176 protein-coding genes, 17 tRNA genes and 1 pseudogene (2 of these 194 only partly in view) are annotated in these 230,686 nt (G+C 52.0%); 110 read left to right on the plus strand and 84 right to left on the minus strand.

Going from position 1 to position 230,686, the window contains the following annotated elements:
- From UNDYM_RS28565 to UNDYM_RS28575, 3 genes are all read right to left on the minus strand, one after another.
- On the minus strand, positions 1-1,552 hold the start of the coding sequence (locus UNDYM_RS28565; protein ID WP_162044193.1) for a response regulator. It extends 1,634 nt beyond the left edge of the window; only the first 1,552 of its 3,186 coding nucleotides appear in the window; its start codon is at positions 1,550-1,552; the stop codon falls past the left edge of the window.
- A gap of 100 nt (positions 1,553-1,652) precedes the next feature.
- Positions 1,653-2,456, minus strand: coding sequence for a hypothetical protein (locus tag UNDYM_RS28570; RefSeq protein ID WP_162044194.1), 804 nt, complete (start codon positions 2,454-2,456; stop codon positions 1,653-1,655).
- Positions 2,443-3,504 carry a two-component system response regulator gene (locus UNDYM_RS28575; protein ID WP_162044195.1) on the minus strand — a complete coding sequence of 354 codons (1,062 nt, stop codon included), beginning with the start codon at positions 3,502-3,504 and terminating at the stop codon, positions 2,443-2,445. Before UNDYM_RS28575 ends, UNDYM_RS28570 begins: the two co-directional genes overlap by 14 nt.
- A 281-nt stretch (positions 3,505-3,785) precedes the next feature.
- On the opposite strand from UNDYM_RS28575, the gene UNDYM_RS28580 reads away from it, so the two are divergent.
- From UNDYM_RS28580 to UNDYM_RS28595, 4 genes are all read left to right on the plus strand, one after another.
- A complete protein-coding gene (locus UNDYM_RS28580) occupies positions 3,786-5,816 on the plus strand; it encodes a UvrD-helicase domain-containing protein (RefSeq protein WP_162044196.1) in 2,031 nt (676 codons plus the stop codon).
- Between the two features lie 163 nt (positions 5,817-5,979).
- Complete coding sequence (locus tag UNDYM_RS28585) at positions 5,980-6,768, plus strand: ABC transporter substrate-binding protein (protein WP_162044197.1); 789 nt, start codon at positions 5,980-5,982, stop codon at positions 6,766-6,768.
- Positions 6,769-6,790: 22 nt separating this feature from the next.
- Positions 6,791-7,414, plus strand: a complete 624-nt coding sequence (locus UNDYM_RS28590) for a pyridoxamine 5'-phosphate oxidase family protein (protein WP_174245006.1) — start codon at positions 6,791-6,793, stop codon at positions 7,412-7,414.
- Positions 7,415-7,540: 126 nt separating this feature from the next.
- A complete protein-coding gene (locus tag UNDYM_RS28595) occupies positions 7,541-8,446 on the plus strand; it encodes a TraB/GumN family protein (RefSeq protein WP_162044199.1) in 906 nt (301 codons plus the stop codon).
- A gap of 64 nt (positions 8,447-8,510) precedes the next feature.
- Here UNDYM_RS28595 and UNDYM_RS28600 read toward each other — a convergent pair whose 3' ends face one another.
- Positions 8,511-10,058, minus strand: a complete 1,548-nt coding sequence (locus UNDYM_RS28600) for a DUF4214 domain-containing protein (protein ID WP_162044200.1) — start codon at positions 10,056-10,058, stop codon at positions 8,511-8,513.
- A gap of 62 nt (positions 10,059-10,120) precedes the next feature.
- Positions 10,121-10,558 carry a hypothetical protein gene (locus UNDYM_RS28605; RefSeq protein WP_162044201.1) on the minus strand — a complete coding sequence of 146 codons (438 nt, stop codon included), beginning with the start codon at positions 10,556-10,558 and terminating at the stop codon, positions 10,121-10,123.
- A gap of 177 nt (positions 10,559-10,735) precedes the next feature.
- On the opposite strand from UNDYM_RS28605, the gene UNDYM_RS28610 reads away from it, so the two are divergent.
- The gene (locus UNDYM_RS28610) at positions 10,736-11,074 is read left to right on the plus strand and encodes a TonB family protein (RefSeq protein WP_162044202.1); all 339 of its coding nucleotides are present in this window, start codon (positions 10,736-10,738) and stop codon (positions 11,072-11,074) included.
- 66 nt (positions 11,075-11,140) lie between these two features.
- Here the strand turns inward: UNDYM_RS28610 and UNDYM_RS28615 are convergent, their stop codons facing one another.
- Positions 11,141-13,051, minus strand: a complete 1,911-nt coding sequence (locus UNDYM_RS28615) for a DUF4214 domain-containing protein (protein WP_162044203.1) — start codon at positions 13,049-13,051, stop codon at positions 11,141-11,143.
- 179 nt (positions 13,052-13,230) lie between these two features.
- Entirely contained in the window at positions 13,231-15,441 is a 2,211-nt protein-coding gene (locus tag UNDYM_RS28620; RefSeq protein WP_162044204.1) for an Ig-like domain-containing protein, read from the minus strand.
- Positions 15,442-15,801: 360 nt separating this feature from the next.
- On the opposite strand from UNDYM_RS28620, the gene UNDYM_RS28625 reads away from it, so the two are divergent.
- A complete protein-coding gene (locus UNDYM_RS28625; RefSeq protein WP_232063628.1) occupies positions 15,802-16,215 on the plus strand; it encodes a hypothetical protein in 414 nt (137 codons plus the stop codon).
- A gap of 43 nt (positions 16,216-16,258) precedes the next feature.
- Here the strand turns inward: UNDYM_RS28625 and UNDYM_RS28630 are convergent, their stop codons facing one another.
- Entirely contained in the window at positions 16,259-17,053 is a 795-nt protein-coding gene (locus UNDYM_RS28630) for an ABC transporter substrate-binding protein (protein WP_162044206.1), read from the minus strand.
- A gap of 189 nt (positions 17,054-17,242) precedes the next feature.
- Positions 17,243-18,442, minus strand: a complete 1,200-nt coding sequence (locus UNDYM_RS28635) for a GIN domain-containing protein (protein WP_162044207.1) — start codon at positions 18,440-18,442, stop codon at positions 17,243-17,245.
- 193 nt (positions 18,443-18,635) lie between these two features.
- Between UNDYM_RS28635 and UNDYM_RS28640 the strand changes: the two genes are divergently transcribed.
- Positions 18,636-19,289, plus strand: a complete 654-nt coding sequence (locus UNDYM_RS28640; protein WP_162044208.1) for a DUF882 domain-containing protein — start codon at positions 18,636-18,638, stop codon at positions 19,287-19,289.
- A gap of 59 nt (positions 19,290-19,348) precedes the next feature.
- Here UNDYM_RS28640 and UNDYM_RS28645 read toward each other — a convergent pair whose 3' ends face one another.
- A complete protein-coding gene (locus UNDYM_RS28645; protein WP_232063629.1) occupies positions 19,349-22,105 on the minus strand; it encodes a pitrilysin family protein in 2,757 nt (918 codons plus the stop codon).
- 189 nt (positions 22,106-22,294) lie between these two features.
- Positions 22,295-23,131, minus strand: a complete 837-nt coding sequence (locus UNDYM_RS28650; RefSeq protein ID WP_162044209.1) for a D-hexose-6-phosphate mutarotase — start codon at positions 23,129-23,131, stop codon at positions 22,295-22,297.
- 160 nt (positions 23,132-23,291) lie between these two features.
- Between UNDYM_RS28650 and UNDYM_RS28655 the strand changes: the two genes are divergently transcribed.
- Both UNDYM_RS28655 and UNDYM_RS28660 read left to right on the plus strand, forming a co-directional pair.
- The gene (locus UNDYM_RS28655) at positions 23,292-23,675 is read left to right on the plus strand and encodes a SirB2 family protein (protein ID WP_370529422.1); all 384 of its coding nucleotides are present in this window, start codon (positions 23,292-23,294) and stop codon (positions 23,673-23,675) included.
- A gap of 24 nt (positions 23,676-23,699) precedes the next feature.
- Positions 23,700-25,262: an amidase gene (locus UNDYM_RS28660; protein WP_232063630.1), complete on the plus strand. Its 1,563-nt coding sequence runs from the start codon at positions 23,700-23,702 to the stop codon at positions 25,260-25,262.
- Between the two features lie 14 nt (positions 25,263-25,276).
- On the opposite strand, the gene UNDYM_RS28665 is transcribed toward UNDYM_RS28660, so the two are convergent.
- Positions 25,277-26,875, minus strand: coding sequence for a GMC family oxidoreductase (locus tag UNDYM_RS28665; RefSeq protein ID WP_162044211.1), 1,599 nt, complete (start codon positions 26,873-26,875; stop codon positions 25,277-25,279).
- A 129-nt stretch (positions 26,876-27,004) separates the two neighbouring features.
- Here UNDYM_RS28665 and UNDYM_RS28670 point away from each other — a divergent pair, with 129 nt between their 5' ends.
- From UNDYM_RS28670 to UNDYM_RS28680, 3 genes are all read left to right on the plus strand, one after another.
- Positions 27,005-28,027 (plus strand): AraC family transcriptional regulator, encoded by a 1,023-nt coding sequence (locus tag UNDYM_RS28670; protein ID WP_162044212.1) that lies wholly within the window; start codon positions 27,005-27,007, stop codon positions 28,025-28,027.
- A gap of 248 nt (positions 28,028-28,275) precedes the next feature.
- On the plus strand, positions 28,276-28,440 hold the full coding sequence (locus tag UNDYM_RS28675; RefSeq protein ID WP_162044213.1) for a class IIb bacteriocin, lactobin A/cerein 7B family: 165 nt from the start codon (positions 28,276-28,278) through the stop codon (positions 28,438-28,440).
- Between the two features lie 234 nt (positions 28,441-28,674).
- On the plus strand, positions 28,675-30,600 hold the full coding sequence (locus tag UNDYM_RS28680) for a prolyl oligopeptidase family serine peptidase (RefSeq protein ID WP_162044214.1): 1,926 nt from the start codon (positions 28,675-28,677) through the stop codon (positions 30,598-30,600).
- 38 nt (positions 30,601-30,638) lie between these two features.
- Here UNDYM_RS28680 and UNDYM_RS28685 read toward each other — a convergent pair whose 3' ends face one another.
- A complete protein-coding gene (locus UNDYM_RS28685) occupies positions 30,639-32,972 on the minus strand; it encodes a PAS domain-containing sensor histidine kinase (RefSeq protein ID WP_162044215.1) in 2,334 nt (777 codons plus the stop codon).
- Positions 32,973-32,996: 24 nt separating this feature from the next.
- Positions 32,997-33,464 (minus strand): thioredoxin family protein, encoded by a 468-nt coding sequence (locus UNDYM_RS28690; protein WP_232063631.1) that lies wholly within the window; start codon positions 33,462-33,464, stop codon positions 32,997-32,999.
- Positions 33,465-33,809: 345 nt separating this feature from the next.
- Between UNDYM_RS28690 and UNDYM_RS28695 the strand changes: the two genes are divergently transcribed.
- Positions 33,810-34,967, plus strand: coding sequence for a DNA polymerase IV (locus UNDYM_RS28695; RefSeq protein ID WP_162044217.1), 1,158 nt, complete (start codon positions 33,810-33,812; stop codon positions 34,965-34,967).
- A gap of 33 nt (positions 34,968-35,000) precedes the next feature.
- On the opposite strand, the gene UNDYM_RS28700 is transcribed toward UNDYM_RS28695, so the two are convergent.
- The 3 genes from UNDYM_RS28700 to UNDYM_RS28710 form a co-directional block, all read right to left on the minus strand.
- Positions 35,001-35,534 (minus strand): HD domain-containing protein, encoded by a 534-nt coding sequence (locus UNDYM_RS28700; protein ID WP_162044218.1) that lies wholly within the window; start codon positions 35,532-35,534, stop codon positions 35,001-35,003.
- Positions 35,535-35,615: 81 nt separating this feature from the next.
- Positions 35,616-38,390, minus strand: a complete 2,775-nt coding sequence (locus UNDYM_RS28705; RefSeq protein WP_162044219.1) for a pitrilysin family protein — start codon at positions 38,388-38,390, stop codon at positions 35,616-35,618.
- A 187-nt stretch (positions 38,391-38,577) separates the two neighbouring features.
- A tRNA-Arg gene (locus UNDYM_RS28710) sits at positions 38,578-38,654 on the minus strand.
- 269 nt (positions 38,655-38,923) lie between these two features.
- Between UNDYM_RS28710 and UNDYM_RS28715 the strand changes: the two genes are divergently transcribed.
- The 8 genes from UNDYM_RS28715 (at position 38,924) to UNDYM_RS28745 (ending at position 51,744) form a co-directional block, all read left to right on the plus strand.
- Positions 38,924-39,475, plus strand: coding sequence for a cytochrome c5 family protein (locus tag UNDYM_RS28715; RefSeq protein WP_162044220.1), 552 nt, complete (start codon positions 38,924-38,926; stop codon positions 39,473-39,475).
- Positions 39,476-40,121: 646 nt separating this feature from the next.
- A complete protein-coding gene (locus tag UNDYM_RS28720) occupies positions 40,122-42,830 on the plus strand; it encodes a TonB-dependent receptor (protein ID WP_232063632.1) in 2,709 nt (902 codons plus the stop codon).
- A gap of 326 nt (positions 42,831-43,156) precedes the next feature.
- Complete coding sequence (locus tag UNDYM_RS30915; RefSeq protein WP_232063633.1) at positions 43,157-43,825, plus strand: NAD-dependent epimerase/dehydratase family protein; 669 nt, start codon at positions 43,157-43,159, stop codon at positions 43,823-43,825.
- Positions 43,822-44,220, plus strand: a complete 399-nt coding sequence (locus UNDYM_RS30920; protein ID WP_232063634.1) for a hypothetical protein — start codon at positions 43,822-43,824, stop codon at positions 44,218-44,220. Before UNDYM_RS30915 ends, UNDYM_RS30920 begins: the two co-directional genes overlap by 4 nt.
- Positions 44,221-44,251: 31 nt before the next feature.
- A complete protein-coding gene (locus UNDYM_RS28730; RefSeq protein ID WP_162044221.1) occupies positions 44,252-45,268 on the plus strand; it encodes an AraC family transcriptional regulator in 1,017 nt (338 codons plus the stop codon).
- Between the two features lie 860 nt (positions 45,269-46,128).
- On the plus strand, positions 46,129-48,981 hold the full coding sequence (locus UNDYM_RS28735; protein WP_232063635.1) for a TonB-dependent receptor domain-containing protein: 2,853 nt from the start codon (positions 46,129-46,131) through the stop codon (positions 48,979-48,981).
- A 549-nt stretch (positions 48,982-49,530) separates the two neighbouring features.
- Positions 49,531-51,270, plus strand: coding sequence for a methyl-accepting chemotaxis protein (locus tag UNDYM_RS28740; protein ID WP_162044223.1), 1,740 nt, complete (start codon positions 49,531-49,533; stop codon positions 51,268-51,270).
- A gap of 189 nt (positions 51,271-51,459) precedes the next feature.
- A complete protein-coding gene (locus tag UNDYM_RS28745; protein WP_370529152.1) occupies positions 51,460-51,744 on the plus strand; it encodes an energy transducer TonB in 285 nt (94 codons plus the stop codon).
- 205 nt (positions 51,745-51,949) lie between these two features.
- Here UNDYM_RS28745 and UNDYM_RS28750 read toward each other — a convergent pair whose 3' ends face one another.
- Positions 51,950-53,170, minus strand: coding sequence for an MFS transporter (locus UNDYM_RS28750; protein ID WP_162044225.1), 1,221 nt, complete (start codon positions 53,168-53,170; stop codon positions 51,950-51,952).
- A gap of 151 nt (positions 53,171-53,321) precedes the next feature.
- Between UNDYM_RS28750 and UNDYM_RS28755 the strand changes: the two genes are divergently transcribed.
- Positions 53,322-54,125: a helix-turn-helix domain-containing protein gene (locus UNDYM_RS28755; protein ID WP_162044226.1), complete on the plus strand. Its 804-nt coding sequence runs from the start codon at positions 53,322-53,324 to the stop codon at positions 54,123-54,125.
- A gap of 65 nt (positions 54,126-54,190) precedes the next feature.
- On the opposite strand, the gene UNDYM_RS28760 is transcribed toward UNDYM_RS28755, so the two are convergent.
- The 4 genes from UNDYM_RS28760 to UNDYM_RS28770 form a co-directional block, all read right to left on the minus strand.
- Positions 54,191-56,359, minus strand: a complete 2,169-nt coding sequence (locus UNDYM_RS28760; RefSeq protein ID WP_162044227.1) for a M3 family metallopeptidase — start codon at positions 56,357-56,359, stop codon at positions 54,191-54,193.
- Between the two features lie 127 nt (positions 56,360-56,486).
- Positions 56,487-56,624 (minus strand): hypothetical protein, encoded by a 138-nt coding sequence (locus tag UNDYM_RS30280; RefSeq protein ID WP_174244972.1) that lies wholly within the window; start codon positions 56,622-56,624, stop codon positions 56,487-56,489.
- A 17-nt stretch (positions 56,625-56,641) separates the two neighbouring features.
- Positions 56,642-57,856 (minus strand): MFS transporter, encoded by a 1,215-nt coding sequence (locus tag UNDYM_RS28765; RefSeq protein WP_162044228.1) that lies wholly within the window; start codon positions 57,854-57,856, stop codon positions 56,642-56,644.
- Positions 57,857-57,981: 125 nt separating this feature from the next.
- Entirely contained in the window at positions 57,982-60,861 is a 2,880-nt protein-coding gene (locus UNDYM_RS28770; RefSeq protein ID WP_162044229.1) for an ATP-binding protein, read from the minus strand.
- Between the two features lie 163 nt (positions 60,862-61,024).
- Between UNDYM_RS28770 and UNDYM_RS28775 the strand changes: the two genes are divergently transcribed.
- The 3 genes from UNDYM_RS28775 to UNDYM_RS28785 all read left to right on the plus strand — a co-directional run bounded on the left by UNDYM_RS28775 (position 61,025) and on the right by UNDYM_RS28785 (position 63,917).
- Positions 61,025-62,587, plus strand: coding sequence for a DNA-3-methyladenine glycosylase 2 family protein (locus tag UNDYM_RS28775; RefSeq protein ID WP_232063636.1), 1,563 nt, complete (start codon positions 61,025-61,027; stop codon positions 62,585-62,587).
- A 9-nt stretch (positions 62,588-62,596) separates the two neighbouring features.
- On the plus strand, positions 62,597-63,079 hold the full coding sequence (locus UNDYM_RS28780; protein ID WP_162044230.1) for a methylated-DNA--[protein]-cysteine S-methyltransferase: 483 nt from the start codon (positions 62,597-62,599) through the stop codon (positions 63,077-63,079).
- Between the two features lie 274 nt (positions 63,080-63,353).
- Positions 63,354-63,917, plus strand: coding sequence for a phasin family protein (locus tag UNDYM_RS28785; protein ID WP_162044231.1), 564 nt, complete (start codon positions 63,354-63,356; stop codon positions 63,915-63,917).
- Positions 63,918-64,014: 97 nt separating this feature from the next.
- Here UNDYM_RS28785 and UNDYM_RS28790 read toward each other — a convergent pair whose 3' ends face one another.
- Positions 64,015-64,407, minus strand: coding sequence for a hypothetical protein (locus tag UNDYM_RS28790; protein WP_162044232.1), 393 nt, complete (start codon positions 64,405-64,407; stop codon positions 64,015-64,017).
- An 18-nt stretch (positions 64,408-64,425) separates the two neighbouring features.
- Entirely contained in the window at positions 64,426-66,228 is a 1,803-nt protein-coding gene (locus tag UNDYM_RS28795) for a sulfatase-like hydrolase/transferase (protein WP_162044233.1), read from the minus strand.
- 131 nt (positions 66,229-66,359) lie between these two features.
- Here UNDYM_RS28795 and UNDYM_RS28800 point away from each other — a divergent pair, with 131 nt between their 5' ends.
- Positions 66,360-67,253 carry a LysR family transcriptional regulator gene (locus UNDYM_RS28800; protein ID WP_162044234.1) on the plus strand — a complete coding sequence of 298 codons (894 nt, stop codon included), beginning with the start codon at positions 66,360-66,362 and terminating at the stop codon, positions 67,251-67,253.
- 191 nt (positions 67,254-67,444) lie between these two features.
- Positions 67,445-68,620 (plus strand): acetyl-CoA C-acetyltransferase, encoded by a 1,176-nt coding sequence (locus UNDYM_RS28805; protein WP_110254571.1) that lies wholly within the window; start codon positions 67,445-67,447, stop codon positions 68,618-68,620.
- 111 nt (positions 68,621-68,731) lie between these two features.
- On the opposite strand, the gene UNDYM_RS28810 is transcribed toward UNDYM_RS28805, so the two are convergent.
- Positions 68,732-69,139, minus strand: coding sequence for a hypothetical protein (locus UNDYM_RS28810; protein ID WP_162044235.1), 408 nt, complete (start codon positions 69,137-69,139; stop codon positions 68,732-68,734).
- 214 nt (positions 69,140-69,353) lie between these two features.
- Between UNDYM_RS28810 and UNDYM_RS30925 the strand changes: the two genes are divergently transcribed.
- Entirely contained in the window at positions 69,354-70,550 is a 1,197-nt protein-coding gene (locus UNDYM_RS30925) for a peptidylprolyl isomerase (protein ID WP_232063637.1), read from the plus strand.
- A gap of 147 nt (positions 70,551-70,697) precedes the next feature.
- Here the strand turns inward: UNDYM_RS30925 and UNDYM_RS28820 are convergent, their stop codons facing one another.
- The 6 genes from UNDYM_RS28820 to UNDYM_RS28845 form a co-directional block, all read right to left on the minus strand.
- The gene (locus tag UNDYM_RS28820; protein ID WP_162044236.1) at positions 70,698-73,109 is read right to left on the minus strand and encodes a S9 family peptidase; all 2,412 of its coding nucleotides are present in this window, start codon (positions 73,107-73,109) and stop codon (positions 70,698-70,700) included.
- A gap of 156 nt (positions 73,110-73,265) precedes the next feature.
- Positions 73,266-74,414 (minus strand): HupE/UreJ family protein, encoded by a 1,149-nt coding sequence (locus tag UNDYM_RS28825; RefSeq protein ID WP_162044237.1) that lies wholly within the window; start codon positions 74,412-74,414, stop codon positions 73,266-73,268.
- Positions 74,411-75,595, minus strand: a complete 1,185-nt coding sequence (locus UNDYM_RS28830) for a lipopolysaccharide assembly protein LapB (RefSeq protein ID WP_232063638.1) — start codon at positions 75,593-75,595, stop codon at positions 74,411-74,413. The genes UNDYM_RS28825 and UNDYM_RS28830 overlap by 4 nt, the downstream gene beginning before the upstream one ends.
- A 95-nt stretch (positions 75,596-75,690) precedes the next feature.
- Entirely contained in the window at positions 75,691-75,954 is a 264-nt protein-coding gene (locus UNDYM_RS28835; protein ID WP_162044238.1) for a hypothetical protein, read from the minus strand.
- Positions 75,955-75,994: 40 nt separating this feature from the next.
- The gene (locus UNDYM_RS28840; RefSeq protein ID WP_162044239.1) at positions 75,995-77,497 is read right to left on the minus strand and encodes a DUF4331 domain-containing protein; all 1,503 of its coding nucleotides are present in this window, start codon (positions 77,495-77,497) and stop codon (positions 75,995-75,997) included.
- Between the two features lie 110 nt (positions 77,498-77,607).
- Positions 77,608-78,525 carry a LysR substrate-binding domain-containing protein gene (locus UNDYM_RS28845; RefSeq protein WP_162044240.1) on the minus strand — a complete coding sequence of 306 codons (918 nt, stop codon included), beginning with the start codon at positions 78,523-78,525 and terminating at the stop codon, positions 77,608-77,610.
- A gap of 118 nt (positions 78,526-78,643) precedes the next feature.
- On the opposite strand from UNDYM_RS28845, the gene UNDYM_RS28850 reads away from it, so the two are divergent.
- From UNDYM_RS28850 to UNDYM_RS28865, 4 genes are all read left to right on the plus strand, one after another.
- Positions 78,644-79,048 (plus strand): tautomerase family protein, encoded by a 405-nt coding sequence (locus UNDYM_RS28850; RefSeq protein WP_162044241.1) that lies wholly within the window; start codon positions 78,644-78,646, stop codon positions 79,046-79,048.
- 257 nt (positions 79,049-79,305) lie between these two features.
- On the plus strand, positions 79,306-79,899 hold the full coding sequence (locus UNDYM_RS28855; protein WP_162044242.1) for a hypothetical protein: 594 nt from the start codon (positions 79,306-79,308) through the stop codon (positions 79,897-79,899).
- Between the two features lie 171 nt (positions 79,900-80,070).
- Positions 80,071-82,122: a bifunctional diguanylate cyclase/phosphodiesterase gene (locus UNDYM_RS28860; protein WP_162044243.1), complete on the plus strand. Its 2,052-nt coding sequence runs from the start codon at positions 80,071-80,073 to the stop codon at positions 82,120-82,122.
- Between the two features lie 354 nt (positions 82,123-82,476).
- Complete coding sequence (locus UNDYM_RS28865; protein ID WP_162044244.1) at positions 82,477-83,868, plus strand: RtcB family protein; 1,392 nt, start codon at positions 82,477-82,479, stop codon at positions 83,866-83,868.
- Between the two features lie 68 nt (positions 83,869-83,936).
- Here the strand turns inward: UNDYM_RS28865 and UNDYM_RS28870 are convergent, their stop codons facing one another.
- Positions 83,937-85,466, minus strand: coding sequence for a peptide MFS transporter (locus UNDYM_RS28870; protein ID WP_162044245.1), 1,530 nt, complete (start codon positions 85,464-85,466; stop codon positions 83,937-83,939).
- An 807-nt stretch (positions 85,467-86,273) separates the two neighbouring features.
- On the opposite strand from UNDYM_RS28870, the gene UNDYM_RS28875 reads away from it, so the two are divergent.
- A complete protein-coding gene (locus UNDYM_RS28875; RefSeq protein WP_162044246.1) occupies positions 86,274-86,672 on the plus strand; it encodes a glutaredoxin family protein in 399 nt (132 codons plus the stop codon).
- An 81-nt stretch (positions 86,673-86,753) separates the two neighbouring features.
- Here UNDYM_RS28875 and UNDYM_RS28880 read toward each other — a convergent pair whose 3' ends face one another.
- Positions 86,754-88,712 (minus strand): methyl-accepting chemotaxis protein, encoded by a 1,959-nt coding sequence (locus tag UNDYM_RS28880; RefSeq protein WP_162044247.1) that lies wholly within the window; start codon positions 88,710-88,712, stop codon positions 86,754-86,756.
- Between the two features lie 306 nt (positions 88,713-89,018).
- On the opposite strand from UNDYM_RS28880, the gene UNDYM_RS28885 reads away from it, so the two are divergent.
- The 8 genes from UNDYM_RS28885 to UNDYM_RS28920 all read left to right on the plus strand — a co-directional run bounded on the left by UNDYM_RS28885 (position 89,019) and on the right by UNDYM_RS28920 (position 98,727).
- The gene (locus UNDYM_RS28885; protein WP_162044248.1) at positions 89,019-90,341 is read left to right on the plus strand and encodes a pitrilysin family protein; all 1,323 of its coding nucleotides are present in this window, start codon (positions 89,019-89,021) and stop codon (positions 90,339-90,341) included.
- A 1-nt stretch (position 90,342) separates the two neighbouring features.
- On the plus strand, positions 90,343-91,770 hold the full coding sequence (locus UNDYM_RS28890; RefSeq protein ID WP_232063639.1) for a pitrilysin family protein: 1,428 nt from the start codon (positions 90,343-90,345) through the stop codon (positions 91,768-91,770).
- Between the two features lie 179 nt (positions 91,771-91,949).
- Positions 91,950-94,412, plus strand: a complete 2,463-nt coding sequence (locus UNDYM_RS28895; RefSeq protein WP_162044249.1) for a prolyl oligopeptidase family serine peptidase — start codon at positions 91,950-91,952, stop codon at positions 94,410-94,412.
- Positions 94,413-94,822: 410 nt separating this feature from the next.
- The gene (locus UNDYM_RS28900) at positions 94,823-95,254 is read left to right on the plus strand and encodes an ANTAR domain-containing response regulator (protein WP_162044250.1); all 432 of its coding nucleotides are present in this window, start codon (positions 94,823-94,825) and stop codon (positions 95,252-95,254) included.
- 108 nt (positions 95,255-95,362) lie between these two features.
- Positions 95,363-95,611, plus strand: coding sequence for a hypothetical protein (locus UNDYM_RS28905; protein WP_162044251.1), 249 nt, complete (start codon positions 95,363-95,365; stop codon positions 95,609-95,611).
- A gap of 38 nt (positions 95,612-95,649) precedes the next feature.
- Positions 95,650-96,702 (plus strand): sensor histidine kinase, encoded by a 1,053-nt coding sequence (locus tag UNDYM_RS28910; RefSeq protein WP_162044252.1) that lies wholly within the window; start codon positions 95,650-95,652, stop codon positions 96,700-96,702.
- 22 nt (positions 96,703-96,724) lie between these two features.
- On the plus strand, positions 96,725-97,480 hold the full coding sequence (locus UNDYM_RS28915; RefSeq protein ID WP_162044253.1) for a LytTR family DNA-binding domain-containing protein: 756 nt from the start codon (positions 96,725-96,727) through the stop codon (positions 97,478-97,480).
- A 437-nt stretch (positions 97,481-97,917) separates the two neighbouring features.
- The gene (locus UNDYM_RS28920; protein WP_162044254.1) at positions 97,918-98,727 is read left to right on the plus strand and encodes a TatD family hydrolase; all 810 of its coding nucleotides are present in this window, start codon (positions 97,918-97,920) and stop codon (positions 98,725-98,727) included.
- A 9-nt stretch (positions 98,728-98,736) separates the two neighbouring features.
- On the opposite strand, the gene UNDYM_RS28925 is transcribed toward UNDYM_RS28920, so the two are convergent.
- Positions 98,737-99,309, minus strand: a complete 573-nt coding sequence (locus UNDYM_RS28925) for a hypothetical protein (RefSeq protein WP_162044255.1) — start codon at positions 99,307-99,309, stop codon at positions 98,737-98,739.
- Between the two features lie 97 nt (positions 99,310-99,406).
- On the opposite strand from UNDYM_RS28925, the gene UNDYM_RS28930 reads away from it, so the two are divergent.
- The 4 genes from UNDYM_RS28930 (at position 99,407) to UNDYM_RS30935 (ending at position 101,457) form a co-directional block, all read left to right on the plus strand.
- Positions 99,407-100,039 (plus strand): hypothetical protein, encoded by a 633-nt coding sequence (locus tag UNDYM_RS28930; RefSeq protein WP_162044256.1) that lies wholly within the window; start codon positions 99,407-99,409, stop codon positions 100,037-100,039.
- Between the two features lie 30 nt (positions 100,040-100,069).
- Positions 100,070-100,453 carry a hypothetical protein gene (locus tag UNDYM_RS28935; RefSeq protein WP_162044257.1) on the plus strand — a complete coding sequence of 128 codons (384 nt, stop codon included), beginning with the start codon at positions 100,070-100,072 and terminating at the stop codon, positions 100,451-100,453.
- A gap of 132 nt (positions 100,454-100,585) precedes the next feature.
- Positions 100,586-100,906 (plus strand): DMT family transporter, encoded by a 321-nt coding sequence (locus tag UNDYM_RS30930; protein ID WP_232063640.1) that lies wholly within the window; start codon positions 100,586-100,588, stop codon positions 100,904-100,906.
- Positions 100,906-101,457: a DMT family transporter gene (locus UNDYM_RS30935; RefSeq protein ID WP_232063641.1), complete on the plus strand. Its 552-nt coding sequence runs from the start codon at positions 100,906-100,908 to the stop codon at positions 101,455-101,457. The genes UNDYM_RS30930 and UNDYM_RS30935 overlap by 1 nt, the downstream gene beginning before the upstream one ends.
- A 53-nt stretch (positions 101,458-101,510) precedes the next feature.
- Here the strand turns inward: UNDYM_RS30935 and UNDYM_RS28945 are convergent, their stop codons facing one another.
- Together UNDYM_RS28945 and UNDYM_RS28950 are read right to left on the minus strand one after the other, a co-directional pair.
- Entirely contained in the window at positions 101,511-103,475 is a 1,965-nt protein-coding gene (locus UNDYM_RS28945) for a CocE/NonD family hydrolase (RefSeq protein WP_197740960.1), read from the minus strand.
- A gap of 123 nt (positions 103,476-103,598) precedes the next feature.
- Positions 103,599-104,261, minus strand: coding sequence for a GGDEF domain-containing protein (locus UNDYM_RS28950; protein ID WP_162044258.1), 663 nt, complete (start codon positions 104,259-104,261; stop codon positions 103,599-103,601).
- 139 nt (positions 104,262-104,400) lie between these two features.
- On the opposite strand from UNDYM_RS28950, the gene UNDYM_RS28955 reads away from it, so the two are divergent.
- From UNDYM_RS28955 to UNDYM_RS28970, 5 genes are all read left to right on the plus strand, one after another.
- Entirely contained in the window at positions 104,401-105,234 is an 834-nt protein-coding gene (locus tag UNDYM_RS28955) for a 1-aminocyclopropane-1-carboxylate deaminase/D-cysteine desulfhydrase (RefSeq protein ID WP_255456512.1), read from the plus strand.
- 55 nt (positions 105,235-105,289) lie between these two features.
- Positions 105,290-106,087: an ABC transporter substrate-binding protein gene (locus tag UNDYM_RS28960; RefSeq protein WP_162044260.1), complete on the plus strand. Its 798-nt coding sequence runs from the start codon at positions 105,290-105,292 to the stop codon at positions 106,085-106,087.
- A 78-nt stretch (positions 106,088-106,165) separates the two neighbouring features.
- Positions 106,166-107,533 (plus strand): ABC transporter substrate-binding protein, encoded by a 1,368-nt coding sequence (locus tag UNDYM_RS28965; RefSeq protein WP_232063642.1) that lies wholly within the window; start codon positions 106,166-106,168, stop codon positions 107,531-107,533.
- Complete coding sequence (locus tag UNDYM_RS30940) at positions 107,500-107,934, plus strand: hypothetical protein (RefSeq protein ID WP_232063643.1); 435 nt, start codon at positions 107,500-107,502, stop codon at positions 107,932-107,934. Before UNDYM_RS28965 ends, UNDYM_RS30940 begins: the two co-directional genes overlap by 34 nt.
- 31 nt (positions 107,935-107,965) lie before the next feature.
- Positions 107,966-108,598 (plus strand): Yip1 family protein, encoded by a 633-nt coding sequence (locus UNDYM_RS28970; protein WP_162044261.1) that lies wholly within the window; start codon positions 107,966-107,968, stop codon positions 108,596-108,598.
- 29 nt (positions 108,599-108,627) lie between these two features.
- On the opposite strand, the gene UNDYM_RS28975 is transcribed toward UNDYM_RS28970, so the two are convergent.
- From UNDYM_RS28975 to katG, 3 genes are all read right to left on the minus strand, one after another.
- Positions 108,628-108,933 (minus strand): NIPSNAP family protein, encoded by a 306-nt coding sequence (locus UNDYM_RS28975; protein ID WP_162044262.1) that lies wholly within the window; start codon positions 108,931-108,933, stop codon positions 108,628-108,630.
- Between the two features lie 55 nt (positions 108,934-108,988).
- The gene (locus UNDYM_RS28980) at positions 108,989-109,756 is read right to left on the minus strand and encodes an SDR family oxidoreductase (protein ID WP_162044263.1); all 768 of its coding nucleotides are present in this window, start codon (positions 109,754-109,756) and stop codon (positions 108,989-108,991) included.
- 282 nt (positions 109,757-110,038) lie between these two features.
- Positions 110,039-112,228: a catalase/peroxidase HPI gene (gene katG / locus UNDYM_RS28985; RefSeq protein ID WP_162044264.1), complete on the minus strand. Its 2,190-nt coding sequence runs from the start codon at positions 112,226-112,228 to the stop codon at positions 110,039-110,041.
- 350 nt (positions 112,229-112,578) lie between these two features.
- On the opposite strand from katG, the gene UNDYM_RS28990 reads away from it, so the two are divergent.
- The 4 genes from UNDYM_RS28990 to UNDYM_RS29005 all read left to right on the plus strand — a co-directional run bounded on the left by UNDYM_RS28990 (position 112,579) and on the right by UNDYM_RS29005 (position 115,357).
- Positions 112,579-112,827 carry a DUF3297 family protein gene (locus UNDYM_RS28990; RefSeq protein ID WP_162044265.1) on the plus strand — a complete coding sequence of 83 codons (249 nt, stop codon included), beginning with the start codon at positions 112,579-112,581 and terminating at the stop codon, positions 112,825-112,827.
- Between the two features lie 188 nt (positions 112,828-113,015).
- Positions 113,016-113,783: a tRNA-uridine aminocarboxypropyltransferase gene (locus UNDYM_RS28995; RefSeq protein WP_232063644.1), complete on the plus strand. Its 768-nt coding sequence runs from the start codon at positions 113,016-113,018 to the stop codon at positions 113,781-113,783.
- Positions 113,784-113,990: 207 nt separating this feature from the next.
- Positions 113,991-114,425 carry a MarR family winged helix-turn-helix transcriptional regulator gene (locus tag UNDYM_RS29000; protein WP_162044267.1) on the plus strand — a complete coding sequence of 145 codons (435 nt, stop codon included), beginning with the start codon at positions 113,991-113,993 and terminating at the stop codon, positions 114,423-114,425.
- 164 nt (positions 114,426-114,589) lie between these two features.
- Positions 114,590-115,357, plus strand: a complete 768-nt coding sequence (locus UNDYM_RS29005) for an alpha/beta fold hydrolase (RefSeq protein ID WP_162044268.1) — start codon at positions 114,590-114,592, stop codon at positions 115,355-115,357.
- 55 nt (positions 115,358-115,412) lie between these two features.
- Here the strand turns inward: UNDYM_RS29005 and UNDYM_RS29010 are convergent, their stop codons facing one another.
- From UNDYM_RS29010 to UNDYM_RS29020, 3 genes are all read right to left on the minus strand, one after another.
- Positions 115,413-116,846, minus strand: coding sequence for a protein kinase (locus UNDYM_RS29010; protein ID WP_162044269.1), 1,434 nt, complete (start codon positions 116,844-116,846; stop codon positions 115,413-115,415).
- Between the two features lie 92 nt (positions 116,847-116,938).
- A complete protein-coding gene (locus UNDYM_RS29015; protein WP_162044270.1) occupies positions 116,939-119,194 on the minus strand; it encodes a zinc ribbon domain-containing protein in 2,256 nt (751 codons plus the stop codon).
- 214 nt (positions 119,195-119,408) lie between these two features.
- Entirely contained in the window at positions 119,409-120,890 is a 1,482-nt protein-coding gene (locus tag UNDYM_RS29020) for an FHA domain-containing protein (RefSeq protein WP_162044271.1), read from the minus strand.
- A gap of 229 nt (positions 120,891-121,119) precedes the next feature.
- Between UNDYM_RS29020 and UNDYM_RS29025 the strand changes: the two genes are divergently transcribed.
- The 4 genes from UNDYM_RS29025 to UNDYM_RS29040 all read left to right on the plus strand — a co-directional run bounded on the left by UNDYM_RS29025 (position 121,120) and on the right by UNDYM_RS29040 (position 126,480).
- Complete coding sequence (locus tag UNDYM_RS29025; RefSeq protein ID WP_162044272.1) at positions 121,120-122,523, plus strand: aspartate kinase; 1,404 nt, start codon at positions 121,120-121,122, stop codon at positions 122,521-122,523.
- A gap of 670 nt (positions 122,524-123,193) precedes the next feature.
- A complete protein-coding gene (locus tag UNDYM_RS29030) occupies positions 123,194-123,781 on the plus strand; it encodes a TetR/AcrR family transcriptional regulator (protein ID WP_162044273.1) in 588 nt (195 codons plus the stop codon).
- 222 nt (positions 123,782-124,003) lie between these two features.
- Positions 124,004-125,068 (plus strand): alkene reductase, encoded by a 1,065-nt coding sequence (locus UNDYM_RS29035; protein WP_162044274.1) that lies wholly within the window; start codon positions 124,004-124,006, stop codon positions 125,066-125,068.
- A 248-nt stretch (positions 125,069-125,316) separates the two neighbouring features.
- Complete coding sequence (locus UNDYM_RS29040) at positions 125,317-126,480, plus strand: glycerophosphodiester phosphodiesterase (protein WP_162044275.1); 1,164 nt, start codon at positions 125,317-125,319, stop codon at positions 126,478-126,480.
- 51 nt (positions 126,481-126,531) lie between these two features.
- On the opposite strand, the gene UNDYM_RS29045 is transcribed toward UNDYM_RS29040, so the two are convergent.
- The gene (locus UNDYM_RS29045) at positions 126,532-127,353 is read right to left on the minus strand and encodes a dienelactone hydrolase family protein (RefSeq protein ID WP_174244973.1); all 822 of its coding nucleotides are present in this window, start codon (positions 127,351-127,353) and stop codon (positions 126,532-126,534) included.
- A gap of 227 nt (positions 127,354-127,580) precedes the next feature.
- On the opposite strand from UNDYM_RS29045, the gene UNDYM_RS29050 reads away from it, so the two are divergent.
- The 7 genes from UNDYM_RS29050 (at position 127,581) to UNDYM_RS29080 (ending at position 139,136) form a co-directional block, all read left to right on the plus strand.
- Positions 127,581-129,077: a glycine betaine ABC transporter substrate-binding protein gene (locus UNDYM_RS29050; protein WP_162044277.1), complete on the plus strand. Its 1,497-nt coding sequence runs from the start codon at positions 127,581-127,583 to the stop codon at positions 129,075-129,077.
- Positions 129,078-129,458: 381 nt separating this feature from the next.
- A complete protein-coding gene (locus UNDYM_RS29055; RefSeq protein ID WP_232063645.1) occupies positions 129,459-130,784 on the plus strand; it encodes an ABC transporter substrate-binding protein in 1,326 nt (441 codons plus the stop codon).
- A gap of 18 nt (positions 130,785-130,802) precedes the next feature.
- The gene (locus UNDYM_RS29060; RefSeq protein WP_162044278.1) at positions 130,803-131,519 is read left to right on the plus strand and encodes a response regulator; all 717 of its coding nucleotides are present in this window, start codon (positions 130,803-130,805) and stop codon (positions 131,517-131,519) included.
- A gap of 10 nt (positions 131,520-131,529) precedes the next feature.
- Complete coding sequence (locus UNDYM_RS29065; RefSeq protein WP_162044279.1) at positions 131,530-132,978, plus strand: ATP-binding protein; 1,449 nt, start codon at positions 131,530-131,532, stop codon at positions 132,976-132,978.
- Positions 132,979-133,567: 589 nt separating this feature from the next.
- Positions 133,568-134,788, plus strand: coding sequence for an ABC transporter substrate-binding protein (locus UNDYM_RS29070; RefSeq protein WP_162044838.1), 1,221 nt, complete (start codon positions 133,568-133,570; stop codon positions 134,786-134,788).
- A 230-nt stretch (positions 134,789-135,018) separates the two neighbouring features.
- Positions 135,019-137,625, plus strand: a complete 2,607-nt coding sequence (locus UNDYM_RS29075; RefSeq protein ID WP_162044280.1) for a TonB-dependent receptor — start codon at positions 135,019-135,021, stop codon at positions 137,623-137,625.
- A gap of 152 nt (positions 137,626-137,777) precedes the next feature.
- Positions 137,778-139,136 (plus strand): sugar MFS transporter, encoded by a 1,359-nt coding sequence (locus UNDYM_RS29080; protein ID WP_162044281.1) that lies wholly within the window; start codon positions 137,778-137,780, stop codon positions 139,134-139,136.
- A gap of 244 nt (positions 139,137-139,380) precedes the next feature.
- Here UNDYM_RS29080 and UNDYM_RS29085 read toward each other — a convergent pair whose 3' ends face one another.
- Positions 139,381-140,346, minus strand: a complete 966-nt coding sequence (locus UNDYM_RS29085; protein ID WP_162044282.1) for a hypothetical protein — start codon at positions 140,344-140,346, stop codon at positions 139,381-139,383.
- A gap of 304 nt (positions 140,347-140,650) precedes the next feature.
- On the opposite strand from UNDYM_RS29085, the gene UNDYM_RS29090 reads away from it, so the two are divergent.
- Both UNDYM_RS29090 and UNDYM_RS29095 read left to right on the plus strand, forming a co-directional pair.
- Positions 140,651-141,799, plus strand: coding sequence for an SPFH domain-containing protein (locus UNDYM_RS29090; RefSeq protein ID WP_162044283.1), 1,149 nt, complete (start codon positions 140,651-140,653; stop codon positions 141,797-141,799).
- 69 nt (positions 141,800-141,868) lie between these two features.
- Positions 141,869-142,951, plus strand: coding sequence for a hypothetical protein (locus tag UNDYM_RS29095; RefSeq protein WP_162044284.1), 1,083 nt, complete (start codon positions 141,869-141,871; stop codon positions 142,949-142,951).
- 214 nt (positions 142,952-143,165) lie between these two features.
- Here the strand turns inward: UNDYM_RS29095 and UNDYM_RS29100 are convergent, their stop codons facing one another.
- The 4 genes from UNDYM_RS29100 to UNDYM_RS29115 form a co-directional block, all read right to left on the minus strand.
- Complete coding sequence (locus UNDYM_RS29100; RefSeq protein ID WP_162044285.1) at positions 143,166-143,912, minus strand: AAA family ATPase; 747 nt, start codon at positions 143,910-143,912, stop codon at positions 143,166-143,168.
- A gap of 66 nt (positions 143,913-143,978) precedes the next feature.
- Entirely contained in the window at positions 143,979-144,743 is a 765-nt protein-coding gene (locus UNDYM_RS29105) for a hypothetical protein (RefSeq protein WP_162044286.1), read from the minus strand.
- A gap of 29 nt (positions 144,744-144,772) precedes the next feature.
- Positions 144,773-145,474 (minus strand): YceH family protein, encoded by a 702-nt coding sequence (locus tag UNDYM_RS29110; protein ID WP_162044287.1) that lies wholly within the window; start codon positions 145,472-145,474, stop codon positions 144,773-144,775.
- A 139-nt stretch (positions 145,475-145,613) separates the two neighbouring features.
- Positions 145,614-149,147 (minus strand): EAL domain-containing protein, encoded by a 3,534-nt coding sequence (locus UNDYM_RS29115; protein ID WP_162044288.1) that lies wholly within the window; start codon positions 149,145-149,147, stop codon positions 145,614-145,616.
- A 298-nt stretch (positions 149,148-149,445) separates the two neighbouring features.
- On the opposite strand from UNDYM_RS29115, the gene UNDYM_RS29120 reads away from it, so the two are divergent.
- The 4 genes from UNDYM_RS29120 (at position 149,446) to UNDYM_RS29135 (ending at position 156,654) form a co-directional block, all read left to right on the plus strand.
- The gene (locus tag UNDYM_RS29120) at positions 149,446-150,267 is read left to right on the plus strand and encodes a hypothetical protein (RefSeq protein WP_162044289.1); all 822 of its coding nucleotides are present in this window, start codon (positions 149,446-149,448) and stop codon (positions 150,265-150,267) included.
- Between the two features lie 104 nt (positions 150,268-150,371).
- Positions 150,372-154,667, plus strand: coding sequence for an MG2 domain-containing protein (locus UNDYM_RS29125; RefSeq protein ID WP_162044290.1), 4,296 nt, complete (start codon positions 150,372-150,374; stop codon positions 154,665-154,667).
- A 74-nt stretch (positions 154,668-154,741) separates the two neighbouring features.
- On the plus strand, positions 154,742-155,404 hold the full coding sequence (locus UNDYM_RS29130; protein ID WP_232063646.1) for a sigma-70 family RNA polymerase sigma factor: 663 nt from the start codon (positions 154,742-154,744) through the stop codon (positions 155,402-155,404).
- Entirely contained in the window at positions 155,401-156,654 is a 1,254-nt protein-coding gene (locus UNDYM_RS29135; protein ID WP_162044291.1) for a hypothetical protein, read from the plus strand. Before UNDYM_RS29130 ends, UNDYM_RS29135 begins: the two co-directional genes overlap by 4 nt.
- A gap of 90 nt (positions 156,655-156,744) precedes the next feature.
- Here the strand turns inward: UNDYM_RS29135 and UNDYM_RS31185 are convergent, their stop codons facing one another.
- A complete protein-coding gene (locus UNDYM_RS31185; protein WP_255456513.1) occupies positions 156,745-158,313 on the minus strand; it encodes a carbohydrate-binding module family 20 domain-containing protein in 1,569 nt (522 codons plus the stop codon).
- The gene (locus tag UNDYM_RS31190) at positions 158,286-158,909 is read right to left on the minus strand and encodes an alpha-amylase family glycosyl hydrolase (RefSeq protein WP_255456514.1); all 624 of its coding nucleotides are present in this window, start codon (positions 158,907-158,909) and stop codon (positions 158,286-158,288) included. The genes UNDYM_RS31185 and UNDYM_RS31190 overlap by 28 nt, the downstream gene beginning before the upstream one ends.
- Before the next feature lie 672 nt (positions 158,910-159,581).
- Here UNDYM_RS31190 and UNDYM_RS29150 point away from each other — a divergent pair.
- From UNDYM_RS29150 to UNDYM_RS29240, 19 genes are all read left to right on the plus strand, one after another.
- Positions 159,582-159,920, plus strand: coding sequence for a hypothetical protein (locus UNDYM_RS29150; protein ID WP_162044292.1), 339 nt, complete (start codon positions 159,582-159,584; stop codon positions 159,918-159,920).
- 298 nt (positions 159,921-160,218) lie between these two features.
- Positions 160,219-160,292 (plus strand) — tRNA-Gly (locus UNDYM_RS29155).
- 107 nt (positions 160,293-160,399) lie between these two features.
- Positions 160,400-160,474 (plus strand) — tRNA-Glu (locus UNDYM_RS29160).
- A gap of 16 nt (positions 160,475-160,490) precedes the next feature.
- Positions 160,491-160,575 (plus strand) — tRNA-Tyr (locus UNDYM_RS29165).
- A gap of 144 nt (positions 160,576-160,719) precedes the next feature.
- Positions 160,720-160,795, plus strand: a tRNA-Ala gene (locus UNDYM_RS29170).
- A gap of 77 nt (positions 160,796-160,872) precedes the next feature.
- Positions 160,873-160,946: transfer RNA gene (locus tag UNDYM_RS29175), tRNA-Lys, on the plus strand.
- 50 nt (positions 160,947-160,996) lie between these two features.
- A tRNA-Asn gene (locus tag UNDYM_RS29180) sits at positions 160,997-161,072 on the plus strand.
- A 4-nt stretch (positions 161,073-161,076) separates the two neighbouring features.
- A tRNA-Ile gene (locus UNDYM_RS29185) sits at positions 161,077-161,151 on the plus strand.
- A gap of 10 nt (positions 161,152-161,161) precedes the next feature.
- Positions 161,162-161,238, plus strand: a tRNA-Ile gene (locus tag UNDYM_RS29190).
- Between the two features lie 41 nt (positions 161,239-161,279).
- Positions 161,280-161,355 (plus strand) — tRNA-Trp (locus UNDYM_RS29195).
- A 10-nt stretch (positions 161,356-161,365) separates the two neighbouring features.
- A tRNA-Arg gene (locus UNDYM_RS29200) sits at positions 161,366-161,441 on the plus strand.
- A gap of 77 nt (positions 161,442-161,518) precedes the next feature.
- Positions 161,519-161,607, plus strand: a tRNA-Ser gene (locus tag UNDYM_RS29205).
- A 6-nt stretch (positions 161,608-161,613) separates the two neighbouring features.
- Positions 161,614-161,690 (plus strand) — tRNA-Thr (locus tag UNDYM_RS29210).
- A 5-nt stretch (positions 161,691-161,695) separates the two neighbouring features.
- Positions 161,696-161,770, plus strand: a tRNA-Asp gene (locus UNDYM_RS29215).
- A gap of 5 nt (positions 161,771-161,775) precedes the next feature.
- Positions 161,776-161,861, plus strand: a tRNA-Ser gene (locus UNDYM_RS29220).
- Positions 161,862-162,012: 151 nt separating this feature from the next.
- Positions 162,013-162,088, plus strand: a tRNA-Arg gene (locus UNDYM_RS29225).
- Positions 162,089-162,162: 74 nt separating this feature from the next.
- A tRNA-Met gene (locus tag UNDYM_RS29230) sits at positions 162,163-162,238 on the plus strand.
- Positions 162,239-162,324: 86 nt separating this feature from the next.
- Positions 162,325-163,353 carry an RNA ligase (ATP) gene (locus tag UNDYM_RS29235; RefSeq protein WP_162044293.1) on the plus strand — a complete coding sequence of 343 codons (1,029 nt, stop codon included), beginning with the start codon at positions 162,325-162,327 and terminating at the stop codon, positions 163,351-163,353.
- 7 nt (positions 163,354-163,360) lie between these two features.
- Positions 163,361-164,416, plus strand: a complete 1,056-nt coding sequence (locus tag UNDYM_RS29240) for a hypothetical protein (RefSeq protein ID WP_162044294.1) — start codon at positions 163,361-163,363, stop codon at positions 164,414-164,416.
- Between the two features lie 27 nt (positions 164,417-164,443).
- Here UNDYM_RS29240 and UNDYM_RS30955 read toward each other — a convergent pair whose 3' ends face one another.
- Complete coding sequence (locus tag UNDYM_RS30955) at positions 164,444-165,802, minus strand: hypothetical protein (protein WP_232063647.1); 1,359 nt, start codon at positions 165,800-165,802, stop codon at positions 164,444-164,446.
- Positions 165,803-165,941: 139 nt separating this feature from the next.
- Here UNDYM_RS30955 and UNDYM_RS29250 point away from each other — a divergent pair, with 139 nt between their 5' ends.
- Positions 165,942-166,760, plus strand: a complete 819-nt coding sequence (locus UNDYM_RS29250) for a nucleotidyltransferase domain-containing protein (RefSeq protein WP_162044295.1) — start codon at positions 165,942-165,944, stop codon at positions 166,758-166,760.
- A gap of 205 nt (positions 166,761-166,965) precedes the next feature.
- Positions 166,966-167,982, plus strand: coding sequence for an LLM class flavin-dependent oxidoreductase (locus UNDYM_RS29255; RefSeq protein WP_162044296.1), 1,017 nt, complete (start codon positions 166,966-166,968; stop codon positions 167,980-167,982).
- Positions 167,983-168,151: 169 nt separating this feature from the next.
- Here the strand turns inward: UNDYM_RS29255 and UNDYM_RS29260 are convergent, their stop codons facing one another.
- The 14 genes from UNDYM_RS29260 to UNDYM_RS29325 form a co-directional block, all read right to left on the minus strand.
- Positions 168,152-171,391 (minus strand): efflux RND transporter permease subunit, encoded by a 3,240-nt coding sequence (locus tag UNDYM_RS29260; protein WP_162044297.1) that lies wholly within the window; start codon positions 171,389-171,391, stop codon positions 168,152-168,154.
- A gap of 2 nt (positions 171,392-171,393) precedes the next feature.
- Positions 171,394-172,590, minus strand: coding sequence for an efflux RND transporter periplasmic adaptor subunit (locus tag UNDYM_RS29265; RefSeq protein ID WP_162044298.1), 1,197 nt, complete (start codon positions 172,588-172,590; stop codon positions 171,394-171,396).
- Positions 172,591-172,775: 185 nt separating this feature from the next.
- Entirely contained in the window at positions 172,776-173,609 is an 834-nt protein-coding gene (locus UNDYM_RS29270; protein ID WP_162044299.1) for a LytTR family DNA-binding domain-containing protein, read from the minus strand.
- Positions 173,606-174,772, minus strand: a complete 1,167-nt coding sequence (locus UNDYM_RS29275) for a sensor histidine kinase (RefSeq protein ID WP_162044300.1) — start codon at positions 174,770-174,772, stop codon at positions 173,606-173,608. Before UNDYM_RS29275 ends, UNDYM_RS29270 begins: the two co-directional genes overlap by 4 nt.
- A gap of 94 nt (positions 174,773-174,866) precedes the next feature.
- A complete protein-coding gene (locus UNDYM_RS29280; protein WP_162044301.1) occupies positions 174,867-176,525 on the minus strand; it encodes an ATP-binding protein in 1,659 nt (552 codons plus the stop codon).
- The gene (locus UNDYM_RS29285) at positions 176,462-180,193 is read right to left on the minus strand and encodes a DNA repair ATPase (protein ID WP_162044302.1); all 3,732 of its coding nucleotides are present in this window, start codon (positions 180,191-180,193) and stop codon (positions 176,462-176,464) included. The genes UNDYM_RS29280 and UNDYM_RS29285 overlap by 64 nt, the downstream gene beginning before the upstream one ends.
- Before the next feature lie 118 nt (positions 180,194-180,311).
- A complete protein-coding gene (locus UNDYM_RS29290; RefSeq protein ID WP_162044303.1) occupies positions 180,312-182,510 on the minus strand; it encodes a flotillin family protein in 2,199 nt (732 codons plus the stop codon).
- Between the two features lie 35 nt (positions 182,511-182,545).
- Positions 182,546-183,226: a ubiquinone biosynthesis protein gene (locus tag UNDYM_RS29295; RefSeq protein ID WP_162044304.1), complete on the minus strand. Its 681-nt coding sequence runs from the start codon at positions 183,224-183,226 to the stop codon at positions 182,546-182,548.
- Between the two features lie 97 nt (positions 183,227-183,323).
- Entirely contained in the window at positions 183,324-183,653 is a 330-nt protein-coding gene (locus UNDYM_RS29300; protein ID WP_232063648.1) for a hypothetical protein, read from the minus strand.
- A 22-nt stretch (positions 183,654-183,675) separates the two neighbouring features.
- On the minus strand, positions 183,676-184,410 hold the full coding sequence (locus tag UNDYM_RS29305; protein ID WP_162044305.1) for a PspA/IM30 family protein: 735 nt from the start codon (positions 184,408-184,410) through the stop codon (positions 183,676-183,678).
- Positions 184,411-184,420: 10 nt separating this feature from the next.
- Positions 184,421-184,849, minus strand: coding sequence for a DUF2170 family protein (locus tag UNDYM_RS29310; RefSeq protein WP_162044306.1), 429 nt, complete (start codon positions 184,847-184,849; stop codon positions 184,421-184,423).
- A gap of 181 nt (positions 184,850-185,030) precedes the next feature.
- Positions 185,031-185,984 (minus strand): M23 family metallopeptidase, encoded by a 954-nt coding sequence (locus tag UNDYM_RS29315; RefSeq protein WP_162044307.1) that lies wholly within the window; start codon positions 185,982-185,984, stop codon positions 185,031-185,033.
- Positions 185,985-185,995: 11 nt separating this feature from the next.
- Positions 185,996-186,226 carry a hypothetical protein gene (locus UNDYM_RS29320; protein ID WP_162044308.1) on the minus strand — a complete coding sequence of 77 codons (231 nt, stop codon included), beginning with the start codon at positions 186,224-186,226 and terminating at the stop codon, positions 185,996-185,998.
- The gene (locus UNDYM_RS29325; RefSeq protein ID WP_162044309.1) at positions 186,223-186,717 is read right to left on the minus strand and encodes a low molecular weight protein-tyrosine-phosphatase; all 495 of its coding nucleotides are present in this window, start codon (positions 186,715-186,717) and stop codon (positions 186,223-186,225) included. Before UNDYM_RS29325 ends, UNDYM_RS29320 begins: the two co-directional genes overlap by 4 nt.
- A 169-nt stretch (positions 186,718-186,886) precedes the next feature.
- Here UNDYM_RS29325 and UNDYM_RS29330 point away from each other — a divergent pair, with 169 nt between their 5' ends.
- Positions 186,887-187,447 (plus strand): GNAT family N-acetyltransferase, encoded by a 561-nt coding sequence (locus UNDYM_RS29330; RefSeq protein WP_162044310.1) that lies wholly within the window; start codon positions 186,887-186,889, stop codon positions 187,445-187,447.
- Here the strand turns inward: UNDYM_RS29330 and UNDYM_RS29335 are convergent.
- A complete protein-coding gene (locus UNDYM_RS29335; protein WP_162044311.1) occupies positions 187,444-187,713 on the minus strand; it encodes a hypothetical protein in 270 nt (89 codons plus the stop codon). The two genes, UNDYM_RS29330 and UNDYM_RS29335, sit on opposite strands and share 4 nt — an antisense overlap.
- Before the next feature lie 53 nt (positions 187,714-187,766).
- Between UNDYM_RS29335 and UNDYM_RS29340 the strand changes: the two genes are divergently transcribed.
- Positions 187,767-189,284, plus strand: coding sequence for a tetratricopeptide repeat protein (locus UNDYM_RS29340; RefSeq protein WP_162044312.1), 1,518 nt, complete (start codon positions 187,767-187,769; stop codon positions 189,282-189,284).
- A gap of 2 nt (positions 189,285-189,286) precedes the next feature.
- Here UNDYM_RS29340 and UNDYM_RS29345 read toward each other — a convergent pair whose 3' ends face one another.
- The 3 genes from UNDYM_RS29345 to UNDYM_RS29355 all read right to left on the minus strand — a co-directional run bounded on the left by UNDYM_RS29345 (position 189,287) and on the right by UNDYM_RS29355 (position 192,428).
- Positions 189,287-189,679 carry an MAPEG family protein gene (locus UNDYM_RS29345; protein ID WP_162044313.1) on the minus strand — a complete coding sequence of 131 codons (393 nt, stop codon included), beginning with the start codon at positions 189,677-189,679 and terminating at the stop codon, positions 189,287-189,289.
- A gap of 80 nt (positions 189,680-189,759) precedes the next feature.
- Complete coding sequence (locus UNDYM_RS29350; RefSeq protein ID WP_162044314.1) at positions 189,760-191,952, minus strand: molybdopterin cofactor-binding domain-containing protein; 2,193 nt, start codon at positions 191,950-191,952, stop codon at positions 189,760-189,762.
- Positions 191,949-192,428, minus strand: coding sequence for a (2Fe-2S)-binding protein (locus tag UNDYM_RS29355; protein WP_370529495.1), 480 nt, complete (start codon positions 192,426-192,428; stop codon positions 191,949-191,951). The genes UNDYM_RS29350 and UNDYM_RS29355 overlap by 4 nt, the downstream gene beginning before the upstream one ends.
- Positions 192,429-192,587: 159 nt before the next feature.
- Here UNDYM_RS29355 and UNDYM_RS29360 point away from each other — a divergent pair, with 159 nt between their 5' ends.
- Together UNDYM_RS29360 and UNDYM_RS29365 are read left to right on the plus strand one after the other, a co-directional pair.
- Positions 192,588-193,766 (plus strand): sensor histidine kinase, encoded by a 1,179-nt coding sequence (locus tag UNDYM_RS29360; RefSeq protein ID WP_162044316.1) that lies wholly within the window; start codon positions 192,588-192,590, stop codon positions 193,764-193,766.
- A complete protein-coding gene (locus UNDYM_RS29365) occupies positions 193,763-194,557 on the plus strand; it encodes a LytTR family DNA-binding domain-containing protein (RefSeq protein ID WP_162044317.1) in 795 nt (264 codons plus the stop codon). Before UNDYM_RS29360 ends, UNDYM_RS29365 begins: the two co-directional genes overlap by 4 nt.
- Positions 194,558-194,714: 157 nt before the next feature.
- Here the strand turns inward: UNDYM_RS29365 and UNDYM_RS29370 are convergent, their stop codons facing one another.
- Entirely contained in the window at positions 194,715-196,793 is a 2,079-nt protein-coding gene (locus UNDYM_RS29370) for a M13 family metallopeptidase (protein ID WP_162044318.1), read from the minus strand.
- Positions 196,794-196,895: 102 nt separating this feature from the next.
- Positions 196,896-198,515 (minus strand): M28 family peptidase, encoded by a 1,620-nt coding sequence (locus UNDYM_RS29375; RefSeq protein ID WP_162044319.1) that lies wholly within the window; start codon positions 198,513-198,515, stop codon positions 196,896-196,898.
- A gap of 123 nt (positions 198,516-198,638) precedes the next feature.
- On the opposite strand from UNDYM_RS29375, the gene UNDYM_RS29380 reads away from it, so the two are divergent.
- Positions 198,639-199,181: a hypothetical protein gene (locus UNDYM_RS29380; RefSeq protein ID WP_162044320.1), complete on the plus strand. Its 543-nt coding sequence runs from the start codon at positions 198,639-198,641 to the stop codon at positions 199,179-199,181.
- A 64-nt stretch (positions 199,182-199,245) separates the two neighbouring features.
- On the opposite strand, the gene UNDYM_RS30960 is transcribed toward UNDYM_RS29380, so the two are convergent.
- From UNDYM_RS30960 to UNDYM_RS29400, 5 genes and pseudogenes are all read right to left on the minus strand, one after another.
- Complete coding sequence (locus UNDYM_RS30960; RefSeq protein ID WP_370529496.1) at positions 199,246-202,167, minus strand: NAD-glutamate dehydrogenase; 2,922 nt, start codon at positions 202,165-202,167, stop codon at positions 199,246-199,248.
- 57 nt (positions 202,168-202,224) lie between these two features.
- A pseudogene (locus UNDYM_RS30965) lies at positions 202,225-204,005 on the minus strand (NAD-glutamate dehydrogenase); the annotation flags it as partial.
- A gap of 355 nt (positions 204,006-204,360) precedes the next feature.
- A complete protein-coding gene (locus UNDYM_RS29390) occupies positions 204,361-205,104 on the minus strand; it encodes a hypothetical protein (protein WP_162044321.1) in 744 nt (247 codons plus the stop codon).
- A gap of 15 nt (positions 205,105-205,119) precedes the next feature.
- On the minus strand, positions 205,120-205,671 hold the full coding sequence (locus UNDYM_RS29395; protein ID WP_162044322.1) for a hypothetical protein: 552 nt from the start codon (positions 205,669-205,671) through the stop codon (positions 205,120-205,122).
- A 106-nt stretch (positions 205,672-205,777) separates the two neighbouring features.
- Positions 205,778-207,433 (minus strand): M20/M25/M40 family metallo-hydrolase, encoded by a 1,656-nt coding sequence (locus UNDYM_RS29400; protein ID WP_162044323.1) that lies wholly within the window; start codon positions 207,431-207,433, stop codon positions 205,778-205,780.
- Positions 207,434-207,713: 280 nt separating this feature from the next.
- Here UNDYM_RS29400 and UNDYM_RS29405 point away from each other — a divergent pair, with 280 nt between their 5' ends.
- From UNDYM_RS29405 to UNDYM_RS29420, 4 genes are all read left to right on the plus strand, one after another.
- Entirely contained in the window at positions 207,714-208,073 is a 360-nt protein-coding gene (locus tag UNDYM_RS29405) for a helix-turn-helix transcriptional regulator (protein ID WP_162044324.1), read from the plus strand.
- Positions 208,066-208,566: an SRPBCC domain-containing protein gene (locus tag UNDYM_RS29410; protein ID WP_162044325.1), complete on the plus strand. Its 501-nt coding sequence runs from the start codon at positions 208,066-208,068 to the stop codon at positions 208,564-208,566. Before UNDYM_RS29405 ends, UNDYM_RS29410 begins: the two co-directional genes overlap by 8 nt.
- A 215-nt stretch (positions 208,567-208,781) precedes the next feature.
- The gene (locus UNDYM_RS29415) at positions 208,782-209,753 is read left to right on the plus strand and encodes a peptidylprolyl isomerase (protein WP_162044326.1); all 972 of its coding nucleotides are present in this window, start codon (positions 208,782-208,784) and stop codon (positions 209,751-209,753) included.
- Positions 209,754-209,939: 186 nt separating this feature from the next.
- Positions 209,940-212,138: a C1 family peptidase gene (locus UNDYM_RS29420; RefSeq protein ID WP_162044327.1), complete on the plus strand. Its 2,199-nt coding sequence runs from the start codon at positions 209,940-209,942 to the stop codon at positions 212,136-212,138.
- Between the two features lie 45 nt (positions 212,139-212,183).
- Here UNDYM_RS29420 and UNDYM_RS29425 read toward each other — a convergent pair whose 3' ends face one another.
- Both UNDYM_RS29425 and UNDYM_RS29430 read right to left on the minus strand, forming a co-directional pair.
- Positions 212,184-213,515: an alpha-amylase family glycosyl hydrolase gene (locus UNDYM_RS29425; RefSeq protein WP_162044328.1), complete on the minus strand. Its 1,332-nt coding sequence runs from the start codon at positions 213,513-213,515 to the stop codon at positions 212,184-212,186.
- Between the two features lie 214 nt (positions 213,516-213,729).
- Positions 213,730-214,368 (minus strand): TetR/AcrR family transcriptional regulator, encoded by a 639-nt coding sequence (locus UNDYM_RS29430; RefSeq protein WP_162044842.1) that lies wholly within the window; start codon positions 214,366-214,368, stop codon positions 213,730-213,732.
- Positions 214,369-214,573: 205 nt separating this feature from the next.
- Here UNDYM_RS29430 and UNDYM_RS29435 point away from each other — a divergent pair, with 205 nt between their 5' ends.
- Complete coding sequence (locus UNDYM_RS29435) at positions 214,574-215,602, plus strand: aldo/keto reductase (RefSeq protein WP_162044329.1); 1,029 nt, start codon at positions 214,574-214,576, stop codon at positions 215,600-215,602.
- 111 nt (positions 215,603-215,713) lie between these two features.
- Here UNDYM_RS29435 and UNDYM_RS29440 read toward each other — a convergent pair whose 3' ends face one another.
- Complete coding sequence (locus tag UNDYM_RS29440; RefSeq protein ID WP_162044330.1) at positions 215,714-218,044, minus strand: DEAD/DEAH box helicase; 2,331 nt, start codon at positions 218,042-218,044, stop codon at positions 215,714-215,716.
- Between the two features lie 215 nt (positions 218,045-218,259).
- Between UNDYM_RS29440 and UNDYM_RS29445 the strand changes: the two genes are divergently transcribed.
- Positions 218,260-218,661, plus strand: a complete 402-nt coding sequence (locus UNDYM_RS29445; RefSeq protein ID WP_162044331.1) for a hypothetical protein — start codon at positions 218,260-218,262, stop codon at positions 218,659-218,661.
- A gap of 23 nt (positions 218,662-218,684) precedes the next feature.
- Here UNDYM_RS29445 and UNDYM_RS29450 read toward each other — a convergent pair whose 3' ends face one another.
- A complete protein-coding gene (locus UNDYM_RS29450; RefSeq protein ID WP_162044332.1) occupies positions 218,685-219,563 on the minus strand; it encodes a LysR family transcriptional regulator in 879 nt (292 codons plus the stop codon).
- Between the two features lie 229 nt (positions 219,564-219,792).
- On the opposite strand from UNDYM_RS29450, the gene UNDYM_RS29455 reads away from it, so the two are divergent.
- The 4 genes from UNDYM_RS29455 to UNDYM_RS29470 are packed head-to-tail and all read left to right on the plus strand — an operon-like array spanning position 219,793 to position 223,477.
- Positions 219,793-221,013, plus strand: a complete 1,221-nt coding sequence (locus UNDYM_RS29455; protein ID WP_162044333.1) for a M48 family metallopeptidase — start codon at positions 219,793-219,795, stop codon at positions 221,011-221,013.
- Between the two features lie 20 nt (positions 221,014-221,033).
- Positions 221,034-221,693: a TIGR00266 family protein gene (locus UNDYM_RS29460; protein ID WP_162044334.1), complete on the plus strand. Its 660-nt coding sequence runs from the start codon at positions 221,034-221,036 to the stop codon at positions 221,691-221,693.
- A 9-nt stretch (positions 221,694-221,702) separates the two neighbouring features.
- On the plus strand, positions 221,703-222,383 hold the full coding sequence (locus UNDYM_RS29465) for a TIGR00266 family protein (protein WP_162044335.1): 681 nt from the start codon (positions 221,703-221,705) through the stop codon (positions 222,381-222,383).
- 11 nt (positions 222,384-222,394) lie between these two features.
- Positions 222,395-223,477: a TIGR00266 family protein gene (locus tag UNDYM_RS29470; RefSeq protein ID WP_162044336.1), complete on the plus strand. Its 1,083-nt coding sequence runs from the start codon at positions 222,395-222,397 to the stop codon at positions 223,475-223,477.
- 162 nt (positions 223,478-223,639) lie between these two features.
- Here the strand turns inward: UNDYM_RS29470 and UNDYM_RS29475 are convergent, their stop codons facing one another.
- Complete coding sequence (locus UNDYM_RS29475; protein ID WP_162044337.1) at positions 223,640-224,899, minus strand: flavin-dependent oxidoreductase; 1,260 nt, start codon at positions 224,897-224,899, stop codon at positions 223,640-223,642.
- A 197-nt stretch (positions 224,900-225,096) separates the two neighbouring features.
- Here UNDYM_RS29475 and UNDYM_RS29480 point away from each other — a divergent pair, with 197 nt between their 5' ends.
- From UNDYM_RS29480 to UNDYM_RS29490, 3 genes are all read left to right on the plus strand, one after another.
- Complete coding sequence (locus UNDYM_RS29480; protein ID WP_162044338.1) at positions 225,097-225,339, plus strand: hypothetical protein; 243 nt, start codon at positions 225,097-225,099, stop codon at positions 225,337-225,339.
- Entirely contained in the window at positions 225,336-225,635 is a 300-nt protein-coding gene (locus UNDYM_RS29485) for a MarR family winged helix-turn-helix transcriptional regulator (protein ID WP_162044339.1), read from the plus strand. The genes UNDYM_RS29480 and UNDYM_RS29485 overlap by 4 nt, the downstream gene beginning before the upstream one ends.
- 435 nt (positions 225,636-226,070) lie before the next feature.
- Positions 226,071-227,213 (plus strand): ABC transporter substrate-binding protein, encoded by a 1,143-nt coding sequence (locus UNDYM_RS29490; RefSeq protein WP_162044340.1) that lies wholly within the window; start codon positions 226,071-226,073, stop codon positions 227,211-227,213.
- 81 nt (positions 227,214-227,294) lie between these two features.
- On the opposite strand, the gene UNDYM_RS29495 is transcribed toward UNDYM_RS29490, so the two are convergent.
- The 3 genes from UNDYM_RS29495 to UNDYM_RS29505 all read right to left on the minus strand — a co-directional run.
- Positions 227,295-228,695 carry a DASH family cryptochrome gene (locus UNDYM_RS29495; RefSeq protein WP_162044341.1) on the minus strand — a complete coding sequence of 467 codons (1,401 nt, stop codon included), beginning with the start codon at positions 228,693-228,695 and terminating at the stop codon, positions 227,295-227,297.
- A 45-nt stretch (positions 228,696-228,740) separates the two neighbouring features.
- Complete coding sequence (locus UNDYM_RS29500) at positions 228,741-230,297, minus strand: FAD-binding domain-containing protein (protein ID WP_162044342.1); 1,557 nt, start codon at positions 230,295-230,297, stop codon at positions 228,741-228,743.
- Positions 230,298-230,361: 64 nt separating this feature from the next.
- A protein-coding gene (locus UNDYM_RS29505) for a lipocalin family protein (protein ID WP_162044343.1) crosses the window boundary here: on the minus strand, positions 230,362-230,686 show its 3' portion. It continues 230 nt past the right edge of the window; 325 of the gene's 555 nt are visible here — the last part of the coding sequence; the start codon falls outside the window, past its right edge — the gene reads right to left on this strand; it ends in the stop codon at positions 230,362-230,364.

Below are 230,686 nucleotides of genomic sequence, written 5' to 3' on the forward strand. Positions count from 1 at the left end.
GTAATTGCTCTGCCAGCAGTTTCAGGTCATTGTATTGACGCAGATTATGCAGGGCAACGCCGAGCTGGTTGGCCAGTCTTTCCAGAAAAGCCTGTTCACCAGTAATCACATTATTGGTCGTGGCCAGCACCATCACGGCCAGCCGGTGTTCCTGGTAAAGCACAGGTATCATCAGCACATGCTTGGGACTGAAGTTTGCCAGTCCAGTCTGCAGACTCAGGCGGCTGGCATCAAGTGAATTGCTTTTGCCGGTCAGGGCAACCTGGCCCAGCAAACCTTCGCCCAGTTCAAATTCACGTGGTATATCATGGCCCAGGCCATAGCTGGCATCACAACGGAAGCGTGCATACCATTCATCGTAGCTGTACAGCGCCGACATCAGGTAGCCATGCCGCTCTGCCAGTAAAGTCAGCAAGCCATCGAAAATCTTGTGCCGTTCAAAACTAGCGGCAAACAGGTTTTGTGCCTTGACCTGGGTTTCATCATAGTGTGCAGCAGTCCTCAGTTTGCGCTCAGTCAGGGTGAATTCGGTAACATCGACATTGACTGACACACCGCCGACCAGTTGCCCATTATTGTCGTGCAAGGGGGCTGTGTTATTCGAAATGGTTTTGCGGCTGCCATCAAAACAGCGTATATCTGCCAGCTCATTGAGTATGGTTTCACCGGTTTTCAGGGTGCGGGCCAGTCCCCATTCTTCAGCCTCTATGCGTTTGCCTGTGTCTGGCCACCAGCCTGCATATTCACCATACTGTTCCAGGTTGACCATGCGTGAACCGCCCCAGATCGCCTTGGCGCCCGGGTTGATCTTGGTCAATGAACCATTGCGGTCACAGATAAAAACACCTACCGGCAAGATATCCAGCACCTGTTTGAGCAGGGCTTCGCTATCACGTACGGCGGCTTCTGCGCTGGTACGCTGATCGACGTCGCGCTTGAATTGCCACCACAGCAAGGCACCGCCTGCCAATGTAATAAATAAAACCAGGATGCCTATATTGCGTGCCTGGACAAAATTGTTTTCGACCTGGGTCTTGCGTTGTTGCAGCAAGACACGCTCTTCCTCTTCCATGTCGTTGATCTGCGCCAGCAAGGCTTCCATGATAATACGTGGGGTACCGCTGATCAGATGTTTGCGTACTGCTGGATAACCTTCGGCCTGATAGACCTGCAGAGTCTTGTCAAGGGCACTCAAGCGCTCTTCCAGTTTTTGTGCAAGGTTTTTATACAGCAGGTGTTGACGCGGATTATCCGTAATCAGTTCGGCCAGTTTTTTTGATGCCTGGCGTATCTGTGCTGATTTGCTGTCACGCTGGCCGGTGAAAACATCTTCACCAGTGATGAAATACAGGCGCTGTATGCTCTCCAGTTCCAGTACACCTGACCTGACGTCATTTAACTGGTCCAGCACCTGATAGGTATGGGCTACCCATAATGAGTTTTCACGATAGTCCTGCAGTGAACGGTATAGTTGCCAGCCAGCCGACAAGAGCAGTAGCAGCCCGAACATAAGCCCTGCAAGCAGTCTGAATTCGGTGCTGAGTTTTTTCATGGTGCATTTTCCGTGGTAAACACATGCGTGGCAAAACTACCGGTGAACTTTCTTGCAAACAAAGCTGTACTGAAATTTATAAAGTGCTTCAATGCAGGCTTCAATGATCAGGTGGCCTGCCCAGCCTGGGCTCCGGTGCAAATGCGATCAGGGTACCCACGCTCAGGTCCAGCACAAAATAATCCAGTCGCTGTTGCTCATCAAGACGGGTTTGCACCCGCCGTTTGCGTGCTGCACCGTAGGCCTCCTGCAATACGGGCGCTAATCCTGAGACTGGCATTCCTGTGCTGGGTAATGCCTGGGCGAGATCCCCAAGTATGCGCAGTGCCGTGCGGTTAAAACGGCTGACCACACCATCTGCCAGCAGGCAGGCACCCATGGGAAGATTATCTATGGCTTCTGCAACCATGTCTTTGTGTATCGAATGCATGAGCGCATCCAGTGTGCGAAAGGCATGGGCAGTCTCTGCATTGCTGAGTATACCGTTGTATTCTTTCAACAGGCGCTCACGCTCGCGGTTCGCCACATACTGTGTCAGCGCCAAATTGACGGTTGTCAGCAATTCTTCATTGAGCCAGGGTTTGACCAGCAACTTGAACGGATGGGCCTGGTTGACCGCCCTCAGTACACTGTCGAGGTCAGGATAGCCCGTCAATATCAGGCGCACGATGTCAGGATATTTTTCCCTGGCAGTGATCAAAAAAGCTGCAGCAAGCTGGTCACGCGGCTCGCATATCAATACCCCAACATGGTGTTCCGCAATAATGGCCTGTGCTTCGCTGGCATCTCTGGCGCTCAGTAAGGGGTGTTGCAAAGGCCTCAGTAATCGTGACAGGGCTTGTAGCAGACCAACATCATCGTCGATCAGCAGGATGGCAGGACGTTGGGTTTCAGGCATCGGCATGCTGGTCGAAAATAGCTGCAAAGCGCCCCGCCTCCGCAACAAAGCAGGACAATACTGCAGGATCGAAATGTTCAGGTTGTGTGCGGCCATCACCTTCGATGATGATATTCATGCTGCGTTCATGATCCAGCGCAGGCTTGTAAGGACGGCGACTGCGCAGGGCGTCATATACGTCGCAAATCTGCATGACTCTGGCAGCGATAGGAATGGCATCACCCTTGAGCCCATTTGGATAGCCGCTGCCATCCCAGCGCTCATGATGGTTCAGGGCGATTTCTGCGCCCATTTCGGTATACGGCGAGGTGCCACTGGAGAGTATGCTGGCACCCAGCGCACAGTGGGTGCGCATGATATTCCACTCGTCATGATTGAAGGTGCCGGGTTTTAACAGCACATGATCGGGTATGCCTATCTTGCCTATGTCATGCATGGGGCTGGCCTGGAAGATCGCATCATGAAACTCGCCTGGCAAATCCATGGCTTCTGCCAGTGCACGGCAGTAGTAACTGATGCGTCGCACGTGATGGCCGGTTTCTTCATCCTTGTGCTCGGCAGCACGTACCAGGGTGAATACAGTATCGCGATAGGCATCTTCCAGTTGTGCCGTACGCTGTACGACCTGGCTTTCCAGTATGCGGTTATGGTCAGTCAGGAAATCACCATATTCCTTGAGACGCAAGAGATTACGTACCCGTACGCTGAGGTCAGCCCGGTCTATGGGCTTGGTCAAAAATTCCTCGGCACCCGCTTCCAGGGCGCGCAGTTTGGAATTGCGGTCATCCAGCGCGGTCAGCATGATGACAGGTACAGGTTGGGTCAGGGGATTGGCCTTGAGTTCTGCCACAGTGGCAAAACCATCCATGCCCGGCATCATGATGTCGAGCAGTATGAGGTCAGGTTGCGCAAAAGCCGCGACTTTAAGCGCATCGCGCCCATTATTGGCGCTCAGGGTAGAATAACCTTCGGCATGCAAGAGTACTTCCAGCAAGCGTATATTTCTTTCTTCGTCGTCCACCAGCAGGATACGAGCAGATTTAAGGTCTTTCATAAAAGGCACCCTCCTGAGTGGAAGAATAGTCTGAGCTTATCCAATTGTCTAGCCTTTATTTCTATCTTTTTGGCAACAAAATTCAGGCTCTTATGATCTGCGCCTCTTGTGGTCTGCTTATGTGATCGATAGTCGCAGGGTATGGCGAGTTTATCTGTGTGGGCACGCACTTATTAACCTGCTGGCGAAGGTTACCTGCCTATTGCAGGCTACAATAGCGCCTGCAAGTTTTTGCGGATCAAACCGTCGCCCCTTATTGTTTCCCCATATTTTCACCCCCTATGTCGCATGGCCTGAACACCCCCCAACGTAATGCAGTCAACTATATGGACGGCCCCTGCCTGGTGCTGGCTGGGGCTGGCTCGGGCAAGACGCGGGTGATTACCCAGAAGATCGTCAATCTCATCGAACTGCATGGCTATGATCCAAAACATATTGCCGCCCTGACCTTTACTAACAAGGCCGCGCTGGAAATGCAGGAACGCATAGGCAAACTGCTGGCCGAGCCGCGCCAGGCAAAGCAGTTGACGGTCTCCACCTTCCATTCGCTGGGTGTCAAGATACTCAGGCAGGAAGCCCAGGCCCTGGGTCTGAAAGACCGTTTTTCCATCATGGACAGCGATGACTGTTTTTCTCTGGTGCAGGATCTGGCGATTACTACTGACAAACAATTGATACGCCGCATACAGACGGCCATGTCCTTGTGGAAGAATGGCCTGGTTGATCCTGAGCTTGCGTTGAAGCAGGCGCAGGACGAAGATGAAGCGATTGCCGCCCGGGTGTATCGCAGCTATGTCGCCACCCTGTCAGCTTATCAGGCGGTGGATTTTGATGACCTGATACGCCTGCCGGTAGAACTGTTCCGCAGCAATGAACAGGTGCGTGACAAATGGCAGCGCCGTCTGCGCTACCTGCTCGTCGATGAATACCAGGATACCAATACCTGCCAGTATGAGCTGGTCAAACTGCTGGTCACAGGCATAGGCAAAAAACCGATGTTTACTGCCGTCGGTGATGATGACCAGGCCATCTATGCCTGGCGTGGTGCGACCATAGAAAACCTGACGACCCTGCAAGTGGATTTCCCGAATCTGGAAATCATCAAGCTGGAACAAAATTACCGTTCCAGCACCCGTATCCTGCAGGCTGCCAATTCCGTCATCGGCAATAATCCCAAGCTGTTTGAAAAATCGCTGTGGTCTGAACATGGCTTGGGTGACCCGGTCAAGGTACTGGGCATGCAGGATGATGAACAAGAGGCCGAGCAAGTCGCCATCATGATTTCTGCGCATCGCTTCGAGCGCCAAGCCAAGTATTCGGATTACGCGATTTTGTACCGTGGCAATCACCAGGCACGCGTGATTGAGCAGGCTTTGCGACGCGAACGTATCCCCTACACCATCTCGGGTGGCCAGAGTTTCTTTGACCGCGCCGAGATCAAGGACATCATCGCCTATCTGCGCCTGATTGCCAATGAAGATGATGACCCGGCTTTCATCCGTGCCATCACTACGCCCAAACGCGGTGTAGGCCAGGCCACGCTGGAAGTGCTGGGGGCCTTTGCCGGGCAATGGCAATGCTCGCTATTTGCCGCCGTCTTCAAAGGTGGTATAGAAGCGAAACTGCCTGACAAACAGTTACGGCCCCTGCGAAATTTTTGTACCTTCATCAACCAGGTTGAAGCGCATGCCCACAGGGAAGGGCATGCCAGCGAATTGCTGGATGACCTGATGAAAGAAATTAATTACGAAGGCTATCTCTACGACAGCTTTGAAGACCGTGCTGCGCAAAACAAATGGCAGAATGTGCTCGACTTTACCCAGTGGCTGAAAACCAAGGGCAGCGGCGGCAAGGATGGTACGGACGATCACCGTAGCCTGCTCGACCTGACCCAGATGGTGGCCCTGATGACCATGATGGAAGGCAAGGACGAAGAACCGGATGCCGTGCGCATGTCCACCCTGCATGCATCCAAGGGGCTTGAGTATCCACATGTGTTTCTGGTCGGCGTCGAAGAGGGCATCTTGCCGCACAAGGGCGACCCTGATGCGCCGCCCGAGACCTATGCCGCCCGCATAGAAGAAGAACGCCGCCTGATGTATGTGGGCATTACCCGTGCCCAGCGCAGCCTGCACATCACCTGGTGCAAAAAACGCAAACGTGCAGGTGTGCAGGTGCATTGCGACCCTTCACGCTTCATCAAGGAAATGAAACTCGATGAGGGCGATGCCCCGCCCACTGAAGCAGAAGTCATGACACCCAAAGAAAGGTTGGCAGGCTTGAAAGCCTTGTTGAACAAACCCAGGGAGTAAATGCACTGTCACGGGGAAATGGCTACTAAGGGGTACTAAATTGGTGCATATTGAGCCTCTGGGTGGGCAAAAATGCTAATATTGCTGCAGGGGCATGTATCTTCAGTGCCCCGACAGTCATGCCAGGATACCCTGATGGCCAGATATTTTGCAAAAGGGATTTATGCGCCGTTTGCTTGCCTTGCTCATTGCCATGCTCTGCACTATTTTCATGCTGCCCGCACAGGCTGGCAGCACTTGTGAGCGCGTCATAGTGTCGGCAGATCCTGCTTACCCTCCCCTGCACTGGTATGACGGCAAGCAGTTTCGCGGTGCCAGTATCGCCATCATTACCCGTATCCTCGATGAGCTTGGTTTGCCTTATGAGCTGCGCTACCTTGGGCCGTGGAAGCGGGTATTGCATGCTGCCCAGAATGGCAGCATAGACATTATCACTACTCTCAAAAGTACCCCGGAGCGCCGCAGTTTTTTATTGTTCAGTGAACTGGTGATGAACAATCCTGTGGCTGCCTTTGTAAAAAAAGACCGCCCTATGTCCTATGCAAAATGGGAAGATCTCACGGGTTTGCGTGGCGGCATTGCGCGCGGCAACCGTTTTGGTTCTGCATTTGATGAGTACATGGACAGCCGCCTGCATGTCAGCGAGACAGACAACCTGGAAACCGCCTTCACGATGTTGCTGGCAAACCGTTTTGACTATGTGATCACGGGTTACCATGCAGGCCAGGCTTACATGGCATCGGCGAATATCGATGACAAACTCGTTCCCCTGCAACCCTTTTTGATCGAATCGCAAAACCTGTTTGGTTTTGTTGCGCAAAGCCCATGTGCCGTTCACCTGCCTGCATTCAACAGGCAACTGGAGAAACTGCATAAAGAAGGTTTCATTGAACGTGCTTTGCTGCAGGCCCGAGCCGACTGGCGCAAAGCACCCGTTATAGGAAAAAACTGATTTCATGTCGAATTTACCATCAATATCTTCACCACCATCGCACCTGATCACCACGAGCGAACAACTGCAAGCCTTGTTTGATGCCGTCGGTGCTACATCCATTAAAAAGGAAGTGCCATATATTCATCCTCATTACCAGACCTTGATAGCAGCCTCACCCTTTGCGGTATTGGCGACACGTGGCCCTGATGGACTGGACGCTTCACCCCGTGGAGATGCACCTGGTTTCATCGTGGTTGAAGATGAAAAAACCTTGTTATTGCCTGAGCGTCGTGGCAATAACCGCGTTGATAGCCTGCGCAATATCCTGTTTGACCCACAGGTCGCGCTATTGTTTTTAATTCCCGGTGTGGGCGAGACTTTGCGCGTCAACGGCAAGGCCAGCATTTCTGTTGAGCCTGCTTTACTGGACAGGTTCGCCGTTGATGGCAAAGCACCCAAATGCGTGCTGCGCATCGCTGTTGATACCGCGTACTTTCAATGCGCGCGCGCGATTATCCGCTCACATTTATGGCAAAGCGCCAGAGAAAAACCTCCCGGCATACCCAGCCCGGGCACGATACTGGCTGCACTGAGCAATGCTGAAGTTGATGGCGACAAATACGATAGGGAGCTGCCTGCAAGACAGCGTGCCACTTTGTATTGAACGCGACCATTGCAAGCGCGCCGCTATTTTTGAGCAGTGCACGTGCTTTCTGGTATCCTGTGCCGCCTGACGCGATATCAGGACCAGATCAGGGCCAGATCCCATAATTACCCGGAACTTATGATAATGAAATTCAAGCCTACGCTTACTCAGTTAATGCTCAAATGCCTGGCCGCGTGCAGCCTGGCGATTGCCGCCAGCAGTGCCTTTGCCCAGGCAGAGACGCCTGCCAAAGGTGTTTTCTGGGAAGTGAAATCCGACAAAAATACCGCCTATCTGTTTGGTTCCATCCACCTAGCCAAAGCCAGTTTCTATCCCTTGCCAGAGGCTGTCGATGCCGCCTATAAGCAGGCCGACACCCTGGTCGTGGAAGTTGATACGACCGATACCAAGGCCGCAGAAAAAGCCATGCCTTTCTTTACCTATGCAGCACCAGACAAACTGGAAAACCATATCAAAAAGAGCACCTTTGAAAGCCTGCAATCCATGGTCGGCCCGGCGGCTGCGCAATTCCAGAGCCTCAAACCTACGATAGTCGCCACCGCACTAAGCATAGGCGTATTCAGGCAGCAAGGCTATGATGCCTCCAAAGGAGTCGATCTGCATTATGTCTTGCGTGCGAAGCAGGACAAGAAAGATATCATTGAACTCGAAAGCACGGCATTTCAAGCCAGTGTGCTGGGCGGTCTCTCCGACGAAGATGCAGACGCCATGCTGGCACAAACCCTGGAGGGCTTGAAAAGTGGCGATACCCTGCGTGAAACCGCAGGCATGATCGCCGCCTGGAAAAGTGGCGATGCAGAAGGTCTGGCAAAAATCCTGCAAGAGGCAGCCAGCAAGGATGTGGGTTCAAAAAAACTCATGAAATTATTGCTCGATGACCGCAATCAGGGCATGGCAAAAAAAATCCTGGGCTTGCTGGAAGAAGGCAAGAAACTCTTTATCGTGGTCGGCGCAGGGCATTTGTCAGGTGCCAACAGCATTATCGAATTGCTGGAAAAGCAGGGCCTGGAAGTGAAGCAGATCAAATAAACTGCTACATCCAATTTGCAAAAGGCGCAGGGCGTGAGCCTTGCGCCTTTTGTTTTTGGGAGTGTTATCCCAGCCACAGATTGTATTCTATGCCGTTTTGTATGGAGCCCAGCACCTGGGCCTTGTTCTCCACACTTTCACAAAAGCTTGCGAGTGCACTGGCAGGAGTGCTGACGCCGGAACTGAGTTCCTTGTTCCAGTAATCAAAGCCAGCCTGGTCAGGTGCCCTGTGCAACACATTCTGGTAGAAATTCGTAATCAGCGTCGTTGTGGATGGGTTTGCACCATACAGTTTCTGGAATTCAGGTGACTGGAAGAACCCGGCAGCCACCGTCAGCAGGCTGGAACCCTTGTCCATGTCCGCTATCCAGTAACCCAGACCTGCCGCATCGGGTTTGCGGTCAAACGCTGCCTGGTACAGCCGGTACATCTGTCCGGCGACACCTTCTATATCAAAGGCAACCATCTTGTCGTTCAGTTGTACTCTTTCCACATTCACGACAGAGGTGATGTCATTGCTTACCGTGTTGCGGAAGCTGATGTCCGTCGCATTTTTCTGTATCGTGAAGTTGGCGCGGTTGTCCTTGATGACGAGCAGGTCAAAACCCGCACCCCCATCCACGGTATCACCACCGCCATTGCTTTCAAACCTGTTGTTCGCGCTATTACCTGTCATGACATCGCTGAAACGTGTGCCAACCACGTTTTCTATGACAGTATCGAAGGCAATCGACAAATTATTTTGCGACACCGTATCGCTGGCCAGCCTGCCCACCGAGCTGCTGGAGCCGGGAGTGAGATTGATGGTCGCGGCAACTGTCAGGGCCGATAAATTGATGGTATCCACGCCACCTGTGTCATTGATGATCTTCAGCAGGCGGCCATCAGCATCCGTCAAATTGTAGGTAGTTGCATCAGCGTTATAAGCCTTGCCGCCATACAGGTATTTCAGGGCGAGGTAATCAAACTTGCCAAAGAAATCCCTCTCCTGGCCTTGCGGTGCTTTCACATAAGACATGACAGTATTGGCTTCGCTGTCTTCTGCCGCCGCCAGGAAATTGTCTGCTGTGGTTGACGCTGGTTCGCCCGCATTGTAGTTACCGGGATGCTTGAGTCCGATTGCATGGCCTATTTCATGTACCAGTGTGGCCCAGCTATTGGTGCCGGGAACGATATTGCTGAGATTATCGCTGACTTCATTATTGAGATAAATGTCGCCGCTGGCCTTGGTATCGGCAGTATCCGGGTAAGTCGCATAACCGGCACTGGTAGAACCCTGAGCATTATTGCCCAGCCTGATGAAACCATAGCTGCTGCTGGTATCCGTCACCTCCTTGAAGGTGATACCAAATTGCTGGGAAATCAAATCAAAGATTTTGCGGGTAGCGACTTTCTGTTCATCTGTGAACGTGCTGAAACCCTTCTTGTCAGAGTCTTGCGCATAATCCGGGGCGGTACTCATGAAGCTGTAACTGACTTCAACTGCCGTGCCCACCGGGCTGCCATTATTCCAGCGCGCCGTCGCTGAAGGCAGCAGCACATCTATCCTGTAGTCGCCGCTGTAGGGATTGACGATGACGGTATTTACTTGTGTTGAGACGGTGCCAGCCATGATGTTATTCCTTATAGTTGGGATAAAAAATCATCGTTGCGGTCAGGTCGGGCACCTTTTTCTCACTGTGACCTGGTGCCAAAATCTGGGTAAGCCTGGAGTCTGGAGCTTTGAGCAGGCGTCGCCTGACGCCAATATGCAGAATAGTTCAGCGACCTGAAAATGAAAGCGCAAAGGATGTTAAAAAAAGTGACTTTATCGCATCCGCGTAAGCACTTCGTAAGAGCAGTTTTTTTAAGTGCAGGGAAAATAAATACTAGAGCGCGCGAGAAGTCTGCGCGACATCCAGCCGGGTATAAAAAATGAAAAAAGTCAGGCAAATGTGTATCTGTTACAAAAAATATGAAAAATATTTTACTGGGATCAAATAAATTTTTTTGCACCAGCATGAAGAGTAAACGCAATATTGGCGGGCTTTTCCAGCGAATTTGCACAAGTGTGGAGAATTTCGGGAACAATTCAAACCAGCCTGCTGCACCAAATAAATGCGTCATGAGCATTATGTTTTTTGGAAATAATGCCTATACGAATTATTGATTTTTTAGCGAAGTGCTGGCGACGTATATTGCATCCATCTTCCCGTGATCAGCTCAATTCAGCGATGCACACATCGTAGTGAAAACGCAGCAAATATCATGATGCAGTTGCAAATTCATTCATAACCTGAGGAGTTTATTATGTCCCCACATTTCCGCCTGTACGCCTTTGTCACTACCCTGGCTTTTGCCCTGGTCACCTTGCCTGCCTTTGCCATGGAAGCCAATGAGGCGTTTGCCGCATCTGGTTGCGAAGCACCAAGCTATGATCAACGTACATTGAATGATGAAGAACAGGGCCTGGTCAAGCTCAACTACCTGCTCAACGACAAGGGCACGGTGATCGATGCAAAAATTATTGACTCCAGCGGTTTTCGCAAACTCGACAAGGCATCCTTGCGTGCCCTGAAAGCTTGCCGCTTCCAGGTCGGTGCGACACCAGGCTGGAATACCCTGGCATTCGCCTGGACGCTGAAATAATCTTCCTGCTGCTTCCACAAGTATCCCAGTAACATTAAGTGTTTGTGGAAGCCGTAACGGAGATGCTTATGCGGGCATAAACCTCGCCAGATACTCAGGCGAATTAATAAACTGCCCGACCAGCGTGACCACATCGGTCCCCGACTGCGCCAGCAAGGCATCAAACGTCGCCTGATCCGGTGCATGCCCCAGCAAACCAATGTAATCCAGCGTCAGTGACACCTTGGATTGCGAATTCGCCTTGAACTCCGTCGATTCCGTAAAGCCCGCCAGCATATCGCCCCTGGAGAGGCCATTGCCCAGTTGCCCCAGCCAGTAGGCTTTGCCTGCTGCATCTGAACTGCGGTGCAGCACATTCTGGTAGACCCGGTCCACAAAGGCCGTATTGTCCAGCGCCCCGTAAGTCTTCTGGAACTCTGCACTCGACACAAACGAAGCACTGATTTTACTCAGATTCATGCCATCCTTTTGCACCTGCATCCAGTAAGCCAGGCCTTCACGGTCAGGCAAACGGTCAAAGGCACCAAAGTACAGACGCGTGATGCCGCCTATGCCACTCTGGAATTCAGCTGACTCCATGAACGACGCCGCCACCTGCGCCCGGCTCATCTTGCCACTATCGATTTGCTGCTGCCAGTACTGCACACCCGCGGTATCCGTCTCACGGAACAGCACGTCACGATAGAGCTGCATGGCAAACAGGTCTGAACGGTGCAAGACATCATTGTCCTTGACATCAAGCTTGGTACCGACCTTTGCTTCTATCGCATCCGGGATGCCATCACCATCCTTGTCGCCGGGTAAGGAGGTACTGGGTTTGATCGCAATTGTCTCCGCATTCCCTGTCTTATTTCCCAGTCCTGCTGAAAATGAAATTTTGCCGTTGGCTTTGCCGTCCAGGTCACCTGGTCCGCCATCAAGAATTGTGAAATCAACTTTGAGCTTGTTTCCAGATGCTGTGATATTCGTCGCCAGGTTTATCCATTCACCGCTGTCTGTCTGCGTCCAGAAGCCATTCACCGCACTATCTGCCGTGGTGTATAGCGACAATCTGACTTCGGCATGGCTGCTAAAGCCTTCCAGTTGCGCAGACAAGCTACCATAGGGGAGCTGTATTTCTGTGGCGCTGTTGGTGACGGCAGATTTAGTAGTGACTTTTTTTTGTATGATGTGCTGAGTATTACTCAGGGTCAGATAATGTGGACTCGACGAATGATCCTGCCACTGCAGGGATGTGACCGCATTCTGCGATTGATCGGCAATACCATCTCCATTACCATCACCCAGACCTTCACCAAATAAATTCGGTACCAGGGTTTCCACACTCATATAGGCACCATCACCGTCAGCATCAGAATCAATGCCAGCGTCATATTTGAGTATCGAATAATTCTGTGACAGTGCACTGCCCGCATTTCCTGCAGCATCAACGACTTTGATGATCAGGGTATTGCTGCCTTCCAGTGCTTGTCCGGCCAGTGTCCATTGCTGCGTCCCGGGGTTGGCGGTTGTCGTGATCCAGGTTTTGCCATTGTCCGGCGACAGAAGAACACACTCATCCGCAGCCAACGGCGCACTCAGATTACCCGAGATGGTTTGCACACTTGCCGTGGTCATGAAATCAGAATTGCTGACGCCGTCATCATTGGAAAAACTTAGCCGGGTGATGTGGGTGCCTGGCGCAGTTTGATCAACCTGATAGCGCTGGCCAGTAAAGCCGCCAATCAAGGCCAGGTTGGCTTTATCAAGAATGCCAGTACCGGCATTCTCGAGATTCAAACCAAGTGTGCCGTCGCCCACCAGATTGCTGATGCTGACTATATAGTTGCTTGCATCGAGCTGGGTGACGTTGTTGATGCTGGCCCTCACACTGCCTGTGGTGAGCAGTGAGAAAGCGGCTGGATTAACCCCTGTGACGGCCTCACTGAAGCTGACTTTGTAATCCAGGGTACCCAGATTATTGATTTCACTCTGCACGCGATTAATCGCCAGGGTTTGGGGGCAATATTGTCCGTTACAGTGATGAGCAGATTTTTTTCATATGCAGCACCAGCCGCATCTGTGGCGCGTACCAGCGCCGCGTAGTTACCTGCTGTCATGTCCAGAGGATGTTTTGCGATCAGGCTATTACCAGAGATAAGGAACTTGCCATTGTCCTAGTCATTCGCGCCATTCCCTGTCACCAGACTGTAGCTGGCGGTGTCGCCAGGATTAGGGTCCGTTGCTGTCAGGGTTCCAACAACGGTGTTATCTGCAGCAGATTGTGTGATGACCGATGCACTCAGCCTGATATCCGTGGGAGCCAGGTTTACACCGGCATTGATGGCATAGTTATTGGAATTCGTGCTGCCTGTTGCTGCATTGCCGGCGTTGTCGCTGACACCGCTGTAATTAAGGGTAATGACATTGTTGGCAGCTACCACACCAGACGCAGGTGTCAGGGTAGCCGTCCAGATGATACCGCCATTGCCGGAAGTGACAGCCGTCAAGCTGCCATTCGCCACCGTCAGATTTGCATTGCTGAATCCGCTGATGGCCTCATTGAAAGTGAAGGTAACCAATGATGTGCTGGCGCTGGTCAGATTGTTGTTGGCAACCACGACAGTGGCCGTAGGCCGCAAAGTATCGACGCTATAGTTGCCTGATGTGGCGCTGCCGGTACCTGCATTGCCACTCAGGTCGTTGATACCGGTGTAATCCAGCGTAATGACATTGCTATTATTGCTGGCATTAACAGCGGGAGTCAGTCTTGCTGTCCAGGTGACTCCGCCATCACCAGTGGTCAGGTTGGACAATGTGCCATTTGTTGCCGTTAAATCAGCCACGGTAAACCCTACGATGGCTTCAGAAAAAACCAGGGTGACTGTCGCAGTATCGCCTATCTTTAAAGCCGTATCGGAGATTGTGATTGCTGACGCGAGTGTGGGCCGGACGGTGTCAATAGAGTAATTGGGCGAATTGCTGCTACCTGTACCGGCATTTCCAGCCACATCATAGACACCAGTATTATCCAGGCGTACTACATTGGACGTGTTGGTGACGTTGGCATTCGGGGTTAACGTGCCTGTCCAGGTGATGCCACCGTTAGCGCTTGTCAAGCCGGTGATCCTGCCATTCGGCACATTCAAATCCGCTGTCGTAAAATTGTTTACTGCCTCAGTAAACTTGATGGTGATGGTTGCCGTATCGCCGATTTTTAATGCAGTATCGGACAGGGTAATCGCCTGTGCCAGCGCCGGAGCTGTAGTGTCGATGGTAATGCTGGTGTTGCCAGATGCGTCGCTGATATTGCCTGCCCCGTCCACCGCCCTGACACTGACGCTATGTGTACCAGCAAGTGGCAGCACCGTCGCAGGATCCTGGGTGACTGTGATGGACCAATTTCCTGAACTGTCTGCTGTTGTCGTGCCCAGTATGACCGCGCCGCCTGTGTCATACAGAGTGACTGTTGCAAAAGCTTCCGTGTTACCAGTGAATGTCGGGGTACTGATATTGGTCTTGCCATCCGAAGAAGAGACACCAGAATCACTGGCCATATCCAGTGTTGGCGCGGCAGGTGTGGCAGGCTTGCTGGTATCGACCAGATAATTGCTATTGTCCGTGACGGCAGTGTGGCTGAGGTCGGCAGCATTGCCCAGTGCACTATTCAGGCCGCCACCATTCAGGTTGACACTGTTGCTGGCGATACTGATACCATTGCTGTCGTTAATCCCTGCCGTTATGGTGTAGCTGAATACTAGGGCGGTACTGCCGCTGCCGGAACTGTAGCCCGCATTTACTGTCGTGCCACCGATATTCATGGACAATTGCGGTGTGCCTGTGGCCGTCGTGTTTTCAGACATGGTGACAGTGATAAACACCACATCGCCAGCGTTGAGGCTGTTATTTTGTATACCCGTAGCTGAACTGATGGCGATACTGTTGATGACAGGGATACTGGTATTGATCGCCAGCGCCTTATTCGCCCCCAGTGAATTTGCCGTGCCCGGTGTCGCCAGTGTCAGGTCCGCATCGGTGGTATCACCACTAAGCTTAATCGTCCCGCCATTCAAGGTCAGTGCAGCAACGTCGTGGTAATCCAGATCGGTGCTGCTATCCCCTGTTTGCACGGTGTAGTTGAAAGTCAGGGTATTGCTGCCGCTGCCCGCCACATAGTCGATCACCCGGTCAATAGTGCCGGTTTCCAGTGTCAACTGCGGTATGCCAGTGACATCAACTGCCTGATCAAAAGTGATAGTGATGCTGATTTGCTCACCAATGGTATAGGTACCATCCAGCTTGGCAGACGTGACTGCCGTGATGACTGGCGAAGCCGGTGGTGGACTCAGAAGTAAGGGATAGGAAAGGGCGGTGGCCGTGCTGTTCACGAGAATATCTGTATCAGTCGGTGCTTGAGATGGCGATTCAGCAAAGAAATGGGGGCGGAGACAGTCATGAAATATCGTTCTACAGGGGCGGCCTTATATCCGCATCAAGTTAGCGCTGAAATTGGGAAACCGGGAAGATACCTGACAAACGCAGAAATTTAAATGAGATATGTGTAGCAATTGTGAATACGAACAAATTTGTATTAATTTAGTGCAGGGTGCGTGTATTTTTTAGCAAGCAGATCAGCTCATGTAAGAGTCGGTAGTTTATTTGTGTCAAAATGCAGCTTGAGCTTATGTGTCAGTCAAATTGCATGTGCAAGAAAATGGCATTAAAGAAAATAATTAAGAAGCAAGATGATGTTTAATGACAAGCAGCAACCTGACCCGGCGCAAGATTTGCAAGAGCATCCGTGGGTCTCTCTTGAAACCGCACTGGATGTAGAAGCCTGGATGGATTTGCAGCACCGCGAATTACAGCAAGCCCTGGGTGACAAGCCAACTACTGGCCAGGGCATTTGCCTGACGCTGCTACATGGCGGCGAACTCTACCTGCATACCAATTCTGACGGCGATGTCATGCTGGACCTGACAGAAGAAGCACAATGGGTAACGCCGGTATTGACTGCAGTGACCCGCAGCACGCCACCGAAGGGACAAGTCTGGGGTTTACCAGGCCATGTACTGATACAACTGATACTGGGCTTGAATAGCCTGATCTCCAGCAGCCGTCTGGTATTACGGCATCAATACAAGGGTGCCCGCATAGCCTGAGCCCTGCTCGCTACTGCATTTACTTCTGCACTCACTCCCGCATTCACCTCGGTGCATAAATACGTGCCAGTTCACCACTCTGGCGACCCTGCATGATGGCCTTGTCGATTTTTTGCAGCAGGCTGGCATTGCCATCAGTGCGCATGGCGATATGGATATCTACCGATGATACCGGTCTCGGCAATATGCAAAACAATTTACTGTTTGCTTCGCTGTTTATTTGTTTGTCACCATATTCTGCCGCGTATTGCTGGTTGATATGGTTTTCCAGCCTGCCTATATTGCCACTTGCGCTATACAGCAAGAAGGCATCCATGCGGTGCATGCTCAGTTTCCTGAAACGCCCCAGGTTATTGCCGGTGTCATCCTCGACCTTGAACAAGTCATTGCTGAGGCGGTCAAATTCTTCTCCATAGCTGGTGCCACGTACTATGCCTATGGTCTTGCCTTTCAGGTCGTTGATAGAATTAAAAGTAAACCTGGCATTGCAGAGTGTCACCAGCAGCGCCTGGTCGCTAAAGATGGGCGCGCTGAACTTGAAGTTGCGCTGGCGTTCACGGGTTTTGGACATACCAAAGATCAGGCCTTCACCCATGGCCGCATTTTCCACTGCTCTTTTCCAGGGGTAGCGCCTTACTTCAAATTTGAGCCTGGTATGTTGCTCAAGGTAGCGCAGCAATTCCACAACTTCTGCAGAAAGTGGAATGACATTACCTTTGCCATCCAGTTCTTCGCTCATCAATAACACCACGCCAGACTTTGTTTGTGCATGTGCCACACTGACCCAGCCAGAGCAAACCAGCAAGAGGCAACACAATAAGCGTGTATAACTTGGCATTATCGACAGGGCTTTAAAGCATACGCTTTATCTTAGCGCAAATTATCTGCTTTGACTGTTGGCGGCTGTGCGCAAAAGCCGGTCGGGAGTGTAAAGCTTGTTAAATATGGCAAATCATTGTTGCGCCTCCAAAAACAAAAAAAGGGTCCATGCCATGCATGAACCCCTTTTGAACTCAGGTCAGTTTGTTTAATTCGCTACGCCATTCCTGTCTATCTTGACGATGCGTGAGCCACCTGTTTTCTTGACATTCACTTCAGCCTCGCCTGGGCCGGTGACCTTGATACTGGCACTGTCGAGCAATAAATCACGGGCATGCAGGTCACCACTGCCAGTCAGTCTGGCGCTCAGGCTTTTGGCTGTGCCTTTCAGGCGGGTTTCACCCGGGCCGTTCATCATGACTTCCAGCGCGGCTTCCGATTGCAATTCCACATCAAAATCACCAGAACCGGAATTTTCCAGCTTGAATATGCCTGTAATGCCTCGATAACTCTGGTTCGACGGGCCATTGTTGACGATCTGTAAATCCCTGATTTTCAAATGATCTGCATTGACATCGCCAGAGCCGCTGCTGGTCAGGGTCAGGACAGTAATCTCGCCACTCAGGCTCAGTTCACCCGGGCCATTGCTGCGTATGCTGGCCTGTTCTGCCCTGATGTCCTCGATCTGGATATCGCCAGAGCCAGACATGTCCAGTTCCAGCGCCTTGATCGTTCCACCCAGCTTGATATCAGCAGAACCATGTTGCACCAGCTTGACGGGAACAGATTGCAAATTGTCAACACTTAAGCCGCCACTGCCGTTGATGCTGGCATCCAGTGACTGGCTCACAATATTCATGTGCGTATCACCAGAACCATGGAATTCGACTTCAGCCTTGCCGGTCTGCAGTTGCTGCAAATCCATGTCACCACTTCCGTTGGACATCAATTTCAGGGCATTCACCTTGCCAGTGATCTTCAGGTCGCCGGAGCCGTTCAGGTTCACGGCCAGGCTGTCTGCTTGCAGGTCACGTACCTCTATATCACCGCTGCCATTATTATTGATACGGTTCAGGCCACTGGCAGTGACCCTGATCGTGCCGGGTCGGTTGGTCCAGGTAAAACTATAGGATTTACGCTTGCTGCGTATGATCAGGACCTTGTTTTCCACCACGGTTTCAATTTCCGGCACCAGATTGTCGTCACCGCTGACTTCCAGCGACGGGGTAGAACCATTTGTGACCACCACATCAAAAAAACCGGAATTTTCTATGGCGCTGAACTCAGTCACCGCACGCTTCTCGGTAAGCTGTTTGCCACTACCCTTGATGGCATCGCCATTGACCCTGACTTCGCAGCCGCCGAGCAAGACTGTCAACAGCGCCAGACATCCTAAAGATTTGATCATGATATCGTTTTGTAATAAGAGTTATTGGATGCTTCTAGTGTAATGTTGTTTTGTATGGAGATCACAAGGCAAAAAGACAGAATGCAAATTCTGTGTGACCAAGCGTAAATTTGCCGGATAAACCGCAGGGCTTTGATTATTATGGCGATATACACTAAGCTGGTTTTTATTTTATCAATCCTGAAATCATAGAATGACGTTAACGCGCCGCCAATTACTAAAGAATGGGCTCTTGCTCGGCAGTACCGCATTAGCCGGCCCGCATGTCATCCTGCATGCGGCTGACATTACCAACGCTGGCACTGAAAAACATGCGCAACCAACGCCGCCGCCTGATCTGTTTGACTCACAGGCGCTGGACATAGAATTCTGGGTCAAGCCCCGCACCATGGACCTGATACGCCCTGCCACAGGCGAGCGCAGCAAGATACTGTACTGGAAAGACGGCGAAGTGCTGGAATCAGCCTACCAGCAACTGTGCCACATCCTGCGCGACGTCAATGGCAAGGAAACTGCACCCATAGACCCCAAACTGCTGGAAACCCTGTGGGCCACCCAGGCCTATATCGCCCGTTTTGGCATGACCAGACCGCTTGAAATCCTGTCTGGCTACCGTACCCAGGCGTCCAATACCCGTCTTATAGAGCAAGGCGTGCCCGCAGCCCGCAAATCCCTGCACATGGAAGGCAAGGCCGCCGACATCCGCATCCCCCAGCTACATGAAGAAATTCTGGGTGAGCTGATACAAAGCTTCCGCCAGGGCGGCGTCGGCTTTTATTACCGCCAGACCGCCCAGGGTGGCTGGATACATACTGACACTGGCCTGCAAAGAAGCTGGAAGGGCTGAGCTGCCATCCTTCTGTCAAACCGGAAATCTGACATTTCCGGTTTGATGAAAAAACAAAATTACTTGGCAGTTGCCGCCTTGGCCTTGGCTTCGTCCGCAGCAATAAAGACACTCATTTTGGCCGGGTCTATATACCGGCGGAAGGCATCGTTGACCTGTTCCAGGGTCAGCGCCTGTATCTTGTCATCCATGGCTTGTGACCAGGCCCAGGTGCGTTTCAGGTACAGATTGCTGTTCCAGCCGCTGGCTACTGCACCATCGCTGCTGCGGCCTTGTACTCTTTGCTGCAAGAGCCCGGATTTGGCTTTGGCCAGTTCATCGGCAGTGAAGCCTTCCTTGAGGGCGCGTGCCAGTTCTTCCCTGACGGCGATTTCCAGTTTTTCCAGATTCTGTGGAGCCGCCGTGGCGTTGATACTGAAGCTACCTACCGGGTCGATTTCACCGGCAGTCAGGCTGGAACCGCCGCCATAAGACAGACCATCTTTTTGACGTATGCGCTCCATCACGCGCGAGTTCATGCCGGCACCGCCACCAAAAATATAATTGGCCACACGCAGAGCAGGGAAGTCGGCATCGTCTTCACGCAAAGTCAGGTTCATGCGGCTGGAATAGACGCCATTTTCCTTGTCAGGTGTATTGAAGGTTTGGCGCACCACACTGACCTCCTGACGCTTGCTGGCCAGGCGGGTGTAAGGAGACTTGCTGGTCCAGCCATCAAACACTTTGGCAACGGTCTGTTTCGTGCTATCTACATCAAAATCACCGACGATGGACAATTCACCCTTGGATACGCCATAGAAATCCTTATGGAAAGCCTTGATGTCTTCCAGCTTGAGATCGCGTATGGCTTGCAGCGATTCATCCAGTGTCATGGATGCACGTACATCGCCTTTGGGATAGGTATTGAAATGCTGGGCCAGGGCGCGGCTCGCGACCGCAGATGGCTCATTGCGGGATGCCTCTATGCCGACCAGGGCTTTTTCTTTCAATTGTTTGAATTCGCTTTCCGGGAAATTGGCTTCCTTCAAGACATGCGCCACCAGTTCCAGTGCCGCAGGCAAATTTGCCTTGGTGGTCTGGAATGAATACAGGCCGCCACTCATTTTCAGCTTGGACATCTCATCAGCCAGTTGTGCGCGGGAATATTTGCTGGTGCCTGTGCTCAACAAACCACCGGTAAAGCCCAAGACACTGGCTTTACCGAACAGGGTTTTTTCATCACCCCAATGCAAACTCAGCGAGACATTTACGGTTTCGCCCCTGGTCTTTTTAGGTAATAGGGCTACCTGCAGATTGCCTATGTTGCTCACTTGCGTGCGCTTGTCGATATTCGCCGGGGACGGATCAAATACTTCTGCCGTCAGTGTTGCTTCTTTGGGCTTGAAGTCTTTCATGACTTCAGCAATACCAGGCGCCGCTGGTATTTCGGCTCGCTGTGGATTATCTTCCGGGATAAAGCTGCCTACGGTACGGTTGTCACGCACCAGATATTTTTTCACGGCAGCAGTGACTTCTTCGGCAGTGACTTTGCCTGCATCATCCCTGTCCTTGAACAGATAGCGCCAGTCACCCATGGCGATATATTCAGACATGCTGATCCCTATGGATTCGTGGTTGTTCAGCAGTTTTTCATAGTAGTTGGCATTATCGCGTTTGATGCGTTCCAGCTCTTCCCTGGTCGGTGGATTATTCTTGAACTCTTCTATACCTGCCAGCAGCATATCTCTCGCCGCATCGACGGATTCGCCTTTCTTGACCACGGCACCAATGATCTTCAGGCCAGGCTCTACATGGCCCATGCTGCTGGTAAATACTTGTACCAGCTTGCCGTTTTCCACCAGTTGTTTATGCAGGCGGCCATGTGGTGCGCCAGCCAGTATGCTGCCTGCATAACTCAGGGCATCACGGTCATGGTGTAGGCCAGCCGGTACTTTATAGGCGATCATGACCATCTGGCTGTCACCCTTGCGGCGCACGACAAAGCTGCGTTCGCCATCCTGAGTTGGTTCTGTAGTCCAGAACTGTGGCAGGCTGCGCGTTGGTTTGGCGATCTTGCCAAAGGAGGCATTGATCCATTGCAGGGCTTTCTCAGCTTCAAACTTACCGGCTACCAGCAGCACGGCATTGTCTGGCTGGTAGTAGTTGCGATAAAAGGCTTGCAGGTTTTCTATCTTGACGTTTTCTATATCGCTGCGGTTACCTATGGTCGAATTGCCATAGTTATGCCAGTCAAAGGCCACGCTTTGCATGCGTTTCATGAGTACAGCTCCGGGTGAGTTCTCACCGCGTTCATATTCATTGCGCACGACCGTCATCTCGGTGTCGAGGTCTTTTCTGGCAATATTGGAATTGACCATGCGGTCAGCTTCCATCTCCAGTGCCCATTTCAGGTTGTCATCACTGGCCTGGAACAGTTCAAAATAATTGGTGCGGTCCAGTGAGGTGGTGCCATTGATGCGCATGCCACGCTTATTGAAATCTTCCGTAATTTTAGGATTGGTAGGTGTGCCCTTGAACATCAGATGTTCCAGCAAATGCGCCATGCCGGTTTCGCCATAGTTTTCATGGCGTGAGCCAACCAGATAGGTGACATTCACCGTCACTGTCGGTTTGGATGCATCTGGCATCAGCAATACGCGCAGGCCATTGGGCAGACGGTATTCCGTGATTCCCTCAACACTGGTCACCTGGCTGACACCTTTGGGCAGAGTGTCTGCCAGGGTGACCGGGGCGGTAAACAGGATAGCACCGCCCAGTACCAAAGCGCGCAAGACGGGTTTGAGAGTAAGCTGCATGCCAGAGCGTAGTTGTTGCATAAAATCCTTCTATGATTTCAGGGTACAAAAATAATAAATCCGCCGGGCGGATTACACCTGACGGATATGATTTATGAAAATAGGTAAAGTTGCAGCTATTTTGTAATAAAGATAGACGACATTTGCCGACCGGCACTAAATGACCCTACACTAGTCGAATTGTAACTATGTGTTAAATATAGTCATTTGTCAATTGTGTGCTGGATTGTGCGCGGACTTCACTTCCAGCGTCTGGCTGCCACTCCAGCTATCACCTGGTGCCAGCATGATGGGGCGTAATATCGTCGCTGCCTCCACACACAGCATATTGTTTTCACCGCCAGCATGCAGGTCATTGATCTTGGCAGCGCCTGCACCGGGATTCCATACCACGGCATCAGCAAAACCGCTGCTGCGTATAAGGGTGCTTTGTTGTGGCTGACGCAATTCAAGCTGGGCCGGGACCTGACCATAAATGCGGTCGGTTTCGCCGGTGATGTGCAGGCTGGGCTCCGCTTCCAGGCAATGATCTGCCCCTGTAACGGTATCGCGGTAATACAGACCCTGCAGGCCATGCAGGCTGACATCCGCAATGTCCTGCACCGCCAGGTAGGTATGCAGAGCCGTGCTGAAGCTGAAATTGGTGTCGCCCGTGTTGTGTATGTCCAGCACGATTTGCAGACTATTGCCGAGTATGCTGACCCGCAATTCTGCGCGAAAGACATAAGGCCAGATAGTCAGTCGGGCGATGTTTTCTTTGAGCTCATAGACGGCCTGGGCCGCACCGCTTTCCAGCAAGCCAGACTGCAAGAGCTTCCATTCACAAGTACGGGCAAAACCATGCTTGGGCAGAGTGCCCTGATTCGAAAACTGCGGAAACACCACCGGTACGCCGCCACGGATGGCGACACCATCCAGAAAGGCGGATGTTTTGCTCATGAATAATTGTTCAACCCCGCCTGCAGGTATCCAGGAACACAGATGTGCGCCCTGGCTGGCAATTTTTGCAGTGGCACCGTCTTGGGATGTGAGGCTGAGGAAATTCATGCAGGTTTTCTTTCAGTAAATGTTGACATGCATCAGTGTAATGGATAGTTGCGCAAATGGTATGGGTTTGCTCTTACATACCGCGCTTACCGCGACAAAAAAAGCTGGCTTTCGGTTAGTATGGCAGACACAAAAATCTACCACGGAAACCAGACCCACCATGTCCATCAACTATCTCGCCATTAAACACCTGCATCTGACTTGTGTGGGATTGAGCGGCAGCTTGTTCCTGCTACGCGGCATCTGGAAAATGCGTGACTCTGCGATGCTGGATAAGCGCTGGGTAAAAGTGTTGCCGCATGTGATAGATACGCTCTTGCTGGCCAGCGCCCTGACGCTGGCAGTATTGAGCGGGCAATATCCCTTCCAGCAAAACTGGCTGACCGCGAAATTATTTGCCCTGATACTGTATATCGTTCTTGGCACAGTCGCCTTGAAACGTGGCAAGACACCCGCCATACGCACTGCTGCTTTCATCGCTGCCATCCTGGTTTTTGCTTATATCATCAGTGTTGCCCTGAGCAAGCAAGTCATACCATTCTGATCAATGAGACGTAAGAGATTTTTCATGAGCATCTATTTTTGCAAACCAAAGTTCAGTCTCAGCCTGCTTGCTGCCCTGCCCCTGCTATATGGTCAGCAAGTCTTTGCCAGCGAGACCCTGCATGAACTGGCGCAAGATTTGCAGACCGGTAAAACCACGGCACAGCAAATTTTTGATAGCTATGATGCGCGCATACAAATGTATAACCAGGGCATTCAGGCGGTGACCACGCGTAATCCGCAAGCCAGGGCAGACGCATTGGCAGTAGATCAGCAAAAAACACCACGTGGCAGCCTGGCAGGTTTGCCCTTGCTTTTGAAAGACAATATCGCCGCACGCGGCATGGTGACTACCGCCGGTTCACTGGCGCTGGCAGACAATCTGGCAGTGCAGGATGCACCTGTGGTAGCCCGTTTGCGCGCCGCCGGAGCCATCATTCTTGGCAAGGCCAATCTCAGTGAATGGGCGAATCTGCGTTCATCGCAATCAACCAGTGGCTGGAGCAGTGCCGGCGGACAAACCCGCAACCCCTATGCACCTGAGCGTAGCCCCTGCGGTTCCAGCGCTGGTTCAGGTGCTGCGGTAGCTGCGCGTTTGATTCCTGCTGCCATCGGTACAGAAACCGATGGTTCCATCGTTTGCCCGGCATCGGTGAATGGTCTGGTCGGTTTGAAACCCACCATAGGCCTGATCAGCCGCACAGGCATCGTCCCGCTCAGCCATAGCCAGGATACAGCAGGTCCCATGACCCTGAACGTGCGCGATGCGGCGATGTTATTGAATGTCATGGCTGGCAGCGATGCGCAAGACCCTGCCACCCGCGCTGCCAACCGCCACCGCAGCAAGGACTATACTGCAGGTCTGCAAACCAGCGCCTTGCAAGGCAAGCGCCTGGGCATAGTACGCAAACTGGTGGACGGTTATGACACCGCGACCAAGATGCTGTTCGACCAGACCCTGGTCACCCTGATTGCGCAAGGCGCTACCGTCGTAGATCAGATAGACTTGCCTTATCTGGAAGAGCTGGATAAAGATGAATTGACGGTCTTGCTGTATGAATTCAAGGCAGACCTGAACGCCTACCTGGCCAAAACCCCAGCCACAGTCAAAACCCGCACGATGGCAGACGTAATCGCCTTCAACAAGCAACATGCCGACACCGTCATGCCCTATTTCGCACAGGAATTGATGGAGCAGGCGCAAGCCAAAGGCAAGCTCAGCGATGTTACCTATCGCCAGGCCAGCGCCCGCATCAAGCTGCGCGCTGGCAAGCAGGGCATAGATGCCGTACTCAAAAAATACAAGCTCGATGCCCTGATTGCACCGACGACCGGCACCGCCTGGCTCATCGATTACAAGGCCGGTGATGTACTCGAAGGCAGCGCCAGCAGCCCGGCCGCAATCGCCGGTTACCCTCACCTGACCGTGCCCATGGGTACAGTCAGGGGTTTGCCGGTTGGCTTGTCACTGTTTGCCGGTGCCTGGTCAGAAGCAAAATTGCTGAACATGGGCTATGCCTTTGAGCAGGCCAGACCAGCCCTGCCCGCGCCCAGCCTGGCAACTACAGCAACGGCTGCAAATAAATAGCCAGCCTGTTTTGACTACAAGGCAGCCCTGATCATATCCGCCGCCTTTTCCCCTATCATCATGGTAGGGGCATTGGTATTGCCGCCGATCAGGGTGGGCATGATGGACGCATCAACGACGCGCAAGCCTGTCATGCCATGCACGCGCAATTGCGGATCGACCACGGCCATCGCATCCACGCCCATCTTGCAAGTGCCTATGGGGTGATACACGGTATCGCTGGTCTGGCGCAAGACTGCACGTATCTCATCATCGCTATGTACATTCGCGGTCTGGAAGTCGCTGGTGCGGGCTGCTACCAGGGCCGGTGCATCCATCAGTTTGCGCGTGAGTTTGAAGCCCTTGACCATGCTTTCTATATCATCCGGGTGTTCCAGGAAGCGCGGGTTGATCAGCGGCGCAGCCATGGGGTCTTTGCTTGCAAGTGTCACTTCACCTATGCTCTTGGGACGCAATAAACACATGTGGCAGGAATAGCCATGACCCAGATGCAGCTTGCGTGCATGGTCATCGAGCATGGCGAGCACAAAATGCAGTTGTATGTCTGGGGCAGTCAGGCTGGGATCAGTCTTCAGAAAGCCGCCACCTTCAGCCCCGTTTGAAGTCAGCAAGCCACGTCGTTGGCTTTGATAGCGGCGGAATTCTTTCACCATACGCAGGCTGCCTCCGGCAGAAATGCCGAGTAAGTCCAGACTCTTGGCGCGGTATTTGAAGACGAAATCCGGGTGATCCTGCAAATTCTGGCCCACGCCAGGCAAGTCATGTACCACGGGTATCCCCAGCGCTTGCAAGGCCTTGCCATCACCGACGCCAGACAGCATCAGCAATTGTGGCGTCTGGAAAGCACCTGCCGCCAGCAGGATTTCCTTGCCTGCCTTCAGGGTCTTGGTCTGTCCGCCCTGCCGGTACTCTACACCGATGGCGCGTTTGCCTTCAAACAATATGCGCGTCACATGGCAGCCGGTTTCCACTCGCAGATTATTGCGTTTGCCCATGTGCGGATGCAGGTAGCCACGTGCCGCAGTCCAGCGTTCCCCATTATGCTGGGTGACCTGGTAGATGCCCACGCCTTCCTGCTCTTCGCCATTGAAGTCGGTATTAATATTGAAACCTGCCTGCCGTGCCGCTTCGAGATAGATTTGCTGGTAAGGATTGTCGCTGCGCAGTTCACTGACATGCAGCGGACCAGACTGGCCATGGTAGTGGCCACCATGGGTTTCGTTGTTTTCTGATTTTTTGAAGTAGGGCAAGACTTCATCATAAGACCAGCCAGTATTGCCGAGCGCTGCCCACTGGTCATAATCCTGTTTATGGCCACGGAGATACACCATGGCATTGATGCCCGAAGAGCCACCCAGCATCTTGCCGCGTGGCTGGTAACCGCGCCTGCCATTCAGGCCGGGTTGCGGTACGGTTTCAAATGCCCAGTTATTCAGTTTTGTCGGCAACATCGCCACCACACCCGCCGGGGTATTGACTACCCAGCTATCACCCTTGCCACCGGATTCGAGTATGGTCACATGCAGATTCGGGTCTTCCGTCAGGCGGCCAGCCACGGCACAAGCGCCGGAGCCGCCACCGACGACGATGTAGTCGGGTGTAGTAGTTGTCATATTGTCTCTTAATATTATTGTGGTTCACACTATATTGCCGAAATCTGAGTTCCGGTGTAGCTTAGGATATTAAATCTTCAGACTCCAGAACGTAAGGACAAATCCTGCCAGCTTGCAGCGAATGCGCAGATGAACAACAAAGTGCTCTCAGTACAGGACGCAGTATTTCCGGCTCACCCGTTTTCGGGTCTGCTGGCGATAGGCCGTGAGCGTGACTGGCGTTTGCACGACATGTTCCCGGCACTGGGCCTGAATGCAGAAGGTACGCCGCCTGAAGATGTACGCATCAGCTATGCGCAAGCCAGGGAGAGTTTGTTGCAGGCACGGCATCATGGTGGCGCAGACCTGGGAATATTATCCGGTGCCCGCAAGTCTCTGCCTGCACTTGGTGCGATGGCGAGTGGCATGCTGGCGCAAGCGACATTGTCAGAGGCCATGTATTTTGGGCTGGAGTACCAGTTGATCGCCGGTGCCATGGTGCAATTGCAACTGGAGCCTGGCGAACACACATCGGTATTGACAGCCCGCGCCCTGTTTGATGATAGCGAGTTACAGGATTTCCTGGATGCCGATCACCTGGCAACCGCCATCAACGTCAGCCGTGCCCTGTGTGGTGCGACTCTGCAAATCGACAAAGTAGAATTGCGTGGTAACAGGCAAGCCAGCCGTTCCGTTGCAGAAAATTTCTTTGGATGTCCCGTCGTCTATGGCGCAGATGTCAGCCGCGTCATCGTCAGCAACAAGGTACTCGATACCTTCTTGATCAACCCTGACCCTGACCTCGCCGCCAACAGCAAAATGCGCTGCGATGCAGAGCTGGCCGCAGTCGGCTTGACAGGCAGGCAAAGCCTTTTGCACAAACTGGTCGGCTTGCAATGTGATTACCGCAGTGTGCCGGAACTGGCGAGCGCATTGGGCATCAGCGAGCGCTCCCTGCATAGACTGCTGGCGCGTGAAGGCTGTTCTTACTTCCAGATCGCAGAAAGCCTGCGTATGGAAAAAGCCAGGCATTATTTGCGTAACACCGACATGAGCCTGGACGATATCGCCGCACAATTACATTATTCAGACAGCCGCAGTTTTCGCCGTGCATTCAAACGGGCAGTGAATTTGACGCCTTCAGAATTCAGGTCTTTCATATTGGATGAATAGTTGACGTTAAAAGGCACATGTAGAAATGCTGTTGCAAAGACGAGGCCTTAAATAACCTCTGAATTTTAAAATGTTCTATGAGAGTTCTTCACGTGAGCATTTATTTTGTTTTTGCTATTCGTGGTTTGCCACCAATAAATATTATTTAGAAAATATTTATTAACACTATTTGTATATTTTTGCAATACTTTGCATGTCTAATTACTCATTAGATGAATATTTTTTTACATATTTTTTTGGAGTTTTACATGCAAGAATTAAACATGGCGGAAGTTCAGCAGGTTTCTGGTGGTTTTCTCCCTCTCCTTGTTATCGCGACTATTATTTTGACCGGTTGTGGTGGCCCTGCAGATGACAAAGAGAATAAAAATAAGAAAAAGATAGATGATGAGATTGAGAGATCTGGTGGCTGATTTGATTTAAAAATTGCCGGGCTGAGTAAAGAAGCATTGTTCTTGGTTCGGTAATTTATTGATCTAAATACTAATGTAGTAATGTGAAATGCAGAGTACAAAAAAATAATGAGAAAGTTACTTTTATATTTCATATTAGTGTCGTTTTGTTTGGCAATTTTTCTCTTATCTTTATTCAGGTACTCGATCCCGGTTAAGGGTTTGCAAGACCCTTTTTTCTATTTTCATCTGGATATGCTCAAACCTATTGCCAGATATGAGCAAACTCAAAAGAGTGCAGATACTTTAAAAGCGCTTACCGGACAGAATATCTCCGTCGCCCACGTTGACGTTTATGATGCTGTTTCTGATCAACTATCAAAATTCGAAGATAGTGTCGCTTACCCGGCGAGGATTGTTCCTGCGCTGATTGGACAAGGTTGCGAAGATTTACGCATTTCTTTACATGCGGGTGCCACTCACAACATCAATGCAGCAAACTTGCAAACCATCATTGGCAATATCTGCAGATACAAAATAGATGATGTGAAATTTTCAGATGATTTGCAGACCATCGCTGTGCAAATGCAAGGCTGGGAAAATGAGTCAGATCTTGTTATCCAAATTTTTTCACTGAGTTATCAGCAGCCCAGGCATATTCACACTTTGCAGGGACGATTGAAGAGACCTATGGCATTTGCTGCTGACAATGGAGTGCTGTATTCCAGCAATAGACTTGATATGCTGAAGGATAAAAAATGCCGGATAAATAAATGGCTTGCGGAGTCTGATAGCTGCATTTTGTTGGACAGTGACTTGCCATCGGCTGAGGTTAACAATGCCATGTTGTTGTACCGGTCAAAATCAAATGACAGAACATGGATATCGTTTGTTCACGGGACAGACGACAGCGGCACTGTTTATGAGTGGAGTCAGAGCAAGGCAGGCAATGCATTTGTAACAACCGGCCTTGAAAATGTGTCAAAGCTCGTAGCAACATCAAAAGGAGTGTTATACGCCAAGGCTGATTCTCCGGCAAAAAAACAGTTGGCAAATGAAGTGCAGTTTTTTTCCTACGATCAAAAAGCCAAAAGTAAATTACTGGCTACTTACCCATTGCTGACCACAAAATTTATTAACAAGGATGACGCGTTTCTGGTGCTGAGCAAAAATGCTGCAGCGGAAAAATTTTTCTTGTCTGGCATAACTGAGCAAGGTGAGCATTTTTATGCCACCAGCAAGCAAGTGCAAGATGCAGCAGCAATAGAATTTTTACGCAATACAAATAGCCGCTTTCCACGTTTGCGCTTGAGTGCATCAAGTGGTGAAATAAGTTATGGCTATGTTGACCAGGATGGTGAATTTATCAGTGAACAGAAAAAAAATTATCCATTTAAAACCGATGTGCAGACCTATTTTGGCAAGAGTGTTGATGGCACTGAAGTACCTTGTACGATGATTAGAAGAGCCGGCTTGACCAGGCCTTTGCCTGCGGTCGTTAATGTGTATGCTGCTTATGGTGTGACGTTGCGGCCACAGTTCAGTGCAATGCAGGGCGTATTGTATGCCAACGAAATTGCCAGCATTTATGCCCATGCGCGCGGCGGTGGTGAACTTGGAAGAAAATGGGCTGAAGAAGGCCGTGCCATCAAAAAGAGTAATGCCATTTTTGATACCGAGGCCTGCATCAATAAGGCCATAGAGCAGCAATGGATTATCGCGGGAAAAATTGTCACCACGGGTACCAGCGCTGGAGCGCCAATTGCAATGATGGTCGCCCTGAGGAATCCGGCCATCATCACAGGCGGATGGCTGGATGTGCCGTTCCTGGATACTGCAAATATCCATCATAATGACAGCATAGATGATGAAGCGTTTGGTAATCTGGGTTTGAAAGAAGAAGCTCAGGCAAGACGGCAGTGGAGTCCTTACCAGAATTTGTTGAAGTCAGATGCATCATCGGCCAGCTTTTTGATGACTTGCAGTGAAAACGATAAAAGAGTGCCCGCATGGCATTGCGCAAAGACAGATGCAGCGATCCGTCAATTTCATAAGAACATGTATTCTTTTCTTTACGTCGCAAGCAGGCAAACACATTTTTCGCTGCCGGACAAGTCTATTGAAAAGAGACAAAAGGATATGGTGGTCTTAGGGTTTCTGCTGAAGACTTTACATCCATAAAACGAGGGCTGGTAGCGCGTATATTTTCGTGGCTGTTTTTAACGATATACATCAAACTCAAACCAAAAAGTTGAACCCTGACCGGCTGTGCTGGTAAAGCCGATTTGTCCGTGCATTTTTTCCAGCATGGCTTTGGTGATGGACAGGCCCAGGCCGGTGCCGCCTTTTTGCCGGGTGTCCGTGCCATCGGCCTGGGTGAAGGGTTCGAACAGGTGTTCCTGGAATTCCGGGGCGATGCCTACGCCTCTGTCCCGGACTTCAACACGGTAACGCGGGCCTTTGCCAAATACGCGCAATAACACTGTTTCGCCCTCGCGGGAAAACTTGGCGGCGTTGGAAATCAGGTTGGCCATGACTTGCATGAGCCTGTCATGGTCAGCCAGTATCCAGGCTTGTTGCGGGTGGTGGTCGAGTACCAGGTTGACCTTGAGTGAACTGGCATAAGATGTATGCAGTTCCAGCGCATTTTGTACCAGTGCAACGAGGTCCAGTGCTTCTGAGCGGAAGATCATTTTGCCGCTGGCCAGCTTGTCCATGTCCAGGATGTCATTGACCAGGGTGATCAGGCGCTTGCTGTTGTTGTGGGCGATGCGTATCAGGTGCTCGGCCTGTTTGGGCAAGACGCCGCTGACGCCGGATTCCAGCAAACTCAGGGACCCACGTATCGAAGTCAGAGGGGTGCGCAATTCATGGCTGACGACGGAAATGAATTCCGTCTTCAAACGGTTCATGCGCAGCCTGTCACTGATATCCATCGCAAAGGCTACCCAGCCACGCTCAGAATTTTCCAGATGGCTGAGACCTACCAGGATGGGTACGCCGGTATTCCCGCTTTGCAGCAGCATGATCTCGAAAGGGGCGGTGGTGCCAGTCTGTATCAAGTCTTTATAGGCTTGCTGGCAGATCTTCAGATCCTGTGGCGACAGCAAGGTTTCCCAGGCGCTGTCCTGGGTCAGCAGGTAATCCCTGTCATAACCGCTGAACTGGGTGAACACATCATTCACGTCCAGTATCTGGCCTGCTTCATTGCCCTGGATAATGCCGATCAGGCTGGAATTCATCAACCTTTGCAGGCGCTGTTCGCTGGTGCGCAAGGCGTCCAGGGTTCCCCTTTGCTCGGTGACGTCTTCTATCATCCAGACGGCACCGCGCACATAGCTCTCGGTTGGCAGCGCACGTCCGGCCACGCGGCCAGTGAATGATTCGCCATTGAAGCGGCGCAAATGCCATTCAAGTTCCACCAGCTCATCAGCCAGCAAGCCAGGCGTGACCTGGGCACTGAAGGCTTGATAATCCTCTGGCCCCTGATACAGGAAAGTGGTTTTGACACCTATCATGGCTTGGGCATCAGGGAAGCGGCATAGCTCTGCCAGTGCCTTGTTGGCCCGAACGATGACACCATCGCTAACAAACATGATGCCCACTGGGGCATTGGTGATGAGGATTTCCAGTTCCCTGGCCAGTTCCTTATAACGGTTCTTGTTGGACTCAAGCAGCTCCTGGTTTTGCCTCAGCATTTCCTCGGTCTGTTTGCGCTCGGTGATATCGATGTGCGTACCAACCATGCGCAGGGGCTTGCCCTTGCTGTCCCATTCAACGATGCTGCCTAGCGACATGATCCAGCGCCACTCGCCAGCCTTGTTTTTTTGCCTGAACTCGGCGTGGTAATCGGCAGCGCCCTTTGCTGCTGCATGGGCTTTGTAAGCGTGTTTGAGATTCGCGACATCGTCGGGGTGGACACCAGTGCCCCAGAAATAATCCCAGAATTGCTGAGGGTGAGCAAAGTCGCGGGGATCGTGCCCCAGCATCTGCAAATATTCTGGACTGAAGCTGCCTTCGCCGGTTTGCAGGTTGATGTCATACAAGCCCTGGTTTGAGGCTTTCATGACCAGGCTACGCTGGCGTTCGGCGGCCAGCAGTCTTTGCTCGGTGAGTTTGCGTTCGGTATTGTCACTCAGGAAGCCATGCCACAGTACACTGCCATCAGGCAGGCGTTCCGGTGTGGCATCGCCAACGACCCAGCGATCGGGCTGGCCATCTGCAATGATGCGGTATTCCTGGTGCCAGGGGCTGAGTTCGGCAAAGGACTTGCGCACGGCCACGATCATCTTTGGCAAATCATCGGGATGGATTTTGGCAAACATGAAGCTGGCATCTTCACGCAATTGCTCAGCCTTGACACCAAAAAAGGTTTCTACTGCTTCACTGGCATAGGGCAGGCAAAAGCGGGCGTCCGGATAGCGGCGGAACTGATAAAACATGCCCGGCAGGCAGCGCGAGAAATTGGATAGCAGGGCGTGACTGCGTTGCAATGCCGCCAACTCGGTTTCTTCTGGTACAAGCTCGGCTGACATTGCAGGTAGCTCAGACATGCCAGGTAGTCTTTTTCATACTATTCAGCGGTAAAGGGCGGTGATTTCGTCAAAAAAATCATACACGCCCTGCTCGCTCATCTTGCGTGCATTCGACAGCTCGCCACCTTTGGAGGCAAACAGCACGCTATTGTCTGGCCTCAGCAAGACGGCAGCGGGTATGCCCTTCTTGGTAGGATTGCCATAAAAATCCACCAGCTCCTTGTTCTTGTCAAACTGGCCCACATTCACTTTAACGGTGATGAACTTGGTGGCTAGCAGAGGCTCATTCTTGCCATGCATGGATTTGTCGAGTTCCAGGCAATCCTTGCACCAGTTGGCACCAAAGATGACCAGGACTTTTTTATCGACTTTTTTGGCTTCCGCCAGGGCCTTGTTGATCGCTGCCTGGGCGTCGGCGGTTTCATCATAAGCCTGAGGTGGGGCAGCACTGGCCGGGCTGAGGCCACATACCAGACTGAATGCAAAAAGCAGGGAAAGCAGTTTTTTCATCATTAATCCATTAGAAAATGCAGGAAAAAGCGATAAATGCAGGATGAGTCTATCTTAGCTTAAACAGAGTGTGGCTGTAATTCTCTGTTTGCTGGAAAATCGGGTTTTGCTGTATGTATGTTCAGTTATTTGTGCAATTCAGGATAAAATAGCTTATTCCTGTTTTTAATCCAGTTTTTGATCTTGTTTTTAATTTCGCTTTTTAATCTTATTTATTCTTTAAGTGGCGCAGTTCTTGAAAATGTTTATACAGTGCGCAGTGTGGTGGTCTTGCTACCCAGTGGCAGCTAATGATCAGTCGCACGACGCAGACCATGATGCATTGCAAGGTAGTGCTTGATTGCCATGAATACTAAACCGCGCAGGATTGCCCATCTGGACATGGATGCCTTTTATGCATCTGTGGAATTGTTGCGTTATCCAGAACTCAAAGGCCAGGCTGTACTCATAGGCGGAGGTTCTTCACATCGTCCTATTCCCAGAGGTGATGGCACTCATGAATTTTCGCGCATCAAAGACTATGTAGGGCGCGGTGTCGCTACCACCTCGACTTATGCAGCGCGGGCGCTCGGTATATTTTCTGCGATGGGCATCATGAAGGCAGCAAAGCTGGCGCCAGATGTGTATCTGCTGCCGACAGATTTTGATTCCTATCGTCATTACTCCCGGCTGTTCAAAGAAGCGGTCGGCAAGATTGCGCCGAAAATTGAAAATCGCGGCATAGATGAAATCTATATTGACCTGAGCGACCATCCGCAAGAAACGCGCGAACTGGCAAATAGCCTGAAGCGGGCCGTTGCTGAGGCAACCGGTCTGACCTGCTCAATTTGTGTCGCTCCTAACAAGCTGCTGGCAAAGATAGGCTCTGACCTGGACAAACCTGACGGTCTTACCATATTGAATATGGAAGACCTGCCAACGCGGATATGGCCCTTACCGGTAAAAAAAGTGAATGGCATAGGGCCAAAAGCAACTGCGCGCCTGGCAAGCCTGGGTATTAACACCGTGGGTGAGCTGTTCAATGCAGACCTGGGGTTGCTGCAAACGACTTTTGGCAGTAACTATGCTGGCTGGCTGTATAACGCCGCGCGTGGCATTGATGACAGGGAGATTTCTACAGAGTCAGAGCCCAAGGTCATCAGCAGGGAAACCACCTTTGACCGCGACTTGCATGCCGTGCATGACAGGGCGGTTTTGACCGAGATTTTTACTGATCTCTGCACCCGCCTGGCAAGGGACTTAACAAAAAAGGGTTACCGCTGCAAAACCGTGGGCATCAAGATACGCTATACCGATTTTCGTATCTCTACGCGTGACATCACCATTCCTGTCGCCACGGCTGATCCTGCCGTCATACGCAGGACAGCCGGGGAATGTTTGCGCAGAGTGGCACTGGAACATCGCTTTCGTTTGCTGGGTGTCAGGGCCAGTGCCCTGGTCAGAGAGGCGGATGTCAGCAATGAGCGGCAAGTCAGCCAGGGCATGCTGTTTGATGATCTCTGATATTTGTGAAGGGTAATTCAGGGTGGGACAATGTTAAGCGCTAGTTGGATATCTGCTGCGTTCCAGTCTGTCGCTGCCACCAGCGGCTATGGTTTCAAATGCGTCGTCAAGCATGGTGAAAATATCCCAGTGATTGACTTGCTTTTGCCGTGCGATAGCCTGTATCAGTTTCATTTCCAGCTCAGCCTCGCGCTTGCCCTTCCATAACTTGTCAGCAGTGGCGACGGCTAATTCTTCCAGGCTCAAGCCTTCTCCCTGCCATTGTGCGTGAGTCACACAGCAGCGGGCGACGATACTCTGCACGCCTTGTTCCAGCAGCATTTTTTCACCAGCAGGCTCATGCAGTGAGCCGGGGCCATCCAGTTCATTGGGATGCAGGATTTTCCCGGCGTCATGGATGGCGGCACCAAGACGTATCAGATTTGCATCGAATGCCAGGCCCATGTCTTCAAATTGTGCGATCAGCAAATCTGCCGCTTCACCGACCAGTTTGACATGGGCAAGCAGGCGTTCTGTTGCGCCAAGGTGTGACAGCAACTGGTAAGCTTCAGTGGTGGTGTTGAGCATGATGAGCAATCAGGAGAAGTAATGAAAAAGGCTTGCACAGAATCATGTGCAAGCCCAGTTCTTAAAAACTACTAAAACTAATTATTTAAAATCACCCGCAAATACGCGCACGGTTTTTTCATATCCCAGGTGTCTGGCCATGGCTTCTTTTACCTGTGTCACGGTCAATGCCTGTATCTTTTTCTCTACTTCAGCACGGTATTGCATATTGCGGCCCAGGTAGAGATTGTTCGCCAATGTCGGTGCCAGTGCGGCGTCCTGGCTGCGTTCGAGCTGGTATTGCTGGATCAGGCTCTTCTTGCCATCTTCCAGTTCTGCCTGTGTGTAGCCTTCAGTCAGTACACGGTTGATTTCTTCGCGTATGCCGGTTTCCAGCTTGGCACGGTTTTGCGGTGCATAAATAGCGCCTACTGAGAAAGTCGCTACTTCATCGAGTGCAGAAGCATTGAAGCCGGAACCACCACCATAGCTGACCCCATCTTTTTGACGGATGCGGTTCAGTATGCGTGAATTGGCGCTGCCACCCAGCAGGTAGTTACCCAAAACCAGCGCAGGGTAATCAGGGTGCTTGATGCCCAGCGGCAGTTGCATGCCAGCATAGAAGAAGGCGTTTGCCTTGTCCGGTGTGATGATTTGTTTATCATCTGCCTTGGTGGCCTGATAAGGTCGGGCAACGCGGGTGAATTTTTTCTGCGTATTCCAGTCGCCAAAGGCCGTTTGCAATTCCGCTTTTACCTTGTTGGCATCAAACTCACCCACTACGGCAATTTGCGCCTGGCCTGGATGATTGGCACCATAGAACTCTTTCCAGAATGCTTTGGCATCGGCCAGTTTGGCCGTTTTCAGGTAGGCAATTTGTTCATCGATGCTGCGATAGTAGCGCGGGTCATCGCTGGAATAAATGTTTTGGGCTTTTTTACCGGCATCAACAGCGACTGATTGTGGTTCTTTGCGGGACTCTTCCAGTTGTGCCAGTTGCGAATTCAACAGTTGCGTGAATTCAGCTTCATTGAAAGCGGGCTGGCGCAGGGCATCGCGTACCAGTTCCAGTACGCGTGGCAGATTGTCGCGTATGGTTTCTACTTGGACATTCACCATGGTCGCATTGCCATTGATTTGCAGCTTGGCCTTGAGCTTGTCGAGTTCTTCCGTAAATTGCTGATGGCTGAGTTTTTCTGTACCACGGCTGAGCATGGCAGCAGCCAGCTCGGCGGCACCGGCTTTGCCTTTCAAACTGTTTTCATCACCCAGGTTGATATGCATGGACAGCACGACAGTATTGCCGCGTGTGGTCTTGGGCAGCAGCGCATATTTCATGCCATTGCTGAGTGCGCCCGTCACTGTACGTTTGTCGATATTGTCGGCAGAGGCGACAAAGTTTTCTGCCTGGGCGATTGCTACGCCGGGTTTGAATTGCTTGATCTGCTCATCCACTGCAACCTTGGCAGGCGCTGGAGAGCGGTCAGGTTTTTCAGTAGGGATAAAACTGCCCGAGGTGCGGTTGCTGGATTTGAGCCAGGTAGTGGCAACGCGTTGTACATCATCCACTTTGAGCGCCTTGACGCGGTCACGGAACAGGAAGAACAGGCGCCAGTCGCCAGAGGCGATGTTTTCAGACAGGGATACGGCAAATTTTTCAGGGTCATTGAATACCTGGGCAATATCTGAATCCAGCTTGGCTTTTGCCCTTGCCAGTTCTGCTTCAGTCACTGGCGACTTGTCGAAGCTCTCTATGGTTTCCAGCAATATCTTCTTGGCTTCTGGCAGATTTTGCTCGGTACGTAAGTTTGCCCCCAGCATCAAAAAGCCTGGTTCCTCGAGATTGGCTGCCCAAGGGAAGACATCCGCAGTTTTCTTGGTTTCAACCAGGGCTTTATACAGACGGCCATTCGGTGTGTCACCGAGGATCAGCGCCAGCGCTTCTGTCGCAGCATAATCTGGGTGGGCTGCAGGCACGGTGTGATACAGGGCAGCGATCACTTGTGAATCACCGACGCGGCGCACGATGACATCGCGCTCGCCATCCTGCACAGGGTCTAATGTATACGTGGTTTCCAGTGCACGTTTTGGCTTCGGTATTTTGCCAAACTGGGTGGCAATCAATTGCAGCGCCTGTTTGGCATCAAAGGCACCCGCCACGATCAGGGTGGCATTGTCAGGTTGGTAATATTTACGCCAGAAGGCTTGCAGGTGCGGGATATTGACATTCTCGACGTCAGTACGCGCGCCTATGGTGTCCTTGCCATAGTTATGCCATTGATGGGCGGCTGACATGATACGCTGCATGAGGATGCCGACGCCGGAATTCTCATTCTTTTCCATTTCATTGCGCACGACCGAGAATTCTGTCTTCAAGTCTTCACCAGAAATGCGGGAATTGACCATGCGGTCAGCTTCCATGCTGATGGCCCAGGCCAGGGTTTCAGGCTTGGCCGCAAAGGTTTCATAGTAATTAGTGCGGTCCAGCCAGGTTGTACCATTGAATTGCACGCCGCGTTGCGACATTTCTTCCCACAGGCGCGGATGGGCCTTGCTGCCCTTGAACATCAGATGTTCGAGCAAATGCGCCATGCCGGTTTCGCCATAATTTTCATGGCGTGAGCCCACACGGTAGGTAATATTGACAGTTGTTGTCGGTTTACTGGCGTCCTGTACCAGCAAGACACGCATGCCATTCGCCAACTGGTATTCATCTATGCCCTCGACCTGACGCACAAACTGCACGCCGGCTGGCAGCGCGGCTTTGGCTGCCGCCGCATTTTCAGCCGCGATGGCGGGCGGGATATGCACCAGGGTAGTGAAAGCCAATGCCAGGGACAGACTCAAGCTGCTGAGTTGCATGCGCGATGATTTCATGTAGTGACCTTTATGAATATAGTAAATACCAAGCAATGAGGGGCGGCACCTGTATGACCAGGCATGGCAGGAACCGTGATGCAAACCTAAAGCAGTCAAGCTTAGTACAAATATATCAAGAAAAGCAACCCGGACATACAAAAATGCCAAGTGCAGCAGGGGACAGGGAAAAGGGGCAAGAAAATTATGGCGCGCCAGACACGAATCGAACGTGCGACCCCAGCCTTCGGAGGGCTGTACTCTATCCAACTGAGCTACTGGCGCGTAAATTATGCATGGACATGCACAAGTGATACAGGGTGATGCAAGGGCAACATTCTAACCCAAATTGAGCCAGACCTTGCGTATCAAAGCAGGGAAATTGTCGTTAAAGCAGCCAGATTTTCCCGAATCTTGACTGGTACAGGCTGCTTTTCATTCCAAACACGATGCTTTCGCACTATAATCCCAAGCTTTGGCATCTGCGGTTTAACTTGCCTGCCAGCATAGGCAAACAGATTTTCTGTATCTAATTTATTTGCATTGAGGAAACCATGAGCGACGCGCACGACGAACACGAATCAGCGATCAAGACCCCTAAGCAACTCATCGTTGCAGTTCTTGCCGGATTCCTGGTCCCCATTATCGCCATTGTCTTGCTGGTACAGTATGTATCGAATGACAAAAAAGTCGGCGCAGGTTCGTCTGCACTGACGCCAGAGGCTGTTGCTGCCCGTATCGCCCCAGTGGCTGACCAGGGTTTCAATTTCAAGGATGCCAATGGTCCCAAGACTTTGCAATCTGGTGAAACAGTCTATAAAACCATCTGCTCTGCATGCCATGACAGCGGCGCTGCTGGTGCTCCCAAATTTGGTGATGCTGCAGCCTGGGGCCCACGCATTGCCCAGGGTTATGACAAGGTAGTTGCCAATGCTTTGGGTGGCCTGCGTGCCATGCCGGCCAAAGGCGGTAATCCTGACCTGGATGATATTGAAGTTGCCCGTGCAGTTGTTCACCTGGCCAATGCCGGTGGTGCCAAATTCAAGGAACCTGAAGTCAAGGCAGCTGCACCCGCAGCAGCTTCTGCAGAAGCCTCGGCAAAATAAGTTTTCCGTATTCGCCGGTAGCTCAGGCAAACAAAAAACCCCGGTGCGCCGGGGTTTTTTGTTTGTATTTCCTGTATTGAGCAGTCGTTTAGATGAGAAAGTTGCAGGAATTTCAGTTAAATATAGTCAAAATAAACTATTCAGTGGTACAAACTGTTTTATTTTGATACATTTTGGTGCAAAATTTTCCCGGACTATCCCCATCCCAAAAAGGATGGGGTATTCGGAAAATATTTATTTAGTGGCAATGTTTCCATTGATCACTACTAATTTAAAAATTTCAGCTTTCTGCGGAACTTCCCTCTGTTTCCATAGTCAAAAGCAGACACTGCACTATGTCTGCAGCTTGTCATAATTCCATCTTGTTGTTTTTTTGCTGCATGCATTCTATCAATATTGACAATGGAATCTCTTAAATGTTCTCATGCTGAGGCAAATTTTTTGAAAGTAATTTCTCAGAATTTCCCACGCGTAAAAAAAAATTTCCATATTATTTGGTAATTTTGCAATCTGGCAAAGTTTGTTTGGTTTTTGCCGGATTTTGTTTAGAACATATAAAGAACGGAGCGCAATAGTGATAAAAGAAAAAACAATTTCAAGATCGGTAAGACTGATCTGTTCCAGTGGTTTGTTGTTGAGCATGGGTATGATGGCTCAACCAACTTTCGCACAAGAAGGTGTACAGAAAGTTGAAATTACCGGTTCCAGTATTAAACGTACTGAAACAGAAGGTGTTGCAACGACTCAAATTCTGAGCCGCAAAGACATCGAACAAACAGGTAAAACTTCTATCGCTGATGTGGTCCGCAGTATCTCTGCCGACAATAACGGTAGTATCAGTGGCTCTTTCACTAACGGTTTCGCTGGTAGTGCTTCCGGCGTTTCCCTGCGTGGTCTGAGCGTCAGCTCCACTCTGGTGCTGATCAATGGCCGCCGCACAGCACCGTATGGTTTCGGTGATGACGGTCAACGCAGCTTCGTCGATTTGAACTCCATCCCTCTGGATGCAGTTGACCGTATCGAGATACTGAAAGATGGCGCATCCGCGATTTACGGTTCTGACGCTATCGCTGGCGTGGTTAACGTGATCCTGCGTCAAAACTACGTTGGTCAATCTGTTGCCGCCAATATCGGCCAGTCTTCCCGTGGCGATGGCCGCAACCTGAGCGCATCCGCTGCGATCGGTTTCGGTAATCTGCAACAAGACAAGTACAACGTCTTCATGACGATTGATGCGAAGAAACAAGAAAAAATCTGGCAAAAAGACCGCAGTGACTACATCGGCCAGGCTGATGCACGTCCATGGGGTGGCCGTGATCAACGCGGTGGTTTCATCACTTCCGGGAATGCCGGTGGTAGCAATATGCTGGGTACAGTACGTCCAGTAAGTGCAACTGGCGGCACTATCGCTGGTCGCGGTGTTCAACAATTGCCAGGCACTTGCTCTGCAGCAAATCTGGATCCAGTTGGCGGCACATCTTTGGATAATGCTGGTGGTGGTTGCTTGTTTGACCCAGTCGCCTACCAGACTATTCAGCCAGAAACACAAAACCTGAATCTGTACGCACGCGGTACTTTTGCCATCAATGACAAAACTACAGCTTACACAGAACTCGGTTTGTTCAACAGCAAGGCAAAAACACAGACTACACCATCTGGCCTGACTGGCGCAGGTTTCGATCTGGTCAATGCACGTGTCAACAATACTGGTACAGGTCCTGACCAGTTGTTGCTGCCTATCGGCCATCCAGACAATCCATTTGCTGATGCGCGCGCACGTCCACGCTGGATTGACGCTGCACGTCCACGTACTGCCGATCTGGAAACAACTGTTACCCGTTTCCTGGCTGGCGTAAAAGGCACAGTTGCTGAGTGGGATTACGATGCAGGCTTCCTGTATGCTGAAAGCAAAACAGACAAGACTCAAAACGGTTACTACCGTCAATCTGCTTTGAAAGCAGCAGTGGCGAATGGTACTTTCCGTATTGGCCAAGGTCGTGTAAATACACCTGAAGTTCTGGCACTGGTTTCTCCAACTTTGAAAAACTCTGGTGTGACGAAGAGCACTTCTGTCGATTTCAAAGCAACACGTGAACTGACACAATTGCCAGGTGGTCCATTGGCGATTGCCGTAGGTGCTGAGTACCGTAAAGAAGAAACCAACAGCGAAGCAACACCATTCACTAACACGAATGACATCGCTGGTCTGGGTTACTCTGCTGCCAAAGGTTCACGCAACGTTAGCGCGATCTACACAGAGTTGGCTATTCCAGTTTTGAAAACCCTGGAATTCCAGTTGGCTGCCCGTTCAGATAAATATTCTGACTATGGCCGTTCCACTACGCCTAAAGCCGGCTTCAAATTCACGCCTACCAATACCGTCGCATTCCGTGGTACGTATGCTGAAGGCTTCCGTGCTCCTAGCGCGGCAGAGAACGGTGATTCCGCTGTAGCTGCATTTACCAACATTGCCAGCGATCCTATCCGTTGCGCTGTCACTAAACTGCCAGCTGATTGCTCATCACAACAAGTTGGTGCTATCACAATCGGCAACAAAAACATCAAGCCTGAAACTTCCAAGAGCTACAGCCTTGGTCTGGTTGTAGAACCGATCAAGAATTTCAGCATCTCCCTGGACTGGTGGAAAATTGTCCGTGACGGCGAAATCGGTGGTTCTGACCCAGGTGCGATTGTTAACAATCCAGCTGGCTACCCAGATGCACAAATCGTCCGTGGCGAACCAACAACCAACTTCCCTGGCCTGGTTGGTCCTATCCTGATGGTGAAAGCGCCTTACCTGAATGCTGGTAAGACACAAACTTCCGGTCTGGATCTGGATATGCGTGCGAAGTATGACATGGGCAGCAACGGCAAGTTGAATGCTGGTCTGGTTGTTACTTACATGAACGAGTTCAAGAGAACTGATGCCGATGGTACTACGCATGAATTTGCTGGTACTCACGGTGACGTGAACTTGTCTGGTGACGGCGGTACTCCACGTACTAAAGTCAGCGTCAGCCTGGGTTGGGAACGTGGTCCTTGGACATTGTCCGGTAACATCAACCATGTATCCAGTATCAGCGACACCAATGAAATCGGTGGCGACTGCCTCGACGTTGATGCCAACGGTAAGCCTTACCTCGGTTGCCGTATTGCTTCCTTCACGACAGTTGACGTGTTCGGTAAATGGAAATATTCCAAAAACCTGGAATTCACAGCATCCATCACCAACCTGTTCGACAAGATGGCACCGTTGGACGTCCAGACTTATGGTCGTATCAACTACAACCCATCCCTGCATCAGTCCGGCGCAGTTGGCCGTTACTGGAACATCGGTGGACGTTACACATTCTAATGTTGACGTAACTGACAGCATGGCTTGAGTTCCGGCATCACCAGGTTTGCGCTGGTGATGCCAGTACCAAGGCAGGTTGAAAGACAAAACCCTCACAAGCTTGCTTGTGGGGGTTTTTGTTTATGACCTGCGGCATGCGTATGTGTATCTGCATACGGCATGGTTATGGCCGTCATGTCCATGGCGTGCATTGCATATCATGTGGCGCGCTTTGATAGTGCCCGCATGCAAGTCTCAGGGGAAAATGTCAATCAAAGCCGCCGCCAGAGCTGTTGCATGGCAGGCATTTCCATGAATTGAAACATTGAAACCTGTGAGAGCAAAGCATGCTGAATATAGACAAGACCAAACCTGTCCTGGTGACTGGCGCTACCGGCTATGTCGCTGGGTGGATAGTGAAACGATTGCTGGAAGAAGGTGTGACCGTCCATGCTGCCGTCCGTAACCCCGGGGATGCAGCAAAACTTGCCCATCTGGACCAGATGGCTCTTAAATTGCCGGGCAGCATACGTTATTTCAAAGCTGACTTGCTTGACGAGGGGTCCTATGCAGAAGCCATGCAGGGATGCTCAATCGTTTTTCATACTGCTTCCCCATTCAGGCTGGACGTCAGCGATGCCCAGAAGGATCTCGTCGATCCGGCAAAACTAGGGACACAAAATGTGCTGCAAACAGCCAGCAAAACCGCATCAGTAACACGCGTGGTGCTGACCAGCAGTTGTGCCGCCATTTATGGCGACTGTGCAGATGTTGCCAACACGCCCGGCCAGGTATTGACCGAAGACATCTGGAATACCAGCTCTTCATTGCAACATGTACCCTATTCGTACTCTAAGACGGTAGCCGAACAGTTGGCATGGGAAATCGCGAAACAGCAGACCCGCTGGAGCCTGGTTGTCATCAACCCCAGCTTCATTCTTGGTCCCGGCTTGAGTACGCAAGCCACTTCTTCGGAAAGTTTCAATTTCGTCCGCCAGTTGGGGACGGGCACATGAAGGCCGGTATCCCCGATATAGGCTGTGGTGCCGTCGATGTGCGTGATGTGGCCGAAGCTCATCTGCGCGCTGCCTATCTGCCAGACGCCAAAGGACGCCATATCGTTTCAGGACATGACAGCTCGCTGCCCATGATAGCCCAGGGCCTGCTGCCGAAATACAATGCCTACCCGGTACCGCGCCGCATCCTGCCAAAATGGCTGGTCTGGCTGGTCGCGCCTCTTGCTGACAAAAGCATCACGCGCAAAATGATCTCCAGAAATGTTGCTTATGCCTGGCGGGCAGACAATGGCAAGAGCATCCGCGAGCTTGGGATGTCTTACCGTCCCTTGCAAGTTACAATTCAGGATATGTTTCAGCAAATGATAGACAGTGGGCAGATTCCCAAGCCTTGAGCGTCAACCTTAGCAGGGTGAACTGAAAAAAATGAAGAGAGCGACCCATTTCTCTGTCCAGCCTGGCTGGCGACTGCTGCTCAGCGACATGGGTCTCAACCCCGATCACTTGCTGCGTCTGGCGCAGTTGCCGGCAGACCTGTTTACGCGCAAGGACAGCACGATTACTGCAGCCCAGTATTTCGGCTTGTGGCAAGCCATAGAGACCTCGGCTGGAGTAGCATCACTGCCGCTGCTGGTTGGCGCGGCCATCTCGGTTGAAGCATTTGACCCACCGATTTTCGCGAGCTTGTGCAGCCCCAACCTCAATGTCGCCATGCAGCGCTTGTCTGCATTCAAGAAGCTGGTCGGGCCAATGACACTGAACGTGCAGGCCGGGCAGGCCAAAACTGTCATTACGCTGGAGTGCTATGGCAATGAAGGCCATATTCCCAAGAGTCTGGCGATGACAGAGCTGGTCTTTCTCACGCAACTCATTCGCCTGGGCACACGCTACCGTGTCATTCCGCTGGAGGTGATGCTGCCGGAGGTGCCCGCAAACCTGGACGACTATGCCGCATACTTTGGCCTCCCGCCAAAAAAAGGGGCACTCATAAGGCTGACATTTTCTGCCCAGGATGCAGCCAGACCCTTCCTGACTGCCAATGAAGCCATGTGGGGATATTTCGAGCCGGGTTTGCGCAAGCGTCTATCGACACTTGATGCGACGGCAAAGATCAGTGAGCGTGTCAGGGCAGTATTGCTGGAGGGATTACCAGCAGGTGAATATTCGATAGAGTCGGTTGCCAGACATCTGGCCCTCAGCAAGCGTAGCCTGCAGCGGCAACTGAGTGAAGAATCCACCAGTTTCAAGGACATACTCAATGCCACGCGCCAGCAACTGGCGCTGCATTATCTGAGCACTGCCTCTGTTTCTCAGGGAGAAATTGCTTACCTCCTGGGATTTCAGGAAGTGAATTCCTTTATCAGGGCATTTAAGGACTGGACAGGTAATACCCCTGCAGCCTACCGGCATGACTTGAATGACCTGGTCAACACCGTGCATTGAGTTTGCAAGAGTACCGGTTGGATTGACAAATCTGCCCGAAGTATCAAATGCTCCCATAGGCTTGCCGCCTCCACAATTGCTGAGACAGGCCACACATTATTGACTAAGCATGTGCGGGATTTGCTGGCTTTTTGGTGACTTATTGCCAATTTAAGCACGCGTATTCCAATTTGATGACGGTGACTAGGGAAAGAAAGTTGTTACTAAAACACATAACATTTTATGCCTGAAGCATAACGTGTTGTCATTAAGAGACAGCTCAAGTAATTGAATGAAGCTCTCTATAGTACTTGTCGGAAAGATTGTTCCGTTTCTCAAATTGCTGAAATCAGTCGAAATTGTACATACAAATTTCAGATGATGAAAAAAGCAAGGGCATTTAAAGTCCAAAATGGTGCAAGGTCTATAAACGCCCATTTTTTATCCTGTCATTTCAGGTTTTAGCCGCGTGCAAATTCTTGGATATGAATAATTGGCTAAATTAAATATAAATATCGCAGGCCGACGTTATTACACAACAGTTGATCTTGCGTAAATTTATGACATGCACATTTTTAACAATTTCACTTAAAGGCAAGAAAATTTACGTTTTCCAAACGAAATGAGCGGTCTTGACATCAAAGTTTTCAAATGGTTCCATGACAAGGAGATTTTTTTTCGGAAAATGCGGCGGTAATTGAAACAGACAAATGATGAACAAATTGCGACGAATTGCTTTTGATCATTTTCCGGCAGAAAAAATCTAAAAAAGAAATCTGGCTGCTGTGGGCAAATAGGGGGTTCTGGTTACCAACCGGGATCTTGTCCAGGCAGCCTCGCTCATTAGTTACATTTTTGGGGGTTTAGTCATGGTAGAAAAAATGTTGGCCCGATCAGTACGCCTGATGTTCCTGGGTGGTGTCGCGGTCGGTGCAGGTTTGCTGGCACAGCCAGCGATGTCGCAAGACGTACAAAAAGTAGAAATTACCGGTTCCTCGATCAAACGGATAGCACAAGAAGGCGCATTGCCTGTGCAAACTCTGAGCCGTAAAGACATCGAACAAAGCGGTGCAAATAATGTGGCCGACCTCGTCGCTGCCCTTCCTGCCATGCAGGGCTTTATCACTGCATCCACTTCCGTCAATGGTGGTGGTGCCGGTCGTCAGTCTGCCTCTATCCATGCAATCGGTACTGACTACACCCTGGTATTGTTGAATGGCCGCCGCATGGCGCCATATGGCACAGGTAGTGCCGTCAACCTTGGCAGTATTCCTCTGTCTGCCGTTGAGCGCGTCGAGATCCTGACTGACGGTGCTTCCACATTGTATGGCTCTGATGCGATTGCCGGTGTCGTCAACTTCATCCTCAAAAAGAACCAGACTGACCTGAATGTAGAAGCAACCCTGACCAGCCCGCAGCAAAGCGGTGGCCGTAGCGGTAACTTCTCTATTTCCAAAGGCTTTGGCGATCCTGAAAAAGACGGCTTCAATGTCTTGTTTGCCTATAGCCATGACGAACAAAAGCCGCTGGAAGCAACTCAGCGCAGCTTCGCCAATTCCGGCGTCCAGAAGTTCATGAAAGATGGCAAGATGTACGCCACCTGGCAAACCAGTATCAACTCGATACCTGCGAATGCCGATATCTATGATTCCAAGGGCAATAACGCAACCTTCTCGGTTGATCTGGTGAACACTGGCAAATGTAATGGCCCCAGCACTTTCGAGCGTGGTGGTGTTTGCCGTTATGACTATGCCTCTACCGTACAATTGCTGCCAGAACTGAAACGTGACAGCTTCTTCGCTTCCGGTAACCTGAAGATAGGCAAGGACACTACCCTGTTCGGTGAACTGGTCATGTCCAACTTCTCCAACAAGGCACGCTATGCAGCGCCGGCCCAGCCTCTGACGACTTTCAGTACCGATCCGGTCACAGGTCAGAAGGTCATCAACCCGAATTACATCGGTGCCTATAACAAATCCGTCGTACCACTGCTTGCAGGACAAGGTATCAATCCTGCTGATGTAACGGATGCATTCTTTTACTTCCGCGCACGTGATGCAGGCGGCCGTGCCGACGACTATAAAACTGAGGCACGTCATCTGGTTCTGGGAATAGACAGCAACTATCTGGGCTGGGATTTGAGCGCCAGCTATACACACTCTGAGAATACAGAGAAAGATGACGCTGTTTCCGGTTACATGAGTGCTAACCGTTTTGATGCCCTGGTCAAATCCGGTGCTTATAACCCTTACATCGTCAATGCCAATGCATCTGCCATCCTGGCACCGGCAGTGTTGAACGAAAACCTCAGTGTCACCAAATCCAAGATTGATGTCCTGAGTGCTCACGCTTCCAAAGAGTTGTTTGATATGAGTGGCGGCAAGGCCCAACTGGGTCTGGGTGCGGATACCACCAAGCAGTCATTCAATGATGCGCCTAGCGAGCTGGTACAAGGCCCTGGCCCGCAACATCCGGCATGGACAGACGTGATCATCGGTGGTTCCACCGGTTCCCAGGGTCTGGTTGCTTCCCGCAAGAGCTGGGGTGCTTTCGGTGAGTTGCTGATGCCTGTCATCAAGAACATGGATGTCACAGCAGCTTTGCGTTATGACAGCTACGACGCCGTCAAGAAAGACAATGTCAGCTATGACGTCAATGGCAATGCTTCCCAACCTGGTACCCAGGGTGTGTCGGTTTCCAAGGCAACCTACAAATTGTCTGCACGTTACCAGCCAGTCCAGAGCCTGATGCTGCGCGGCTCTTACGGTACAGGCTTCAAGGCACCTACACTGAATGATATTTCTGATCCATTGAAAAACGATGGTTCTTCGAACTTCTTCCCTTGCCCTATCACCAAGGCAACTGATCCACGTTTCCCATACTGCCGTGGCACGTCTGAATACGGTCTGTTGAAAAAAGGTAATCCAAGCACAGGTGCAGATGCACTGAAAGCAGAAGAATCCAAACAGGCAGCATTCGGTTTCCGCCTCGAACCAACCAGCAACCTGTCCCTGGGTCTGGACTGGTGGGATGTGAAACTGAAAAACCAGATCCAGAAATTGTCTCAGGATCTGATTTTCACGACACCTTCACTGGCTGATCAATACATTTCCCTGTACTACGATCCTATCCAGAAATCCAAAGTTCTGGTGGCAAACCGTAGTCCTGTGAACCTGGCCAGCTCCCGTTATTCCGGTGTGGATTGGGATGCGACACTTAAATCAGCGACACCTATCGGCAAGCTGAGCGTGAACTGGTCCGGTACTTACATGCTGACAGCAGAAAAAGATGTGCCAGGTGCCAAGAAAGAAAGCAGCATAGGTCGTTTTGATTCTTATGATGATGTGACTTTCCGTATCATTTCCAGGCTGGTCGCTTCCCTGAAAGTATCCGAGCAATACACCCATAGCGTCACCATGAACTACCGTTCCGGCTACCATGACAAAGTCGCATCTGCTGATGATGGCTATGTACGTTCCGTGAATGCCGATGGCAGCGTTGGTGGCTATGTCGATATGAACCGTGATGTCAGCAACTACACGACTTTTGATTATCAGCTCCAGGCCAAGCCTATGAAGAATCTGACGATCACTGGCGGTATCCGCAATTTGTTCAATGTCGATCCACCATTCACTATCCGTAACACCGGTGGTGGTAATCAGGTTGGTTACGATGGTCGCTATACTGACCCTCTGGGCCGCACCTTCTATGTAACAGCGCAATACAAATACTGATACGCCAATTTCAGTCATAAAAAAACCCGGACTTGTCCGGGTTTTTTTTCAAATTTTTACTATTTGGCAGAAATCCTGAAAATAAATTTTCTTTCTTTAACGAAATTTTTCCTTCTATTTCAGAGACATGATGATTTTTCAATAAAGCGATATTGCCATGGAGAAATCGTGAAATTTGTGAACAAAATTCAGTCGTCGGACAACTGCGGCAAGTATAGTTAAGCTGCATAAAAAATAAGCAAACTTTTATACCTGTCTAAATGGAAATAAATTGCGGCTTGTAGTCAGTTTCTTGAGCGAAAACGCACGCAAAAAGCCCTTGCTACCGAGCAAAATTCGAGTATATTTCTAACTTTATCTATTGCTTTTCCGCTGAATAAGCATCGTACTTTCAATAAATGCACGCTATATCATGCATTAATAAGATAAAGTAGCCTGATGGTAATTTTTCCGGCAATGATAAGCAAGTGAAGTAGTAATTTGTAACATCTTTGTTCCCATCTTCCTCAACCATTTTTCACACCAGCCAAGCAAATGAATTTATCAAAAATGACCGTAAGTAGGCGTCTGGGACTGGGCTTTGCTCTGGTTTTGACGTTTTTAATTGCCGTGACCATCGTCGGCATTTCAAGAATGTCCCAGATTCAGGGGCGACTGGAGAAGATAGTGAATGTCAGCAATGCCGAGACCCGTCTGGCATTGGATATGCGTGCGATCGTATATGACCGCATGGTGTCTTTGCGTAACCTGACTCTGTTGAATGATGCGGGAGACATGGAGCCCGAACTGAAAAAGATTGCCGAACAATCCAAACAGTATGCGGCAGCTGACGAAAAGTTGAGCAAAATGGCAACTGAAGACGGCAATGCCTCTGGCGAGAAAAAAACCTTGCTGGCGAAGCTGAAGGAAGCAGAAACTGCTGCTGCCGCCTTGCCAGCCAAAGCGCAGGAACTGGGCCTGGCGAATAATGCCGAGGCTGCGACCATCACCCTGATCAAGAAACTGCGCCCGGTACAGAAAAAATGGCTGGATACGCTGGATGAACTCGTTGCACTGGAAGACAAGCTCAACACTCAGACGGCAGAAGAAGCAAGTTCGGCATTTAAAGCTGCGACCAGCATGATGAGCATACTGGGCGCTCTCGCCGTCGCTGCTGGCATCTTTGCTGCATTCATGATCAGCCGCAGCTTGCTCAGGCAACTCGGCGGTGAGCCAGATTATGCTGCCACTATTGCTGGCCAGATTGCTGCCGGTGACCTGACTGCACCTATCAATCTGAAATCTGGTGATGCAGACAGCCTGCTGTATGAAATGAAAAACATGCGCGACAGCCTGGTGAACATCGTTGCGCAGGTACGCAATGGTACTGACACTATCGCCACGGCATCGAGTGAAATCACGACGGGCAACCTGGATTTGTCCTCCCGTACCGAGCAGCAGGCCAGCTCGCTGGAAAAAACTACCTCATCGATGAAAGAACTGACCACTACGGTCAAACAAAATGCCGACAATGCGCGTGAAGCCAATCAACTGGCAGCCTCCGCATCTGAAGTGGCGCGCCAGGGTGGTGTTGTGGTGGCCCAGGTGGTTGATACCATGGGTTCCATTAATGAATCATCGAAGAAAATTGTCGATATCATCAGCGTCATTGACGGCATCGCTTTCCAGACCAATATCCTGGCCTTGAATGCTGCGGTAGAAGCTGCCCGCGCCGGTGAACAGGGCCGTGGTTTTGCCGTGGTTGCGGCAGAAGTGCGTAATCTCGCACAACGCAGCGCTGCAGCCGCCAAAGAAATCAAGACACTGATCGGTACCTCGGTCGAGAAAGTCGAAATCGGTACCAAGCTGGTTGGCCAGGCAGGTGTCACGATAGACCAGGTAGTCTCCAGTGTTAAACATGTGACCGACATCATTGCCGAAATCAGTGCAGCGAGCCAGGAGCAAAGCGTGGGCATTGAGCACGTCAATCACGCCATCATAGAAATGGATGGCATGACACAGCAAAATGCCGCCCTGGTTGAACAGGCTGCCGCCGCAGCCCAAAGCCTGCAAGACCAGGCTTCTGAACTGGCGAAAGTGGTCAGCGTCTTTAAATTGCATGCTGGTGAACGCAGCCAGTACATTGCCCCTCCGGCAACACCTGCTCCGGCACCCGTGCGCCGTGTTGAACCTGTGGCTTCCATCAAAACCAAAGCCAGAAGTAGCGCAGTCAAATCTTTACCCGCAGCCAAGGCAGCACCCAAAAAAGCAGCTGCCGCAAACAGCGCTGATGAATGGGAAGAATTTTGATATCGCTGATTTTCAGTGGCCTGACATCAATCAGCGCTGCTGAAAACCGCAATTGTTGCGAATAGTGTCTAGCCTTGAAATCTGTTGGAAGTTTTTTATACTGAATAGAAAATGCATAAGAAGAGTCCTATGAAACCACAAATATCCTTACTCATCTCATCCTTGTTGTTATGTGCCAGTGCCTCCGTCATGGCCGCAGAAACTGCTCCTGTCATGGACAGCAAGTCCTGCGAACCACCCAAGTATCCAAAAGCAGCACTGATGAATGAAGAAACCGGCACTGTCACCATGGGTTTCCTGATTGCGGCAGATGGCAAGGTCGTTGAATCCAAGGTCGAAAAATCCAGCGGCTCCAAGAGCCTGGACAAGGCAGCACTGACCGCCCTGAGTCAATGCAAATTCAAGCCAGGCACCAAGGATGGCAAAGCTGATCAATTATGGGCCAAGGTTGATTTTGTCTGGAAGCTTGAGTAATCAGTTTGAAGTTCAGTATCCTGATTAACTGAACAACAAACCAGAATATACAAACAGGAAGGGGACACATGATCGTGTCCCCTTCCTGTTTTATGAATCAAGATTCTGAATCAAAATTTGAGAAGCACTCTGGCTGACAAATAAAATCGATTCTGAGGCTCTGCGAACTAGCAGGTTTTGAAACGGTAAATCTGTCCTTGCCAGTCTAGACGCGTCGTACCTCCCTGGGTAACAACGCAGCCACCACACCCAGTAGCGGCAGGTAGGCTATGGTCTGATAGACAAAGGCAATGCTGGTTCTGTCCGCAAAAATACCCAGCACCGCAGCACCCAGTCCACCCATGCCGAAGGCGAAACCGAAGAACAGGCCAGACACCATGCCCACCTTGCCCGGCATGAGTTCCAGCGCATACACCAGGATAGCGGAGAACGCTGAAGACAGCACCAGCCCGATCACAATCGTCAGCGCCGTGGTCCAGAACAGATTGGCATACGGCAGCATCAGCGCGAACGGTGCTACACCCAGTATGGATACCCAAATGACAGGCTTGCGGCCTATGCGGTCACCGACAGGCCCACCCAGCACCGTACCCAGGGCAGAGGCAAACAGGAAGAAAAAAAGATGCAACTGCGCGTTCTGCACCGTCAGGCCAAAACGTTCCATCAGGTAGAAGGTGTAAAAACTGCTGATGCCCGCAACGTAGAAATACTTTGAAAAAATCAGTATCAGCAAGATCGCGATAGCACCTATGACCACCTTGCGGGAATACGGTGCCACGTTGACAGGTTTCCTGCTACCAGCAGAGGCAATGTGGTGTGCTGCATACCAGCGGCTCACTTGTAGCAGCAGTCCTATGCCCAGTATGGCGGCCAGTCCGAACCAGGCCACACTGCGCTGACCATAAGGCACGATCACGATGGCCGCCAGCAATGGTCCTATGGCCGTACCCATATTGCCACCGACCTGGAACACCGACTGGGCAAACCCATGCTGCCCGCCCGAAGCCAGTCGTGCAATGCGGGAAGATTCAGGATGGAAGATGGACGATCCTATGCCGACAAAGGCGGCGGCCAGCAGCACGAAGCCAAAGCTGGGGGCAAAGGCCAGCAGTATCAGGCCGATCAATGTTGATGTCATGCCGAAAGGCAGTGAATATCGTTGTGGCCGGCGGTCGGTAAAAACACCCACCAGCGGTTGCAGCAGCGAAGCCGTCAACTGATAGGTCAGGGTGATCAGCCCTACCTGGCTGAAGCTCAGCGAGAACTCACCCTTCAGGATAGGATACATCGCCAGTATCAGCGACTGCATCATGTCGTTGATCATGTGCGCACTGCTGATGGCACCCAGGATGCCAAAAGCAGGTTTGTTCTTTGCCGGGAGTGCGGTGGGCCCGCTGGTGTCAGATGCTGTTGCAGAAATTGTCATGGAGATGGCTTTCACTTTAGAATGGAAGCGGCCCGCCGTCTGTGAAGCAGGGCCGTCTGCACCGGTGCCTTGAGTCCGGTATGGCAGAATTATCCTGTGTACCGCGTAGCCTGTCTCGCGCCAATCCGCCAACAACCCTTGAGAAAAGGACATGGATACATCCCGCAAGCCCAAGGCCCTGGCTCAAGCGCTTAAAGAAATTGATGAGCTGCCTTCACCTGTCAGTGGCAGGGCTACTGACTATCCAGCCAACTGGCACATTGCGCCGCATCTGCATGCCAGGCATCAACTGATTTATGCAGTACGTGGCGTGATGGTGGTGCAGACGGAAGTCGGTCGCTGGGTGGTGCCGCCCACTCGTGCCATCTGGATGGTGGCTGGCATGACGCATGAGATACGCTGCATAGGAGAAGTGCACATGCGCAGCGTGACAGTGGCGACGGATGCGGCCTCCGGTTTACCCGGCTTTACCCAGGCAGTCGGTATCTCTCCCTTATTGCGCGAGCTGATCCGCGCTGCCATGGAATTAAGTCAGCCCGATTTGCCCTATATACCTGATAGCCGCGATGGCCGTGTCATGCGTCTGATCCTCGACGAAATACGTGTCCTGCCTGTGTTGCCCTTGCATTTGCAAATGCCATCCGACCCGCGTTTGTTGAGGATTTGCGGGTTGCTCCAGCAACACCTGGATGACACTTCCACCATGGCTGACTGGGCGCAACGCCTGGCCGTGGATGTGAAGACCATACAGCGCCTGTTCGTGAAAGAAACCGGCATGACCTTTGGTCAATGGCGGCAACAGGCCCGCTTGCTGCGGGCGCTGGAATTGCTGGCGACGGGTGAGAAAATCATCGACGTCGCCCTGGCACTGGGCTATGACAGCCCCAGTGCCTTCTCTACCATGTTCCGCAAACAGTTTGACCAGACACCCAGCCAATTCTTTGCTGAGAACTGATCGCGCTTGTCAGTGAGAAAAAACTTGCGCTTATTTCATCAAGGATCGAGCACTGTCTACACAACTTATTTAGAGCCTGATTGCAAGCCGCGACGTATCAACAAAGGTTCTATCTTTGGTTCGCGTCCACGGAAATTACGGAAAGACTCCAGCGGGTCCATGCTGCCACCCTTGGACAATAATTGCTGACGGAACCAGTCACCATTCTTGCGGTTCAAACCACCATTTTCCTTGAACCATTCCACGCTCTCGGCATCCAATACTTCACTCCACAGATAAGCATAGTAACCGGCTGAATAGCCGCCACCAAAGATATGCGAGAAGTAAGTGCTGCGGTAGCGTGGTGGCACCGGGGCAAAATCGACACCAGCCTGTTTCAATGCGTCTGCTTCAAAGGCCAGCGCATCTTTTGGTATCTGAGCCGGTGTCAGTTGGTGCCAGCGTTGGTCCAGCAGCGATGCTGCCAGGTACTCTGTCGTTGCAAAACCCTGATTGAATTTATTGGCTGCCGTGATTTTATCCACCAGGGTCTGCGGTATCACTTCGCCATTTTGATAGTGCCTGGCATAGTTTTTTAATACCTCAGGCCAGGTTGCCCACATCTCGTTAACCTGGGATGGATATTCGACAAAGTCACGCGGTACATTGGTGCCAGAAAAACGCGGGTACTTCACATTCGAGAACAAACCGTGCAGGGCATGGCCAAATTCATGGAAGGCCGTGCGCACTTCATCAAAGGTCAGCAGGGTAGGTTGGCCCGCTGGTGGTTGCGGGATATTGAGATGGTTGGCAAGCACAGGGTGGGTGCCAAACAGCGTGGACTGCTCTACATAGGCATTCATCCAGGCACCGCCACGTTTTGTGTCGCGCGCATACATGTCGGCGATGAACAAGGCCATGCTCTTGCCATCTGCATCAAATATCTCATACACCTTGACGCTGGGGTGATACACCGGCAAGTCAGTGCGTTCTTTGAAAGTGATGCCATACAGTTTGGTGGCAGCAAAGAAGACACCGTTTTCCAGCACATTCTTCAATTCAAAGTAAGGGCGCAACTGGCTGTCGTCAAAGCTGTATTTTGCTTTGCGTAATTGCTCGGTATAAAACGCCCAGTCCCATGCTGCCAGTTTGAAATTACCTTGCTGCGCATCGATGATTTTTTGCAGCTCTGCGCCTTCGGCTTTGGCGTTATTCACTGCAGCCGGTGCCAGCTCGCCCAGCATCTTGTTGACTGCGGTGGTGGTCCTGGCGGTCTCATCTTCCAGGCCATAGGCGGCATGGTTGGCATAACCGAGCAGGGTTGCACGTTCGGCACGCAGGCGTGCCAGGTCTATCGCGACCTGGCGGTTATCAAATTCACCGCCATGGCTACCACGGTTGACCGATGCTTCATGCAGGCGCTGGCGCAGGGCGCGGTTAGCCAGGCTGGCTTCAAAAGGCTGGCCGGTAGTATTCATGAGCGGTATCACGAATTTATCTTTCAGGCCACGTGTCTTGGCGGCTTCAGCCGCGCTGGCGATTTCTTCTTCAGACAAACCTTGCAGCTCAGCCTTGCTATCAACAATGATGGCCGAGGCATTGGTTTCTTTCAGTACATTCTGGCTGAACTTGGTCGCCAGGCTGGCCAGTTGGGCATTCAGGCTCTTGAGTTTTTGCTTGTCCTTGTCACCCAGCTTGGCACCAGCCCGTACAAAGTCTGTGTAATAGCGTTCCAGCAGGCGGCCGGATTCTGCGTCCAGCTTCAATGCCTGGCGTGCTTCATATAATTTGCTGATACGCTGGAACAGGCGCGCATTCAGGAAAATCTGGTCCTGATGGGCCGCCAGCTTGGGTGCCAGGTCGCGTGACAGGGCTTCCAGCGTAGGGTTGGTATTCGCACCGGTCAGGCTGAAAAAGACGATGGAAACCCGGTTCAGCATCTGGCCCGCACGTTCCATGGCGACCACGGTATTGTCAAAGGTAGGGGCGGCATGGCTGCCCGCGATGAGGGCGATTTCGGCAGCATGCTGGCGCATGCCCTCGGTGAAGGCAGGGCCGTAATGTTCATTCTTGATCTGGTCAAAAGCCGGATAGTGGTAAGGCAGTTTGCTGGCACTGGCAAAGGGGTTGTCAGCCAGTTTGCCAGCGGTCTTTTTCGGCGTGACGCTGGCAGAATCAGCTGGTGCGGCTGTGACATAAGTGGCAGGACTGGCCAGCGCAGTACCAAGCAAAATGAGCAGTAGATGTTTGTTCATGTAGTTTTACCAAAATCTTTGATCAAAAGGAAACACAGTGTAGCAGACCGTAAAGCTAATATATCGTTCACCCCAGGCAAAAAAATAGCGCCCTGAGGCGCTAAAAGTGCGTAGCAAAAATGGGTCTTCAACACATGACAAAACGATTCGCCAGGTCAAGTACAAAAGACGGACGCAGATAGGCGATAAACACCAGGGCCAGCACTACAACGATGATGCTGCCCCACAGTAGCCGCAATAATCTGCGTGATAATTGTTTGGTCATGAGTTGTTCGACTTTGTTCAGGCCGCAGCTTCACCCGTGCGGACTATCGGTTTTTCGCTGATAGGCAAATTCACGAGTGCTGCAAAAATACCCAGACCCAGGACGATGCCCCATACCATGTTGTAGCTGCCGGTCTTGGTGTAAATATAGCCACCCAGCCAGACACCGATAAAGCTGCCGACCTGATGCGAGAAAAACACAAAGCCAGACAGCATCGACAAATACTTGACGCCAAAAATCCCGGCAATGACACCATTCGTCAGTGGCACGGTAGATAACCATAACAAGCCCAATGCTGCGGCAAAAAGATACACAGAATACGGTGACAGCGGTGCCAGCAAGAACAGGGCAATGACCAGGCTGCGCGCCAGATAGATGCCCGACAGCAGATAAGGTTTAGGGAACATGCCGCCCAGCTTGCCGGCATAGTAAGAACCAAAGATATTGAACAGGCCAATCAGTGCCAGCGCATACACTGCCACGCTGGGGTCCATGACACCTTTATCCTTCAGATACGCAGGCATGTGTACGCCGATGAAAACCAGCTGGAAGCCGCAGACAAAATAGCCCGCTACCAGCAGCAAAAAAGGCTTGTAGGCAAAGGCTTCACGTATCGCTTCGCTGATACTTTGCTGCGGGCCTGTAACTTGTTGCAGTGCCGGTTCACGCAACTTCATTGCCATAGGCACCATCAGCAAAATGACCAGGGCTGCCAGTACATAGAAGGCATTTTGCCAGCCTGCGCGGTCTATCAATTGCTGTTCTATCGGCATCATGACGAACTGGCCAAAGGAGCCCGCAGCAGAAGAAATACCAAAAGCCCAGGAACGTTTTTCCAGCGGTGCCGTGCGGCCTATGATGCCGCTGACTGCGCCGAACGAAGTACAGGCCAGTGCAGCACCTATCAGTATCCCGGTGCCGACTATGAACAGCACAGGCTGGTCTATCAGCGCCATCCATAACAAACCGGCCGCATACAAAAATGCACCCAGCACCATCATTTTGGTCGTGCCTACCTTGTCTATCACCATGCCTGCGAGTGGGCCAAACACGCCCCACATCAGGTTTTGCATGGCCATCGCCATCGAGAAGGTTTCTCTGGTCCAGCCGTGTTGTTGTGAGATGGGTTGCATCCAGAAACCAAAACCATGCCTGACACCCATGGACAAGGTGATCACAATACCGCTGGCCAGCAGCACGGTTTTCAGGTCGGGAGCGCGTTGAGTTGTCATGGCGATATCTGTTTTGCTCATTAGAAAATGAGTTCTAGTGTATGCCAATCCAGAAAATCATGTGGACTGCCCAAAACACCATGACGGTATGGTGTCTTGCAGCAGTCAGGGTACCTGGCCGGGGTTCAGGGATTCAGAGGCAGGTTCAAGGTAAACCGCGTGCCCATGCCGGGTGCGCTATCGACAGCGATGCTGCCATGCATGATGGTGGTCACCAGGTTGTGGACTATGCTGAGCCCCAGCCCGCTGCCACCCTGGCCCAGCTTGGTAGTGAAGAAGGGGTCAAATATCCTGCGCAAATCCTGAGCCTCTATACCCTTGCCATTGTCACTGAAGATGATTTGCACCTGATTGTCCGGCGTCTTGTGGGCGCGCAACAGCATCTTGCCATTTTCGCGGTTTTCAAAGGCGTGCAGGATGGCATTGTTGATGAAATTAGTCAACACCTGTCCATAAGGGCCGGGAAAGCTGTTGAGCTCTATGTCATCAGGAATATCAATGTCCAGCGTATGACCATGCTTGTGTATCAGGTTGTGCAGGGTGCGTATGACTTCCAGGGTAGTCTTGCGCAAGTTGAACAGCCTGCGCTTCTGGCTGGTTTGATCTACCGAGACTTGCTTGAAACTGCTGACCAGGTCACTCGCGCTCATAAGGTTACGCAGCAATAATTCATTGGCATTATTGATGGTGGCCGTGAACTGGTTCAGGTCAGAACGTTTTACCGTGTTTTCTGTCAGCTTGCGTAAAAACAGTACTGATTGTTCTTGCAAGGTGGTCGCGGTCAGCAGGCTATTGCCTATGGGTGTGTTCAATTCATGGGCGATACCCGCCACCAGTGAACCCAGTGCCGCCAGTTTTTCTTGCGAAATCAGGATTTGCTGGGCTTTGAGCAATTGCTGATAAGTCTCGGCATTCTCCACCGCAATCGCGGTATAGGCGGCCAGCATCATGGCAATATCCAGATGCATGCGCTGGAAGGCTTTTTTTTGCGTACTCTGTATGGCGATCAAGCCTATGGTGCGGCCCTTGATCATCAGTGGCACATAGATGTGCGAGATGGGAATGATTTTTTCCAGACCGGCAAAATAGGCGCTATCGACGGTCAGCTTGCTCAGGCCTGCTGCACTGATGTAGTTCTGGTATTCGCCATAGATATCGCTGATAAAGATGGGCTGCTGATGTGTGACACACCATACTGATAATAAATCCTCGTCCCTGATATCGCGTATATACGGCAACATGCGCTGGCCGCGCAGGATATTGCAGGGAAACTCTATGGTTTCCTGCTCTGGCCGGTACAGGCCTACGGCGAATACTTCTGCCCCCATCAACTCATGTACGTGGCGATAGACGATCTCCATGATGGTATCGCGGTCCAGGCTGGACGTGATTTCCCTGCCTATCTCGCTGAGCCGGTAAATATGCTTTTGTGCCTGCTGCAATTGTTCGGTCTGCAATTGCAGGCTGGCAGTGCGCTCCAGCACCCTGGCTTCGAGTTGCTTCTGGGTCTGGGCATGCCCGGCATGGCTGAGCACCTGCTGCACCAGGTTAGCCAGATGACGTCCAAACAAGACATCTTCACGTGACCAGTTCCTGGCCCCGCTGGTATGGGCAAAGCAGATCAGCCCCACGCTTTTGCCATGCAAGCGCAAGGGGATTTCCAGTGCTGAGTACAACTGCTCTTGTCCCAGCAGTTTCTGCATTTCTGTAGATACTACATGCAGGCGCATATCATGTCCGACCAGAGGCGCTTCATCCTGTTGCAGCATGTGCATCAGGAGCGGCAGGTTCTGGCAGGGCATTTCTGCCTTGATGCAGCCCTGGCGGTTGCCTGCCCTGGCATGGCAGTGCAAGCCTACCTGGTTGTCATCGATCAAAAAGATTGCAGCAAGCTCGGTATCCAGAATACGCAAGGCCGTATTGGCGATTAATTGCAGCACTTCAGCTTGCTGGCCTTCTTCCAGCAAGCGGTTCGACGACAACTCCAGCAGGATTTCTACCGGTGACTTGTGGGATAGATCATAGGCGCGCAATTCATGGAACTTGTCCATCGTCCCCAGTTCACTGAGCTCACTCGTGGTTTGCTGGTGCAGGCGGGCAAAGTGCAGGGCCTGTTGCCAGTTACCCTGCTGCTCATGGATTTCTGACAAGGCCGCGAGACTGCGTACTTTTTGTCGGCGTGAGGCGACTTTTTCTGAATAACTCAGGGCCTTGCCATAGGCATCCAGCGCTTCATCCAATTGCCCTGCTGCACGCAGGATGTCGGCCAGCGTATCCAGCACGGCGCCTTTCAGCCACACGTAATTGCAGGCATCGGCGAGTTCCAGTGCAGTGCGGATATGGGCTTCAGCGACTTCCAGTTGTGCATTTTTGCTGGCGACCTGACCCAGATACCAGTAAGTCTCAGCAAGGTATTCATGGATGGCATGTTGCTCAGCCAATACTTTCGCTTTCAGAAAGCAATCTTGAGCTGCCTGCAATTCACCAGTATGGAGCTCATTGACACCCAGGTTGATGATTTGCTTGCACAACAGGTAGGGCTCGTTCAGTTGCTCCAGCAGGCTACCGGCATCGGTATGAAAACGCGCCGCAGTTTTGCCATCACCAAGGGCATCGTAAATCTGTCCCAGTCCTATGTGCGCTTCCACCAGTGTCACCTGGTCGCGGTTGAACTTGCTCAGATCGACGCAGCGCGTCCAGTACATCAGGGCGTCACGGTACGCACCCTGGGTATAACAGATGCGACCGAGGGCCAGCAGCATCAGCCCGGCAGGGCGTGTCAGTTGCTGTTGTTCAGCGATGTGCAGGCCTTGTTCCAGCTCGTTTTGCATGGAATGTGCCTGCCCCAGCCTCTCCAGTATCAGATAGCGCTGGTAACAGGCGTCAAGTTGCAAGCCGGTTTGCCCGGCTGTAGCAGCCTGCACGCTCAATTGCCCGAGTAAGCAAGTCGCCAGCCGCGGATGTCTGCGCGCGGTCTTGACGATGCGGTGTAAATTGCGATTCAAATTCAGCGCCTGGCGCATGGTTCCCGATTTGTTTGTCCGAAAATGGCTAGAAGAGTGGCTGGCACTCGCGTATAACGATTCCTGAAGATAGTAATGCAGTTTGCAAATTGGGTACATAATTTTAACTATCCCGGAATTGATTACGCACAAGAAAGTGGCGGCTATGGAACAGCAGATACCTACCATGCAGGGCAAAGCTCAGGCTGCAGTGCCGCCCGATGCGACCAGCCTGATGCTGACTGAGGCCAGTGAGGGTTTGACGCAAAAGCAATGTTATTACCGCGCCCTCGCCGCCAAGGACAGCCGTTTCGATGGGGTGTTTTTTACCGGCGTTAAAACCACCGGTGTGTATTGCCGCCCGGTGTGTGGCGTCAAGACGCCGCGTGAATCGTCCTGCGAGTTTTTCAGCAGCGCAGCAGCGGCAGAGGCTGCCGGTTTTCGCCCATGCCTGCGTTGCCGCCCTGAGCTGGCACCGTATGCGATACAGCAAAATCTTGCCCATGCGATCTGGCAAAGAATCGCTGATGGTGCCCTGAATGAAACCGATATAGAAAGCTTCTCTGAACAGGTTGGCCTGTCTTCACGCCAGTTGCGCCGCGTCATGCTGCAAGAGTTTGGCGTGACACCGGTAGAACTGGCCCAGACCCAGCGCCTGTTGTTTGCCAAAAAACTGTTGCAAGAGACTCAGCTAGGCATGGCAGAGATCGCCTTTGCTGCCGGTTTTGGCAGTGTCAGGCGCTTCAATGCCCTGTTTTCAGAACGTTACCAGATGGCCCCGGGATCAATACGGCGTGCTGCCGACAGCGCAGGCGAAGGCGTTTGCCTGAAGCTGGCTTACCGCCCACCCTATGCCTGGGACGCAGTGATCACTTACCTTGCCGGGCGCGCCATGCCAGGGCTGGAAGCCGTCATTGATGAAAAAGGCGGCAAGGCCTATGTACGCAGCGTACAGATGGAAGGGCTGGAAGGCTGGCTCAAAGTCGCCCATCTGCCCGCCAAGCAGCAACTCAGCCTGCAAGTCTCACCTTCACTGGCCCCGGTACTCATGCCGCTGATGGCCAGGGTCAGGCAGCAGTTTGACCTGGAAGCCAATCCCGCCGTCATCCAGAGCCATCTGCAAACAGATAGCCTGCTGGCCGGGCAAATCCTGCGCACGCCCGGCATGCGTGTGCCCGGTGCCTTCAATAGTTTTGAGCTGGCCATTCGTGCCGTGCTGGGCCAGCAAGTCAGCGTGGCCGGTGCTACCACGGTAGCGGGCAGGCTGGTGAACCGCTTTGGTCAGCCAGTGCTTACCCCGTTTGCGGCTGTCACACATCATTTCCCCAGCCCGCAAACGATTGTTGGCTTGTCGATAGACCAACTGGCCGGCATAGGCATACCCGGTGCCCGCGCCGCCACGCTGCAAAACATTGCCCGGTTTGCACTTGATGGTGGCTTGCAAAGGCAGTTGGCGGCCAGTTCGGACGAGATGGTAGCCAGGCTCAAGACCGTCAAAGGCATAGGTGAGTGGACCGCGCAATATATTGCCATGCGCGCCCTGCGTTTTTCAGATGCCTTTCCGGCAGGTGACCTGGGTTTGCAAAAAGCTGCCGCATTATTGGCAACTCCGGCAACCCCGGCAAGCGAGCGTCTGACCGAAAAACAATTACTGGCTGTCGCCCAGCCCTGGGCACCGTGGCGGGCGTATGCAGCTTTACTGCTGTGGCAATCATTAAGTCAACAATAAGGAAAGATCATGAAATACCTGAACTACAACAGCCCGGTAGGGCAATTACTGTTAGCCGCCAGTGAGCGTGGACTCAGCGGCGTGTATTTTGAAAACCATAAACACTTTAAAGGCAGCGCAGGCTGGCAGGAGGATGAGTCTGATCCCATCCTGAACCAGGCACGCCAGCAACTGCAGGAATATTTTGCCGGGCAGCGCCAGGATTTTGATTTGCCGCTGGACTTATCGGCAGGCACGGACTTTCAGCAAGAAGTATGGGCGGCACTGCGCCGCATTCCGTTTGCCCAGACCAGCAGTTATCTGGCTCTCGCACAGGGTATAGCCAGACCCAGGGCGGTGCGCGCGGTGGGGGCGGCGAATGGGCGTAATCCTCTATCCATCATTGTTCCCTGCCACAGGGTCATCGCCAGCAATGGCGCATTGACCGGTTATGCAGGTGGTTTACAGAATAAAGAGGCTTTATTGATGCTGGAGAGAAGATTTTCCAAATAGCAATATTGGTGGGTCACGTCCATGTCAGGCAGATGCCTAAAGAGTAAGCAGGGTAAGTAATGTCAGGAAAAGCTCAGGAAAAGCTCAGGAAAAGCAGATAGATATCTGAAAATATCATTTGGCTAATTTTGGTGCGATGCACAAAAAGTGCTTGACCTTTTAAATTCTACGTGTAGAATCGTATTTGTTGCGGTGCACCATTCAATAATTCGTGGAAAGCGCTGCCGATCATTAACGCTGTTAAGCCACTTAATTCCATTTACCGGAGAATGACATGACTACCAATACACCAGAACAATTTATCGCTACGACTAAAGCTAACCTGGAAGCGCAATTTGCTTCCCTGACTTCCCTGAACAAAAAAGCATTTGAAGGTCTGGAGCAGTTGTTTGCCCTGAACGTCAATGCTGCTAAAGCAAGCCTGGAAGAAGGTACTGCTGCTGCCAAGCAATTGCTGAGCGCCAAAGACCCACAAGAATTTTTCACTTTGTCTGCAGCACAAGCTCAGCCAAACGCTGAAAAAGCACTGGCTTATGGCCGTCACCTGGCAAGCATCACTACAGCAACTCAGCAAGAATTCACTAAAGCTGTTGAAGCGCACATCGCTGAAACAAACACTAAAGTGATTTCCCTGATCGATGAAGTAACAAAAAATGCACCAGCTGGTTCCGAACAAGCTGTTACAGCCTTGAAATCTGTTGTTGGCAACATCAACGCAGGCTACGAGCAACTGTCCAAAACAACCAAGCAAGCTGTACAAACTCTGGAAGAAAACCTGACCAAGGCTACCCAGCAGTTCACACAAGCGGCTGAAAAAGCAACTGCTAAAAAGAAATAATCTAGCAATTGCAGATTCAGACTCAATGTAAATTGAGTTGCAGTAAAAAAATCCCCTGATGTTCGCATGAGGGGATTTTTTCATGGGCAGCTGGAATTCAGGTTGACGCTTGCTGATTCGGTTGTTTACCCAATAAATAAATCAAATACAGCACCACGCAAGCACCATCAAACATAGCTGCAATATGTAAGCCTTGTAAGGCTGGTTCAGACCAGTTGATGGCCAGCATGACCACCAAGCCCAGTTTTTCTACTGCCGCTGCCAATAAAATTGCCCTTCTTGCCTGGGTTTGTTTCACCGCATAGATAATCAGTGCGCCCACAACAAAAGCCATCAAACCCCAGTGACGCGCAAAGAACAGGCCGGTCACATCACCTACCTGCATGCCTGATGCCTGCAGGAACAGAGTGGGCGCGATAAATTGCAGGCCCGCCAGCATGGTGACAGTGCCGCTGACATACAGGATCTTGCGTATTATTTTTTCTTGCATGGTCTCCCTCCAGATTTTTTAGCTTTTCTTCTGCTGATATAAAAATGCAGGCCCCGGTAATTCCCTGCCCAGATCATCGCCCACTTCCGCGCTGATCAATGTATTCAATCTCTGATTCAAGTCCAGCAGCAAATCCTTGTGCTGTTCTGGGCTGGCGGCCAGGTTGGTGATTTCATTCGGGTCGGTTTGCGTATCATAAAGCTCAAGCTGGTTGCGTGTCCTCAGATTTTCCCAGTCACGTGGCTGGTGATGATCGGCAGGTTTGAAATAACGGGCAAATTTATAACGGCCATCATGGATACCACGGAACAGGGCGGGGTTTTCCAGGCTAGGTAAAAATTGGCCGCTTTCAAAGCCGATGAAAAGCGAGCTCAGCTTGTTATATATCTTGCCGGTTTTTGCCCCCTTGCGTGAAAATTCCGGGTCCATATACAGGGGGATGCCGTAATTGAACAAGATGCCTTTTTTATCGCGCTCTGTGGTTGCGCCAGTTGTGCTGATGGCCGCACTGATATCGACACCCTTCAGGTAAGGATATTTTTCTGCAACGGCACGCGCATCTACGCCAGCCATACCAAGGATGGTGGGCACCAAGTCGATATGTGAACCCAGGGCATTCGTCATCTTGCCACCCGCCACATCGGGGTGGCGCACGATGAAGGGCAGGCGCATGTTTTCCTTATACATGAAAGGCCCCTTCTGGCGCAGCTTGTGGGCACCTGCCATTTCGCCGTGGTCCGAGGTATAGATGACGATGGTGTCCTTATCCATGCCCAGCTTTTGCAGCGCCTGCAATACCGTCAGGGCATGGCTATCAACATCGCGCACGCAATTGAAGTAATAACTTTGATAGGCGCGCCAGGCCGCTTCATCGTTAGGATCTATATGGCCGTATAGCCAGTTACACATTTCTATGTAAGAGCTGGTGGCCCAGGGTTTGCCGATTAATTTGTCCTGGTAATAACTGTCTGGCAAAGGCAGGTCCCAGTATTTGTCGTAAACACCGCCTGTGGGTGGGGTCGATAAAGGCGACAACATATTGCGCTGCTGCCGGCTGGCCACTTGTGCATCGCCAGTGCTGACATACATGACATCATGTGGATTCACAAAATTCACTGCCAGAAACCACGGCTGCTTGCCGCGCATGGCGCGCCCTTTCGTGTTCAGCCATTGCACCGCATTGCTGGCGATTTGCCCGTCATAGCGGTAACCGGTCCAGGTCGAACCATGGGGATCGCCATCGGCGTTGTAGTCAGAAAAACCGTAGGGTTCAAGCGCATTTTCAGTGCTGGGGTAAGGGCCGTATACCAGGCCAGGGTCGGCTCGCAGGTGGCTTAAATGCCATTTGCCTTTATACGCAGTGTAATAAGCCTGGGCCCTTAACAAATGTCCGAGGCTGGGCAAGCCATCTGCCAGATTGGGGAAAGAAGGTGGTGCATCGACATTTGCAGTCATGTGGGTGTGCTGGGTATGCTGGCCAAAATACATATTCGAGCGTGAAGGCGAACAAGGCGTGGTGTTCGCATGAAAATTCATCATGCCTGTGCCTTGTTCCAGCAGCATTTCATGAGCAGACAGGCCCAGGCCAGACGGCAAGTCTTGCCAGTGGCGTAGCTGGTCATTCACGATCAGCAGGATATCTGGGCGCCGCTGGCGCAAACCTTGGGCTGTCATTGCTCCCGGCACCCTGGGTATGTCGCGCGGTCTGTGCTGCCGGTCGGCCACGTCGCCCAAGGCTGCCGCCAGGCCTGTGCCCGCCATCGCGGCCAGTACTTTTCTGCGGCTGATTTTACCTGAACGATTGTCTGACTGATCTGCCATATCTCCCTCCCTTAACCGGCTCGTGATCAGCTCGTGATCGGTTCGTGATACTGAGCAGTGTCGGACACTTAAGCCCATACGTCCAGTGCATTATAATTATCGTGTTGATACCTTGAAGGTATGGCCTGCTGATGAACCTGAAAAAACTCAAACACGTCGTCGTACTGGCAGAGCAAGGCAATTTTGCCCGTGCCGCTGATAAGCTCAATCTTAGCCAGCCGGCGTTGAGCCGTAGCATTTCCGGTCTCGAAGATGAACTGGGCATGCGCCTGTTTGACCGTGACCAGGCTGGTGCCACAGCCACTGCTGCGGGCAGGCAACTGATCACGCGTGCCCGTGACTTGCTGTATGCGGCAAATAACCTCAAACAGGAAATGGCACAACTACGCGATGGTGAAAGTGGCCAGATCATTTTTGGTGCCGGGCCTTTTCCTGCAGCCAGTTTTTTGCCAGCGGTACTGACTGAACTGGCAAACACCTACCCACGCATGCGTACCGTGCTCGAAGTCAATAATAGCGACACCCTGATGGAAAATCTGCTGGCAGAAAAGCTGGAATTTTTCATCGCCGACACCCGCAGCCTGACACCGGACAAGCATGTACAGCTCAGGCCTCTTACCCGGCAAACCGGTGGTCTGTATTGCCGCCGTGAGCACCCACTGACCTTGAAAGCGAAGTTGAGCCTGCAAGACTTGCAAAGCGCCAGTTATGCCAGCGTGTATCTGGCAGATATTTTCGTGCCTGCCATGCGCAAGGCGTTTGGCCTGGAGCCCGGCCAGGACCTGCCACTGGTGACGACTTGCGACAATATCTATGTACTCAAACATGTGGTCAGGTATAGCGACGCAATACTCTTGTGTACTCAGGCCGCAGTGGCAGAAGAACTCAGTTCCGGTGAGTTGATCGAGCTCAAGGCTGATGGCTGGCAAACCATGCAGGCAGAAATTGGTGTGGTCAGCCTGGCAAGACGTAGCCTCTCGCCTTTGGCTGAACTGGTATTGGCCAGGGTCGCAGCGCACTTATAAAGCGCATGGTTTTGAGCAGGATCAAGAAGCAGACATGGCAAAACACCATCTTTTTTAAAGCACGGGAACTCAGCCAGCCGTGAGCAGTGGTAAGCTAGAGCATGTATTCTATATGCAGGCGCATTTGCAATAATTCAGCAGCATTCATTTGACCATCCCCTGAACTCAGGGACAAAACCAGGAGAATTCACATGCAAGACGTGGTAATCGTAGCTGCAGGCCGTACTGCAGTAGGCAAATTTGGTGGCTCTTTGGCAAAAACCGCTGCTTCCGACCTGGGCGCCCATGTCATCAAGGCCCTGCTGGCAAAAACCGGCCTCAGCGGTGACCTGATCAGTGAAGTCATCCTGGGCCAGGTATTGACTGCCGGCGTAGGCCAGAATGCCGCCCGCCAGGCTGTCATCAGGGCCGGATTGCCAGACATGGTACCGGCTTTCACCATCAACAAGGTATGCGGCAGTGGTTTGAAAGCTACTCACCTGGCAGCGCAAGCCATCAAGGCTGGCGATGCTGACATCATCATCGCCGGCGGCCAGGAAAACATGAGCGCTTCGCCACATGTATTGAATGGCTCACGTGATGGCTTCCGCATGGGCGACGCCAAACTGGTCGATACCATGATCGTTGACGGCCTGTGGGATGTGTATAACCAATACCACATGGGTATCACGGCAGAAAACGTCGCCAAGAAATACGGCGTAACCCGTGAAGAGCAAGACCTGTTTGCCCTGGCATCACAAAACAAGGCAGAGGCCGCGCAAAAAGCCGGCAAGTTCAAGGATGAAATCATTCCTTTTGAACTGGTCAGCAAAAAAGGCACGACAGTGTTTGATACTGATGAATTCATCAAACATGGCACGACGCTGGAATCGCTGGCATCCTTGCGTCCCGCATTTGACAAGAATGGTACGGTCACTGCCGGTAATGCATCCGGCCTCAACGATGGTGCCGCTGCAGTCATCATGATGACTGCCCAAAGAGCCGAGCAACTGGGTTTGCCAGTGCTGGCACGTATCAAGGCCTATTCTTCTGCCGGTGTTGACCCAACCATCATGGGCATGGGCCCGGTACCTGCCGCCCAGCTCTGCCTCAAAAAAGCTGGCTGGACTCACCAGGACCTGGATTTGATGGAAATCAATGAAGCCTTTGCCGCCCAGGCGATCGGCGTCAATAAAGAAATGGGCTGGGATACCAGCAAGATCAACGTCAATGGCGGTGCGATTGCAATTGGTCACCCTATCGGCGCATCAGGTGCCCGCATCCTGGTCAGCCTGATCCATGAAATGATACGCCGCGATGCCAAAAAAGGCCTGGCAAGTTTGTGTATCGGTGGCGGTATGGGCGTGGCGCTGGCGATAGAGCGTTGATTCTTTTCGCTTATATTGAAAGCCTGCCTGTATTAGGCAAAAGTGCAGGCTAAAAATTCCAGCCCCCTCTGTTGTTCTGAAGAGGGGGTTTTGTTTTTCTATTAGTTGCAGCTATTTTGCCGCACCTTCTCCAGCACTGCGAAACTTCTTACCATCTTGCATCATGGTAATGTCGGGGCTTTGGGCAGGCAATTTGCTATTGTCTCCTTCCAAGCGTATTTCAGCGCGCATGAGTTTTTTCCCACATGCATTCACCATTTTGATTTCCAGCAAATCCACTTTGCCTGCACCAGCTTTGCTCAAGTTTTGTATCAAGTTTGCAACTGGTTTATTGGCCGTCGTATACGCAACAATTTTCGCTACACTTGGTGCGGCAGTAACAGAGATCAGCGACTCATTATGTGGTTTTGCTGCCTGGAGATTTGCAGTGTTAATAGCAAATGGCTGCGCGGCAAGGCTATTGGCTGTGAGCATGCTAAGAATTAAGGTGGGAGCAAATATGCAGGTTCTGGCGCTCATGATTATCCAATACTGATAAAGAAATAAATGTCGGACATCTCACTTCGGCCTGTATTCAACACTGGAATATACTTTGGCAAAACTTCTGCATTAAATTGTGTGTACATAAATCTGATTTAATGTTGGTCATGCCGTTTCATTAATTTTACCTTGCTTGATGGGGATATAGCCGATAACACAAGTAAAATGCTGCCTTTACTAAAAAGGTCGCGTAATGAAAAAACTATTTTGCCTGAGTATTTTGGGCCTGCTGTTGACGGCATGTGGAGGCGGTGGTTCTGGTTCGTCGAACACTGCTAGCGTAGTCGTGAATGATCCTGGTCTGAGTTTCATTCCGGAAGCATTGAATGTTGCCGTAGTCGAAGGGCAAAGCAAAGTCACAGTGGTCAGAGCGACTGCTAACAAGGTTTTTTCAGGAACGGTGAATGTAGGCATCATCGACACCAAAGGTGTGACGACGGGCAAGGTCAATATGACGGCAGTGTCATCCTTCGCTTACGACGTGGCTTTGGAAGTTTCAGGGAAATTGCCCATCGGTGTCTATGATGGCGCTCTTGAAGTTCGCTTATGCAAGGACAGCCCGGAAGTATGCAACCAGCCGCATCCAGGCTCACCCTGGAAATTGCCCTACCATATAGAAGTGAAAGTATCTGGCAGTATCGGCCAGGTGTCGATAGATCAATTGAAGTACCGACAAATATCGAAGATTACCGTTACGGGTGAAAATCTAGCTCAGACAAATGTCATCATGCCTTTTTGCCTGAGTTTGACAGAGACTGGAAATACATCCTCTACTCAAAGGAATTTTTCGTGCAAAATCGTAGGCGTGGGTAATTCCGAGTTGAGCATTATTTCTCCTAAAGGTACCAAGCTGTATTCCATGCCTGTCGTGATCGCTCAGGCAAATCCGCCACAAGTGACCATGAAGACCAGCTTGGGCGACATGGTCGTTGAATTAAATCCAGCCAAAGCTCCCATCACGGTGGATAATTTTCTTACTTATACCGAAAACGGTTTCTATACAAACAAGATATTTCATCGCGTGATCAGTAATTTTGTCATACAGGGTGGTGGTTATGATGCCGATTTGAAGCAGGCTGCGACTATGCTACCGATCAAACTTGAAGCAAATGATTTGAGCAATTTGCGTGGCACCATCGCCATGGCCCGCAGCGCTGTACTGGATAGCGCGACCTCGCAATTTTTCATAAACGTCGTCGACAATATTGCTCTCGATTCTTGTACTCAGTCATCTTGCGTCGCGACGCAAGGTTATGCGGTATTCGGCAAAATCGTCAGTGGACTGGATGTTATGGACAGGATACGTCAGGTGCCAACCAAGCAGGCATCAGGCATGAGTGATGTGCCAGTAAGTCCTGTCATTATTTACTCCGCGACGCAGACCCGATAATGGTCCGAGCAAGCGAAAGGGAGCTGTCATGCACCCTTTTTTATGCCTGCTCCATATTGCTTTCGTCAAAGCTCAACTTGCCTATCAATCGGGATAAGGTCTATCCCCAATGAAAAAATCCCGGAACAGATATTCCGGGATTTTTTATTATTTCTTCAGGCACTTCTCCAGGAACTGATCCTGTTCCCACAGCAAATGCATGATGTTTTCCCTGGCTGCATAGCTATGGCTTTCTTTCGGTAATATCACCATGCGTACTGGCGCACCCAGGCCTTTCAGGGCCTGGAAATAGCGCTCGGTTTGCAGGGTAAATGTACCGGGATTATTATCGGCTTCACCATGTACCAGCAACATCGGTGTCTTCATTTTGTCGGCATTCATGAATGGTGACATCTTGGTATACACCTCAGGGCTTTCCCAGTAATTGCGCTGCTCACTCTGGAAGCCAAATGGCGTCAGCGTACGGTTATACGCGCCACTGCGTGCAATACCGCAGGCAAACAGTTTTGAATGCGTCAGCAGGTTTGCTGTCATGAACGCACCATAAGAATGGCCGCCCACGGCAACACGCTTGCGGTCTATATAACCCAGAGCATCCACAGCATCAATCGCCGCTTCAGCATTATCGACCAATTGCGGGATGAAGTTATCATTCGGCTCGGTCTTGCCTTCACCGATGATGGGGAAGGCCGCATCATCGAGTACTGCATAGCCGCGTGCTGTCCAATAAATGAATGAGGCAGTGCTGGGGAAGGTGAACTGGTTTTCATTGTGCTTGCTTTGTCCTGCTGAATTCTTGTCCTTGAATTCAGCCGGGTAAGCCCAGATCAGCAAAGGCAGTTTGTCTTTCTTGCTCTTGTCGTAGTTGGCAGGCAAGTACAGGGTGCCAGACAATTCCACACCATCTTTGCGCTTGTATTTGATGACTTCTTTCGAGACATCCTTCAAGCCCATGAATGGGTTCTTGAATTGCGTTACTGGGGTGAGCTGATTACCGCCCTTGATATTACGGAAGTAATAATTCGGATATTCAGTCTTCGACTGTATCTGCACCAGCACATCGCCTTTTTTGACATCTTCTATCGAGACGATGTTTTCTACCTTGTCGGTATAAGTCGATTGATACAGGCGGTTCTTTTTCAGGCTGGCCAGATCGAGTTCATCGATGAAAGGGAACTGGCCTTTTTTGGTGTGACCGGCACCCAGCAAATAAGCCTTGTTGTCTTCTATCGCCAATACACGGCGGTGATACTGGTTGTATTTGGTTTCAAAGCGGCCAGGGTCAGAATAGATATCCTGCATATTTCGGTCAGAGATCAGGCGTGGTGCTTCTGCCGGATTGGACGGGTTGAACAGATAGGCCTTGGTATTGCGTGTGTCATACCAGCCGTCACTGACAACCGCCAGATTGTCATTGCCCCAGACGATGCCGTTATAACGCTGCGCGACTTTTACCAGGGAGATAGCTGGCTTGTCGAAAGGCGCATCCCAGGAAAATACTTCATCGCGGAACTCTGCCTTATTCGCCGGGTCACCGCCATCAAGCGCCTGTACATAAGTCAGGCTGGCTGCCTTGTCTGCGCGCCAGTCCAGCTGCCGTTTGCCAACTGCGACAGCACTAAAACCCTTGGGGATGATTTCATGCAAAGGTGATTCATCAACGACCTTGATCTGCTTGCCAGCCAAATCGCTGACGATGGTTTTTGATGGGAAACGATCAAGCGGAACCACGTAAGAGAAAGGCTTTTGTATGGTACTGATCTGCAGGTATTTGCCGTCAGGAGAAAAGCTGACTTCAGCGAACATATCAGCCTTCTTGAATAAACTGCTCTTGCCATTCAGGCTGACTTTGTGCAGCTCAGAAGTTGTCAGGTTAACGAAATTGCTTTCGTCATTCTGGTTCTTCAAGAGATCAGCATAAGTGCGGTTCTGTGACGCTGCACCGCTGGATGTGGAGATGATAGGGCCGCTTGGCAAATCCTTGCTGGCATCCAGCAAGGCCGGGCGGTTCTTGGGCAAAACCTTGATGAGCAGGCTTTCACTATCCCTGTACCAGTCAAACGGCGCGCCCAGATTGGCATTCAGGTTGGCTTCTGTCAGTTTTTTTGCCGTAGCTGTTTCCACATCGATGACCCACAGCTCTACACCTTTGGCTGCGGTATTGGTGAAGGCAATCTTTTTTTCATTCGGCGACCATTTGACATGGCTGATCAGCGGGTTTTCTGGCAAGCCTTTGACCTGTACTTCATCTGTCGCATCGACTTTACGTAGCTTCAGATTATTGACATACGTCAGCGTACTGGAAATATTGGTGACCGGATTGATGCGCAAACCGGCCAGACGCATTTCAGTCTGGCTCAGATCATTCAGTGATTTATAGGTATTGCGATAACTGAGCAGCAGCATCTTTCTGTGACTATCCATGCTCACGACAGGTGCACGCTGGAAGTCAGCGAGCTCCAGTATCGCTTGTGGCGGTTTTTGATAGTTCAGATTTTCCTGCGCACCCGCATTGGCTCCCAGCGCAGCCAGCAAGAGCAGACTCAGTTTGCTTTTCATTAATATCCCCGGTTGAATTTATATGCACCAGCCCCGGTAATCAACCAGAGTCAGAAGCTTTATTCTAGCACTGCAATATATTTGAAATATGCTGTTTTCTTCTACACTCATAACCATATTGGTATAAATAGAAAACAGCCGGGGACAGACCTGTCGCTACGATGAAATCAGACGCATGTTGAAGGCGCGTTCGATGAACCACAGCAGCGCAATCAGGATGATCAGCACTGAACCCACCTGCACGATGGCACGCTGATATAGCCAGTGGCGGCGCAGTAGATAAGCCAGCGGTAAAAAGCCTGCAACGATAGTCAGCTGACCTATTTCCACACCCAGGTTAAAGCCAACCAGTGCCAGCATCAGTGCCGATTGCGGCAAGCCAAGGTCGGCCAGCACGCTGGCAAAACCAAAGCCGTGGATAAGTCCAAAAGCAAATGCCACCAGCCAGCGCCTGCCCTGGAACAGCGGGAACAAATTATTCAGCGCAGCCAAAATGACGGATGCCGCAATCGCAGACTCCACCAGCCGTGATGGCAGCGCCAGCACATTCAGCGCAGCCAGTGTCAGGGTAATTGAATGGGCAACCGTAAATGCCGTGACTATTTTCAAGACATCAATGGTCGCTGCTTTAAAGCTGCTGGCAGCTTGCCATTTACCTGCTTTTAGCACCAGTACGGCAGGCAGTAACAAGGATAATAAAAACAGGATGTGGTCAAAACCTATCCAGATATGCCAGATGCCATGAAAAATATAATCGTTGAATTGCTGCCACTTGTTGACTTCGGCCACGACAAATTCCTGGCTGGCCTGTTCGGGGCTGAAGATCGCGGTGCTTGTTACATCCTTCTGGTTCACCAGGCGCAGCAAGCCCTTGTGCTGGGTATCCAGGTCAAAAAATAACTGGTACTGCACTTTGATTTTTTCAGCATTGCAGCTGCTGTCGAACATCAATACGGTATAGGCACCGTCGCTATGCTGGTCTATCAGTTGCTGCCCGGCATTCAGCGGGCATGGCTTGTCACCTGCAGTGATCTTCAACCTCGCCAGTGCATAGGCGGCGATGTCAGCATGCTTGCTGCGTACTTCATCCCAGGTCAGTTCGCCATTGCCGTCTTCATCCAGGCCTATGGCAAAATCGAGATCGCGCAAGGCGATATCCCATTGACCGTGAATGCCAGTCTGGTCGGCACGCAGGGTCAGGTAACTGTCGCTGGGCTTGTGCGCATGGGCAGGCAAGCTGAACATACTGAACAGCAGTGCCAGAATAAAACTGCGTGCAAGCAAGCGCTTGATGATGAACGTCATGAGTTAGCTCCCAGTCTGGCGAGCACAGGTTTGAGTGTCAGGTCCTGCAGTTTATTTTGCTTCAGCCATGCCAGTGCTGGTGCAGCAGCCTGGGGTTCATGTGCAGCGGCGGCTTCCAGCAAGATACGCAAGTCTGCAGTTTCTTTTTGTATGGCCCAGTTCAGTTGCGCCAGTTTCAGGGCGATGGCCGGGTGGTTTTTTAAATGCAATTCATAGCGTGCCTGCTCGCGCTGGTGCACAGTGTCGCCACGCAGCATGGCAGCTTCAAAACGCTGATCGAGCAAGCTGATTTGTCCAGCAGCAAGCGGCGATTTTTGCGCTTGCAAGGCCAGCGCATAACGCAGCAATAATGCATCGACCCTGGTTTTGTCTTTCAATAGTTTGACGACTTCAGCAGATCTTTGCTGATCCAGTAAAAAATCTGCATAAGAACCCAGCAGATAACTGTCTGGTGACGCCAGTGTCAGAGCCGTCTGGTACCAGGATTCAGCGGCTTTGATATCGCCCAGTCTGGCAGCCATTTCTGCCAGCAAGGTCGTGACCCAGATTTTTGTCCCTGCATCGCTATCTGCATTTTTTTCATATTTTTTATAGGCACTGGCAAGTGTCGCATAACTGTTGGCAGCGTCACCATTGAGGCTGCCGACATTATGCAAACAGGTCAAGGTGACCAGTTCAGGTGCGAGGGGATAAAGGTGCATGCAAGTGGCTTTGGCCTGGGCAAACTGGCCCTGTACCTGCAAGACCGTGGCGCGCGTCAGCCAGGCCTGGGCATTGCCCCTGTCCTGTTTCAAGACATTGTTCAGGTCGAGCAGGGCTTCAGGAAATTGATGTGTGCTTTGCAGTATGGTGGCACGCAATACCAGTACGCTGATAGGGGGATTTGGCAAACTCCACCAGGGTTTCAAGACTGCCTGTGCATAGCCCAGATAACGCGGGTCACCGTCATTGCGGGCGGCATTGATATAGGCTTGTGCCAGTTCGCTGGCAATCGCAGCGTCAGTAGGTTTTGCTGCCAGCCGTTTGCGCAATTCGGCAAAGGCACGTTGTGCCGGGTCTGTGCGCGATGGCAGTTGTTCCAGCACCTGTTTTCCATTGCTGGGAATAAATGGTGTTGCCTGCGCTTCAAAGGCAAGGCGGAACATGATCAACAGCGCAGATAAAAAGCGAGGCAGGTGCATATTTTTGTGTATCTCAAAAAATCATCGGCGGGCTCAGGACATGCAGAAAATAACATGTCCTGAGCCCGCAACTTCAGTTGGCTACCACGATCTGTCTAGTTGACACTGACAGGTTCAGTGGCTTCCGGCGCTGTGACGACTGCTGCATCGATGGATTGCGGTTCTGCCGTATCCGCTGCACCGAACAGGTTCAGCACATATTGTGTGAAGGTATCGATGACCGTCGGTGTGGTCGTCCCTGTTCCAGTGCCAGTACCGGGAGTCGTGGTACTGGTTGCGGGGCTGGAACTACCGCCACAGCCTGCCAGCATGAGCGTCAGCAACGTGCCAGCGATCAGATAAGTATGTCTTGCTTTCATGATTACTCCTTGAGTATGGTGTGCAAAATGACCGAAACGATTAGCGTTTCAGTGCGCCAGCCACAGGGGTTTTCAGGTAAGGGAAGGCATTGTCGAAGAAGCTGCTGTCCAGGTACGCGCCGTCTGTGAAATCGATGCTGCCGGCTGGTGCGTCCGCAGGTACGCAACCTATGCTGAGTGTGCACAAGCGCCCCATGACTACACGCAAGGCGATATCCACCACGTCATCACCAGGGCGGCGACCATTAGGGAAACCAGCGCTGTCACCAGCGATGACACCCAGGCGGTTTTGTGATGCGCTGACCGGCGTAGTCGTATTCAGGCGCAACATTTCAGATGGTGTGACCGTTGCTGGCTGATTGACGCCCTTGATACCGGTCAGGAAAGCAGCGACCAGATCGTTACGCGGGAAGTTGGTGGGTGCCTTGACGCCAGCGCTGCCAAACAAGACTTCTACCAGTGCAGGCAGGGTAGGGTTGGTCACATAGTTGATGAATTGCGCATCGCCACTAGGTTTGCTGTGGTTGAACTGGTCCTTGTCCTTGAGACCAATCACGACTTCATTCACCAATGGCATGCCCAGACGTGATACCTGCGTCCATGCGCCACCTTCCTTCGATGCCGCACCTGTGCTGCTTGGGGTCGGGTTAATCGCACGGCCCTGGCGCAAGCTGGCTGTCGTCCAGCCACCGATGACGGCTTCCTTGCCATTGGTCAGGCAACTGGTGGGTACTTCCATTTCTATGGCGGTGACGTTTTTCATGGCCAGGTCATCATGACCGGCTTTCTCGGCATTCGGATCAAATGCAGTGGCAGGTGCCTTGATATTGATCAGGTCAAAAGTTTCACCGAGGTTGACCACGAAGGGGTCTTTACGCTGGCCGACAAACACTTTGCCCGGCGTTGTGCAACCAGGAATATTGACGGAAAACACATGCTTTGCAGCATAGCTGGCGTAGTCAGGAATCGACTTGTTACCGATGTAATCAACCGGTTTGTCAAAGGTAGTAGAACCGGTGTTGGCGTTGGTTATTGCCTGACGGGTGCCAGTGCGGCGGTCGCCTGTGACCATGGTGACGGTATAAGTTTCACGCACATTCAAACCGGCGGGGTTCACACCGTCAATGGCACCACCATTGATGACCAGCGGGATGGAGACTTTCTTGCCGCCAACAGTAAACTGCGCATCATTATTGGTATTGGTGAAGCGGAACTGGAAAGTCAGATGTTCTTTGCCATCACCGACATTGTCGATATGGATTTCATACAGCGCATCCGGATCCATGGAGAAATAATTTGGGCCGCCATAAGAATCCTGCAGGGGCGAATAATTGGCAATCAGTGTCGTAAAAGCAGCGCGGTTGGCTTCATAACTGCGGAACATATAAAAGTCGGCAGCATCGACTTTGGGGTGGCGGGTAATAAACGGTGCTTCGCGGTGGCTGGAAGCCTGCGCTGGCAGCGAGGCGATGCCACTCAGGCTACCTGCCGTGACCAGTGCGAGCAGGATTTTTTGATTGAACTTCGATGTTACTTGTCTCATGACCAACTCCTGAAGTGTAGGAAAAATGACCGTCGAAATTTAAAAAACTTTACGGGCACTGTTCTTACGCAGGAGATTTGGTTTTGGATGCAATTATTTAAAAATAATGTTTATTCCAGCTTGTCACCCGGCAAAGGGCTCAGCGCTGCCAGGCTTTGCAGCCAGTGACAAAACAGGTCCAGTTTTTTATCTTGCTTGCGGCTGCGCCGTGCGACATAGCGATAAGTGCTGGCACTGAAACCCAGTGGCGCGATCAGCCTGCCGCTGCGTATATCGTCTATTACCAGATGCCAGGGAGCAATGCAGATACCCAGGCCTGCTATCGCGGCCTCCAGGGTAAAGTAATAGTGCTCGAATTCCCTGCCCTCTGCCACAGGTGCCGCGCAACCAGCCGCCAGCCCCCACATTTGCCAGGCATTTGCCCTGGTGCGTGTATGCAATAGGGCTTTTCCGTTCAGGTCATTTGCTGTCGCTATCCTGATGCTGGCAGCCAGCGTGGGTGCAAGTACCGGCCCCAGCCATTCCTGAAACAGTGGCAAGATCCTGTCGCTATCATCTGATTCTTCACCAGCTTCGTCGACACTGATCACCAGGTCATAGCGCTCTTGCTCGGTGTCAGTTGTGGCGTAGGGGCGACGGTCAGTGGAACTGAGCCTGACATCAATATCGGGATATCTGGAATTGAAATCATACAAACGTGGTATCAGCCATTTCAACGTGAAAGTGTTGAAACAGCAAACATCCAGCGTGCCGCTATTGTCACTGCGCACCGCGTTCACGGCAACATCGATCTGGTCAAAAGCAGCAGTCAGCGCGGGCAGCAATTGCCTGCCCATGGCGCTCAGTTGCGGGCGGTTCTTGGAGCCTTCAAACAAGACCGTCCCCAGGCTTTGTTCCAATTGCTGGACCTGACGGCTGATGGCACCGGGTGTCACCGCCAGCTCATCGGCAGCGGTGGTCATGCGCCCCAGCCTGGCGGCGGCTTCAAAGGCGCGGAGTGCATTCAAGGGAGGCAGGCGACGTTTCATTATGTGAGTTTATCGCACATACGAGCGAGTGAATATCGATTTTCTTTGAATATGAATTAGCTGAGAATGAAATTTGCAACTTCAAATTTCAATCAAATTCATTTTTAGGAAATATCACATGCCATTCATCCGCACCCATGTCAGCAAAAGCACCAGCCAGCAACAACGCCAGGCTATCGTCGAAGGCATACACCAGGCACTGGTCAGCAGCATAGGCATGCCGCAAGACGAATTATTCAATCTTGTCAGCAGCTATGAGGCCGAAGATTTTTTTTATAGCCGCAGCTTCAACGGCGTTACGCGTTCAGACAAACTGGTGGTCATCGACATCAGCCTCAGGCGCGGTCGCAGCGACGCCATGAAACGGGATTTGTATGCCCACATTGCAGAAAACCTGGCAGTAAATGCGGGCGTGGCTAAGGCCGATGTTTTCATTTTCATGCATGAAAACGATTATTCTGACTGGTCCACAGGCAACGGCAAATTTGCCATGGCGCTGGTGCAACAGGTCGCTGCAGGCTAAACAGAGAGCGGGGAGGTATTTTGGAGATGCCTCTTGTTGCCTGGATCGCATCTCATCCCAATTGATAAAGTGAGTTCAAGAAATGCTGGATTGACACCTTTGCCGCAAGTATATTCATAGCCAATTTCATTATTGAGGAGAATTAAGATTTGATAATAATCAAAGAAATCTCTCATTGACTGTTAACACGCCCTCGTTTCCGTATATTGATCTCTGGTGATATCCAGTTCCAAAGCTTGAAATTTCGTGGAGTGATCATGGGCAAAAGAATTCGGGAAATCCTTAGGCAAATCACCGCCCTTGAAGGAGAGTTGAAATCGGCTCTGGACGAGAAAGAGTCAGAGCTTCTATACCATTTCAATGGTAAACGAGTTAAGTTTACCGGCTCCATTCGCGCCGCACATCGCAAGCTGAAGTTGAATGTCTTCCGTTGGATAGTGGTTGACCGGCCTCAGAATTTTCTAACCGGACCGCTGATTTATGGGCTTATATTCCCTATTGTCTTCCTTGACATGTATGTCAGCCTGTATCAATTAATATGCTTTCCTATATATAAAATTGAGAAGGTGCGACGCGCAGACTACATCAGCTTCGACAGACAGCATTTGCAATACCTGAATTTCTTTGAGCGGTTTCACTGCGTTTACTGCAGTTACGCTAATGGTCTACTCGCCTATGTCAGCGAAATCGCAGCCAGGACGGAGCAATATTTCTGTCCCATCAAGCATGCGCAAAAATTACTTGGTTCCCATGCGCGTTATGCACGTTTCCTGGCATATGGGGATGCTGCTGACTACCATGCCAAATTGGAAGAGTACCGAATTGCGCTTCAAAATGAGAAATCAGTATAGACACCAGGTATAGATTCTCAGGTGAACTGTATTTAGTTTGCGGTTAATGTACAAAAAGACACAGATGAACAAGTTCAAGGATTGACCCTGGCTGGTATTGTTATTACTATGCTATGAAAGCCTCAACTCCCTGATTGAATAACTGCATGTCAATTTTTTAGAAAGCCGGAAATGGCAGCAGATTCTGAAACAATCAGACAATTAAAACTCGCTGAGACTTTTTTCAAACACAGCGTCAGTTGTCTGGTCATTCTGGATCGCGAATATAACTTTGTTCGTGTCAATCAAGCCTATGCCGATGCGTGTCGGCGCGATATAGCAGAATTTGAAGGACGTAATCATTTCGAACTCTTCCCTTCGGATACACAACTGATTTTTGATGAGGTTGTGCGTACCAAGCGTCCTTTCATCACTTTCACTCGCGCCTTTGAATTTATTGATCAACCTGAGCGCGGAACTACCTATTGGGACTGGACTCTGGTACCGGTGTTGGATGCCAGAGATGAAATTGAATATCTGGTATTTTCCCTGGTTGAAGTGACGGAGCGCAAACGTGCTGAAGAGGCATTGAGAATTGCGTCACTCGTATATCAGCATAGTTCTGATGCAATGATGGTGACGGACGCAACGAATAAAATTCTTGCAATCAATGAGGCATTTACGCAGCTCACTGGTTATGAGCTTTCTGAAGTGCAAGGTAAAAATCCCAATGTCCTTAAATCAGGACGTCAGTCAGCTGAGTTTTACCAGGCAATGTGGCGAGCACTGGACACTTCCGGTCACTGGAATGGGGAGTTGTGGGACAAAGACAAGAATGGTGCAGCGATCGCATTGCGGTTGGTGATCAATACTGTATATGACGATTCAGGAAATATTGCACAAAGGGTTGCGCTTCTTTCCGATATAACGGAGAGAAAAAAGCAGGACGACGTCATCTGGAAGCAGGCCAATATAGATTCGTTGACGGGATTACCGAATCGCCACATGTTTATCAGCCAGCTGCGCAAGCAGTTATCGATTGCAAAAGAGTCTGGCAAATCGTTGGCACTATTGTTGATAGACCTGGATCAGTTCAAGGAAATCAACGATGCACTTGGGCACGACAAAGGGGACATACTTCTCGTCGAAGTTGCTAGTCGCATTGCAGAGTGCGTGGATGAGTCGGCGACGATAGCCAGGTTGGGTGGCGATGAATTTACCGTGATTTTGCCTGACTGTCAGGACGAGATTCAAATTACTGCAGTTGCCGAAACGATCATTGCCAGACTGGTGCAGGTATTTCAATTAGGAGTGGAAAGAGCCTACATTTCTGCCAGCATAGGCATCGCACAATTTCCCGACGATGGTCTCGATGTGGAAAATTTGCTTAGGCACGCTGACCAGGCGATGTATGCGGCAAAGAATGCCGGGCGCAACCGCTATTGCCTGTTTACAGACACATTGCAAGAAGCCGCTCAGTCGCGCATGAGTTTGAGCAATGATTTGCGTGACGCACTCAAGGCAGGTGAATTTCTTGTGTATTATCAACCCATTGTTGAATTGGCCAGTGGCAAGATACTCAAGGCCGAAGCATTGATACGCTGGCAGCATCCAGTGCGAGGTATGGTGAGTCCAGTGGATTTTATTCCTCTGGCTGAAGGCAGCGGATTGATCGTGGAGATTGGTGAATGGGTGTTCAAGCAAGCGGCTGAACAGGTAAGACGATTGCGATCAATGAAACTTCCCGATTTCAAAATCAGTGTCAATGTGTCGCCTGTTCAATTCCGCCATGACCGCGACTTTACTGAGACATGGCTGGAACATCTGGCGGCTTCAGGATTACCGGCAAACAGCATAGTCATAGAAATTACCGAAGGATTATTGCTCGATGCGACAGAAGGTGTAGCTGAAAAATTGTTGCGTTTTCGCGATGCTGGAGCACACGTTGCCCTGGACGATTTTGGCACTGGCTATTCTTCTCTGGCATATTTGAAGAAATTCGATATTGACTATATCAAGATAGACAGGGTTTTTGTTCGGAATATAGATGTGGACGCCAATGACCTGGCCTTATGTGAAGCAATCATCATGATGGCGCACAAGCTAGGCCTGGCGGTGATTGCCGAGGGGGTAGAGAGCACGGCTCAAAGGGACTTACTGCTGGCCGCAGGTTGTGATTTTGCCCAGGGCTACCTGTATTCTCCGCCCGTTCCAGCGCAACAATTTGAAAAGCTGATGTTCTGAAAGCAAAAGCCTTCATCTGGCGGCTTTAATTAGTTCCCATATATTTCCCACCACGGACATCTTCATTTTTTTTACTTTCGGGACTTTAGCTTTTTGTAGATCGCCATTCAGTCATCGCTAAAAAGTCAATTCATCGTGGACATTATCTTGAACTTTAATCGTCGATTGAAATGTTCTTCCCTGGGCGAAGAGGCAATGCCAGAATATTCAAAAGAGACGAACCAGACAGCAAATTATTTGCACTCGCAGCAAATTTGGATATACTCATAACTCTCCTCTTGGCGCTGCTGCTAGAGGTACACATGCCCCCGAAATGCCGGAGGCGCACCTGTACTTCAAATTTTGGTAGCAGTCATGACTTCTATTTCTCGCTTAAAAATTGCCCTGCAAAGACAGGGCATACACGTTGAACATGCCAATGGCATTTTTCAACTTCATCATGAACATGCGCAGGCCACGGTCTTATTGCCTGATAGTCTTCCTCTGGAAGAAAAGGCAGTAAAACAGTTAATGGCGTTTGCCGCAGTCAAATCAGCGGACGGGCATCATGCGGTGTGCAAGGCTTGTGCAACGCCAGACTTTCATCCTGGCAGTATTGCGCCGGTAGGTTCCATCGTTGCCACCGATGCTGGCTTTGTGATTCCCGCAGCGATAGGTACCGACATCAATTGCGGCATGCGCTTGTTGACTACAGGCTTTAATTTGTCCAAGGTCAGCCAGCACAAGCCTGCATTGCTAAGGCAGTTGCAACGCGTCTTGCTGGAAAATGGCAGGGATGTGCCTGCCCATGCCCAAGCCTTTGCCGCACTCTGCGATGCGGGTCCATCTGCTTTCCTGGACAGCTTGCCGGACAAGGGTATCTGGGCAGTGGCAGACCGCGACCGCCTGCAACAAGAACTTGCTGCCTGCATAGGCTTGCAGGAATTTGCTGGTGCCAGCCGGTATGCGCCGGAAGCCTGGTTTAACCGCGACGGTATTCTGCGCGACCCCAGCCTGGGGACGCCGGGCGGTGGCAATCACTTTGTTGAATTGCAGATTGTCGATGCCGTTTTTGACCGCCACTTGGCTTACCGTGCAGGCCTGGCCAAGGACGATATCGTCGTCATGATACATAGCGGCTCACGCGATGTGGGCTTCTATGTCGGCCAGCGCTGGATGGACAGGGCCAGGGCAGAATGGCCAGCTGGTCTCAAGCATCCAGACACTGCCCTGTATGGACTCAGCGGAGTGCTGGCTGAGGAATACCTGCAAGCCATGGGCGTGGCAGCCCGCTATGCCTGGGCCAACCGCATGGTATTGGCAGAGCTGGTCAGGCAGCAATTGCAAGCCGTGCTGGGAGATGCCAGATCGTCCCTGATCGTGGATGTTCCACACAATGTCATCTTGCGTGAGCATGGCATGAATATCCACAGGAAGGGTGCTACCCCGGCAAGGGACGGTGACCTGGCCCTGATACCCGGTTCCATGGGCGATGCCAGTTACCTGGTAGAAGGGCTGGGCAATCCCGACTGGTTATGGTCTTGCAGTCATGGTGCAGGCCGCCGTGTGCGCAGGCAGGATGTGCGACGCCTGCGTCATGACAATGCCGATGCCAGTTGGCAATGTGTGACCTTGCGCGAAGAACGCAAGGTGGAAGAAGCGCCGCAAGCCTATAAACCCATAGGCCCGGTGATAGAAGCGCAAGAAACCGCTGGCCTGATCAAGGCCGCAGTCAGGCTGAAACCCTGGGTGACATTCAAGGCGTAAATAGCATGCGCGTAAAAAATCCCCGCGCAATATGAATTGGGCGGGGATTTTTTTATGCAGCGAACAGCTTAGTGGATACCGTGCATTTTTCTTGCCATCCACTTATTCAGCAGCATCAGGATACCGCCAGCAGCGATAGGAATGATCGTGAATATCAGGAAGAATACCGACAATGAATATTCTTTTGAGATTTCATCGATATAACTGCCGCTGAAGCCAGCCAGTTTATTCGCAATCGCTGTGTTCAGGAACCACACGCCAAACATCAGGCCCAGCAAACGTGGTGGTGCCAGCTTACTGATATACGACAGGCCAACCGGGGAAATGCACAACTCGCCCATGGTATGGAAGAAGTAAGCAGCGATCAGGAAAATCATGCTGACGCCCGCTGTCTTTGCACCGGCAGGGATGCTGGCAGAACCATAAGACAGCGCAGCAAAACCCAGGCCCAGCAAGATCAGGCCAACGCCGAATTTGATAGGGCCGCTAGGGTTCCAGTGTTTTTCCCACATCTTGGAAAACATTGGTGCGAGGATCACCAGGAAGAAAGAGTTCAATACGCCGAACCAGGTAGCCGGCACGCTGGATTGGTCAAGTGAGAATTCACGTCGCAACATCCAGATCACCAATGCCCAGATCAGGCCTATGCAAAGTACCAGCAAGGCATTCGACAACAGATAGCGTTTTGCCGTACCCGCAAATAACTTGATCAGCAACCAGGACAAGATCATGGTAGGGATGATGGTCATCAGGCTGTTGACGATCTTGAATGCCATTCCACTGGTGCCAACCAGAGTACGGTCAGTATAGTCAGCTGCAAAAATCGTCATCGATCCACCAGCCTGCTCGAAAGCGAACCAGAAGAAAATCGTGAAGAAAGAAAATACGCAAATCGCCAACAGACGGTCGGCTACGATATGTGGTTCTGCTTCTTCAACTGCGACGACTTCGGTCGTTTGCTGGGATTTTGCCAGGCCGATATCACCAAAGATACCCTGGCCAAAATAGAACTGGATTGCACCCAAAATCATGAAGGCACCCGCCAGACCAAAGCCCATGGGCCAGGAGATATTTTCGCCGATATAACCGCATAGCAGGATGCCGAAGAAAGCGCCAGAGTTAACGCCCATGTAGAACAGGGTGTAACCACCATCACGGCCGCCTTCATTATCCTTGGTATACAACTGGCCTACGATGGCAGAGATATTTGGTTTGAACAAACCCGTACCCAGCACGACCAGGCCCAGGCCGGTGTAGAAAGTCGCAGGTGTATCAAACAACAGGCAGGCATGACCGGCAGCGATGATGAAGCCACCAATAACCACGGAGCGGCGGCTGCCCAGTATCTTGTCGGCGATATAGCCACCCAGGATAGGCGTCAGGTAGACCAGGCCGGTGTACCAGCCATACAAGGCAGTTGCATCCGCACGGCTCCAGCCCCAACCGCCTTTTTCTGCCGTTGTGACCAGGAACAGCACGATCAGGGCACGCATGCCGTAGTAAGAAAACCGTTCCCACATCTCTGTAAAGAACAGGACGAACAAGCTATCCGGGTGTCCCAGAATAGTGTGTGCACCTGGCGTTTGAATTTGGTTCAAAGTGCTCTCCAATAATTATTTTGTATAAAAGTCGCAGCTGGCCGCAAAATTTTTTTCAATGCGTACCTGGAAATGATATGAATTGAGTCAATTCGGCGCGTAGCTTACCACGACAAAAACCTCATATAAAAAGACATATGCTGCACTGCAGCAAAAATCGTTTTATCTATATTTGACGCGGGCTTTATTGGGCTTGCAGATGACTGTCCTATGGAGAGAGTGTTATTCCCAACAAAAGAAGTGGTAAAAAAACAAAATTTCTGTGCAAGTGCAATAGTTAAATAGTGTTAAGTCAAATATATTTGATGATATTATTTTGTCGAATTAATAATTGCAAAATAAGCAGCTTACTCCCGCTCCAAGAGAGGCACAGGGGGGGGCTGACAGGCAGGATTTGTTCAGATTCATCAAGCCGGGCATTTGATCCGGGGGCGAATGTTACGGTGCTGTGCTTTCCCCCAATCACTAATCTATCAGGAGACTTCGATGTTCAAATCAACAACAAAAAAATTAATTGCCCTCGCATTGGCAATTGGCTGCAGCGCTGCATTTGCTTACCCTCCTCCATTCTATTTCTGCAATAAGATATGCATCAAGGAAGGCCCACGTGGTTCTGAAGTCTGGGCCGCCTGCATGGAGGATTGCCTGAACGGGTATCCGGAATAAGGATTTTTCAGGGATAAAGCCAGGGCCAGCGTGCTGGTGAGACGTGGCCAAATCCGGCTATCCCGCGCAGTGACCAGCAACAGCCTGGTCACTGCCTGTGCGAAAATCTAGTTCATCACCTCTTGTTGAATGGAAGTCAGTATGAAAACAGCCAGGACTATCCTGACCTATGTCGCCATCATCGCCGTGGGCCTGCTGATAGGCTATGTCTTGCCACGCCTGAGTGTATGGATGAAACCCGCTTATCAGGAAGCAGACTATTCTGCACATTTGAGCGAGGCAAAAACCCAGGTAGTGATGTATGGCACAGCCAGCTGCAGTTTTTGCAATATGACTCGTGCTTATTTTAAAGAAAACAAGATCAGCTACGCAGACCGGGATGTAGAAAAATCACCGGCCGCTGCCAGCAGGCATTCAGAACTGGGCGGTGGTGGTGTCCCCGTCATCATCATAGGCAAGCGCATGATACGTGGCTATCAGCCTGAGGTATTCAATGATGCCTTGCAGGTGCTGGCAAAGACGCAGACTGCGGCGAAATAGCGGCAAGTTGAAGAATGAAAAATGGACATCAGACACGGGTCTTGATGTCCATTTGTTTTTTACCCGACTGTAGCTTGTGATTTAATGCACCTTGAACACCAGCAGTGCCTGCCACAATTTTTGCGCTTCTTCTTTCAGTGAAGCTGCCGCCGCTGCTGACTCTTCCACCAGCGCCGCATTTTGCTGGGTAGTTTGGTCCATCAGACCTATCTCATTCGTGATCTGGGCGATGCCATGACTTTGTTCGGCAGAGGCGCTGGAGATTTCATTGAGTATCGTCGAGAGGCCTTCAACTGACGCCAGTATCTCGGTCATGGTCTTGCCTGCATGACCCACGACCTCGGAACCCATATCGACTTTGGCAATCGAGGTTTCTATCAGTGACTTGATTTCTTTCGAAGCGATGGCGCTGCGCTGGGCCAGGTTGCGTACTTCTGACGCGACCACGGCAAAGCCCCTGCCCTGTTCACCCGCCCTGGCCGCCTCGACTGCCGCATTCAGCGCCAGGATATTGGTCTGGAAGGCGATGCCCTCAATGGCGGCGATGATGTCAAACATCTTCTTCGATTCAGCCGAGATGCCTGCCATGGTATTGACCACTTTATCTACCTGGGTGCTGCCGCGTTGCGCAGTCTGCGCTGCCGAGACGGCGAGCTGGCGCGCCTGCTCGGCATTGCCGGCATTTTGCCTGACAGTCTGGTTCAGGCTTTCCACGCTATTGGCAGTTTGTGCGAGGGATGATGCCTGGTTCTCTGTCCTTTGCGACAGATCGATATTACCCATGGCAATTTCGCCTGATGCATTCGAGACAAACTCGCTGCTGTCGCGGATATGCGTGACCATGGACGTCAGTTGTTGTTGCATGCCTTGCAGGGCATACAGCATGCTGCCGGTGTCGCCGGGTTTTAATGTCACTACCGTGGTCAGGTCTCCTTCAGCTACACTCCTGGCAATCTTGACGGCGACATCAGGTTCACCACCCAGCGGCGCAATGACCAGTCTGTTAATCACGAATGTCAGGATGGCCGATACTACCAGTACGCTGAAGATACCGATCAGGATGGCGGTATTGCGCAGGTAATGCACGTCAGCCAGGATTTTGTTTTCTGGCACGCTGATAACAAAAGACCATGGCGTTGTGGTTGCCCCTATCTGTATGGGCACGTAGATGCGGTTCACCGCAGTCTGCATGCCGCTGTGCTCAACAGTATCGCTATATGTCTGGCCAGCCTTGATGGCTGCCTTGGCGGTTTTGGCAGCAGCGCTGTCACCGATATTCTGTCCGACGTTTTTGGCATCGGCATCACCGATATAGATACCGTTATTGGATATCAGGCTGGCATAGCCGGTTTCATAAGGGTGGATTTTGCTGACATCTTCCTGGAAACCCGCTACCGGCAAATCCACCGTCACCGCGCCTATAACCTGGCCCTTGGCCTTGACCGGAACGGTGACCGTGGTCATGAATACATCCTTGCCAGCGATTTTGTACATATACGGTTCAAGCAAGACTTCATTACCGCTTTTTTTCGCCAGCAGATAATAGTCGCCCGCACCTTCTTTCTCATAATCAGTCAGCGCTTCGACCTGGGTCTTGCCGCTGCCGCGGTTCCAGTAGGGCAGGTAGCGTCCAGTCGCATCATGGCCTTCCTTGCCTGCGTATTCGCCATCGTTGCCATCGAAAGCATTGGCTTCCCATATCGTGCCCACACCCGTAAATTCAGGGTGACCTTCCAGCACGCTTTTCAATAACAGGTCGGCATTGGCGCGGTCCGCCTTGCCGCTGGCCTGCATCGCAGCCAGTTCCAGCGCCAGGCTGCGTGCCGCATGCAGCGCGAGGTTGATGCGTTCTGCCACTTTGCCAGCATTATTGATGGCCAGTTGCTTCGCATATTGCTGGGCTGACTCCTGCTGCATGCTGCCAGCCTGTCTGGTCAGCAGACTGATGGTGACGGCAAAACCAGCCAGCACCATGGCCAGCACGGCAAACAGCATTTTTGCCCGCAAACCAAAGCGGGCCGGAGAAGGAGTGGATATCATCGTTTCAAACCTTGCATTTTTCTGCGCAGGAATGCCTGCAATGTTATGAATGATATGACGGATTATGACAATCTTGCCGCAGTGAATAACGCAGTGCATAAGTTACATAGTGCAATCGTGATTATTTGCAACGATTTGTGCAACGATTTTGCTTGCCAGTATGACAAATTCAGGTTTAGATTCATCAGTCTTTATATATCCAGAATATTTTTGATCCGAACTACAAGCAGTTTTAATTGTCGTAGCTCAGGGATCAGCACCCGCAACCATTAAATAAACAAATAAGCATACAAGGGAGAAAATGCAATGAAGTGGAAAACCATGGCTGCCGTCGGCGGTCTGTATCTGGGCATGATGGCGGGGACGGCCCAGGCTGTCACTGCTGATCAGGTGAAAACCTTTACGCTGCCAAATGGCATGAAGTTCCTGGTATTGGAAAACAGCACGATACCCAATGCGAACATGTACACCTACTGGAAAGTCGGTTCGCGTAATGAAGTACCGGGTATTACCGGCCTCTCGCATTTCTTTGAACACATGATGTTCAATGGCTCGAAAAAATTCGGCCCCAAGCAATTTGACCGTACCATGGAAGCCAATGGCGGCGCCAATAATGCCTACACCAGCAATGACCTGACGGTATATCAGGACTGGTTCCCGGCCAGTGCCCTGCCGACCATTTTTGATCTCGAAAGCGACCGCATCGCCAATCTCAGCATAGACCCAAAGATGGTTGAGAGCGAGCGCGGCGTGGTCTTGTCCGAACGCAGCACAGGCCTGGAAAACTCGAATCTGCGTGCGCTGTGGGGGGAAGTCTATGCGTCGGCATTCCGTGCCCATCCTTATTCCATTCCTACTATCGGCCATGAGTCCGACATCAAGGCCTGGACGCAGGATGACTTGCAGCGTTATTTCAATGTCTATTATTCCCCGAATAATGCGGTGGCTGTCATCGTTGGTGATGTCAAGGCAGCAGAAGTAAAACGCCTGGCCGAGCAGTATTTTGCCAATGTGCCGCAACGTGCGCTGCCGCCTGTCGTGCGCACGGTAGAGCCTGAGCAAAAAGGCGAGCGCCGGGTGTTTGTCCGCAAGGAATCTGCGACTGCTGCCAATCTCATGGTTTCGTACAAGATGCCAGCGACCAGCAACCCTGATTACTATGCGCTGAGTGTCATCGCCAGCATACTCACCGATGGCAAGACTTCACGCATGTATCAGGCCCTGGTAGATCAGCGTCTGGCAACCCAGGTCGGTGCCGATCATGGCAAGAATTTTGACCCCGGCCTGTTCAATTTCTTTGCCGTTGCTGCCAACAAGGTACCTGCCGCCAAGGTTGAGGCTGCCTTGCTGGCCGAGATAGATAAGCTGGTCAAGGATGGTGTCACGGCAGATGAATTGCAAAAAGTAAAAAACCAGAAACTCCTGAATTTCTATCGTACCCAGGAAACCATCAATGGCAAGGCAGCCCAGCTGGGTGAATATGAAATGTTCTTTGGCGATTACAAGAAACTGTTTGACGCACCAGATGCCTATCGCAAATTGACTCCTGCCGATATCCAGAACGTTGCTGCCAAATACTTTAAAAAATCACAAAGAACAGTAGGCGTGCTAGCTGCTGTGGAGGAATAAGATGATGACTCAGAAAATGATCAGTAAGAAAACTCTGGCCTGCAGTTTGGTCGGTCTGGCCAGCCTGAGCTTGCTGGCTGCAAATAGCCAGGCTGCCGAATTCCGCCTGCCCGCTTTTGAAACCACCAAACTGCCGAATGGCCTGACCGTGTATCTGATGGAGCGCCATGATGTGCCCCTGATTGCCGTGCGCGCTGTCGTCAAGGCCGGTGCCGTCAGTGATGCTGACAAAGCAGGTCTGGCCAACCTGACTGGCGATGCCTTGTTGTTAGGCAGCAGCAAGTTTGATAAAAAGACCCTGGACCAGAGCTTTGATTTTCGCGGTGGACGCATAGCCAGCAGCACTTCTACAGAATCGACTTCCCTGAACGCGGATTTTGCCAGTGCCGATGTGGATGTACTCTTGCCCATGTTTGCTGATGCGGTATTGCACCCCTCATTTGAAGCAGAAGAATTTAGCAAGCTGCGTTCACGAACTGTAGATGGCCTGAAGCAAGCCAAAGAAAGCCCGCGCAATGTCGTGCAAACCTATTACCGCAGCATGCTGTTCGGTAATGGCGCTTATGCCAATCCCGTCACTGGCACGGTCAACAGCGTGACAGCGCTGCAGGTTCAGGATGCCAAAAAATTCCATGCAAGTTATTACAGGCCAGAAAATGCCGCCCTGGTGATCGTCGGTGACTTCAAGCCCAGCGCCATGCGCGCCCAGTTGGCCAGCTTGTTCGGTGCATGGAAAGCTACCACTGCCGTGCCTGCAACTGTCGCCAACGGCAAGGTCGAGACAGACAAGGCCCGCGTCTGGCTGGTCAACAAGTCAGACGCGGTCGAAACCACCTTCCTGTTCGGTGGCAAGGGCATAGCACGCAATGACCCTGACTATGTACCGCTGCAAGTCATCAATACCATTTTGGGTGGGCGTTTTACTTCCTGGCTCAATGATGAGTTGCGTGTCAATTCTGGCCTGACCTATGGCGCAGGCAGTAGTTTCAGCCCGCTGGCTGAAACAGGTAGCTTTGCTGTTTCCAGTTTTACTGCCACTCCCAAGACTGAGGCCGCACTGGCACTTGCAGCCAAGACTTACCAGCGCCTGTGGGACAAGGGCATCGATGCCGCGACCCTGGAATCAGCCAAGGCCTATGTCAAAGGGCAGTTCCCGCCACGTTTTGAAACCAACCAGCAACTCTCTGGTTTGTTGGCTGACATGTTTGTTGCCAAGGTAGGGCGTGAACAAATTGATCACTTCATGCGTGATGTGGATGGCCTTAATGTAGAGAAAGCCAAACAACTGGTCGATAAACACTTCCCGCGTGACAAGCTGCAAATGGTATTGATAGGCAAGGCGGAAAGTATACGCAGCATTGCTGCCAATTATGGCGAAGTGACCGAACTCGACATTACTGGCAACGGCTTTGCACCCGGCGCAAAATAAGTGATATGCCATCATGAGACCTTAACTAAGCTGTAAAAAGCCTGTAAAGCGCTTACAATGCAATAAAAAAACTCCGCCCCTTAGTTGCAAATAAGGGGCGTTAGTTTTTTATAGGGCTCAAAAAATTATCAAATTAGCCCTGAAATTATTGTCAAGTTGTACATCGGGATGCTCTGTTAATGATACGTATCAAACCCTTGTTCGCCGCCGCTGCACTCGCTCTGTCAGCGTCGGCAAGTTACCAGATCCAGGCTGGCAATGTAGCAGAATCCGGCTACCAGCTGCCGCCGGCAGAATTACAGGCTGTAGTCGATGCACCCAGGGGGCCGCTGTTCCGCCTGGGGCCGCAACGCAAGACGGCTCTGCTGCTGACCCTGCCTGGCTTGCCCGGGATTGCCGATGTCTCCCAGCCAGAACTGCGTCTTGCGGGTTTGCGCATCAATCCACGCACCCGCGCCGCCAGCCATTTTGATTTTGGCAATGGCATGAGTTTGCTCGATGTAGCGACCGGCAAAGCGCGTGAAGTCAAAGGTTTGCCAGCCAAACTCAAGATAGCTGAAACCGCCTGGTCACCCGATGAACAGTGGCTGGCCTTCAGCCTGTGGGTAGAAGGTGGCGTCGAACTATGGTTGCTGGATATCAAAAAAGGCACGGCCCGTCGCCTGATGGCCGACAAGCTGAATGCCGTAACCGGCCCCGGTTTTTCCTGGATAGAAGGTTCAGAAAAAATACTGGTCAGGTTGACGCCCCTGCATCAAAAGGAATTGCCACCCCTGCCTGCAGTACCCGCCGGGCCGAATATGCAAGAGACCAAGGGCGGCAAAACGCTGCAAAACCGCATTTATCCAGACATGCTGAGGACCGCGCGTGATAGCGACACTCTGGACTGGTATCTGCAGACCCAGCTCGGCATCGTCAACCTGAATGGTGAGTTGCGCCGTATCACTCGTCCCATGACGCTGATCAAATCCCTGGCTTCACCAGATGGCAAGCTGATCCTGACCACGCAATTGCGCCGCCCCTACTCCACCATGCTGCCGGTAGATCGTTTTGGCCAGTTGATTGAGCTCTGGGATATCCAGGGCAAAAAAGTCAAGACGGTGGCTGAGCGCCCTCTGCGTGAACGCATCCCTACAGGCAATGATGCCGTGCAGGCCGGGCCACGCGACTTTGGCTGGCGCACCGACAAACCCGCGACCCTGTACTGGCTGGAAGCGCAGGCGGGTGGCGACCCTGAAGTGAACAGCAAGACCCATGATGCCCTGTTCCAGCAGGCGGCCCCGTTTGATGCCCCAGCACAAAAAATCATGGACCTGGGCTGGCGTTTTGGTAATGTACAGTGGGGCAATGATTACCTCGCCGTGGTGACAGAGAACTGGGTCAAGACCCGCGATACCCGCACCTGGCGCATACAGCCTGGCGTACCTGACAGCAAGCCCGAGCTCATGTTTGCCCGCAAGTCAGAAGATCAGTACAGCAATCCCGGTAACCCGGTCATGACCCAGAATGCCCAGGGTCGCCTGGTTTTGCGCATCAGCCCTGACGGCAAGGCTATCTTCTTCACCGGCACCGGTGCCAGTGCCGAGGGTGACCGGCCCTTCCTTGATAAATTCGACCTGACCAATAAACAGATTACCCGCTTGTGGCGCTCGCAAGCACCATATTACGAAGAGATACTGGCTTTGCTGAATGACAAGGGCAACAGCTTTATTACCAGCCGCGAGTCAGTTGAAGAAAGGCCAAACTTCTATTTCTATGACTTGCAGACCAGTGCGGCACCGCGCGCCCTGACGCAATTCCCGCATCCCATGCCACAGTTCAAGGGCATCAAGAAACAGCAAATCCGTTATGAACGTGAAGATGGGGTTGACCTGACCGCCACTTTGTATCTGCCACCTGGATATGACCCCAAGCGCGATGGCCCACGCCCTGTGCTGATGTGGGCTTACCCGCGTGAATTTAAATCAGCAGAAGCGGCTGGCCAGGTACTGGGTTCACCCTACAAGTTCAACCGTATTTCCTATAACGGTCCGCTGCCCATGCTGGCCCGTGGCTATGTCGTACTGGATGGCCCTACCATGCCAATCATAGGTGAAGGCAAGAAAGAACCAAACGATACCTATCTGGAACAACTGAAGATGGATGCAGAGGCAGCCGTCGATGAAGTCGTGCGTCTGGGCGTGGGAGACCGCAACCGTATCGCCATCGGTGGCCATAGCTATGGTGCCTTCATGACGGCCAATCTGCTGGCACACACCCGCTTTTTCCGTGCCGGGATTGCCCGTTCCGGTGCCTATAACCGCAGCCTGACGCCTTTTGGCTTCCAGTCCGAAGACCGGAATTACTGGAAGGCCAATAAGGTCTATCAGGAAATGTCGCCCTTCAATTTTGCCCACCAGTTCAAGGACCCGATCCTGTTCATCCATGGTGAACAAGACAATAACTCTGGCACCTTCCCCATGCAAAGCGAACGCATGTACCAGGCCATACAGGGCCTGGGTGGTGCCACCAGATTGTCGATGCTGCCGAATGAAAGCCATAGCTACCGCGCCCGCGAATCGATATTGCACATGCTGTGGGAGCAAGACCGCTGGCTGGAGATGTATGTCAAGAATGCCAAGCCGGACGGTAACCGGGAATAAGATATACGCAAAATAAATAATAGTGATGGAAAGGCGGTAGATCAGAACTCATTTCATCAATAGGGATGAGTGCGAACAAGACGATTTGGGATGCAGTGCAAGACGTGGCGCGCAGCTAAGGCGTCCGCCTTAGCAAGAGCAAGGTAACAAACTGCGCGCAGCAATGCGCCAAAATCGTCAGTTCCCGAAGGGTTTGTTTCATAATCTGTGCTGGCGCGCAGGTGTTGATAATTTTCCCGTTGCCATTTGGCAACATTATTGACAGCCTCGTCCGCCTTACCAGCACAGGTTATGAGACAAACGCATCTCATTCCTATTGATGAAATGAGTTCTACATATCTGCCGCCTTTTTTACATGAACTTAAAGTTTTGCATTAATATGCAAATTGAATCTTTTTCTACTTGCAGCCATGCTAAAAGCCGTCATCCTGGATGCCAATGCTGTTGCCCGCAATTTGTTGACCTCTGTTCTGATGAATGGGGGGCATGAAGTGGTGGGAGATGCCAACCTGGCACCCGCCAGTCTGGCCCGCGTGATCAAGCTCAAGCCCCAGATCGTCTGTGTCGATATAGGCGAAACTGATGAAGAAGGCCTGGCCTTGCTCGACAAGATCAGGGCAGACTTGCCCAAGGCATTATTATTCCTGGTGTCATCAAAAATCGATGCGACTGTATTGCAGACTGCGCAGGAGCGTGGTGTCCATGGCTTCATCGTCAAGCCTTTCAATTCTGTTGCCGTGCTGACTTCCATACGCAATACCATCATACGTATTGCCAAACAGCAAAGAGCAGGTGCAGCGGAAGCGGCCCCAGAGGCTGGCGGCGAAACGGCGACGGAATAATTCGTCGCTGCAAAATCGCGTTTCATCGACTGCCAGCCAGTTTTATCGCATTCTTCCTTTCTCCTTACGACTTTCCTTAGACTAGCTACAACCATATAAGGAAACGCCATGCCAGCCACCAATCCTATGCGCACTGCTTTACATACTTCAGAACAGCTATTGCCATCCGAAGTGACAGCAAGGAGCGAGACCTGGCTGACCCGTGCCCGTAATTACCCGGTGTTTTCGCGTACCTGGTTCCGTTACCGGGCGCAGGCCTGGATAGGTTTGTTCATCATTGTTGACTTGCTGGTCATCGCGACAGGTCTGGTAGCAGATACAGATATGCGCAAGCTGGCGCTGGCTTTTGTCCCCTGACCATCGGTGGCACGGCCCTGCATCTGATCGGGCCTGCAATGGCAGTATGGGTCAGGAACCAGGCATATGCCAGCAAGAAAGAAGCCACTTTACTTACGCTGGCCTTATTGGTGGGGGCAGGTATCAGCTATGGCATTATTTCCGGCACTAACTATGCCACCAAATACCTGGCTTATGGTGCTGAAAATATGGAATTCGCCGTCGGCGGCAGCATTACCGCCACCAGTGCGTCAACACCTAAAGCCGACAAGCCGGCGGCAGGTATTACGGTGCGCCCGGTCGAAGAGAGTGATAAAGACAAGAGCAGCAGCAAGATTGAGCATTCACCTGCATTGAAAATGTTGTTACAAGGTTTTTCCTTCATGCTGGTGTTTGGCCTTGTTACTTATATTGCAGGCGCGATTGATCTCTGGTATTTCTTCCGCCAGAAAAAACGCTTGCTGGAAGTCATGCGCCAGCGTGAACTCAGCCTCGCCCAAGAGGCTCGCCGTGAAGCAGAATTGCGCTTGTCGGTACTGGCGGCGCAGGTAGAACCGCACTTCCTGTTCAATACCCTGGCTGGTGTACGTTCTGCCATCCTCACTGAACCAGAAAGAGCCACCGCCATCGTTGATCATCTCGTCGATTATTTGCGTGCCACCATACCGCAAATGCGCAATGACGGCAGTTCTGCCCAGGCCAGGCTAAGGCAACAACTGGAAGCTGCCAGCGCTTACCTGGGTCTGATGCAGGCGCGCATACCGCGCCTCAGTTATAGCGTCGATAGTGAAGTGACAGATGCCGCATTGCCTCCACTGATGCTGATTTCGCTGGTAGAGAATGCCGTCAAACATGGTGTGGAACCCAAGGTAGGTGCGGTGCATATTGCAGTCCATGCGAAGAAAATCAATCGTTACGGCGAAGACATGCTGGAACTGACTGTTGCTGACAATGGCGTTGGCTTTGCAGGCAGCAGTTCTGGCACTGGCATAGGTCTGGCAAATATCCACGAAAGGCTGGAATCGACCTATGGAATACGCGCCAGCCTGGTGTTGAAAGCAAGAACTGAAGGCGGTGTTGCCGCGACCATATTGCTGCCTCTGGAAGCCTGATAAAAATAAAGAAAGTAAAGACATGACCACAGCCATCATCGCCGACGACGAAGATTTACCACGTAAAGAATTACGCCGCATGCTCAATAAAGTCTGGCCAGAGCTGGAGATACTGGCTGAATGTGAACACGGTGCAGAAGCGCTGGAAGCCATACACCAGGAAGAGCCGGATATCGCTTTTCTGGACATACGCATGCCCGGCATGACTGGCCTCGATGTGGCCCATGCCGTCAAAGGGCGCTGCCATGCCGTCTTCACCACAGCTTATGACAGCCATGCACTGGATGCCTTTGCCGCTGGTGCCGTTGATTATCTGCTCAAGCCTGTGTCTGAAATCAGGTTGCAGGAAGCAGTCACCAGATTAAAAGAACGCATCGCCAGCAAACAACCAGTGGCAGATGTCAGCCAGCTCATGTCTGAACTCGACAAGCGTCTGAAGAATACGACCGCAGAGCGGATACGCTGGATCAGTGCCAGCGTGGGCGACACCATCAAGATGTTCCCGGTAGAAAAAATCCTGTTCTTCAGTTCAGATGAAAAATACACGCGTGTAGTCTGTGCCGATGATGAAGCCCATGTACGCAAGCCCTTGAAAGAAATCATGGATGGTCTTGATCCTGATATCTTCTGGCAAGTGCATCGCGGCACCGTAGTGCGCGCTGATGCGATTACTCGCGCACACAGGGATGAACTGGGCAAGTACACGGTGGAGTTGCGGGGTTTGCAGGAAAAGCTCAAGGTCAGTCAGGCTTATGCATGGCGCTTCAAACCAATGTAGGTGGATAGCTATTAAAGCGAATTTGGGATTGTTGCCTTCCTTGGTTACGCAGCAGTTTGAATCAATTTCCTCAACAAAAGATGATAGCCAAGTTCCCTCCCCTTCAAGGGGAGGGCTAGGGTGGGGATGGGTTTCGGTCAATTCACCTCAATGAATTGACGCTGGAACCCTATCTCCATCCCAACCATTCCATCGCGCAGTAAGAGCTTCTGATTTGCAAAAAACCACAATCAAAAAACGAAACGCTTGATGTTTTCATTCAAGTCGCATTAAGATGGCGCTGACGTTGAAACCAGCGCCATCTTTTTAAAAATAAGATTTGGACCTATCCAGACTATTCCCTCGCAGTTTCTGCTTCTGAATACCCTCAGTTTTATCTGTATTATTTACTGAGCGGCTAGTAATCCAAATAATAAAAACAACAGGAAATTTATACCATGCTACAAAAACCTGCACTGATCGATATCGGTGCGAACCTCAGCAACCATCGCTTTCACAATGACCTTGATGCCGTCATCTCACGCGCAAAGCAGGCAACTGTGGAACACATCATTGTCACCGGCACATCCGAGCGTGCCAGCCATGATGCACACGCGCTGACACAAACTTATCCCGGCTATTTAAGCAGCACCGCAGGCGTGCATCCGCATGAAGCGAAGAACTGGAATGCGCAGTGCGCGAGAGCCATAGAAAAACTTGCGGCCAGCGACACTGTGGTGGCCGTTGGTGAATGCGGTCTCGACTATAACCGTATGTTCTCGACGGAAGTACAGCAACGTGCCTGTTTTGAAGCGCAATTGCAATTGGCCGTAGGTTTACAAAAACCAGTGTTCCTGCACGAACGTGACGCCCACGATGATTTCTTTGCCCTGTTGAGGCAATACCGTCCACAACTCAAAGGTGCGGTGGTGCACTGCTTTACTGGTAATACTGAAGAGTTGCGGGCCTATCTTGACCTCGATTGCCACATCGGTATTACCGGCTGGATCTGCGATGAAAGGCGTGGCGATGATTTGCGCAAGGCGGTCAAATTTTTGCCCAAAGACAAGCTGATGATAGAAACCGACGCGCCGTATTTATTACCGCGCAATCTGCCGGTGCGCCCGCAGGATAACCGCAATGAGCCCATGCATTTGCCCGTCGTACTCGAAGCAGTAGCTGCTATCTTGCGGATATCGCCCGTGGCACTGGCACAGCAAATTCGAAAAAATACCGTGCAGTTTTTTGGCCTGCCCTTGGCTGGCTAATACCCGCGCTCATACTGTTTGATCAGTGCTTTCAATGACATCGGAAGCGATTGGCGTTGCTACTGTCGCTGGTTTTTGCAAGCCACGCGACCAGCGCAACAGGCCAACTGCATAACTGATGTAATATGCAGCCAGCATGCCAAACAGGAACAGAGTCAGCGGGCTGCTGGAAAAATCACCAGGCGGTGCAGCGAAAGATTGCGTAGTGAAATAAATGCTGCCCATGCGCCAGGCAATGCGGCCTATCATCAACAATGACAGCGCTATGCCCAGGTGGGCGTTAGGCGTATAGAATTTCCCGACAGGGCTGCGATCAAATTTGGTCAGGCGCAAGCCATACATACCCAGACCACTGCCAACGATCAAGCCTGCCAGCATGAACAACAAGTTGCCCTCATGTTTCATTGCGCCTAAAGCCACCAGCGCTATAAGGACAGGGAAAATAACTACTGTCATCATGGCACGCACACCAGAATATTTCTGCCTGCCCACCATGCGCCGTACGCGCGAAATGACACGCCAGACGATGAAGGCACCAACAGCGGCAGCTACCATCAGGGAAGTGGGGTTTGCAGTAGCCATGAAAAACTTTCTGGATAACATGTAGAGAGATTTTCAAAGTCTATCATGGGCAAAATTCGCGCCAGTACCGGAATGTATCAAATCAGTTCAAATTACCATGTCAGGATTTTTTGCATGCCTGCATGAAACCCTGTATCGTTTGCAGCTATTGTGTATCCTGTACTTTTATGTCCTCATGAAAATAACAACTACCCTCGCGCTGCTCTTGCCCGCATTGTCCCTGGTCGCCTGTGCCAATTACACTCCGCGCCTGAAGCCGGATGAAAAACTGACCGAAACGGACAGTTTTATATATGGCAGTTTTCAGATCAAGACTGAAAAAATACTGGTCTCGGCAGATGGGCATGTCAGCATGGGGCTTAATCTCACTTGTCAGGATGGTAGCAAGTATCTGCTGCGTTTTTACCGTGAAAATCCTGTGCATGTAGTCAAGATCAAGCCATCCATTTGTGATATCGATGAGATTGTGTATACAGACGCAGATGGCAACGTCAGGGAGGTTGGTAGCTTTCGTAATCCCATACGCAATCTGGTATTCAAACCCGGCAAGGCATATTATCTCGGCGATTTTTCTGCCACTGCGCACACCGACATAGGCCTGAAGACGAATAATATAAAATGGTCGATGCGAAATCCTGTCGACAGGTTTGCCTACACCACAGAACTGGTGCATAGCCTGTATCCGAATACCGTAGGCATAAGCAAAGTCAACATGGGGCTGGCGAAGTAGGAGTGCAAATGCATGGAGCCTGAAGTGAAAATGAAACGTCTCATTTTGTTTGGCACAAGTTGCTTCTTGCTGAATGTTGTAAATGCCCAGGAATTATCTACTGCCAGGTACGTCGGCGCCATGGAAGGTGCAGTGCAGGCATGCATCTCAGCCTTCCCGGAAAAAACCGCCATCTACAGCGATACACTGTACCGTTCGGTGAAATGCCATTTTACCGAGTCTGAATTTCATCAGTGGCACGATAAACTGCGTAATCAGATGCCGCACCGCGAACAATATAGCAAAGGCTATGCCGAAGGAAAGAAGAGCCTCAGCGATTATCCCGCGAACAGGAAGCGCGAGTGTGCCAGTCTTGAAACCATCGCTTGCGACCCCAATGGTGATCCTCGCCGTGACTGGGATTTTGATAAGTAGGAAGTTTCTGATCCAGATGCTTGTGATCTCCTGTTTTTAGTCGCTCATCCCTCCCATGTCCGAAAGCTGCCAGCAGCTTTTCACTTAGTTTGTTAAGCTGCTGTCCTGGTCTGGATACTCATGGAGTGCTTAATGCGCAGTGCTGATTTATTACGTTTGATTTCCTTGGCCGCCATCTGGGGTGCATCCTTCCTGTTCATGCGGGTACTGGCGCCCGTGGTCGGGGTATTGTGGAGTGCTGAGGTCAGGGTGGGGTTGGCAGGTATCGCCTTGCTGACACTGATGTATGTGACCAATCGTGCGATGAACTTTCGTGCAAACTGGAAGTCATTTTTAGTTCTTGGCACGATTAATTCAGCCTTGCCGTTTGCCCTGTATTCTTATGCGGCACTGAGCATACCTGCCGGTTACTCAGCCATCGTGAATGCCACCAGCCCGCTCTGGGGGCAGTGATGGGTGCGGCCTTTCTGGGTGAACGGCTGACATTGCGCAAGATGGCTGGCATGGCGATAGGCGTGCTCGGCGTAGCCTTCCTGGTACGCCTGGGGCCGGTAGAATTCAACAGCAAACTGGTGCTGGCAGTGCTGGCCTGCGTGGGTGCAACTTTGTGCTATGCGATAGTCGGCATTTATACCAAGAAAAAACTCACAGGCATCACACCCATGCAAATGGCGACCGGTTCGCAAGTAGGTGCTGCATTTGTATTGATGCCTTTCCTGCCGCTGGCACCAGTGCAGGGCGAGATCACGGCTACCATAGCATTAGTAGGTGTTGCACTGGCCTTATTGTGTAGCGCAGTGGCTTACCTGATTTACTTCCGTTTGATGGCAGACCTGGGGCCAACCAAGGCTTTGACGGTGACTTTCCTGATTCCGTTGTTTGCCTTGCTGTGGGGCTATCTGTTCCTCAATGAACATATCACCATGAATACCGTCATAGGCTGCGCAGGTGTGGTGCTGGCGACCTGGCTGGTGGTGTTCCAGCCAGCTCAAAAAACAGCTTAAAGATTGACCTTAAAAAATGCCGCTGTCTCTATATGGGTCAGCGGCATTTTTTTTTATTCATCCAGTGCGGGCAAGACCTTGACATGCAGGGCACTTGGTTGCTGGCTGCCGAAATACACCTTATGCGTGGCCTTGATGAAATCACCGTCCTTGGCTTCATAGATGTTAGGCACAAAGGATTGCGGGTTACGGTCTATGAAAGGGAACCAGCTGGACTGTACCTGCACCATGATGCGGTGGCCTCGCTGGAAGGTGTGAAATACATCATTGATGGCAAACTTCACCTTGGTCACCTGGTTAGGTACCATGGGTTTGGCTGTTTCAAAACCATCGCGGAAGCGGGCGCGGAAAGGTTCGCCGCGTACCAGGGTTTGCTGGTTACCACGATTGGTCTGTGCATCGACTTCGAGGTTGGCTGGATTGACGTCGATGAGCTTGACAACAAAGTCAGCATCGCTGCCGGTGACACTGACAAACAAGTCTGCACTCAATGGGCCAGCCAGTGTCACGTCTTTTTCCAGTACCTCACTTTGCCAGCTCACTACATCCGGGCGGCTGGTGGCAAAGCGTTGGTCGGCGGCTATGTATTGCTTGCTCCAGCGCGTTTCTATCTCGGTGGTATAGGGCACAGGTTTGGCCGGGTCGCTGATGTATTCTGCAAATTGCGCATCCTGATTTGCCGGTGCGGTAAAGCTCAGCTTGCCATTCGCGTGGAAGTACAGGGCCTTGTCCTTGCTTTCTTTCGGTGGCCAGGCATCAAAACCGCGCCAGCGGTTGGCACCGGTTTCAAACATCCAGGCTTCGGCCAGCGTGGGCTTGTCGCCGGTTTTCAGATAATGCTTGAAGAAGGCAAATTCCACGGGCTGGTAAGTCTGCACCGTCTTGTAGCCAAAGTTGGCATCGCCGACTTTGTCGCCATCGGTACGGAACCAACCACCATGCGTCCATGGGCCGATGACGATAGTGTTTTGTATGCCGGGGTTTTGTTTTTCTATGGCCTTGTAGGTATTCAGTGGGCCATACAAGTCTTCTGTGTCATACCAGCCACCCACGGTCAGGACAGCGGCCTTGATGTTCTTCAGGTGTGGCAGGATATTGCGGCTTTGCCAGAAGTTGTCATAGTTCGGGTGCGCGACGATATCATTCCAGAATGGGATGCCGTTCTTGAAGTAACGGTTATTCGCATTGGCCACCGAACCCAGGTCCAGGAAGAACTGGTAGCCATCCGGTGTACCAAAGTTAAAGGTTTTCCAGCCAGCACCTGTGGTCGGCTGTGGACGTGGCTGGCCAAAACTGTGGAAGAAGCCAAAGGCCATCTGCAGGTTGAAAGCGCCATTCCTGTGCATGTCGTCACCACGGAACCAGTCAGCTATCGGTGCCTGCGGTGACACCGCTTTTAATGCCGGGTGGCTGTCAATGGCACCAGCCGAAGTATAAAAGCCAGGGTAAGAATTACCCCACTGACCGACCTTGCCATTATTGTGTGGCAGGTGTTTGATCATCCACTCTATGCTGTCATAGGTATCGCTGCTTTCATCGACATCGGTCTTGGATTTTTTCTCGTCTATATGCGGGCGCATGTTGACGAATTCGCCTTCCGACATATAGGTGCCACGCACATCCTGGTAGACAAAGATAAAGCCATCTTTTTCATACTCGGCAGTTGGCCCCAGCATGGTTTTATATTGATCACTGCCATAGGGCCCGACCGAATAAGGCGTGCGGCTCATCAGGATGGGATAGCGCTTGCTGGCGCTGGCATCATTCGGTACATAGACAGAGGTGAACAGGAGCTTGCCATCACGCATGGGGATGCGGTATTCAAACTTGGCATAGTTTTTACGGATGTACTCGGCACGCAACCTGGCAGCATCAGCCTTGTCGTCAGTGGCCGTGCTGCTGCTGGTGCTGGTGATGTTGCTGCTCAAGGCCAGTGCTGGTGTAGCGATGCTGGTCAGGATTGCGCCCAGCATGATGGAAAGCGCAGGCAGGGCCTGTCGCAACTGCGGTGTTCTCATGATGTTCCCCGAATATTTTTTTGTGTGCTTAGGGCCAGCCAGGCTCAGACAGATACATCGGTTTGATGCCTGCTGGCATTACTTGGTCTGCAAAGAGCCTGACAAGTTCCCTGAAAAGTTCTCTTAATCTTCAGCATTCGGGTCGTAATCCGGCAAAGGGGGCTCAATTTCTACGATGCTGTCGGCGCCCTTGCTACGGGCTGTCTGCAGGGCGCTATTAACGCGCTTGAGCATGCTGTCGGCACTGTCCTTGTGGGCATTCGTCGTCAGGCCAGTGGCAAAAGTCACTTTCAGGCCGGGGGAGATGGCTTCCCAATCCACCCCGGCAATGCGCAACTTCAGGCGGGCGATGGCCTTGAGGCTGGCTTCCAGCCACGTTGTTGGCATGACGATCGCAAATTCATTGGCAGCAACACGGCCAAAGGAATCCAGGGTGCGCAGCATGGTCAGCGCTTCTTTGGCGACTTGCTGCAAGACCTGGCGTGCCACGGCCTGGCCATGCTGCTCTAGTATTTGCTCAAGTCCATCGACGGCGATGGCTGCCAGCGTAAAGGTATGGCCGGTACGGAAGGAGCGTGCCAGTTCACCATCCAGCATCGCCGCCAGGGTGCGGCGGTTCAGGGCGCCAGTCAGGTGGTCGGTCCTGGCCATGCTGTCGAGTTGTGTCAGCACGGTTTCCAGCGTGGGCAAGAGATTGTCCTGATGGCCTTCGTTCTTGATTTGCTTGATCAATTGATCAATTTGTTGTCTTGCTTCTAATAAAGGCTGATTAAAATCTGTGGGCATGTACTCTCCGGCCAGGACTGGGACTAGCGCGAGGCGCTACAATGGCACTTTACCATTGTCTCCCGCGTTTCTGCCAAGCATGTTATTCACGAACCAGGTTTCTCCCTGTCAGCAAGTCAGCTCCCGGCTTTTTCCTGGCATGGATTTGTGGATGAAACGCGACGATATGTTGCACCCTCAGGTCTCGGGCAACAAGTTTCGCAAATTGAAATATCCTTTGCAAGCCTTGCAGGGGCAAAGTACCCATGTGGTTTCCATGGGAGGGATCTGGTCGAACCATATCCATGCACTGGCCCATGCGGTGCATGCGCTGGGCTTGCCCGCGACTGCCCTGATCCGGGGGGCGAGCGGCATGCACAGCGCCATGCTTGATGATGTCGTGGCCCTGGGCATGCAGGTTCAGTTTGTAAACCGTGAGGCCTACCGTCAATTAAGGGCAGATGACACAGCCTGGCGCAGCCATGTTGTTGTGCCTGATGAGCGCACTTTGTGGTTGCCGGAGGGCGGCAGTGCCCCCCTGGCCTTGCGTGGCGTGGCCGAACTGGTCGCCGAGCTGCCCTTTATTCCTGATTATCTGGTACTGGCCTGTGGCACTGGTGCGACACTGGCGGGTGTGCTGGCTGGCCTGGGCGGGCGATCCAGAGTGCTGGGTATCGCCGCCATCAGCCACGGTGATTACCTGCGTGCAGACATCAGCCGCCTGCTGGATCAGGCTGGCTACCCTGATTACCAGAACTATGAATTACTGACTGGATATCATCATGGTGGCTACGGTAAGGTTTCTGCCGGACTGACCGATTTTTGCCATGAATTCCAGCAAGAGACAGCGATTCCCCTTGAACCCGTATATACAGGCAAAATGATGTATGCCTTGCGTCAGTTGTGGCATGATGGATATCTCGCTCAAAACGCCAGGGTAGTGGCTGTTCATACCGGTGGTTTGCAGGGCGCACGCGGGTTTGCCCGCAGGTAGTCATGACGCAGGTAATCATAATGTTATGGCCGTATTAACCGGGCTGGGTGCAATGATGAAAAGGCGGCGCACAATTTTTGGCAACGCTATTTACGGGCTGGCTGGGCTGGCCGGGTTGACCCTATGCGGGGTTTGCCCTCTGCAAGCGCAAGCGGCAGAAACGCTGCTGCGTGTGGCTGTCTATGAAAATCTTGATTACCCCCTCAATATTTTTGACAAGAATCATGTACTGGTTGGTGGCCTGCAAAAAGACTTTACTGACCAGCTGGCAAAAAAACTCTCAACACCAGTCAGTTATGCTGCCTATTCCCGCAGGCGCATAGAGAGCGTGGTCATACAGGGCGATGCTGACATCATGTGTTATTCCAGCCCCGGCTGGTTTGACTTGCCCAAGGAAGTCAGCTGGACGGTAGCTACCTTTCCCCAGGTCGAAAGAGTGGTGGTCATGGCAGACAAGACCAGTGTAGAAATGGTGCCCCAGCAACTTGAAGGCAAAAAAGTCGTGCTGCAACTTGGTTACCATTATCCGCAAATCGCCAGCCAGCTTACTGAGGGCAAAATCAAGCGCGTTGACCTGACTGATGTGCCTGGCATGTTCCGTCTGCTGGCCCTTGGCGGTGCCGATGCCATGGTCAGCTCGGATGGCGAGATTGAAGGATATTTCAAGAACTTCCCTGAAAAGCGCAGCCTGTACAAGGTATCCAAAACGCCTTTCTCTGTCGTCCATACCCAGTGCGCGCTGTCGCATAAATCTGCCTGGAAGCTGGAGCAGATCAATGCCGCAATACAGTTTTTGCAAGAAAGCGGTGAGATGGAAAGGATTATGCGCAAATATGGTTTGTCCATGCGTTAAACGTGAGTGTTAGTTGCTGGTGTTAACTGCAGACTTTAGCTGTTATGCTGCTGGCTTTATTCTTTTCCCTGTCCTGAGATGAAATCTTCCCTGACTGCTGTGCTGACGGCATTGCTCTACAGCCTTAGCCTGCCTGCAATGGCGGCGGCTGATCCGAACAAGGTCTTGCATCTTTCCTTTGAAGCTGCCGATGATGGCTTTGATGCCATGCGTACCAATAGCGCCTATTCCAACTGGGTGTCTGATGCGATTTTTGAAGGTCTGGTCACTTACGATTATCTGGCGCGTCCGGCCAAACTGGTACCGAATACCATAGAGGCCATGCCCGCCATCAGTGACGACGGCAAGACCCTGACCTTCCGTCTGAAGAAGGGGATTTATTTTTCTCCTGATCCGGCATTCAAGGGCCAGCGCCGCGAATTGCAGTCCAGTGATTATGCCTATACCTTCAAACGCCTGGTCGATCCAAACAACCGTTCAGTACAGGCCAGCATATTGGAAGGCAAGATCGTCGGTCTGGATGAACTAATTGCCGCCGCCAAAAAAACTGGCAAATTTGACTACGACAAAGCAATTGCCGGACTGGAAACACCAGATCCCTATACCCTGATCCTGCGCATGAAGGCGCAACATCCCGGCCTGATTTACTACCTCGCCAAACCCCTGGGTGGCGCGGTAGCGCGTGAAGTGGTTGAGCACTATGGTGAGGCAGTCAACCAGCACCCGGTAGGCACAGGTGCCTATATGCTCAAGCAATATGTACCACGCAGTAAAATCATCCTCGAAGCCAATCCTGAATACCGTGGTTTTGTCTGGGATTTTCAAGGCACAGGCACGGACTGGGACAAGCAGATCATCAAGGACATGAAGGGCAAGCAAATGCCCCAGGTCGGGCGGGTAGAGATTGCCATCATAGAAGAAGAGCAGTCACGCTGGCTGGCCTTTGATTCTGGCCAGCTCGATTTTGAAATGCTGGTACCGGCAGCCTCAGTCAAATTGCTGGATCAGGGCAAGCTCAAGCCAGAATTTGCCGCCAAGGGTTTGCGGCTTTACCGCACTGTTGATCCCGGCGTGACCCGTACCTTCTTCAATTTCCAGGACACTACGGTTGGCGGTTACAGCAAGGACAAAATTGCCCTGCGCCGTGCGATTGCCCTGTCCTTCAATCATCAGGAAGAGATAGACCAGGTCTGGTTCGGGCAAGCCATCAAGGCCCAGTCCATGGTGCCGCCAGATGTGGCAGGGCATGACACCAGCTATCGCAACAGCAATGCCTACGACCCCAAACTGGCCAACAAGCTGCTCGACAAATTTGGCTACAAGCGCGGTGAAGATGGTTTCCGTACCATGCCCGACGGTTCGCCACTGAAGCTGCGCATTCATTCTGCCCCAAGACCAAGGACTATGCCCGCATGGAAGTCTGGAAGCGTTCACTCGACAAGATAGGCATACGCGCAGAATTCCCGGTCGCCGGTTTTGCTGATAACCTGAAATCAGCTTACCAGTGCAAACTCATGATGTTTGGCATGGGGTATATCGCTGACATTCCTGACGGCATGGATTTCATGGAACTGTATTATGGCAAAAATGCTTACCGCGGCAATCATGGTTGCTACAAATCTGATGCCTTCGATGCAGCCTATGACAAGGCACGCCTGATGCCCAACGGGCCAGAACGTATCAAGTTATTCAATACCATGGAACGCATCCTTGAAGCCGACACCGTGCACAGCATGGAACTCTGGCGCGTGCGCAACTGGCTCATACAACCCTGGGTCAAGGGCTATAAGACTCACCCTATCTTGCGCGGTGACTGGCGCTTTCTGGATGTGGAAAAAACCAAGTGAGCATACTTCCCGGACTTGATCAGGACAAAAAATGAACCTGGCACGCAGCGTGTACCATGTATTGACAGAGCCCAGACTGGAGTGGCAAAGAATTGCACAAGATAGCCGCAGCAGCCAGCATGTATTCGTGCTGACTGTTGTACCCGTGACGGCTTTCTTTCTTGTACTGGGTCTGGTATCTGCCTTGCTGCTCAGGCATTTTGGCCCCGCAACAGAGATTGAAACACTGTCACGTGATTACCTGCGCATGCTCATCGTGACTACTGTTCGATCCTATGGCATGGGACTGGTATTCATCTATATCATTGCCCGCATCATGCAGGGGCTGAGCCGCAGGCTTGGCGGCTCGTATAGTTTGCCGCAATCTTTGAAGCTGAGCATCTATAGCATAGTGCCTTTGCTGATCGTCAGGTCGTTGCACATACTGCCTTTCTTTCGCAATGACAGGGTCGCAGAAAATCTGATCGCGATGGCCGCGATCAATTTCCTGGCCAGTGCCTACAGCATTTACCTGCTGTATCTGGGCGCACCGGTCTTGCTTGAAGTGCCGCCAGAAAAACGCGGTAAATTCACCGCGATCAGTGCTGCCGTGTTAATGCTGCTTACCTGGCTGCCCATCGTTCTGGTGGTCTTCATGGCGAACCTCATGGGAAATTTGGACTAGCCCCATATTAGTTCACTACGGGCTCACTATTAGCTCATCACCGGCCTGAAAAAACTTCTCTCATAGCTGACGATGCACTTGTGTTCTTCAGCATATCTGAACGCTGCCTGGCATTCTGCATCATCCATCATCTGTATGCGGTATTGTTCATACGCAGCCAGGCTGGGGAAGGTAAACAGTGCCAGCGCCACATTATTCGCACCCTCAGAAGGCAGGAAATAACCGTGGTGCTGGCCGCCAAACTTGTTCACCAAAGGTATCCAGAGTTTGCCGTAATGTTCAAACTCTTTGAGTTTGGCGGGATCGATGATGTAGCGCAGATAGCAAGTAACCATGATGTTGATTTGAGAGTGTAAGAGCCGCTATCTTACCTGCATATCCGCGCAGGCATCAAACCTGGATCAGCCCGCCATCTGCTACCAGTTCCACACCATTCACATAGCTGGCTGTGGCTGATGCCAGAAACAGTACGGCAGCCGCGATTTCCTCTGGCCTCGCCATACGGCCTGCCGGTGCGGCATCGACCAGATAGGCAGAGAAGTTGGCGATATCTGCTTCTTTCATGTTCAGGCCATTTTCCATGATCGGTGTCCTGGTGACACCGGGGCTGACGACATTCACGCGTATCTTCCTGTCCTTGAGATCATTCGCCCAGCTACGTGCAAATGAGCGCACTGCGGCTTTTGAGGCATTGTAGAGACTCAGGTTGGGCATGCCCTTGCTGGCCGCGATAGAGGCATTCAGGACTATCGCAGAAGCTGGCTTCATCAAAGGTAGCAGGCTTTGCACCGTGAAGAACAGGCCTTTGACATTGGTGTCGAAGGTGGTGGCAAATTCAGCCTCTGTCGTGTTGCCAAACTGGTTGTGGATGGCGATACCGGCATTGGCAAACAATACATCGATTTGCTCACCATTTGCGGCAATTTTGTCATGCAGGGCTTGCAGGTCACTGGTACTGGCAGCATCTGCCGTCACCGGGATAGCCTTGCTGCCGAGGATTTCGCGCGCTTGTTCAAGTTTGGCTGTTGAACGACCAGTGATATACACACGTTTGGCACCGGCGTTGATAAAGGACTGGGCGCTGGCCAGGCCTATGCCGGAGGAGCCGCCAGTGATGACGATGATCTGGTCTTTGAATTCGTTTGTAGTTGCTGACATTTCGGTTTTCCTGTGAAAGGGGATAGGAAATGGCAGTATGGTAGACATGGATTGGTGAAACAATCCATCTTTTGTTCATGAGATTAGTGATTAAATTTCAGCAATTAAGACTTGGACGTTTTAAGTGAAATGAGCTCTATTTAATCTTATAGTGAGGCCATGGGTGGGGATGACGTTCTATTGCAAACAGTTAGCTTTGATTAACCGAACCCTCCCCCTTTGGAGGGGGAGGGAACTGTTCGCCATTAAATCATGCGATACGGGAATATGGATGATGAAGGCTTATACCAAATCAAACCTGTCCGCGTTCATGACCTTGCTCCAGGCCGCTGCAAAATCTTGCACGAACTTTTGCTGCGAATCACTGCTTGCATAGATTTCTGCCAGGGCGCGCAGTTGTGAGTTGGAGCCGAAGACCAGATCGACTACGCTGGCTGTCCATTTCACTTCGCCATTCACACGGTCACGGCCTTCGAGCACACCTTCTGTGGCGGACTTTTGCCACCTGATATTCATGTCCAGCAAGTTGACGAAGAAATCATTGCTTAATGTTTCTGGTCGTTTGGTGAAAACACCAAGTTGCGACTGAGCGGCATTGGCATTCAAGGCACGCAGGCCACCTATCAGCACGGTCATTTCTGGCGCACTGAGTTTAAGCAGTTGTGCCTTGTCTATCAGCAGTGCGGCGGCAGAGCCTTCCAGTCCTTTGCGCAGGTAGTTGCGGAAGCCGTCTGCAGCAGGTTCGAGGACTTCAAAAGATTCTACGTCGGTCTGTTTTTGCGTCGCATCCATGCGCCCAGGGGTGAAAGCTACCTGTATGTCATGACCCGCTTTTTTCGCCGCGGCTTCGACGGCAGCAGTACCACCAAGGACGATGAGGTCAGCCAGCGAGATTTTTTTGCCGCCAGACTGGGCGGCGTTGAACTCTGACTGTATGGTTTCCAGTTTGGCCAGCACCTTGGCCAGTTGCTCTGGCTGGTTGGCTTCCCAGTCTTTTTGTGGTGCCAGGCGTATACGTGCCCCATTTGCGCCGCCGCGTTTGTCGCTGCCACGGAAGGTGGAAGCAGACGCCCAGGCGGTGCTCACCAGTTGCGATATGCTGAGGCCGGATGCCAGCAGCTTTGCCTTGAGGCTGGCAATGTCCTTGTCATCAACCAAGGCATGATTGACTGCAGGGATAGGGTCTTGCCAGATCAATTCTTCTCTCGGTACCAGAGGACCAAGGTAACGGCTGATGGGACCCATGTCACGGTGAGTCAGTTTGTACCAGGCGCGGGCGAAGGCATCTGCCAGCTCTTGCGGGTTTTGCAGGAAACGGCGCGAGATTTTTTCATACGCAGGGTCAGTGCGCAGGGCCATGTCTGCCGTCGTCATCATCGGTGCATGACGCAGGGATGGATCATGCGCATCAGGCACAGTGGTTTTTGCAGCTGGGTCGGTGGGTATCCATTGATGGGCACCGGCCGGGCTCTTATTGAGTTGCCATTCATAGCCAAACAGGGTTTCGAAGTAAGAATTGTCCCAGGTAATAGGTGTTGGCGTCCAAGCACCTTCGATGCCGCTGGTGATGGTGTGCACGCCTTTGCCTGTGCCAAAGCTGTTCTTCCAGCCCAGGCCTTGCTCTTCTATGCTGGCGGCTTCCGGTTCTGCGCCTACCTGTGCAGGGTCGCCTGCGCCGTGGGCTTTACCAAAAGTGTGGCCACCGGCAACCAGGGCGACGGTTTCTTCGTCATTCATGGCCATGCGGGCGAAGGTTTCGCGGATATCGCGGGCTGATGCCAGCGGATCGGGCTTGCCGTTCGGGCCTTCCGGGTTCACATAGATCAGGCCCATTTGCACGGCGGCCAATGGCTTTTGCAGGTCGCGGTCGCCGCTATAGCGCTGGTCGTCCAGCCATTTGCCTTCTGGCCCCCAGTAAATGTCTTCTTCCGGTTCCCAGATGTCGGGACGGCCACCGGCAAAACCAAAGGTCTTGAAGCCCATGGAATCGAGCGCAACATTACCGGCCAATATCATCAGATCTGCCCAGGACAGTTTGTTGCCGTATTTTTGCTTGATAGGCCAGAGCAGGCGGCGTGCCTTGTCGAGATTGCCATTGTCAGGCCAGCTATTGAGGGGTGCGAAACGTTGCGCACCCGCACCACCGCCGCCGCGACCATCGCTGGTGCGATAAGTGCCTGCGCTATGCCAGGCCATGCGTATGAAGAAGGGGCCGTAGTGACCATAATCGGCGGGCCACCATTCTTGTGAGTCTGTCATCAGGGCATGCAGGTCTTTGATGACGGCATCAAGGTCCAGGGTCTTGAATGCTTCTGCATAGTTGAAATCTTCGCCCAGCGGATTGGATGCCGGGGAGTGTTGGTGCAATATCTTGAGGTTCAGTTGGTTCGGCCACCAGTCTGCGTTGGCGTGGCTGGCTGCGACTGCGGTGCGGGCGCTGCCAGAGAATGGGCATTTTGCTTCGTTAGACATTCTTATCTCCTTTGATTGAGTGACACGCGAGCTCATTTCATCAATTGGATGCGATGAACTCTACTACCTGATCGATTGTAGAGACGGATGCGCAATAGGTATACTTAATTTAATTTATTGATTCAATTTGTTTTGGCTATCAATCAATGCTCTGGCCCGATCGGACTTCTGTTTGCGCAAACTGCTGCTGGTGACTACATTTAAGGCTTTGTTTATGACAGGCTTATGGGCTAAGCGATATATTGTTGACCTGAAAGCGACTTAGTCCAATGCGTTTTTAATATTAGCTTATTTATACCGAAGCATGAGAGTCATTGAATCGCCACCACTTCTAAGAGATAATTGCGGCCATGAACGACACTACACAACTCCCCCCATTGCCAGATCGCCTGTCGGTTGATCCGCGCAGCCCTTATCATGTTGCCGCCGTGTTTCAGCACGATGTCGGTATTAAGCTCAATGGCAAAGAGCGCAATGACGTTGAAGAATATTGCATCAGCGAAGGCTGGATCAGTGTTGCTGCTGGCAAGGCACGTGATCGCAAAGGCAATCCCCTGATGATCAAGGTCAAGGGCGTGGTTGAGGCGTTTTACCGCTGATTGCTATTACTTGGTTGCAGCCGGGTACTGTTTTTTTTGCAGTACCCGCCTCTTCAGGCCAGAACTGGCCGTCTGGGCGTCTGGATGTATCAGCAGGACGCCAATTTTCCCGATAATATTGCCTGTCTGTTTGCGGTCTGAACGGGCATACTGTCTTTGTTGCCTGCATGACCAATCCTGATTCACCTATGAAGCTCATTTCTTCACCACATGCTGTGTCGCGCCTGCGCTCTGCCCGTCTTGAGCGCAGTACCAGGCCATTTCTGGCACGTGGCGGGCCCAAGGGCGAGCGTTGTGGTGCTTGCAGGCTGATACTCAGTCATTGCATGTGTGAGTTGCGCCCCATCGTGCCTACCCGCGCCGGAGTATGCCTGCTGATGGCTGAACATGAGACGCTGAAGCCCAGCAACACCGGCTGGCTGATTGCCGACGTGGTGCCTGATACCATGGCTTTTGGCTGGGCGCGTACCGAAGTCGATCCGGTTTTACTGACTGTGCTGGCGGACCCGCAATGGCAGCCGTATGTAGTATTTCCCGGTGAATTTGTGGCACCAGAGCGGGTGATTACAGAATTACCGCCGGTAGATGCAGAGCAGAATAGTCACAAGCGCCCACTGTTCATTTTGCTGGATGCAACCTGGCCTGAAGCACGCAAGATATTCAAGAAAAGCCCTTATCTGACCCAGTTCCCGGTGTTGAGCCTGTTGCCGGAACAGTTGTCACGCTATCGCTTGCGCCGTTCCCGGCGGGACGATCATTTGTGTACGTCTGAAGTCGCGGCTCTGTGCCTGGGGCTGGCGGGCGAAACTGCGGCTGCACAGGCGCTGGAGATGTATCTCGATGTGTTCACTGATCATTATCTGCGGGCCAAGCAGCAGTTGAAGGTCGAGTGGGATGATGAATTGCATGTGCAGATGCGGGAGTTGGTGGTGAGATTGATGAAAATTTCATATTAGGTAGGGCTGTGCTGTAGGTTGGGCTACGCCTTATCAGCCCAACACTCGGCGTTTAAATAAGGTATACGTTTGTTGCGGCCCAGTGTTGGGCTGATGAAGCGTAGCCTAGCGAGACCCGGCCCAACCCACGAGTCACTACCGCTCCAAGCATTTGCGACCAATCCCAAATTACGTTACGCTAGCCTCCTCCAAAGAAGCTTTTACCAAATGACTACCCGCAAACCACCCCTGCTCGCAGACCATCTGTGTTTCAACCTGTACTCCACGTCCTTGAAGATGACGCAGTTGTACAAGCCGCTGCTGGCCGAGTTGAACCTGACTTATCCGCAATACCTGGTCATGGTAGTTCTGTGGGAGGAAGAAGGTCTGGGGATACGCGATCTGGCTAACCGCCTGGGCCAGGACTCTGGTTCTATCACGCCTGTGGTCAAGCGGCTGGAAGCAGAGGGTTATCTGCTGCGTAACCGCGACCCAAAAGACGAGCGTAACCGGGTGCTGACGCTGACGGACGAAGGCAACAAACTGCGCGCAGCCGGAGTACGTATCAGCCAGAAGATTGCCGCTGCCTGCGACTTGCAGTTGTCTGATTTCCAGCAACTCATGGCAGGCCTGAACAAGCTGAGTAGCCACCTCGACAGTTGAATTGAAAGCAAGTAGCAATAAAAATATTCAAAATTAACTTGCGCACTAATTATTAGCGCGCTATTATTCTCGACATGGCAAAGCGCAAAAGACGGGAAATGCCATTCAAATACTTAGCGCGCTAACTAATTTATCTGTTTTTAAATTTTCTTTGAAAGCTCATCATGAAAAACATAAGCAAAACTGCATTGATCTTGTCTGTCACCCTTGCCTCTGCTGCTGCCTTGCCAGGCCATGCATTGGCTGCCTCTGGCAATGAGACCACGGTAGTCCTGGTCCATGGCGCTTTCGCCGATGGCTCAAGCTGGAACCAGGTCACGCCTTACCTGCAAGCCAAAGGTGTGAAAGTCGTCGCCGTGCAAAACCCCTTGTCTTCGCTGGCTGATGACGTGGCTGCGGTACAGCGTGTAGTTGATGCACAGACTGGCAAGGTAGTATTGGTAGGCCACTCATGGGGTGGCGCGGTGATTACACAGGCGGGTGTCAGCGACAAGATCAAGGCGCTGGTGTATGTGGCCGCCTTTGCACCATCTGAAGGTGAGGCACTGGGCGGCCTGGGTAAAGATTACCCTGTACCGCCAGGTATTGCGACCCTGAAACCTGATGCGAATGGTAATCTGGAATTGTCACCGGAATCATTTGCGACCAACTTTGCGCAAGATGTGCCAAAAGAAAAAACGGCGGTGCTGACCACTACCCAAGGCCTGTTGCCAGCCAAGGTGTTTGGCGAACCGGTGACATTCGCTGCATGGAAAAACAAACCAAATTATTACATCGTCGCCAGCAAGGACCGCATGATAGATCCGGGCTTGCAAGCGGCGTTTGCGAAAAAGATCAATGCCGTGACAACCACGCTTTCAACCAGCCATGTGCCTATGTTGTCCCAGCCTAAAGCGGTTGCAGAAGCGATTCTGACTGCGGTCAAGAACTAAGCTGTTGAATTGAGATCAAGGCCCGTCGCCTTAAAATGGGACGGGCCTTTTGCATTCACGCTGTCATGCCAGGAACTTGCCCGTTCTCTGATCCTGTGTTGCGGCTGATGGCGGCAAGATAGCGCTGTGCTTCTTCCCATGTAATGGTGACATCTCCTGGTGCACCGCTATGTGTCACCGTAGTCATCGCCTCTTCCTGCAGGCGTTTATGTTCTTGTTGTTCTTTGTGCAGGCGCTGTTGTTCGTCTTTCTGACGACGCTGGGCATCTTCTATGGCATGCAGCCGGTTTTGTCTGGCGATGAGCGCACGCAGGGCAGCGCTGGCTTGTTCGCGTCTTTGTTTTTCCAGTTCCTTGCGTTGCCGTCTTTGTTCGGCGCGCTGGCGGGCTGCTGCCTCTATTGGGGATTCTTTTATTTCTGGCTGCTTGCTATGACTGGCTGCCTTGCTTTGTGCTGCGTTGCCAAGCGGCCTGGCTGCAGCCTGCAGAGTTTGCAATAACGCACGCACACTGGCGGGGCGCTGGTCTGGCTGGATGGCAAAGCCGCTTTGCAAGACTTGCCATTGGGCGGCATTCAGTGCGGCTGGTTGTATGGGTTGTTGCTGAGGGTGGCGATATTCTCCAAAGGGCATGGCCGCTTCCAGCATCTGGTAAATCATGACAGCGACGGCATACACATCCAGACCGGGGCTGTGCTGGTGACTGCCAGCTTCTGGCGCGCGGTAACCTGCGGTACCTGCATAGGGCGAACGCGAAGGCGTCATGCTGGTAGAAATCAAACCTGCCTGGGTGTGGCTGCGCAAGCGGGCCGAAATACCAAAATCAAGCAGCTTGATATCACCTGCTGTGGTCAGCAAGAGGTTACTGGGCTTCAAATCACGGTGCACGAGTTTGTGTTTGCCCCAGGCATAATCGAGTGCATCGGCCACAGGGCTGAGCATGTCCAGCACTTGCTTGAGGGTGCAGCGGGTGTGTTTGATGAGGTAATTTTCCAGATCGTGCCCATCCAGATATTCCATGATGATGAAATAGCTGTTGGTGGCAGGGTCGCGGGCCCAGTCATAGACCCTGACGATATGCTCATGCGCGAGCCTGCGCACCAGCGAGGCTTCTTCCACCAGCAGGCGGGCATGCAGGGCACTCTGGGTCAGTTGTGGCGGCAAGATCTTGAGCGCAACTGTCTCGCTATGCCCAAGCTCAGCCTGGGTTGCCAGGTCGCTGGCTTGCCACACCTGGCCCATGCCGCCCTGCCCCAGGAGTTTTTCCAACCTGTAGCGTTTGGAAACTCCACCGACTTCTTGCCCCGCCAGAAAACCCAGGTCAGTACCCTGTGCAGTATCTTGCGCGGCTTTGCTGGCTTGCCTGGAAATAGCAGGGGCAAGCTCATTATCGAGAATAGCTTCTTTGCGTTGCTTGAATTCGTCTTCTGTGAGCAGACCTTCATCCAGCAATGCGCGCAATTCACGGATTTTTTGTAGTGGCGTTTGCATTGTCAGGGGCTGGGTTCTTCAAATGGGTATAGGGCTAGGGGAATAGGGTTTAAGATCAATTTTTGCTGTGCTTGACTAGATTCTATAATTGCTTATTTTCTGCCAGCCTGGCCCGACTGTGCCACACGGCTGCCCAGGTTTTGCGCCATGCTCAGGTCTATCTCATGACGCCTTTGCTGTTCAGCTTCTCTTTGCCCGCGTTCGTCATGTATGCGCTCTTGCAACATCTTGACGGCCTGCTCCCAGCTCATGCCTTGCTGCGCACTGACCAGGGCACTCATGGCATGAGCAGCATGTTCTGAGCTGCCCGCCTGCATGGCGAGGATTTGCTCAGCCGTCAGGCTGGCTTGTGCCTGAACCTTGACGATCTCGGCCAGTGCAATCGCATTGGCTGGATCGGCAGTGGCGATCTTGCCAGTTTCGCTAAAGTTGGCGATGGCGTTCATGCGCTCTATGGCTATGCGGGCCAGCAGGGCATCATGCGCCTGTTCAGCCTGGCGCTGTTCGCGTTCCAGGCTGAGTCTGGCGAATTTGTCAGCCCGCTCGGCTTCTGCCTGCTGCAGTTCTTTTTTCCAGCGACGTTCATCTTCTTGCTGCCTGAGTTGCTGGCGCAGGGTTTCTATTTCCACCTCGGCCAGCCTGGCCTGATGTTGCTGCTGCTGCGTTTGTTGTTCAAACAGGGCATGGGCTTTCAACGTCGTCAGCAGCTTTTCATGCTGGGCCATGGCATCGGCCTGGCTGTCGTTGCGTTTGATGCCATTGATTTTTTCTTGTACCTGGCTGAGTTTGAATGCAGTATCCACATCGCTGATGCTGTCTTCACGTTGCAACGCACGTGTGCGCTGCTGCTGCAATTCTTCTTCCCATACCTGTATGCGTTGGAACTCCCTGGCCTTGGCTTCTGCTTCTATGCTGATCAGTATCAGGCGGTTTTTTTGTTCTTCCTCTTCCAGTTCCTGCTCACGGCGTGCCAACTGGTTTTGCTTGTGGCGCAATAATTCTGTCTGGGCTTTTTGCTGTTCCTGGTCAGCGATCAGGTTGGCTTGCGCAAACTCGTGTTCGAGCTGGAATTTTTTTAACTGATGCTGGATTTTTTGCTGCATCAGTTGCGCAGCTTCCTTGCCCTGCAACTGGGTGATTTCTGATTCTGAACGCATCTTGATGCGTGCCATGGTGCGTATATGCAACCATTGGTCGGCCTCGTTCTGGCGGTGTTCGGATTTCTGCTTGAGGCCGTGTTCCAGTTCTTTGATGGTGTCTGCGGCACCTCGTTCCAGCGCATGTTTGCGGGTGGCTGCATCGGCAATGCGACCATACAGTTCCAGCTCACGCGCGCGTATGGTTTGCAGTCTTTCATTTTCATCCTGGCGCAACTTGGCACGGCTCAGGCGTTTTTTTGCATCCTCTGCCTGGCCTTGCATGTAGAGCCAGCCCAGGTCTTTGCCAAACTGCTGGCGCATTTCTTCATGACGGTAACGCAGGCGGATTTGCTCTTCCTGTCTGGCGATTTTTTGCCATTCACTATTGGTATAGAGTGCATCAATGAGCTTGCTTTGCTCCAGTTTGGCACGCTGACCATCGATGACCAGATGCATGCTGCCTATTTTTTCACTGATTTTTTCCCTGTCATCGGTCAGCTTGTCATGCCGCACTTCGCGGGTAACGGCCTGGGTCGCCACGAAACCATATTCTGCAATGGACAGGTTCAGGGTAGATAACAGACGCTCATCGAGTTGCTGGCGCAACTGGGCATTGTCTTGAAGGTCCCACAAGGATTGCGCACCCAGGAATTCAATCGCTATCTGGCGCACCATGGGTTCCAGCAATTGTTGCAATTGCTGGCAGGTGATGACGCCTGGCGCAGCCATGAAGTGTTTGGCAAATGCAGGCACGTCGGCAATCTTGACGCTGATGACAAATTTGGCTGCGATAGCCAGAAATTCTGCCGTATGCAGGTCTTCAAAACTGAACAGCAGGGCAAAGGGATTCAGGCGCGTCAGCAAGATTTCTGCCGCTTTGTCGGTCTGCAAACCCATGAGCTGGCTGCTGATGTCTTGCCCTATATAGTCACCGGCCTGCAATTCAACGAAACGTCCTTCTTGCAATATATACGCGCGGGCGCTGACCGGGATATGCAAATCCTGTTTGGTAATGCTGTTGAGTGGACGCACGCCAAAGTACATGGCGACCTCGTTCTCTTTTGGCAGCCAGCGATTGTGGCGCAATATCGTCTCATGGCGAGGGCTGCTCAGCATCAGGCCACAATGCGTGCAATAAATTGCATCTTGTATATTGTTATGGTCACACTGAGGGCATTTGAGCTTGGAACTGGCAAAGATGCTGAACATGGGGAACTCCTTCTATCGCGGCGCGGTGCGGGGACGAGGGAACTGCACCTGAGCAAAAATGGTAGCACCGGGGGTAGATTTGAAAGACGGGAACAGAAGGGGGTTTTAGGGCCAGATCGTGATTTGTATGGAAAAGACAAGACCTTTCAACACGGTGGCGCAGGGACACAGAGGAATGCTGAAGAATGTTAAGAAATGTCTTTTTTGCGGGCAATCAGTATCTTGTCCCATAGTCCTGTACGCCTGCATAAGGCACACTTGCATACCGGCCTACTGATGCCAACTGAGGAATTGCCTTCAAATCAGTGTGTGCATCCAGGCTGTTTTCTTGCAATGTCGCTATGTCCCGGTGCCAGAACCCACCCTGAAAATGAAATACCAGTGGCAAGCCTGCTGGCGGACTTTGTGCGGCGGCCTGGGGGCGGGTTTCTGGTTTGATCAGGTATAACAAATCGCTTCCTGCCCCTGCATCTATCTCGGCAATGATCATGGCATGCGGCAGTATCGCCATGACCTGTAGCCGGACTATGCCTCTGACGCTGGCGCAGAACTCTATCTGCATGCCTGCACTTAAAGCATAGGGCAGGTCTTTTTCCATGACCATGCCATCGAGCAAAGTGCCATAGCGCGAGACATCGGTGATTTCTGCTCGCACGCCCTTCCAGCGGATGAGGGCATGGCGGGCGCTGATGCGGCGTGTCAGTCTGACATTTTCTGCTGCGCTACTGGTGTGGTGACTGAGCAGAATGTCAGCCTGTGGATGTTGCTCCATACGGCCAAGCACATACTCATTCAGGGCAAAGAGCCGCATATTGCTGTGAGGCCGGGTCTGTTGTCCCGTGAGGCCGGCCCATCGTGTTGCAGTTGTTTTTGACGTGTTTGTTGCTGGCCTGGCTGGCGGCACTTTCTCTGGTCTGGCAGAAGTGGCTATTGCCAACGGGGCTTCAGGTTCGCCAGTGATTTCCATGAGTTCTTCATCCCAGGCAATAGTGCCCATGGCGATTTCATATTTGCCTGACGGTGGACGCATGTCCAGTTTGGCTATGGAAGCATCCGTGGCACTGATTTCTATATTCATATTGCCTTGCGCATAACCGTTCGACTGGCCCAATCCGCTGAGCGTGGCAATTCCACCATCTTCCGCTACAACCCGTATATTCTTTTGTGCGGTTAAAAACACACTGTGTATCTCTGTCAGCGATGCGTCTGCCCGCGGCACAAAGATGACGCTGGTGCATAGCCATGTACGCCTGGCTTTCGATACCTGTTCGTGCGACAGGCTGATTTCAAGCGGGTATTGCCCATGTTCTTTGTTTCTGGAAGAAAAGCTGAGCAACAAGGGTTGCCATAGTCCAGACGCCGTGCGCAGCAGGCGTTGCTTTGTAGCACCAGTTGCTATCAGTTCCGAGCGCAATTGCACTTCGATGATGCTCACATCTGGTGGCAACATGCCACGCAACTCCAGCCGTATGGTTTGACGGCCACCAGCGGCACGCGGGTCATAACCGCTGAAATGCAGATGCAGATTACCGGGTGCCACCGCTACGCGCTTTTGCATCAGCTTGCCAGCAGAGGCATGCAATAACTCCTGTCTGCGGGGACTAGCTGCCTGGGAATGACCTGCAGCACAGACGGCCTCGCCCTCTGCCACCCAATGCGTACAATGGGGGTGATCCGGGGCTTGGCATTTTTTCATGATGAGGCATAGGTCATAATACGGGCGATGCTACAACTATAAAGACAAAGCGCCAGATCAAATGGGGGAATACAGCAGTGTTTCGCCTCCTGTTTTTTTCGCCAGAGATGGTGGCCGCGTTGACCTGCCCGGCTCACTGCATTACCCTTGTTGTTTCGATATACTTCATTTCGCATCCTGTCTGCGGGATGACTGTGATCAACACGCTATCCCTGTCCTGGAAATTGCAATGAAAAAAATCGTCGTTAAATTTGGTGGCTCCAATCTGCGCCAGCCTGAAGATATCAACCGCGTTGTCAATGTCGTGCAAACTTACCAGCAGCCGCTGGTACTAGTCGTATCTGCCTTTTATGGCATTACCAATGCCCTCATCGCCTGTGTGCAAGCCGCAAGAGAAGGCGCGGGCACCGCAGCCGCCCTGGCCGAAAGCCGGGATTACACACAAAACCTGCGTGCCCTGAAAAAGCAGATACTGGAAGCCAATATCAGCGATGCCTCCAACCGCGCACGTATAGAAAAAGCCCTATCAGTACGACTTGATCAGCTCGACCGTTATCTGACCGGCATACACTGCATAGGTGATGTGCCCACCTTCGTCAATGATGCCATCCTCAGCTATGGTGAGCGTCTGTCCAGCCTGTTGCTGACTGAGGTCTTGCTCAGCCACGGCATACGGGCACGCGAAGCCTTGCCAGAAGACATAGGTCTGGTCACCGATGGCGTATTTGGCAATGCCGCCTGCGATTTTGATGCCAGCGCCCCGGCTGTTTCCAAAGCCCTGCAAGGCAATGAAGTCATCGTCGTGCCGGGCTTTTATGGGGTAAGCCGCGACGGCAAGGCCACCCTGTTTGGCCGTGGTGGCTCTGATTATTCAGCCGCATCCATCGCCTGCTGCATCGGCGCAGAATCACTGGATGTGTGGAAGGACGTGGATGGCTTCCTCAGTGCCGACCCTGGCACGGTGAGCGCGCCACATACGATTACGCAATTGAATTATCTGGAAGCGGCGGAGCTGTCTTACTTCGGTGCCAAGATCTTGCATCCGCGCACGGTAGAGCCTTTGTTCGACCAGAATATTCCTATCCGTATCTTGAACATCACCCGCCCCGAGCGTGGTCTCCTGCCGTATACCATCATCAATGCACAACGCAAGGTGACACGTGATGTGGTGAAGAGTGTGACATCGACAGAAGACGTGGCAATACTGAAATTACACGGCCCTGGCGTGGGATTCAAACCTGGCATCCTGGCGCAGGTGACCAATACGCTGGATGCCAATGGCATCAATATCAAGAGCGTGCTGACGGCGCAGACAGCCATCAATATACTGGTATCACGCGACCATCTGGATGCGGCTTACGCTGCACTGGTGGAACATCACCTGGCCGGTGTGGTGGAAGTGTCACGCAACGCGGATGTGGCTATTGTCGCCGTAGTTGGTGACGGTGTGCTGGAGGCATCAGATGTAGGCGGCGCAATCGCCAGCCGTGCCCTGTCGGCAGCGATTGCGGCAGGCGTGCATGTCTGCCTCGCGGCTGCAGGTGCCAGCGAGGTGGCGGCGTATATGCTGGTGCAGCAAGAGGACAGGAAGCTGGCTTTGCAGGCGATACATGCGGAGTTTTTTGGAGGATGACGGATTTGGGGGATTGCAGCTTTTGTTACGATAACTTCAGGTTTGATGCTTGCCAGCAAAAGATGTCTATGATGATCAACGGACGCCGCTGGGTTCCTGCCTACGCTCACCGCTGTCTGGAATAATTCTCTTTACTCGTTCGGAGCGTCAAGTACGTACAGCGTCTCGACGATTTTTCTACGTTGGAAACTTAATTCTGCAATTGAATAATTTTGCCAGCGATTATGCTTGAAGCTCCTTCCCCTTCAAGGGGAGATTTGTGGGAATTCGCAAAGCGAAGCTTTGTGAAACCCCGACGACATCCCCTTGAAAGGGAGGGAATTTACTTGTTATTGCTTGGTCAAGGAGATAATTCCTGACAATAGTGAGCCTGCGCTGGAGCGACGATTTTGAGAGTTTTAGGAAGATTGGAATTGGTCTGGTTCTTAGAACTGAAACAAAGCTCAAGGCTAATCTAAAACGATTAGCCTCCACTTCGTCGCTCCAGCGCAGGCTGGAGCCTAGTGGCGTTTGTTGCCAACCAATCAAGCGACTCAATATACGCGGCCTATGGCATCCACGTTCAAAACATTGACCAATCTTATTTACCTGCTCTCGTTTACTTACGACACATTTTTCCTCGCACAAAATAACTAGACGACTGGTCTAATTTGTTTTAGAATTCAAAACTATGAACACTCCACGCACCGATGTCAGGCAACATATCCTCGATACAGCCAAGCCCATTATCCTGGGCAAGGGCTTTTCTGTGGTCGGCCTGAACGAGGTATTAAAGGCGGCGGCAGTGCCCAAGGGTTCGTTTTATCATTATTTCAAGTCCAAGGAATTATTTGGCGAAGCCTTGCTGGAAGATTATTTTGCCGGATACCTGGCAGCAGTTGATGTGGTGTTGAAAAATCAGGACATACCTGCAGCCAAGCGTCTTATGCGTTACTGGCAAGGCTGGTTGCCTGAGCGTCCGGGTGAGGGTGTGCAATGCCAGTGCCTGGCGACCAAGCTCGGTGGCGAGGTGTCTGATTTGTCTGAAGCCATGCGCGTCACCTTGCAACGTGGTACCGACAGTATTATTGCCAGGCTGGCCGATTGCATGCGTGAAGGCATTGTTGATGGCTCACTACCTGCAGACCTGGATGCTGATGCATGTGCACTGACCCTGTATCAGATGTGGCTCGGTGCGGGTTTGCTGACCAAGATGCGACGTGATATGAGTGCGCTGGAAAGCGCCATGTTAGCCACCCGCAAGATGCTCAAGCTGTAAAGTTTTGAGCCTGAAACAAGAAACATATTCCTCTTAGCAAACAATAGTAATAAAACATTTGTTTTTATAAGTTTTTTCTAGACGACCAGTCTAATTTTTATCTTGAAGTACCCTGGGTTGGCTACACATAGAGTTCTGGATTTGCTTACCCAATAAGTTTTTTCATAAGTTCGCCCTCAAGTTTTTTTGCTGCCCCAACACGCCCAATAAAGGAATTAAGAAATGTTATTCAATCCTCTGCAAACCGGTTCTGTATCCCTCGCTAACCGCATCCTGATGGCCCCGCTGACACGTGCACGTGCTGATGCAGGCCACATGCCTAATGCCCTGATGGCCGAATATTATAGCCAACGCGCCACAGCAGGCCTGATCGTGACTGAGTGCACGATGGTGGCTGAAAATACATCCGCTTTCTATGCTGAACCAGGTATCTACAATGCAGAACAAATCGCTGCGTGGAAAGTTGTGACGGATGCCGTACACGCAAAGGGTGGCAAGATATTCATGCAGATCTGGCACGCTGGCCGTGCTGCTGTCCCTGCATTCAACAACGGTGTTGAAAACGTCGGTCCTAGCGCCATTGCGATTGACAGCGAAGTGCATACGCCAAACGGTAAAATCCCAAATGCAGTGCCACGCGAATTGCGTATCGATGAAATCCCTGCCCTGGTTGCAGCTTATGCACAAGGTGCAAAAAATGCGATTGCTGCCGGCTTTGATGGTGTTGAAGTGCATGGTGCGAATGGCTATCTGATTGATCAGTTCCTGCGTGACAGTGCCAACACGCGCACTGACAGCTATGGTGGCTCCATAGAAAACCGCGCACGCTTTTTGTTTGAAGTATTGACTGCAGTCAGTGCCGCAATTGGTTCAGATAAAGTCGGTCTGCGCCTGTCACCGATCAACAGCTACAACAGCATGAAAGACAGCGATCCGCTGGCTTTGATTTCTTATCTGACGACACGTCTGAATGAATTCAACCTGGCCTATTTGCACCTGATGCGTTCTGACTTCTTTCAGGCACAGACTGGTGATGTAATGACCGTTGCACGCGCCAACTACAAAGGTGTGTTGATCGGCAATATGGGGTACAACGCTGAAGAAGCAGCGCAAGCGATCAGTAACGCCACACTGGATGCGGTAGCTTTTGGTACCAGTTTCCTGGCCAACCCTGACCTGCCTGCCCGTATCAAGCAAGGCGCAGCTTTGAATGCTCCTGATGCAGCGACTTTCTATACACCGGGCGCAAAAGGTTATACGGATTATCCTAGTCTGCAAGCTGCATGATGCGCTACATGTAATACCGCTCAAGTAATACAGCGCAAGTAACACGGTGAAAGGCCGGCCATGATGGTCGGCCTTTTTCATTTTCTTTTAAAAAAACAGAGGTGCAACAGTTTGTAAGAAATTTCCTCAAGTCATCATCTGGTAACTCTCAAGCCTTACATTCCTGCCAACGCCAACATGATGGCAGCGAAACATATCTGGCCAATTATATTGGCCTCATTTTCTAATGCATATTGAGGAATACTTTGATGAGCAATTTATCTAAAAACTCTGCGCATTTGCTGTGCGCAGTATTTGCGAGCTTGAGTCTGAGCGCCTGTGGTGGTAATAGTAGCGAGCCTGTTGATTTTCAAAATCCAGGTCTGTCATGGCCACCATTGCCGACCGTCACCGGCCACCGTGGTGCATCTGCACTGCGCCCTGAACATACGCTGGCTTCTTATCAAAGAGCAATAGATGACGGTGCAGATATTGTTGAGCCTGACTTGGTTGCCACCAAGGATGGTGTCTTGGTCGCGCGTCATGAAAATGAAATTTCAGGTACCACCAATGTATCAACACTGCCGCAATTCGCTGCCCGCAAAACCACCAAGACCATAGACGGTATCCCTGTCACCGGCTGGTTCACCGAAGACTTTACTCTGGCAGAACTGAAGACCATACGCGCCAAGGAACGCATACCGGCAAATCGCCCCGCCAACACGGCTTTTGATGGTCAGTTTGAAATACCGACGCTGCAAGAAGTCATCGATCTGGTCAAGCAACAGGCCAAGGAAAAAAATCGCGTCATCGGTATCTATCCTGAAACCAAGCACCCGACTTATTTCAAATCCATAGGCCTGCCGCTGGAAAAGCGCCTGGTTGATGTTTTGGTAGCGAATGGCTACAAGGGCAAAAATGCTGCGGTATTCATTCAGTCATTTGAAGTGGCGAACCTGAAAGAATTGCGTGGCATGACAGACATGCGCCTGGTGCAACTGGTTGATAATCCGCTCAACCCGCCTGTCAATGGCGTACCGCGCAATGCACCGTATGACTTCATCGCTGCTGGCAGCAACCGCACTTATGCCGACCTCGTCACACCAGCAGGTCTGAAAGAAATCGCACAGTACGCCGACGCTGTATCGCCGTACAAGGAAGTCATCATCCCGCGTGATACGAAGAATGAACTGGGTGCGGCGACCAGCTTTGTCTCAGATGCCCACGCCGCTGGTTTGAAAGTACATACCTGGACACTGCGCCCGGAAAATCCTTTCCTGCCACCTAGCATGCGCCTTGGTGACCCCGCCTCACTGACGCAGCGTGGTGACTCTATCGCTGAGATCACGGCTTATTTGAAAGCTGGTATCGATGGCTTCTTTACCGATGATCCAGCCGTTGGACGTGCTGCTGTGACTGCGTTCAAAAAGTAAGCTTCTTCGCAGTATTAATGCAAATGCCTGGATTTTGATCCAGGCATTTTTTTACGCATTTTTCTCTTGCACCTGCTTCAAACGATGGGCAAAGAAAGCCAGTATTTCATCCCGCGCTGCGATGGTTGGCTGACCTGTCTCATCGATCAGGTGCGCGGTCACCACGCTATGCGGTGTTGTTACGTAACGTTTAAAGAAAGGCGCAGTATCCTGATTGGCAGCACTGTCAGGCAACACCTTGCTGACGAAGCGCTCACCCAAGGCTTCTGAAAATGCCGCAAAACGCTGGGCACGGCAAAATGCGTCGCCAGCAAAGCGATAAGCCATGACAGTCAGGTCTTCTGCCTCCAGACGCTGGCGTACAGCTTGCAAGTCGGCAGCATCTATACCTGTACCTGCCGGATCATCCATAGGCAAGGATGGCTGCGATACCACTGGCGCAAGTACGGCAGGCTCCAGCATCATCGACAAGGCAAAATTACCGGTGAAACACATGCCTATCGCCCCTACGCCGGGGCCACCAGATTCTTCATGCGCCAGTCTTGCCAGCGCCCTCAGCCATAGCGTCACAGGGCTGGAGCCTTTACCTGCAAAGGCGCGGAACTCTGCACTGACACAGGCTTTCTGGAACACCGCTGCTCCCTCTTCTGCCGATGCCACCACACCATCACGCCCAAATAAGGAGGGCATATACACCGTAAAACCCGCATCTCGCACCCAGCGCGCAAAGCGTGCCACATGCGGGCTGATGCCGGGCATCTCTGTCATGACGATGACGGCTGGCCCTGTGCCAGCGACATAGACACGCTTGCTGACTTCATTAAGCGTGATCTCGCGTGCGCTGAAGTCGCTGAGCGGGTCATCAGCATGCATGTCCTGTTTAGTGCTAAATATGTTTGCTGAAATTGGTATGTGCGTAGTTCCTGTTCTTGACATGGCGACTCCTGGTTTATCTGGAGCTTGCAGTGTAGGTCTGAGTCAGACACGGGAATAGCGGCAGTTCAGCCAGAATCAGGGTGAAATTGGACAATTGCAAACGGCATGTAGAATACGGTACCGTCAATCGCAGTTTCGATCACAATTTAGCGGAGCACAAACCCATGCTGATCTGGTGCAGGCTGCAATACCTTTTGTCTTTGGCACTGAAACTGTGTTTACTAAGCAGTTTTGCAGTACAGGCACATGCCGCCGATACACTCAAAGTTGGCTCCAAGCGCTTTACTGAATCCTATGTATTGGGTGAGATTCTGATGCAGACTGCCGTTGCCCATAGTCCTGCATTGCACCAGCAAGGGCTAGGTAATACTGCCATCGTCTTCAATGCATTAAAAAATGGCAGCATCGATGTTTACCCTGAATACATGGGCACCATCAATACCGAGATACTGAAACATGAGCAAGCAATCAGTATGCAAGAGATGCAGGCGGAACTGGCTAAACAGGATTTAGGAGTTACCGTGCCTCTGGGTTTCAATAATACCTATGCACTGGCGATGCGGCCTGATGCCGGGGATATTAAATCGCTGACTGATCTGGCGAAAAAATCTGAATTGCGCTTTGGTCTCTCGCATGAATTTCTGGGCCGCGCCGATGGCTGGCCGGGGCTGGTCAAACGCTATCACCTGCCGCAACAAGCCAGTGGACTGGATCATGGTATCGCTTATGAAGCCCTGACTGCAAAGCAGGTAGATGTCATTGATATTTACTCTACCGATGCCAAGATTAAACAACTGGGCTTGCGCGTGCTGGTGGATGATGCAAATTACTTCCCGCGTTATGACGCGGTCTTGCTTTATCGCCTGGATGTGCCTGCGCGTTTCCCGCAAGCCTGGGCCGCCATACAGAAGCTGGAAGGCAAGATAGACAATGCGCAAATGATAGCGATGAATGCAGCAGTAGAAATTGACGGGCAGAGCTTTGCCCAGGCGGCGCAGCAATTTGTGGCAAAGTCACCGGCAACTACGGTGCGTGCTGGCTTCATGTCCAAACTGTTTGGTGCAGATTTCTTGAAACTGACCTGGCAGCATCTGACGCTGGTATTGCTGTCAGTTGCCCTGGCCTGCTTAGTGGGTATCCCGTTGGGCATCATTGCCGCCTTTGCCCCGCGCTTGCGTGAAATCGTCATGGCGACTGTCGGTATTTTGCAAACCATCCCCTCACTGGCCTTGTTGGCGATGTTGATCCCCCTGCTGGGCAGGATAGGTTTTGTGCCCGCCCTGATCACCCTGTCGCTATATGCCTTGCTGCCAATAGTTCGCAATACCTGTGTAGGTCTGGTGCAGGTACCAGCTGGGTTACTCCTGGCAGCGCAAGCCTTGGGACTGTCATCGCGAGACCGTCTGTTGAATATAGACTTGCCTCTGGCCCTGCCAATGATACTGGCGGGCGTTAAAACTGCAGCAGTCATGAGCGTGGGCACGGCAACCATCGCCGCCTTCATCGGTGCCGGTGGTTACGGTGAACGCATCACCATAGGACTGGCCTTGAATGATAATCAGATGCTGCTGGCAGGTGCCTTGCCTGCGGCGGCTTTGGCTTTGTTGACGCAGTGGGGGTTTGATTTGCTGGAGAAGGTAGTAGTGAGGAAAAGGGATTAAACACGCATACATGATTTGAATGTTGTTTATCTCTTGAAAACAACAACTCCGCGAGATTCTGTGCGCACAAAAAAAGGGCTTACGCAAAAATGTCCCAGCAAGGCTATCGCCAAGGGAACCTCCCTGGTAAGGGAGGTTCGTTCCGTCGGCAGACAATGTATTGTCTGAAACCCCGACTACACCGTAGCGACGAAGACAGTACTTTAGTACAACGGTAAGACTTAGGGAGCTGCAACGCAGCTGGGGCGGTTTTGCGTAAGTCCGCGGAACAATGCCTACCAGAAAGCAGCCCCCTTTGGTAATATGCATCCGGTTCGATCTTCCTGATCAAGCCTGAAAACCTGATTTCCCTGCTGCAATAACCTGCCCGGAAAAGCTCTTTTGATTTCGCCCGTCCATCATCTTGTTGCATCACCACCAGCCTGGCGCTTTGTCAGGACGGCGGCGCTTGGGGTTTTGTGCGTGGCGTTTTGCACTATCAAAGTTCATGCAGCCACACCGCAATCCGACAGCACGCTGCAAGTCTTGCACTGGTGGACCTCGGCCAGCGAACGCAAGGCAGCCAGCCTGCTTGCGGCACGCATGGCGGACGAAGGAATCACCTGGCGCGATGCGGGCATACCCGGCGGTGCAGGCATAGGTGCAGGCAAAGTATTGAAGAGCCGCGTGCTGGCGAATGACGCGCCCGAAGTCACGCAAATTATTGGTGTCTCGATACGCGAATGGGCAGACCTGGGCTTCTTGCTGGAGCTGGACAGGGTTGCGGCGTCCAATAAATGGAATACCAGTTTCTTCCCGACCATACAAAACCTGATACAGCACCGCAAGCATGTGGTGGCGGCGCCGCTAGGCATACATCGCATCAACACCCTGTTTTATAACAAGAAAATATTCAGCACACTAAAGTTGTCACCACCAGAAAACTGGGATGAGCTGGTCACAGTTGCAGCCAGGCTGAAAGCCGCAGGCATGATACCACTGGCACAAAGTAGCGAACCCTGGCAAGTTGCCACCCTGTTTGAAAACCTGATACTGGCCGAGGGCGGGCCAGAATATCACCGCGAATTATTCGTCAAGCAAAACACCCAGGCCGTGATGGACAAACGCTTTGCCCATGCGCTGGAACGTTTGCGCCAGATGAAAAGCTGGATGAATAATCCTGTAGATGAACGCCCTTGGACGGAAGTGGTGAAGCAGTTTTCCAAAAACGAGGCGGCCATGATGATCACTGGTGATTGGGTCAAGGGCGAACTCAATGATGGCGGTTTTGTCACTGATGAGGCTTTTTCCTGCACGGCCATGCCAGGTACCGGCAAATACCATTTGTATAGTGTCGATACTTTTTCGATGTTCACCAATGATTATTCGCGCATCGCCGCACAAGAAAAACTGGCCCGCCTGGTCGCCACGCCAGCAGTGCAGGCTGACTACAATGCCGTCAAGGGTTCGGTATCGGTAAGGCGTGATGCTGACCCGGCGCGCATGGATAGCTGTGCCCGCGCCTCATGGACAGCCTTTGCCCAGGGTGCGGCGACGCAAGCGCCCAGCCTGGTACACCGCATGGCTACCGATGAAACCAGTAAGGATGCCATCATCGCCGTGATACACAGATACTTTATCGATGCCACGGTCAGCCCAGCCGACACTCAGGCCAGGCTGGTGGCGATGTACAAGACATTTGGCAATAATAAAAAACAAACTCCATAAAATGTGAGGCAGACAAAGATGACACGCAAAATACTGATAGTCGACGATGACCAGAAAACCCGGGTGTTACTGAAAACTTATCTGGAAAAAAATCAGTATGAAGTTATCCTCTCGCACAATGGCGAGAGCTTCGTGGCCGAGTTCAATAGCCAGATGAACCAGTTGTCGCTGGTGATACTTGATGTGATGTTGCCCGATACCGATGGCTTTGCCCTGTGCAAGGTAGTCCGGCAAAAATCCAATATCCCCATCATCATGCTGACTGCCAGCTCAGACGACACTGACCGCATCGTCGGGCTGGAACTGGGGGCCGATGATTACATCGCCAAGCCTTATAACCCGCGTGAACTGCTGGCGCGTATCAAGGCTATCTTGCGTCGCACTGGCTCTGCCGACGTGGCTGCAGCACCACGTTATTACCGCTTTGTGGGCTTCACGCTGGACCTAGTAGAGCGCAAGGTCACAGACAATACTGGAGAACTGGTGGCACTGACGGGACTCGATTATCAATTGCTGAAGTATTTTGTCGAGCACCCGGGCGACGTACTGGACCGCAATGTGCTGTCAGAAGAAACCCGTGGCCGCGATGCCGGCCCACTGGATCGCTCACTCGATGTACAGATCAGTCGCCTGCGCCTGCTGCTCAAGGATGACAGCAAGCAGCCCACACTGATCAAGACCGTGCGCGGTGCCGGTTATGTATTCTCGGCTGACGTGAGCGTGGCCAGTGCCTGAAACGGCCATCATGCTGAGGCGCTGGCTGCCGCAATCGCTGCTGGGGCGCTTGTCGCTGGTGATGGTCTGCGGCGTGCTGCTGACGCAACTCGTGGGCAGCGCCATCTGGACCACTCAGCAACGTGCCAAGGCCGAGATAGAAGCGACCACAGCGGCGCAATACCTGGCGCACAGTGCGTCAAGTGCAATACGATTCTTCCGCAGCCTGCCGCCTAACTACCGCACAGTGCTGATACAACAATTCCGCGAAATGGGTGGCACGCGTTTTTTTGTACAGGCGAATAATGCCTATGTACCCATCACAGAAATAGAATCACAGGCACTGGCCCATACTGTGCTGGGCAAGGTCGGCAATACCCTCAAGTCTGACTTGCCGCAATATCCTGAATTCAAAGTCGCCTTTGCCTGGCCAGACCAACTGACTACCTCTGTCGAAGGTACCCGCATCACCGATTTGCCTGAAAGCTGGGTGCAGCATATCTTGCTGATCAAACCAGAACCTGCTCCTGTGCTGGTGATACAAACCGAACTGGAACCGGGCAACTGGTTATACCTGGCGGCCCTGATGCCCAACCCTTACTTTTTGAAGGGTAATGATCCCTTATCCTTTGACCGCCTGGTTTTGCAGGGCCTGTCACTGGCAGCGGTGTTGCTACTGTCCATCATGGTGGTACGCTGGATCACGCGGCCACTGGCGGCCTTGTCAGATGCCGCCGCTGCCTTTGGCAAAGGTGAGCAGGTACCAGACTTACCAGAGACAGGCAGCAAGGAATTCATCAATACTGCCCGCGCCTTCAGCGCCATGCGCCAGCGCATACAAAGCTATATCGAAGACCGCGAGCGCCTGTTCATTTCCATCTCACACGATCTGCGTACGCCCATCACACGTCTCAAGCTGCGTTCAGAATTGCTCGACGACGATGTCTTGCGTGGCGAATTTGAAGAAGACCTCGATGACCTTGACATGATGGTCAAGGGTGCTCTGCAATGCGTGAAAGATAGCGACATTCATGAAAACCCTACTGAAGTCAGGCTGGACCCGTTGATACGCAGGCTGGTACGCAGCGCCCACCTGGCCAAGCACAATGTGGAGTTTGCAGACTCAGGCGTGACCGTCTATGGGAAACCACTGGCGCTGAAACGTGCAATAGGCAATCTGCTCGACAATGCCCTCTACTATGGCGAACGCGCAGAAATCAGCGTACGTGCTGCTGCCGATAGCGTCATCATCGAAGTACGCGACCACGGCCCAGGCGTGCCGGAAGACGCTCTACCCAGCCTGTTCGATCCCTATGTACGTCTGGTACATGGCCGCAGCCAGAATGAAAGCGGCATGGGTCTGGGGCTGGGCATAGCCCGCAGCGTCATCGAAGCCCATGGCGGCACGCTGGTGCTGGAAAATCATGTTGATGGCGGGCTGAAGGCCATCATTAGCCTGCCCAACGAAGACACCGCCTGACTTGGCACTTCTTCCATTCATCTTTTCCTGCTTCAGCTTGTCGCATGTGGACAAGCTGAGACTCATCTGCACGATTCACAACACCCGAATCCGGACTTTTGTAAAGTTTTGTAAGGAATTCTTAAGTTAAGTTTTATCAGCTTAGGAATTCACACGCCTGTAAATCATCCACGCCCCAGTGCACAGCAATACCGACGAAAAAACCGGGTAAGGATTTGTAAGCTGTTCACCTGACCAGTTCACACAAAACTCTAATAAATCAAACACTTATAAAAAGATGCACTAAACAGATATGCAAGTGGCATTACATTCATCGCATTGCTAGTATCGGTTTCAAGTAATTCATTTATATCGATAAATCGATGAATGAAGAGTGTTTGCAAAGCTGTTGAAACTCCTTCCCCTTCAAGGGGAAGGGTGGGATGGGGATGGGTTTCTATCGCAATTTGACTTCAGGTCAATCAACTGAAACCCATCCCCACCCTAACCCTCCCCTTGAAAGGGAGGGAACAAAAGGTGCGTACGTTGATTCATTTACTAAAAAAATTTCAATAAAGGTCTTCTTTTGAACCGCATCCCCCACATCGCCATGTTATGCGCCACCGCCATGATGAGCACTGCCAATGCCGGCACGCTCGTCCTGGAAAGCTGGCGCGTGGATGACAAGGCCTTGTGGGAGACAGTCCTGATACCGGCATTTGCCAAACGTCACCCTGGCATAGACATACGCTTCGCGCCTACTACGCCGACGGAATACGACAGCAGCCTGCAAGCACATTTTGCCAATGGCACAGCCGGGGACCTGGTGGCTTGCCGCCCCTTTGATGTATCGCAGTCTTTATATAACAAGGGTTATCTGGACAAGCTGGACGGCAAACCGGGCATGGAACATTTTGAAGCAACCGCCTTGCTGGCATGGCAAACCGATGATGCAAAAGCGACTTTTTGCATGCCAGTGGCGTCTGTCATTCACGGCTTCTTGTACAACAAAAAAATCTTCAAGAAACTCAATCTGCAGGCACCAAAAACTCAGGCAGAATTTTTGACAGTGCTGGATACAGTAAAGAAGAATGGCAGCTATGTTCCACTCGCCTTGGGTACAGCAGAAAAATGGGAAGCCACACAAACCCTGTTCACCAGCATAGGCCCTAACTACTGGCATGGTGAAGCCGGCCGCAAGGCGCTTATCGCTGGCAAGGCAAAATTTACTGATGCACAGTATGTGGCGGCCTTTGATTATGCAGCCAAACTAGGCTCGTATTTACCAAGCACCGCCAGCACGCAAACCTACAGCGACAGCCAGCATCAATTCGCTTCTGGCAAGGCGGCGGTTTATCCAGTTGGTTCATGGGATATCTCTTATTTCAATCAGGTACAGGGTCTGGATTTTGGCGTGTTTGCGCCCCCCGTGCGCACCACTGGTGACAAATGCTACATCCTTGATCACATGGACATAGGCATAGGCATCAATAAAAAATCACGTAATAAAGAAGATGCCTACAAATTCCTCGAATGGCTGGGTTCGCAAGAATTTGCTGATCTGTATACCAACCGCGTCACCGGATTTTTTTCACTGTCGAATCACTTGATCGCTGTGCGCGACCCCATAGGTAAACAGATGATGGAATGGCGCACGGCTTGTGAATCCAGTATACGCGTCAATGCACAGATATTGAACCGTGGCCAACCGAGCATGGAACAGGAATTATGGAATGTGAATGCCGATCTATTGAATGGCACGGTCACAGGCAAGGAAGCAGCCGCAAGAATACAAAATAGTGTTGCAAGTGCAAGTAAGTTTAAGCGATGAGAGTTCAAGCGTTAAGATCATACCTCCCCCAAGTCGTATGATTGATTTGCCGACGCCCAGTGCGGCGTCGGCTTTTTTTAGCGCTTGATGCGCAAGTGAAAATTACAAGAATAAAGAAAATAGTAAAGATTTTTTGCCTTGATTAAAGCAATTCAGAACGAGGTCAAAATTGCTGCGCCAAAAGAAGAAGATGTGATACCAACGAGTAAAACCAACTGAAGGAGATTTGCATGAACACCCCCGTATTCAAGAAGAAGCTGTTACCGCAACTGATTGCCCTGATCGTCAGCACCACGGCGTTTAATATCGTCTATGCTGCCGATGAAACACCAGAAACTGCACCAGGATCACAAGTCGTAGAAGTGCGCGGCATACGCGACACGTTGAAAAAAAACCTGGCTGGCAAACGCGACTCACAAAATATTGTTGACACAGTCAATTCAGAAGATTTAGGTAAATTTCCTGACAAAAACGTCGCCGATTCGCTGCAACGCGTACCTGGCATTTCTGTCGATCGCACCTGGGGTGAGGGCCGCGACATTTTTGTACGCGGTACCGACAAAAGCCTGAACATGACGCAGTTGAATGGTCAGTCAGTCGCGTCTGCTTACTGGTGGAAAAATGACTCCCAAAGCCGTGGCTTCAACTATGACATTTTGCCTTCTGAACTGGTAGGCAGTCTTGATGTTTACAAGAGCCCATCTTCTGATCTGGATGAAGGCAGCATAGGCGGTTTGGTCAATGTCAAGACGCGCAAGCCTCTGCAATTCAAAACACCTTTGACCGCGCAATTCTCACTGGAGGCAACTTATTCTGACTTGCCCAAAAAGACTGATCCACAGATTTCTGGTCTGGTGAACTGGAAGAATGATGAAAACACGCTGGGTATCTTACTGTCCCTGAGTAAACAAAAACGCACGATGCGCCGTGATGGTCTGGAGAATTTTACTGACTCCACCAAATACACCATCGTCGATCAAAATAATGTCGCGACACCAAACGCTTATGCATCATGGGGCGGTGGTTCTGCGATTTTCCGTCAGGACCGTGAACGCACGACTGGCAATGTGACTCTGCAGATCAAGCCTAACCGTGACAGCGATATCTCTCTGAATTACATCAATTCAGACATGAACATGGATAATAATAACCAGAACTACCTGTGGCAAATTGGTGGTCTGGCAGATGCAAATAATGTTATCCGTATCACCAATCCGCGCTTCATCACGACCTCTGACGGCACCAAGGCAGTAGTTGGCGGCACAGTCGGCCCGACAACTGGCGTTTCGTTTGAGCCTATCTACCGCGAAGCCTATATCAAATCCAAGATACTTGATCTGGAAGGCAATTATGAAGGCGATGGCTGGAAGCTGCATGGTCAGTTAGGTTCCACCTCTGCCGAAGGCGGCAGCAAGCATGACCGTAACTTCTGGTTCACCGGCAATACCCGCGCCACTGTGAATATCGCGCCAGATACTTATGAAGTGTCTTACCTCGACATGAGCCCACTCGACCCAACCAAGCTCACGCTGCAAAATGCACGTGACTGGGTACGCAAGATGGAAAGCAAAGAAAACTATGTACAGGGTGACCTGACATGGGACCTGACTGGTTCTTTCATCAAGGACATCAAGCTGGGCCTGAAATACCGCGACAACACCGTGCAAAATCATCGCACCATAGGCACGGTAGGCCCTGGCAGCACCGGCTGGCAATCTTTGAGTCTGGCTGATCTGTCCACTGGCCCATCACCACTGCTGAGCCAGGCTGCAGCAACCTCTGGTTCATTGACCCAATATGCATGGGTTAACGATGCACTGGCTGCGAGCAAGGGCTTTGCCATGTACGACAAAGGCATGGTCTATAACGAAGCCAAGGGCGAGTACTACAAGATACAAGAGAAGATTACTGCAGCTTATGTCAAGGCTGATTTTGCTGCAGACAAATGGCGCGGTGACTTCGGTGTACGCCTGGTCAAGACTGAGCAGACATCTGAAGCCTATCAAGACCTGACCGGCAAGGGTAACTATGTCATCGGCAGCACGACACGTACGTATAACGATGTCTTGCCCAGCCTGAACGTGGTGTATGACTTGCGCAAAGACCTGATACTGCGCGGTGCAGTAGCCCGTGTGATGGCACGCAACACCTATAGCGACCTCAGTGCCAGTACCGAAGTCAGCGGCACTACCAACGCCGCCACTGCCGGTAATCCTCTGCTCAAGCCTTACCACGCCGACCAGGCCGAGATAGGTGCAGAATGGTATTTTGCTGATGCATCTATGTTGTCTGCCACGCTGTTCACCAAACGTCTGGATACCTTCATCTACACTTCGACAGCGCAAGAAAATGTTGGTGGCGTAACACGCCCGGTAACACGTCCGCATAATGCCGACAATGGTGCTGTCATCAATGGTCTGGAACTGCAATGGCAACAAGCTTTTGGTAATGGTTTTGGCGCCATCGTGAACTATACCTTTACTGATGCCAAGGCAGGTTCCATCGCTGGCGGCCAAAAACTGAATGTCATCGGCAATTCACGCAATCAGTTGAATGCCAGCGGTTATTATGAAAAGAACGGCATCAGTTTCCGCCTGTCGTATAACTACCGTTCCAAATCCTACGGTGGCCTGGATGAAGGCGGCCAGGATGTTACCAGCGCCTATGGCCAGTGGGACGCTACAGCCAACTGGGACATCACACCAAAGATCAGCCTGTTTGCGACAGCCGTCAACCTGACCAATTCTGTGATACGCACCAACACCACGGATGGCCTGCCAGTTGGCGTGTATGAAAACGGCGCACGTTACAGCGTAGGTGTCAGGGCCAAGTTCTGATCTGCACGATGATGGCCAGGAGCAATCCAGGCCAGTAACACAAAGCCTCCCCTGATCACTCTGTGAGGGAGGCTTTTTTGCCCGATGTCCCGGCAAGGACGATGATAGTTCGTCAGCTCAAGTGACCATTTAAAATATGTCTGGAACACCTCATGAACAACAATGATCAAGCAACGGGATCAACAAAGGATGTGGTCGTTGCCATGTTCTTTATCAGCCTCTTGTTTTTTATCCTGGGCTTTGCCACCTGGCTCAATGGCTCGCTGATCCCGTTTTTAAAAATAGTCTGCGACCTCAATAACTTCCAGGCGCTATGGGTGACATTTGCGTTTTATATCGCCTACACCGTCATGGCCCTGCCATCTGCCGCCATACTCAGCCGTACCGGCTACAAGAATGGCATGACACTGGGCCTGGGCATCATGGCAGTTGGGGCATTACTGTTTATCCCCGCAGCAAAGACCAGCTATTACGGCTTCTTTTTGCTGGCCCTGTTTACACTGGCCACCGGCATGACGCTGATGCAAACTGCCATCAACCCCTACATCGTCTGCATAGGATCACGCGAGAGCGCCGCCATGCGCATCAGCATCATGGGTCTGTTCAACAAGGGTGCGGGCATCGTCGTGCCACTGGTGTTTTCTGCACTGATCTTGTCCGGCATAGAAAAATATTCTGACACTGCACTGGCTGCACTCGATCATGCTGGCCGCCTTGCCTTGCGTTCAGAACTGTCATCACGCCTGGTCTACCCTTATGCCATCATGGCGGCTGGCTTGCTGGTGGTGATGGTCATCGTGCATTTTTCTTCACTGCCAGAATTGAGGGCAGAAGAAGAAAAGAACCAGCCCGAAGTCACCAGATGGGGCGTGCTGCAATACCCGCAACTTGTGCTGGGCGCATTGTCGCTGTTTGCCTATGTCGGCGTCGAAGTCATCGCCGGTGACACCATAGGCCTGTATGGCCGCAACCTCGGCGTGCACAACTACACCGTACTGACCTCTTACACCATGAGCTTCATGGTCATAGGCTACATCCTCGGTGCCACCACCATCCCCAAACTGATGACACAAAAAACCGCCCTGCTGTTCTCAGCAGTGAGCGGCCTGCTGTTCACCATCGGCGTTGCTACCAGCTCAGCCACGGACACCAGCATTGCCCAGGCAATCATCGGCTGGGCAGGCGTGCCGGTAGTACCAAACACCGTGATGTTCCTCGCCATGCTAGGCCTCGCAAACGCCCTGGTCTGGCCATCCATCTGGCCACTCGCCCTGCAAGGCCTGGGCAAATACACCGCCGCCGGTTCCGCCCTGCTCATCATGGGCATCGCTGGCGGTGCACTGCTACCCATGCTATACGGTAAATTCTCCGACGCAGGCAACTCCCAAACCGCCTACTGGGTCATGCTGCCCTGCTATCTGATGATTTTCTTTTATGCGGTGAAGGGGCATAAGTTGAGGAGCTGGGGAGCGAGTGCAGGGAGACTGGAGAGGGTGGATCAGGCAGGGTGACATAACCAATTGGAGCCGTATTTACTCACCTTTTTCATATCCACATTCTTACTCCTGACAAGGATGTGGGTTATTTAAGCAATAGTTTCACCACGCTCACATCAACCAAAATTTAATACAAAGCAAATCCTATACATTTCTATCGGAAAGTGAGAATAATCAGGCATAAACTATGAAAAACCATAGTATTTTTGAGCGTGTATTGGAAAAAAAGAACGTTGAAACGAGGTGTTGATTTCACGGTTTATACCGTTTTTAAATTCCAGATTGCATCTAATTGAGAATACAAGAGAGCTTGATATTTACCATAATTAGAAAAATGCAAAAGAGAATAAACTTTTTTATTAGCATACCGAAATAAGACTGGTAGCACATCACTTGTATTTTCTGGTCGGCTGGGTATCCAGGAAAATGCTCCACTAGCACGCATCAAGCTGGCAACAGCGGGGGAAATGAAGATGTGAGTAGCTTCGCCTTCAAGTATTGCTTGATTCAATCGCTTCAAATGAGTGACATCGAAATCTTCAACCGAAAGCTTGTTGCGTCCAACCGTTGGGAGATGAAATAACTCAGCGAAAGAAATCAAATGAGCGTGTTCTGTTCTGAATCCTATACGCTCAAAATTCTGGTGATAACGCTTTCCATCACCTCGATATTCATCTAGCAAAAATGGATGATGTACTTCGTGAGTATGCCAAAACTTCTCGCCATCTTCATGGTACTCAAGCACTTTTGGGAAAATGGACATCTTCTCTATATTCACATCATAATTGGCATCAAGACCAACAAACAAAAAACGTGATGCTTCAGGTGCAACACCCTGATATGGCTTATGCTCAAAAAGTTGAACCAGGATTTTGCTTGGGTGAACGATACTTTGCCCAGAAATTTTAGACTTCGGACTTGATGGGAGATTCGCCTGTCTGGATATTTTTCGCGTAACTGTTTTTTTATCTCTGGCATTTAGCATGGCAGCTACCTGAACTGCATCTTCTTTCGAGGAAAATAAGTACTTCAATTCAACCTCTGGGAATTCCTTTCGAAGTTCACGCAAACGCACAGGGTGATTTCCTTGCCTGTAAATGCTGTCTTGCTTCGCTCCCTTAATCTCGTACACACCATAACTGCGCGGCGATGTCAATTGTCCATCTGTTTTCAGGTCATCAGGTTCAATTGCCTTTGTGATGAGTTCATTGATGGAAACAGGCATAAATTATCCTACTGGAGATAAATTGCAAAATTACACAAGAATATAGACCCATCTATATTAAAACAGGGCATGTACGATTTAAAAGTAATTAACAGAACTGATGTATTTTTGAAAATGCGCGTTTTGCTTATTTACGTTCAGAAACAATATCAATAATTCCCTTCCCCAACCCTTGTGATAATGTACCAATTCAGCAATACTTCGCCTACGCCGGATATACTGGTATCCGCCGAATAGCTGTTGGCCGCTATCAATAGAATTGCCTGCCAGCATCCTGCAAGAATTTTGTTTTTTGGAGAACACTATGGGTCTGTGGAATAAGCTCAGCAATGAATTTATCGATATTGTCGAATGGCTGGATGACAGTCCCGATGTGATGGTGCATCGCTTTGAGCGCTATCAGAATGAAATCAAGATGGGTGCCAAGCTGACGGTGCGCGAAGGGCAGATTGCCATCATGGTCAATGAAGGCCAGATGGGCAAGGGGCAGGTGGCGGATGTGTTCACGCCGGGCATGTATGAGCTATCGACCGAGAACATGCCTTTGCTAAGTACGCTCAAGGGCTGGAAGTATGGCTTTAACAGCCCTTTCAAGGCGGAAGTGTATTTCTTCAAGACTACCCGCTTTACCAATATGAAGTGGGGCACGGCTGGCCCTGCCACCATGCGCGACCCTGAATTTGGCGTGGTGCGTGTGACTGCGTTTGGTATTTATGGCATACGCATCGTGGATGCCAAGGCCATGCTGTCTGAGCTGGTCGGCACCAAGGCTGATTTTACGACCGCGGATATAGAAGAAAACCTGCGCGGCAAGATAGGCATGCGCATCAAGGAAGTGATGCCTGAAATTGGCGTGCCTGTCATCGACCTGGAAGCCAAGGTCACTGAAGTGGGCAAGCGCATACAGGAAAAAATTGCTTCTGACTTTGTGCAATATGGTCTGGAACTGTGCGAAGTGCAGGTGCAGGACATAGGTTTGCCGGAAGAAGTGGAAAAAGCCATCGACCAGCAGGGTGCGATGCGCGTGATCGGCAATATGAACCAGTTCGCTCAATATCAGGGTGCGCAGGCTTTGCGTGACGCGGCGCAAAACCCCGGCATGGCTGGTGCCATGATGGGGGTAGGCGTGGGTGGTATGTTGAGCCAGAGCATGGGCACGATGTTTGGTAATAATCCACAACCGGCAGCAGCACCTGCTGCCGCTCCTGCACCAGCGGCAGGCGGCGGTATGCCACCACCTTTGCCAACAGCGGTATCTTATTTTGTCGCGCAAAACGGTGCGCAGACCGGGCCGTTTGATCTGGGCGTATTGCAATCTCACGTGGGCAATGGCAGTTTGACGCGTGACAGCCTGGTATGGCGTCAGGGCATGGCTGCCTGGGGCAAGGCGGGTGAACAGGCTGATTTGTCTGGCTTGTTTGCGGCGATGCCTCCACCGCTGCCACCGCAATAAATCATCCTCTGATGTGGCGTCGCGCCTGATGGTAGCGACGCCTTCTATTTTGTTCTGGAATCATCACCTGTGACGACAAAAAACTATCCCTGCAAATCTTGTGGTGCCAAGCTGGAATATGCGCCTGGCCAGCACGCCCTGCAATGCCCGTATTGCGGTGCCAAGAATGAAATCCCTGAAGACAAGGAAGCCACGGTCGCGGCGGTAGAAGAGCTGGACTATCAGGCTTACCTGGCAGAACAGGCTGGCAATGAACCCATGCTCGCCAGCCAGCATGTGAAATGCACAGGCTGCGGGGCAGAGTCGCAACTGGCGGCCAATCTGGTGTCTGACCGCTGCCCGTTTTGCGCGGTGCCGCTGATCGCTGCCAATGCCTATTCTGCCCGCAAGATCAGACCCAAGGCGATTGCCCCGTTTGATATCAAGGAATCAGAAGCGCGCAGCAAGTTTGCCAACTGGATTACCGGCTTGTGGTTCGCGCCAAATGCGCTGAAGCAGGCTTACAGGGCAGAACGTGGCCTCAAGGGCATCTATACCCCTTACTGGACGTATGATGCAGATAGCGACACTACCTATCAGGGCCAGCGTGGCGTCGATTACACGGTAACAGAAAACTATACTGAAAACGGCGAAACCAAGAGCCGGCAGGTGACCCGTACCAACTGGTACCCGGCAGTGGGCGCAGTGCAAGTGTCGTTTGATGATGTGCTGGTCGTGGGTTCAAAGACACTGCCAACTTCGTATGCAGAAAATCTCGCGCCTTGGCGTCTGGAAAAACTGCAGGGTTACCGCGATGATTATGTATCCGGCTTTACGGTAGAGGCTTACCAGGTGGGACTGGAACCAGGCTTTGTCGATGCCCAGGGCAAGATGGAAGGTGAAATCCGCAATGCTATCTGCCGTGATATCGGTGGCGACCACCAGCGCATCATTGCGATGCAGCCGCGCTATTCGAATATCAGCTTCAAGCACATCCTGCTGCCTATCTGGCTGTCGTCTTATAAATATGGCGACAAGACTTACCGCTTTCTGGTGAACGGCCAGACTGGCCAGGTGCAGGGTGAGCGTCCGTATTCAGCGTGGAAAATTGCTGGGGCGGTGTTGCTGGCCATCGCAGTCGTCGTCGTGATTGCCATGCTCAATCACAAGTAATCAAGTCAGGGCAATATCTATCAACACATAGACACTCAGGTTTTACAGAGACTTCATCAAAGAATTTTCTCTGTGAATCCTCTGTGGTGTAGCAGGGAAATCGAACGGCATGCCGTTCGCCTGCGTAACGAAGGCTGCTTGTCAGCAGCCTTTCTTCCCTCGGTGCCTCAGTGGTGAGCTTTTTGGTCTTTCAGAAATCCACCTAATTCAAAACTCAACGCTCCATCAACATATCCAGCATGCGCTTGGGATTCGCCAGAAAATCCCGTGTGACCTTGTAGTGTTCGGTGTCTTCATACGCAATTTCAGAGATACCTTCTTTGCCGCATTGGTAGATGCAGGCATCAGGATAAGCCATGAGTATCGGTGAATGGGTAGCGATGATGAATTGGGAATTATCCTCTATCAGATCATGGATGCGTGACAGGACCGCGAGTTGCCTTTGTGGCGACAGCGCAGCCTCAGGTTCATCGAGTATGTACAAGCCCTGGCCGCCGAAACGTTCTGTCATCAATGCAAGGAAGGATTCACCGTGCGATTGCTCGTGCAATGAGATGCCGCCATAGGAATTGATAATCGGCGGGCTACCTGGTTCCTCATCCAGTTTTTCAATTTCAGTAGCCACATTGAAGAAGCTCTCAGCCCGCAAAAAGAAACCATCACGCGGCTTGCGTATGCCTTTGGCAATGCGCAGATATTCATCCAGCACAGAATGTGAACGCCGTGTACCAAAGCTGAAGTTCTTGGTACCACCCTCGGCATTAAAGCCCAGAGAAACCGCGATCGCTTCCAGCAAGGTAGATTTACCCGAACCATTTTCGCCGACAAAGTAAGTAATCTTGGGATGCAGATCGACATACTCGAAGTTTTTTATCGCGGGCAAAGAGAAGGGATAGCGATCGAAAGATTCAACGATATCTCTGCGCAGGCTGACGCGGCTGACATACTGTTTTGAAATCATGTTGTCTCAGGTAATTCAGGCTTATACAGCCTCATACTAATCAAATCATTTCTTAAGCTTTGCAAATTAATCCCCTCGCCGCACTCTGGCAGGCATGGAATTGAAAAGACGCGCGTCAGAAAGCACTGCGTCAACAAATTCAGCTTTTGCATGTAGTGAAATCTCAAAACTCGAAAAACGATAGGTATTCAATAGCAACCAATTCTTGCTTTTCGGCAGCAGCATCAAAAAACAATCACCCCATTGTACTGAGTCACCACGAATCCGCTCAATTTTAGCAAGCTGCTCCGGCTCCTCATAAACCTCACCCAATGTCCATAGGTATTCAATATTTGCAAAAGCATTATCGGGCTCATTGCATAATACCCACGCACCCAATTCATTCGAACTTTGTTCCTTCAAGACTGCCAGTAAATCTGCATATTTGAATGTTGGTTGTTGTATTGTTCCATTCAGTGCAGAGAGTAGAAAAGACTCTTTTTCAATTTCAGTATGATAGAGCTGCAAAATTTGGCCAAATTTTGGTTGCCCATCCTTATCATGAAAACTGAACGCATCCTCATCTACCAAATTATCTTCGATCCACTTCCTGGTACTTCGATCTAATTCCTCTCTGGGAAGCCGCGCTAACGCATCTGACGCGTACTTTCGTAATTTTTCACCCGACATTGATGTCAGGTCGTTCAGTGGGTAATACGGTCTGTCATTAATGTACTTGGCATATTTGGAGAGCGCGTGTCCAAATTCCGAATGGAATTTTTGTTCGGTAATTGTCGAATCCAATAATTTGCACAACAAATAATGCAAGGTCGATATGTGGGTCTTAAGCATGAATATGAAAATAGAATATCTGAAAAGCCTTACTCAAACTGCTTCTTGAACTCTGCAAACTGCGCACTCAAATCGCTTACCTGCTGCTTCAGTTGCGCGACTTCTGTCTCCAGTTGGCTGACCCTGTCATTTTTTGAAGCGCCACCGCCGCTGGAAAAACTGGAAGCTTCTGCTTGATCGAGGCCTTCTTCATCACAAGACAGCAGGTGCGCATAGCGCGGCTCCTTGGTGCCCGGCGTCAGGTTCAAACGCGCGACCAGTGGTGGGTATTTGTCCATCAGGTAGTCCAGGCATTTCTCAACATCGGCGACGCTGGCAAATTCATGCAGGCGGCCAACGCGGGCGCGGATTTCGCCTGCGGTCTGGAAGCCGCGCAGCATGAGTATGGTCAGTACGGCCACCTTGGGCTGGTCGAGCATCCATTTGATGCGCATGCGGTGTTCGTACTTGGCGACACGGGCACCGGCCTGGTGGATGGCGTTCACCAGCTTCTTGGCGGCCAGCCTGTCTATGGCCTCCAGCGCTTCGGATTCGGTCACGGACATGACGGGGTCGCGGCTGGTGAGCTGGTTGCAGGCATTGACCAGGGTATTTAATGACAGCGGATAATTGTCGGGCGTGGCGGCTTCTTTTTCTGCCAGTACGCCAAGGACGCGCACTTCTGTTGCATCCAGAAAAGCCTCATCTTGGGTGGTCCTTGCTTCTGGTATGGACGTGTTTTCTGTGTTCATGCAAACCTCTGTAGATTAACTGTTTTGCCGGTGCATCGCCCTGGGGTGTTGAATTCCGACTATCCATGGCGAAATGTGTTTCAGCATTATCGCCGAAAAGCAAAGGCAGGCATCATCAATCTTAGCTCAGGCTCAGGGATCAGGCATCCGGCCGGTGACGCCTGAAAGCATCACGAATATTTTCCTTCAATTGAGCATCTTCCCAGGGTTTGGTCAGGAACTTGAAGACTTCCCCGCGATTCACGCCTTCAGCTATAGGCACCAGATCGGAATAACCCGACAGGATGATACGTATGGTGTCTGGATACAGTTCTTTGACGATACGCAAAAACTCTGTTCCTATCATCCCGGGCATGCGCTGATCAGAAATGATCACCTGCACCGGATTGACTGCCAGCAGGTCCAGGCCCTGCTGGCCACTGGTTGCAGTCAGGATGTGGTAACCCTCACCACGCAGCAAACGTTTGAGTGCGGAACCGATATTTGGCTCGTCATCGACGATCAACAGGGTTTTGGTGCCATCAACAACTTCTTTCGGCGGCAACAGGCGTTTTCCCTCGCGCAGCATGGTGGCGAAGGCATCGGCAGGTACCGGGCGACTGAAATAATAGCCCTGTATTTCATCGCAACGCAGCCTGCGCAGTAATTGCAATTGCCCTTCGGTTTCTACGCCTTCTGCCACGACACGCAAATTCAGGCTATGTGCCATGGCTATCACTGCGGTGGTGATGGCGGCATCGCCAGGATTATTGGTCACATCGATGATGAAGGCGCGGTCGATTTTGACGAAATCAAATGGAAAACGTTTCAAATAAGCCAGTGAAGAATAGCCCGTGCCGAAATCATCCAGGGATAATTGCATGCCCATGGTCTTGATGGCTTTCAGCGTTTGTGCGGCTTCTTCCGGGTTGCCCATGACGACAGACTCGGTAAGTTCAAATTCGATATGATGCTGTTCGAGTCCGTGGCTATTGATGGCATCCTGGATGATGTCGAGGATTTTGCCATTCTTGAACTGTACGGCGGACAGGTTGACTGCCACCGGGACAATATCGATTTTCTGCTCGCGCCAGGCAGCCTGCTGCTCGCACACAGCCTTGATTGCCCATTCACCTATCTGTACTATCAAACCCGTGTCCTCTGCTACAGGAATAAAGTCCCCGGGATAAATCAGGCCACGTTCTGGATGCTGCCAGCGTATCAAGGCTTCTGCGCTGACTATGTGCCCGCTTACAAGATCAACACGCGGCTGAAAATGCATGACGAACTGGTTGCTGTTCAAGGCTGTACGCAGTTCGCTTTCCAGTGTCATTTTTGCTGCCAGCGCAGCATTCATCAATGGCGCATAAAACAGATAACGTTCACCGGAAGTCTTTGCATTCTTGAGCGCTACCTCGGCATGTCTGAACAAGGTCTCTGCATCCTGACCATCATCAGGATAAAGCGCCAGGCCAGCGCTGCCGGAAACGCGCACAGACTGATGATCCAGAAAAAAATCCAGGGCAAAGGCGCTGAAAACATCTTGTTCAAGTATGGACGCAGCATTCTCGCCCAGCACCAGGTTGGCCAGGCCGATCGCAAAGGTATCACCGGTAATGCGGGCCAGGGTATAAGGTTCTTGCAAGGATGCTTGCAGGCGTTCGGCAATCTGTATCAGCAGGTTGTCACCGGCATGACGACCCAGAGTGTCGTTGAGTTGCGAGAACCGGTTCAGGTTCAACAAGATGATGGCCGCCTTGTTGGGCTCTTGCGTGCCAGAATACATTAACTGGGTCAGCCTGTCATTGAACAAACGGTTATTTGGCAGGCCCGTCAGTTTATCGTAAAACGCCAGATAACTAAGCTGCTCTTCCTTATCTATAAATTGCAGAGCGAATGAAAGATCACCGGCAAGCTCATTGAGAAGTTTTATTTCATCTTCATCGAAAAAGTCGATGCTGCTGGCAAACAATGTCAACACTGCGACGACCCGGCTCTCCGTAATCAACGGTAGGCAGGCCAGGGCGAGGTGTCCTTGTGCCAGCAATTCGTCTTTGAAATTTGCCAGTGCAGGATCGGCTTGCACGTTATTGCAGATAGCCAGGCGCATTTCGCGCGACGCGATATCTGCTGGCAGATTGTGGTCCGGGGAATTAGCCAAAGCTTTCAAGTTCAACTGAGCTGCCAGATCAGGGGTATTGCTGTATAAGGCAATAATGGGATCGCTGCGTTTGTGCGTGTCGGTACTGGCAACCCAGGCCATGCCAAAAGCTCCTTCGTGTACTGCGACCCTGCAAGTTTCCTGAAACAACTCCATGCGGTTGTGGGTACGCACAATCGCAGAATTAATACCAGACAATACCGCATAGATACGACTGAGCCGGGCGATTTTTTCCTGTTGGGCCTTTTGTTCCGTAATGTCCTGTATGGTATTGAACCATCGTGTCTTGCCATCGGTGCTGCCGTCTTCCAGCAGAGGTTCCATTACCTGCTTCAGTTGCATCAGACTTCCATCACCGCGCCACACCCGGTATTCGATTTCTACCCGGCTTCCCAGCCTGCCAGCCTGTATGCAGGTGTTGCGAAATTTGTTGCGATCATCCTGATGCACGATATTTAACCAAAGCCGGGTATCGGGCGGCATGTCGGCGTTGTCCACCCCTATCAGTAGGGGCAGTGTATCTGACCATCGTTCAAACGATCCGTCCGTACCAGTAACTACGTGCGCCGTCTTGTTCATCAATTGCGCACGGCGCAGGCCCGCTTCACTTTCCTGCAAACGGGCATTGGCATGTTTGCGGGATTCTTCACGACCTATGTATTGAAAGGAAAAAGCAACATCGGCGGCGAGTTCAGTCAATAGCTTTTGCTCAGCGTCATCGAAACAATGCGGTGTGTCAGCAAACAAGACCAGTACCCCCACGGGGCGTTTATCCACTTGCAAGGGTAAGGCTGCCATGGACGCAAACTGGCTCTCAATAAACCTGGCGTCAGGGATAAACATGCCAGGTGCTTCAAGCCTGTCGTTATAAATGGCTGGTAAGCCAGTGCGTATGGCCACCATTGCTGGCGATGCCGCCATGTCAATACCAAAGTTCAGGCCCGCAGAACCTATTTCAGGAGATATATCACCAGCCCAGGCTACTACGTTGCCATCAAGGGTGTCCGGATTAACAATAGCGATGTAGGCGGCAAGAAATTCAGCTTCTTCAGTGGCAATCCGGCAGGTATCCTGGAACAGACTTGCACGGTCACGAGTGCGGACAATGAGATAATTGATACGGCTAAGCACAGCATAAATCCGGCTGAGGCGGCTTACTTTGTCTTGCGCATGCAAACGCTCGGTAACATCGTGGGCCAGCACAAATTTGCACGAGCGCCCTTCAAAAAGCAGTGGATGTGAAGTAATTTCGACATTGATGATACTGCCGTCTTTCTTTTTATGCAGCCAGATACCTGATTTTTCAAGAGCACTGCTTGTTTGCTGCCGCAAATTCAGTCGCAACCTCTCCTTTTCGTAGGATGGTCTGATCGCTTCTATGGTCATTGCCTGAAATTCGGCTTTGGTGTAACCATAATGTTCAATTGCCGCTGTATTGACGGTAAGAAAAGCGAGCGTCTGCAGATCGTACACCCACATCGGTATCGGGTGGGCCTGAAATAACTCTATGAATGAAGTATTGTCTTTATTCATCGTGATTTCGTCTGAATAGCCTCTCGCTATTATCGGAAATATGGAAACCGTTATCTACCTGCTTATCAGGGCTCATTGACCTGCGCCGTAGCAATGCAAGTTCAATAACTTATCTGGATGCATTTATCCATCATGCATAATTAATATTACACTATCGACACACTTCTGCTGATTTATTAATGAATGTTTCATTTTATGAGTAATTTACGGTGAGTCTGAAAAAATATAAAAACTTTTAACCCCTTTTGTTTTGCTGCTCCGTTTAATGAGTATGAACCTCGTTTTTATGGAGAAAAAAATGAACAAATGGAGAACCGTACTCGCCACCCTGGTACTCGGAACTATGGGCGCGATGAGCGCAATCGCAAATGCGGGGCAGCTTGCTGGCGTCAGCATCATCAATCAAAGCACGGGGGAAAGACTGCCCATCTGGCGTCATCAGGGCAATAATTATGTAGCGGGCAAGCCCGGTGAGCGTTATGCGGTAGAAATCACCAACAAAACAGGCGGGCGTATTTTGTCGGTCTTGTCTGTCGATGGTGTCAATGTATTGACGGGTGCCACGGCATCGCCACAGCAATCAGGTTATGTATTGGCGAGCAGGCAGCCAGTAGAAATCAAGGGCTGGCGCAAGAATATGGATGAAGTGGCGGCTTTCTATTTCACCCAGTTGCCTGATTCGTATGCGGCACGCACAGGCAGACCTGACAATGTCGGCGTCATCGGCGTTGCGCTGTTCAGGGAGCTCAGGGAATACAGGGAGCCTGTTCCTGTAGAACCCTGGTATTCACGCCGGAGTGAATCTGCCGCACCTGCACCAGCACCCGTTGCCCCCGCTGCTTCTGCCTTGCCTCCTGTTGAAGCAACTGGCAACCTGGCAAAAAGCAAGTCTGACATGGCAGAAAAATCCATGGATGCGAGGATAGGTACAGGCCATGGTGAACGCATAGACAGCAGCGTGCGGAACACCGATTTTCGCCGTGCCAGCCAGCAGCCTGACGAAATCATCAGTATCCAGTATGACACCTACGCTCATCTGGTAGCACGCGGCATTATCCCGCGCAACCGCTATCAGGATGCCAATCCCTTCCCTGGCGGTTTTGTACCTGACCCGAATTAAAGCGCCGCAAATATAGCGCACCACAAATACCTGATGTCTTGCAGCACTTCCATGGGGGTTCCCCAGGCCCTCTTTCACACTAAAAATACAGGAAATTGTCAATAATGAAAAAATCTGGCCACTACTTTAAAGCGCCGATCTTGTGTCCCTTGCTGTTACTGATGCTGGGCGGTTGTCAGTTTGGCGATGTCGCAGAGTCTGTGGCTGCCACGGGTGATGTGATGATAAGCCCGCAGTCTGATACAGCAGCTTCCGGACAAGCTGGCAACAAGAAGAACAAAACGATCGCCTCTCAGGATGGGCAAAAACCAGTGCTGGGCCCGGTTGCGGCGGAACCAGCCCCGGCGGCATCGACCAGAATCAAACAAGTGCGCGCGGAGGAATTGCCAGCCCTGATCAATAGTTATTTCGACACGCATGAGAGCCGCAACCTGTATATACAGGTAGATAAGCCACTCTACAAACCCGGTGAAACCATCTGGTTCAAGAGCTGGGACTTGAAAGCCCGCAATTTGACGGGCAGCAAAATGCAAGCGGCAACGGTGGAGCTGATCTCGCCCAAAGGCGCCAGCGTGATCAAGAAACACCTGCGTGTTGAGGCGGGTAGTGCAGCCAATGATTTTGAATTGCCAGCAGAGGCGCAGGGTGGTGAATACAAGATACGCATCACCAGCAGTGATGGAAAAACCCTGGAACGTGCCATCATCGTCTCTGCATTTGAAGCACCGCGCATGAAGAAAACCCTGGAATTCGTCAAAAAATCCTATGGTGCGGGTGAACAGGTCAGCGCCACGATCGCCGTCAAGCGTCCTACTGGTGAGATCCTGTCAGGCAAGCGCCTGGTTGCAGTGGCCACCGTCGATGGTGTGGAATTACCCCGCGTGAATGTCACGACAGATGCCACGGGTGAGGCACTGGTGAAATTTGATTTGCCGAAGAACATCAGCACCGGCGATGGCTTGTTGACGATACTGGTAGAAGATGGCGGCGTCACTGAATCGATTTCAAAATCCATACCCATACTGCAAAACAAGCTGGCACTGTCTTTCTTCCCTGAAGGTGGCAAGATGGTGGCGGGCTTGCCTGCCCGTCTCTATTTTGAGGCCAAAACCAGGTTAGGAAAACCGGCAGATGCCGAGGGCAAGCTGGTCGATGATCTGGGTAATACGGTTGCCAGATTCAGTACCTATAAAAATGGTCTGGGCCGCATCGCGTTTACGCCAGCTACGGGGCGCAGCTATCATGCAGAAGTCAGCAAGCCCAGCAGCGTGACTGAACATTATGCTTTGCCATTGGCAGAAGAAGCGGGCTGTGTCATGCGCAGCTATGATGATCTGGATGGTCAGGAAAAAGCCTTGCGTATAGCCGTGCAATGCAGCACCACGCAAAAGGTCGTGGTCGCGGCCACAGTGCGCGATAAATTACTTGATGCAGGCAGCATGGAAGCTGGTCCGGCCAAACCGGCTGTTATGTATTTGCAAGCCAAAGACCCTGCCACAACTTCTACTGCGGGTATTGCCCGCGTCACCCTGTTTAACCAGAACCTGGACCCGCTGGCAGAACGCCTGGTGTTTCGCAATCGCCGTAACCGGCTTGAGATCAAGGTAGAACAAGACAAGAAAGCCTATGTACCACGTGGCGAAGTTGCCCTGAACATCACTACCAGAGATGCCAGCGGCAAAGCCGTGCCAGCAGAACTGGCCCTGTCTGTAGTCGATGACACGGTGCTGTCATTTGCCGATGACAAGAGCGCCAATATGCTGTCGCGTCTTTTGCTGGAAAGTGAATTACCCGGCAAGATAGAAGAGCCTAATTTTTATACCGACCTGGGTGAAGACAAAAGCGCCCTGGCACTGGATATGCTGATGGGTACGCGCGGCTATCGCCGCTTTGACTGGGTACAGGTATTGACGCCGCTGGAAAGGGTGACAGTCACTGGTAGTAGTATCCGGCGGCGGGAGATGAATGCGGCAGCGCCGTTGGTTCTGCCAATGGCAGCGCCTATGCCTGCTCCAGTAGCAGCGCCAGAATTGAAAAAACTGGCTGCTGCCATAGCACCCGCGGCACCTGCAGCGCCCATGGTAGTTATGGCACCGCAAAAACCCGCCATGGCAAAAATGAAAGAAGAATTGGCTGCGGGCCGCATTGTGGCCGCGGCTCCAGTACAGATGGAAGCCAGATATTTTCCGGCAGAACCCATGGCTGACAAGGACTTCGCCCGTGCCGATGCGAAAATGGCAGCGCCCCAGGCAGAGATAGCGCCAAGTTGGGCGGCGGTGCGGGTATTTCCGGTTCCTGCCTATACACCTGATTATGCCGGGCCGCGTGATGATTACCGCGATACCGTGATGTGGGCTCCTTCAGTAAAAACCGACAAGCAGGGCAAGGCCACCTTGAAGCTGGCTCTGTCAGATGCGGTGACATCTTTCCGCGTCACGGCAGAAGGTGTCGGTGGCGGGCAGGCCGGGCATAGCGAAAACATCCTCAAATCTTCCTTGCCATTTTCTTTATCGGCCAAATTGCCACTCGAAATATCAACAGGTGACAAGCCGCTGATTCCCGTCACCCTGAGCAATGAAGGCGAGCAGGCTGTCAATGTCACGCTCAACAGCAATTTTGGCAAACTCCTGAAAGCCAGTGACAGTAATAACAAAGTGGGTGCTATTGCTGCTGGCCAGCGCAAGAGCATGTTCATCCCGCTTGAAGTCACGGGCACACAGGGTTTGTCACAGGTGCAATTGTCGGCGACTGCATCGGGTTTGAAAGATGAAGTCTTGCGCAGCATACCGGTGGTAGCCCCTGGCTTTCCGCAATTGCTGGAGAAGTCAGGACAAATCAAGGGACAGGTCACGCATGACATCGATCTCAGCAAAGCCAACAAGGGTAGCGTGCAGACTTCGATCAAGGTATATACGTCGCCACTCGCTACCATGGTATCTGGCCTGGAAGGCATGTTGCGTGAACCGTCTGGCTGTTTTGAACAAACCTCATCGACCAATTACCCTAACGTCATGATCATGCAGTACATGAAGCAGCATGATGTGGCCGACAGCGCCTTGCTGGAACGTACCGGCAAATTACTCGATAGCGGCTACAAGAAATTGGCTGGCTTTGAATCGCCGAAAAAAGGCTATGAATGGTTTGGTGGCGACCCCGGCCATGAAGCGCTGACTGCCTATGGCTTGCTGGAATTTGCCGATATGAAAAATATCTATGGCTCCGTCGATACCGCCATGCTGGCGCGTACTGCAAACTGGCTCAAAGCCAGACGTGATGGCAACGGTGGTTACCAGCGTGATGCCAAGGCGCTTGACAGTTTTGGCCGTGCAGCACCAGAAGTGACGGATGCCTATATCACCTGGGCCCTGGTCAGCGCTGGTGAAACCGGGCTGGATAAAGAAATAGGCAAATCCGTCAAACTGGCGGAAACCACGCAAGATGCGTATCAACTGGCACTGGCCAGCGGTACCATGCTGGCACCATCTGCAAAAACGGCGGTATCAGACAAGGCACGGCGCGCTGCAGTGGACAAACTGGTGGGCATGCAAAATGCCAATGGTTCCTGGACGAATGCAGATCATTCCATCACCCGTAGCGGCGGCAGCAATCTGCATATAGAAACCACCTCACTGGCGGTGCTGGCCATGCTCAAAGCAGATGGCCACCTGGAACAGGCACGCAAAGGTATCACCTGGTTGCAGGCAAACCGCAGCGGCTTTGGTCAATGGGGCGCGACGCAGGCCACTGTACTGGCTTTGAAGGCAATGATCGCCTTTGACGAGGCAACCAGGGTTGCCCCCACGGCTGGTAAAGTCAGCCTGCTTGTCGATGGTGTCGTGGTCAGCGAGAAGAGCTATGAAGCTGGCAAGCGTGAACCTTTGTTGTTTAACGATTTTGAAAACTTGCTGACACCTGGCAAGCACAATATCACGCTCAAAACCAGCAGCGGATCTGCCTTGCCGTATTCCATGGCGATTGAATACCGCAGCAATGAACCTGCATCTTCCAATACCGCCGTCATCAACCTGAACACCAGCCTTGCTAAAGCTGATCTGAAAATGGGTGAGACCGTCAGGTTGAATGCGGTCATCAGCAACAAGACACAAACCGGCCAGCCCATGAGCCTGGTACGTCTGGGCTTGCCTGGTGGTCTGACTTTCCAGAACTGGCAATTGAAAGAAATGCGTGAGAAAGGACAGATAGATTTCTATGAAACCCGTGCCCGTGAAGTGATACTGTATTTCCGTGACATGAAACCGGGCGAAGTGAAAAAGCTGGCGGTAGATCTGGTGGCAACAGTACCAGGCAGTTATACCGGGCCCGCCTCTTCTGCCTATCTGTACTATAACGATACTGACAAGACGTGGACAACTCCGCTGGCAATACGCATCGCGCCTTAGCATCAGCTAAAGCAATATCAGGGCGTTTTTTTGGCAAGTTGCTTATTGTCAGGAAAACGCCGGAAGTGGCTTGGATGCACGACAGTTTTACCCTGACAGTGCATGGAAATTATGCTGGTGAGACGGGATTTTCCGTTAAACTAGCGGCCATGATGACCGAACCACAAACAGACGAGGCACTGATGCTGCTCTATTGCGATGGCGACCTGCTCGCCTTCAAAGAGTTGTATCAGCGTCATCGCCTGGGTTTGTACCGTTTTATAGACTGGCGTTCGCCACGTCAGGAATGGGTAGATGAAATCGTGCAGGACAGCTGGGCTGCACTGCATGCGGCGCGGTCGCAATACACAGCGCTTGCGAGTTTCAAAACCTATTTGTACCAGATCGCCCGCAACCGTTTGATCGACATACTGCGCCAGCGCGAAAGCCTGCTTGACGATGACCCTGACCAGTATGAACACACGCTGGAAAGCACACAGGAATCGACGCCGCTGACCAGGTCGCCAGAAACCCGGCTGGAAAAAAAACAGCAGACCGAGCGTCTGCATGAAGCCATCAGGAGCCTGCCCAGCGAACAGAAAGAAGCGCTGGTCTTGCAGCAATTCAATGGCCTGAGCCTGGAAGAAATTGCCACCATTACCGCCGTATCAACGGAGACCGTCAAAAGCAGATTACGTTATGCCATGCAAAAATTGCGTGCCGAATTGCATACCCAGACACAGGGGGAGCCAGCATGACATCCAGGAATGACGATATGCACGAAGCTGAATTTGAGGATTTCCTGCAAGGCAAGGGCGAACTCGCCAGCATGCTGCAAGATTTGCCGCAAGCACAACCGTCGGCAGAGCTGGATGCGGCGATCATCGCTGAGGCAGAACGTGCCCTTGCGGCCCCATTAGCAACAAGGACAGCACCAGCCATTGTGCCACCCGCAGTCAATGATGCCATAGGCCCTGAAGGCAGCGGGAAACCGCCATCATTTTTATGGCGCTGGAAACTGCCACTGAGCCTGGCTGCCAGCATACTGTTTGCCATACCCGTGGTCATGCAGCAGCATCAGGAATCCTATCCAACAGAACCTGTGACTGCGTCTGCATCGAATGCACAGGCGCTACCTACGGCACCTGCCGCACCTGCGACACAAGAAAACGACAAGTCAGCATTGCCACAACTGGCACAAGCAGACTTGACGAAAAGGGCAAAGGTCGCCGCAGAAGTTGCCGCACCAGCGGCACCGGTAGCAAGCACGAGCAATGCAGCGTCACCTGTCATGGAAGCCAGCAAAGCCAAAGAAAGCCAGGTGGCCGATGACGCCAGACGCGCCAGTGCCGCAAAACCGCGCAGTGAATTCAAGCCAGCTGAGCAGCAAGCCGAATCGCCGCCTGCTCCAATATCTGCTTCAAAATCCGCTCCGGCTCCAGCCCCCATGGTGGCCGCAGCACCAGAGCCTGCGAGGGTGACAATCACAGGGTCGGCAATACGCAGGCAAGACATGTCTGCTGCGGCACCCGCGCAAGTGGTCAGCGCTGAAGAAAAAGTGGCAGCAGACAGCCAATATGCCGGTAACGCAAAAATGCGTGCACCAGCGGCGAATGCCAGTGCCGCCAAAGCAGAGGCCACAGGCATGCTGGCGAAAACCAGTGAAACAGAATCCCGGTCATCAGCAGCCATGGCAGAAAAGCCAGTAATGACAGCATCGGCAGATAGAAAAGCTGATATGCCTGCGGCTGTACCATTCCCTGCCGCACCGTCAGCGCCACGCATAGTCATGGCGCCACCACCTGTGGCGGCTGCACCGCCGCTGTCAGCCGCACTGGCACCAGAGGCACATCCAGGTGCCTATGAGTGGCTGGAGAAAATTGAACAGCTATTGAAGAACCACCGTAACAAGGAAGCACTGGAAGAGTGGCGTAAATTCCGTGCCAGCTATCCGGGGTTCACTGTTGATCAATCCCTGCAAAAGCAGATAGACGCGCTGCAAAAATAAAAGGATCAATGACAAGCATTTGTCATTGATCCCCATACTCACCTTGGTCCAGGTTCTTTTCTACCGGACGAAATTGCTACCTGATATAACTTACTGGCGAAAAGTGCTGGCCGGTACAGTCACTGGCGCGCTGCCGCAGGCAGGTACATTAATGACACGGTTTGCGCCCACTTCCCATGCCAGAGGTTTGACGCCCTGGGTCAGGTATTTGTATTCATAAGTCGTACTGGCATTCAGGTTGCGCGACACTGTCCACAAGGGCCAGAGATTGCCTGACAATTTGGTGGCGCTTGCGGTATTCCAGTTCCCCAGTTCTGCTCCGTTGCCGGTGAGGTACACGTCCTGCCCGACCACGGTAGTGTTATTGGTCACCTGGAAATTCACCTGTACCTGACAAGCGCCCGCCAGCGTTTTTGCACTGGCCGCAATACTATTGCCTGACACATTATTGGCATTATCGACCGCTGCGACGGTATAGCTATACGTGGTGGCTGGCGACAAACCGCTGTCAGTGAAGCTGGTGCTGGCGCTGAACACAGGGCTGCCACCATTGCGTGCAATGTTATAGCCTTTCACGCCGCTGCCACCGGCATTGTCAGTAGCAGCATTCCAGTTCAGGTTGATGCTGCTACTGCTGGCGGCAGTTGCAGTCAGGCCAGCTGGCACCGAGGGTGCGGTCGTGTCATTCGATGCGCCACCGAGTTTCTGGTTGATGTGCAAGGCCACCGCCGGTACTGTGCTGCCCCCATTCGCGGGTATGCTGAGCGTGACCATGCCATTCGCCGCCACCACCACCGCATCCGCCGTACAAGCGGTTTTGCCAGCATTGGCGACACCATGCACGACATTGCAGTAAGTACCGGCAGGCAGCAAGGTCTGGAAGCTCTGGTTCCATGCACTGAACTCATTATTGATAGCGACAAAGCCTTTGCTGCCACGGTTAAAGGCGATCTGGTTGGCGCTACCGCTGGTAAAGTTATCGACACCCTGACCCGATGTCACCGCACGAAAAGCCACCATATTGGCGATGTCAGCCCAGCGATGGATGAAATCCCATTGCTGGTTGATCAGTGGATTGCCATTCGCATCAAAGGGACTGGCGGCTGGCGCGTCGGCATTGGTGTCCGTGAAGATAAAACCGGAATGCACTTGTGCCTCACCATAAGGCCAGGCCAGCATGAAGATATTCGCCAGGTCATAGCGTTTGCTGCCCTGTGTATCATTGGTCGCACCACTGCGGTTACTGGCGTTCATGGAATCACCATTGCGCTCTGTATCCCAGTTATTCACAAACACGGTGGCCTTGCTGCTGTCTGTGAAAAAGCCCCAGGTACCACCCCAGTTACCGGGCGTGCCCATGATGCTGCGCATTTGCGAAATGCTGGCACCATTGAGGTTGCGGAAGGTTTCTTTCATTGCCGTTGCATACTTGAATTCATTGATGGTGCCTATGCTCAGGTAAGAATTGCGATCTACCGTGCCATCGGTAATGATTTCTTGCGTGATCCATAAAGGCTCACCCGAGGTGGTAGTGTGCGTCACACCATTCACGATGGTTTGCAAATCACTCTGGCGTATATGCTTGGCCGCATCAAAACGAAAGCCATCTATACCCATGCCTATCAGGCTGCTCAGATAATTCCTGATCTGCCCTTGCACATAGCTGGCCCCGTATCCAGATCAGGCAGGCCGACCAGGCGACACTGCGTGACCGCATTGCGGTTATTGCTGTAATCACTGCCCTGGATATCGCAGGCCGGATGAAAATCAGCAGCGCTGAAACGAGGGTAGCTGCTGGCAGCTACCCAGTTTGCACCAGCGGTAGAAGTGCCACTGCCTGCTGCCAGGTGATTGACGACGATATCCGCATACACACGCACGCCTGCAGCGTGACAGGTATTGATCATGGACTGCAGCTCGGCCCCCGTGCCCATCTTGCTGGTCAGATTGGTGTAATCAACAGGCTGATAAATGTCCCACCAGTTACTGCCACGATTGGCTGAACTGGGCGGTGATATCTGCACGCCACCATAGCCTTGCGGGCCGAGGAAATTGCTACATTCTTTGGCGATATCGGTCCACTTCCAGTGAAACATCTGCACCGAAGTGTCACGCGGATTAAAGGCATGAGCAGGCGCACTTGCCGCCGCCATAGTCATGCCGGCCACACTACAAAAAAATGCTTTTTGTAATGCGCCCCTGATAATACCTTTGCTACCGCCTTTACTACTTTCCTTGCTTATATTTTGATTCATATTGTCCCCTCACTATTTGCCTTGGCAAACTCAAACCCTGAGGATTTGAACTGCCCCCAATTTCATGCAGCTTGATTTATGTCCTGCCTCAACAGCCCCAAACTCACCGCCCGTCTTGCCTGACGGCACCATTGATGCAAGCTACGGTGGAAAATCCACCTCAGCTGCAAGGCTTACCTACCTCTGCGGCAATTGATTTGCTACATGAGATTTTGATAAGCTTAAAAATTGTGCAGTAGTTTTAATACAAAAACTATCAATATATAAATATATTCATGCTGTTATGCAGCAAGGATTTAGCATATAAATTTGAAATTCATTCTTAAATTTTTTGAAATCAAGTTTATTCCCGGTTGTTGGCGCACAACAGTGATATAAAGTAATTTGACTACATTATTTTTTGTAGTTGAATACTTTATGCAAATATAGGTACCCGAAAGCCCGCATCTATACATGCGATCGAAAAAATCTGCTCAAAACTTTTTGCGCAAATCAGGCGCATCAAAATCACCGTACCGAATGATGGCCAGGGCGATCAATGGGATGCGATTTAGGCCAGTTTTTCATAGTGCGGCGAGGGCCAGCAAGCGCTTTTGCAGATAGGTAGCAACACGCCTCACATTTGCATCAGTCGCACAAAAACATCATAAATTTGAATAAATTCTTCATGCCATGCTTGTTTTTATAAAAGAGCTGTGGCAAGATACGTACATCAACCAAGCAACACCACACTATTTAGGAATGATCGTGAAAACAACTTTGACACAACAACTGATACAAAACTTGCGCAAGACAGCGCGGGCTTTGGCGTCGGTTGCCAAAGTTGGCGTTGCAGCAGGCAGCACATGGAATACCTATGAAGCCTCGTATCGTACGAATACAGATACACGCACAACTAAAGATACAGATAGTGAGATGTTCAATGATGTCAGCCCAATTAATTTTGCGGCCACATGGTTTAGCAACACAAGCATTCGAGGGGAAACCCTGAAGGTCACAGGCGGCAGTTAAAGCCGCCCAAGACCCTAGCGCTGAAAAGCCCGGATGCCCTGAAAAGCTCCGGGCTTTTTGATTTTTTGATTTTTTGGTTTTGATTTTAATTTAGATTTTTAGTTTGCTTGCAGTATCCAAGGCAAACCACAGCAGTCAAACCCGCTAACGCGGTCGTGACCGGACAACACCGGATCATGGAAACTCTTTAACAATTTGGGAAGTTCAACAGTTTTATCCCAAGGGCAGGAACATCTGCTTTTGGGGTAAGGCTGAATACAAAACTCGTTTCATCATTGAAGATGAAACACGTTTATATGCGGGTGTAGCTCAAAGGTAGAGCTGAAGCCTTCCAAGCTTACGGCAAGAGTTCGATTCTCTTCTCCCGCTCCATCATGAAAATGACTTTGTCATGATTCACGCAAAACCATCCGGCAGTTTGTCGCAGAAATTTTGCACCATTTTTTTGCTTGCATCTCTGATGAGGTTCTTTTCATGATGTCTTTGTCGTCTAAAGGTTAGGACAGCTGACTTTCTATCAGCGAATGGCGGTTCGATTCCGCTCAAGGACTCCAGTATCAACAGTTTTAAGGATGGTTGCCCGAACGGTAAGGGGTGCGGCTGTAACCCGCAAGCACGCTAGAAGTAGGTGCTTCAATTCCATCACCATCCACCATTTTTTTGTGTCTCAAGCTAACCAGGTGAAAGCGCCGTTTTGAAAAATCGGAGAGCGTGGATCGTTACCACGGGGACGCACCATATTATTCGCAGTAAATAACATGGCATTTTCAATGTCACGTGCAATTGCCTTACAGATTATGGGGGTGTAGCTCAGTTGGGAGAGCGCCTGCTTTGCATGCAGTATGTCGTCGGTTCGATTCCGTCCACCTCCACCATTTTTTCATTTCAATAACAGGAGTAAATCATGAAGCGAAAGACCATGCATCGTCAGATGCCACACTTAATCATCTCACGGGATGTAGCTCAAAGGTAGAGCATCCGGCTTTTAACCGGACGGCGAGAGTTCGATTCTCTCTATCCCGACCAACAAGAATATCGATTAAAGCGTAGTCGTTTTAACCGATATTTTTAAGAATTCCCCGATAGCTCAGCAGGCAGAGCGGCGTACTGTTAATGCGCATGTCCCTGGTTCGAATCCAGGTCGAGGAGCCATAACGTCCCTTTAGCTCAGTGGGAGAGCAACCGGCTCATAACCGGTGGGTCGCTGGTTCAAAACCAGCAAGGGGCACCATTTTATCTTTACTTGCATAGCTCAATTGGTCAGAGCGTTGCCTTGATAAGGCAGAGGCTGATGGTTCAATTCCATCTGCAAGTACCAGTTTTTGTATGCATTTCATCAGCATGAAATGCATAGCCATTATCTCAGTAGCTCAATTGGCAGAGTCGCGGTCTCCAAAACCGAAGGTTGCAGGTTCAAGTCCTGCCTGGGATGCCAAACATTTTTTCTCGCCTTAGCTCAGTTGGAAGAGCGCAACAATACGAATGTTGAGGCCGCAGGTTCGACCCCTGCAGGCGGGTCCAGTTTTACCGTGTGATCATGTGATCCTCACTACCTCACCAGTGGGATGTGTACACACACATGCGCGGTATTTTTTGAAGGAAGATTCGCATAATGGTATTGCACCGGGTTGCTAACCCGGCGGGCTTGCAAGAGCCTATGTGCGTTCGAGTCGCACATCTTCCGCCAGTTTTCGCCGGTTTAGCTCAGTCTGGTAGAGCAACTGATTTGTAATCAGTGGGTCGCGGGTTCGAATCCTGCAGCCGGCACCAGTTTTGCCCTATTAACTCAATGGTAGAGTCCCCGCCTGTCTAGCGGGTTGCCAGCGGTTCGATTCCGCTATAGGGCGCCATCTATGGAAGCGTGGCAGAGTGGTAATGCAACTGTCTTGAAAACAGTAGGCTCGCAAGGGCCCGTGAGTTCGAATCTCACCGCTTCCTCCATTTAGTAAGTAGCATCACATGATTCATATTTATGGAGCAGTCTCCAGATAGGTTACGCTCCATATCGTTTCATGTCTCAGGGATTATTCTGATGCTCTTCCGGCCACCAGGCATTTCGAAAGTTTATCTGCCTGGTAGCACATATCATTACGCGTCAGTAGCTCAAAGGATAGAGCCCCGGTCTTCTACACCGACTGTTGCGAGTTCAAATCCCGCCTGACGCACCATCTTTGATCGCCACACACAGACCCGTTTCGGCCTTGCCGATTCGTGGCGATCATTCCTCCATACCTTGATCATACGAGATTTAGCTCAGTTGGCAGAGCATTCGCTTCATATGCGAGCGGTCGCTGGTTCAAATCCAGCAATCTCGACCACTATTCCCTGTTTTCATCCCCCACTTAATTCCATTCGCTTACAATTGCCTTCATTCAAAAATACATAAAAATAAAAAGGAATATCCATGAGAAAATTAGTCACTATCAGAACCGTCAGCAGTATCAGGCCTATCCCTGATGCAGATGCCATAGAATGCGCCAGCGTGGATGGCTGGTCTGTGGTCGTCAAGAAAAATGAATTCCAGGTTGGTGATGCCTGTGTCTATTTTGAGATCGATTCCTTCTTGCCTTTGAGCGATGCACGTTTTGCTTTTCTTGAAAAAAATAAAGTCATCTGGAATGAAAAAACCGGAATAAGGCTGCGCACGATTAAACTGCGTGGCCAGATTTCACAGGGCATGATACTGCCGCTGAAAAATTTCCCGGAACTGGCTGAGCACAGCAATGCCAAAGATATGGATTTCAGCGAAATGCTGGGCATAGAAAAATGGGAGCCAGTCATTCCAGCCTCACTGTCTGGTGAGGTGGAAGGCGCTTTTCCCGAATATATACGCAAGACTGATCAGGAGCGTATACAGAATCTGACTGAAGTCTTGAGTACTCAGGCACAAGAAGAATTTGAAGTCACCATCAAGCTCGATGGTTCCAGCATGACGGTCTTTCACAATGCAGGTATCTCTGGAGTGTGCGGCAGGAACTGGTGGATCAGGGAATCTGAAGTCAATAGCCTGTGGCGTGTGGCAAAGCAAAATCAGATACTGACTGCGCTGCTTGCCTATGGCCGCAATCTGGCACTGCAAGGTGAGATCATAGGTGAAGGCATACAGGGTAATCCTGAAAAGATGCGCGGCCAGGATTTTTATCTGTTCGATATTTTTGATATAGATGCCAGCAGATATCTGGGCAGGGCAGAACGTCAGGAAGTATTGGCAGCACTGCGTGCCCTGGGGGCTACTGTGCATGAAGTACCGTGGCTGGAAAACATGACACTGGAACGCTTTGCTGGCGATGTGAGTAAAGTGCTGGACTATGCTGAGGGTGGTTCGCTGAACCCGGCGACAGCCAGGGAAGGTGTAGTCTTCAAGCGTCTGGATGGCAGCATGTCATTCAAGGCGATTTCAAACACATATTTGTTGAAACACGGAGACAGGTAGGAAGATCATGGGTGGAAATGCATTAAAAGCTGAGTCAGTTCGTTTGCCTGCTGCACGCTATCGCGAAGTGGAACATGAAGCTGTGACTACACTACAGCGGCATTTTCCACAACGCCGTATCGAGGCAATCATCGCTTATGCTGACAAGGCAGACTTTGGTGATCTCGATATTTTGATCGAAGCTGGTGATGACTACGATGCAGCGCAAGTTGCTACAGCATTGCAGGCGACCGAAATCGTCTTGAATGGCGACGTCACCAGCATAGGCCTGGCGGTAACAGAAGGCGTGTTCCAGCTTGATCTGATCAGGACAGAATCTGCGTCATTTGATTTTGCTTCTCGCTATTTTGGCTACAATGATTTTGGTAATCTGATAGGCCGCATAGCGCATAAATTTGGTGCCAAGTTTGGTCATCTGGGCTTGCTGTATCCACTACGTGCACCGGATGACAAAGATCATTTGCTTGCAGAATTGTGCATTACCAGGGATTTTAGTGAGGCACTGAAGCTGTTGGGCTATGATGCCCTGCTGTATGAGAATATGCGCGTGGGTGGGCAATTCAAAAACCTGCAAGATATCTTTCGCTATGTTGTGTCTTCGCCCTATGTCAATCGCGAGATTTATCTGCTGGATAACCGTAATCACAAGGCCAGGATACGTGACGCCAAACGGGCAACTTACAATGCCTTTTTATCGTGGCTGGATGAGCAGGATGAAATCACACTGCCAGCCTATCCTTGGGCAGAAGCAGGCACGGCTGCACGTGATGAGCAAAAACAGGAATTTCTGGAAGCGACTTTTTTGCGCTTTCCTGACTTCAAGCAGGCTTATGATCAGGCGCTGGTAAAGTACGCCCGCAAGAAACAATTGAAACAACAATTCAATGGTGAGCTTGCGGCTGACATCACTGGCCTGTCTGGCAAACGGCTAGGTGAATTGATGGCGCAAGTGCGTCATTCATTTATTGATGAAACCAGTTTTGAAAACTTCTTTCTTGAAGCTGACCCTGACACTGTCAAAGCCAGGTTTTTAAAGGAAGCGGCATTACTCCTGCCGTCATGAACTTCCCAAATAAGGCTGCCTGCGCAATCAGGGGGTAACCAGGCCATCCATACGGACTACTTCAAAGCTGCTGCCCTTGACACTGCCCAGTTCTGACACCAGTTTATCGTTATTCCAGCGTGCATCTGGTGCGCCGCTGATATACCAGTTGAAACCATTGTCGGCCACCAGCATGCCGTAGGTTTTCATGGCTTGCAGGATGGCTTTGCTTTCATTGGAAAAATTCGCAGGTATCTGGTAACTGGCTTTCAGGCGCACGCGCATGCCCATGGGTGGCAGGGTATTGCTGGTATTCGATGAAGCGTAATGCGTCGCTGGTGGCACATAGGCGCGACGGGTGCGGCTGACAGTAAAGCGGAAGGCATGACGTATCATGCCGCTGGCAGCTTCTTCATAGCGTACCAGGCCAGGGAAGATGGGCAGGCCTGCGGCATCTGCACTGGTCCAGCCTGGTTTGCCACCGGGTCTGACTGTATTGGATGTCAGGTCAAATATCGCACCGCCACTGACTTTCCAGCTCCCGCCTGTTTGTGGATAGGCATTGCCAACTTCATACAGACGATTGGCATCGCGGTCTATGACCAGAACGTGGCGATCGCCATTAAAGCTGCTGCCGTTGGCTTTTTGCCCTTCTATCGGTGCGTTGGTTGGTATGGGGTAAGGGCCGGGTTCGCTCTCATCGCCATAATCCGTAAATTGCACGCTGACCTTGGGCTGGCTGCCTGCGACAACGACATAGGGTATGCCTATCGGTGAGCCGTCATACAGGCCAGCACCAAAATCAGGATGCAGGCCTGTACCCAGACCTATGCTACTGATCAGTGCGTCTGACGCAGGATCGACAGGCGCGGCTGAGATATCCGTATTCCAGGCATTATTGGCAGGGAAAGGCAGGCTGCCATTCAGATTGGCACCTGCACCCAGGTCAGCCTTGCGCAAATCGCCATACACTGCATTGCCTGCCGTGTTACCTGTACCTGCGCTGTTCACGGTCACTGTGACCGTAGCACTGGTATTGCAAGCAGTGCTGCAGGCAGAATTACTGGCTGTCAGTGTATAAGTCGTGGTCGTAGCCGGATTGACTGCAAGGCTGTTGCCAATAAGCGTAGTACCATTCAGCGTCAGGCCGGTGGCACCAGTGACTGTCCAGCTCAGTTGTGTACTTGACCCGGCATTGATGCTCGCAGGATTGGCGCTAAAGCTATTGATCACTGGCGCAGTGGCAGTCGTGGTTCCTGTCGTGCCTGTAGTGCCACCAGTACCCATTGTGCCTGTGCCAGTCGTGCCCGTATTAGCAGGCGCAGAACCGCCACCACCGCCACCGCAAGCGGTGAGAGTCAATATCAATGCGAGAGCAGACAGTTTTGCTGGGTAATTTGGTAGCATGATTTTATTCTTGGCATACGGCATGGGAAAATCAGACTAGTCTTGAAATCCTGAGCCGACAATACGAATTGCATTTCCTTACAAATTGCCAGACTGAAAACATGTATCATTTTTTGCAAAACCATTCTCAAAGATCATCATGAACACGACTACCCTGCCACTGGAAGAACAAGAACATCCCATAGATCCGGCGATACGCGCAGAGATCAATGCGACCCTGCAACGCATAGAACAGACGCATGATGTTAAAGTTTTGTTCGCCTGCGAATCAGGCAGCCGTGGCTGGGGCTTTGCTTCCCCAGACAGCGACTATGATGTGCGTTTTATCTATGCCAACAAGCTCGATTGGTACCTGACCGTCTTCCCTGGGCGCGACGTCATCGAATTGCCTGTTAATGAAATCTATGATGTCAGCGGCTGGGATGTGCGCAAGGCCCTGGGCTTGCTGCGCAATGGCAATGCGACCTTGATAGAGTGGCTGTCTTCACCGGTAGTGTATGCCGCTGATCCGGGTTTCCTGCAAGCCTTGCAGGCAGCCGCAAGAGAAGTACACAGGCCGGAAAGGGCTTATTACCATTACCTGCACATGGCCAGCAAAAACTATCGCGAGCACTTACAAGGTGAAATGGTCAAGCTGAAAAAATACCTGTATGTCTTGCGCCCCTTGCTGGCCTGTCTGTGGATAGAGCGCGACCTGGGCCCTGTACCCATGCGTTTTCAGGACATGGTGGATGCGACTGTTGAAGATCAGGAATTGCTGGCAGCCATCGCCGAATTGCTCGTCATCAAACGCCGTGCCAAGGAATCAGAATTATCTGTTCCCATGCCCGTCATCAACCGCTTTATTGAAAGCCAGCTGGAAAGGCTGGACAGTGTCAGGACCAGCAGCACCGGCGATATGGATTTCTCTGTGCTTGACCGGCTTTTGCTGGAGACGGTGATGAAAAAGACCGCGTAAATTGGTAAGGTGCGCCGTGCGCACCGTTGTCCTTGCCATAAAAAGCGGTGCGCATGGCGCACCCTACCAGACGCAGACTGGCGTTAAAATAACTGGCACAAGTAGCTCATTTAATTTTGCAACAATCGTAAGAAAATTGAGCCTGCCAACAGAGAATCGCAATTTCACCCATAATGGTTTTCTCTCCATTTGAAATTGCAGGCTCATGTCTTCTTCATACCCTTTATCCATACTCGATCTGTCACCGATTGCCGAAGGCAGTGATGCTGCGCAATCTTTCCGCAATTCCCTCAGCCTGGCTCAACATGGTGAGAGCTGGGGCTATCAGCGTTACTGGCTGGCAGAACACCACGGCATGCCTGGCATTGCCAGTGCTGCCACTTCTGTACTGATAGGCCATATCGCTGGCGGCACCAAAAGCATACGCGTTGGGGCTGGTGGCATCATGTTGCCAAATCATTCGCCACTCGTCATCGCCGAACAATTTGGTACGCTGGAATCGCTCTACCCTGGCCGCATAGACCTGGGCCTGGGGCGTGCACCTGGCTCAGACCAGCGCACTGCGCGCGCATTACGACGTAACCTCTCCAGCGATGCCGATGAGTTCCCGCAGGACGTAGCTGAACTCATGGATTACCTCAGTGACGATTCACAGCAGGCCGTGCGTGCTGTGCCTGGGCACGGTTTGAAAGTGCCTATCTGGATTTTGGGTTCCAGCCTGTTTGGTGCGCAACTGGCGGCAGCCATGGGCTTGCCGTATGCGTTTGCTTCGCATTTTGCACCCCAGCAAATGATGCAGGCAATAGAAATTTACCGCGCCACCTTCCGCCCATCGGCGCAATTGGCTAAACCTTATGTCATGCTGGGTTTTAATGTGTTTGCGGCTGATACGGATGATGAAGCCTATTACCTGGCCAGCTCTGCCCAGCAGGCATTTATCAATTTGCGTAGTGGCCGCCCGGCAAAGCTGCCTTTGCCTGTGCATGGTTTCCTGCAAAAAATTGGCCCGCAAGAGCATGCCTTGCTGGAGCAGGTTTTGTCCTGCTCCGCCATCGGCGCGCCAGATACCGTTGCTGAAAAAATGCAGGCCTTCATCAACTACACCGGCGCAGATGAATTGATGATCACGGCACAGATTCATGAGCATGCTGCGCGTTTGCGTTCTTATGAGATTGCGGCCCAAGTCAGTAAAAATCTGCGCCCCAAAACAGCCGCAATATAAATTGGAATAAAAAAAAGCCTGCGCACACCTCGTTGCGCAGGCTACTAAATTGCTGACCAGAGAACAATGATCTATCAGCAAGAGGGAAGCGTTACTACTTCAATTTTTTACTACTACAATTCTTTACTGCTGCAATGCTTCACACTTTCAAGTTTCCCTGAGATGTGCTTCAGGCATTTTCTGCCTTGATATCCATACCTGCATTTGCTTTACGGTTTCGACCAGTGACGAGACCAAAAAGTTTCATCAGCATGCGATATATAAAGCGTATGAACAGCAAAGTGAATACTGCTTCCAGCATGGTCATGCAGAAACCAAGCAAGGGGTTGCGTTCTTCCATGCGCCTGTGCATTTTGGCCATCATGCGGTCACGTGAAATTTCTATGCTGTCATAGAAAGTAGGCACGACCAGCAAGGTCAAGATCGTTGAAGTGATGGTGCCACCGATAATCGCAATCGCCAGCGGACGATAGAACTCACCACCTTCACCCAGACCCAAGGCCACTGGCAACATACCTGCAATCAGCGCAAAGGTTGTCATCAGGATAGGGCGCAGACGCACACGGCCAGCATGCATCAAGGCCTCTTCACGGTCATAGCCTTCGGCTTCCTGTTTGCGGGCAGCATCGAGCAAGAGAATCGCATTCTTTGCAACAAGACCCATGAGCATGATGATGCCGATAAAGCTCATCAGGTTCAGGGTACTGCCTGTGACCAGCAAGGACAGAACCACACCTATCAGTGACAGCGGCAAGGACAACATGACGCCCAGCGGTGCCGTGAAGGAGCCGAACTGTATCACAAGTATCAGATACATCAAACCTATGCCGGACAAAAGAGCGATCAGCATGGCACCAAATACTTCTTGCTGATCCTGGCCAGAACCGCCAAGTGAGAGGCCATAACCAGGCGGATAGTCAAAGGACTTGGCCAGCTTCATGGCGTCATCAATCACTTCACCATTCGAGCGTCCCTGGGCATTGGCAGACACGGTAATCGTGCGCTTGCCATTCGCATGTTCGATACCTGATGGCCCTTTGCCCATGGTGATGGTGGCGATCTGGTCGAGCGGTACCATCTGGCTGGTGCCGGATACAGCGATAGGCAGGCGTTCTATGTTTTCCTTGCTGACGCGGTCATCAGGATGCAGTCGTACGGCCACATCGCGGGTCTCACCAGTAGGATCTACCCAGTCGCCAACCTCGATACCGGCAAAGGCAACCCGCAAGGCCTGAGCAGCATCATTGGAAGAAATGCCCATGGAATTGGCGAGGCCACGGTTCAGTTCTATCTTCAGCTCTTTTTTCGGGTCCTGCTCAGACAAACCGACATCGACGGCACCTGGCACCTGGCGCAATTTATCCATGTAGGCACTGGTAATTTCCAGCAGCTTGCGTGAATCGGGGCCGGTGAATTCTATCTGTACCGGTTTTTGTGCGCCATTATTGAGGTCATCCAGCACCACGTATTCTGCGCCAACCAGGACACGTACTTTCTCGCGCAATTCGGCAGCAATTTCTTTGGCACCGCGCTTGCGTTCTGTACGTTTGCCGATATCGACATAAATGCGGCCACCGGCAGGCGTGATATTGCTATTGGTGTCTTTGGTCTCTGGCAGGGTACGGGCGATTTCGGCGGCCCTTTCCATTTTCAAGCGTGCATACTCCAGTGAAGATGAAGCGGGGGTGCGCACGGTGATCATCAGGTTGCCAGAGTCAGAGGCTGGCAGGAAACTGGTGCCACCCCATTTGACTTGCACAGCCAAAGCAGCCACCAGGCTCACCAGGGCAATCGCCCCCATGGAACGGCGGTGATGCAGGGCCCAGGCAATGACGTTGCCGTAACGGTCGGACTGATGATCAAACCAGTCATTGAAACGTGCCAGAACCTTGCTGATGCCTTTTTTCGGTGCAGTATGATGATCCGGTGGGTCACCCCAGTATGCCGACAGCATAGGATCAAGCGTGAACGAGATACCCAGGCTGACCAGCACCGAACAAGCCACGGTCAGGGCAAACGGACGGAACCATTCACCCGGCATGCCAGGCATGAAAGCGACAGGAATAAATACCGCGATGATGGAGAAAGTCGTTGCAGCCACGGCCAGGCCTATCTCTGCCGTACCTTCCAGTGCAGCAGTACGGCGGTCTGAACCGTTTTGCATGTGGCGAACGATATTTTCCCGCACCACAATCGCATCATCAATCAGCACACCAATCGCCAGCGACAGACCCAGCAAAGTCATGAAGTTCAGTGTAAAACCGCACAGCCAGACCGCAATGAAAGCCGCAATCACGGAAGTTGGCAAACTGAGTGCAGTGATCAGGGTAGAGCGCCATGAATTCAGGAAGGCATACACCACGAAGATAGTGAGGCCAGCGCCGAGTACCAGGGATTCGATGACATTGTTCAGGCTGCGCTGTGCATCCTTGCCGCCGTCGCGGGTAATCTCAAGCTTGGTGCCTGGTTGTGTCTTTTCAAAGTCCTTGTTGATTTCATCGACCTTGTCGCGTACGGCCTTGGCCACGCTGACCGTACTGGCGTCGCGGGCACGGGTCACAAATATACCTACATTGGGTTTACCACTGCGTATGCTGAGACCATCTTTATCAGCAAAACTGTCTTCTATGGTGGCAACCTGTGACAGCCGCACGATTTGATCACCAGTGCGCTTGATGACGATGCCCTGGAATTCTTCCGGTGTTTCTATGCGACCAACCAGACGTATGCTCTCTTCATCCAGCGTGCCGCGTATCTTGCCTACCGGGGCATTGGTATTCTGGTTGCGCAGGGCACTGACGACTTCACCGACGGAGACATTGAATTCACGCAGTTTTTCTGCACGCAGGAGTACGGACAATTCACGCTTCAAAGAACCACTGACTTCGACCGTTGCTACACCAGCGATGCTGCGCAGTTTGTCTGCCAGCGTATCTTCGGCCAGGCGGGAGATCTCGGCATGAGTTTGCTTGTTCGACGACAGGGCCATATTGACGATAGGCTGTGCACCCGGGTCCCAGCGGCGTATCATGGGTTCGCGCATTTCTGTCGGCATCTTATAGCGCAGGCCAGAAATGACATTGCGGACTTCATCCGAAGCCTCGATCATGTTTTTCTTGAAGCTGAAACGCATGTCGAAGCGGCCATTGTTTTCTGACGCCGTGGCCCAGACTTCTTCGACACCGGCTACAGCTTGCAGGGATTTTTCCAGGCGGTTGATGACTTCGCGCTCTACCGTATCCGGCGAAGCGCCAGGATAGGCAATCACGACTGACAAGCCAGGTACTTCGACGTCAGGGTTCTGGTTCACCCTGAGCTTGCTGAGAGCCAGCAAACCCAAAGCCATGAGGGCGACGATCAGGACGATGGTCGCCGTCGGCTTTTTGATACTGAAGTCAGATAAGAACATGATTATTTCCCTTGTGCTGGGGTCGCGTCAGCCACTGCCACTTTGGGTGCAGCCAATTCTATGTTCTGGCCATCCTTGAAACTGGAGCTGGGGCTGCGCATGACGACATCACCTGCGGCGAGGCCGCTGCGGACTTCATAATTGCCGGTGCGCTGGTCGCGCTTGCCAATTTGCAGATCAACCTTGCTGAGGGTCTTGCCAGCCACTTTCCAGGCATAGGCCTTGTCGCCAGATTTGACGACGGCAGCTTCAGGCAACATCAGGGCGCTGACGGTTGCTGCTTCTATATTGCCTTCGGCATACAGGCCAGACACGCTGGGTTGCTTGCTGTCGGCAAAGGCCACCAGCACTTCAACCTGACGGGTAACATCATTCGCTGCCGGATCAACCCGGGTGACCTTGCCACGGAACTCTTGCCCGGCATAGCCATTGATACGGAAACCTACCGGCTGGCCGACCTTGACCATGGCAATCTTGTCGGTCGATACGCGACCGGCAAAGCGCATGCTGGTCGGGTCGATGACCTTGACCAGTTCCTTGCCTATGGCTGCAGTATCGCCTGCCGATACCTTGCGTTCGCTGACAACGCCATCAAATGGTGCACGCACGACAGTGCGCTGCAATTGCTGGCGTGCCGTCACGGCGCGGGCTTTGGCTGCCGACAGCTCACTCTGGGCACTGTTACGGCGTACTTCTGCATCATCCAGTGCCTGCAGGGAAGTCATGCCGGACGCACGCAGGGTTTTGAGCCTTTGCAGGGCACGGTCGGACTGATCCAGTGCCAGCGCAGCATTACGGGCTGCATCTTCGGCAGAATTGAGGTTGTCGCGGATAGAGGTTTCATCAAGCTTGACGAGGATATCGCCGCGCTTGACGACGTCACCGTTTTCTTTCAGTACCTGCAAGACCACCGCCCCCACCTCAGCGCGCAGGTCAGCCTTGCGCTCTGGCTGTATTGAGCCTGTCACGACCGGGCCAGATGCCATCGCATTGCTTTGTACGGTCATCACGTCTTCCGGCGCAATGACGAGTTTGACGGGTGCTTTGTCTTTTTTATCATTTGCACCACCCTTGCCGGCCACGGCACTTGCGCTAGAGCTGGCACTGGCACTGGCGTCTGCTTTTTCCGCAGCTTTGTCTTTGCTGCAAGCTGCCAGAGCGGAGGCAATGGCAAGAACGAGTAAAGTTTTACGTAACATGATGGTCCCTGTCGCTATTAGTGTGGGGAAATTGGATGAGAGAGTATTCCCTGTAGTCCTGTCCAGTTCAATCGCCTTGGTTTTGAAGTGCACTTTTTTATGGATGAAATGCTGATTTGGCGTACTGAAATGCAAACAGACTTGCTTGAATTACCGGGAATCAGACCCAATAAGCAGGGATAAGTTCAGGAGCTTGCTGAAATTCGGGGCAGGGCTGGCTCCAGCATGAGCTGGCGCAGAGCATCAATATAGTTTTTGCTGACGGCGACTTCGCTACCGCTACGCAAGCTGAGTTGATAGCCGCCGTTTCCCATTACCTGCAAATGGACGGGCTGATCTGTCCTGACGATGACACCCCGGTGTACCCGGATGAACTGGCGGGGGTCGAGATATTCTTCCAGCTTGCTTAGTGCCACTCTGTGCAAGACTACACGCGGGCCCAGGTGCAGTTCCACATAATTACCTGCCGCCCCTATCCAGTGCACGTCAGCGAGCCGTATGCACTCCATCTCGCCCACCGACCTGACCGTGACTTGCTGCAGATAAACGGGCTGCGGCTCACCTGATTTACCTGGCTCAGCAGGCTTATGCTGGCTGGCAACCAGGCAAGCTGCCAAAGCCTGGGCATACGCGGGCTGCTGGGTCAGGCTCAGCATTTCCCGGGCACGCTCCAGGGTTTTGGCAAATCTGTCCTGGCTGAAAGGCTTGAGCAGGTAATCCAGTGCATGCAGCTCAAAGGCATCTATCGCATGTACATTGTAAGCAGTCACAAAGATGATCAGCGGTGGTCTTGACTGCGCGGCCAGACTGCGGGCCAATTCCAGTCCTGATTCCCTGGGCATTTGTATATCCAGGAACACCACATCAACCGTATTTTGTGCGAGGAACTCACGTGCTGCTGCTGCGCTTTTAAGCGAGGTCAGCACCTGCCATTCGGGATATTTGCCAAGAGCATAACCCAGGGTGATGCGGGCATGCTCTTCATCATCGACAATGATGCTGCGGATAGCCATAGTCATACCAGGCTGCCAGCAGTGTTAACAGGCAGGCTGATCGTGACCTGGAAACGGCCTGCGTCTATCCCTGTCTGCAAGGAAGCAGCATCACCATAGGCCAGTTGCAGGCGCGCCATGGTATTGCGCAAACCCAGTCCAACGCCGGGGTTGGCCGCAGCCTCGGCATGTACGGGATTACTGATGCGTATCAGCAGATTACCCTCCCGGCATTCAAAGCTGCACAGAATGTCACTGGCTTCTTCATGGCAATCCAGGTCATGCCTGAGGGCATTTTCTATCAGCGGCTGCAATAATAAGGGTGGACAATCACAGGCCAGTACCTGCTCATCTGCTCCCTCGATGACGACATGCAGGCGTTCGCCATAGCGCAGGGCCTGCAGAGCCAGGTAATCCTGTACAAAAGCCAGTTCTTCTGCAAACCTGACCCAGTTTTTATCGCCCGCAGCCAGTGCGTAGCGCAAGAGTTCACTGAGGCCCTGTATGCCACTCAGGGCAACATCCTTGTTGTCAGAAATTACCAGGGCGCTGATGGCATTCAAGGCATTGAACATGAAATGCGGTTCCAGTTGCGCGCGCAGGGCCAGGGATTTTTGCTGTTCCAGCTCCAGCCGCAGGGCCAGGGTATCTTCCCTCTCCTGCGCCCAGGCCCGGTTTCTTTGCTGGCTTTGCTGCCAGATTTTGATAGCGACCACGGCAAAATACACCGCGCTGATGGATGATAGCCGCAACAAGGCCGCCAGCTTGTCAAAAACCTGTAGTTCGGCCTGTATCTGCCCCCAGTTCACATCATGCGGACCATCCAGGGTAAACAGCTTGCCTACATACAGTAACTGCCCCGGCAACACCAGCAGCAGTAACAATCCATAGCCGACAGCAATATTTCGGGCGCGGGCATAAAGCCACGGCCAGCGCCGGAAGCAATACATGAGGAGATAACCGAGAACGGCCAATGCGATGGCGCTCCTGCCCCAGCTTTGAAAGATCAGCCAGAAATCGCCCTGATTGCCCTCGCGCAAATCATCATTAAGAGAAGTCAGCGCACCGATCAGGCTCAGGGTGCTCCAGAGAATTATATTGAGCAGCAATACCTTCCCAGCCGCCTGCCAGGTCTGTGGCGCAGGCTGCGGCAAAGGGCTTGAAGAAGTATGAGAGCTGCTGGTATCCATACTTTGCAGTATAGCAGCGCAATCACACCGGAATTTGTGCTTGCCGGGTTTTCGTCACAGCAAGTATCGGTTCCATCACTCAGGACGCAAGTGTTCAGGGCTTGTCTTCTGCAGGCCTGGCGTCTTTCTCTTTTTTCTTTTTTTCTGCGTAACGCACAGGGATCAGATGTTTTTCCAGATCATGCAGGCTGGTGGACATTTCGCGCACATTGTCCCAGATACTATGATCAAGGCGCATCTTGTGGTTCATGGCGCTGATGATGGGCAGCAAGGTTTGCTCATAACTTTCAGCCAGACGCTTCAGGGTTGTTTGCAAAACTTCCTGATCGGGCATATTGATGTGCACATCACTTCTTGCCTTCTGCCCCAGAGCGGCAATCTGCTGGCTGATATCGGCCAGCAAATTGGCGACCTTGGTGGCGCCATCGGCATCTGCACCGCCCTGCTTGCGCAAGCGGCCAAATTCATGCAGCAAGTCTTGCCAGCGTGCCTGCTCTTCCGGCTGAGGCTGACCGAGCAGATGCGCGAGTTTCAAGAGATTTTCTTCTGCACCCACGGTCAGGGTCTGCGCTTCGCCGCGGTAGTGATCACGCAATAAAAGATCCAGTTCATCATCATGCATCAGCGCCGATATTTTTGGTGTCAGCTTGCTCATATTGCGGTAACTACCTTGCAACTTGAATGCAGGCTCGGTACGGAAATGATCATCTTGTGAGGCAGAGGCGATGTAAGCCTGATTCACCTTCAGCAAGGCATCACGCACTTTGAACAGGCGTTGCAAAAGCGCGCAGATTTCTGTAATTTCTTGCTGGCTGTAGACATGCTTCAAATCGCTGGCCGGTATGGGTTCGCCCTGCGCCATTCTGATCAGTTGGTAGGTATCTTGCGGGTCGCGGGTACTCAACAAATGCAGCGCCGGGTGTGATACCAGGGCATTTTCTATATATGACAGGGCAAAGGCATCTTCCTTGCCGCTCAGCACATCACCCAGATTATAAATATCGGCACGGTTTGCCAGCATATCGGGAATCTTGAACATCTCGCCCGATTCAGTATACGGGTTACCAGCCATGACAATGGCAAAGCGCTTGCCGCGCAAGTCGTAACTCTGGCTGGCACCGCGCCACACACCTTCTATGCGGCGCGTACCGTCGGCCAGGGCAATGAATTTTTGCAGGAATTCAGGGTGAGTATGCTGGATATCATCCAGATACAGCATCACATTATTACCCATGGCCAGACCGAGATTGAGCTTCTCCAATTCCATCCGGGCGGCACTGCTGCTGGCTTGCGCAGGATCAAGCGAAGTGACATTGTGACCCAGCACCGGGCAATTGATACGGACAAAAATCATCCCCAGCCTGTCACCCAGATATTCCATCAGCGTGGTCTTGCCATAACCCGGTGGTGAAATCAGCAAGAGCATGCCCATGGAGTCAGTACGTCTTTGTGCGCCGGCAGCACCTATCTGTTTGGCCAGGTTATCACCCACCATGGGCAGGTAGACTTCATCAATCAGACGATTGCGCACAAAGCTGGACAAAGGCTTGGCCTGGAATTGCTCAAGATGCAAACGGGTTTTTTCTTCCTGTACCAGTTGCAGGCGCAGGGTTTGCAATTCCTGATAGGCAGGAACGATGAGTTTGACATGGTGAGAGAGCCTGCGCATGAAGTCATTGAGCTGCAGATTCAAGACCGGGCCCTTGTCTTGCGCATCTGCTGGCGTAGTGACAAGCACATGTTCACCCAGCATACCGCTAACCTGCGCCTGCAAATCTGCTGAATGTATGCGGCGCGGCAAGTTACACAGCAAGGCAGCGCTAACTTCTGGCAGGAGATTCTGGTCCAGTTGCTGGTGCGTGATATAGCCATGCACCCATTCACTGGCGAGTTGCCAGCGTGCATGCAAAGCCAGGGTTTGCTCTTGCCACGGCAGGGGATGGCATTTCTGGTCAGATGCTGCAATATACCCTGCATGATGTCATTAGCAGCGCGGCTGCATATCCATTCATGTGCTGTTGCGCGTTTAACGCCACCAGCATCCTGACCTAGTTCATCGAGCAAATAGCTGGCTGCTTCTTCCATTAACATGGACATGGATTCTGTGTCTGCTTCCATGCAGTGACTGAAATCCAGATGCTGTTGTTGCAGATATTTTTGCAGGGCTTGCTGTTGTTCAACGGCGAGCTGGCGTAACAGGCGGCCATTGCCAAATTGCTTGCTCATCAGTTCAGCCTGCTCAGCCTGATGCTTCAAAGTCTGCGCTGCCACTTGCAGGCTGGGGGTGATGCTCAGATGTTGCCAGTACAGCACAGCGACTGCCCTTGCCAGCGGCTTGTAGCGCAATAGCCCGGCATTCTCCACCATGGGCACCAGATTGCGCAGGATAGCGCTGGCATCCTGATCATGCACACCTTTTTGATAGCCTTCCTGAAAACGTGCTGCAGCAAAGCGCCGCACCAGGGTATCAAGTATTGCGGTATCAGTCTGTACGGCAGCCTCCAGCAATTCTTGCCATTTGCCATTGCCTGCCTCTGCACGGGAACTCTCCATGATTTGATAAGCAAGGTATTCGGCGCGATAAACTTGCGGGGATTCTGACAGTATCTCCAGCCCCCAATAAGGTCGCAATGCTTCAATGCGCGCATCTTCAACCGCACAGAAATAATCTGTGCCGCTGATGTGGTAAGACAGCTTGTCTTGTCTGGCGATAATGGTCAGGTCCAGCAATTGCTGGTTGACGGTAAATGCATGGCGGCCCAGGCGTATGGTATTGCCAGTCACCAGCTCACTGCGGTCACGCAAGGAACGCTGGGCTTGTTCACGTATGCTCTTGAGTTGCCCTGCCAAATCATCAGCCGCAACCTGATTACCCAGCTTGCGCAATTCTTCTATGCTCGCCCTGAGTTTATTGAGCAGGGAATCAGAGGCAAAATAAGCCTCCATTTGCGCCTGCTCCTGGAACTGCGTCAGGCGCTTGGGGATGCCGGCCAAAATACGGCGTGCTGCCTCCATGATGGCCTGGGCGCGGCGTGAACGGGCATCGTTCAGGATTTGTTTCTTGCCTTCAAAAGTTTCGTATACCGATTCGCGTTTGTGAGCGATTTCTGTCAGATATTCATCCTGTTCGGCAAAACGACCTTCCAGTTCTTCCAGTTGCGCCAGCAAACGGGTTAGCAATTCATCACAACGTTCAGGCGTAGCGGCCTGCTCCAGCGCGCTGTCTACCGATTGAGCAAACAGCTTTAATTGCGCCGCAAATTCGGCAGCAGATTCACCCTGTGACAACTGCTTGCGACGCAAGCGTGCCTCTGCCCGCAGTTTATTCAGTTCAGCATAGATACCGGATATCGTATCCAGTATCCTGGTGCGCAAACTGGCGTCCCCAACCGCCAGTGTCCCCAGCAATTCTGTCAAGCCATCGAGATTGTGCGCGTGCTTGTCCAAAGCTTCGTAGACGGGTGCCAGTTCTGCCGTGGTTTGCAGGCTGCCCAGTTGGCTGCTGAATTTGGCAACTTCTTCATGGATTTTTACAAAGGCATCGTCGCGTGACAAGAATTGCACGGTGCGCTCTGCTACCCGTTTTTCTTCAGTTGCCAGTTCATCGTCAAGTGCATGCAGGCGCGCCACATCCATATAACGCTGCTCTTTGAGCCCGGTCAATTGCCCGCGCAGCAAGCGTATCTGGTCCAGCGCGGTGATGAAATCACCGGGCGCATGCCATAAGCGGCTGGCGGTTTCTGTCAGCAACTGCTTTTGGGCAAACTCCGTTTGCTGCAAGGTTTTTCTGGCCTGGCTTTGTATGGCCGCTACCTTGTCAAACTCATCCAGGGTGGCGCGTGCCACTTCTATCAGGCTCTGTACATCCTTGCCGATTTCCCGGGCTTGTTCTGCACTCAGCCAATAATAGGCATCGATCAGATGCCGTGCTTGTTTGGCGATTGCTTCATAGACAAAGCGACTGGGCAGTTTCGCATTGCTGCTACCGTCCTGTTCACGCACTGACTTGGCCAGCGAATACAGTTCAGACAAACCGCGTACCAGCTCGCGGTTACCTATCTTGCCAAAGAAACTTTGACGCGGGGCCTGCCTGGCGGCATGATCCTCGCTGAGGAAAGGCGTCTGCCATAATTGCATCGCATGGTTGCGGGTAGGCTCGTCGCTCTCGGCAGTAAACAACATCATGCGCCCGTCGCCATAGCGGGCATAACCTTGCGCCAGCAGGGGCTGTTCCAGTGATTTGTTGATGAGGTTATAGGTCAGCAAGACATAAATGCCCGGTTCAACGCCATAAAACACGTACAAGACATCTTCACCATTGGGTGACAGGACACGGCGCTTGAATTGCAAGTCTGTCGGCAAGTCACTGAACAGGCGATGTTCGCCGCTTTGCAGTATGTAACCACCAGGAAAAACGATGCCGTGGTCTTCTGGCAATTGCACGCAAGACCTGCCTATCGCATCCACTCTTAGCACTTGCTGGGTGCGGCGCACATACACCAGATAACGGCTCTGGGTTTCGCGGTAAGGCTTTACCCGCAACAGTATCAACTCACCTACTGCTGCGTAGGCGATCTCCGCATCATTCAAGGACTGGTTGGCATCTTCCGCCGGTTCGGCGTAGATACCCAGGCCTGTGTCAGTATTATTTTCTATCTTGACGGTGAGGTCGCCGCCTATGGATTCGACAAACAGGGTATCAAGAATATTGACATGGGAATGCTTGCCTATGACATGCTGTTCACGGGTGGCCGACAGCCATTCAAAATCATGGGCGGGTGGCAGGGCAATATCTCTTTCACCCCGGTTATCGATATAGCTGACGGTGCCATCATCTTTTATCTGCCAGCGAAACACGCGAATATCCGACATGCGTTCGCCGATCTTGAAGGCAGCCAGCAATTTTCCCAGGTGCACACGCAGTTGCACCAGTTGGGCATTTTTATAATAGCTGTAGAGTTCCCTGAACTCATTCAGGAAGCGCGTATCGCTGAGGAAGGTATCCTCCAGCTTCACCGGTTCCAGCTCATGCTGCCCGCTGCTATTATCCAGGCGATACAGGGCAAACACATCTTCAACCCGGGTCTCTTGCCGCAGGCCGATGAAGACGTTGTAACCCAGCACCAGGATGTCGCCAACCAGGACCAGGTCGCGCGATACGCAATTATTTTCAGTGCGCGCACGCGTGCGTGCCAGCAGGCTCATCTCGTCACGGCCAAACTCTTCCAGCCTGGCACTATTGAGCAACGCCGCCTTGTCGGATATCAGCTTGCCTTGATTATTAAGCCGCTGACGCAGCAAATCAAAACTGCCGGAATGCTCACCAGCAGCAACTTGCTGATTTGATTCATCAACTGAAGCATTGCTGCTTGTACTACTTTGTGTATTGCTGGGTGCGGCGTGCTCAGGCATTGCGTTCATTGCTGGGTTTTCCGTTTGTTTTTTCGTTTGCATATCAGGCAGTCATCAGCAACTGCATTGACGCGAAGAAAAGTGCAAGCCTGCACCTTTCTCCGGGAATAAAGTCATGCAAATTTTCTTATGGCAAAACTTTCTCTGCACCCTCTGCGCCCTTGCCCAGACTGTTGATCAGCGTGTGCAGTGCACTTCTCTGTTGCGCCGTACCCTGTGTATTCACTCTGGTCAGGAAAGCAGACAAGGACAGGTTTTGCAATTCAGCAGATGAACCACCCAATGCACCTACCAGATCACGCAAATCATGCACCATGTCGCGTTCGCCACTCAGGTGATTTTTCAAGCCAACCTGCAGGGTTTTACTCTTCTGTATCGTACCGTCTATACCTTTGCCTATCGCCAGGGCATTGACGAAGCGGTCGAAGTAATCGCCCTCGCCACCAACGATATCAATATTGGCATTTTGCAGCGCCTTGCCGAGTACGTCAGCCTGGTCTTTGGCAATATGTGTCTGCGCGTCCAGACCTTTCATGATTTGCTGGTTGGAGATTTCCAGTTGCATACGGAATTCTTCATGAGCGCGGGTTTCATCACTCATGGCGGCCATGGCTTCAAATTTCTGACGCAGGCCTTTGGACTCTGCTTCAAAGCGGGTTTGTATGACGTGGGCTTCCGCATCACCATGGGTGACTGTTGCGCTGGCATCTGCCGTTTTGACGTTTGCCGCAGCCAAGCCCATTTGCTCATGGCCCTGAGCTTCAGCCTGCATATGCAAGCGCAGGGATTCTGCGTCTGCTGCACCCTGTTTGGCAGTTGCTTCGGCACCGGCAATGCGTACATTGGCTTCTGCACGTCCCAGTTGCTCTTTGCCCTTGGCTTCCGCTTCCATTTGCATGCGGGTTGATTCTGCCTGTGCTGCACCCTGCTTCAGGATGGCTTCAGAGGCAGCGATCCTGACTTTGGCGTCGGCCAGGCCAGGTGCGGCCAGTTCTGCTTCACGGCCTTCGGCTTCGCGTTTTTTGGATTCGGCTGCTTTCTCTGCAACTTTCAATGCTGCATCGGCCAGTGTCAGATCTTGTGCTGCCCTGTGTTTGGCGGAGCGCTCTTCTGCTTCTGCTGCTTTGACAGTCAGCACCATTTTTTCTTCGGCACTGGCTTCTGCAGTGATTACCACACTCTTCTTCTGACGGTCAGCTTCTGCGACTACACGTACTTCCTTGATGGCCTCTTCCTGTTCGGCGACTGTGCGTTCCACCACGATGCGTTCACGGATAACGTCGGCAATCGCTTTCTTCTGGATTTCTATGGCTTTTTCTTTTTCTATGGATTGCAGCGCGACTTCTCTTTCCCTGTCGACGATTTCCAGTTGACGGGCCCTTGTCACACGCTCTTCTTCAATCGCAACTGCACGCTTGCGATTGTTTTCTGCCACTTCTTTTTCACGCATGGTATTTTCTTGCTGCACCAGTACGATCTGTTCAGATTGCAAACGTGCCAATTCAGATTTGGCATGTTCTTCAGCCTGGACTTTCTGGGTCTCGGCCTGCTCACGCGCACGTACCGATCCTATTTCACGCCCCTGACGTGATTCAGCATCAGATTGCTGGCGTTCAAGTTCGAGTATGGCTTCGCGGGTTTCCACGTTCTTTTTCTTGATGCGCATTTCTTCATCACGCTTCAATTCATTGGTGCGTATACTTTCTATCGCGGTCAGCTCAGTGATTTTTTTGATACCCTGGGCATCGAGGATATTGTGGGCATCCATTTTATCCAGCGATGTTTGCTCGATATAATCAATCGCCGCATCTTCGAGCACATAGCCAGACAGGTCATCACCAATCTGGCGAATGATTTCATCACGGAAGCGATTGCGCGCCTGATACAGATCAACAAAGTCCATGGACTTGCCAACGGTCTTGAGTGCTTCTGCAAACTTGGCGGCGAACAGGCTTTCCAGCGTGTCCTGGTGCGAGGCACGTGCGCAGCCTACCGCTTGTGCGACCTTCAACACGTCCTGCGCGGTCTTGTTGACGCGGATAAAAAAAGTGACCTTGATGTCGGCACGGATATTATCCATGCAGATCAAGCCATCCTTACCCATCCTGGCGATTTCTATGGTCTTCAGAGAAATCTCCATGAGTTCTTTTTTATGGATGATGGGATAAACAATGCCACCAGTGAAAGTGACATCCGGCTCTGCCCTGAGAGTATTGATAATCATCGCATGGCCCTGTTCCACCTTGTGGTAGAACTTGGCGAACATCGCCAGTGCACCGAGTAACACAATAACGCCGAAGCCAATTGCGAGCAGCATGATGTCCATGAAATTCCTTTGTTTGTCTTTTGGTAAATTTAAAATTAAATCTGCTCGGTAAGAGCACTTACTTCGTACTGCTGATTGCCGTCGTTATAAGCAAGCACGACTGCGACTGAATTCTTTTTCAAGCTATTGGGGCTGGCTGCCCATACCCGGATATTGATGGCGACACCATGATCTTCGATTTCTGCGCGGCCAAATTTCTCATCCACGCTTTCTGTCACGATGCGGCAGCTATGACCAATCAGACTATGGTTGTCCCTGGCATAATGACGCACAAACAAACTGCGCATGGGTTTGATGAGTCTGGCAGAAATAGGAATGGACAAGGCCATGGCGGCCAGCAGCGTGCCACTACCCGCGACTAATTGCAGCGCAGCCGTTGGCACCAGGGCCAGCAAATATTGATGTGCCAGTGCCGTGAATAGCCAGGTAAAGAAAATGATGAGGGTCGCGACGATGGAAAAAGGTACGCCACCCAGCCCCATTGCTACCAGATATCCCGCCACGGTATGCAGGTCGGCACTGTCACCATCTGCATGAACATCATGATGGCCAAGATCATGGTGACCAAGGTGCAGGTCATGGCCACCACCAGCATCGAGGTGATGACCAAAATCAACCAGGCCGAAGATGGAGAGCAGCCAGTACACTACAAGTACACCCATCAGCACACTGGGTATTGAGGTTGGAAAGCTGCTCAGCAACTGCCAGATATTCATGAATTTTCCCTGTCTGTTATTTTTGTTGATATAAGCCGCATCGGCCAGTTCTTAAGTAAGCACCGGGGTGATCGTAACAGGCTCCATCATGTCAGGATTATTTTTTTGTAAAATTGATCAACTCCTGATTCAGGCGCTCTTTGATCGCGCGCTTGTCTTCCAGATCTATGCCGAAGCGCTCCGCCAGCATGACGTAGTCAGCATCACTCAAAGTGACCGTCAGACGCGGCCTGACAGGCTTGCTGTTATAGGGCAAACCCAGTATCAGGCGTATCTGGTCTGAAGGTGATAACTGGTTGTCGAAGGCGGCGCGGCGCACAGCTTCTATAACCTGTTTTTCAACATCAAACGCCACCTGCACCGCACGCAGGGCAGCGTCAGAACTAGTCCAGCTTGACGATGTTTTGACCATGTGATTCTCAGGCATCTGTCTTATTTAATTGGCGCCATCATTGGCCATCGCTGGTCGCTGGCTTCATCATTGCCACTTGCCGTGCACTGAATTTCGCCTGCAACCTGGCCAGAACCAAAGCTTTCTGGTCAGGTACCTGCCCTATGCCCGCAGCCGCCAGTTTCTGGTCAAGTGCTTTACCGCCCAATTCATTTTCCAGTACATCTGCTGCATGCATCTGGTCTGCCATGTCCTGATGGCGCTGCTTGATACGTTCCAGCGATTCTTTGGCGCTCATGAGTTTTGAACCACTGGCACCCATGGTCTGGGAAATAGTGGCAGTCGCCTGATATACGCTCTCGGTGGTTTTCGCCATGGCGAGCTGGCGCACATGTTCACGCAAGCTGGTTTCGGCATTGCGTATCATGTCCTTGAGCTTATTGATGTTTTCTGCGAATTCATTACGTGAGGCATTTTGTTCAGTAATCGCAATTTCGAGATGGGCGAGCTTGCCTGCGACTTCTTCAGCCAGCACCAGCTCATTTTTTTGCATGGCCTGCAAAGCCAGCTCTTCATAGCGTGCCAGCTCTGCCTGCAGGCTTTCAATTTCTCGCGCTGCCTGCATTTCTTTTGCCATTACGGCAGTCAGGTTTTGCTTGGCCCTGGCGACATGCGCTTTCGCTTCGACTATCTCTTGCTCATAAATGCTACTGGCATTCTGGTCAACCACGCTTTGCCCGATTTCACGCAAATTGCCTCTGAGCATAGTCAGAATTTTAGAAAAGACAGCCATGGTAGTCCCCTTATTTCAGATATTCAGTGAATACATCTAAAGCTTCAATCGCATTGTCAGCCACCATGGCGACATCGATGGCGATGTCTTCCACTGACGCATCATGTGCCAGCGACCCATAAATGACATAGTGCTGTCCTATACGCCCAAAATTGGAAAGGGGGATAGAGATATTCAAATCCATCATGGCTTCCAGCATTTCTGCGCGGCGCTCTGGCCTGATTTCCTCTTCTGTCCACAGATAACAGATGCAGAGTACCTGACTGGGGGATACGGTGACAAAAACCGGTAGTTCGGCCTGGCTTTCTATGCTGATGCGCATGACCGGCACACCTTCAGGCTCCGTCACAGGCAATAAGCTGGCACTGACATCCGCCAGACCCATGCGCCGGGACAGTATATTTTCTATACCTGCCAGACGCTTCATCAGCTCTTCCATACAACTCCCTCAGTTCTTTCAGCAATTACAAAAAAAGGATACGAGACATATTATGTCGCATTTTAGGCGCACGACATAAAATGTCAAGGGAGAAAAGTGAAAATATTTTTATGCTTTTTAAGCAACTATTTAAGCATGAAGCGATGCTGATAAGAAGACCAGAACTTAACCCGGACTGAAGTCAAGAGGCTGACAGGCAGCGTATAACGGTGTCGTCTACAGCCTTGCCACTGGGCAGGCATTCGCGCAGGGTCTTCCCGGCTTTGGTCTTGCTGGCGTTCACTGCGCGAGTATCAGGTATCAACCAGCTTTGATAGCGCGGCACAAACACGCCGTCATGCGCATTGCGGAAGCGAAATGGCAGGGAAATGATGGTACCAGCCTGATTGATCTGCACATGAAAATGCAGATGCGGTGTTGAAGAATAACCACTATTGCCGGACAGAGCGAGTACCTGCCCGGCCTCGACACGCATACCCGCTTGCACTTGAGCAGAGTGTTGCATGAGATGGAAATAGTCTGCCCAACTGCCATCGTCATGCAGGATGCGCACATAATTGGCCCTGTCGATATAAGCTTGCTCTACCCTGCCATCATCGGCGAACTGGCTGACCACTTCCACGACTTGCCCGGCACGCGCTGCCACGACGGTCGTGCCGATAGGCATATCGATATCAACCGCATAGCGGGTAGCAACCGTATGATGGGTAAACTGCGGGCCGTCGGCAGCCTGCAAAACCTGGAAACCTTGTGGGGCAACAAAAGGAATCTGATAACTGATGCTGGCATCGTGTTTGGCACTGGGGTCGCCCTGCACTATATGGCTACTGTAATCCATGGTATAGCCAAATTGCCTGTTGGCGGCGGCGATCTCTACCAGTTCCATGGTCTGGCCGCCCGCCATTTGTGCCTGTATCGGCCAGGGCTTACTCGAAGTCAGGTTGCTGAAGTTGCTGAGCTGCAGCGTCACTGTCACTGGCATACGGCTGGTATTGGTCGCCAGCAAGGTGTTGGATGACACACCTTTGACAGTTTCGATTTTTACGGGCTCATTGCGTGCCTGTATGGGCTCTGCAATGCAGAGAGGAGTCACCAGAAAAACTGGTAGCAAAAAAAACGTTGTGCGTGCTGACATGGACATACGCTTCAGCGTGCAGCACGCCAGATGGTACGACCACCGACATTGATACTCTCAACTTCACCGGTATCGCGCATGCCTTCCAGTACTGTCAATACCAGGGACAAAGGCGGTGCCACATCTGGCCAACGTATCCAGAACTGATGTATGCCTTCGGCGGTATCGGCGCTGGCTGGCCGTGTCTGCAGGTAACTGCGTATCGCACTCCTGGCAAATTCCAGTTCCTGGTCCTGCATCATGCGTCCCTCCGGTCAGCTTCCTGTTGTATGGTGCGTATGAGGCCAGCGCTGGCATCCTCGATATAATCCAGCACCAGGTCAAAGCCATCCGGCCCGCCATAGTAGGGGTCAGGCACGATTTCGCTGTCACTTTGGCTGGCATAATCCATCATGAGTTTGAGCTTGTGCAGATATTGTAGTGGGCAGGCAGCTTTCATGCGTGCCAGATTCTCCTTGTCCATGGCCAGCAACAGGTCGAATTTCTCAAAATCATCTGCAGTGAGTTTACGCGCCCTTTGTTGCGACAAGTCTATGCCACGCCGAGCTGCAAATTGTTGCGAGCGCGGATCAGGTGCCTCACCTATGTGATAGGCATGGGTACCGGCAGAATCGATATGCAAATCCAGCCCTGCTGCCCCGGCGTGGGCGCGGAATACGCCCTCGGCACTGGGTGAACGGCAAATATTGCCCATGCAGACAAACAGGACAGCCTTGGTAGCAGAAGTTTTCATTGCCAGCTCAGGGATTTAATATAGGGGAATTAATAAAGAGATAAAATTTTCTATTGCTATTGACATGTTAACACGCTGCCTGGCATGCGCAAAGCCAGATTCTGGCGCAAGAAACACATGTTATTATTTCAGCCCATCGCCAGCCAGAATTCATCTTACATAGACAGCCATGACAGCAAACGCCGCAGCAAACACCAACAGCAATACCGCAGACATCTATTTCCGCCCCGCCGTTGATGCCGACGCCGACACTATCGCGGCACTGGTGAACAGTGCCTACCGTGGCGACAGCAGCCGCGCGGGATGGACTACGGAAGCCGATTTGTTACAGGGCTCGCGCATATTCCCGCCTGAAGTGCGCGACCTCATCGCCAATCCCGATTCCGTGATCCTGCTGTGTTTGCAAGGTGAAGACATCATAGGTTGCGTGAATCTGGAAAAAACCGAAGGTGCCGCCTATCTGGGCATGTTTGTGGTGCGCCCTGTGCTACAGGGTAATGGCATAGGCAAACACTTCATGCAGACTGCTGAAAAGCATGCGCAAAAATTATGGGGCATCAACAAGATATGGATGACCGTCATCAGCGTCAGGGAAGAACTGATTGCTTACTACGAGCGCCGTGGCTATGTACGCACAGGTCGCTTCAAGCCCTTCCCATCTGATAATGGCAAGGAACAGATGCTGGTAGAAAACCTGCAGTTTGAAGAGATGGAAAAAATCCTGGACTAGGTTTTAGGCTCCTGAGGATAATAAATACTGACGGCGATGGCGATGCAAAAAGCGATGCCTACGCCGTATAGCAAGCGTATGTCGCTGCCGATGACATAGGGATAAAACATCAGTCCCACAGACAGCCATGTGACACGCTTGTTGGTTTTTTTCCTGCCATAGTAAAACGCGGCCATACCGAGCAAGCCAAAAACAAAGGCGGCAATCAGGTAGGCGCGGGAAGGCAACAGGCTCCATAACAGCGCCAACAATTCCTGTTCATCCATAGCATTAGTCCTTGATAAGATAGTCCAGATAGTACAGGAAATTGAACAGTAGAATGAGCAAACAAATCAGCGCAATATTGCAGCAGGCAGTCGCACTGCACCAGCAAGGCAGGCTGGATGCAGCAGAAGCACTCTACCTGCAGGTTTTACAAAACCAGCCTGAGCATTTTGATGCCTTGCAACTGCTGGGCGTCATAGCAAAACAACGTGGCGATGCCAGGCTGGCAGTGACACGTCTGCGCGAGGCGATTGCTATCGATGCACAGCAGGCGATTGCGCACGGCAACCTGGGTGCTGCCTTGCAAGACCTGGGCTTGCCAGAAGAAGCTTTGCTCAGTTATGACCGGGCGCTGCAATTGAAGCCAGACTACGCCATGGCCTGGAATAACCGTGGCAATACGCTGCGCAGCATGGGCAAACTGGTAGCTGCCCTGCATAATTATGACAAGGCCCTGCGCCTGAATCCCCGCTATACAGAAGCTTTATTAAACCGTGGTATCGCGCTGCAGGAAATGGACGAGCACCAGCAAGCCTTGCAAGACTTTGATGAAGCCCTGACATTAAAACCGCAAGATGCAGCCATCCATTTTGCCCGCGCTTTCAGCCTGCAGTGTTTGCGGCTGGAAGAAGATGCCATCGCAGGGTATGACGTTGTCTTGCATTTGCAGCCTGAGCATACTCAAGCCCTGTGCAACCGGGGTATCTGCCTGCAAAAAATACAGCGGTTAGCAGCCGCTGCAGACAGTTTTGAACAGGCAATAAAACTCAAACCGAATTACGTCAAGGCGCATCTGCAATACGGCAATACTTTACGCCAGATGGGGCAAGACGCTGCTGCCATCGCGGCCTATCAGACAGCAGCAAAACACTGCAAAGATGAGACAGAGCTGGCACACATCAATTATGCGCTGGCAGCATTGGGCGTGATGGATGCACCCGCAATGTCACCACCCGCCTACATCGCAGATTTGTTTGATCAGTACGCTACGCATTTTGATGAGCATTTGCTGAAAGTCTTGCATTATCAAATCCCCGCTTTGCTCGGCAAGGCATTGAGCAAACATGTTAAAGCCGGGCCTGGCAATTATCTGGACCTTGGTTGTGGCACAGGTTTGTGTGGCACTTATCTGCGGCCAACAGCCTGCAAATTGACAGGCATAGACTTGTCAGAAAAAATGCTGGGCCAGGCCAGAAAGACAGGCTTGTATGATGAACTGCACTGTGCAGAAATCAGCGACTGGTTGCAAGTACAAGACCAGGATTTTGACCTCATCATGGCTGCCGATGTGTTTGTCTATATCGGTGCACTCGATACCGTATTTGCTGCGGCCAGCCGTGTCATGCAGGCTGGCGCAGTGCTGGGATTTTCAGTGGAAGCCTCAGTTGAAAAAACAGACGAAAACACAGACTACATTTTGCGCTCATCCCAGCGCTATGCCCATAGCTATACCTACCTGCAACGGCTGGCGCATACACATGGATTCAAAATCGTCGAATCCAGCCAGGAAATTGCACGTCAGGACAGGGGCGAAGATGTACCCGCCCATATCCTGGTCATGATCAAAACCTAAGTCTAAGCCATCAACAAGATGGCGATGCTGGTTCCCATTCCGCCTGCCCACACCAGGGTGCGCAGGGTTCCCTGGTTCATCAGATAGGCCATGATATAGACGATGCGGATGGCGATGAACAAGACCGCCAGCTGGTCTATGCGCGCCTGATCAGCATGGGCTTGCTGTGCAAGAACAACCGCAGCAATAAACAGCGGCAGGGCTTCAAAGCCGTTTTGCTGGGCTGCATTGGCACGCTGCCGCCAGCCACTCAGGTTTTTGGCCCACTCCCTGGGATTATCATTGTCATACCTGCCTTGTTCACGTGGCACTTTCGCCGAGCCCCCCTTGGCCAGGCCGACTGACACTATCGGTAACAGGCAGGCTGCCAATACGCACCAGTTTGCTATCGTCATCTTTATCTCCTGGAATAGTGTGAATTCAAATTTGAGAATTGCACGATACCAGTAGTCACAACGAGCTGCAGCAAATATTTTTACGCCACCAGCATCCATCCTGCCTGCGTCAAAGGCAGGCGGGTCACAGGCTTGCCACTGGCTGCCAGCAAGGCATTGGCAATAGCCGGGCCTATCGATGGCGGGCCTTCTTCGCCCACGCCTTCCGGCCTGTCACCGGTACTCATGACCATGACGTCCAGTACGGGTGTCTGTGCCAGCGTGACCAGACGATAGCTATCAAAATTGCCCTGTTCCACCTGACCATCCTTGAAACTGATTTCGCCAAACAGGGCAGCAGATAGACCAAACAAGGTGCCACCCATCATCTGCGCCTCAACTGCTTTGGGATTGGCGACAACTCCCGGGTTGATACCAGCGGTAATTTTAACCAGACGGAATTGTCCGGGTTTGCTGATCGCAATTTCAACAATATGCGCACTGAACAGGAAGCTATTGCCGTTCATGGCAAAACCACGATAATGCCCCTTGGGCAAGGGCTTGCTCCAGCCTGCGCGTTCTGCCAGCGCATTCACAAAGGCAAGGGCCTTGGGATTGTGCTGCAACAGACGACGACGGTATTCCAGGCTGTCCATGCCCGCCTTGCGTGCAGCCTGTTCAAGCGTATGTTCAAGAAAAAAACAGTTTTGCGAATTGCCTACCGAGCGCCAGTAAGAACAGGGGACACCAAAATCAACACGTGTCCAGCGGGTATCGAATAAAGGGAATTTATAAGTGCTGCCGAACCAGCCCATGATATAGGTCCAGTCAAGACCATCCCTGGCCGGACTATTCGTGACCCGCGTATATTCGAGTAGTGAGGGGCCTGCAGTATCAAGCCGTAAAACCGTGGGCAGATAATCTTTATCCAGCGCCAGTTGCACGCGGGCAGCGGTGATGGGGCGGTAATAACCAGCCCGCATATCGTTCTCACGCGACCAGATGGTTTTTACGGTGGCACCGGCGGCTTTGGCGATCAAGGCGGCCTCGATAGCAAAATCATGTTCCAGCCTGCGGCCAAATCCGCCGCCTACATGCTGGGTATGTATCTGTACTTGCTCAGGCTGAAAACCCAGTGCCTTGGCGACGCCATTTTGTGTGTCCGTCTGGCTTTGGGTGGATAGCCAGACTTGTGCACCTGCAGCAGTCACTTCAACAGTGGCATTCAGGGGTTCCATCGTTGCATGGGCCAGGAAGGGCACATCAAAGCTGGTGTCGATAATGCTACCTGCCTCTTTCATCGCTGTCTCCGCAGCGCCTTCTTTTTGTTTTTTTGGGCGAGGGAAGAGCTTGCCATCGCCAGCAGCAACTGCCCTCAGCAAGCTGGTGCGCATCTCTGCGGTGTTGATGCTGGCATGCGCACCATCCTGCCATACAGGCTTGAGCAATTGCACAGCCTTGTGGGCTATCCAGTAACGATCGGCCACCACTGCCACAGCATTCGGCAGATGCACGACCTTGCGTACGCCTTTTACAGCCAGTGCAGGGCTATCATCCACGCTTTGCAAGCTGCTGCCAAAACGCGGCGCATGCAGGACAACTGCCATCAGCATGCCCGGCCTTTGCACATCGATACCAAACACGGCACTGCCATCTACCCGCGCCGGGATGTCGGGGCGTGGTGCTGACTGCCCCAGCACCTTCCAGTCTTTGGGTGATCTGATCACCGGTTTTTCTGGCGGTGTCAGCGCTGCCGCTGCCTTGATCAAGGCGGTATAGGGCAAGCTGCGGCCTGTGGCAGCATGAGCCACCTGCGCATTGCCTGCGGTGCAATCTTTAACATCGACCTGCCATTGCAAGGCTGCCGCCTGCAACAACATTTGCCTTGCTGCTGCACAGGCTGGTGCTATCGTTTCCAATGCAGAATTAAAACCGGCGCTGGCAAAAGTCGTGATGCCGGGCGGCCATTCCCTGTGGAATTGCTTGACGACGGGTGCATGTTGTATGCGTACATTTGCGATGGGCATCTCCAGTTCTTCTGCCACGATCTGGGCAATCGCCGCATGTGTGCCCTGTCCCAGATTGGTGACCGTCGTGTAAGCAGTGACCACACCTGTGCCGTCCATGCTGAGCCAGAAATCAAAGGGTGAATCAGAGGGTGAGACTGTCTTGCTTGCTTCATCTGCTGCCAGGCTATCAAGCATGGGTATGGTGCTGCTGCCCAGCACCCATGCACCGGCCACCAGGGAAGATTTAAGAAAATTCCTGCGCGCAGGCGAAGCCAGAGTAGTCATGCTTTTACCCCTTTCTTGCCTGGCAATGGCTTGAGCCTGGCAGCAGCAGTATGTATGGCCGCCCTGACACGCGGATAAGTACCGCAACGGCACAAATTGGTCATGACAGCATCGATTTGCTTGTCGCTGGGATGTGGTGTGGTTTTCAACAAGGCAGCAGCCGCCATCAGCATGCCTGACTGGCAATAACCACATTGCGGTACCTGATGCTCTATCCAGGCTTGCTGCAGGACATGGCTGCGGTCGGGCGACAGGCCTTCTATCGTCGTGATGTTGCGCCCATTCAGGCCTTCTACTGGCACAAGGCAACTGCGTAGCGCCTGACCATCCAGATGTACGGTACAGGCACCACACAGGCCGGCACCGCAGCCAAACTTGGTGCCTGTCAGGCCCAGGTCTTCACGCAGTATCCAGAGCAGGGGAGTATCGCCATCCGCCCGGCATGTGCGTACCTGTCCATTCACTTTGAGTTTCACATCCATGTGCTTCCCTTTGCCTTGTCAATTTAAAGCAGAAATTGATTATCTGGCAGCGATAAACTGTCTTGGCAAAGCTTGTGACGAAACCCCGAAACCCTGTCGCTGCTGCCTTTGTGTACAGGCAAATAAGCTCATACAGACTGCTATACTGCTGCCATGGAAAATGCCCGCCCAGATACTCCCGCCCTGAACCAGGCTCACCCTCTCACGGCGATCAGCTTGCTCAAGCTTTTGCTGAGCAATATCCTGGTATGGACCAGTTTGTGCGCCATTGGTGCACTCGGCAATTATGGTGACCTGGTCAAGTACGGAACTACCCAACGCAGCTTTAGCGAAATACTGTGGTTCTGGGTCAGCAGCCATTTGCTGATGATGGTGTTCAGTACCTGCCTCTACCTGATCTTCATGCGGTACGAGCGATTTCTCAGCAAGGCGAAGGGCATAGCGCTGGCCTATGCAATCATGCTGCTGTGCTTTCTACCGCTGGAAGTGATGTATATCGCCATCCTTGACCTGCTCAAGGACAAACCCGGTTTTGGCTTGCAAGATATCGTCAGTACGGCTTTCAATATGCGTAACTTTACGATTTTCCTCGAATTTGCCTGGTCCACCGGCACCTTCATTGCGGTACTGGCCATCTGTACCTGGCGGCAGGCGCGTGTGCGTGAACTGGCCTTGCAGCAATCGATGAACGATGTATTGCATCTGCGGCTGGATCTGGAACAGCAAAGGCTGGATGCCTTGCGCGGGCAACTGGAGCCACACTTCATCTTCAATTGCCTCAATGCCATCAGCGCCCTGGTCAGGAGTGATGACAAGCGCATCGCCCTGACCGGTCTGAACCGCCTCAGTGATTTGCTGCGCTATGCACTGACGGCCAGCAGCAGGGATTGGGTAAGCCTGGAAGATGAAATGACCTTCATACGCGATTACCTGGAATTACAAAGACTGCGCTACGGTGCACGCCTGCAGATCATCATCGCCGGTGATACCACCAATGTACTGGCAGGCGACTGCCCGCCCTTGCTGCTGCAACCTCTGCTGGAAAACGCCTTGCGCCATGATCTGGATTGTCACGAAGGCAGCAGCGATATCCGCATGCAATTCAAGCTGGATGGTGAAGAACTCAGTATTAAAGTCAGCAATACCATCAGCTATGGTGTCGCCGCCAACCCTGGCCTGGGGCTGGGCTTGCCACAAACCCGCGCCAGGCTGGAATTGATGTATGCCGGACGTGCCAGCATGCATAGTGGCCGCATACAAGATGAGAGACAACAGCGCTATGAAGTAGAAATCCGCATGCCCTTGCAGATGCCTGAGAGTGCGACAGCATGAACAATATTCGTACACTGATTGTCGATGATGAAGAACCCGGGCGGGCCAACCTGCGCTATGCCTTGCAGGATCACCCAGCCTGGAGCATCGTCGCTGAATGCGCAAATGTCGCCACGGCGCGTGAAGCACTTGATGCCTGTGCTGTCGATGTCATTTTTCTCGATATACAAATGCCACGCGAAACCGGCCTGATACTGGCACGTGAACTGAGTACCCAGGCAACACCACCGCTGGTGATTTTTGTCACCGCCTTCAACGCCCATGCGATAGAAGCCTTTGACCTGCACGCGCTGGATTACCTGCTGAAACCTTTTGACGATGAGCGTCTGGCACTATCGCTGGAACGTGCTGCTGCCATGCTCACCCAGCGCCAGCAAGCCAGTTATGCGCAAGCCATGAGCCAGTATGTCAAAGCTGAGGATGAGGCAAAAAAAGAACAGCCGGCTTACTGGCAACAAGTCAGCGTGCGCTCGGTAGGCCGCATAGAGTGCATACAGCTGGCAGATGTCTTATGGATAGAAGCGGCAGGAAATTACATGCAATTGCATCTGGGGCAGAGACAGGTATTGCACAGGGTGGCACTGAGTCAGCTCGAAAAACATCTTGATCCGGCGCACTTCATGCGTGTTCATCGCAGTGCCATCGTGCGCTGTGACCAGCTCAGTCAGCTTGAGGTATTGGGAGATGGGGTGTATCAATTGGTGCTCGCCAGTCAGGACAAAGTCCCGGTCAGCGAGCGCTATGTTGCCGAGGTCAGGCGACGCATGCATGATGGCTTGCGGACGACCTGACATCTTTTTTTCTTAAAACCTGTTTACGATCTGTAGCGAGCGTGCGTCAGCGGGGTGAAGAGCAGCGCAAAAAGCGGAATGTACTCTAGTACATGAGCATTTTGAGCAGCACATGAGTCCCGATCACGCTCGCGCAGTAAGATCGTAAGCAGGTTTTTTACCAGACCTTGACCCTGTCCTTGGGTGCCAGATAAAGTTTCTGACCAGGCTGCACGGCAAAGGCATCGTACCAGGCATCCAGATTACGCACGGTCAGGACGCGGTATTGTCCTGGTGCGTGTTCATTGGTGATGATGGCTGTGCGCAAGGTTTCATCACGCATCTTGCCGCGCCAGCTGCGGGCATAGGCGAGGAAGAATTCCTGTTCATCATCCTTGGTAATGGCCTGGCCTTTTTGTTTCATCGACGCACGATAGGCGTCATAAGCGGCCATCAAACCGGCCAGATCGGCAATGTTTTCACCCAGGGTCTGTGCACCATTCACTGACAGGTCGGGGAAGGCCTTGTATTGATTGAACTGGGCGATCAGGGCTTTGGAAGAAGTCTTGAAATGCGCGAGGTCAGCCTTGCTCCACCAGTTGCGCAATTCGCCTTTTGCATCAAACATGGCGCCGGAATTATCAAAGCTGTGGCTGATTTCATGGCCTATGGTGGCACCCAAAGCACCGTAATTGGTGGCGTCGCTGGCAGTCAGGTCAAAGTTCGGCGATTGCAAATACGCCGCCGGGAAATTGATGGCATTTTGCAGCGGCATGTTAACGGCATTCACCAGTTGCGCATTCATGCACCATTCGGTGACATCCACAGGCTGGCCAAATTTTGCAAGGGCGCGGCTGTATTCAAATTCCTGCGAACGCTCGCGGTTGCCATAGGCATCATTTGCATCGACCACCAGGCCAGAATAATCGCGCCACTTGTCCGGGTAACCAACACCAACATAGGTCGATTTAATTTTTGCCAATGCCTCTTGCTTGGTGGCTGGCGTCATCCATTTCAAGGCCTGTACGCGTTCGCCAAAGGCAGCAAGGATATTGCTGACCATGCCATTGATACGGGTCTTGGATTCAGATGAGAAATTCTCGGCCACATACAATTTACCGACTTCTTCACCGACCGCATTATTGGTTGCTGCCACTGCATATTTCCAGCGCGGCTGAGGTGCTTTGGCACCGCTGAGTGCGCTGTAAAACTTGAAGCGCTGGTCAAAGAAGGCCTGTGGCAATACCGTGGAACGCGTGTTGATGGCATGGAAGCGCAAATAATCCTGCCAGTTTGCCAGCGGCGTTTTCGCTACCAATGCCGACGATGCCTTCAATGCAGTGGGATGCCAGATGATGAATTTGCTTTGTCCATCCAGACCTGCCGCCTTGAAATAAGCTGCCCAATCCAGGCCTGCGGCTTTTTTATTGAAGTCAGCCAGCGTCCAGGTATTGTCCGCTTTCAAGACATCCGAAGTGTCTTCACGATTCGCATGGCCTTTGGCGATCAGCATTTCCAGATCAAAGACACGCTTGGCGGCTTGCTCGGCATCGGGCACATTCGCCAGTTTCAGGGTCGCAGCAATATGCGCCAGATAGTTTTTCCTTAGTTCAGCCATCTTGGGGCTGGCCGACAGATAGTATTCACGGTCAGGCAGGCCCAGGCCACCTTGCAGCAGGTAAGGCATGTATTTCGTGTGGTCATGGAAGCCTTGCGACACCCATAGGCCAAACAGGTTTTCAGTAAATACATTGGTGGCATTGATAGGATCGACGTCGGCACGTAAATGCTTGCCCAGATAAGTCGCCAGCGCGGCCTTATCCTTGAGGTCGGCAATACTTTGCATCTCGCCTTGCAGCGGTGTCAGGCCACGTTTGTTGATGACATCGGTATTGAGGTAAGAAGTGTAGAAGTCACCGATCTTGCGCACGGCACTGCCTGCTTCAGCCTTGGTTGATTGCTCTATGATTTTCAGGACCTTGGCATCAGACTCTTCTTTCAGGACATCAAAAATGCCGACTGCAACTTTGTCGTCAGGGATGATGGCAGTTTTTTCCCAGCCACCGTTGGCATAGCGGTTAAAGTCGTCACCGGGGGCAACTGCGGTATCCATGCCGCTTTCTTTTTTTGTCGGTGCAACGTTTTTTGAGACAGGAGCGTCGGCAGCATGTGCCATGCCGTTCATCAAGGGTATGGCCAGCATGACTTGCAGACAGACACTGGCGATGGGCTTTAATTTAAATATTGTCTGGTTCATTATTTTCTTTCTTATAAATTCTTGTAGAGATTTTGTCTAAGGATAGACGGCATAGGCTTGGAAATCATTTTTCAGGACAAGTTCCACCATCTTTTTATTGTTTTATTTCCTTACTTTCGCAAATGCATCATTTTCCTTCCAGACCGGCATTTTCGGGGCATCAGCAATTTCGCGTCCCAGGTTGAGAGTGAACTGTGCCTGCTCAGTCATGCCGGACAGATCCCAGCTTGGGTCATACTCGTCTGTGACCTGATGATAACGCTTGCCATAGCCACGCGCTTTTTCCTGTGAGGCTTGCGGCTCATTGATATAGTCACGGCCACTGCCTATGGAAAATGCCGGTACTCCGGCCTTGGCAAAGCTGAAATGGTCGCTGCGGAAATAGCCACCGGCCACATCCACACGCGGCGGCGCAACTGTCATGTTCATGCCTTGCGCCACCTTCTTTGCAGCAACGATGAGGTCACTGCGGTCGGCACCAAAGGCGCTGATGTCCCTGGTACGGCCTACAAAATTAAGCGTATCGAGATTCAGGGCTGCCGCTGTCTTGTTCAAGGCCCACAGCGGGTGCGCCGCATACCAGGCGCTGCCCAGCAGGCCTTGTTCTTCTGCTGCCACCCACAGGAACATCTGGCTGCGTTTTGCTGGTTGCTGCACTGCTGCCTTTGCCATCGCCAGCAAGGCTGCTGTGCCTGAACCATTATCGACGGCACCGTTATAAATCTGATCACCTGCACCTTCCTGCTTGCCCAGGTGATCCCAGTGGGCACTGTAGATCACCAGCTCGTTTTTCAATTGCGGGTCAGTGCCGGGTACGATGCCTGCGATATTGAATTGCTCAAGCTGGCGTATGTGCGATTTTGCCTCACCCTTGAGCCTGGCCTTGATGGCGACGGGTTTGAAATCCTTGCGCTCAGCTGCCTGACGCAAGGCATTCAAATCCAGGCCTGATGCGGCAAACAGGGTATTTGCTGCGCCATCGGTAATCCAGCCTTGTATCGCCAAACCTTTGGCATCTTTATTCGCCAGCTGGAATTGCTCGCCCATGCCGCCGTTTTTCAAGACATCCCAGCCTATATTTGCTGACGCATCGGTATGTATCAGCAAAACTCCGGCAGCACCACGGCGCAGGGCTTCTTCAGTCTTGTAAGTACGGCGGCCATAATAAGTCAAAGCCTTGCCGCCAAAGCGGTCTGGCTGTTCTGCGGTGGGTTGCGGATCATTGACCATGACGACGAGGATCTTGCCTTTACAATCAACATCCTTGAAATCGTCCCATTGCTCTTCTGGAGCGTTGATGCCGTAACCGACAAACAGCAATTCATGATCAAACTGGTGCGAGCTCATCGCATCACCCGCACTCCAGATCCAGTCTTCACCAAAAGTCAGGTTGAGTGACCTGGCAAGTTTTATATTGACCGAGCTTTCCAACGGCAAGGATTTGATGCCATTGATGCTAACCGCTTGCCTGTAACTCTTGCCATTGGCTGGCAATAAACCGGCAACGGCTGCCTGAGTTTCGAGGTAGGCTACCGTCAGGTCACCACCGCGCTGGCCTGTGCCACGGCCTTCAAACAGGTCAGAAGACAGTAGTGCCAGGTGGGCACGCAAGGCGGTTTCATTTACCCTGGCATCTTGTATCTGGGCTTGGCTGTACGAGGAAACGGTGAGCGCCAGGCCCAGTAAGGCCGCAGGCAAATAGTGTGCAGAATGTTTTTTCATATGGTTATTATTCAGGACAGGATAGTGAGTGCAGCAGATGGTTTTGAGCAGGAAAGTCAGAATACGTTCAACATCTGCAAGTAAAATTGTGTATTTTATTGATATTGCGATACCAGATTGACCATGCTCCCAAAAAAAACCACCTTGTTTGCCATGCTGACCTGCCTTTTGACGACGCAGGTACATGCTGCTGGCTGCCAATTGCACAAGCTTGCCGTGACTCCGCTTACGCCAGGGCAGTATGAGACTTTCCATGCAAAGTCCAAATCCGTGGAATTGCGCTTCCATAGCGAGGCCAATGATCCTGCAGTCGATGCCTTTCCCGAGCCACCTTTACAGGTCTTGCAACTCGCCACAAATACCCGGTGTGAAATCAACGGTGGTATCTGGGTCAGGAAAGATGTCTATCTGAGCCAGGGCGAACAGGTGCTGGTCACCCATGAATATAGTGGCTCGAATGATTTTCTGATGTTCTACAACACGGCCAGTTGCACCAAACTGCATGAACTGGATGTATCTGCATCCCAGTGGAAGATCACTGGTGACACAATACGCGTACAGAACATGGAGCAGACAAGGAAAGCACAAGCAGCCAGGCAATATATGTTCGACGCCAGTTGCAAGCCTGTCGCCAAGTTCAGCAAGCCAGGCAAAGCTGGCCAATAGCAGAAATAGAGCGCATAAAAAAACGGCCTGTCATTACCGACAGGCCGTTTTTACCAAGCATGAATCAAGCCAGGTGACGTAACTCGCGCAAGGCGACGGATACCGGTGCCAGGTCCGGTCCCTGTGCGCTGATGGTAGTCAGCAAGGCCGTCAGCCTGTCTATCGCTGGCGCGTGCTGTGCGTGCCAGTTGCTGACATCTTCCTGACGTGACAACAGGCCACGGGTGATCTGGCTGGCTATCGAATACACATCATCCCTCGCACTGCCACGTGCCTGGGTCTGCCACAGAGTGTCAGTAGGCAGGCGGTTGATCTGATTGCGCCAGCCAGTCAGGCCCAGCTCATCATCGATGCCAAAGTAGGCGCGGGCCACCTGTTCAAGGTCACTGCTGGTGCTTTGCGCCAGATCGACCAGGTCCAGTGCCGGGAAGATGTATTCCAGTGCCGTCAGGTTTTGTGCCAGCGTGGCTTCTACCCCGGCTTGCGTCAGCGCCTCGGCTTCTTTTTGCCAGCTTGCATGGGCATTGGCTGGCAGCCAGTCATCGAGTTGCCAGCGCAGCTCGCGTGCTGCCGGCTGATAACGCTGTATCAGGGTAGGCAAGTCTGTGCTTTGCGAACGTATGCGCAACATCCAGCGCGAAGCCCTTTGGGCAATTGCAATCAGCTTGGACAAGAGGTCGAGTTGCAGTTTTGAATCAACCTTGTAATCCAGTGCATCGATCTGATCCCACAATACTTCCAGATCAAAAATCTCGCGGGCCAGGGTGAAGGCGCGTATCACGTCTGCCGCGGTTGCACCTGCCTCAGTAGCGATGAAATTGACGAAGGTCGCACCGGCACGGTTCACCACGGTATTGGTGATGAAGGTGGCAATGATTTCGCGCTTCAGCGGATGATGGGCGATTGCTTCGGCAAAACGCTCAGACAGCACCTGCGGGAAGTAAGCCTTTAATGCACGGCTGAAGAAAGGGTCATCCGGCAAATTGCTGGCGACCAGTTCATCAAACACCGACATCTTGGCATAGGCCAGCACGACCGCACCCTCAGGTGCAGTCAGGCCCTGCTTCAAGGCCTTGCGATGGAAAATTTCATCATCGCTAGGCAGGTATTCAATCGCGCGGTTCAGGCGGCCCTGTTTTTCCAGCGACTGCATCAGTCTTTGTTGGCCATCAAGTACATACAGCGGGCGGTGCGCGGCAATATCCAATGCCTGACTTTGATAGTAATTATCGGTCAGCACCAGGTGACCAACTTCATCAGTCATTGAGGCCAGCAAGTCATTACGCTGCTTCAGGGTCAGGTCACCGGCTTCGACGATGCTGCCCAACAGAATCTTGATATTGACTTCATGGTCAGAGCAATCAACGCCAGCAGAATTATCTATTGCATCGGTATAGATACGACCACCTTTTTGCGCGAATTCTATGCGGCCATTTTGTGTGCAACCAAGGTTACCGCCTTCAGCCAGCACCTTGCAGCGCAGGTCGCTGCCATTGACGCGGAAGGCGTCACCAGCCTTGTCGCCAACCTGGGCGTGGGTTTCATACTTGGCCTTGACATAGGTGCCTATGCCACCGTTGTACAGCAAATCTACCGGGGCCTGCAAGATCGCACGCAGCAGCTCCACAGGCGTCAGTTCGGCAGTTTCTATGCCCAGCACAGCGCGTGCTTCCGGGCTCAGGCTGATGGATTTAGCGGTGCGTGGGAACACGCCGCCGCCAGCAGAAATAAGGCTCTTGTCGTAATCATCCCAACTGGAGCGCGACAGATTGAACAGGCGCTGGCGTTCGGCAAATGAAGTTGCCACATCAGGTGATGGGTCGATGAAAATATGACGATGGTCAAAGGCGGCTACCAGCTTGATATGCTGGGACAAGAGCATGCCATTACCGAACACGTCGCCTGACATGTCACCGATACCAGCCACGGTGAAGGCTGTGTCCTGCGTATTTACGCCGAGCGAACGGAAATGACGCTTGACCGATTCCCAGGCACCGCGGGCAGTAATACCCATCTTCTTGTGGTCATAGCCGACCGAGCCACCAGACGCAAATGCATCACCGAGCCAGAAACCGTAGTCAGCAGAGACTCCATTGGCGATATCCGAGAACGTTGCCGTGCCCTTGTCAGCCGCGACCACCAGATAAGGATCATCGACATCATGGCGTATCACCAGTTTAGGCGGCACTACAGCGCCCTTGACGATATTGTCAGTCAGGTCCAGCAAGCCGGACAGGAAGATTTTGTAGCAAGCCACGCCTTCGGCCTGATAGGCTTCACGGTCTGTCGCTGGTGGTGCATTCTTGAGGACAAAACCACCTTTGGAACCAACCGGCACAATGACCGTATTCTTGACTTGCTGGGCTTTTACCAGGCCCAGGATTTCAGTACGGAAGTCTTCACGTCTGTCAGACCAGCGCAAGCCGCCACGGGCAACCTTGCCGCCGCGCAAATGCACGCCTTCGACACGCGGTGAATAGACCCAGATTTCAAACAGGGGTTTGGGTTCTGGCACACCCGGTACTTCACGCGGATTGAGCTTGAAGCTCATGTAGGGCTTGAACGCGCCGCTGGCCGTGGTTTGCCACAGATTAGTGCGCAAGGTCGCAACAATGGTTGCGATGAACTGGCGCAGGATACGGTCTTCATCGAGGCTGGCGACATTGCTCATCTGCGCTTCCAGCTGTTCGCGTATATGCTTTTGTGCCTGTTCGCGGTCACCAACATAATCAGGCTTGAAGCGGGCACCAAACAGTTCGGCTATCAGTTGCGTGATAGGTGCATTCTTGTTCAGTGCTGCTTCTATGTAGTTCTGGCTATAGGCAAAACCCAGTTGCTTGAAATAACGCGAGCAGGCACGCAAGACGGCAATGGAGCGTGCATCCAGCGTGGTATTGAGTACCAGGCGATTGAGGTCATCACTTTCAACCTCGCCGCCCCAGGCTTGCGAGAACAGGTTTTCAAAGCGCACTTTGACTGATGACAAATCGGTATTGGCAGGTAATTGCAAGCCAAGGTCATGTATCCACAAAGTCTCTGCACCGCTGACGATGGCGTACGGATGTTCATCCAGTACCCTTGCCCCATGTGTTCCAGCACGGGAAGGGAATCGGATAGTGCCACCTTGGCAGTGTTATAAATCTTGAAGCGCAGTATGCCAGGTCCCGCATCGAGTGGACGGTAGAGTTTGACCATCATCGGTGCGCCGGGATTCAGGCTGGCCAGCATGTCTGCATCTTCTGCACCCACCAGGGCAGAAAAATCTTCCCGGTAAGCTGTAGGGAAGGCATTGGCAAAACGGTTGGCCAGGCTCAGGCCATTGCCTTCACCATGCGAGCGCAGCAACTCTGCCGTGCAGTCATCTTCCCAGCGTTGCGCGAGTTTGGCGATGCGCGCTTCCAGTATGGCGAGATTGACATTTTGCGGCGCGATATCCTTGGCCCTGACCAGATAATGGATACGCGCCAGTGGACTATCGGTCAGCATGGGCGTGAATTCTATCGATTGCCCATTGAGGGCCATCATCAATTCATTGCCTATCTTGACGCGCAATTCCGTGTTGTAACGGTCACGCGGTACAAATACCTGGGCCGAAGTGAAACGGCCAAAGGGGTCGCGGCGCAGGAACAAACGGGTGCGCTGGCGTTCTTGCAGGCGCAGGATACCGATAGCATGATCAGCCAGGGTTGCAGCATCGATCTGGAACAATTCATCACGCGGATAATCATCGAGAATGGCTTGCAGCGACTTGGCGGCATGGCTCTCGGGCACGACGCCAGAGGTATTCATGACATTCGTTACGCGCTGACGTACCAGGGGGATATTGCCTACCGGTTCAGAATAAGCTGTTGAGGTATATAAGCCCAGGAAGCGCGATTCACCAATGACATTGCCTGCATCATCAAAACGCTTGACGGCAATATAGTCCAGCCAGGCTGGCCTGTGCACAGTAGCGCGTGTCATGGCCTTGGTGACCATGACCATTTCTGTCGAATCCATCAGGGCCACGACTTCTGGTGGTAAACGGGTTTCAGCCGTCTTGACGGGGCCGCGCAAAATACCCAGGCCAGAATCGGCAATCGCCACCAGGCTGACATTGTCGCCTTCGCGCTTCAGGTCATAGTCGCGCACACCGAGGAAAGTGAAATGGCGGTCTTCCAGCCAGGCCAGGAAGGCAATCGCTTCATCGCGTTTTTCTGGTGCCTGGGTAGCTCTTTCACAAGCGGCGCGCACTTCACGTGCACGCGCCAGCATGGGTTGCCAATCAACCACAGCACCACGTACATCAGACAAGACACTTTTCAAATCTTCTACCAGCGCCTGTTGTGCGGCCTGGTCAACAATACGGTCACATTCAACCAGGATCAGGGATTCTACCGGGTCACTACGGCCCGCCGCCTTTGCCGCTGCCACGGTGCTGACTGCAGTCACACTACCGTTCGCATCACGGGCGACGCTCATCAGCGGGTGCACTATCCAGTGTGCAGTACGGCCACTGCGGTTGATCGCCATCGTCACCGAATCGACCAGGAAAGGCATATTGTCATTCACAATCTGCACGACAGTATGATCGCTGACAAAGCCATCTTCTGCCAGGGTGGGGTTGAACACCCTTATCTTGGGCGTATTTGCGGCCCGCGGTGCATCCAGCAAACGCCAGTGGGCATTGGCCTGGGCAAACAGCGTAGCCGGACCCCGGCTGACGATCTCATCCGGGTCAGTGTTTTCAAAATAGGCAGTGATGAATGAGCCCTGGCGTTCAGATGCAGGGCCGGTGTGCGCTTGCGCATAAGCAATCAGCTCAGCGAAGTGGGAAGAGGTCATACGTTCTCCTTCTGTTGGAAGATAACGAGAGATAAAGGTGCAAGTCTGCGCACCATATTGTGCAAGTATCCTCCATTATGCGGATGGAAACAAACGGGATTTCCCTTACGAGCGTACGGAAAATTAACCGCCAGACCACACAACTGGTATTGACTGCAGGCAGTTCTGGGCAAGTGTTGCTTACTTACACAAAAATGCCGACAAAATGTGAGAACATCGAGCCCAGGCTAAATGCAGCTTTTTTGCTTTTTCTCAAGCCCATAGAAATAAGAGGATACAAATTTCAAATAAGAATGCTGATGAATCCTTATGTGCAGCGCAGCATGATGGACGTAGCCGATTGTATTTCATCACTCTAATGATTGAAACGAACTGGTTGCATAAACCAGCCCACAATACTGGCAATCAGTATGATGGCAGCCAGCCACACCAGCTTGCGCCATGTCTGACCACTGCTTTTGAGTATCTCGAAACTATCAACAAAAATGGTTTCGCAGGCACCATTGCCGGTATCGGTGCGGACGATGCTGGTGCCGCGCTTGAAAGCGAAGCCATGGTTATGTGAATATTCAGACAAACGACCGCGCAGGTGTATCTGGTCGCCCACTTCGACTTTTTGCATGATCTTGGCGAGGCTGGGCTGGTCGGTCAGCAGATGGTTGTTTGAAATGGCAGTCTGGTCAAATGCAGCAAATGCTTCTGCTGTCGATGCCCGGAAATTGCAGGTGAACTGACCGCTGGAAAAACTGATGTCGTTGTAAGAACCATTGCGTGCATTATTACCCCAGATGACACAGATATCCATGACATTCAAATGGTCGTTCCATTCGCGATGCAGGTAATCCCAGCCTGTGCTGGTGTCATGTCTGCTGACGACCAGACCAACCAGGTCATAGTCATATAATGGTTGTACCTGGTAATCGACACCGCCTCTGCTGACTGCAAATGCGGTTTGCTCTATCTTGGTTTGTACTGGTTCATTCAAGAGCACATTATTCAATTCAGCAGGAGGTGGCAATACGTCTCGCCGCCATATCGCGTATAGCAAAAGACAAAGGCTGAATGTCATCAGCCATTTCAAAAAAGTACGCGTTGTCAAGGTGCTTAATCCAGCTTAATCCAGCTTCAACAAGCTGGCATCATGCAATGAGCAAGCCTGCACTTTCGCGCCAAAAAAATCGGCCTGTAGCTGAAATGCACGCAGGATTCTTTGACGACCAGCTTCATCCTCCGGCAAAGTAAAAATCACCTTGAGTACATTGGCTGCATTCGTGCCCTGTATTGTGGCGATGGGCTGAGCCAGAGCCGTAGAGGCGTTCGCTGAAGCTGTCGTTGCTGCTGGCGGCAGCATCAATTGCATTTCAGCCAGGACTTCGGCCTCTGTAATGATGACAGTGTCATGCGCGCCATGAAATTTTTTACCGCCTGAACTTGGGTCAGCGATGCCGCCGGTGATTTCAAATTCGCTTGCAGAAATGCGCTCATAGTGGAACGCCTGCCAGCCACTGTTTTGCTGTTCTGCAGGTTGGGCCGCCAGAAACTTGCGGTTGGCTACTGCTGCCATGGCCAGTGCTGCCACGCCTCCACCCGCGATCATGCCGACTGGCAATATCTCGGCCAGGTTATCGGGAATATCTTCGACGCTGGTCAGGCTAACTTCACTCATCTTTTGTCTCAATCAAAAAAGGCCACAGGCGCATTGTATTCCTGTTCGGGAAGACTAAGCGCAAATGGCCTTTTTGAAAGAATAAAGTGTGAAGTATCTGTATTATTTATTTGACTGCTGTTTCTTCCGTTGCCTTGTCGTCTTTCTTCTCGTCTGGCGGTGGATCTTTAGGCATAGGTTTGCGCGGCAGCATCTCATTGCGGTTGGCGGCATGGGCGACGAAGCTCGCCAGTATCATCGAAGCCTGGGTCAGGTCGCTCTTTTGTACCTTGTCATACACATCCATGCTGGAGTGATGGGTGCGGCTGAAGTAATCCATATCATCCTGCACGAACTGGAAACCAGGTACGCCAACGCGGTCGAAGCTCACATGGTCGGTGCTGCCAGTATTGCGTAGTGTCGTCGTGGTTGCCCCAACATCATTGAATGGTGCCAGCCAGGCATCGAAAATCGGTTTTAAGGTCGCATTGTTTTCTGCATAGATGCCACGGATTTTACCGCCGCCATTATCGAGGTTGAAGTAGGCAGAAATCTTGCTGTGCATGGGTTTGATGCTGAGCGGCCCGGTGGGTTTGCGTGCAAAAGTCGGCAGTTCAAGTTCCTTGGGGTCAGTTGGTTCAGGGCGGGACGCTATCCATTTATTGACATAGGCACGTGAACCCAGCAAGCCCTGTTCTTCACCACCCCACAGGGCGATGCGTATGGTACGGCGTGGCTTGAAGCCGGTGGCCTTCAATAGACGCACAGCTTCCATCGCCATGGCAACACCGGCGGCATTGTCGGTGGCTCCGGTGCCGCCATGCCAGGAATCGAGATGGGCGCCGAGCATGACGATCTCGTCTTTTTTATCTGTGCCCGGGATTTCTGCCAGCACATTGATGGCCGCTTCCGGGTCTTCATCGCTGAACGTGGCTTTGACGTCAATTTCCAGTTCCACGTCTTTTTTCTTGTCGACCAGGCGATACAGACGGTTATAGGTTTCGCTGGCAACGACCAGGGTAGGCGGGCCGGTCACTTCATCTTTCTTGTAGGAACCGCCTTCCTGTACAAAGATGGTGCCATCTTCGCCACGGGTCACATTCAGGGCAGCCAGGACTTTTTCTTCTGCCAGGAAGGTACGCAATTTTTTGGCGAATGCAAAACGCTTCAGGTAAGTCTGTATATCGCCACGGCGGGAGGCCGCTGGCTCGAAATCGATCTTGCTGAGCTCACTCAGTTCATCATGTGTATACCTGTGCGCATCTGCCTTCACATGCGGTTTGATCGGCAGGGGCTCATCCAGCAAGACGATGGCACCGGCCAGCTTGCCCTTCCATTTTGGTAAATCTTCATCCGCCGTCATTTTTGCGATGATCAGCTTGCCACGCTGCAGTCCATTTGTGCCTGGCGTCCATGCCTTGGGGATGGCATACAGATCGACTTGCGAAGGCGCAACCATGCGCAGGGTGGTTTTTTCCAGCGTCCAGCCACGGCCAAAAGGGGCAAAGCTTTCGCTATGGATATTTTGCAGGCCCCATTCTCCGAATTTGCTGCGGGTCCAGTCACCTGCCTTGCGCAAAGCGGGCGAACCGGTCAGGCGCGGGCCTATCTCATCTGTGAGTGTGCCTAGTATCTCTTGCGCCTTGGAGCGGTTCATGGCCTCGTCGCGCAATCTGGTAATCAGTTCGAGGTCGATTTTTTCTTCGCTGGCGGCAAGCGCAAGCTGGCCGCTAAAGCTGGTGGCGATGAGGGCTGTGCCACATAAAACCTGCAAAATACGCATTCATGTCTCCTGTCGGGATACGCTTATATGAGTCGCTGGCCGGATGGGCCGGAACTTGTGTACATTGTTTTTTTGCCTGGCCGGTCAGCTTGATATTCTTGCACCAGTGCCAGCTGCCAAACTTGGAGTGGGTACGTCAGGATTTGTTCCATGACTTCAGTACTTTTAAGAAATATTCCATATTTTTAACAGAAATACCTCGAAAATTTGCTTAAATCCAAATTGACATAGTGATAAATTCGTCTTATTTTACCAAGTGGTTAAATAAAAATTCGCCACTATGCAGCAAGATACTCTCAGCAAGACTTTCTCGGCGCTGGCCGACCCTACCCGCCGCGCCATACTGGCCCGTTTATCTACAGGGGAAAGCTCGGTCAGTGAACTGGCAGAGCCTTTCGACATGAGCCTGCCAGCCATTACCAAGCATCTAAAGGTGCTGGAGCGCGCAGGCCTGGTCACGCGCAGCCGCAGTGCCCAGTGGCGGCCATGCCAGTTGCAAGCCAGACCGCTCAAAGAAGCTTACGGCTGGGTAGAGCAATACCGCCAGTTCTGGGAGCAAAGCCTGGACAGGCTGGAAAGCTATCTGCAAGAGCTGCAAACAACAGCTAAACCTGCACCGAAGGGAGAACAGCATGAATGAAAATAAACCAGATTTTGTGATTACCCGCATCCTGAAAGCACCACGTGAACTGGTGTTTGCCGCCTTTAGCGAGGGTGACCATCTGGCGAAATGGTGGGGGCCGACAGGCTTTAGCGTAGTTCAGTCCACAATGGACCTACGCGTCGGCGGTAGCTACCACTTTGGTATGCGCGGCCCCGATGGCAGCATGATGTGGGCTAAATTTGTTTACAAGGAAATAATCCGCCCAGAAAAACTGGTATATCACCACAGCTTTTCAGATGAGGCTGGCAACCTGGCACATCACCCCATGAGCCCGGCCTGGCCACTGGAGATTTTATCGACCATCAGTTTTGATGAGCATGCCGAGGGCACGCAACTGACGATACGCTGGGCTTTGCTCGATAATGCCACTGAGGAAGAAAGAAGCGTCTTCCACGCCACCTTTGCCAGCATGGACCAGGGTTTTTGCGCTTTATTGGATCAATTGCAGACTTACCTCGCCAGCCCCTGATATTTCAAACTGTTTCAGAATGGCCGATACAGGCTGCGGCTGTCTCTGGCAAAGGCTAGCGACAGCCGTTTTTTCATGGAAATTTGGTAAGTAAAAGTGAATAACTAGCATGACAGGTAAAATCGCGAGTAGAATTCAGCGTCATTTTTTAAATCGTCATATGCCAACAGGCATGATATCTGCTGCAAAGTCAGCTCAATATTGAAGGAATGTGTATGTCAATTAAGTCCCGTGTAGTCCTGGGTAGCGCGCTTGCCATGTTGGTACTCAGCGCCTGTAATGATAAAAATGCAGACAAGGCTGCGTCAGCCTCGGCTTCCGCTTCTGCGTCGGCTGCTGCAAGTAGCGAAGTCGCAGCCACTGTTGATGGCACACCTATCAGCAAGAAACAACTGGACCAGATCATGCAGCAACAGGCCGCCCAAGGCATGCCTGATACGCCTGAAACACGCAAGATGGTCATCGACAATCTGGCCATGCAACTCGTTGTAGCCAAAGAAGCTGTCAACAAGGGCCTGGATAAAAAACCAGAAGTGGCTGACCAGATCGAAATGACGCGTCAATCCATCCTGGCAAATGCCTATGTCAAGGATTACATCAAGACAGCAACCGTCTCGGACGACGCCCTGAAAGCTGAATACGAAGAATTCAAGAAAAGCAATGGTGGCAATGAATACAAGGCCCGTCATATCCTGGTAAAAACTGAAGACGAAGCCAAGGACATCATCGCCAAGATCAAGAAAGACGTGAAGTCTTTCGAAGGCCTGGCCAAAGCCAAATCACAAGACCCTGGCTCCAAAGCCAATGGTGGTGACCTGGGCTGGTTCAACCCACGCGGCATGGTGCCGGAATTTGGTGCAGCAGTCGCTAAACTGGAAAAAGGCAAATTTACTGAAGAGCCAGTCAAATCCCAGTTTGGTTACCACGTCATCATCCTCGACGATTCCCGTCCTGTGACTATTCCTCCGCTGGAAGAAGTCAAGTCCGGTCTGAGCCAGCAATTGCAGCAAAAGAACCTGAAGAAAATGCTGGATGACATCAAGGCTAAAGCCAAGATAGAAATCAAGGAAGCTCCAGCCGCAGCTTCTGCACCGGCAGCCTCAGGCACACCTTTGTCAGTCACGCCTACAGTTGTACCGGCAGCTTCTGCAGCAGCATCCGCTCCTGCTGACGCAGCGAAAAAATAAGCCTCAGTAATTTTTGGGCAAAAAGGCCGTCAAGCTAGTCTTGGCGGCCTTTTTCTTTGCTCGCCCGCTTTTCCGGACATCCCGTTTCATTGTGCTATTGCCAAGTCAAATAAATCCTGAGACACTATTCTTGCTAATATTTCAAGCAATATCCTTCGTACACCCATACTGACCCAGGAGGCCTGCATGCCAGCCCAGACCATACCCTTTAACGGCAGCGACCTGGCCCTGGATGCGCGTCCTGACCGCCTTGATATCCGCGACCGCATCTACACGCCCCGCGTGCTGAACCTGCCAGTATCCTACCCGGATAGCGGCTTTATCAAGAACCAGCTTGCCAGCTACATCAAGGCAGGCATGATTTTGAACCAGGGCTCGGACGGTGCCTGTACTGGCTTTGGTCTGGCCGCCGTCATCAATTACCTGTTCTGGCTGCGCGACGCCAGCAACAAGGAAAGCAGCCCACGCATGATCTACCATCTCGCACAACTGTATGATGAATGGCCGGGCGAAGATTATCTGGGCTCCAGCTGTCGCGGTGCTCTCAAGGGCTGGCACAAGCATGGGGTCTGCAGCCGTGCACTGTGGCCCTATACGGTAGATAAAAATGACCAGGTACCAGCCTTCGAGGCACCCAAACCTGGCTGGGAAAAAGACGCACTGAGCCGTGCACTGGGCGTGTATTACCGCATAGATAAAACATCGATCACAGACATGCAGGCTGCCATCCTGGAGATTGGTGCCATCTATGTCTCTTGCAAACTGCACCAAGGCTGGGCCGAGGTAGCGACATCAAAAGCAGGCAGCTTCAGCAAGCTGGAGCAACTGCCTGTGGTCAATTTCAGCGAGGTCAAGGCCGGTGGCCATGCCTTTGCCTTGCTCGGTTATACCGACCAGGGTTTTGTCGTGCAAAACTCCTGGGGTGCAGATTGGGGCCTGCAGGGTTTCGCCATCATCACCTATGACGACTGGCTGGTGAATGGCACAGATGCCTGGACCGTATCCCTGGGCGTGCCCGTGCGCTATGTCGATGCGGTGAACCGTACCCGTGCTGAAAAACAGCTGGCACCCCAGGCGAATATCCCGCCTGCTGCTGCCTTCAAGGCCAGTGGCTCAGCCCTGCTGCCTGGCGGTGCCCATCCCGCTGGCAAGCCTGGCCAGGCCGTGCTCAGCATGGACCAGGCTTACAGCCTGACCGTGGTCATGGGCAACGATGGTGGTCTGATACAAAGATTGCTCGAAGTTGCCGATGCGTCAGCGACGGTAGAAAAAGTCCTGGTGCAGGCACCACAAGCCTGGCTCAAACAACACGGCAAAAACAAGGTCTTGAAACTTGCCCTGTATGCTCATGGTGGTCTTCATAGTGAAGCTGAGTCACTCAAGCGCATTGCCGCCATGGCACCCAGTTTTCTGGCAAACGGTATATACCCGGTCTTCATCACCTGGAAAACCGGGCTCACAGAAACCATGGGGGACGTGCTCAAGGATAAATTGCGGGATTACCTGACAGGCTCTGTAGTCTCCAGCGACTGGCTGGAGCAGCTCAAGAATACAGCCGTTGATGTCATGGACCGCACGATAGAAAACCTAGCAGCCAGCATAGGTGGCAAATCGCAGTGGATGCAGATGAAGCAAAATGCAGCACAGGCTACAGAAGATGGTGATCCGCCACGCGGCCTGCTGGCCATCGCCGAACGCCTGAAACAATTAAGCAGGGAGCTGGGCAAGGGCAAGCTGGAAATCCATCTGATAGGCCACTCAGCAGGTTCCATCGCTCTGGGCCATTTACTGGGCTTGCTGGCCGCACGCAAACTGGCAGTCAGCACATGCAGTCTGTATGCACCGGCCTGTAGCCTGGAGTTTGCAGAAAGCACTTACCGCCCTGCAATGGAAAGCGGCATACTGGCACGCGAGAATTTTCACCTGCATCTGATGTCAGACCGGCGCGAGCGCACTGACAATGTCTATCTGGTGTATCGCAAATCCCTGCTCTACCTGGTGGCCCGCGCTTTTGAAACCCGCCATAAAACACCCTTGCTGGGTATGGCTGCCAGCCTCGATGCGGCCTACTTCAATGGTGACAAAATGGTAGAGGAACAATGGAATGTATCCTGCCTCGCCACCTTGAAGAGCTGGAATAAATTTTACTGGGGCAAAAAATTGCCCCGCGATTTTGCTGAAGATGGCAAGGGGCTGACAGCAGAGCAAAGGAGCAATTTGCACATCATCGATGCTGGTCACGTCAATTGCGGCAAGCGCTTGACCCCGCTTGCCCATGGCAGCTTTGATAATGACATAAATGTGGTTTCGCAAACCCTGACGCATATCCTGGGTCTGGATACAGCTGATGACTTGCCTGCACCCGTTGTGGATCTGGATTATTAAACTTGCGCAAGCCGCAGCGATTGTATGCTGCGGTTTGCCATGTTTTTACTTGACCAAGACCTTGTATTCCCAGGGTTTGAGTTCAATTTTTTGGCCTGGTTTAAGCGTTTCCTTCTTGCCAAACAGATTGCTGAGTCCCGCCGCGACTGGCTGGTTCAGGCTGAAGATTTGTGCTTGCCCGCTCAGATTAAAAATACCGACGACTTGATTAGCTGCCTTGCTGCGTGAAAACGCATAGATGGATGCATCATTCGATGTAGCTATACGCACCTGCTCTGCGCCGTCAGTACCATTCCACAAAGCCTGATTGGATTTTTTTAAATGGAACAGCGTGGTATAGATTGCCTTGTAAGGATGCTCTTGCCACTTGATGGGGTCACGCTCAAAGAATTCCAGGCGTTTGGTATTGCCCGCCTCCTGGCCTGAATACAATAAGGGCATGCCTTTCAGCAGGTTTGACAAGACGAGGAAGTTTTCTGCGCCATCACCAAGGCGTTCAAACTCGGTACCTTCCCATGAGTTCAGATCATGGTTGGAGGTATGCAGCATGCGGTAGGCATTAGGGTGGAATTTCTTTTCTGGCCCGGCCATATAAGCGGCCAGATCATTTGCATTTTTCTTGCCTTTGGCGATTTCGCCAAACACATCCTTGAGTTGCCAGGCATACGTCATGTCAAAGGCTTTTTCATGCAAGTCTGTAGCCTCGGCTTCTGCCAGCATGAAGACTGGTTTTACCTTGTCCAGCGCTGCCCGCGCTTCGTTCCAGAAATCAGTCGGCACCATCTCGGCGACGTCACAACGGTAGCCATCGATACCGTATTCAGTCAGCCAGAACTTCAACGCATCTATCATCTCTGCGCGTAACTGCTTGTTCGCATAATTAAGCTTGATGACATCCTGCCAGTCAGCCACAGGCGGGACAAATTCGCCGTTGTCATTCTTCAGATAATACTCAGGATGGGATGTGGCCCAGGGATGGTCCCAGGCGGTGTGATTGGCGACCCAGTCTATGATGACCTTCATGCCTTGCGCATGGGCGGCATCGACAAGGTTTTTGAAATCAGCCGGCGTGCCAAATTCGGGATTGACGCCCTTGTAATCACGCACGGCGTAATAACTGCCCAGAGTGCCCTTGCGGTTTTTTTCACCGATAGGGTTGATGGGCATGATCCAGATAATGCCTACTCCCATCTTTTTCAGTTCAGGCAGGTATTCCTGAAAACGTTTGAAACTGCCCTCTGGTGAATGCTGGCGGATATTCGCTTCATAAATCGCGGCATTCTTGCTCCAGGCAGGATGCTTTACCGTACTGGTGGTTTGTGCAAGCACCGGCAGGGATATCAATCCCAGCAGGGCCAGGGCAGCTAGTTTCTTCATGATTTCGTCTCATTATTTAATTTATGTAGTTAAGATACATCAATAAAAAATGCGCATCAAGAAAAAGAAAGATGAAAGTTCCTAATCAGTCTTTTCGAAAGTCAATGATCGCCCTCTGTAATTTTCTTGAAAACGATATCATGCCTATCAAAAATAGGATGTTTAAATAGGTATTTAAATGTAGTTAAAATACACATCATGATTATTTTATTATCTACACTTTGCTTGTACCAGTGGCGGGCTTGGCGCCATAACGCAAACCATCGACCAGCAAAGCCAGCATGCGCCGCGCATGTTCTGGCCCGCCTTCCTGGGTAGTTGTTGATAAATTGGCGACTGCCCGCAGCAAATCATAAGGCGCTATATCTGCGCGCATGTCGCCTGCCGCTGCTGCCGCATCAAGCAAACTGCTGAGCGCTGGCTCAAGGCGCTGCTGAAAATAGGCTGGCAGTATCGCGAATGCCGGGTCACCCGAATGCAGCGCTGCCGCCAGCCCGCGCTTGGCGGCGATGAAATCGACATAGCGCAGCATCCATTGCGCGACAGCCTCACCAGGCGCGTATTCAGCCGCCAGCACGGGTGCAGCGTCGGCACAGGCATCCACTTCATGACGGAAAACCGCAATAACCAGGTCTGAGCGCTGCGGGAAGCGGCGATACAGGGTGCCTACACCTACTCCTGCGCGTTGGGCAATCTCGCGCACTGGCGCATCTACACCGGAAGTGGCAAACACTTCCAGAGCAGCCTCAAGCAAGGCATCTGTACTGCGTTGTGCATCTGCACGCACGCGCCTGGGTTTTTGCTCTTCATTCCAGCCGTTTTCACTACTTGCACCGGGAGCCAGCTTATTCATTTCCACTTTTCACTTCCATTTTTATTTCCAATTTTATTCTTTTCTTGAAATACGGAACATCGTTCCGTATAATAAAACGGAACATTGATCCGATTAAATCCGGAACGATGTTCTATTTTACCTTTCAGCACGCTGATTTCGTCGACGGTCATCAGAACTCATTTAACTGATTCATTTAATTCTCTCAACTACAGGAATAAATAATATGCAATACCGTACGCTAGGAAAAACCGGCATCAGGGTCAGCCCTTACTGTCTGGGCGCAATGATGTTTGGCGCCGTCGGCAATACTGATCATGAAGATTCCATCCGCATCATCCACAAGGCGCTCGACGCTGGCATCAACTTTATCGACACGGCAGATTTCTATAGCCGTGGCGAGTCGGAAGAGATTGTTGGCAAGGCGCTCAAGGGCAGGCGCGATGATGTCGTGCTGGCAACCAAGGCCAATCTGCCTATGGGCACTGACCCCAACCAGCAAGGCAATTCACGACGCTGGCTGGTGCGTGCGGTGGAAAATTCCCTGCGCCGCCTGCAGACCGATTACATAGACCTGTTCCAGATACACAGGCCAGCACCGGACACCGACATAGAAGAAACCCTGTCGGCACTGACCGACCTGATGCGCGCAGGGAAAATACGTGCCATAGGATCATCCACCTTCCCGGTGTCTGACATCGTGGAAGCGCAATGGGTGGCAGAAAAGCGTGGGCTGGCACGCTTCCGTTGCGAGCAACCATCTTATTCGATACTCAACCGCAGCATAGAAAGGGAAGTGCTGCCGACTTGCGAAAAGTACGGCATGGGCGTGATGGTATGGAGTCCCTTGTCCATGGGTTTGCTGACCGGCAGATATCGCAAGGGCCAGCAAACCGATAGCGCACGCGTGCGTTTCAATCCCGGCTATATGACAGATGCAGGCAAACTGGACGCTGTTGAACAACTGATCGTCGTCGCGCAGGAGGCAGGATTATCACTGACACATATGGCGATGGCATTTGCGATTGCCCACCCAGGCGTGACCTCGGCCAACCTGGGGCCGCGCACGATGGCACAACTGGATGACCTGCTGGCAGGTGCTGGTGTCACGCTCAGTGAAGAAGTACTGGACAAAATAGACCAGATCGTCGCACCTGGAACTGATGTTGGCCCCTTGCACGCTGCCTACAACCCGCCAGCAATTACCCAGGTCAGGCTACGCCGCAGACCAGATGCAGAACGCGCTGCTGCCTGAGCAAACATAAACCTGCCCGTAGAAAAAAATACCCCCGCATGGGCGGGGGGGGTATTTGAACTATTACTTCAGATCTGATGAACTGGCGCCATCATGGCGCCGTCAGGCCAATCAGGCTTTAGGGCCTTTGCGATGCGGCTTGGCTGCAGCAGCTTTTGGTTTGCCTGCTCCATATCCCTTGGCTTTTTCTGTCACGCGGCGATCACCGCCTGCTTTCTTGGGGCCGAAAGGTGAAGGCTGGCTTGTTGGCAGAGGTTTGCGCACATGGTCTTCACCGACCGGGCTGATCTGGATTTGCTTGCCTGCGACCCAGACACCTTTCAACTGCTTCAGCAATTCCTTGGGCATGCCATCTGGCAAGTCCAGCGTGCTGTAGTCGTCAAAAATATCGATACGGCCTATATGCTTGGCTTCGAGACCGGCTTCATTGGCGATTGCACCAACGATATTGCTAGGCGTTACTGCATCAGCCTTGCCGACTTCGATACGGTAAGTCAGCATGGGGATGCCGACCTTGCCTTTGCCGTCAGCCTTGTCTTTTTTAGGTTTGGCCGGGCGCTCTTCTTCAAAGGGCGCGCGGGCGGCGCGATCTACGACCTGATTCAGCTTGCTGCCAGGTGCGGCTTCAGCTATACGTGGAGCACGTTCACGAGGTGTTTCTTCGCGCGCTGCACGTGGTGCAGGACGGGATGCTGGCGCATTGCTGCCATTGCCTTTTTCTGCACTGATGCGCAGGGCCTGGCCAGCTACACGTACTGAACTCAGGTGTTCCATCATGTCGCCAGGCAGATTGTCTGGCAGATCGAGGATGGTGTAGTCATCATAGATATCGATACGGCCGATGAACTTGGATTCGATATTGGCTTCATTGGCAATTGCACCAACGATATTGCCTGGCTTGACGCCATGATCATGACCGACAGCGATGCGGAAAGTCTGCATGCCAGGCTCTGGTGTGCGCGGGCTGTGTTCGCGGCGTGCGCCACGGTCTTCACGCGGTGCGCGTTCGAATCTATCACCCCGGTCACCCCTGTCACCGCGATCGTTCCTGTCACCACGCTCGGCGCGGGCAGGACGCTCATCGCGCCAGCTATCGTCGTTTTTCGTTTCTTTACGGTTTTTATCGAGCAGCAAAGGTTCATCGCCACGCGCCATTTTGGCCAGCGCCGCAGCAATTTCCACCGCAGGGATATTTTGCTCACGCTCAAAATCTTCGATCAGGGACGTAAATTCTTCCAGACCACCTTGTGCCAGCGTGGCTGAAATCTGGTCCTTGAAGCGGGCGATACGGACATTGTTGACTGTCTGTATGGTCGGCAGTTCCAGCGGTGACACTGGCTGACGCGTCGCTCTTTCTATCGCTTTCAAGAGATTCTTTTCGCGTGGCGTGATGAACAGGATGGCTTCACCACTGCGACCGGCGCGGCCAGTACGGCCAATGCGGTGGGTGTAGCTTTCTGGATCATACGGCACGTCATAGTTGATGACGTGGCTGATACGCTCTACGTCCAGACCACGGGCAGCCACATCGGTCGCGACCAGGATATCGATCTTGCCGTCTTTCAGTTGCTGGATAGTGCGTTCACGCTGTTGCTGGTTGATGTCGCCGTTGATGGCGGCAACCGAGAAGCCTCTTGCATCAAGCCTGGCTGCCAGTTCTTCGGTACCCAGTTTGGTACGGGCAAAAATGATCATGCCGTCGAAAGTTTCGGCTTCCAGTATGCGTGTCAGGGCATCAAGCTTGTGCATGCCACTGACCAGCCAGTAACGCTGGCGGATATTGTCGGCTGTGCCGGTCTTGGCAGCAACGGTGACTTCTGCTGGTTTGTTCAGATAAGTCTGGGCGATGCGCTTGATGGCTGACGGCATGGTGGCCGAGAACAAGGCAGTCTGGCGGCCTTCCGGTGTTTCTTGCAGGATGCGTTCTACGTCATCGATAAAGCCCATGCGCAGCATTTCATCGGCTTCATCCAGCACCAGGGTTTTCAGCGCGGACAAATCCAGCGTGCCCTTGTCCAGATGGTCGATGACACGGCCAGGTGTGCCCACCACGACATGCACACCGCGGCGCAGGGCCGAGAGTTGCGGGCCATAGCTTTGGCCGCCGTAGATAGGCAAGACATGGAAACCAGGGATATGGCGTGCATAAGTCTGGAAGGCTTCTGCCACCTGTATTGCCAGCTCACGCGTTGGAGCCAGCACCAGCGCCTGCGGCGTGGTCTGACGCACATCCAGGCGTGACAGTATGGGCAGGGCAAAAGCAGCAGTTTTACCGGTACCGGTTTGTGCCTGGCCGAGAACATCACGGTTGGACAACAAAATCGGGATGGTGGCCGCCTGTATCGGCGACGGTGTTTCATAGCCTACATCCTGCAAGGCGCGCATGATGGGCGCACTCAATTGCAGGTCTTCAAAAGTAATCGGGGGTTTGTTTTCTGACATGGCGATGCTCGCTCGTTCGCTCGTATCGCAGGATGCGACAAGATGGTTATCCCTATAGTTTACTCTTCTGTGGGTAAGTCAGGGGAAATACCTGCCAGTGGCACTTGACAAAAAATAAAATATTTACTTACTTGTAAAGTATATATTTGATATTATTTCATGTGAATTTAGCATGTAAACTAATGAGAAATACCAAATAAACCAAGCTCAACACCATGAAAAAATACTTCGTATTGGCATCTGCCTTTATCTGCCTTGCTGGCACTGCTCTTACTCCATACACGGCCAGTGCTGCTGACCTGCCCTCTGATCGCATTCGTCAGTACGCAAAAAATCCCCAGGTCGATGTACTGTTGAAAATCTCGTATGAGACTGAAGACCAGGCAACCCTGGATACATTCCGCAAGGCCGTTGACGCTCTGGGACTGCATTACGAATTGACGTATAGCTTCTCTGCAGCCAGCGATAAAGCCACAACAAAAAAATGGAAACTGCAAACCAGCAATAAAGTCGCCGCCCAGGATAACAATGCAGACAAGCAGGTCAGTACCTTGTATGAAGCGGTCAAATCAAAAGGCGGCAGTTTTTCCTGGTCGGTCGCGCAAACGCCAAAGTAGATGGCGTTGAAATACGCTAGAACTCATTTCATAAAATCGATGAAAGCCCGCAAAGCCGCCGACTGATGACGGCGGCTGGGGTAGTATAAATAGCTGCGCTCAGGCGCTGGCCACCAGTCTTCCAGCACGTATTGCAATTTCCCCTGCTTCACCAGCTCATCGGCATAGCCACAATAGGTATAGCAAATCCCGGCACCATCGCAGGCGACCCGCGTCGCCACATAGAAATCATCAAACACCAGCGCGCCGGTAGTGGCAACTTCCATCTTTTCTTGCCCGCGCTGGAATTCCCAGCGATATCTTTGCCCGCTGGGGAAACGGAATTGCATGCATTGATGTTGCAACAGATCATGCGGCGTTTCAGGTACACCGTGCTTTTGCAAATAGGCAGGAGAGGCACAAACGACAAAACGGATTTCGCGCCCCACCGGGATAGCCACCATGTCCTGCTGCAGGCTTTCACCAAAACGCAGGCCCGCATCAAAGCCCTGTTCCACGATATCGATAAGGGCATCGCTGCTGACGACTTCGAGTTCGACTTCAGGGTAAGCGGCATGCCAGGCAGCCATGACAGGGGCAAGTGTGAGTTGCGCCGCTGGGCGCGGCACATTCAGGCGCAAACGGCCAACTGGCTTGTCCCTGAGTTCATTCAGACTTTCCAGGGCACCCTGGATTTCCTGCAGCGCTGGTTGCAGGCTCTGCAGCAGGCGTTCACCCGCCGGTGTCAGGCTGACGCTGCGGGTAGTTCTTTGCAGCAGGCGCATGCCCAGTTTTTTCTCCATCCTGGTCATGGTGTGGCTCAGTGCAGAAGCCGTAAGCTGCAATTCTTGCGCAGCCTGGCGGAAACTGCGGCATTCTGCAACGCGGGCGAAAGCCAGTAAATCATTCAAGTCTGGTGACATGGGCAGGAGTTCTTTCAATAACGAAAGCATTATATCGGCACAGGGAAACATAATACTGGCAGGTGATGCGCTAGCAGCCACAATCTATTGCGTCAATACCATGTTTTGTCAGGTTTAAAAACTTAAACAAAAAATACGGATCGCTGCTTTATAATTCTGACGCCATGACTAAATTTGCTTGCTTCTTCTGCAAGCTATAGACAGCTTTTTATATTACTTCAGGATCAACATGGAGCTTGCTTCCAGCAAATACCCTTGCCACGCTTTTCACGCATCCCTGCCCGGTGGCCGGGATACTGGTGAACTGAGCCTGTCACAACTGGGGCTCAGTTATCAGGTGGCTTCCTTGCTGGGCACTTTACCATTTGCGCAACTGGAACTGACACTGGGTGGTGCAGCGAATAAACTGGTCTTCATCAAGCATGCCCACAAGCCTGACCTGGTGCTGTACACCAGTGACCTCAGCATATTGAAAAATCCGGTCTTGCTTGCTCACCCTGAATGCTCGCGCCAGATCTCTGCGGCGGGCCGCAAACGTGCTTATGGCTGGGGAGCATTAATAGGCTTCAGCCTGCTTTTGATAGCGGTGCCGGTAGGCCTGATGTGGCAAATGGACACCATGTCTGCCTATGCCGCCAAACAGGTGCCCATAGAATGGGAAGAAAAACTCGGTGCCAGCGTGGCTGCCCAGGATGACCTGAAAAACCGGCGCATGCCTAAAGCTGAGGCGGATGTGGTGTTGAAACCACTCACCGCACCCCTGCTACAAGCCTTGCCGAATTCGCCGTATCGCTACTCTATTTCTATCGTCAATGACAGCGGCGCCAATGCCTATGCCCTGCCTGGCGGTTATGTCGCCATCCACTCAGGCCTGATCCTGAAGGCGGGTAGTGCAGAAGAATTACTGGGCGTACTTGCGCATGAAATCAGCCATGTAGAAGAACGTCATGGCACACGCAATATCATAGGCAATGCCGGTATTTACCTGGTTGCCAGTGCCGTGTTTGGCGATGTCAGCGGTTTGCTGGCGGTCTTCAGCAATGCTGCGCCCATGCTGCTGAGCCAGCAATATTCGCGCCGCTTTGAAACCGATGCCGATGAAAAAGGTGTGCTGCTATTAAAGCGTGCCAACATCAATCCGGCAGGTTTGCCGGTCTTTTTTGAACGCATGATTGCAGAAGAAAAAGCCGCTCTGGAAAAAATCGACAACAAGCAGGCACGTGAAGCCTACAAACAAGCCATGGGTTTGCTGAGCACTCACCCCACCAGCGAAAAACGCATGGCACATTTGCGCGAGCTCATCGGTAAACCTGAGAAGCCTGAAGCCTACCTGAGTCAGGAAGCTGCCTTCAAGGATTTGCAGGAGGCCGTCAAAAAATTTGTCGCCAAACCAGCGGCTGGCGAGCCCAAAGATAAACCCGCAGGCCCATCCTCAACACCACAATCCTGAAACACAAAAAGGAGTAATCAGTGAAAGCAAATATCAAAGGGGGCCATGCCTTCTCCTACGTCGAGGTAGAACTCGCCCCCGGTGAGAGCATCATGACAGAGCCCGATGCCATGTCCAGCATGGATGCCAGCCTGGACCTCACCGCACATTTCAATGGCGGCCTGATCAAGGGTTTGCTGCGCAAATACCTGGGTGGTGAATCCCTGTTCATCAGCCGCTTTCATAATGCGACTTCGACACCACGCAGCATGACCATCGTCCAGCCTACGCCGGGTGAAGTCCTGTGCAAGGAGCTCAATGACGAAGTGTATTACATGCAGCCTGGGGCCTTCCTGGCCTGTGAAGAAAGCGTCAAGATAGGCTTGGGCTTTGCCGGTTTTGCATCCTGGATTGCGCGTGAAGGCCTGTTCCGCATCAAGGTCAGCGGTCATGGCAAGGTCTGGTTTGGCGCTTATGGCGCATTGCTGGAAAAAGAAGTGAATGGTGAATACATCGTCGATACCAGCCACCTGGTGGCTTACGACCCATCGCTGCGCCTGAATCTGCAACTGGCGGGTGGTTTGTTTTCCAGCTTCTTTGGTGGTGAAGGCCTGGTCACGCGTGTCAGCGGCAAAGGCAAGATCATCATACAGACGCGCAGTATTTCCAGCCTGGCTAGCTGGCTCAATCCAAAATTGTAAGGACGCATCATGCACGTAGAATTAGTCAATCAGCCTGGCAATACCGCTGCCAAAGTCAGCCTGCGCCCCGGCGAAGTCTGCACTGCCGAATCCGGTGCCATGCTGGCCATGAGCAGCAATATGCAAATCACCACGACCACCCATAAAAAACAGGGCGGCTCATTACTGAAGGCAGCCAAGCGCTTGCTCGGCGGTGAATCCCTGTTCCTGAATCACTTTGAACCACAGAACACGCCAGGCGAAGTCTGGCTGGGCACTGACCTCGCCGGTGACATGCTGGTCATGCCACTGAACAACGATAACCTCATTGTTCAGGGCGGTTCTTTCCTCGCCTGTGATGAAGGCATAGAAGTCGATCTGGGCTGGCAGGGTTTTAAATCTATACTGTCTGGCGAAAGCATTTTCTGGCTCAAGCTCAAGGGCAAAGGCACGGCAGTCCTGTCCTCCTTCGGTGCTATTTATCCCATAGAAGTCGATGGTGATTACATCGTCGATACCGGCCACATCGTCGCCTTTAGCGAAACCCTGCAATTCTCCATCACCAAGGCGGGCAAGAGCTGGTTGCAATCCATACTTGGTGGCGAAGGCATGGTATGCAAATTCTCTGGCCGTGGCACGGTCTGGTGCCAGTCCCATAATGAAAGCAGCTTTGGCCAATTACTGGGCCCTGAGCTCAAAGTGCGCGGATAAGGACAAAAACAATGAATAACACGATGATAGATGTCGTCCTCACCGGTGAACTGGCTGAAGGCATCAGTTTTGAACAGGCTTGCGCTACAGTCGAAAAATTGTTCAAGCTCCCGGCAGAACAAGCCAGGCAATTGCTGGAAACCGCACCACGCGTCATCAAACGTGGGCTTGATAGCGAGACCGCAGAAAAATACCGCCTGACCATAGAAAAAAATGGCCTGAAGGTGCGCCTGCAAGGTGATGCGGATACTGCGGCGAAAAGTGAAGTCCTGGCTCCCGAAACAGCCGCTGTACCCGCAACTGCAGTTACGTCAGCAGTTGTGGCTCAAGCTCCCGTTGAAGCTGCACCAGCAATCGCCAGACAGGAAACTGCGGTCAGTACAACTGCTACAGCGCTGGCTCCAGCGCAGCCAGTTGCAGCAACCGATTTCGCCGGTCTGAAATTCAGGATCGATGGCAGCCCTGATTTTGGCTTCGTCACTGTCCAGCTACCACCCGGACAAATGCTGAAAGTGGAAGCCAGCGCCATGGCCACGATGGACACCAACCTGGTCATGAAAACCAAGATGAAAGGCGGTATCTCACGCATGCTGTCGGGTGAAAACCTGTTCCTTAATGAATTCACCGCTGAAAACGGCCCAGGCGAAATCGGTATCGCCCCAGCCACACCCGGCGACCTGATCCACCGCTACATGCGCGGCGAAACCCTGTACCTGCAAAGTGGTGCCTTTGTTGCCAGTACTCCAGGCATCAACATAGAAACCAAATGGCAGGGCTTTACCAAAGGCTTCTTTTCCGGCGAAAGCCTGTTCCTGATACGCGCCTCCGGTGAGGGTGATTTGTGGCTCAACAGCTACGGCGCCATCATAGAAATCGACGTCAAGGACGGCTACGTCGTCGACACCGGCAACATCGTCGCCTTCACCGAAGGCCTGGAGTACAGCATCAGCAAAGTCGGCGGCTACAAGTCGCTATTCTTCTCCGGCGAAGGCTTCGTCTGCCGCTTCAAGGGTGAAGGTAAATTGTGGATACAGACACGCAGCGTTGGCGCATTTGCTGGTTGGGCTGGGCAGTATCGTCCGACTAAGGATTAAGCGAAGGCGAAATGTTGGACTCTCCCATTTTTTGAATTGTGGCGACGGTGCCATCCTTTGGATGGATGGTGGCTGGGTTTCGCAAAGCACGCTTTCTGAAACCCTGACATCCTCCCCTTGCAAGGGAGAGCAACACTAATCCAGCTGCTATTTTTCAATGCATCAGGCAATCTTCCCTGCTACACGCAAGGCATCTTTATCAAACCCTGCCAGCCGTTTATACCGTAAAGAAATTGCTTCAAGCTCAGACTGCGCAATCACCTCAGTCACGTCCGCAAAACCCTGGGGGGCGCGCTCTTCTGCCATCTGCATCACCTGCTCAGGCCCGTTCATGCGATTGCGTAATACTATGCCTGTCGTGCGCGGCAATCGTTCAGCCTCATACTCTCGCAAGGCATACAAGATACTTGCTTCACCACGCAGGCAATCGGCCAGGCAGTCACTCAAATACCGCGCATCAAGTATTGCCTGCGCACTGCCGTTCGAGCCTATAGGGTACATGGGGTGGGCAGCGTCGCCCAGCAGCGTCACTCGCTCAAATGTCCAGCGTGGCAAAGGGTCACGATCTACCAGCGGGAATTCATACACCACCTCTGCGGCCTCAATAAGTGCAGGGATATCTATCCAGCCCCAGTTCCAGCTATCAAAGGGTTTGCTGAAGGTGGCTTTATCGACTTTACGGTTCCAGTCTGAGGTAGGCAATTCGCCACCCGGCACCCGCAACTCGGCAATCCAGTTGATCAGTGAACGGCCTTGTTTGCGCAAAGGTTCAGAGATAGGGTAGCAAACAAATTTCTGGTCCTGGTGTCCCGCCATGAACATGCTGCGTCCATCCATGTAAGGTGCGGCTTCTGTTACGCCGCGCCACAGCATGCGTCCAGAAAACCGTGGCTGGTCACCCTGCGGGTACAAAAAGCGCCGCACTGCTGAATGTATGCCATCCGCACCTATCAGCAAATCAGACTCTACCGTCACCGCTGTTTTATCTGCCTGCCTGGTGAAAGTAGAAATCACCTTGTCCGCGACCTGCTCAAAAGACGTGAATGCATGACCCTGGTGTATACACCCCGCACCCAGGCGCTCTATGGCATTTTGCAGCAAAGTCATCTGCAATTCACCACGGTGTATCGAGTATTGCGGTGAGTCATACCCAGCCGCACGGCCACGTGGCTCCTGCCAGATTTTTTGCCCCAATTTATTGAAATAAGACAATGATGAGGTTTCTATGCCCAACTCGGCCAGGCAGCTTTCCAGCCCCAACTGGCACAATTGCTGACTCGCATGTGGCAGCAAATTAATGCCCACACCCAGCGGCTTGATCTCATTGACTGCTTCATAGACTTCTACATCTATCCCGCGCTCATGCAACATCAAGGCAAGAGTCAGGCCACCTATCCCGGCACCAGCGATTACCACTTTCATGTCTTCCTCCAGCAAATTGATGATACTGCGCGTTTTTAAATACGGCTATATTGTTCTACTGTATAACAATTATTCCGGGTAACACAAGCCTTGTTGCAAATTTCCATTTGTCTACTTCTGGCAATGAGGAATAGCTAATTTAGAATAGTTCAGCATGTACAATAATCAAAGAACAAGCACACTCATATTGCCCGACCATGCCCAAACAAAAAACAGACAACTCCAAAGTACAAGCCACGACCAGGGCCGCAGCACCCAAGCGCCAGTCCAGCACAGCGCAGCCACCCACTTTCAACGCCCGTATAGAAGGCATAGACTATGGCATTCTTGACGAGCTCACCGGCTACGCCGTCCGTCGCGCCCAGCTATCCATCTATGCAGACTTCAGTGCCAGCCTCGGTGTCTATGACATCACCCCCAGCGCTTTTCATCTTTGGTGATAGTCAGCAAAAACCCAGGTATCTCCCAAACCCGCCTCGCAGAAGTCATGGGCATCGCCCGCTCAGGCGTGGTCGCCATCATCGACAATTTTGAACAGGCAGGCCTGCTGGAACGTCAGGATTCCGGCGACCGCAGGGCCTATAACCTGCACCTGACCAAAGAAGGCCAGAAGCAATTAGAGAAATACAAACAGGCCGTGAAAGAACACGATGACAGGGTCAGCCAGCACCTGAACGCGAAGGAAAGGCAGCAGTTGCGTGCCTTGCTGGGGAAGTTGTGCGTGGAGCCGAAGTAATAATTTTGCGTAGGTTGGGCTACGGGGTATCAGCCCGACACTAGGTTTTTTGATAAACGAATACCTTATTAAACGTTGAATGTTGGGCTGGTGAAGCGAAGCCCAACCTACGAGCTGGGCGCATAAAAAATATACATGTTTGTTAAGGCCGAGTGTTGGGCTGATACCCCGTAGCCCAACCTACGGGATACGAGTTCACGTTTTCGTGGCGCAATGGCTACATCGTCGTCGCCAACGCGAAACTCAAAAATTCAAATCCCTACTTGCATCCCATCCAAAATATTATTATATTAAATAACTGTTATGCGACATAACAATATTGCGTCGCAATAAAAAACAAAATTGCTAGCCCGGCCAGCAACAAGGCCTATAGCGAAAAGCAACAGTACGCCACACCACGCATCTGCAATACCAACAATAATTCAGGAGACCGCAATGCAAATCAAACTCAAACCCAGCTTATTGGCCTTGCTGATAGCCGCCACCACAGGCATGGCCCACGCCGACATCACCATAGGCGTCAGTCTGCCGCTGACTGGCCCTGCATCTGGCCTGGGCATCCCCACCAAAAACGGCATTGCTCTGTGGCCAGAAACCATAGGTGGTGAAAAAGTAAAACTGATTATTCTCGACGACGCATCCGACACCACCCAGTCCAGCAAAAATGCCCGCAGGCTCATCACTGACGACAAGGTCGATGTCATCGTCGGCTCTACCGCCACACCCGCGTCCGTTGCCCTGGCAGAAGTCGCCTCTGAACTCAAGACGCCACAAATCTCTACCTCCCCGGTTGAGGTAGCCCCCGGCAAAGGTACCTGGACTTTCCGTGTCGCCCAATCGACTCCACTCATGGCCCATGCCGTGGCTGACCACATGAAAAAAGCAGGCGTCAAAACCTACGCCTATCTCGGTTATTCTGATGCCTATGGCGAGACCTGGTTCAAAGCCATCACCGCTGCAGCCGCCAAAGATGGCTTGCAATCGGTCGCAACAGAACGCTTTAACCGCCCTGACACCAGCGTTACCGCACAAACCCTGAAGCTACTCGCTGCCAAGCCAGATGCGATACTCATAGGCGCATCCGGCAGCGGTGCAGCCATGCCACACAAGGCTTTGATAGAACGCGGCTACAAAGGCAAAATCTACCAGACCCATGGCGCTGCCTCGCGTGACCTCATACGCCTAGGTGGTAAAGACGTAGAAGGTGCCTTCGTCGTCGCAGGCCTGGCCATCCTGCCCGAGCTGCTGCCAGACAACCACCCGTCAAAACAACTGGCTACAGACTTCACCAACCGCTATGAAAAACAATACGGCGAAGGTACAAGAAACCAGTTCGCCGCCCACGGCTACGACGCCTATTTGCTGCTGAACCGCGTCATCCCCCTGGCTCTGAAAAAAGCCAAACCCGGCACGCCAGAATTCCGCACAGCTTTGAAAGACGCGATGGAATCCGAGATCGATATCCCTATCACCCAGGGTGTCTTGCATTACACCGCGAATGACCATTTCGGCCTGGAAGAAAAGGCGCGGGTGATGCTGACTATACAAGGTGGCAACTGGAAAGCCGTAGGCCCTTAATGTCCAGGGAGAAACCTGGAGCGAAGCCCTGATCTCTTAGCAAGCGCCGCCTGATGCGGCGCTTGCTTTTTTAATTCTTGATTAATCGTTTGCCGCGTTGCCAGGTTTGCCCCATAGTCGTCGATATGATCCATCACAATCATGGTCATTGACTTGCTTTTGAATATTGAAACGCCTGCCATTGCGCGGGTCTGTGCCACGCCCTGCGATATACAACCAGTTGCCTTGATTGCTGTACACATCATAATCAATGAGCTGTGCCTCAAACCATGCCGCACCAGCACGCCAGTCGCAAGCCAGTTCATGGATGAGATAACTGGCAACCACCTGACGCATGCGGTTCGATAAATAGCCTGTTGCGGCGAGCTCTGCCATCGCCGCATCTATAAACGCATTGCCTGTCCGGGCCAGACACCAGTCAGTGAATTTTTCTGCGTCATGTGCCGGTGCCGGTAAATCGCTCAGGCCCTTGGCGAAATATAAGCGGCGTCCATATTTCAGATGCAGCAAGCGAAAATAATCACGCCACAATAATTCAAACCAGATCCAGTAACTGCCTTCATTGGCACCATGTTCCGCTTCAAATTTTTTCAGTGCACTAAAAATCTGGCGTGCTGATATCGCACCAGAGGCCAACCACGGAGAGAATTTGGTCGAATAATCCAGCCCAGACAATTGATTGCGGGTTTGCTTATAGGTGTGCGGCAGCTTACGCTTCAGATAGTCTTCTACATGCGCGCAAGCTGCAGTTGAACCACCAGAAAATTCAGGTAAAAAGTAGGGGAAAGATGAGCGATCATCATTCAGCAGTGCTGATGCTTCAGCACTTGCCTCTACCGCGCCAGCGTCTGAGTCAATTCCCCACTTCTTTGCAATCTGGCCAAAATTGTCTGGCAGAGCTGGCAAGGACTGCGGTGCTGGCAGCGGCGCAGGCGGCTGCACGCCACTGCCTTCAATGATATTGCGAAACTGCGTAAATACATCAGGCAGCGCATCTGGTTTGAAGGGCAAATGTACTGGATCAAGCAAGGTGGATTGCCAGTGTGTATGCACGGTCAAACCTGCTGCTCTTAATGCCGAGATATCGTCTTGCTCATAAGGTGCAGCAATCTCTTCACAGTAAACCACCTTACTATCTAGTTCACTTGCGAGCAGCGGCAGAAATTCCACGGCACTCATGTTCACCACCATTAGCTGGCTGCCCATTGCGTTTAACTGATCGCTTAAATCAGCTAAAGCAGATGCCACAAAGCGCTGGCGATGCAGCCCAGGGTGGGGCAAGTTCCAGCGCTGTGGCTGCAAAGCGGAGAGTGAATGACAATAGACAAATACCAGGTTTTCCGCATGCTGGCAGGCATGAACCAAAGCCCGGTTATCTGCCAAACGCAGGTCATTGCGAAACCAATAAATCACAGTGCCTGGCGTGTTGGAAGGACTACCTTCTTGAGCTTGTGCTGAAAGAACACATGAACTATCACTCATCGACATCCTTATTCTTTAACCATTGTTTTAACCATTGTTCTCATCTCACCAGTCCAGCTCCAATTGCACGCTGACAGGCTGTTTGCTGGATGTAGTCTGCTGACGCATCTTGCCAGGCGTCTTTTTGCGCGAACGATGCTTTTCTATGACAGCTAATTTGGGGGCCTGCATGTGAGGTTGCTTACGCAAATCAAACAGCCGGGTCTTGGCAATGCGAGTCGCCAGTTCCAGATCGACTATAGGCTCAGGGATATCGACACCCACTTTGACACCGCAAGCTGCCTGCACATCTGTTGGCATGCGCCATGGTTCAAACAACCATGTGTCAGGTACGCGTCGCATCGCAGGCAGCCAGCGCCGCACGAAATGGCCATGGGGATCATGGTCACTGGCCTGCTTGATGGGATTATAAATACGCGGCACATTCGTCCCCGTAGTGCCTGATTGCATCTGCATCTGGCTCCAGTGTATGCCTGGTTCGTAATCCAGAAACTGGCGCGCAAGCCAGTGCCCGACTGGTCGCCAGTCCAGCCACAAAGGATAGGCTGCGACAGAAACCAGCATGGCACGCATTCTAAAATTAAGCCAGCCTGTTTGCCGCAACATGCTTACGCAAGCATCGACCAGCGGCCAGCCAGTGCGGGCAGAAATCAGTGCGTCAAAATGCGCCTGATTGAATTCCTGCTCACGCAGTCCGTCATAGCCACGATGCATATTGCGGTATTCAATTTCTGGCTCACTCTCCAGTTTTTGAATAAAGTGGCAATGCCAGTACAAGCGACTGATAAAGGCTTCAAGCCCTTTTTTGTGACGCTCAGCCGTGGCTGGCAAGCTGGCGATGTGGTCGCGTGTGGCATGCACGACTTCCCGCAGGCTGAGGCAGCCAAATGCCAGATACGGCGACAGGCGCGAACAAGCTGTGGGTGCCGATAAGGGTGATGAAATCCCGCCCCGGTATTGATGGCTGCGCTCACGCAAAAAACTATTCAGTATCATCAAGCCATTCTGCCTGCCACCACGCTGACGCTCAGGCGGATCATAAGGGTCCAGGTGCAACTCCTGTACTGAAGGCGGCAATCGTGGGAGTGTAATTGCAGGCGTCATTGGTGTAAAACTGGCGGCGCTCAAGGGCGGCAGCGCTGCACAGGGCAAGTCATTATGTGCATTCCAGCTGGCCTGCCAGTCGTCCCTGCTCTGCAAGCGACGTACCACACCAAACTGAGCAAGCTCATGCCATTCTACTTGTTGCGCGCGGCACCAGCGCGCCAGCGCCTTATCACGCTGGTAGGTGAAATTGTTACCCGTTTCTTCGTGTGAATAAATAGCCGAGAATGGCTGGTGTGCAAAAATGTGCGCAAAGACTTCAGTGACTTCACCTGTCAGGATATGCAGTTGACCACCATTTTTTCGCAACGCAATATAAAGCTCACGCAGGCTCTCGAGCAAGAACTGGTAATGCTGGTTCGCTGCATCAGCCTGCGCCCACAAAGACGGTTCGACAACGTACAAGCACAGCACCGGCCCTTTGCTGGTTGCTGTATGTAGCGCAAGATGATCATGCAAACGCAGGTCGCGTTTGAACCAAACGATGCTATATGTCATGCGGGCATTATATCAACGCCTGTTTATTTTATCCGGCATGCACAAAAACTGGGACGCAAGCCTGCTACTCCTGTTTAGTGAGCACCAGCTTGCTTACATCAAAGCCTTGAGCCACCAGCCGTGCGACCAGGGCATCGTACTTTTCTTTATCAACTTTTTTCGTGCGTGACAATATCCACAAGAATTCACGCTTGGCTTCGCTGACGGCAACCAATTGGTAATCCTGGTCCAGATCTATGACCCAATAGTCGCCCCACACCATAGGCAGAAAAGACAAAAAAGCTGGCGCAAAGCGCACTTTCAATTTTGGTGAACTTGAATTGCCCACCTGCCTGGCCTCGCCTATAGCCTCGATGACCTCGCCACCACTGCCCTGGCAACGGTTGGTG

This window comes from Undibacterium sp. YM2 (assembly GCF_009937975.1).
GTDB lineage: Bacteria > Pseudomonadota > Gammaproteobacteria > Burkholderiales > Burkholderiaceae_D > Undibacterium.

What these genes read in the sequence shown, in the direction of transcription:
- UNDYM_RS28570 (WP_162044194.1), bottom strand. Translation starts at nt 2,456, where the DNA reads ATGCCGATGCCTGAAACCCAACGTCCTGCCATCCTGCTGATCGACGAT.
- UNDYM_RS28575 (WP_162044195.1), bottom strand. Translation starts at nt 3,504, where the DNA reads ATGAAAGACCTTAAATCTGCTCGTATCCTGCTGGTGGACGACGAAGAA.
- UNDYM_RS28580 (WP_162044196.1), top strand. Translation starts at nt 3,786, where the DNA reads ATGTCGCATGGCCTGAACACCCCCCAACGTAATGCAGTCAACTATATG.
- UNDYM_RS28585 (WP_162044197.1), top strand. Translation starts at nt 5,980, where the DNA reads ATGCGCCGTTTGCTTGCCTTGCTCATTGCCATGCTCTGCACTATTTTC.
- UNDYM_RS28595 (WP_162044199.1), top strand. Translation starts at nt 7,541, where the DNA reads ATGAAATTCAAGCCTACGCTTACTCAGTTAATGCTCAAATGCCTGGCC.
- UNDYM_RS28600 (WP_162044200.1), bottom strand. Translation starts at nt 10,058, where the DNA reads ATGGCTGGCACCGTCTCAACACAAGTAAATACCGTCATCGTCAATCCC.
- UNDYM_RS28605 (WP_162044201.1), bottom strand. Translation starts at nt 10,558, where the DNA reads ATGCTCATGACGCATTTATTTGGTGCAGCAGGCTGGTTTGAATTGTTC.
- UNDYM_RS28610 (WP_162044202.1), top strand. Translation starts at nt 10,736, where the DNA reads ATGTCCCCACATTTCCGCCTGTACGCCTTTGTCACTACCCTGGCTTTT.
- UNDYM_RS28625 (WP_232063628.1), top strand. Translation starts at nt 15,802, where the DNA reads ATGTTTAATGACAAGCAGCAACCTGACCCGGCGCAAGATTTGCAAGAG.
- UNDYM_RS28630 (WP_162044206.1), bottom strand. Translation starts at nt 17,053, where the DNA reads ATGCCAAGTTATACACGCTTATTGTGTTGCCTCTTGCTGGTTTGCTCT.
- UNDYM_RS28635 (WP_162044207.1), bottom strand. Translation starts at nt 18,442, where the DNA reads ATGATCAAATCTTTAGGATGTCTGGCGCTGTTGACAGTCTTGCTCGGC.
- UNDYM_RS28640 (WP_162044208.1), top strand. Translation starts at nt 18,636, where the DNA reads ATGACGTTAACGCGCCGCCAATTACTAAAGAATGGGCTCTTGCTCGGC.
- UNDYM_RS28645 (WP_232063629.1), bottom strand. Translation starts at nt 22,105, where the DNA reads ATGCAACAACTACGCTCTGGCATGCAGCTTACTCTCAAACCCGTCTTG.
- UNDYM_RS28650 (WP_162044209.1), bottom strand. Translation starts at nt 23,131, where the DNA reads ATGAATTTCCTCAGCCTCACATCCCAAGACGGTGCCACTGCAAAAATT.
- UNDYM_RS28655 (WP_370529422.1), top strand. Translation starts at nt 23,292, where the DNA reads ATGTCCATCAACTATCTCGCCATTAAACACCTGCATCTGACTTGTGTG.
- UNDYM_RS28660 (WP_232063630.1), top strand. Translation starts at nt 23,700, where the DNA reads ATGAGCATCTATTTTTGCAAACCAAAGTTCAGTCTCAGCCTGCTTGCT.
- UNDYM_RS28665 (WP_162044211.1), bottom strand. Translation starts at nt 26,875, where the DNA reads ATGACAACTACTACACCCGACTACATCGTCGTCGGTGGCGGCTCCGGC.
- UNDYM_RS28670 (WP_162044212.1), top strand. Translation starts at nt 27,005, where the DNA reads ATGAACAACAAAGTGCTCTCAGTACAGGACGCAGTATTTCCGGCTCAC.
- UNDYM_RS28675 (WP_162044213.1), top strand. Translation starts at nt 28,276, where the DNA reads ATGCAAGAATTAAACATGGCGGAAGTTCAGCAGGTTTCTGGTGGTTTT.
- UNDYM_RS28680 (WP_162044214.1), top strand. Translation starts at nt 28,675, where the DNA reads ATGCTCAAACCTATTGCCAGATATGAGCAAACTCAAAAGAGTGCAGAT.
- UNDYM_RS28685 (WP_162044215.1), bottom strand. Translation starts at nt 32,972, where the DNA reads ATGTCTGAGCTACCTGCAATGTCAGCCGAGCTTGTACCAGAAGAAACC.
- UNDYM_RS28690 (WP_232063631.1), bottom strand. Translation starts at nt 33,464, where the DNA reads ATGAAAAAACTGCTTTCCCTGCTTTTTGCATTCAGTCTGGTATGTGGC.
- UNDYM_RS28695 (WP_162044217.1), top strand. Translation starts at nt 33,810, where the DNA reads ATGAATACTAAACCGCGCAGGATTGCCCATCTGGACATGGATGCCTTT.
- UNDYM_RS28700 (WP_162044218.1), bottom strand. Translation starts at nt 35,534, where the DNA reads ATGCTCAACACCACCACTGAAGCTTACCAGTTGCTGTCACACCTTGGC.
- UNDYM_RS28705 (WP_162044219.1), bottom strand. Translation starts at nt 38,390, where the DNA reads ATGAAATCATCGCGCATGCAACTCAGCAGCTTGAGTCTGTCCCTGGCA.
- UNDYM_RS28715 (WP_162044220.1), top strand. Translation starts at nt 38,924, where the DNA reads ATGAGCGACGCGCACGACGAACACGAATCAGCGATCAAGACCCCTAAG.
- UNDYM_RS28720 (WP_232063632.1), top strand. Translation starts at nt 40,122, where the DNA reads ATGATGGCTCAACCAACTTTCGCACAAGAAGGTGTACAGAAAGTTGAA.
- UNDYM_RS30915 (WP_232063633.1), top strand. Translation starts at nt 43,157, where the DNA reads ATGCTGAATATAGACAAGACCAAACCTGTCCTGGTGACTGGCGCTACC.
- UNDYM_RS30920 (WP_232063634.1), top strand. Translation starts at nt 43,822, where the DNA reads ATGAAGGCCGGTATCCCCGATATAGGCTGTGGTGCCGTCGATGTGCGT.
- UNDYM_RS28730 (WP_162044221.1), top strand. Translation starts at nt 44,252, where the DNA reads ATGAAGAGAGCGACCCATTTCTCTGTCCAGCCTGGCTGGCGACTGCTG.
- UNDYM_RS28735 (WP_232063635.1), top strand. Translation starts at nt 46,129, where the DNA reads ATGTTGGCCCGATCAGTACGCCTGATGTTCCTGGGTGGTGTCGCGGTC.
- UNDYM_RS28740 (WP_162044223.1), top strand. Translation starts at nt 49,531, where the DNA reads ATGACCGTAAGTAGGCGTCTGGGACTGGGCTTTGCTCTGGTTTTGACG.
- UNDYM_RS28745 (WP_370529152.1), top strand. Translation starts at nt 51,460, where the DNA reads ATGGCCGCAGAAACTGCTCCTGTCATGGACAGCAAGTCCTGCGAACCA.
- UNDYM_RS28750 (WP_162044225.1), bottom strand. Translation starts at nt 53,170, where the DNA reads ATGACAATTTCTGCAACAGCATCTGACACCAGCGGGCCCACCGCACTC.
- UNDYM_RS28755 (WP_162044226.1), top strand. Translation starts at nt 53,322, where the DNA reads ATGGATACATCCCGCAAGCCCAAGGCCCTGGCTCAAGCGCTTAAAGAA.
- UNDYM_RS28760 (WP_162044227.1), bottom strand. Translation starts at nt 56,359, where the DNA reads ATGAACAAACATCTACTGCTCATTTTGCTTGGTACTGCGCTGGCCAGT.
- UNDYM_RS30280 (WP_174244972.1), bottom strand. Translation starts at nt 56,624, where the DNA reads ATGACCAAACAATTATCACGCAGATTATTGCGGCTACTGTGGGGCAGC.
- UNDYM_RS28765 (WP_162044228.1), bottom strand. Translation starts at nt 57,856, where the DNA reads ATGACAACTCAACGCGCTCCCGACCTGAAAACCGTGCTGCTGGCCAGC.
- UNDYM_RS28775 (WP_232063636.1), top strand. Translation starts at nt 61,025, where the DNA reads ATGGAACAGCAGATACCTACCATGCAGGGCAAAGCTCAGGCTGCAGTG.
- UNDYM_RS28780 (WP_162044230.1), top strand. Translation starts at nt 62,597, where the DNA reads ATGAAATACCTGAACTACAACAGCCCGGTAGGGCAATTACTGTTAGCC.
- UNDYM_RS28785 (WP_162044231.1), top strand. Translation starts at nt 63,354, where the DNA reads ATGACTACCAATACACCAGAACAATTTATCGCTACGACTAAAGCTAAC.
- UNDYM_RS28790 (WP_162044232.1), bottom strand. Translation starts at nt 64,407, where the DNA reads ATGCAAGAAAAAATAATACGCAAGATCCTGTATGTCAGCGGCACTGTC.
- UNDYM_RS28795 (WP_162044233.1), bottom strand. Translation starts at nt 66,228, where the DNA reads ATGGCAGATCAGTCAGACAATCGTTCAGGTAAAATCAGCCGCAGAAAA.
- UNDYM_RS28800 (WP_162044234.1), top strand. Translation starts at nt 66,360, where the DNA reads ATGAACCTGAAAAAACTCAAACACGTCGTCGTACTGGCAGAGCAAGGC.
- UNDYM_RS28805 (WP_110254571.1), top strand. Translation starts at nt 67,445, where the DNA reads ATGCAAGACGTGGTAATCGTAGCTGCAGGCCGTACTGCAGTAGGCAAA.
- UNDYM_RS28810 (WP_162044235.1), bottom strand. Translation starts at nt 69,139, where the DNA reads ATGAGCGCCAGAACCTGCATATTTGCTCCCACCTTAATTCTTAGCATG.
- UNDYM_RS30925 (WP_232063637.1), top strand. Translation starts at nt 69,354, where the DNA reads ATGAAAAAACTATTTTGCCTGAGTATTTTGGGCCTGCTGTTGACGGCA.
- UNDYM_RS28820 (WP_162044236.1), bottom strand. Translation starts at nt 73,109, where the DNA reads ATGAAAAGCAAACTGAGTCTGCTCTTGCTGGCTGCGCTGGGAGCCAAT.
- UNDYM_RS28825 (WP_162044237.1), bottom strand. Translation starts at nt 74,414, where the DNA reads ATGACGTTCATCATCAAGCGCTTGCTTGCACGCAGTTTTATTCTGGCA.
- UNDYM_RS28830 (WP_232063638.1), bottom strand. Translation starts at nt 75,595, where the DNA reads ATGCACCTGCCTCGCTTTTTATCTGCGCTGTTGATCATGTTCCGCCTT.
- UNDYM_RS28835 (WP_162044238.1), bottom strand. Translation starts at nt 75,954, where the DNA reads ATGAAAGCAAGACATACTTATCTGATCGCTGGCACGTTGCTGACGCTC.
- UNDYM_RS28840 (WP_162044239.1), bottom strand. Translation starts at nt 77,497, where the DNA reads ATGAGACAAGTAACATCGAAGTTCAATCAAAAAATCCTGCTCGCACTG.
- UNDYM_RS28845 (WP_162044240.1), bottom strand. Translation starts at nt 78,525, where the DNA reads ATGAAACGTCGCCTGCCTCCCTTGAATGCACTCCGCGCCTTTGAAGCC.
- UNDYM_RS28850 (WP_162044241.1), top strand. Translation starts at nt 78,644, where the DNA reads ATGCCATTCATCCGCACCCATGTCAGCAAAAGCACCAGCCAGCAACAA.
- UNDYM_RS28855 (WP_162044242.1), top strand. Translation starts at nt 79,306, where the DNA reads ATGGGCAAAAGAATTCGGGAAATCCTTAGGCAAATCACCGCCCTTGAA.
- UNDYM_RS28860 (WP_162044243.1), top strand. Translation starts at nt 80,071, where the DNA reads ATGGCAGCAGATTCTGAAACAATCAGACAATTAAAACTCGCTGAGACT.
- UNDYM_RS28865 (WP_162044244.1), top strand. Translation starts at nt 82,477, where the DNA reads ATGACTTCTATTTCTCGCTTAAAAATTGCCCTGCAAAGACAGGGCATA.
- UNDYM_RS28875 (WP_162044246.1), top strand. Translation starts at nt 86,274, where the DNA reads ATGAAAACAGCCAGGACTATCCTGACCTATGTCGCCATCATCGCCGTG.
- UNDYM_RS28880 (WP_162044247.1), bottom strand. Translation starts at nt 88,712, where the DNA reads ATGATATCCACTCCTTCTCCGGCCCGCTTTGGTTTGCGGGCAAAAATG.
- UNDYM_RS28885 (WP_162044248.1), top strand. Translation starts at nt 89,019, where the DNA reads ATGAAGTGGAAAACCATGGCTGCCGTCGGCGGTCTGTATCTGGGCATG.
- UNDYM_RS28890 (WP_232063639.1), top strand. Translation starts at nt 90,343, where the DNA reads ATGATGACTCAGAAAATGATCAGTAAGAAAACTCTGGCCTGCAGTTTG.
- UNDYM_RS28895 (WP_162044249.1), top strand. Translation starts at nt 91,950, where the DNA reads ATGATACGTATCAAACCCTTGTTCGCCGCCGCTGCACTCGCTCTGTCA.
- UNDYM_RS28900 (WP_162044250.1), top strand. Translation starts at nt 94,823, where the DNA reads ATGCTAAAAGCCGTCATCCTGGATGCCAATGCTGTTGCCCGCAATTTG.
- UNDYM_RS28905 (WP_162044251.1), top strand. Translation starts at nt 95,363, where the DNA reads ATGCCAGCCACCAATCCTATGCGCACTGCTTTACATACTTCAGAACAG.
- UNDYM_RS28910 (WP_162044252.1), top strand. Translation starts at nt 95,650, where the DNA reads ATGGCAGTATGGGTCAGGAACCAGGCATATGCCAGCAAGAAAGAAGCC.
- UNDYM_RS28915 (WP_162044253.1), top strand. Translation starts at nt 96,725, where the DNA reads ATGACCACAGCCATCATCGCCGACGACGAAGATTTACCACGTAAAGAA.
- UNDYM_RS28920 (WP_162044254.1), top strand. Translation starts at nt 97,918, where the DNA reads ATGCTACAAAAACCTGCACTGATCGATATCGGTGCGAACCTCAGCAAC.
- UNDYM_RS28925 (WP_162044255.1), bottom strand. Translation starts at nt 99,309, where the DNA reads ATGGCTACTGCAAACCCCACTTCCCTGATGGTAGCTGCCGCTGTTGGT.
- UNDYM_RS28930 (WP_162044256.1), top strand. Translation starts at nt 99,407, where the DNA reads ATGTCAGGATTTTTTGCATGCCTGCATGAAACCCTGTATCGTTTGCAG.
- UNDYM_RS28935 (WP_162044257.1), top strand. Translation starts at nt 100,070, where the DNA reads ATGAAACGTCTCATTTTGTTTGGCACAAGTTGCTTCTTGCTGAATGTT.
- UNDYM_RS30930 (WP_232063640.1), top strand. Translation starts at nt 100,586, where the DNA reads ATGCGCAGTGCTGATTTATTACGTTTGATTTCCTTGGCCGCCATCTGG.
- UNDYM_RS30935 (WP_232063641.1), top strand. Translation starts at nt 100,906, where the DNA reads ATGGGTGCGGCCTTTCTGGGTGAACGGCTGACATTGCGCAAGATGGCT.
- UNDYM_RS28945 (WP_197740960.1), bottom strand. Translation starts at nt 103,475, where the DNA reads ATGAGAACACCGCAGTTGCGACAGGCCCTGCCTGCGCTTTCCATCATG.
- UNDYM_RS28950 (WP_162044258.1), bottom strand. Translation starts at nt 104,261, where the DNA reads ATGCCCACAGATTTTAATCAGCCTTTATTAGAAGCAAGACAACAAATT.
- UNDYM_RS28955 (WP_255456512.1), top strand. Translation starts at nt 104,401, where the DNA reads ATGGATTTGTGGATGAAACGCGACGATATGTTGCACCCTCAGGTCTCG.
- UNDYM_RS28960 (WP_162044260.1), top strand. Translation starts at nt 105,290, where the DNA reads ATGAAAAGGCGGCGCACAATTTTTGGCAACGCTATTTACGGGCTGGCT.
- UNDYM_RS28965 (WP_232063642.1), top strand. Translation starts at nt 106,166, where the DNA reads ATGAAATCTTCCCTGACTGCTGTGCTGACGGCATTGCTCTACAGCCTT.
- UNDYM_RS30940 (WP_232063643.1), top strand. Translation starts at nt 107,500, where the DNA reads ATGGAAGTCTGGAAGCGTTCACTCGACAAGATAGGCATACGCGCAGAA.
- UNDYM_RS28970 (WP_162044261.1), top strand. Translation starts at nt 107,966, where the DNA reads ATGAACCTGGCACGCAGCGTGTACCATGTATTGACAGAGCCCAGACTG.
- UNDYM_RS28975 (WP_162044262.1), bottom strand. Translation starts at nt 108,933, where the DNA reads ATGGTTACTTGCTATCTGCGCTACATCATCGATCCCGCCAAACTCAAA.
- UNDYM_RS28980 (WP_162044263.1), bottom strand. Translation starts at nt 109,756, where the DNA reads ATGTCAGCAACTACAAACGAATTCAAAGACCAGATCATCGTCATCACT.
- katG (WP_162044264.1), bottom strand. Translation starts at nt 112,228, where the DNA reads ATGTCTAACGAAGCAAAATGCCCATTCTCTGGCAGCGCCCGCACCGCA.
- UNDYM_RS28990 (WP_162044265.1), top strand. Translation starts at nt 112,579, where the DNA reads ATGAACGACACTACACAACTCCCCCCATTGCCAGATCGCCTGTCGGTT.
- UNDYM_RS28995 (WP_232063644.1), top strand. Translation starts at nt 113,016, where the DNA reads ATGAAGCTCATTTCTTCACCACATGCTGTGTCGCGCCTGCGCTCTGCC.
- UNDYM_RS29000 (WP_162044267.1), top strand. Translation starts at nt 113,991, where the DNA reads ATGACTACCCGCAAACCACCCCTGCTCGCAGACCATCTGTGTTTCAAC.
- UNDYM_RS29005 (WP_162044268.1), top strand. Translation starts at nt 114,590, where the DNA reads ATGAAAAACATAAGCAAAACTGCATTGATCTTGTCTGTCACCCTTGCC.
- UNDYM_RS29010 (WP_162044269.1), bottom strand. Translation starts at nt 116,846, where the DNA reads ATGCAAACGCCACTACAAAAAATCCGTGAATTGCGCGCATTGCTGGAT.
- UNDYM_RS29015 (WP_162044270.1), bottom strand. Translation starts at nt 119,194, where the DNA reads ATGTTCAGCATCTTTGCCAGTTCCAAGCTCAAATGCCCTCAGTGTGAC.
- UNDYM_RS29020 (WP_162044271.1), bottom strand. Translation starts at nt 120,890, where the DNA reads ATGAAAAAATGCCAAGCCCCGGATCACCCCCATTGTACGCATTGGGTG.
- UNDYM_RS29025 (WP_162044272.1), top strand. Translation starts at nt 121,120, where the DNA reads ATGAAAAAAATCGTCGTTAAATTTGGTGGCTCCAATCTGCGCCAGCCT.
- UNDYM_RS29030 (WP_162044273.1), top strand. Translation starts at nt 123,194, where the DNA reads ATGAACACTCCACGCACCGATGTCAGGCAACATATCCTCGATACAGCC.
- UNDYM_RS29035 (WP_162044274.1), top strand. Translation starts at nt 124,004, where the DNA reads ATGTTATTCAATCCTCTGCAAACCGGTTCTGTATCCCTCGCTAACCGC.
- UNDYM_RS29040 (WP_162044275.1), top strand. Translation starts at nt 125,317, where the DNA reads ATGAGCAATTTATCTAAAAACTCTGCGCATTTGCTGTGCGCAGTATTT.
- UNDYM_RS29045 (WP_174244973.1), bottom strand. Translation starts at nt 127,353, where the DNA reads ATGCATGCTGATGACCCGCTCAGCGACTTCAGCGCACGCGAGATCACG.
- UNDYM_RS29050 (WP_162044277.1), top strand. Translation starts at nt 127,581, where the DNA reads ATGCTGATCTGGTGCAGGCTGCAATACCTTTTGTCTTTGGCACTGAAA.
- UNDYM_RS29060 (WP_162044278.1), top strand. Translation starts at nt 130,803, where the DNA reads ATGACACGCAAAATACTGATAGTCGACGATGACCAGAAAACCCGGGTG.
- UNDYM_RS29065 (WP_162044279.1), top strand. Translation starts at nt 131,530, where the DNA reads ATGCTGAGGCGCTGGCTGCCGCAATCGCTGCTGGGGCGCTTGTCGCTG.
- UNDYM_RS29070 (WP_162044838.1), top strand. Translation starts at nt 133,568, where the DNA reads ATGTTATGCGCCACCGCCATGATGAGCACTGCCAATGCCGGCACGCTC.
- UNDYM_RS29075 (WP_162044280.1), top strand. Translation starts at nt 135,019, where the DNA reads ATGAACACCCCCGTATTCAAGAAGAAGCTGTTACCGCAACTGATTGCC.
- UNDYM_RS29080 (WP_162044281.1), top strand. Translation starts at nt 137,778, where the DNA reads ATGAACAACAATGATCAAGCAACGGGATCAACAAAGGATGTGGTCGTT.
- UNDYM_RS29085 (WP_162044282.1), bottom strand. Translation starts at nt 140,346, where the DNA reads ATGCCTGTTTCCATCAATGAACTCATCACAAAGGCAATTGAACCTGAT.
- UNDYM_RS29090 (WP_162044283.1), top strand. Translation starts at nt 140,651, where the DNA reads ATGGGTCTGTGGAATAAGCTCAGCAATGAATTTATCGATATTGTCGAA.
- UNDYM_RS29100 (WP_162044285.1), bottom strand. Translation starts at nt 143,912, where the DNA reads ATGATTTCAAAACAGTATGTCAGCCGCGTCAGCCTGCGCAGAGATATC.
- UNDYM_RS29105 (WP_162044286.1), bottom strand. Translation starts at nt 144,743, where the DNA reads ATGCTTAAGACCCACATATCGACCTTGCATTATTTGTTGTGCAAATTA.
- UNDYM_RS29110 (WP_162044287.1), bottom strand. Translation starts at nt 145,474, where the DNA reads ATGAACACAGAAAACACGTCCATACCAGAAGCAAGGACCACCCAAGAT.
- UNDYM_RS29115 (WP_162044288.1), bottom strand. Translation starts at nt 149,147, where the DNA reads ATGAATAAAGACAATACTTCATTCATAGAGTTATTTCAGGCCCACCCG.
- UNDYM_RS29120 (WP_162044289.1), top strand. Translation starts at nt 149,446, where the DNA reads ATGAACAAATGGAGAACCGTACTCGCCACCCTGGTACTCGGAACTATG.
- UNDYM_RS29125 (WP_162044290.1), top strand. Translation starts at nt 150,372, where the DNA reads ATGAAAAAATCTGGCCACTACTTTAAAGCGCCGATCTTGTGTCCCTTG.
- UNDYM_RS29130 (WP_232063646.1), top strand. Translation starts at nt 154,742, where the DNA reads ATGCACGACAGTTTTACCCTGACAGTGCATGGAAATTATGCTGGTGAG.
- UNDYM_RS29135 (WP_162044291.1), top strand. Translation starts at nt 155,401, where the DNA reads ATGACATCCAGGAATGACGATATGCACGAAGCTGAATTTGAGGATTTC.
- UNDYM_RS31190 (WP_255456514.1), bottom strand. Translation starts at nt 158,909, where the DNA reads ATGAATCAAAATATAAGCAAGGAAAGTAGTAAAGGCGGTAGCAAAGGT.
- UNDYM_RS29150 (WP_162044292.1), top strand. Translation starts at nt 159,582, where the DNA reads ATGCTTGTTTTTATAAAAGAGCTGTGGCAAGATACGTACATCAACCAA.
- UNDYM_RS29235 (WP_162044293.1), top strand. Translation starts at nt 162,325, where the DNA reads ATGAGAAAATTAGTCACTATCAGAACCGTCAGCAGTATCAGGCCTATC.
- UNDYM_RS29240 (WP_162044294.1), top strand. Translation starts at nt 163,361, where the DNA reads ATGGGTGGAAATGCATTAAAAGCTGAGTCAGTTCGTTTGCCTGCTGCA.
- UNDYM_RS30955 (WP_232063647.1), bottom strand. Translation starts at nt 165,802, where the DNA reads ATGCTACCAAATTACCCAGCAAAACTGTCTGCTCTCGCATTGATATTG.
- UNDYM_RS29250 (WP_162044295.1), top strand. Translation starts at nt 165,942, where the DNA reads ATGAACACGACTACCCTGCCACTGGAAGAACAAGAACATCCCATAGAT.
- UNDYM_RS29255 (WP_162044296.1), top strand. Translation starts at nt 166,966, where the DNA reads ATGTCTTCTTCATACCCTTTATCCATACTCGATCTGTCACCGATTGCC.
- UNDYM_RS29260 (WP_162044297.1), bottom strand. Translation starts at nt 171,391, where the DNA reads ATGTTCTTATCTGACTTCAGTATCAAAAAGCCGACGGCGACCATCGTC.
- UNDYM_RS29265 (WP_162044298.1), bottom strand. Translation starts at nt 172,590, where the DNA reads ATGTTACGTAAAACTTTACTCGTTCTTGCCATTGCCTCCGCTCTGGCA.
- UNDYM_RS29270 (WP_162044299.1), bottom strand. Translation starts at nt 173,609, where the DNA reads ATGACTATGGCTATCCGCAGCATCATTGTCGATGATGAAGAGCATGCC.
- UNDYM_RS29275 (WP_162044300.1), bottom strand. Translation starts at nt 174,772, where the DNA reads ATGGATACCAGCAGCTCTCATACTTCTTCAAGCCCTTTGCCGCAGCCT.
- UNDYM_RS29280 (WP_162044301.1), bottom strand. Translation starts at nt 176,525, where the DNA reads ATGCTGGGTGAACATGTGCTTGTCACTACGCCAGCAGATGCGCAAGAC.
- UNDYM_RS29285 (WP_162044302.1), bottom strand. Translation starts at nt 180,193, where the DNA reads ATGAACGCAATGCCTGAGCACGCCGCACCCAGCAATACACAAAGTAGT.
- UNDYM_RS29290 (WP_162044303.1), bottom strand. Translation starts at nt 182,510, where the DNA reads ATGGACATCATGCTGCTCGCAATTGGCTTCGGCGTTATTGTGTTACTC.
- UNDYM_RS29295 (WP_162044304.1), bottom strand. Translation starts at nt 183,226, where the DNA reads ATGAATATCTGGCAGTTGCTGAGCAGCTTTCCAACCTCAATACCCAGT.
- UNDYM_RS29300 (WP_232063648.1), bottom strand. Translation starts at nt 183,653, where the DNA reads ATGCCTGAGAATCACATGGTCAAAACATCGTCAAGCTGGACTAGTTCT.
- UNDYM_RS29305 (WP_162044305.1), bottom strand. Translation starts at nt 184,410, where the DNA reads ATGGCTGTCTTTTCTAAAATTCTGACTATGCTCAGAGGCAATTTGCGT.
- UNDYM_RS29310 (WP_162044306.1), bottom strand. Translation starts at nt 184,849, where the DNA reads ATGGAAGAGCTGATGAAGCGTCTGGCAGGTATAGAAAATATACTGTCC.
- UNDYM_RS29315 (WP_162044307.1), bottom strand. Translation starts at nt 185,984, where the DNA reads ATGTCAGCACGCACAACGTTTTTTTTGCTACCAGTTTTTCTGGTGACT.
- UNDYM_RS29320 (WP_162044308.1), bottom strand. Translation starts at nt 186,226, where the DNA reads ATGATGCAGGACCAGGAACTGGAATTTGCCAGGAGTGCGATACGCAGT.
- UNDYM_RS29325 (WP_162044309.1), bottom strand. Translation starts at nt 186,717, where the DNA reads ATGAAAACTTCTGCTACCAAGGCTGTCCTGTTTGTCTGCATGGGCAAT.
- UNDYM_RS29330 (WP_162044310.1), top strand. Translation starts at nt 186,887, where the DNA reads ATGACAGCAAACGCCGCAGCAAACACCAACAGCAATACCGCAGACATC.
- UNDYM_RS29335 (WP_162044311.1), bottom strand. Translation starts at nt 187,713, where the DNA reads ATGGATGAACAGGAATTGTTGGCGCTGTTATGGAGCCTGTTGCCTTCC.
- UNDYM_RS29340 (WP_162044312.1), top strand. Translation starts at nt 187,767, where the DNA reads ATGAGCAAACAAATCAGCGCAATATTGCAGCAGGCAGTCGCACTGCAC.
- UNDYM_RS29345 (WP_162044313.1), bottom strand. Translation starts at nt 189,679, where the DNA reads ATGACGATAGCAAACTGGTGCGTATTGGCAGCCTGCCTGTTACCGATA.
- UNDYM_RS29350 (WP_162044314.1), bottom strand. Translation starts at nt 191,952, where the DNA reads ATGACTACTCTGGCTTCGCCTGCGCGCAGGAATTTTCTTAAATCTTCC.
- UNDYM_RS29360 (WP_162044316.1), top strand. Translation starts at nt 192,588, where the DNA reads ATGGAAAATGCCCGCCCAGATACTCCCGCCCTGAACCAGGCTCACCCT.
- UNDYM_RS29365 (WP_162044317.1), top strand. Translation starts at nt 193,763, where the DNA reads ATGAACAATATTCGTACACTGATTGTCGATGATGAAGAACCCGGGCGG.
- UNDYM_RS29370 (WP_162044318.1), bottom strand. Translation starts at nt 196,793, where the DNA reads ATGAACCAGACAATATTTAAATTAAAGCCCATCGCCAGTGTCTGTCTG.
- UNDYM_RS29375 (WP_162044319.1), bottom strand. Translation starts at nt 198,515, where the DNA reads ATGAAAAAACATTCTGCACACTATTTGCCTGCGGCCTTACTGGGCCTG.
- UNDYM_RS29380 (WP_162044320.1), top strand. Translation starts at nt 198,639, where the DNA reads ATGCTCCCAAAAAAAACCACCTTGTTTGCCATGCTGACCTGCCTTTTG.
- UNDYM_RS29395 (WP_162044322.1), bottom strand. Translation starts at nt 205,671, where the DNA reads ATGAGTGAAGTTAGCCTGACCAGCGTCGAAGATATTCCCGATAACCTG.
- UNDYM_RS29400 (WP_162044323.1), bottom strand. Translation starts at nt 207,433, where the DNA reads ATGCGTATTTTGCAGGTTTTATGTGGCACAGCCCTCATCGCCACCAGC.
- UNDYM_RS29405 (WP_162044324.1), top strand. Translation starts at nt 207,714, where the DNA reads ATGCAGCAAGATACTCTCAGCAAGACTTTCTCGGCGCTGGCCGACCCT.
- UNDYM_RS29410 (WP_162044325.1), top strand. Translation starts at nt 208,066, where the DNA reads ATGAATGAAAATAAACCAGATTTTGTGATTACCCGCATCCTGAAAGCA.
- UNDYM_RS29415 (WP_162044326.1), top strand. Translation starts at nt 208,782, where the DNA reads ATGTCAATTAAGTCCCGTGTAGTCCTGGGTAGCGCGCTTGCCATGTTG.
- UNDYM_RS29420 (WP_162044327.1), top strand. Translation starts at nt 209,940, where the DNA reads ATGCCAGCCCAGACCATACCCTTTAACGGCAGCGACCTGGCCCTGGAT.
- UNDYM_RS29425 (WP_162044328.1), bottom strand. Translation starts at nt 213,515, where the DNA reads ATGAAGAAACTAGCTGCCCTGGCCCTGCTGGGATTGATATCCCTGCCG.
- UNDYM_RS29430 (WP_162044842.1), bottom strand. Translation starts at nt 214,368, where the DNA reads ATGAATAAGCTGGCTCCCGGTGCAAGTAGTGAAAACGGCTGGAATGAA.
- UNDYM_RS29435 (WP_162044329.1), top strand. Translation starts at nt 214,574, where the DNA reads ATGCAATACCGTACGCTAGGAAAAACCGGCATCAGGGTCAGCCCTTAC.
- UNDYM_RS29440 (WP_162044330.1), bottom strand. Translation starts at nt 218,044, where the DNA reads ATGTCAGAAAACAAACCCCCGATTACTTTTGAAGACCTGCAATTGAGT.
- UNDYM_RS29445 (WP_162044331.1), top strand. Translation starts at nt 218,260, where the DNA reads ATGAAAAAATACTTCGTATTGGCATCTGCCTTTATCTGCCTTGCTGGC.
- UNDYM_RS29450 (WP_162044332.1), bottom strand. Translation starts at nt 219,563, where the DNA reads ATGTCACCAGACTTGAATGATTTACTGGCTTTCGCCCGCGTTGCAGAA.
- UNDYM_RS29455 (WP_162044333.1), top strand. Translation starts at nt 219,793, where the DNA reads ATGGAGCTTGCTTCCAGCAAATACCCTTGCCACGCTTTTCACGCATCC.
- UNDYM_RS29465 (WP_162044335.1), top strand. Translation starts at nt 221,703, where the DNA reads ATGCACGTAGAATTAGTCAATCAGCCTGGCAATACCGCTGCCAAAGTC.
- UNDYM_RS29470 (WP_162044336.1), top strand. Translation starts at nt 222,395, where the DNA reads ATGAATAACACGATGATAGATGTCGTCCTCACCGGTGAACTGGCTGAA.
- UNDYM_RS29475 (WP_162044337.1), bottom strand. Translation starts at nt 224,899, where the DNA reads ATGAAAGTGGTAATCGCTGGTGCCGGGATAGGTGGCCTGACTCTTGCC.
- UNDYM_RS29480 (WP_162044338.1), top strand. Translation starts at nt 225,097, where the DNA reads ATGCCCAAACAAAAAACAGACAACTCCAAAGTACAAGCCACGACCAGG.
- UNDYM_RS29490 (WP_162044340.1), top strand. Translation starts at nt 226,071, where the DNA reads ATGCAAATCAAACTCAAACCCAGCTTATTGGCCTTGCTGATAGCCGCC.
- UNDYM_RS29495 (WP_162044341.1), bottom strand. Translation starts at nt 228,695, where the DNA reads ATGAGTGATAGTTCATGTGTTCTTTCAGCACAAGCTCAAGAAGGTAGT.
- UNDYM_RS29500 (WP_162044342.1), bottom strand. Translation starts at nt 230,297, where the DNA reads ATGACATATAGCATCGTTTGGTTCAAACGCGACCTGCGTTTGCATGAT.